Origin of the sequence: Streptomyces polygonati (assembly GCF_042650325.1) — a bacterium.
In the GTDB taxonomy this organism is placed as follows: Bacteria; Actinomycetota; Actinomycetes; order Streptomycetales; family Streptomycetaceae; genus Actinacidiphila; species Actinacidiphila polygonati.
This window is the reverse complement of record NZ_JBHSBB010000050.1, coordinates 57,672-257,712: the sequence shown is the minus strand read 5'-3', so window position 1 is coordinate 257,712 and position 200,041 is coordinate 57,672. Positions and strand designations below refer to the sequence as shown.

Here is a 200,041-nt window from a genome sequence, read left to right as displayed (position 1 = left end):
CCCTCAGCGCCCTCCGCGATGCCCCGGCAGGGGCCCGGTCGGCGACCATAGCCCCCCGCCTCAAAAGCCGTACCCAGCCGTCCGCAATGCCGCGCCTGGCCCATCTGCCGCGCCCCGCCACCTTGGGAGCCTCCCTGGCCCGGTGCGGTCCGCAGTCGGAGGCGGGGGTGCGGCGCCCCCCGCCTGAAACGCCGTCTGGAGTTCAGCGAGACGCGCAGTAGGGGGCCGCCGGCCGGTTCCGTCCCGACGGGGAAGGCGACGGACCCGCGCAGACGGCGTTTCAGGCGGGGGCCTGGCCCCGCCTTCGCTTCTGTCCGAGGTCCAGATTTCTGCGTCACAGCGTCATCTGCGTCATGCGTGCGTCTGACCTGCGGCTTTGCATGACGCAGCGCAGAGAGGCTGCGTCATCCCTGCGTCACGGCTTCGTCATGGGGTGACGTAGGGATGACGCAGATGACGCAGGATGACGCAGAGCTTTCCGTCTGCGTCATGGTCCTTTCCGCAGCTCAGGGGACGTTTTGTGACGCAGATGACGCAGATGACGCAGGATTTCCTACTTAGGAAAAGAGGAGGGGGAGATCTGTTGTAGTGCGCGCTCATGCCGAACAGCAAGAAGAGCACCCGGGGGCGGCGTGCTCTTCTTGCTTGTACCCCGGGTGCGCAGGTGCGGGGCATGGCGTCCTGGGTGACTGCCCAGGCTGCTTTTGAGGCGGGGGGCTATGGTCGCCGACCGGGCCCCTGCCGGGGCATCGCGGAGGGCGCTGAGGGTCGTCGCCCGAAGGGCGTCCTTCCTGCCCTTGATCGCTGGCCCGCGCCCGGTAGCGGCACATCCGCTACCCGCTACCTCATCCGCTACCTCGATCATGCCCCTGACCTGCACGGTAGCGAAGGTAGCGGAAGTAGCGGACCTGGCCGGATGGGCAGGGGGACGGGCCGTGTAGCGGACCTACCCGCTACACCCGAGCAAAACGCTACACGATCACGCCCTCTGACCTGCGGTGTTACCGGTGTAGCGGATGTAGCGGACTTCCAGGGGGAGGGGGGCAGGGGGCAGACATCCCGGAGCTCCCAGACGGCGGGGCGGACCTGGCAGCTCCCCTGAGAGGAGAGCGCACACACGTTGGGACCGTCTACTCCAGATCGTAGTCAGCGCTCAACTCGCGGCCCGCCCCCAGAAAGTCGACCGCGTACTCAGTCACTTCCCCGTTCTGGTCCCAGTAGTGGTTGGTCATCACGAGCGTCAACGTCCCTGCGACGGTTTCCAGCAACGCCGCAGCGTCGTCCGGAACCGGCTGGATGGTCACCGTATCCCGGCGACGTACAGCGCGTCGGCCGGTCCGTTCCTCAATGAGGCCGAACGTCATCTTCGGAAGCGGTTCGGCAACGATCAGTTCCGGCGCCGCTGCCACCAGTCCGCCGGCAAGCCACGAAGTGGAGAGGGTGACAACTCCCTTGTCATCGAGGTACCTCCTCTGGCGTTGGACCACGGAGGCACCCTCTTCCAGCCCAAGGGCATCGGCCACATGCTCGGGTGCAGGTGCAAGTTCCGCCCTCAAGATCTCCGCACGCTCACCCTGCCGAAAGCCCGTACCGCCCGCGCGCAGCATCTGGAGACGATCGGACCCTGCGGTGAGCTTGCGAGGCACAGTGACGATGGTGCCGATGCCCGGCACCGACTGCGCGTAGCCCTCAGCGCGCAGCACCGCCGCTACGCGAGTAGCCGTTGCGGTCGAGACACCCTCAACCCGGATGATCTCCCGCACCGAAGGGATGTGATCCCCGGGTTGAAGTTCCCCCCGCTCGATCCGGTCCCTGATTTTGGCGGCAATGCGCTGGTAGGGCGGCATCGCCTGCGGATTGGTGGTCACCGTCAGGTCTCCTGTTCTAGAACACTCTGAAACACCCCTTGACTTTCCGGGTGCTCTAGAACATCTTAGAGCCGTGCCCCGCCGAACCAAAAGGTGAGGCGCAGACAGACATGGCAGGGAGCGGCGTCCAACCGCCAAGCAAGCCGCCGCTCCCGTGACCCTCGAAGGGGTGTCTTCATCATGCCCGGAATCTCTTCTTTATTGTCCCGTCCGGCAGTGTCCGGGTCTGCGGACGTCTCGCCGGAAGTCCCGTGGGTTCCGCCGGTTGTGGAGCACGGGCCGGTGCTGTGGTCGTCGGGTGCGGTGACGTCTACCGGTCCGGTGTCCGGTTCGGCGGCGTGCGACCAGGTGTGGGGGGTCGAGTCGTGACCACCCTGATTGTCGAGACTGCTGCGCTGGTCGCGGCCGGTGCTGGTGTGGACATTTGCGACCTGACGTACGCGGAGCGGACGGTTGCGCTGTACGCCTCGGACATGCCCACGACGCCCCGCGAGTGGCGCCAGGTTCACGTGTGGATCGTGCAGGGCGCCGAAAGGTTGGGCACCGACGAACTGCGGCGGCGTGGCGCCTTCCTGTGGGGCCACCGGCTGCTGGACAGGGCCCGTGTCCTTACGCCGCAGGTCCAGGCGCGGCACGAGCAGCGTTTCCCCCTGGCGCGCCGTCTGCGGAACGCCGAGAAGGCGGCATCAGGCAGTATCTCGCGGCTCGGGATGAGCGACGCCGCGGTGCGCCGCAACGGGGCGGGGCAGGTCGACGGCGACTGCCCCTGCCGGGAGACGGGCACGATCGAGTGCCCCGACACGGACCCCGACCTGTCGTACGACCTGGTCTGCCCGGTCCACCGGCCGCGCCGTACCGGCCCGTTCGGCGGTGCCGCGTGAACACTGCCGTCAAGGCGCGTGCGCTGCTGTCCGCCGTGCCCGGCGACCCCGCCCCGGGGTCGCTGGTCCGGCGGGCCGCAGGCCACTGCCTGCCCCCGCTGGCGGTCGACGGCCTGTGGCTGTCGCGGGAGGAAACCGCCGCCGCACTGTTCGAGTCGTTCACCGACGAATACGCCGTGCCCGGCATGACCACCGACGCCCTGTGGGCAGCGCTGCGGGCCAGCGTGCGCACCCTGGGACGCGACGGGGTGAGCGAGGTTGCCGAGACGTTCGCCGAACTGGAGTCGGCGGAGTTCTTCGAGGTGGCGTACTGCCGCTGGTACGCCTACCGGCTGCACCTGTCGTTCTGGTACTTCGACGCGCGGGCCCGCCCGGCAACGGTCGGCGAGAGCGCGGCGGGCCTGTACCTGTCGGACTGGCAGCAGACGGCCGGCGGCCCGCGCACCGACCCCCGGGCGCTGGCCCGCTGGATCCGCCAGGGCGCCGCCCGCGTCCCGACCACCTCCCTGATGAACCTGGGCACCGCCCTGAGCGCCGAACTGGCCCACGCCGGTCCCCAGGCGCGGGGATGGCTGGGTGAGCGGCTGCTGCCGGACTACCGGCGCCGCCGCGCCTGCTTCGACCTCATCCGCGCCCAGGGCCGTATCCCCACCCCCGTCATCGTCCGCCCCGACTCCGGCGGGTACGCGCTCGGCGCCACCCCGCCCCCCGGTCCCGGCAACCACTGGGCGCGCCCGATCCGGGCGGCGTGGTGAGCGCGATGACCACACACGCAATCGTGGAAGCGGACAGTCACGCACGTCACCCCCACTCCGCACCCGGCACCGAGCACGTGCGCGACGCCGACCGTGACGCCGTCGCAGAGTGCGTCACGGGTGCCGACGAACACCCCCGCGCCCGTGTTCACACCCCGACTCAACCGGCGTTCACGCACTGCGGACGGCTGCTGCTGGCCCGACTGGCTACCGCGTACGAGTCGACCCGCACCCTGACCGAACCAGCCGACCGCGCACCCGACTGCGCACGCGAGCAGTCGAGGGCTGACCAGCCCCAACACCGACTCGTACGCGCCGACTCCGCCGCGCCGACCGGCGCCGTCAACACCCGTGAGCGCGACGCCGCCGACATGTTCACCCACCCCAACCGCAGTACGCCGACCGCGTTCACGAACGCAGTCGACCGCACTGCGCACACGCACCCGACCGCACGCACCGACGTCACGGGAGAAGCGGCATGAACACCACCCAGCCCCCGAACGCCCCGCCCGCCGACCAGGCGCAGCCGACTCCGAGCGACCGTGCCGGACTTCCCGACCGCTACCTCACCCCCGAAGACATCGCCGAGATGTTCGGCGTGCCGAAGGAAACCGTCTACGGCTGGCGCAAGAAGCACACCGGCCCGCCCGGATTCCGCGTCGGCCGGCACATCCGCTACGACCCCACCGCCGTCCACGCCTGGGCAGCACAACGCATGGCCACCGACGCCGCCGCGTAACACCCCGTGTTGGGGAGGCGGCTGGGGAGGCGGGGAGTTCTCCCCAACTGCCTCCCCAGCTAGCCTCCCCCAGGCCCACCAGCAGCAACACCCCGCCGGGGAGGCGGGGGAGGCACCGGCAGGGCCCTGCCGGACACCCCCGTACAGCCCTCCCGCCTCCCCGACACCCCTCCCCCTCCCCAAGCCGACCGTCACACAGAGTCAGGGAGCAGCCCAGGGAGGCAGGGAGAACTCCCTAACAGCCTCCCTGACTCCGCCTCCCCGACCTGACCTGTGGTTACCACCCGCCGGGGAGGCAGGGAGGCACCCTCCCGCCACCTGCGGAAACCCCCGAAAACACGGTCCCCGGAACGCCCCGCGCCTCCCTCCCTGAACGCACCGTAACGGCCGGTAGAGGGGGCCCCTCTACGCCGCGCGCCGCCGCACACCCGCCCGGCGGGGGTCTACCCGGCCCCCGCCGGTAGCGGGGGGCCACTACCCCGGTAGCGCCCCCGGTAGAGGGCCCCCGACCAGGCAGGTAGCGCCCGGTAGACGGGCCGCCACCCACGCCGCTCTCACCCCTGAAAACCACCCCAGCAACCCACAGGAGACACCGCCGTGGCAGGCCACATCCAAGACCGCTGGTACAAAACCGAACCGGGCCCGGACGGCAAGCCCGTCAAGGTCAAGACCGACCGCTACGGCACCGGACTGCGCTACCGCGCCCGGTACATCGGACCGGACGGAAGGGAGAAGTCGAAGGCGTTCCCCGACCGGCAGAAGCGGGCCGCCGAAACGTGGCTGACCAACCTCGAAGCCGACATGAGCCGTGGCCAGTACATCGACCCCAAGGCCGCCCGCACGACCTTCCGGGAGTACGCCGAACGGTGGCTCGCCGCGCTCACGACCGACCCCACGAGCCGGGCCGCCGTCGAGGGACGCCTACGGCTGCACGCTCTGCCGTATCTCGGCTCTCGCCCGATCGGGTCGTTCCAGGCAGAGCACGTACGCGAGTGGCTTCGTGAGCTTGAGGACGTGGTGACTGCAACGTCGTACCGGCGTCTGATCTTCGACGCGGTGTCATCGGTGCTCAACGCTGCGGTTGACGATCGACTGTTGGCGTCGAACCCCTGCCGGGCCCGCTCGGTGAAGGCGCCCCGCCCGGCACCGACGCGGGTGCACCCGTGGTCTGCCGAGCAGGTCTTCGCGGTCCGCAAGGGACTTCCCGATCGCTACCAGGCCATGGCCGATGTCGGCGGGGGGTGCGGTCTGCGGCAAGGTGAGATCTTCGGTCTCGCGGTCGACAACATCGGGGATCTCGGCTGGCTGTACGTGCGTCAGCAGGTGAAGAAGCTACGGGGTGGCCTGGTCTTCGCTCCGCCGAAGCGGGGGAAGGTCCGTGACGTTCCCCTCGATCCCGAGGTGTCGGCAGCGCTGGCCGAGCACATCAAGCGCTTCCCGCCCGTTGAGGTGACTCTGCCCTGGTTGACGCCGGTTGGACCCAAGGTCACCCACCGGCTCGTCTTCACCAGCGGTGCCAGTACGGCGTTGTGGAGCAACGCGTTCAACGATCAGGCTTGGAAGCCTGCGCTGGCGTCCGCCGGCGTCATCCCGCCCCGGGACAAGGGCAAGCGTTACACGGCTGTACGGGAACACGGCATGCACGCCCTGCGGCACTTCTACGCGTCGGTACTTCTGGACGCAGGGGAGAACATCAAGGCGCTGAGTCTCTACCTCGGCCACAGCGATCCAGGGTTCACGCTCCGGGTGTACACGCACCTGATGCCGAGCAGCGAGGCTCGGACACGGACAGCTATCAGCGCCATCTATCGTGCCGCCTACGGTTCATGCCCCACGCCATCGTCCAACCCCAACGCTAGCTCCACTGCGTGACCAACCGGAAGCACCCCGGACTTCGCCCAGACTCCGGACGCATCCCAACCCAGGACTCCTGTTGCTGGGAACCTCCCCTCGGGCAGAACAGCGCTAGCCCGAGGGGGTTCTATGGCAAACAATGATCACGGCCTCAGCCATAGCCCTTATGAGCTCAACCTCCCGCTGCTTGCGAAAATACTCGGGAGTGATACCGAAGCGAGCCGCTGCCCGTCGACGGCGTTCGCTTGCAGGGTGGTCAGCGACGCCCGACCCTCTCAGGCCAAAGAGATCCGTCGCCGCCCCTCCAAGAGCGGGACTTAGTTGCTCAACAGCCCGCTGGAGGAGGTGTTCCAAGGCGAATCTATCCGGAAGAGCAGCAACAGCCTCATCGTTCAAGAGAGTATGCCCGGCCTGTTTCAGGACGGGGAGATCCTTCTGGGAGCCCGCCAGGAGTCCTGCCAACCGCAGTGCTCGCAGCTCTTTGATCAGTAAGTCCTGATCCAACCCCAGCATGAGCACAGGTTCCGTGATGGGTGCTTGAGGTACCGACTCCTGAGGCGACCGGCTGGAGCCCACCGGCTGAGGCCGACGTGCGGCCGCCTGCCAAAGGGCTCGGAACTCCTGATACTCCCCGCCTAAGTAGCTGACGACCCAGGCAACACGCTGCCAAGACGAGAGACGAGGGCCGTTGATGATGTTTTGCACGGTCCCCTGACTGATGTGCCGATTCGTCCTACGAAGCCCTGCCGCGATCTGCCGTCCCGGTGGCGCTCCACGACTCCACCAAAGATCATTAAGACGCTCAAAGAACGTTCGGACTGGGCCCGGCGGCAGCTTCGCCCATGCATCGCGCGGCACAGAGACCTCCTGTTCAACCCCGTCTAAGGTTGTTCAAACAGTGAAGGATCAAACGGCACACGTAAACTCGGCTGACCTGCGGAAACTCCAGGTGAATCGGCCTACGGCGTGTTCAAAGTCGTTCAACGGGCCCAGCCTGGCTGGTCATTTATAGGCTGCCTACAGGACACTCAATCCTGAGACACGGCGTCCATCTCGCCCTCTTTTCCCAAGTAGCCGAGTGGACGCCGCTCGCCCCGAGTCCAGAGGCACGCAGGCCTGACACGTCCGGCCCGATACCAGAGGGGGACATCACTAGTATGCCAAGAAATTCGAACTCGGAGGGGCTCGATCTTCGGACCGCCGTGATCCTACTTGCTTCACTGTTCGTCGGCGTGGCAGCAGGACTGCTGACCTACGCGGCCGAGGGCCAGTGGGCCCTGGGTGTCCTAGCCGGCGGAGGCAGCGTCGCTGGGGCAGCCTTGTTCTTCGACTGGCTCATCAAGCATCACTGAGGCTCGAAGGCCCGTCAGACCACTGCCCCAGGGCCCACAGACGGCCCAGGGAACGCAAAGTGGCTCCTCACCTGACGTTGCCCCAGGTGAGGAGCCACTTTGCGCTCGGCTGGACTAGATACACCCCATCTTGCCGTACGTCCACCCTTGGGGGCGAACGGGTACGTCGCCCGCTCTCCCGTCCGGCCGCCCGCCCGCGTCCCACTGGGCCGGCCCGCCGGACCCGACCCGCGCCGGACGGGCCGGTGGCCTGCGCCGTGGCCCGGGCGCCCCGGCCGGTGCGCCCGGGCGGGCGCGATGTCTCCGGGCTGCTCCCACCCGGTGCGGAGTCCTCCGCTCCTCAGGGCACCGGCGCTGTCAGGGACGGTTCGGGAGCCGCCGGCTCACCCTGACGCCCCCGGTCTCCCCGGGGGACCACCGACGGCGCCGTCCCCCGGGTGAACCGGGCGACGCCGCGCGTCAGATCGTGGCCCACCGCCACCGCTTCGATCTCCGCCGACAGAAAGCGGCGTCCTTCCTTCTCCTCGTCCCGGATCCTCAGCCGGCCCTGGACGACGAGAGGTTCGCCGAGTCCGATCGACTCCTTGACGTTCCCCGCGAGGCCGCGCCACGCGCGCACCGTGAAGAAGCTCGTCGACCCGTCGGTCCACCCGCCGCGTTCGGCGTCCCAGCGGCGTGCGGTGGTGGCCAGCCGGAAGCGGGTCATGGGCACACCGGTGGCGGTGACATGGGTTTCCGGCGCGGTGGCGACATTTCCTACCACGGTGACCAGCGTCTCGTTCATGGGATGTCCTCCTGTGTGGAAACACGCTCCCGTGCGGAACGCGTTAAGGACATCGTGCGGGAATTCCGGTGTCCGTGGCGGAATCCGGCGCAATCTGTTGACAACTATCCGATTGTGGATAACTCCATCACCCTCGGGAGTGAGGCGTGAGGAGTGAGGGGAGAGCGAAGGGGGCGCATCGTCACTCGGCGGCGCGGCGATCGAACGGCCGGGGCACCGTACCGGCCACGACCGCGAACTGCTCGCGTACTTCGGCGTATCTCGCCAGCTCGGCGCCGACCGGCCCCAGCACCCGCTCCCGTCCGCACTCCGCCGCTGACTCCCGCAGGCCGTCCTCCGCCGCCTGTCCGTAATCCCGGGCCGGGCCCCGAGCGGCGAGACGGCAGATCCAACTGACCAAGGGTCCGCCGAGACCGCCCAGAACGGCCGTCACCAGCCCCGGCCACCAGGGCAGTTCGAGGGAGTGGGTCAGGGCGCCCACCAGGCCCACCGCGCCCGCCACCGCCAGCGCCATCAGCAGCGACTGCGCGGCCCGGACCACCGACCACCAGCCCGGCCGCACCGGCGGCCCCGGCCGGGACCGCTCAACCGCCGCGTCCAGCGCCGCCGGCAGCCCTTCGCCGCCGCGGCGGGCGGCGTCCCGCACCGCCTCGGCCCACGGCGTGGGCAGCCCGCCGACCGCGTCGGCGGCCAGGCCGCGCACCGCTTCGTCGATCATCGGCCGGGAGGCCGACGGAGTCGCGGCCGCGTTCCGTCGCCGGGCCCCTCGAAAGGGTGAATCCGGCGATGTCGGTCCGAATCGGGAATGGCTCCGCAGACCGATCCGTTGACCGATCAGTCGACTCCACGGGGTGCGGCACGCGTCCCATGCGGCACTCCACCATTCCCTTTCCGCCAGCTGACCGGCGGCGGTCGCGCCCACGGCGTCCGCCAACCGGTCGACGAACTCCTCGCGCGCCGGACCGGTGAGCCCGGCGCCGCCCTCGCCGACGTAGAGCGGGTGGAGCGCGCTCGCCGTACGGTCCATGTCGGCCGCCAGCCGCCGCCGCGCCGCGGCACGCTCGGCGACGATCTGGGCCAGTGCGGCACGCAGATCCCCCACGCCCTGCCCGGTGAGCGCGGAGGTGGCGAGCACGACGGCTCCGGCCTCACCGTGCTCCCCCACCGCGAGCCCGTCCTCGTCGAGCAGCCGCCGCAGGTCGTCGAGGACGAGGTCGGCCGTGTCCTCGGGCAGCCGGTCGACCTGGTTGAGGACGAGCATGGTGACATCGGCGTGCCCCGCCAGGGGCCGCAGATATCTCTCGTGCAGGGCGGCGTCGGCGTACTTCTCCGGGTCCACCACCCAGACGACGACGTCCACCAGCCGCAGCAGCCGGTCCACCTGCTCACGGTGGCCGGGGGCGGCGGAATCGTGGTCGGGGAGATCGACCAGGACCAGCCCGTCGAGGCTCTGTTCCTCGGCGCCCCTGGGGCTCTCACCGGCTCCGGCGGCGTCACCAACTGAAGAGCGTGCGAGGCCGGTCCCCCCGGCGCCCGCCGACCAGTCCAGGTATCCCCGCCCGGCGTAGCGGTCCTGGGGCGCGATGCCCAGCCGGTCGAGCAGCCCGACCGCGTACGCGGGCTGCCAGGTGCAGGCGACCGGGCGGGAGGTGGTGGGGCGCCGCACACCGGTCGTGGACAGGTCCCGCCCGGCCAGTGTGTTGAACAGCGAGGACTTGCCGCTGCCCGAGGCCCCGGCCAGCGCGACGACGGTGTGGTCGGCCGACAGGCGCCGCCGCTCACGGATGCGTGCCAGCAGTTCGCCTGGCTCGGCCAGGGCGTCCGGGCTGATCCTGGTCCTGGACAGCCCGAGCAGTTCGCCGAGCGCGTCGGCCCGTACGGTCAGCGGATCGGGCCCGGCGGCGGTCCGGCGGGACGCGACGGGTACGTGCGGTACGCCCGGGGGCGAGTGGGTGGCGGCCACCTCGGTCACCTCTCCTTCTGCAGTACGGACAGGGCGGCGATCAGGGCGGACTGCTGCCCGGCGGTGACGTCGTAGCCCTCGACCGGCGTGACCCTGCGGTCGCGCTCGACGCGCAGCAGGTCGGCGATGACCTCGCCCAGGACTTCGGCCGCCACATCACGCAGCCGCAGTGCGGCCTTGGCCCCGACGGTCTCGGCGAGCCGCTCGCCCGCCGCCCATCCACCGGGGCTCCCGCCGAGCAGGGCGGTGGCCAGCAGAGCGGCCACGTCCTGCGGGTCTGCCGAGGGCCGGTCGGAGGCCCGGGCCGGCCGGGCCTGCACATCGGCGAGTTCGGTGAGCCGGCGGTGCCAGTGGCGTACGCCCTTGTCGATCCGGGCCGCCACGGCCACCCGGTCGCGGTCGGGGCGGGTGGCCGGTTCGTCGAGGAGGGCGGCGCCCGCCCGGTCGCGCTGCCAGGCCGCGCGGATCCGTTCGTCGGCGGCGTCGGTCTCGGTCCGCAGCAGCGCCGCCAACTCCTCGGTCAGGGCGCGCTGCAGAGCGGCGGGCCCGCAGGCCGGGTAGCCCTGCCAGTGGGTGTGCGCCTCTCCGGCCAGTGGGGCCCCGGCGGCGATGGCCGCGTCGATCCGGGCGGCGGCCTGCCGGTAGGACTTCTCGGCGGCACGGGCCAGTCGCAGGGCCGCGGCGTGCTGGGCGGCGGAGGCGGAGGCGAGCGCGGGCAATCGTGCCCGCAGCGAGTCGAGGGTGCCGGTCAAGGTGCGGCGGGCGGCGTGCCGCCGGGCGGCCGGATCCTCGGCGCAGTTCTCCAGCCAGGCCCGCAGCGAGGCGACGGTGGTCTGCGGCAGCAGTCCGCCGCCGCCTGCGGACTCGGGCAGTTCGGGGACGGTGAAGCGCGGCACGTCGCCGAGACCTGCCTTGGCCAGCAGGGCCGCGTAGTGCCGGCTCACGTCTCCCGCGATCTGGTGCGGCACCCGGTCCAGGACAGTGGCGAGGGTGACCTCGTACTCCTTGGCGGTGCGCAGCAGATGCCAGGGCACCGCGTCGGCGTAGCGGGAGGCAGTGGTGACCAGGATCCAGATGTCCGCGGCGCAGATGAGCTCGGCGGCCAGCTCGCGGTTGCGGGTGACCAGGGAGTCGATGTCGGGGGCGTCCAGCAGCGCGAGGCCGCGGGGCAGGCGGTCGTCGGTCTCCAGGCGGAGTTCCGCCTCGTCGGCTTCGGACCGGTCCAGGCCGTCCTCGTCCGCCCGGGAGCGCTGCCGTACGGACCAGGAGCGGGTGAGCCGGGGCAGGACCCGGGAGTCGGCGAACCAGGCGCGGTCCCCCGGATGGCAGACCAGGACCGGCGTACGGGTGGTCGGCCGCAGCACACCGGAGGCGCTGACCCGGCGGCCCACGAGAGAGTTGACGAGGGTGGATTTCCCGGCGCCGGTCGAGCCGCCGACCACGGCGAGCAACGGTGCTTCCGGTGCCTTGACACGGGGTACGAGATAGTCGTCGAGCTGGCGGAGCAGCTCCTCCCGGGTGCGGCGGGCCCGGGCGGCTCCGGGCAGCGGGAACGGGAAGCGTGCGGTGTCGACACGCTCGCGCAGCACGGACAGCGCGTCAAGCAGCTCAGGCCGTACGTCCAAGATCACCACAATGGCAGAATGCCCCATATTGGGGCACTTTTGAAGCGCATTCGGGATAGTTTGCCCTATTCGGCCCGCGCGTGGTCCCAGTGGGGCGTACGGGGGTCAGGGGACAGAATGAGCCACCGGCATAACGACTGCACAACAGCAGGATTTCGACGCGTCAAAAGCGGTGCACCTTCTGCACATGCCTGCGATTATCGGACCGCTTCACCGAACCTCCACAACGTGTCACGCGGGTGAAGCGCCCGGCAGCAGGCGTGTGGCGCCCTATCCTTGACCTCGGAACAAGGTCACGGAACAACCCAGGGGCGGAGCAGCCGCGGCCACTGTCCGGCCCCCGTAGCTCAGTGGATAGAGCAGGCGCCTTCTAAGCGCTTGGCCGCAGGTTCGAGTCCTGCCGGGGGCACTGTCCATCTCAGCGCCGCTTTCCCGACCACTGGAACATCCGCCCAGGTCAGAGATCTGTCACGGTCGGCCCGGCCATCGGGCCGGCGCCAGCAGGCCGCTACTGGAAACGCCGCGCCGCTCGATTGCCCCTGGCTGGAACGGACAGCCCCGTTCCGTCCCGGGAATGGCGCTGCGGTCCAGCGCCAGCAATCGTGTCCGTTCCGCCCGCCCAATCACCGAAGGCAGAACCGTGCTTCACGCCGACGACATCCGCCGTATCGCCCTGTCCCTGCCGAACACCGTGGAGAAGGAACTCTGGGGCCATCCCACCTTCCACGTCGCCGGCCGGATGTTCGTTACCGTCCCCGGCGACGGCACCTCCTTCGCGGTGCGCTACCCCAAGCACGAACGGCACGAGCTGATCGCCTCCGACCCGGACAGGTTCTGGGTGCCCCCGCACGAGGCCAACTCCTCCTGGGTACGGGCCCGGCTGGCGGCGCTGGACGGCCTCGACGAGCTGTACGACATCCTTCTCGACTCCTGGCAGCAGGCGGCCCCCGCCCAGATCGCCGAGGCATACGTCCCGACCGGACCGGGGCCCCAGCAGCCACCGGCCGAGCACCCCCGGCGCTCGTAGCGAGGCCCCCGGCCAACCGGACCGGCCAAGCACCCGTGTCGGGGGATGTCCCGCGGCCCGGCCCCCCGACGGCTGTTCGCCTCATCCGGGGGGGTTCGTACCAGGTCGGCGGCTCAGTCCCCCAGGACCAGCCTCTCCAGGGCCGCCCGGGCGCGGGCGTCGGACCGCGCTCGCAGCGCGATCGCCGTCGCCAGTTCCTTCGCCCACTCGTCCAGGGCCACCGGCTTGCGCGACAGCACCACACCGCGCACCACGGTGGCCACCTCGCCCTGGGGGCGTCCGTGCGCCAGGGTAAGGATCAGCCGCCGGTCGTCCAGGAAGACCTCGAGCTTTTCCACCTTGCCCTTGCGCCCGGCGAGCCGGTCGCTCATGGTGCGCTTGCGTTCGAACGTCACCGATCCCGGCGGCAGGGCGTCCGCCAGCGATTCCGTCAGCACTTCGGTGTAGATCTCCAGATCCGCCGAATCCCGGCGCAGCGCCGCGGCCAGCAGGTCGATCGAGGCGGCCGGAGCCGCTTCCCCGCCGCTGGGCACGACCTCCCCGGCACCGCTGTTCTCCTCCGGTCGCCCCGGCAACGGATCATGCTCGCTCATCGTCTTTCCCCGCACTTCGAGAACCCGACCTGACTCCACCGAACGCAGAGCTTGTCACCCGTCGAGGCTCAGCACCATGGTGGGCCGCTCGATCTCGTGGTCGGCCCGCAGCGGCCGCACTGCCGTCCCGATCGAGAAGAACTCGGTGGTGTGGCCGCCCCAGCGGTGGTTGTGCGCGTTGAGCTGCACCCCGACCACGCCTTCCGCGTGCAGTTCCTCCGCCTCCGACTGCATCCGTGCCATGGCCAGCTCGCGGGCGTCGTACAGCGCCTGGGTGAACTGCTCGATCTCGACGTTCCGGCCCATGTTCGAGAAGACGGTGCCCATCTTCTGGTGCGCGATGTGATAGACGCAGGTGCCCATCACCATGCCGAGCGGTGCGTAGCCGGCCCGGATCAGCGTCCAGAAGTCCTGCCCCGACAGGTCCGAGGTGAAGGGCTGCTGCTTGTTGTTGCGCCAGCTGCCGCCACCGGGAGGCGGGCTGTCGGCCTTGACCGCGGTGCCGATCGCGATGAACTCCGCGATGTCGTTGCCGAACTCCCGCGCCTCCACCGTCAGCCGGACGCCGACGATGCCGTCCGCGCCGAGGGCCGCCGCCTCCGCCTCCATTCGGGTCATCGCCAGCTCACGGGCGTGGTACATCGCCTGACTGAGCGTCTCCAGCTCCTGGTTCTTGCCCCAGCGGCCGATCTGGATGCCGACGTGGTAGATCGAGCTGCCCAGCACCAGGCCGATCGGCTTGAAGCCGGCCTCGCGTACCAGGAGGAATTCGTTCACCGACAGGTCACTGGTGAAGATCGACCCGGGCTGGCCGGGCGAGAGTTCCGACAGCCTCCGCATCGCGTCCGCGGGAACGCCTTCGGCACTCGGCTGTTCCTTCGTCATATCAGTACCCCTCATCACACCGTGCGGTTCGAACAGCCATAGGACAGTCATATGCGGTCGGCCGGGCCTTGCCCGGCCTAGTCATTCAACTCGCTGATCTGCTGCACCAGCCGCCCGTACTCCGCGCGATCGCCGTAGGGACTGGACGCCACTGCCGCCAGCCGTTTGCGCAGCTTGTCGCCCCGGTCGCCCAGCGGCATCACGGTCAGCGTCCGCGGCGGCTGCTGCCGGGCCCGGAAGCGCGCGACGGTGGTGCCGACCATGGTCGACTCCGCCACATGGTCCTCCTGCTCGGAGTTGCTGCGGTTGCGGGCGCGCAGACAGCCCTCGGCCCACACCCGCAGCTGGCTGTCGGCCATGATGACCCCGTCGCCGCCCTTGCCGGCGCCCTGCAGCTGCAACTGGCGCCGCGCGTCGGAGCGGACCGCGTTGACCAGCTCGCTCCAGCCGCCCACCTCGACATTGCTCCAGGAGTACGACTGGGACCGGGTGCGGTAGTCGTCGTGCCGGACCCCGATCGACATGCCCACCAGCAGCTCGACCGGCACCCACCCGGCGCCGAGCAGTTTGGCGAAGCCCTGCCCGTCCAGATGCAAGGTGAACGGCCGGTCGGAATGGTATGAGCCCTCCGCCCGTACCGCCGTGCCGATGACCTTGAATTCGTAGCAGTTGGGCTGTCCGATGAACGGGGCCATGGTCAGCTCGGCCGCCACCACGCCGTCGCCGCCGAGCGTCCGGCACTCGGCCGACATCCGCCCGAGCGCGGTTCGCCGGGCCTGGTCGAAGACGCCGACCAGGGCTCGGGAGGGGGCGCCGGAGCCCGAGACGGCCACCGGGGCGTCGCCGGTGTTGACGTAGCTGAAGCCATAGCCGGCCCCGGGGAACAGGCAGTCGTGGTAGCCCCAGTACCTGCCGCTGCGCCCGATGTGAAAGACCGCGGAGCCCATCACCTGGCCCACCGGCTCGAAACCGACCGAGCGGATCGCGGCGAACTCCCCGGTGGACAGCGCGGACGTCCAGGTCCCGCTCCCCTTGACGGCGGCGACCCGCTCCGCCGCGGCCGGCGGCAGTCCTTCGCCGCTCCATGGCACCGACATGTGTCCCTTGTCTCCCGTCCGGTGAATCCGCGCAGATCCGCCCACCGCACCATAGAACTGAAAGCGGCGTCTTGGTGGTATCTACGGGCCGGGCGTGACCGGGTGAACATCATGACCGCCGGGAACCCGGTGCACCGCCGGCCCGGAAGCAGTGGCGCGCAGGCGCGCTCCGGCGTCATCGTCCGGGGAGGCAGGGGTCGCTTACGCGATGGGTCAGCGGGACCCGTCGCCTCGCGCCAGGTTCTTCTCCTTGATGCGGGCGGTCTCCTTGCGCACCTCGGCCTGAGTGGCGCGCTCCCGCTGGAGCCACTCGGGGCGGTCCTTCATCAGCGCGTCGATCTGCTCGGTGGTGAGGGCCTCGGTGACGCCGCCACGGGCGAGACCCGCGATGGAGACGCCCAGTTTCGCCGCGACCACCGGCCGGGGGTGCGGTCCGTCACGCCGCAGTTCGAGCAGCCACTGGGGCGGATCGGCCTGCAGGGCGCTCAATTCGGTGCGCGAGACGACACCCTCCTGGAAGTCGGCGGGGGTGGCCTGAAGGTACACACCCAGCTTCTTGGCCGCGGTGGCGGGCTTCATCGTCTGGGTGGTCGGGGACGACGTCATGCCAGCAAGACTATCGAGCGCGGACGACACCTCCGACCACGGCTCCGGCCACGACTCCCGCCACGACCGGTAACCTGCCATGGTGACAGGCTCGGAAGTACCCCCTTCGTTCCGCCTCGCGTACGTGCCCGGCGTGACGCCGACCAAGTGGGTGCGGATCTGGAACGAGCGGCTGCCCTCGATCCCGCTGACGCTCCTCCCGGTGCCCGCCGCCGAGGCATCCGATGTCCTGCGGAGCGGCGGCGCCGACGCCGGTCTGCTGCGGCTGCCGGTCGACCGGACGGAACTCAGCGCGATCCCGCTCTACGCCGAGACGACCGTGGTCGTGGTCCCCAAGGACCACCTCGTGTCGGCGGCCGACGAGGTGACCGCGGAGGATCTCGCCGACGACATCGTGCTGCATCCCCTCGACGACCTCCTCGACTGGGAGTCCCGGCCGGGGCTGCCCGCCAAGGAGCGCCCCGCCACGACGGCGGACGCCTTCGAGCTGGTGGCGGCCGGAGTGGGGCTGCTGCTCGTCCCGCAGTCGCTCGCCCGCCTGCACCACCGCAGGGATCTCACCTACCGGCCGGTCGTGAACTCCCCGGAGTCCCGGGTCGCCCTGTCCTGGCCGCTGGACGAGACCACCGACCTGGTGGAACAGTTCATCGGGATCGTCCGCGGCCGGACCGTCAACAGCTCACGCGGTCGCCCGGCCCCCGTACCGCCCAAGGAGACGCGCCCCGCTGCGGGCGACGCGCGGCGCAAGCCCCCACCGGCGAAGTCGAACGGCAAGAACCCGCGGGGCGGCTCCGGCGCCCCCAAGGCCGGTAAACGCGGCAAGCCCCGCCGCCGGTCCTGACCCGCGACACCGCGCGTCCCCAGCTGTCCGCGGCCGACCGGATCACACGGCACGTCCAAGGGCACGGGCGAGGGCGGTGAGGTGTCCGGCGACGGGGCCGAGGGTGAGCAGGCCGCTGCCCGCTCCGGCCAGTTCCGCGGCGGCGGGCATGAGTTCGCTCCGTGCGCGTCCCATCACCTTCCGGTCACCGACGGCGATCGCCGCTCGCGCGGTGAGACACCACATCGCCTCGAACAGCAGGTCGTGAGGCGGGTCGGGGACCGTGCGCAGGGCCGCCGCCGCCTCGGCGCGGCGGCGTCGCGCCAGCAGCACCAGCGGGCGGGCCCACGGCTCGTACGGTCCCCAGTCGAGGCGGGTGTTCGTCTGAGCGGGCAGTTCACGCTGTACGCGCAGGCTCAGCAGCGCGAGTGGCAGCAGGCCGCGTTCCAGACCGGGCATGCCGGCGCCGTCGAGGAGGGCGGCGGCGTCCCGGTACGCCCGCTCCGCTTCGGCCACCGGCGTCCGGCCGGTCGCGGCGAGCCGCAGCGCGGCGTACCACCGGGTGAATACGTGGACGAGCGGCAGTTCGTGACGTTCCGCCAGTCGGTCGGCGGCCGTCGCGTGCCGGTCGGCTCCGGGGAAGTCCGCGAGCGCGGCGCACGCCTGGAGCCGGATGAGATGCCCCAGAACCTCGAAGGTGGCCAGGCTGTGCCGGGCGGACACAGCGATCAGTTCGGCGCCGAGCCGGTCCCTGGCCGGCGCCAGGCCGGCGCGCTCGAAGGTCTGCATGAACACGGCGTTGAGAGCGAACGCCAGCAGCACGGGATCATCCAGGCCGCGGGCGATCCGCTCCGCCTGCCGGGCGGCCTGAGGTCCACGCGCGGAGCGGGTGCCGCGTGATTCCAGCGCGACGGTGGCCAGCAGCCGGGCCCGCACGGCCGGGTGCGCGTCCGGCCGGAGATCGGCCAGGGTTCGCTCGGCCACCGTTACGACACGCTCGGCCTGCCGCGGATCGTCGACCCGGGTCCACAGGGCCGGTACGTCGTAGGCGCCGATCACCCGGGCGGTCAGCTCGGCGTCCCCCATCTCCTGCGCGGCCGTGATCGCCGCCACCCGGTGCTCGCGGGCCGCCTGGAGCCCGCCGCCTCCGGTGACGGCCAGGTTACGGAGCAGGCCCATCGTCGCCTCCAGCCGGGCGCGTGATCCCGAGGCCACGCTGCGGTCGTAGGCAGCCGCCGCCTGCGCCCACACACGTCCGGCCGGACCGCCGGAGTCGGGCCCGGGGGCCGGCCCCGATCCAGGATCGAGGTGGTCCGCCTGGCCGAGGATGTCCGCCTCCAGCCGGCGCAGGCCCGGTCCGGGGTCCAGCCCCAGTTCCTCGACCAGCAGGACACGGGCCCGGCGCAGCACCGCCAGCGCGTCGCCCTGACGGCCCGCGCGATAGAGCGCGAGGGCGAGCAAACGCCACGCGTCCTCGCGCCAGGGGTGCTCGGCCACATGCGCGTCCAGATCGGGCACCGCCCGCGCGGCGAAGCCCAGCGCCAGCCTGGCCTCGGCCTTCCGCTCGACGGCGTAGAGCCGCAGCTCCGCGAGGCGGGACCGCTCCCCCCGGGCCCATGCCGCGTCGTCGAACTCGGCGTAGGCGGGACCGCGCCACCATGCCAGCGCCTCGTCCAGCCGCACGATGACGTCCCCCGGAGCCGCGGTCGCCGCCGCGGCCACCGCCCGCTCGAAGCGCCAGGCGTCCACCGCTTCCGGTTCGGCGCGCAGCGCGTACCCGGGCCCCTCGGTGACCAGTGAACGGGCCGGAGCCCGGGGCGGACGCTGCGGCTCCAGCGCACGTCGCAGCGCGGCCACGAAGGTGCGGACCGCCCCGACCGCGCCCGGGGGCGGATCGACCCACAGATCCTCGACCAGTCGGCTGACCGGTACGACGCGACCGCGGGCCACGATCAGCCGGGCCAGCACGGCACGGTGCCGCGGACCCTTCAAGGCGATCGCGTCACCGGCGTCGTCCCAGGCCGTCACCGGCCCGAGCACCCCGAACACGACCCGCACCCGCGACCACCCTGCCTCTGCGCCTGTTTCTCCGGGCCGGTTTCGGACCTGCTCCCCGATATCCCGAGGTCCCCCCGCAGGTCCCGGCCTCCCACGGTATAGCGCGCTGATCCGATGCTCATCCGCGTACCGCAGGCTCGAAGCACCTGGTCATCCACGGAAAGAGGCGGAATCATGGCGCCAGCCACCACCGGCCCGGCCACCACCGGCCCGGCCACCAGCGGCCCGGCCATCAGCGGCTTCGACTACCGGCGTGTCCCGGTCGCCGACGGTGTGTCGCTCAACGCGGCCGTCGCGGGTACGGGCAGTCCGATCGTCCTGCTGCACGGCTTCCCCCAGACCCATCTGATGTGGCGGCACGTCGCCGCCGGCCTCGCCGCCGACCACACGGTGATCTGTCCCGACCTGCGCGGCTACGGAGCCAGCGACAAGCCCGCCGAGAGCGACAGCACCACCTACTCCAAACGCACCATGGCGGCCGACATCGTCGCCCTGGCCCGCGCCCTGGGGCATGAGCGTTTCGCCCTGGCCGGGCACGACCGCGGCGCCCTCGTCGCCTTCCGCGCCGCACTCGACCACCCGGAGGTCATCAGCCGGCTGGCGTGCCTCGACGTGCTGCCGACCCTCGACATGTGGGAGGTGATGCACGGCGCCGACGCGGCCATCGGCTTCCACCTCTACCTGATGGCTCAGCCCCCGGGCCTGCCCGAGCGGATGATCGCTGTCAGCTCGGACGACTTCTTCGGCCACTTCCTCGACCTGTGGACCAACGACCCGGGGGCCGTCCCCGCCGACATCCGGGCCGCCTACCTGGACGCCGGTCGTGCGGCGGTGCCCTCGATCGTGGCCGACTACCGCGCCTCCGCCGGTATCGACGCCGACCACGACCGCGCCGACCGCGCGGCCGGCAACCGGCTGCGGATGCCGGTCACCGTGCTCCAGCAGGACTGGGGCGCCGCCCTGGGGTACGAGGCCGAGACGCTGTGGAGCCGTTGGGCACCGGACCTGCGGCACCTCACCACGACCTCCGGCCACTTCATGGCCGAGGAAGCGCCGGCCGAGGTCACCAAGGCCCTCCGCGACCTGCTCGCCCGCTGAGCAGGCGGCTGAGGCGAGCCGACGCCCTCACAGCCGCCGCGTGAACACGCCGTACGAGAAGCCCTCGGCGGTCATCACATCGCCGTCCACCGCGATGCCCCGCACCTCCAGCGGGTGCAGCTCGGCGGCGCTCGGGAAGGTGAACCGGGCCGGTTCACGGCGGGGGTTGATGATGATCAGATGATCGTCGCCGCGGCGATAGACCAGCGGGTACGTCTCGTGCAGTACGTCGACGGCAGCGGTGGAACCGAGCGCCGGGTGCGCCCTGCGCAGGGCTATCAAGCGCTGTACCTGGTTGAGCAGCGAGCCGGGATCGGCCAGCGAGTCCGCGACGTTGGGGCGGTCCGGTTCCGGGTCGAGCGGGAGATAGAAGCGGGCCGGGTCCGCGGTGGAGAAGCCGGCGCCCTCGGTGCCGTCCCACTGCATGGGTGTGCGCGAACCCTGGCGGCGCTGCCCGTCATCGAGATCGGCGCCTTCCACATCCGGCGCGTCGGGGACGTACCGCATGCCGATCTCGTCGCCGAAGTAGATGGTCGGCAGGGTGGGCCAGGTCAGCAGGAACGCGAAGACGGGCGCGATCATCTCCCGCGTCCGGGTGCCGACCGCCAGCCGTGAGAAGTCATGGTTGGCGGTCGGCAGCGCGACATGGCCGACACCGCCGATCGCGGTGGTGGCCCGCCGCCAGGCGTCGAGGAAGGGGCGCATGGAGCCTTCGCCCTCGGGGGCGAAGAAGCAGGGTTCGGTGCCCCAGCGGAAGCTGTGGCTGCCCTGGCTGTTGTCCCACAAGGAGCGCAGCGCGTCACCGACGAAATGCAGGAAGAAGTCGGCGTGGAAGCCGGCCGGCACCGAAACGCCCGGGTCCCCCCATTCGGCGATCAGCGCCCGGTCCGGGTAGGCGCGGTCGATCCACTGACGTATCCCGGTCCACAGCCGCCCGGTCTCGACCATGCCCGGGTCGTCCTTGACCAGCGAGAACGCCATGTCCACCCGGAAGCCGGCCACCCCCTGATCGAACCAGTAGGCCATGATCTCGCGCAGCGCGGCCCGGTTCGCCCGCGGCCCCGGCGCGTCCACCGGTTGCCGCCAGGGCTCGGCCGGGTCCATCCGCGCGTAGCCGAAGTTCAGGGCGGGCTGCACCGGATAGAAGTTGGCGAGGTAGTAGCCGTCCCGGGTCCCGGGCGCCGGGATCCAGCGGCTGACCGGGCTGCCGACACGGTCGGACCAGATGTAGCGGTGGTCCTCCGGATCCGCCGCCGACGCCCGGAACCACTCGTGCCGGTGCGAGGTGTGACCGGGCACCAGATCGAGCATGACGCGGATGCCCCGCTCGCGCGCGGCATCGACGACCCGCCGCAGGTCCTCGTTGGTGCCGTAGCGCGGGGCGATGGTGAAGTAGTCGGCCACGTCGTAACCGGCATCGGCGAACGGCGACGCGAAGCAGGGGCTGAACCAGACCACATCGACCCCGAGCCAGGCCAGGTAGTCCAGGTGTCGCAGCACGCCGGGGAAGTCCCCGATGCCGTCGCCGTCGGAATCGGCGAAGGACTGCGGATAGATCTGGTAAAGCACCGCCCCGGACAGCCAGTCCGGAGTCGACTCGGGAGCGGAGGGAGCAGTCAACGACATCTCTTTTCTCGGATCGCGGGGTGAACGCCCCTGTGCGGGTCGGCTCTCTCCTACCCCTTCAGGGCGTGCCCGCTCAGCCCTCGCAAGCGGTTCGTGTCCCGGCTCGCATGCCGGGCCGGACCGCTGGAAACCGCCGAAAGGATGGGCGGCCCATCGGGGAGCGCGAGTTGACCGAAAGATTGCCGCTGTTCCGGGGCGCTGACGGCCCCCGATCCCGGTCCGGCTTCCCGGCCGCCGGACCGCACGGGACCGGGCCGCTTCCCCGGGCGCGGGCGGTGGCAGGCGGTGGGCGGCGGAGCGGCCTTGGCGGGCAGCATGGGGCGCGTACTTCGGAGTATTCGAGGTGGGAGCGCCTCGGCAACGGGATCCGAAAGGGACGGCGGCACCTTGCCGGGAAGACCGGAGACCGCGGGACGGCGGGACGGCAATTCTGGCGGGCGGCGGATTACCGGCCCCGCAGCGCTTTTCCAGCGGCCTTGATGAAATCCTCTCCGATCGCCCGGCGTCGCCATACCGCCGAATGGGTGGCGGTTCTCCCGATCAGGCGGCTCCGGCCCTTCGCGGCTTTCGCACCAGCGGCAGCCGGGACTTCCCGGCGAGTGGCAAACTTGACGCTCCATCGGCCCGCCCGGCGGCCGGCCCGCCGCGCTCCGCACCGGGAATGCCCCCAAGACCCTCGCGGTCGGGGACCCGGCGTTCCCGCCTCCGCGGCACTCGCTCCCGGGGTCGGTCACGGCTGCTCCTTGCCCACGTCCGGTCACCGCCGGTACCCGGCGGGGTCAGCGGCGACGGCCTGCTCGCCGGGCGGGCGAAGCGCGCGGGGAGACCTCTCGACTCCCATAGCACTCCTGCTTCCACAGCATTCACACAGCGCGGCCTCGCCCGGCCTCTCCGCCGGCCGGACGGAGCCTCAACGTTTCCCAGAAGTCTTCGAGTTGAAAGGAGTGCTGTGAGAAGGTGTGCGCTTGAGCCACCCTCCGGATGGCTGGTTATTCGGATCAACCGGCCGCCGGTATCGTGACCGCTGCCAAGGGCCGTGCGGCGTTCATGTGGCCAATCTAGGCGAGCGAGCGACACGAGGATCGTCACCTATGGATTCCACACTCCCCGGGGCCGCGCAGGCATCGAAATCGGCGGCATCGTCGGCACCCGCGGCCTCGACCGCGCGGCGCCGCAGACGGCTGACCGCCCGAATAAAGGACGGCCTGCGCGATCTCAGCATCCAACTCTCCCTGCTGACCCACCAAGTAGGCGCTCATCTCGACCTCCGGGACGCCGATCTGGAGTGCCTGGACCTGATCAGCCGGTACGGCCCGATCGGACCGACCGCGCTGGCCAAACGCGCGGGACTGCATCCGGCCACCCTCACCGGCGTACTCGACCGCCTCGAACGCGGCGGCTGGGTCATCCGCACCCCCAACCCGAGTGACCGGCGGGCCATATTGGTCCGGGTGGTCAAGGAGAAGGAAGCCGAGGTCGTCTTCCTCTTCTCCGGGCTCAATCGCGCCATGGACCAGGTGTGCTCCGACTACGGGGAGGCCGATCTGGTCATGATCGCCGACTTCCTGCTGCGGACCGCGAAGGCGGCCCGCGTGGCGACCGACGACCTCGCCGACGACTGACGGCGCTTCCCCGTCGGCGACTACGGCTCTCTGCGGGCCGCGGGTGCCTCGCACCCGCGGCCCGGAGAGAGCGAGGCGGCTGTACTTTTCTGCTCGTTCCGTGCTCGTTTCGAGCAGGATCGGTCATCTACACTGACGCGAGCAGCAGCGCGGCGCCAGCGTGCCGCGTCATCGCCGGCCCTTCGTGAGGAGCACCGATGTCCGCGTCGTCCCTGACCGCCACCGAGATCGCCACCCAGCCCGAGTGCTGGCAGCGGGCGGCCGAACTCGTCGGCGGCGAGGGCGAGAAGCTGCCGCGAGCCGGCGAGCGCGTCGCGGTGATCGGCTGCGGCACCTCCTGGTTCATGGCCCAGTCCTACGCGTCGCTGCGCGAACGGAGCGGCCAGGGGGAGACGGACGCCTTCGCCGCCTCGGAGTTCCCCTTCGACCGCGGCTACGACCGCGTCGTGGCCATCACCCGATCGGGTACGACCACCGAGGTGTTGCTCGCCTGTGAACGGCTGCGTGGAGCGATCCCCGTCACCGCCCTCACCGCCGACCCGAACACCCCGGTGATGGGCGCGGCGGACGAGGTCGTCGTCCTTGACTTCGCCGACGAGCAGTCCGTCGTCCAGACCCGCTTCGCCACCACCGTGCTGGCCCTGCTGCGCACCCACCTGGGAGAGGACCTCTCCGCCGCGGTCGCCGACGCCCGCAGGGCGGTCAAGGAGGAGTTGCCCGCCGGGCTGACGAAGGCCGAGCAGTTCACCTTCCTCGGTACCGGCTGGACCTACGGTCTCGCCCAGGAGGCCGCCCTCAAGATGCGGGAGGCGGCAGGCGCCTGGACCGAGGCCTACCCGGCGATGGAGTATCGGCACGGCCCGATCAGCATCACCGGCCCGGGTCGCGTCGTCTGGTCCTTCGGCGCGCTCCCCGACGGCCTGGCCGACAGCGTGGCCGCCGTCGGCGGCCGTCTTGTGGCCCACCCTGTCGGCGATCCGCTCGCCGACCTCATCCGGGCCCAGCGCCTCGCGGTGTCCATCGCCCAGGCCAAGGGCTTCGACCCGGACCAGCCGCGCAATCTGACCCGCTCCGTCATCCTGCACTGACCCCTCCTCGTCCGCCCACAGCCCGTACCGAGGGGTCCGCCGCATGACCGCCGCCAGCACCGCCCAACTCGTCCTCGCCGCCCGCGCCTCGGGCCGCGGTACGGCCGCCTTCAACGTCATCACGCTGGAGCACGCGGAAGCGGTCACCACCGCCGCGGAGCAGAACGGTCTCCCGGTCATCCTGCAGATCAGCGAGAACGCGGTGAGGTTCCACGGCGGCCGTGCCGAACCGCTCATCGCGGCCGCCGCGGCGATCGCCCGCGCCGCGGCGGTCCCGGTCGCTCTCCACCTGGACCACGTCGAGGACGAGGACCTGCTGCGGGCGGGGATCAGGGCCGGTGTGACCTCGGTCATGTTCGACGCTTCCACCCTGCCCTACGAGGAGAACGTCCGTGCCACCGCGCGGCTGGCCGCCTGGGCCCATGACCACGGGGACAGGGTCTGGGTCGAGGCCGAACTCGGCGAGGTCGGCGGCAAGGACGGTGCCCACGCCCCCGGGGTGCGTACCGACCCGGACCAGGCCGCGGCCTTCACGGCGGCCACCGGCGTCGACGCCCTGGCCGTGGCGGTGGGCAGTTCCCACGCGATGACCGAGCGCACGGCCGGCCTCGACCACGAACTGATCGCCCGGCTACGCGCAGCCGTCGACGTCCCTCTGGTCCTGCACGGGTCGTCCGGGGTGCCCGACGGCGAACTCCGCCGGGCCATCGCCGCGGGCATGACGAAGATCAACATCGGGACCGCGCTCAACATCGCCTACACCAGCGCCGTCCGCGACCACCTCGGCGCCGACCCCGCGGTGGTCGACCCCCGCCGCTACCTCCGCCCGGCGCGCGACGCGATGACCGCCACGGCCTCGCAGCTGCTCCGGATCGTCGCGGGCTGAACACCGCTGGGACAGCCGTACGGTCATCCCCGGCCGCGTCCCCGGGCGAACCGCTCCTGCCCTTCGGCGAGCGACACCATCGGCTCCGGATAGTCGTACCCGGCCCGCTCCGGCCCGCTCAGCTTCCAGGGCTCATGGATCTGCCGCCTGGTCAGTCCGGTGAGTTCCGGCACCCAGCGCCTTACGTATTCGCCCTCCGGATCGAAACGGACGCCCTGCCGCACGGGGTTGAGCACCCGGTTGGGCCGGGTGTCCGTGCCGGTGCCCGCGACCCACTGCCAGTTCAGCTGATTGTTTACCAGATCCCCGTCCACCAGCAGGTCGAGGAAGTGCCGAGCTCCGATGCGCCAGTCGACGTACAGCGTCTTCGTCAGAAAACTCGCCACCAGCAGTCGCCCGCGGTTGTGCATCCATCCCTCGTGCAACAACTGCCGCATCGCGGCGTCCACCACCGGATAACCAGTACGTCCCTCCTTCCACGCGGCCACCTCCTCAGGGGCGGTGCGCCAGCGATCGTTCCTCTGCCGGTAGTCGGCCCATGCCGCGTCGGGGCGGGCGGCCAGAACCTGATAGTGGAAATCCCGCCAGGCCAGCTGCCGCACGAAGTCCTCGGCCCCGGATCCCTCCCCCGCACTCCCCCGGTCGCCGGACCCCCTCGCCCGGTGGACGAGTTCGGCCGGTGACAGACAGCCGAAGTGCAGGTACGGCGACAGGCGAGAGGTGGTGTCACCCGCCATGTCGTCATGCCGCTCTCCGTACTCGGCGATCCGATCGCGCCGCCAGCTGTTCGCCAGCCGGCGGCCCGCCGTCTCCCCGCCTCGCGGCAGCCCCGGGGACGGCGTGCCGCCCTGCCGGCCGGTCAGCTCGGAGGCTGTCGGCAGCGGGAGCGAGTCCACCGCCTCGGGCACGACGACCCGGCGCGGGGCCGCCTTCGGCGCTCGGAGGCGCTCCGCCTGCCAGCGCCGCCAGTAGGGGGTGAACACCGCGAAGTGGTCACGGTCCGTGGGGGTGATCGCGCCGGGGGGCACCGCCGTGATCACCGCTTCATGGGCCACCAGTTCGCAGCGGAGCCCGGCCAGCTCCTTACGGAGCCGCTCCTCACGTCCGCTCGCATACCGGCTCACCCCGCCGGCGATATGCACCATGTGCGCGCCCGTCTCGCGCACCACCGCGCAGACCTGCTCGACGGGATCGCCGCGCCGCAGGACAAGGCGGCCCCCTCGCGATCGCAGCCCCTCGTCCAGGTCGGCGAGGCACTCGGCGAGGAAGACGGCCCTGTTCGGTGCGACGAACCCGGCTCGGGCGATGCCCGGGTCCAAGACGAAGAGCGGTACCACCCGGTCGGCTTCCGCGGCTTCGGCCAGCACCGGATTGTCATGCAGCCGGAGGTCCGCCGTGAACAGGGCCACCGACACGGACTCACCCATGGACGGTGAGCAGCACGAGAGGTGTGGGGGGTGTCATGCGTTCGAAGTCTGCCGCAGAATCTTTCGGTCGGAACGGTAGAACACGGCAATTTCCCCGAAAGAGTGATCGAGCCACCTTTCTCGGTCAGAGTTACCCGCTCGCCTCTTTGTCACCGTTACGCGGGTTCCCTGTCACAGAAGATCGACAAGCCCATGCGGCGATCTTCACGCGTCGTTGACCGGACGAAGGAACCGATCGACATCCCCACCGCATGGAGGTGCATCATGACCGACCGGACTCTGTGGTCGTACGCGGACATCGCCGCACACATCCGCGTGCAGGTCGAAACCGTGCGCTCTTATCGAAAGCACGGGCACTTGCCCGAGCCGGATGTCGTGGAGGGCGGCAAACCGTTCTGGTACGCCGACACCATCCGGGCCTGGAGCGCCCGGCGGCCCTCCAACCGGGGCCGCCGGGACTCCGACTGACGTCGGGTCTCAGGGACTGCCGGCCGGCTCGGGGTCCCGCCGCTCTTCGGAGTGCGGGGCCCCGGCACGGTCCGGCGCGGTGACGGCGCCGCCCTCGGATATGCCGAACCGGTCGTGGAATCTGCGCAGCGCCGGGGGCGCCCACCAGGTGAACCGGCCGGTCAGCCGCATCACCGCGGGCACCAGCAGTGTCCGCACCACCATCGCGTCCATGAGCACCGCCAGCGCGATCCCCAGACCGAGCATCTTGGTGTTGGTCACCCGGGAGGTGCCGATCGCGACCATCACCACGGCGAGGATCACCGCGGCCGCCGTGATCAGTCCGCCGGTCCGGCTCAGCCCGAACACGATGGAGGCACGGTGATCACCGGTCCGGTCGTACTCCTCCTTGATGCGGGACAGCAGGAAGACTCCGTAGTCCATGGACAGCCCGAACGCCACGCAGAACATCAGCACCGGCAGGGTCGTCTCTATGCTGCCGGTCGAGGTGAAGCCGAGCAGCCCGGACAGGTGGCCGTCCTGGAAGACCCAGACCACCGCTCCGAACATCGCGGTCAGGCTCAAAGCGTTGAGCAGCACCGCCTGCAGCGGAATGATCACGCTCCCGGTGAGCAGGAAGACCAACAACAGCGTGACCAGGGCGATGATCCCGGCCGCCCACGGAAGTTTCAGGGCGATGGCGTGCTTGCTGTCGACCAGCACGGCCGCCTGGCCGGTGACCGAGGCGCGGAAGTCGGCGGGCTGGGCCCGTATCGTCCGCACCAGATCCTGGGTGCCGGTGTCGACCGCCTCGCCCTTCGGCAGCACCGTCAGATAGGCCGCGCCCGAGCCCGGGGCGCTGAAGGGTCCCTCGACCCGCACCACGCCCGGCAGCGCGGCGACCCGGCGGTCGTACTGCGCCAGTCGGCCCGGGTCGGCGCCCTCGGTGAGCACGGTGATCGCGCCGTCCGGGCTCCCGGGGAACTGCTGGCGGATGTGCTGCTGCACCACATGCGCCTGCGCGGAGGCGGGCAGCTGGCGGTCGTCGGCGGTGCCGAACTTGACCTGGAGGAACGGCAGGCCGAGCAGGAGCAGCCCCGCGACGGCGCCGATCGCGAACACCGGGGCCCGGCGCATCACCAGTCGTGCCAGCCGGGCATAGGCGGCGCCCGGTTCACCGGCGGACCTCAGCCGCAGCGCCTTGCGCAGGTCCAGTGCGTTGACCCGGTCACCGAGCAGCACCAGGGACGCGGGCAGCACGATCAGTGCGGCCGCTGCGGCCAGCAGCACGACGGCGATGCCCGCGTAGGCGAAGGAACGCAGGAAGTACTGCGGGAAGACCAGCATCGCGGAGAGCGAGGCGGCGACCGTCAACGCCGAGAACAACACGGTGCGGCCAGCGGTGCGCAGTGTTCGGCCCACGGCTGACCGCGGTGTGACCCCGGTGGCGAGCTCCTCGCGGAATCTGCGCACGATGAACAGCGCGTAGTCGATCGCCAGTCCCAGGCCCAGGGCGGTGGTGAGGTTCTGCGCGAAGACCGAGACATCGGTGAACCCGGTGATCCCGCGCAGGACCGCGTTGGTACCGAGGATCGCCACGACGCCGATACCAAGCGGAAGGAGTGCCGCGATCGCGCTGCCGAAGACCATGACGAGCAGCAGCAGAGTGATCGGCAGGGCGATCACCTCGGCGCGCACCAGGTCTTCCTGGACGGTGGTCTGCAACTCGTCGTGCACTGCCGCGGATCCACCGACCGTCACCGTCACCGCACCGTGCGGGCCGCGGTAGGCGGGAGCTATCCGCTTCACCTCGGCCGCCACCGCGTTGTCGTCGCCGCGCAGCCGGGCGGTGATCATCGCCGAGTGGCCGTCATCGGCACGCAGCGCGGGAGAGTGCGCGCCCCAGTAGGAGGTCACCCCGGTCACCGCCGGATCAGCGGCGAGCCGGCGGGCCAGTGCGCCGCCCTGGGCGACCACCGCCGGATCGTCCACACCCGCGCCCCGGGTGCTGACCAGCAGCACCAGATTGGGCTGGGACGCGGGGAAGCGCTCGGCCAGAGCGGCCGTGGCATACGAGGACTGGGAGGCGGGTGCCTCGAAGCCCCCACTGGCCAGGCGGTCGCCCACTCCATGTCCCGCGACCACCGCGAGGGCGGTGAAGAGCAGAGCCAGCAGCAGCGTCAGCCGTGGCCGGGCGGTGACGACACGCGTCCAGCCACGGATCGCTGTCTCACGGTTGACTTCCGGCATGACAGAGGTGTCCTCTCCCCGTAGAACGGCATGACGACATAGCCCGCATTCGCGGCATAGAATGAAAACGCGAACGATCGCTCGCGTTTCCTAGAATGCGAGCAACCTCTCGCGTTTGTCAATCCTCCCTGGGAGTCCATGTGTCCGAGCCGGACGAGCCGCCGCGCCGGCGCCAGGCCCGCGGCGAGCGGCGCGTCACACAACTGCTGCAGGCCGCGGCCAGCGTGTTCTGCGCGCTGGGGTACACCGCCTCCAGTACCAACGCCATCGCCCGCGAAGCCCGGGTGTCCCCGGGGACGCTCTACCAGTTCTTTCCGAACAAGGAGGCCATCGCCGTCGAGCTGAGCGGCCGGCTGATCAAGGAGATGGAGGCCACCCACGGCCGGGTCTTCACCCCGGAGATCGCGCGGCTGCCGCTGGATCGGCTGATCGACGAGGTGACCGACCCCTTCATCGAGTTCAACACCGCCAACCCGGCGTTCCTGGCGCTGATCAAGGGCCCCGACACGCCCGGCCGGGTCGCCGACGAGCACGACGTACTGCACAACTCACTGCTGGAGCGGGTCAGCGAAATGCTGGAGGTCCGCACACCGTCCCTCTCACGCGCGGAGCGCGCGCTGATCTCGGAGATGTGCCTGGCGATGTTCAAGGCGGGCCTCAACCTCGTCATGCAGCACGAGGGCGAGGACAAGGACGCCTATGTGCGGGAGCTCAAAGGCCTGCTCTACCGCTATCTGGCGCCGTATCTCGGCACCGGTGCCGCAGTCGGGACGCCGGCAATGAACCAGACATGACAATTTTCCCGCCCGGCCAGAACCCCGGAGGCCGGCGGTGCTACTTCCCTCGTCCCACCAGTCCGCAGCGGAAGGCACCGGTGGTCGCAGCGGGGTCGTCCTCATCGCGATCGGCCTCGTCCGGCGGCGCGGAGGGCGGCCCGATCTTCGGACCGCCCTCTGATACGCCCCGCAGCACGGGCGGGCCGGCCGTCGCGGCGCCCGCCGTACGCCGCAGCGGAGCCGCCACGGCGCTGTCCCTGGCCAAGGACGCCGACACGACGGCCGACGGCCAGGCGGTGAACTCCCCGGGTCCGCGCGGCAGTCGTCGTTCCCTGGCCCTGGAGATCCACTGGGCCAGCATGCCGATGCCCGCGACCAGCACCGATATGCCGACACCGAGGGTGAGCGCGTAGAAGCTGTTCGAGGCCGCGCGCCCGCTGAAGTAGCCGGCGCCGACCGAGTACGAGGCCCACAGCACCTCGGCCGTGCCCGCGCCCAACGCGTAACGCCGGGCCGGATACCGGACGATGCCAGCGGCGAGGCCGCCGATCACCCGGCCGCTGGGCAGGAATCGGACGCCGATGACGAAGGGCACTCCGTGGCGCTGGATGCGCAGAGCCGCCCAGTTCAGCAGGGCGGCCTGGCGGGGGCGCCGCTGGATACGGCGCAGGACTCTGCCGCTCACCGCGTGTCCGGCCCGGTGCAGCAGCAGATCGCCCAGGACGGCGCTACCGGCGACCACGAGCAGGACGAGTACGAGATTCAGCCGCCCTTCGGCCGCCATCACCCCGCCGGTGACGAGCAGCACGGCGTTGGGCACCAGCGGCGGGGCCGTCGTGGCGGCCAGCAGCAAGTACGCCCATACGACGTTTCCACCTCGTAGGTACTCGGCGAGCCCAGAGGTGAAGTCAATTGACGACACAGAGAGTGCAACGTGCATCCCGCCGCTCCTCTTCCCGTGCGCCGGGGCGATTCGGCTCCGGCGTCCCGACGCCGGCAGCGGGCATCAGCAGCCGAGGAGGCTCCGCTCAGCGGCCGAGCAGCTCTCCGCCGTTGCACTGCAGGATCTCGCCGGTGATGAAGCCCGCCTCGGGGGAGGCGAGAAAGAGCACGGCCGCGGCCACGTCGGCCGGTCGGCCGACCCGCCCGACCAGGGTGCGGCCGGCCCGGCGGGTCACTTCCGCCTCGTTCAGCCGGGAGCCGAAGAACTCGGTGCCGGCCACTGTGCCCGGCGCCACGATGTTGCAGGTCACGCCCTGCGGACCGAGCTGGGCGGCGAGGGAGTGGTTCCAGGCGTGCAGGGCGGCCTTGGAGGCGCCGTACGAGCCGCCGCCGCGCAGCGCCGCCACCGAGGTCACGGTGACCACCCGACCGCCGTCGGTGGTGAAGCGGTCTCGGAGCGACTCGGTCAGCAGGACGGCGGTCAGCACATTGCGTTCGAAGTCCCCGCGCCAGCGGGCCAGCACTCCGTGCGGACCGGCACCGACCGCCAGCTCTCGGCTGCCCGCGTTGTTCACCAGTACGTCCACCTGATCGGGCAGCTTCGGCAGCACGGCCTCGACGTCGTCGGGATCGGCGAGATCGCAGACGACCGGGGTGATGTCGAGACCGCGGGTGGTCCGCAGATCCTCGGCGGTGGCACGGAGCACCTCACGACGGCGGCCGACGATGGTGACGCGGTGCCCGTCCTCGGCGAACCGCGTGGAGATGGCCAGCCCGATGCCCGTGCCCCCACCGGTGACCACGACATTGCGGACCGGTGTCCCGTTCTCTGCCATGTGCTCCGCCCCTCGAGAAGAACAGCACGCTACGGGATCGCCCGCCGTCAGCCGCGAGCGGGGGGTAGCCTTTCAGAGGGCGTTTCAGCGAAGAGACGTAGATCACAGCGCTTGGAACGTAACCATTAGGGTGGTTGGTGGGTCTTATGTCTTGAGCACCGTGCTCCCGGCGGAGGCGGTGCGGGGGATGCGGTACGGACTGTCTTGGGGGACGGTCCGAGTTGCGTCGCCGGGGCGATGCCCGGGGAGCTTGAGCGGCCCTCCCGGGTCCTCCGTCCCGGCCGCGACTCTGCCGCCCATATACGCCCGGTACGGACCCGTGGGGGGATTCGCGCCGGGAGACGGGAGCGCCCCGTGCCGGACCCGTGGGGGGATCCGTCGCGGGGCGCTTCTTCAATTTCCGCCGAGCCGCCGAGGCCTCGGATCAGCGGGCCTCGACCGGTACGTAGTCGCGGTTCACGACGCCGGTGTAGATCTGCCGCGGGCGGCCGATCCGGGAACCGGGCTCCTTGATCATCTCGTGCCACTGGGCGATCCAGCCGGGCAGCCGGCCGATGGCGAAGAGCACGGTGAACATGCTGGTCGGGAAACCCATGGCCCGGTAGATCAGGCCGGTGTAGAAGTCCACGTTCGGGTAGAGCTTGCGCGACACGAAGTAGTCGTCGCTGAGGGCGTGCTCTTCGAGCTTGAGCGCGATGTCGAGCAGCTCGTCGGATTTGCCGAGCGCCGACAGGACGTCGTGCGCCGCCGCCTTGATGATCTTCGCCCGGGGGTCGAAGTTCTTGTAGACGCGGTGACCGAAGCCCATGAGCTTCACGCCGTCTTCCTTGTTCTTCACCTTGGCGATGAACGAGTCGACGTCACCGCCATCGGCCTGGATACGCTCCAGCATCTCCAGCACCGACTGGTTGGCACCGCCGTGCAGCGGGCCCCACAGCGCGCTGATGCCCGCGGAGATCGAGGCGAACTGGTTCGCCTGCGAGGAGCCGACCAGACGGACCGTCGAAGTCGAGCAGTTCTGCTCGTGATCGGCGTGCAGGATGAACAGCTTGTCCAGCGCGCTGACCACAACCGGGTCCAGCTGGTATTCCTCGGCCGGCACCGAGAAGGTCATCCGGAGGAAGTTCTCGACGTAGCCGAGGTCGTTGCGCGGGTAGACCACCGGCTGGCCGACGGACTTCTTGTACGCGTAGGCCGCGATCGTCGGCAGCTTGGCGAGCAGCCGGATCGTGGACAGGTGGCGCTGCTTGGGATCGAACGGGTTGTGGCTGTCCTGGTAGAACGTCGACAGAGCGCTGACCACCGACGAGAGCATCGCCATCGGATGGGCGTCGCGCGGGAAGCCGTCGTAGAACCGTTTGACATCCTCGTGCAGCAGGGTGTGCTGAGTGATCTCACCCTTGAACTCGGACAGCTGGTCGACGGTCGGGAGTTCGCCGTTGATCAGCAGGTAGGCGGTCTCCAGGAAGCTGCCGCGCTCGGCGACCTGCTCGATCGGGTATCCCCGATAGCGCAGGATGCCCTCCTCACCGTCCAGGAAGGTGATCGCGGACTTGTAGGCCGCGGTGTTGCCGTACCCGCTGTCCAGGGTGACCAGGCCCGTATCGGCACGCAGCTTGCCGATGTCGAAGCCCATGTCGCCGACGGTGCTGTCCACAACCGGGTAGCTGTGTTCGCTGTCCCCGTATCGCAGTACTACAGAGTTGTCGCTCACGTCATTCCCTCACCGACGGTGTTGCCTCTTCTTCGAGGTGCCCTGACTGTGTCCACTGTCCCCCATTTGACACTGAGGTGTGCACTCGGGGTCGGCCATCGGCACAAAAAGTGGCACGGAGTGCCTATTCTGCGCCCCGGGAGAGCCTGTGGTCGAGAGCCGTGAACCGTCTTCCGGCCGACACCGTGCGCACCGCCTGCCCGATCGCGCGCCGCGACCCGACCAGCACCACCAACTTCTTCGCCCTGGTCACCGCCGTGTAGAGCAGATTGCGCTGGAGCATCATCCAGGCGCCGGTGGTGACCGGGATCACCACGGCCGGATACTCACTGCCCTGCGAGCGGTGGATGGTCACGGCGTAGGCATGCGTCAGCTCGTCCAACTCGTCGAAGTCGTAATCGATCTCCTCGTCCTCGTCGGTGCGGACGGTCAGCTTCTGCTCGTCCGGGTCCAGGGCGATGACCACACCCACCATGCCGTTGAAGACGCCGTTGGCCCCCTTGTCGTAGTTGTTCCTGATCTGGGTCACCTTGTCCCCCACCCGGAAGGTCCGGCCGCCGAAGCGCCGCTCGGGCAGGTCCGGGCGGGCCGGAGTGACGGCCTGCTGGAGCAGACCGTTCAGCACACCGGCGCCGGCCGGCCCGCGGTGCATGGGGGCGAGCACCTGTACGTCCCGCCGCGGATCGAGACCGAACCTGGCGGGAATCCGCCGCGCCACCACATCCACGGTGAGCCGTCCGGCCTCCTCCGAATCCTCCTCGGGGAAGAGGAAGAAGTCGGGCAGCCCCTGGGTGATGGGCGGCTCGCCGGCGTTGATCCGGTGGGCGTTGGTCACCACGCCGGACTGCTGCGCCTGGCGGAACACCCGGGTGAGGCGAACCGAGGGCACCGGACTGCCGGGCGCCAGCAGATCCCGCAGCACCTCGCCGGCCCCGACACTGGGCAGTTGGTCCACATCGCCGACGAACAGCAGGTGAGCGCCCGGGGGTACCGCCTTCACCAGTTTGTTCGCCAGCAGCAGGTCCAGCATGGAGGCCTCGTCGACCACCACCAGATCGGCGTCCAGCGGCCGGTCCTTGTCGTACGCGGCGTCACCGCCCGGCTTGAGCTCCAGCAGCCGGTGCACGGTCGACGCCTCCGCGCCGGTCAGTTCCGCGAGCCGCTTGGCCGCCCGGCCGGTCGGGGCGGCGAGGAGCACCTTGGCCTTCTTCGCCAGGGCGAGCGCGACCACCGAGCGGACGGTGAAGGACTTGCCGCAGCCCGGTCCGCCGGTGAGCACCGCGACCTTCTGGGTCAGCGCCAACCGGACCGCCTGCTGCTGCTCGGGAGCGAGGTCGGTGCCGGTGGTGGCGGTGAGCCAGGACAGCGCCTTGTCCCAGTCCACGTCGCGGAAGGCGGTCAGCCGGTCCTCCGACCCGCGCAGCAGCCGCAGCAACTGGCCGGCCAGCGATATCTCGGCCCGGTGGAAGGGCACCAGATAGACGGCTTTCACCGGCTCCCGGTCCCCGTCGGCGGCCGGGACGTCCTCACGTACCACCCCCTCCTGGTCCGCGAGTTCACCGAGGCAGTCGATCACCAGGCCGATGTCCACCTGGAGCAGCTTCACCGACTCGGCGATCAGCCGCTCCTGCGGCAGGAAGCAGTTGCCCTGGTCGGTGGCCTGCGACAGGGCGTACTGGAGACCGGCCTTGACCCGCTCCGGGCTGTCGTGCGGTATCCCGACCGCCTGCGCCAACCGGTCGGCGGTGAGGAAGCCGATACCCCAGACCTCGGCGGCCAGCCGATACGGCTGGTTCTTCACCACCGAGATCGAGGCGTCCCCGTAGGTCTTGTAGATCCGTACGGCGATGGACGTAGAGACGCCCACGCCCTGCAGGAAGACCATCACCTCTTTGATGGCCTTCTGCTCCTCCCAGGCGGCGGCGATCAGCTTGGTCCGCTTGGGGCCGAGTCCGGGCACCTCGACGAGACGCTTGGGCTCGGACTCGATGACGTCCAGCGTGCCGGTGCCGAAGTGTTCGACGATGCGCTCGGCAATCCTCGGTCCGATGCCCTTGATCAGCCCCGACCCCAGATACCGGCGGATGCCCTGGATCGTGGCCGGCAGGATCGTCGTGTAGTTCTCCACGGTGAACTGCTTGCCGTACTGCGGATGCGATCCCCAACGGCCGTGCATCCGCAGCGACTCGCCGGGCTGCGCGCCGAGCAGGGCTCCGACGACCGTCAGCAGGTCGTCCGAGCCGCGGCCGGTGTCCACCCGGGCGACGGTGTATCCATTGTCCTCGTTGGCATAGGTGATGCGTTCCAGGACGCCTTCCAGTACGGAAAGGTGCGTCGCCGTCTCCGCCATGTCCGGCCTCCCTTCGGGCTGCGGTGGTGATCCGCTCAGAAGGTACCGCCCGGCGGGGACAGTCCGTCGGCCGATCGGCCCGGGCCTGTGGAAAACCCGGAGGCCGAACACGGGGCGACCCGGAGGCGCGACCCGGAGGCGGACATACGAAAGGGGTCCGGCACGAGGCCGGACCCCTTTCGTGTTCCCCCCACTTACCCCCGAAGCCCCCCTCGGGCGTTTTTACCGTCCTGGCTCCCTGAACCCCTCCTGAGAGCCGTGATGCCATGTATGACAGCCCACCCCCCGGAAGGGTTGTAGTACGAGCATGAGATTTCTCAAGATCTTTTCAGAGCACGTGCCGCTGGTACCGCTCGGCGACTTCCGCCAGCACCTCGGTGCCGCTCCGGGCCCACAGCGCCGGGCTGAAGATCTCCACCTCGACGGCGCCGCGATAGCCCGCCGCGTCGACCTGCTCGCGGAATCCCCGCAGGTCGACGCAGCCTTCGCCGAGTTGTCCGCGACCGAGCAGCACTCCCTCGGGCAGCGGGGTCACCCAGTCGGCGACCTGGAAGGCGGCGATCCGGCCGCCCGTCCCGGCCCGTACGATCTGCGCCGGCACCTGGTCGTCCCACCAGAGGTGGTAGGTGTCCACGACGACCCCGACCTGGTCCACCGGAAAGCGTTCGGCGATGTCGAGGGCCTGGCCGAGCGTGGAGATCACACAGCGGTCCGAGGCGTACATCGGATGCAGTGGTTCGACGGCGAGCCGTACCCCGCGCTCGGCCGCGTAGGGGGCCAGCACGGCGACGGCCTCGGCGACGCGCTCCCGGGCGGCGGCGATGTCGCGGTCACCCGGCGGCAGGCCGCCGGAGACCAGGACGAGGGTCCCGGTCTCCAGGGTCGCGGCCTCGTCGATCGCCCTCCGGTTGTCGTCCAGGGCCGCGGCTCGGCGCGCGGCGTCCGACTCGGTGAAGAATCCGCCCCGGCACAGCGAGGTGACGGTCAGCCCGCCGGCGCGCATCAGCCGTGCGGCGCGCTCGACTCCGTACTCCTGCACCGGCGCCCGCCACAGTCCGACCTGGGTGATGCCCGAAGCGGCGCAGCCCTCGGCCAGTTCGGGCAGCGACCACTGCTTGATCGTCTCCTGGTTGATGCTCAGCCGCGCCAGCGCGCCGGGCGCCTTCCGGGATGCCGCCTCTTCGCTCACGCGTCCACCCCGTGCAGGGCCAGCAGGGCGCGCATCCGGCTCTCGGCGAGGGCCGGATCGGGGAACAGGCCGATGCGGTCGGCGAGTTCGTACGCCCGCGCCAGGTGCGGCAGCGAACGAGCCGACTGCAGTCCGCCCAGCATGGTGAAGTGCGTCTGATGCCCCGCCAGCCAGGCGAGCAGTACGACGCCCGTCTTGTAGAAGCGGGTGGGGGCGCCGAACAGGTGCCGGGACAGCTCCACGGTGGGATCCAGGACGCGCCGGAAGCCGGCGGCGTCGCCGGTGTCGAGGACGCTGACTGCCGAAGCGGCCAGGGGCGCCAGCGGATCGAAGATGCCGAGCAGCGCGTGGCTGAAGCCCTGCTCGTCGCCCTCGATCAGCTCCGGGTAGTTGAAGTCGTCGCCGGTATAGCACCGCACGCCCTTCGGGAGGCGCCGGCGCAGCGCGATCTCACGGTCCGCGTCCAGCAGGGAGACCTTGACGCCGTCGACCTTGTCGGGATGGGTGGCGATGACGGCGAGGAAGGCTTCGGTCGCCGTGTCGAGGTCGTCCGAGCCCCAATACCCGGCCAGCGCGGGGTCGAACATCGGACCGAGCCAGTGCAGAATCACCCGATCGGATGACTGCCGCAGCAGTCGCTCGTAGACCTCCAGGTAGTCGTCCGGGCCTTTGGCCACGGCCGTCAACGCGCGGGACGCCATCAGGACGGCTTGCGCGCCGGCCTCCTCGACGACTGCCAGTTGCTCCTCGTAGGCGGCTACGACGTCCCCGAGGTCTGCGGGTCCGGTGAGCTGGTCCGTGCCCACACCGCAGGCGATCCGCCCGCCCACGGACCGCGCTTCGGCCGATGACCTGCGGATCAGCTCCGCGGCTCCGGCCCAGTCCAGGCCCATGCCGCGCTGCGCCGTGTCCATCGCCTCCGCCACACCGAGCCCGTGGGCCCACAGGTGGCGGCGGAAGGCGAGGGTCGCTTCCCAGTCGACGGCCGCGGGCGCGTCGGCCGCCGCGCGCAACGGGTCGGCCACGACATGCGCGGCGGAATACACCACCCGGCTGCGCAACGGAAGATTCGTGGCATAGGAGACGGCTTCCGAACGCGGCACATAAGGACGCGAGACTCCGGTCTCGGACGGCAGCAGGATGCTCACAGCGACAGCTCCGGAACCTCGATGCGGCGGCCCTGCTCGGAGGACCGGAGGCCGAGTTCGGCCAGTTGCATCCCGCGGGCCCCGGCCAGCAGATCCCAGCGCCACGGCTCGTCGAGCACGACATGCCGCAGGAACAGCTCCCACTGCGCCTTGAAGCCGTTGCCGAACTCGGCGTTGTCCGGAACCCGCTGCCACTGGTCGCGGAAGGACTCCGTGACCGGCAGATCCGGATTCCATACCGGCTTCGGGGTGGCAGAGCGGTGCTGTACCCGGCACTCCCGCAGTCCGGCGACCGCCGAGCCATGGGTGCCGTCGACCTGGAACTCGACCAGTTCGTCGCGGTTGACCCGCACCGCCCAGGAGGAGTTGATCTGCGCGACCGCCCCGCCCTCCAACTCGAAGATGCCGTAGGCGGCGTCGTCGGCGGTGGCGTCGTACGGCTTGTCCTGCTCGTCCCAGCGCTGCGGGATGTGCGTGGTGGCCAGCGCTTGGACGGTACGCACCCGGCCGAACAGCTCGTGCAGCACGTACTCCCAGTGCGGGAACATGTCGACCACGATGCCGCCGCCGTCCTGCGCGCGGTAGTTCCACGAGGGGCGCTGGGCGCTCTGCCAGTCGCCTTCGTGCACCCAGTAGCCGAACTCGCCGCGCACGGACAGGATCCGGCCGAAGAAGCCGCCTTCGATCAGCCGCCTGAGCTTCAGCAGGCCGGGGAGGAAGAGCTTGTCCTGCACCACTCCGTGCTTGATCCCGGCCGCTTCGGCGAGACGGGCGAGTTCCAGGGAACCCTCCAGCGTGGTCCCGGTCGGCTTCTCGCAGTAGATGTGCTTGCCGGCCGCGATGGCCTGCTTCACCGCCGCCTCGCGGGCGGCGGTGACCTGCGCGTCGAAATAGATCTCCACGGACGGATCGGCGAGTACCGAGTCGAGGTCGGTCGTCCAGTGCTCGATGCCGTGCTGTTCGGCCATCGTCTTGAGAACATGCGCGCGCCTGCCGACCAGCACGGGTTCCGGCACCAGGACGTCTCCGTCCCCCAGATCGAGCCCACCCTGGTCACGCAGGCTCAGGATGGAGCGGACCAGGTGCTGCCGGTAACCCATGCGTCCGGTGACGCCGTTCATGGCGATCCGCATCGTCCTGCGTGTCATGGCTGCTCTCCTCGGAGCCGGATGGTGATCCCCGGGAAGGGATCAATAGCAAGCGCTTTCTTACCGCTGCACGCTAGCCTGCTGGCGCGGAGGGAGCAAGGGGCACCCTTTGAGGTAGGGGTAAGCGCTTTCTATCGCTCTCGATCGGCCCGCCCCCCGCGTGGCCCGATGGTCGGCCGATCCGATCCGATCCAGGCCGCCGCTCCCGTCCGCGGCCGCGAAATGAGAGCATGAGCCGCGCCGCACGGCGGTCCTCGCACGGGGACCGCGGCCGGCGGACCAGTGCCCGCCCTTGAGGAGGACCGGACCGAGATGGCAGTGACTCTGGCCGATGTCGCGGCGCGTGCCGGAGTGTCGTCCGCGACCGTCTCCCGCGTCCTCAACGGCAACTATCCGGTGGCGGGCAGCACCAAGGACCGTGTGCAGCGGGCAGTCGAAGAGCTGGACTACGTCGTCAACGGCCAGGCCCGCGCGCTCGCCGCGGCCACCTCGGACCTGATCGGGGTCCTGGTCAACGATGTGGCCGACCCCTTCTTCGGCCTGATCGCCAGCGCGCTCCAGGGCGAGATCGGTGCGGGCGGCACCCAGCCCGGCGGCGGCAAACTCGCGGTGGTCTGCAACACCGGCGGGTCGCCCGAGGCCGAACTCACCTATCTCACCCTGCTCGAACGCCAGCGCGCCGCCGGGGTGGTGCTCACCGGCAGCACCGTGGAGAGCAAGGCGCACACGGCCGCGGTCACCGCACGGTTGACCCGGCTGGCCGCGTCCGGCACCCGGATAGTGCTGTGCGGCCGTCCCCCGCTGGAGCAGGCCGAGGACTCCCTCGGCCTGATCACGATCGCCTTCGACAACCGCGGCGGCGCCCGGCGGCTGACCGAACACCTGCTGTCGCTGGGGCACCGCCGGATCGGATACGTCGCCGGACCCGCCGAGCGCAGCACCACGCGGCATCGGCTGGAGGGCCACCGGGAAGCGCTGCTCGCCGCCGGGCTGGGACCGGACACCCGAGCGGGAGCGAACGCCCTGCGACTGACGGTGCACGGCGGCTACGACCGGGCCTCGGGTTATGACGCGACGCTGGAACTCCTGCGCAGGGACACCGGGGTCACGGCGATCGTCGCCGCCAACGACACGGTGGCCCTGGGTGTCTGCGCCGCGCTGCGGGACAGCGGCCTCAGGATTCCCGGTGATGTGTCGGTAGCCGGTTTCGACGACCTGCCGTTCAGCGTGGACGCCTCGCCGGCGCTCACCACGGTCCGCATTCCGCTGCAGGACGCGGGAGCGCGGGCCGGGCGGCTGGTGATGGGACGCCAGGCGCCGCCACCGGGCGGGGTCGCCACGGTCGCCACGGAGCTGATGGTCCGCGGGTCGACGGCGCCGCCCTCGCCCGGCCGTCGCTGAGGGTTGTCGGGGGCGCCGGCACCACGGCTCGGGGCGCGGCCTTCCCGGGCGCGACCTTCCCGGGCACCACCTGACGCTGTGGACGGCTCGCGGCTGATCGTTGTTGACCCGGCTCGGCCGGGTGCCTAGTGTCCGGCCAATGAGATTCGCCTTCTCCACCCTCGGGGTCCCCGCAATGCCCGTCGACCAAGTGGTCCTGCTCGCGTCGGAGCACGGCTACCACGGGGTCGAACTCCGCGCGAGCGACGAGGGGCCGGTCCACACCGGGCTGTCGGCCGGCGAGCGCGCCCGGGTCGCCGAGCAGTTCGCGAAGGCGGGGGTGGAGATCCTCACGGTGGCCGCCTACGCCAAGGTGGCCGCGCCCGGGGACGACGGCCCGGTGCTGGAGGAGATCGGCGCGGCGATGACGCTGGCCGCGGACTTGGGCGCCTCGTTCGTACGGGTCTTCCCCGGCGGCGGGGACCTGCCCGCGGCGGAGGCGGACGAACTGGCGGCGGGGAGGCTGGCGGCGGCGGCGCCGATCGCCGGCGACCTCGGGGTGCGGGTGCTGCTGGAGACCCATGACTCGCATCGCGGCGGCGCCGATGTGGCGCGGGTGCTCGGCCTGGTAGGGCACCACGCGGTCGGGGCGATCTGGGATGTGATGCACACCTGGCTGGCCGGGGAGCAGCCGTCGGCCACCTATCCCGTGCTGGCTCCCTACCTGGGTTATGTGCAGGTGAAGGACATCGCCTCGGCCACCGAGACGACGCCGCTGCCGCTCGGGGCGGGGACGCTGCCGCTGGCGGAGACGGTCGAGGTGCTGAGCCGGGCGGGCTGGGACGGCTGGCTGTGCTGGGAGTACGAGAAGCGGTGGTACGGCGGGGCGGCGGAGCTGGCCGGGCTGCTGGACGCGGGTCGGGAGCATCTGGTGCGGCTGCTGGTCGAATCGGCCTGAGCGGGGCCGAGCGGTGGGCCGGTGAGCACCGACCGGGACGGTCCGGCCACCGCCGGGTGGAACCGGTCCGGGGCCGGCGCCGTCTGATCGGCATGCTGATGGTTGACCCGCGCAGAGTGTTCACGGCCGTGGTGATGGCCGCATCGCTGGCCACCGCCGCCGCGGGATGTGGTGGGACGTCGCAGAGTGGTGGGGGTCCGCGCCGTGACCCGGTGCGGGCGACGCCGTCATGGACGCACGTCCGGCCGTCCCCGTCCGAGGGGAAAGGGGCGCGGAGCCGGGTGGTGTACTTCTCGTCGTCGGCGAGAACGGTCAGCGGAGTGCACGAGGTGGTGCGCGATCCGGCGGAACTCGCCGGATTCGTTCAGCGGGTGGCGGCGCGCGATGCCCGGGCGGCGGCGGGGATCACGGCCGGTGCGAAGGCGGCGGACTTCTCGCGGGATGTGCTGGTGGGCTGGACCGCGACGACCGGGTGCAGCGCGGCCGGCACCGCGACGCTCGATGTGTCGGGTGAGCGGCTGCTGCTGCGGGTCAGCCGGCCGGCCGCTCCGCCGGAGTGCTTGCGGCCCTTCTCGGTGACGGTGGTGTTCGCGGTGCCGAAGGAAGGCATGCCGGATCGGCCGGTGTTCGGCTGACGCGGGTCAGGCCGGGGGCCGTGCGCCCTTGGCGCCCCGTCAGGCGGCAGCGCGCAGCTCACCGGTGAAGGTGCGCCAGAGCTCCGCGTAACGGCCGCCACGGGCCAGCAGCGCCTCGTGCGTGCCGTCTTCGATCACCTGGCCGTGGTCGAGGAGCACCACCCGGTCGGCGCGGGCGGCGGTGCTGAGCCGGTGGGCCACGACCAGGGTCGTACGGCGAACGGCGAGCCGGTCCGAGGCCTGATTGACCAGCCCCTCGGACGCCAGGTCCAGGGCCGCGGTGGCCTCGTCGAGCAGAAGGACGACCGGATCGACGAGTTCGGCCCGGGCCAGCGCGATCAGCTGCCGCTGTCCGGCGGACAGGTTGCGGCCGCGCTCGGCGACCTCGTGCAGATAGCCGCCCTCCAGTGTCGCGATCATCGCGTCCGCGCCGACCGCGCGCGCCGCCGCTTCCACTTCCGCGTCGGTGGCGTCCATCCGCCCGTAGGCGATCGCGTCCCGCACGGTGCCGGCGAACAGATAGGGCTCCTGGGGGACGACGCCGAGCTGCCGGCGGTAGTCGGTGAGGTCGAGTTCGCGGATGTCCGCGCCGTCCACCAGGACCGCGCCGTCGGTCGGGTCGTAGAACCGGGCGACCATCTTGACCAGGGTGGACTTCCCCGCGCCCGTCTCCCCGACGAAGGCGACCGTCTGGCCCGCCGATATCCGCAGCGAGATGCCGGCGAGGGCCTCGGTGCCGTCGGCGGCGCCCGCGTAGCGGAAGTGCACGTCGCGGAAGGTGACCTCACCGCGCAGCCGTCCCACCGGCTGGGGCAGCACGGCGGCGGGGGTGGTGGTCGGCTCGCGCAGCAGCTCGCGGATCCGGCCGAGCGAGACGGTCGCCTGCTGGTAGCCGTCGAAGACCTGCGAGAGCTGCTGCACCGGGGAGAAGAAGAGATCGATGTAGAGCAGGTAGGCCACCAGGGCGCCTGTCGTGAGTGTCCCCGCGGTGACCCGGTCGGCTCCGATGGCCAGCACCAGGGCCGCCGCCACGCTCGAGAGCAGTTGCACGAAGGGGAAGTAGACGGAGATCAGGAACTGGCCGCGCACCCGGGCGACACGGTATTCGTCGCTGCGGCGCACGAAGCGTTCCGCGCCGAGCCGCTCGCCGCGGAACGCCTGGACGACCCGGAGTCCCGCGACGTGCTCCTGCAGGTCGGCGTTGACGACGGCGACGCGCTCGCGGGCGAGTTCGTAGGCCCGCTTGGACTTGCGGCGGAAGACCCAGGTGGCGACCACCAGGATCGGCAGGGTGGCGAAGACCACCAGCGCCAGCTCCACGTCGATGGCGAGCAGCGCGACGAGGATGCCGGCGAAGGTGAGCAGGCTGACCAGTGCGGTGACCAGGCCGGTCTGCAGGAATGTGGACAGCGCGTCCACATCGGTGGTCATCCGGGTCATGATGCGGCCGCTCAGCTCGCGCTCGTAGTAGTCGAGCCCGAGGCGGTGCAGGTGGGCGAAGATCTTCACGCGCAGCGTGTACAGGACGCGTTCACCGGTACGTCCGGTGAGCAGCGTCGAACCCCATTCCACCGCCCACTGGGTGATCACCAGGGCGAGACCGAGCAGCGAGGCCACCCACACGGCCCCGAGGGCCGCCTGGCGGACACCGGCGTCGATGCCGTGCCGGATCAGGATCGGCAGCAGCAGTCCGGCGACCGCGTCGACGGCGACCAGCAGCAGACTCAGCAGCAGCGGGGTGCGGAATCCGCGCAGCAGACTGCCCAGGCCGAAGGAGCTGTCGGCCGTCCTCGCCCGCTCCTCGTCCACGTCGGGCGTGTCGAGGGCGGGCGGCAGGGCGGCCACCTTGGCCAGCAGTTCGGGCGTGGCGGGCATGCCGGCCAGCGCGCCCGCCATGGCGCCCGACCCGCCGAGGACCGGTCGCGACGGCATCGCGGCTCCGGGTGCGTCGGATCGGCCGCCTGTCGGGGTGTCGGCATCCGCCGTAGGGCGGTCGGCCGGCCACAGCGCGGGGGTGATCCCGGCGGTGGCGCCCTCCCGCGCCTCCACGAGGGCCACCGAGCCCGCCGGGTCCAGCTCCACCACATCCGCGCCGAGCGCTTCCGGGTCGGTGAGCAGGGCGCGGTAGAGGGCGCTGCGCTCCTCCAGCTCCTCGTGGGTGCCCACGTCCGCCAGGCGCCCGGCGTCCAGGACGGCGATCCGGTCGGCGAGCGCGAGCGTGGAGCGGCGGTGGGCGATCAGCAGTGTCGTCCGGCCGCGCATGACCTCGCGCAGCGCTTCGAAGATCTCGGCCTCCACCCGGGCGTCGACCGCCGAGGTGGCGTCGTCGAGCAGCAGCAGCCTGGGGTCCATGAGGATGGCCCGGGCCAGTGCGACCCGCTGCCGCTGACCGCCGGACAGGGTCAGTCCCTGTTCGCCGACCACCGTGTCGTAGCCGTCGGGCAGGGCGGTGATGAATTCGTGTGCCTGGGCCGCCCGGGTGGCGGCGACGATCTCCTCGTCGGTGGCCTCGGGGTGGCCGTAGGCGATGTTGGCCCGCACGGTGTCGGAGAACAGGAAGCTGTCCTCGGGGACGAGGCCGATCACCGAACGGAGCGCGTCGAAGGTCAGCTCGCGCACGTCGGTGCCTCCGACGCGCACGGCCCCGCCGGTGACGTCGTAGAACCGGGGCAGCAGCAGCGAGACGGTGGACTTGCCGGACCCCGACGAGCCCACGACGGCGACCGTCTCGCCCGGCGCCACCCGCAGGTCGAAGCCGGCGAGGACGGGCCGCTCCCGCGTGTAGCCGAAGGACACCTGGTCGAACTCGACGGTGGCCGGCGCCTCGGCCGGCAGGGTGCCGGTGCCCTCTTCCATGGTCGGCTCGGTGTCGATGAGCTCGAAGACGCGCTCCACACCGGCCCTTGCCTGCTGGCCCACGGTGAGGATCACGGTGAGCATGCGCACCGGTCCGGTGAGCTGGGCCAGATAGGTGGAGAAGGCGACGAAGGTGCCCAGGGTGATCTGGCCACGGGTGGCCATCCAGCCGCCCAGCGCCAGCATGCCGATCTGGCCGAGCGACGGCACGGCCTGGAGGGCGGGGGTGTAGCGGGCGCTGAGCCGGACCGTACGCACCCGACCCGCGAACAGGCGGCGGCCGACCTGCTCCAGCTTGCCCATCTCCTGCTGCTCCTGGCCGAATCCCTTCACCACGCGGACGCCGGTGACCGATCCGTCCACGATGCCGGCGACGGCGGCGGCCTGCCCCTGGGCGTACCAGGTGGCGGGGAAGAGCCGCTTGCGGCTCAAGTCGGCGATGAACCACAGGGCGGGGGCGACCGCCAGGGCGACCAGTGTCAGCAGCGGGGAGAGCACGAGCATCACGACGAGCGAGAGGACGAAGAGCAGCAGATTGCCCACGACCATGGGCAGCATGAACATCAGGCCCTGGATCAGCTGGAGGTCGCTGGTGGCCCGGCCGACGACCTGGCCCGTGCTCAGCTCGTCCTGCCGGCGGCCGTCGAGACGGAGGATCGAGCGGAACATGTCGGCGCGCATGTCGTGTTGGACGTCGAGGGCGAGCCTGCCGCCGTAATAACGCCGGACGTATGCCAGTGCGTACACCACGACCGCGGCGGCCACCAGGGCGATCGCCCAGGGCAGGAGCGGCTTGTCGTGCTTGACGATGACGTCGTCGATGATCAGCTTCGGCACCAGCGGGACCAGGGCGGTGACCGCCATGCCGCCGAGCGAGGCGCCCAGTGCCAGCAGCACCTCGCGCTTGTACCGCCAGCTGTACGCGGCCAGCCGCCGGAGCCATCCCTGCTCCGGTTCGTCCTTCGCCCTCGTCACGCGCTTCCTCCCACTGGAACTCCGCCCGACCGCGGTCGGCCGTGTCTCACCCCGCCCGTCCGTTCTACCCGAGCCTGCAACGCCACGGGCTGCGGGTTTCATCCTCCCGCAACAAACCCAACGACCAAAGTCGCACATGAGTGCGACTTTGGTCGTCATCTCTTCGGGTGATTCAGCGGGCGTCCGCGATCTGCCGGGACATGATCGTCGTCAGCTCGTAGGCCGTGTGCGAGGCGGCGATCGACGTGATCTCGGCGTGGTCGTACGCCGGGGCGACCTCCACGACGTCCGCCGAGACCAGCCGGCAGCCGGACAGCCCGCGCAGGATCTCCAGCAGCTCGCGGGAAGTGAGGCCGCCGGCCTCGGGAGTCCCCGTGCCGGGCGCGTGCGCCGGGTCGAGTACGTCGATGTCGACGGAGATGTAGAGCGGCCGGTCGCCGATCCGCTCGCGGAGCTGCTGGGCGACCTCGTCCACACCGCGGCGCATCACATCCGCGGAGGTGACGATCCCGAAGCCCATCCGCTCGTCGTCGTCCAGATCCTTCTTGCCGTACAGGGGGCCGCGGATGCCGACATGGCTCAGCGCGGAGGTGTCGAGGATCCCCTCCTCGAAGGCACGGCGGAAGGGCGTGCCGTGCGTGTAGGCGGCACCGAAATAGGTGTCCCAGGTGTCCAGATGCGCGTCGAAGTGCAGCAGCGCGACCGGGCCGTGCCGGCGGGCGACCGCGCGCAGCAGCGGCAGCGCGATGGTGTGGTCGCCGCCGAGGGTCATCAGCCGGGCGCCGGTGCCGAGCAGGTCGTCGGCGGCGGCTTCGATGGTCTGCACGGCCTCATCGATGTCGAACGGGTTGGCGGCGATGTCCCCCGCGTCGGCCACCTGGGTGAGGGCGAAGGGTGAGGCGTCCTGGGCGGGGTTGTACGGGCGCAGCAGTCGGGACGCCTCGCGGACGGCGTTGCCGCCGAAGCGGGCGCCGGGGCGGTAGGAGACCCCCGCGTCGAAGGGCACGCCGACCACGGCGATGTCCGCCGATCCGACCTCGTCCAGGCGCGGCAAGCGGGCGAAGGTCGCGGGGCCCGCGTAACGGGGGACGCGGGAGGAGTCGACGGGGCCGCGCGGCTCTGCGCTGCTCATGGGCCTGCCTTCCTGGTGGGTGGGGTCCGCCGGCGACCTTATGCCGCCGCCAGCCGGTCCCGGACTGTACGTTTGCTCCAATTCGCAGCCGCGATTGCGCCTCGGCGTCGATCGGCGGGTCCGGTTGTCCACAGCCCGTCGCACGCCCGTACGCCGGTCGCGGGACAATGTCCCCATGCCCATGGATTCCGCGCCCGTCGCCCCCAGCCGTCAGGCCCTCGCCGACCACCTCGTCCGTACCCGGATAGCCGGGGATGTCGCGACCAGCCGTGAGAACAACCTGGATCACTACCGCGAGCTCGCCGAGGGCAACCGCTACTTCTGGTTGGGCCTGGATCTTGGCGACCGCTGGACCGATCCGGCCGACGTGCTGGAGCTGATGGTCGAGCGCTGCGGGGTCGTCGCCGATCCGGGACACCGGTACGGACAGGACACGATCGACGTGGAACTGACCATCGACGCATTGGACCGGATGGCCGAAGCCCTGCACAAGGCCGCGCGGAACAGCTCGCGGGTGCTGCTGGCCACCGGGCATCCGGCGGGGCTGTTCGCGGTGCATCACGCGCTGGCCACCGCGTTGCAGGAGGCGGGCTGCTCGGTGGTCGCACCGGCCGAGCACCTGTACGCGGACGGCGGCGAGATACGCCATATGGCGGGTGTCTTCATGCTGCACCGGGGTGGCGGACTGGTGCACACCCACTCCCCCGACCCGATGCGGGAGATCCTGAACGCTCTGGAGCGTAATGGGGAGCCGATGCCCGATCTGGTGATAGCCGACCACGGCTGGGCGGGGTGCGCGGGCGGGCGGGGCCTGGAGACGGTGGGCTTCGCGGACTGCAACGACCCGGCGCTGTTCGTGGGCGAGGCCGAGGACAGCATCCTGGTGAGCGTGCCGCTGGACGACAACGTGGCGCCGCACTTCTACGCGCCGATGACCGCCTATCTGCTGGCAGCCGCCGGTCTGGGCCCGGGGGCGTAAGCGCTCAGCGGCGCGGCACCCGGACCAGTCCCTCCTGGATCACCGACACCGCGAGCTGACCGTCGCGGGTGTAGATGCGCGCGGTGCCGAGGCCGCGCCCGCCCGAGGCGGACGGGCTCTGCTGGTCGTAGAGGAGCCACTCGTCGGCCCGGAAGGGCCGGTGGAACCACATGGCGTGGTCCAGGCTGGCGCCGACCACATCGCCGACGGCCCAGCCGCCGCGGCCGTGGGCGAGGAGGACGGAGTCGAGCAGGGTCATGTCGGAGACGTAGGTGGCCAGGCAGACGTGCAACAGCGGGTCCTCGGCCAGTTTGCCGCGGGTGCGGAACCACACCTGGGAACGCGGTTCGCGGGCGACCCCCGCGGTGAGGAACGGCGGGGACTCCACGTAGCGCAGGTCGACGGCCGCGCGGGCCTCCAGCAGGCGGTCCACGACGGTGGGGTCGGGGAATTTGTCCGCGTGCGCGGGCAGTAGTTCCTCGGCGGTCGGCAGCGTCTCGGGGTCGGGCGCGTACGGCATCGGCTCCTGGTGCTCCAGGCCGTCCTCGTGGATCTGGAAGGAGGCCGAGAGATGGAAGATCGGCTGGCCGTGCTGGACCGCCACCACCCGCCGGGTGGTGAAGGAGCGGCCGTCGCGGATGCGGTCCACCTGGTAGACGATCGGCGCGCCGGGGTCGCCGGGCCGCAGGAAGTAGGCATGCAGGGAGTGCGCCCCGCGCTCTTCGGGCACCGTGCGGCCCGCGGCGACCAGGGCCTGGGCCGCGACCTGGCCGCCGAAGACCCGGGGCACGACCGCCGACCGGCTGACACCGCGGAAGATGTCCTGCTCGATCCGCTCCAGATCGAGCAGATCGAGCAGGGATTCGAGCGGTGGCAGGCCGTCGTCGACCACCCGGTCGCAGTGGTTCACAGGCCCATCGACTTGGCGATGATCGACTTCATGACCTCGCTGGTCCCGCCGTAGATGCGGTTGACGCGGTTGTCGGCGTACAGGCGGGCGATGGGGTATTCGTTCATGTAGCCGTAGCCGCCGTGCAGCTGGAGACAGCGGTCGATGACGCGAGAGGCGACTTCGGTGCAGAAGAGTTTGGCGGAGGCGGCGTCGGCCGCGGACAGTTCGCGCCGGTCGTGGGCTTCCAGGGCGCGGTCCACCACGGCTTCGGCGGCGTCGACCTCGGCCTTGCAGGCGGCCAGTTCGAACTTGGTGTTCTGGAAGGAGGCGACGGTCTTGCCGAAGACGACACGGTCCTGGACGTACTGCTGGGCGAAGCGGATGGCCGCGGCGGCCTGGGCGTAGGCGCCGACCGCGATCCCCAGGCGTTCCTGCGGGAGGTTCTGGCCGAGGTAGGAGAAGCCCTTGCCCTCCTCACCCAGCAGGTCCTCGACCGGGACCTTCACATCGGAGAAGGAGAGCTCCGCGGTGTCGGAGACCTTCAGACCGAGCTTGTCCAGCTTGCGGCCCACCGCATAGCCCTCGGACTTGGTGTCGACGACGAACAGCGAGATCCCGGCCCGGCGGTCCTCCGCGCCGGGCGGGGCGGTGCGGGCGCAGACGATCACCCGGTCGGCGTGGACACCGCCGGTGATGAAGGTCTTGGCGCCGTTGAGCAGGTAGTGGGTGCCGTCGGCGGAGAGCTTGGCGGTGGTCTTCATACCGGCCAGGTCGGAGCCGGTGCCGGGCTCGGTCATGGCGATGGCGAACATGATCTCCCCGCTGGCGAAGCCGGGCAGCCAGCGCTTCTTCTGCTCCTCGGTGGCATACGCGACGACATACGGCAGGCACAGTCCGACATGGACACCGCTGCCCCCGAAGCTCACGCCGGCGCGGGCGCACTCCTCGCTGATGACGGACTGGAACTTGAAGCTGTGCTCGCCGGCGCCGCCGTACTCCTCGGGCACCTCGATGCCGAAGATGCCGAGTTCGCCGAGCTTGTAGTAGAAGTCGCGGGGCACCTGGCCCGCTGCCAGCCACTCGTCGTAGACGGGGACGACCTCGGCCTGGATGAAGGCCCGTATCGTCTCGCGGAACGCCTCGTGGTCCTCGTTGAACACCGTACGACGCACAGCGCCCCTCCCATCGGCCAGCGGTCCCGGCCGCTGCCCGCGGCGGCCGATCATCAAATGAGCAAATAAGCAAGCGCTCAGTAAGTTACCGGTCGGTCCTTGTCGCTGTCCAGAGTGGCCCGCGGCCCGGAAGCGGCGCCGCCGTCCAGCGCCTCCAGCGCGCCGAGCGCCAGCCGGTGCAGCAGGGCCGCCATGGCGGAACGATCCGGCAGCCCGGCCTGACCGCCCAGATGCGGGGTGGAGTTCAGCAGGCCGAAGACAGCGTGCACGGCGGCGCGCGCCTCCAGCTCGGTGGCGTCCGGAAAGACCCGGCGGACCACCGCGACCCACTCCTCGACGTACTGCCGCTGGAGCTGCCGGACGAGCTTGCGGTCGGAGTCGCGCAGCCGGTCGAGCTCCCGGTCGTGCAGTGTGATCAGCGGCCGGTCGTCGATCGCGAAGTCGATGTGGCCCCGGATCAGCGCGTCAAGGGCCTGCTCGGCGTCGTCGGTCTCGGCCACCCGCATCCGGCCGGCGGTGAGCAGCCGGTCGCTGATCCCGACCAGCAACTCGGCGAGCATCGCGTCCTTGCCCGCGAAATGCCGGTAGAGGCCCGGGCCGCTGATGCCGACCGCGGCACCTATCTCGTCCACGCCGACACCATGGAAACCGCGCTCGGCGAAGAGCCGCGCGGCCTCTCGGAGGATCTGCTCACGGCGGTTCTCTGCCGTCTTCGTCGGGTTCATGGAATTGAGTCTAGACAATCCTGTTAGCGAGCGTTAACGTGGAGTCATCACGTTAACGCTCGCTAACACCCGGGGGGCCGAACCATGGCAGCACCCGCCCTGTCCAGCGCCGCCGATCCGGCGTCGGAGGCGTACCGCGCCAATACAGAGGCACATGCCGCACTGCGCGCCACGCTGCGCGACAGACTCGCCGCCGCCCGCCTCGGCGGCGGCCAGAAGGCGCGGACCCGGCACACCGCCCGGGGCAAGCTGCTGCCCCGCGACCGTGTGGACGGGCTGCTCGACCCCGGCTCACCGTTCCTGGAACTGGCCCCGCTGGCCGCGGAGGGCATGTACGAAGGACAGGCGCCCGCCGCGGGCCTGATCACCGGCATCGGACGGGTCCGCGGGCGCGAGGTGGTCGTGGTCGCCAACGACGCGACGGTCAAGGGCGGCACCTACTACCCGATGACGGTGAAGAAGCACCTGCGCGCCCAAGAGGTGGCCCTCGACAACCGGCTGCCGTGCGTCTACCTGGTGGATTCGGGGGGCGCCTTCCTGCCCCGGCAGGACGAGGTCTTCCCCGACCGGGACCACTTCGGCCGGATCTTCTTCAACCAGGCCACCATGTCCGCCCGCGGCATCCCGCAGATCGCCGCGGTCATGGGCTCGTGCACGGCGGGCGGCGCCTATGTCCCGGCGATGAGCGACGAGGCGGTGATCGTGCGGAACCAGGGCACGATCTTCCTCGGCGGTCCGCCGCTGGTGAAGGCGGCCACCGGCGAAGTGGTCACCGCCGAGGAACTGGGCGGCGGGGAGGTGCACGCTCGCGTCTCGGGCGTCACCGATCATCTGGCCGAGGACGACACACACGCCCTGAGCATCGTCCGCGACATCGTGGCGACGCTGCCGGCCCGCGGGGCTCCGCCGTGGACGGTACGGCCCGCGGAGCCGCCGGCCGTGGACCCGATGGGGCTGTGCGGGGCGGTGCCGGTGGACTCCCGCACGCCCTACGACGTGCGCGAGGTGATCGCCCGGCTGGTGGACGGCAGCCGGTTCGCCGAGTTCAAGGCGGAGTACGGCACCACACTGGTCACCGGATTCGCCCACGTGCAGGGGCACCCCGTGGGGATCGTGGCCAACAACGGCATCCTGTTCGCCGAATCGGCCCTCAAGGGCGCCCACTTCATCGAGCTGTGCGACCAGCGCGGCATCCCGCTGCTCTTCCTGCAGAACATCTCCGGCTTCATGGTGGGCCGGCAGTACGAGGCGGGCGGCATCGCCAAGCACGGCGCGAAGATGGTCACCGCGGTCGCCTGCGCCCGGGTGCCGAAACTGACCGTGGTGATCGGCGGGTCCTACGGCGCCGGGAACTACTCGATGTGCGGCCGGGCCTACAGCCCCCGGTTCCTGTGGATGTGGCCCAACGCCAAGATCTCGGTGATGGGCGGGGAGCAGGCCGCCTCGGTGCTGGCCACCGTCAAGCGGGACCAGTTGGCGGCGGCCGGGGAGAAATGGAGCGAGCAGGCGGAGGAGGAGTTCAAGGCCCCGATCCGCGAGCAGTACGAGACCCAGGGCAACGCCTACTACGCCACCGCCCGGCTGTGGGACGACGGAGTCATCGACCCGCTGGAGACCCGCACCGTGCTCGGCCTGGCGCTGACCGCGTGCGCCAACGCCCCGCTGCCCACCGCCGATCCGACCGCGCCGGGCTACGGCGTCTTCCGGATGTGAGCGCCATGACCGAATCCGGAGCTCTCACCGTGAACACCCCACCGACGAAAGCCACCTCCGTGAACGCCAGGTCCGTGCCCACCGCGCCCGCGAACCCCATGTTCGACACCGTGCTGGTCGCCAACCGCGGTGAGATCGCGGTCCGGGTGATGCGTACCCTGCGCGCGTTGGGGGTGCGGTCGGCCGCCGTCTTCACCGACGCGGACGCCGACGCCCGCCATGTCCGGGAGGCCGACACGGCGGTGCGGGTGAGCAGTTACCTGTCGGCCGCCGAGCAGGTGCGGGCCGCCGCCGTCGCCGGGGCCGGGGCCGTCCACCCCGGCTACGGCTTCCTCGCCGAGAACGCGGGCTTCGCCGGGGCCTGCGCGGAAGCGGGACTGGTCTTCATCGGCCCGCCGGCCGAGGCGATCGAGCTGATGGGCGACAAGATCCGCGCCAAGGAGACGGTGGCGGCCGCCGGGGTGCCGGTGGTGCCGGGGAGCAGCGGCAGCGGACTGACCGACGCCGAACTGGCCGAGGCGGCGCGGCGGACCGGGCTGCCGGTGCTGCTCAAGCCGTCGGCCGGCGGGGGCGGCAAGGGCATGCGGCTGGTACGGGACGCCGAGCTGCTGCCCGAGGAGATCGCCGCGGCCAGGCGGGAGGCGCGCGGCTCGTTCGGCGACGACACCCTGCTGGTCGAGCGCTGGATCGACCGGCCCCGGCACATCGAGATCCAGATCCTCGCCGACGGCCACGGCGGGGTGGTGCACCTCGGAGAGCGCGAGTGCTCGCTGCAGAGGCGCCACCAGAAGGTCATCGAGGAGGCGCCCTCGGTCCTGCTGGACGCGGCGACCAGGGCCGCGATGGGTGAGGCGGCGGTGCAGGCCGCGCGGTCCTGCGGCTACACCGGGGCCGGCACCGTGGAGTTCATCGTCCCCGGTGACGATCCGGGCGCCTACTTCTTCATGGAGATGAACACCCGGCTCCAGGTGGAGCACCCGGTGACCGAGCTGGTCACCGGGCTGGATCTGGTGGCCTGGCAGTTGCGGGTGGCCTGCGGGGAGCGACTGGACTTCGACCAGCGGGATGTCACTCTGACCGGCCATGCCATCGAGGCTCGGATCTGCGCCGAGACGGCGCGGCCGGGCGAGGGGCGCATCGACTTCCTGCCCTCGGCCGGGAGGGTGCTGGGGCTGCGGGAGCCCGGCGGGCCCGGGGTGCGGGTGGATTCGGGACTGGCTCTCGGCACGGAGGTGGGTACCGCCTACGACCCGATGCTGGCCAAGGTGATCGCCTACGGACCGGACCGGGCCACGGCGCTGCGCCGGCTGCGGGCGGCGCTGGCGGACACCGTGGTGCTGGGTGTGGACACCAACACCGGTTTCCTGCGGCGGCTGCTGGGTCATCCGGCGGTGGTGGCGGGCGAGCTGGACACCGGGCTGATCGACCGGGACGCGGCGTCCTTGGTGCCGGAAGCGGTGCCGGACGAGGTCTACGAGGCGGCGGCGCTGCTGCGGCAGCGGGCGCTGGCACCGGTGCCCGGCGAGGGCGGCTGGACCGATCCCTTCTCGGTGCCGAGCGGTTGGCGGCTCGGCGGTGAGCCGGCCTGGACGGCGCACCATATGCGGGTCCCGGGCCATGAGCCGGTGACGGCAAGGGTCAGGGACGGGCTGGTGCGGCTCGGCGACGGCCCGGCGGTGGAGGCGCGGATCGCCGTGGACGGTGAGCGGGCGCTGCTGCACCGGGAGGGCACGGTGATCGCCTTCCACCACGTGGGCGAGTGGCTGGGCCGGGAGGGCGACGGCTGGCGGGTGCGGCCCTACGACCCGGTGGCGGCGGCGCTGCGCGGTGGCGCGATCGGCGTGGGAGGCGGCGCGCTGACCGCCCCGATGCCCGGCACGGTCACGGTGGTGAAGGTCGCCAAGGGCGACGAGGTGACGGCGGGGCAGAGCCTGCTGGTGGTGGAGGCCATGAAGATGGAACACGTGATCACCGCGCCGCACGACGGCACGGTGGCGGAGATCGATGTCACCGCCGGGGCGGCCGTGGCCATGGACCAGGTGCTCGCGGTGGTGACCCCGGCCGGGGACGCCGGGGACGCGGCCCCCGAGCGGGACGGGGCGGCGTCATGACGGGCATCCCCGCGACCGCCGGCGGCGCCGGGGCTGAAGCGGCCGGAGTCCCGGCCGCCGACGGGGACGCCCTGCCGGCCGGGCTGCCGATGGCCGTGCCGCTGGACGGACTGCCCGCCGAGGTCCGGATCCACGAGGTGGGTGCGCGGGACGGGCTGCAGAACGAGAAGGCGACGGTGCCGACCGGTGTGAAGGCCGAGTTCATCCACCGGCTGGCCGCGGCGGGGCTGAGCACGATCGAGGCGACCAGTTTCGTCCACCCCAGGTGGGTGCCCCAGCTGGCGGACGCCGGGGAGCTGATGCCGCTGCTGGCCGATCTGACCGACCGGGACCCCGCCCTGCGGCTGCCGGTGCTGGTGCCCAACGAGCGCGGTCTGGAGCGGGCGCTGGAGCTGGGGGTGCGCGAGATCGCCGTGTTCGGCAGCGCCACCGAGAGCTTCGCCCGCGCCAACCTCAACCGGACGGTCGACGAGTCGCTGCTGATGTTCGAGCCGGTGGTGGCCAGGGCCAGGGCGGCCGGGGCCCGGGTGCGCGGCTACTTGTCGATGTGCTTCGGCGATCCCTGGGAGGGCCCGGTGCCGGTCGCCCAGGTCGCCGGGGTGGCCCGGCGGCTGTACGAGATGGGCTGCACCGAGTTGAGCCTCGGCGACACCATCGGAGTGGCCACGCCCGGCCATGTCACCGCGCTGCTGGACGAACTGACCGGCGGCGGGACGGGCAGCGGACCGGACCCCGGCGGGACGGGCACCGCCACCGCCGCCACCACCGCCGTGACTGCCACCACGTCCCCACCCCCGAGCGGCGGCGTCCCCGTGGCGCGGCTCGCCGTGCACTTCCACGACACCTACGGCCAGGCGCTGTCCAACACGCTGGCCGCGCTCCGGCGCGGCGTCACCGTGGTGGACGCCTCGGCCGGCGGCCTCGGCGGCTGCCCGTACGCCAAGAGCGCCACCGGAAACCTCGCCACCGAAGACCTGGTCTGGATGCTGCACGGGCTCGGCATCCGCACCGGGGTCGATCTCGGCCGCCTCAGCGCCACAAGCGTCTGGATGGCGGAGCAGCTGGGACGCCCCAGCCCGTCCCGTACCGTCCGCGCCCTGACCCACCAGGAGCAGTAACCATGTCGATCGACCACCGGCTGTCCGAAGAGCACGAGCAACTGCGCGCCACGGTCGCGAAGTTCGCCCGGGATGTGATCGCCCCGAAGATCGGGGAGTTCTACGAGCAGGGGGAGTTCCCGTACGAGATCGTGCGGGAGATGGGGCGGATGGGCCTGTTCGGGCTGCCGTTCCCGGAGGAGTACGGCGGGATGGGCGGTGACTACTTCGCGCTGGGGCTGGCGCTGGAGGAGCTGGCCCGGGTGGACTCCTCGGTGGCGATCACCCTGGAGGCGGGGGTGTCGCTGGGCGCCATGCCGGTGTTCCGGTTCGGCACCGAGGAGCAGAAGCGGACCTGGCTGCCGAAGCTGTGCTCGGGCGAGATGCTCGGGGCGTTCGGGCTGACCGAGCCGGAGTGCGGTTCGGACGCGGGCGGCACCCGGACCACCGCGCGGCTGGACGAGGCGACCGACGAGTGGGTGATCAACGGCACCAAGTGCTTCATCACCAACTCCGGTACCGACATCACCGGACTGGTCACCGTGACGGCGGTGACCGGCCGCAAGGAGGACGGCAGGCCGAGGATCTCTTCCATCATCGTGCCGTCGGGGACGCCCGGGTTCACCGTGTCGAAGAAGTACAGCAAGGTCGGGTGGAACGCCTCCGACACCCGGGAGCTGTCCTTCGCCGACTGCCGGGTCCCGGCCGCGAATCTGCTGGGCGAGGAGGGCCGGGGGTACGCGCAGTTCCTGCGGATCCTTGACGAGGGCCGGATCGCCATCTCGGCGCTGGCGACCGGTCTCGCCCAGGGATGTGTGGACGAGTCGCTGACCTACGCGCGCAGCCGGGAGGCGTTCGGGCGGCCGATCGGGGCCAATCAGGCGATCCAGTTCAAGATCGCCGACATGGAGATGCGGGCCCACACCGCCCGGCTGTCCTGGCGGGACGCGGCCGCGCGGCTGGTGCACGGAGAGCCGTTCAAGAAGGAGGCGGCGCTGGCCAAGCTGTACTCGTCGGAGATCGCGGTGACCAATGCCCGGGAGGCCACCCAGATCCACGGCGGCTACGGGTTCATGAACGAGTATCCGGTGGCCCGGATGTGGCGGGACTCCAAGATCCTGGAGATCGGCGAGGGCACCAGCGAGGTCCAGCGGATGCTGATCGCGCGGGAGTTGGGGCTGATGGACTGACCCCGGTCACCCCGCCGGCCAGTCCACCTGCGGCGAGCGGTAGTAGCCGATCCCCAGCGCCGCCCAGCGCGGCGCCTGGGCGGCCAGCCGGACCCGGTAGGCGTCCCAGTCGTGGGTGTCCGCGGGGGACCAGCCGAGCTCGGCGATCCCCGGCAGCCGGGGGAAGGCCATGTAGTCCAGATCGGCGCTCGTCGACAGCGTCTCCGTCCACAGCGGCGCCTCGACCCCGTACACCGCCGCGGCCGGGACGCCGGAGACGAAGGTCGCCGGGTCCCAGTCGTAGGAGGGCTTCACCTCGACATAGCCGGCCCATGCCTTGCCCAGGGTGGTGGACGCGGTGTACTTCATGTCGAGGTAGGCCCGGTTGGCCGGGGACATGATCACTCGGGTGCCGTTCTGGGCCGCCGTCGCGACATCCTGCTCGTCGCCGGCGGTGCCCCAGTACTGGACGATCGTGCCCGGGGCGGGATGCGCGCCGACGATCTGGTGCCAGCCGATCACCGTCTTGCCGTGGGCGGCGACGATCTGCTGGGCCCGGTCCACATAGGAGACGTAGTCGGAGGCGCTGGTGGACTGCGCCTCGTCGCCGCCGATGTGCAGATACGGGCCGGGGCTCAGGGCGGCGACCTCGCGGATCACGTCGTCCAGGAAGCCATAGGTGCTCTGCCCGGCCACGCACAGCGAGCTGAAGCCGACGGCGGTACCGGTGTAGAGCGGCGGGGCGGCGCCGTCGCAGGTCAGTGCGGGGTAGGAGGCCAGCGCGGCGTTGGTGTGGCCGGGGCCGTCGATCTCCGGCACGACGTCGAGGAAGTGGGCGGCGGCGTAGCGGACGATCTCCCGGTAGTCGTCCTGGGTGTAGTAGCCGCCCGGGCCGCCGCCGACCTGGGTGCTGCCGCCGTAAGCGGCCAGCCGCGGCCAGGAGTCGACCGCGATCCGCCAGCCCTGGTCGTCGGTGAGATGCAGATGCAGCGTGTTGATCTTGTAGAGGGCCAGCTCGTCGATGAACCGCTCCACCTGCGCCACGGTGAAGAAGTGCCGGGCCACGTCCAGCATCGCGCCCCGGTAGGCGTAGCGGGGCACGTCCCGGATGGTGGTGCTGGGCACCGTCCAGGCGGTGCCGGCCACCGCCGACCGGCTCTCGACCTCGGCCGGCAGCAGCTGCCGCAGCGTCTGGACGCCGTGGAAGAGTCCGGCCGGCGTCCGGGCGCTGATCAGCACGGAGGTCGCGCTGGTCCGCAGTTGGTAGCCCTCGTCGCCGAGGCCGGCGTCCGGGTCCCCGAGGGCCAGCACGATGCCCGCCGGGGCGTCGGCCGCAGGTGCGAGGCGGTCGGTGCCGCCGCGCCCGGCCAGGCCCCGGGGCGCGGGCACGGTGACGACCGGCAGCACATATCCGGTCGCGGGCCGCAGCAGCCCGGCCGCGTAGTCCGCCACATCGCGGGCGCCGGCCGGGGAGTCGGCGTCCAGCTCGACGGCGGTACCGGATTCGATCCGGAAAGCGCCGTCACCGGGCCCCACCGAGGCCGGCACCGGCACCACCCGGGAGGTCACCGCCGCGACCGCCGGATCGGCCCCGTCCGCCGCCCGGTCCCTCGTGGACGCCGCACGCGCATCGGCCGCCGAGGCCCCCGCCGCCAGCATGACCGCACACAGCACACGCAGCAGCGCCCCGCGGCGCGGTGGCCGCCCATCGAGTCGGTTCACGCCTCGATGGGTACCCGTGAGCTTCCAACGGGTCAAGGCGGCTCCCCGCGTCTCACCCCCGGATCACCCGTTCTCAGCACCCCATCACCCGTTTGGCTGCGCTAAGGACGCATGGGTGCCCGATATCGGGCAGGATTCTTGCAAAGCCCAGATGATCACACCAGTATCAACGAGTGCTCGAACGCCGGACGTCCCACGAGGACCTGATCGACCACCTGGTGCGGACCACGCCGCTGCACCGCGGCGAAGCCGTCCGGGTGGTGCTGGACGTACTGGCGTACTTCGACGAGACGACCGAGGAGTTCGTCCGCCGCAGGCACCGCGAACTCCAGGCGAAGGGCCTGGTGAACGCGGAGATCTTCGAGCGGATCGGCGAGGAGCTGCCGCACCGGGCGGTGGCCCCGGTGGCGCTCTCCCAACGCCAGCTCCGCCGGATCGTCTACGGCTGACCCGGCGCGCGGACCGGACCGGGACCCACCGGCCGCACCGGCCGCACCGGCCGCACCGGCCGCACCGGCCGCACCGGCCCATGTGACCGGCCCGCCCGACCCGCCCATCCGACCCGCCCACCCGATCAGAAAGAGCAGACCGCAGGAACAGCACCCCGCCCTCCTCCAGGGGCACCCCTCCCGGGACCGCCACCCCGGGCCGCGGGGGACGACGTACGGCGAAGGACGACCGAGAGGGACGACACATGTGCGGAATCGTGGGCTACATCGGCAGGCGTGACGTGGCACCGCTGCTGCTGGAAGGCCTCCAGCGGCTGGAATACCGGGGCTACGACTCGGCCGGCGTCGTCATCACCGGCAAGTCCGGCGATCTGCGGACCGTGAAGGCCAAGGGCCGGGTCCGCGACCTGGAAGCCCGTATCCCCAAGCGGTTCGCCGGCACCACCGGGATCGCGCACACCCGCTGGGCCACCCACGGCGCCCCCAGCGACGAGAACGCCCACCCGCATCTGGACGGCGAGGAGAAGGTCGCCGTCGTCCACAACGGGATCATCGACAACGCGTCGGAGCTGCGCGCCCGGCTGACCCTCGAAGGCACCGTCTTCACCTCCGAGACCGACACCGAGGTGCTGGCCCACCTGATCGCCCGCTCCCCGGCCGAGACGCTGGAGCAGAAGGTCAGCGAGGCGTTGCACGCGATCGAGGGCACCTACGGCATCGCGGTGCTGCACAAGGACTTCCCGGACCGGATCGTGGTGGCCCGCAACGGCTCCCCGGTGGTGCTGGGCATCGGCGAGAAGGAGATGTTCGTCGCCTCGGACGTCGCCGCGCTGGTGACGCACACCCGGCAGGTGGTCACCCTCGGGGACGGCGAGATGGCCACCCTCAAGGCCGACGACTTCCGCACGTACACCACCGAGGGGTCCCGGACCACCGCCACGCCGACCACCGTGGAGTGGGAGGCCGAGTCGTACGACATGGGCGGCCACGACACGTACATGCACAAGGAGATCGCCGAGCAGGCCGAGGCGGTGGACCGGGTGCTGCGCGGCCGGATCGACGACCGGTTCGCCACCGTGCACCTGGGCGGGCTGAATCTGGAGCCCGGTGAGGCGCGGCGGGTGCGCCGGATCAAGATCCTCGGCTGTGGCACCAGTTACCACGCCGGTCAGATCGGCGCCCAGCTGATCGAGGAGCTGGCGCGTATCCCGGCCGACGCCGAGCCCGCGTCCGAGTTCCGCTACCGCAATCCGGTGGTGGACCCCGACACGCTGTATGTCGCGGTGTCGCAGTCCGGTGAGACCTACGACGTGCTGGCCGCCGTGCAGGAGCTCAAGCGCAAGGGCGCGCGGGTGCTGGGCGTCGTGAATGTGGTGGGGTCGGCGATCGCCCGCGAGGCGGACGGCGGTACGTATGTGCACGCCGGGCCCGAGGTGTGCGTGGTGTCCACCAAGTGCTTCACCAACACGGTGGTGGCCTTCGCGCTGCTGGCGCTGCACCTGGGCCGGATCAGGGACCTGTCGGTGGCCGACGGCAAGCGGATCATCGCCGGTCTGCGCCGGCTGCCGAGCCAGATCGACGAGATCCTGAAGACCGAGCCGGAGATCCAACTGCTGGCCCAGGAGTACGCCGACGCCAAGTCGATGCTCTTCATCGGGCGGGTGCGCGGCTACCCGGTGGCCCGGGAGGCGTCGCTCAAGCTCAAAGAGGTCAGTTACATCCACGCCGAGGCGTACCCGGCCTCGGAGTTGAAGCACGGCCCGCTGGCCCTGATCGACCCGGGCATGCCGACGGTGGCGATCGTGCCGGACGACGATCTGCTGGAGAAGAACCGGGCGGCGATGGAGGAGATCAAGGCCCGCAGCGGCCGGATCCTCGCGGTCGCCCACCAGAAGCAGGAGAAGGCCGATCACACGATCGTCGTACCGAAGAACGAGGACGAGCTGGACCCGATCCTGATGGGCATCCCGCTGCAGCTCTTCGCCTACCACACGGCGCTGGCCCTGGGCCGGGACATCGACAAGCCGCGCAACCTGGCGAAGTCCGTCACTGTGGAGTAGTCGCCAGGCATACAACCGTACGAGAGCCGGGCGTACCGGCAGTGGACAGGGCCCCGCCCATCAGGCGGGGCCCTTACGGAATCACCACCACCGGCCGCTGTGCCCGCCGGGCCAGCCGCCCGGCCACCGAGCCGAAGATCCGGCCGACCAGGCCCTGCGTACCGCCCACCACGATCGCGTCCGCCTCGTACTCCCGGCCGACTTCCTCCAGTTCGTGGCAGATGTCGCCGCCGCGCTCCACCAGCACCCAGGAGATCTCGGCGAGGTGGTCGGAGCAGGCCAGCTCCAGTCCGAGCAGTTCCGTACGGTGGTCGGGGACGTCCACGAAGACCGGTGGCTCGCAGCCCGCCCACACGGTGGCCGGCAACCGGTTGGCGACATGCACGATGATCAGCGCGGAACGGATCCTGCGGGCCATGCCGATCGCATAGGAAAGGGCACGCTCGCTGGACATGGAGCCGTCGAAGCCCACCACGACGCCGTGCCGGAACGCCGGATCGCAGGCGTGCCGTGCCGCCGGGACCGGTTCGGTCGGTGCCGTGGCATCGGCGAGCGGCCTGCTGTCGGCGGGTTCGGGAAACTCATGACCGGCCATGATGCGGATTCTCGTCGGCGAGGGCGGCGCTGACGCGCCGAGCAGCGGACAGGACGGTTCGAGCGGGGCGGGCCGCCGCAGCGGCCGGTTTAGGCCAGTTCGCCACTTCCCGTCCCACTCTCTCCAGCGTACGGCCGCGAAGTCCGCCTGCACAGACTTGGCGGTGTCCTCACAGGGTCACCCGTACCCGGAGTTTCCAGGAGGATGCCGGAGCCAGGCCGCGAGCGCAACGCCATCCCGCCAACGCGCAGCACGATTCGGCGCATGGGGCGCACCCCGGGGGCGCACCACATTTCACCCGTCCGGCCTAGGTCAGACCGTGGTTGGCCAGGTGGCCGGCCCGCCGCGCCGGGCATGGCAAGCAGGCCGGCCCGTTGAAGGACGATTTTCGGCCAACTTCGCTGACAGGCGCGGGCGTTGGACTTTCTTCCGGCTAACACCTCTGCCACCTGCGGTTCTACGATGCGCCATGGCTCGGAAGGTTACTTCCGGGGCCTGTGTGACGAGAGGCGTACTTCCCAGCGGGCGCTCGGAGTGAAACGCTTCGTGATCGAACGCTTTACGCCACGTTATCTTGTCGACTAAGCGTCAGATGGTGAACTTGTCACTAACGCCCCATCTGACACAGTAGATTTGATCTTGGGTGGCCTCGCGGGGGAGAACATGCAGGACCGAGGGGACGACGCGTCGATTCGAGGGGGGCTTGAGCTCCATGAGCCAGGAGTCCGGTTCCGGCACGGCGACGGACAGTCCGTCGCAAGCACCATCGGCATCGCCTCGCGCCATTCGCAAACTCTCCGCGCGACGCCGACCGGAAGTCGTCGCGGTGCTGCTCTTCAGCGGCGGGCCGATCTTCGAGAGCTCCATACCGCTCTCGGTGTTCGGCATCGACCGCCAGGACGCGGGCGTGCCGCGCTACCGGCTGCTGGTGTGTGCCGGCGAGGAAGGCCCGCTGCGCACCACCGGCGGCCTTGAACTGACCGCGCCCTACGGGCTGGAGGCGCTGTCCAGGGCCGGCACGGTGGTGGTGCCGACCTGGCGCTCGATATCCCAGGCGCCGCCTCCCGAGGCACTGGACGCGATCCGCCGCGCCCATGAGGAGGGCGCCCGGATCATCGGGCTGTGCACCGGCGCCTTCGTCCTGGCGGCGGCCGGCCTGCTGGACGGCCGGCCGGCCACCACGCACTGGATGTACGCGCCCACGCTCGCGAAGCGCTATCCGTCGGTGCATGTGGACCCGCGCGAACTGTTCGTGGACGACGGGGATGTGCTGACCTCGGCGGGTACGGCAGCCGGTATCGATCTGTGCCTGCACGTGGTCCGTACCGATCACGGCGCCGAGGCGGCGGCGGCGCTGGCCCGCCGGCTGGTCGTACCGCCCCGGCGGTCGGACTGGCAGACCGGGCAGCGGCACCTGGACCGGTCTTTACCCGAGGAGATCGGCGCCGACCCGCTGGCCGAGGTCGTCGCCTGGGCGCTGGAGCACCTGCACGAGCAGTTCGACGTGGAGGCGCTGGCCGCACGTGCCTATATGAGCCGGCGGACCTTCGACCGGCGGTTCAGGTCGCTGACCGGCAGCGCTCCGCTGCAGTGGCTGATCACCCAGCGGGTGCTCCAGGCGCAGCGGCTGCTGGAGACCTCCGACTACTCGGTGGACGAGGTGGCGGGCCGCTGCGGCTTCCGGTCGCCGGTGGCGCTGCGCGGCCACTTCCGGCGGCAGCTCGGCTCCTCCCCCGCTTCCTACCGGTCGGCCTACCGGGCCCGCCGGCCGCAGGACGAGCCGGACCGGCCGATCCAGCCCCAGGAGCTGCCGGCGCTGCGCCGGGGACCGGTCTCACAGATCCTGGCGGCGCCCGCCAAGGCCGACCCGGAAACGTATACCGCCCGCATCCCCGAGCAGCCGGGCCGGCCCGAGGTCGCGGACGGCCCGGGACGCAACCGGCTGCGCACCGGACGCGGGCTGGGAGCCGCACTGCCGGGACCGCGTGACCGCCCCGTAGGGTGAGGCGCATGAACGACCGGATGGTGTGGATCGACTGTGAGATGACCGGGCTGTCACTGGCGCATGACGCGCTGGTCGAGGTGGCGGCACTGGTCACCGACTCGGAGCTGAACGTGCTCGGCGAGGGGGTGGACATCGTGATCCGCCCTCCCGCCGAGTCGCTGGAGTCGATGCCCGACATCGTCCGCCAGATGCACACCTCCTCCGGACTGCTCGACGAGCTGGACGGCGGTGTGACGCTCGCCGAGGCGGAGAAGCTGGTCATGGCCTATGTGCGCAAGCATGTGAAGGAGCCGCGGAAGGCGCCGCTGTGCGGGAACTCGGTCTCCACCGACCGGGGTTTCCTGGCGCGTGACATGCCCACGTTGGAGCAGCACCTCCACTACCGGATCGTGGACGTCTCCTCGATCAAGGAGCTGTCCCGCCGCTGGTATCCCCGGGCCTACTTCAACAGCCCGGAGAAGAACGGCAACCACCGGGCGCTGGCGGACATCCGCGAGTCCATCGCGGAGCTGCGCTATTACCGCGAGGCGGTCTTCGTCCCGGCCCCCGGACCGGACACGGACACGGCGCGGGCGATCGCGGCGAAGTACGTACTGCCGGCGGAGAAGCACGACGGCAAGCAGGCCGGCAAGCACGACGAGAAGGCGGCGAGCAGCTCGGCGGGCAAGGCGGCGGGCAAGCCCGCCCACTGACCCTCCGGGTTCCGGCCGCCGGGGTCCCCCGGGGGCCACTCGGGCCCCGGGCCCGGCTCCGGGCGACCCCCCGCATCCGGTCCCGGCCCGGTCCGGGCGCGTCCTGCCTGGGAGTTCGCCGGCCCTGTCCGGTGCCGCGGGAGCCCGTCCGGCCGCCGCCCGAAAAGCCTGGCGCGATCACCCCTCCCGAGCCTGTACACTTTTTCACGCGGCGCCGCCCCAGTAGGAAAAGCGCCGCTCATGGTGGGTGTAGCTCAGCTGGTAGAGCACCTGGTTGTGGTCCAGGATGCCGCGGGTTCGAGTCCCGTCACTCACCCTCGTAAGAAGAGGCCGCCTGACCTGCGAAAGCGGGTCGGCGGCCTCTCGCGTGTCCGGAAGCGGCCGGTCCGCCCGCGATGGCGGCTCGCGGGGAGGGGCTTCGGCGGGACTCGGGAGGATGCCCGCTGAGCGGGACCGGCCCGCGCGGACCCGGTGCGGCCGGCGGCCGGTGGGCGCCACCACAAACCATCGCATCCACCATGAAAACGGCCGAAGCGGCCAGGGCTCACCTGTAATTGCATTCGGCACTGGTGGTGACATCGCCGAGGGGGGTGATTGTCTTGTTCCGGTCGGGCGATTTGACAGCGAACCTCTTGCGCGACGGCGACCGATCACTGTGCCGATTCCTCCGACGACGTCACGCCGACCTCGGGGGCACGAGGCGGCCCCCGGACCCCGGGCGGTCGTGCCGGAGGCCCTGCCGACCGCTCGGGACGCGGCACGAATCCGGCCACCTTCACGCCGAGGGGCACCACCCGGGCCCGACTCGGCGGAAAACCGTCGCGACCCCGCCCGGCAGGGATCGGGCGGCGCCGAGCCCGCACCGCCGCGAGGCCGATCCCCGTGCTTCAAGGTCCTGTTGCGGCGACCACCAGCTCCAGTTCCGGCCGAACCACCGCCGGCCTCCGCGGAGATGACCCCGGGACGACCCCGGACGACCGATGACCCCGGACGTCCCCTGGACGACCGATGACCCCGGACGACCCCCCGGACATCCCCCGGACGACCGATGACCCCGGACGACCACCGGCGCGACCCCGGCGCCGGTCCGGCGCGAACCCGCGCCCCGCCCGGCACCCCTCGCCGCACCTCGCGGACGCCCGGCTCCCCGTCCGCCTGTCCCCCGGCCGCCGCGGCGCCACCGCACCGCGCGCTCGCACCGGCTTTTTCCGGCCCCGAATCGGGCAACCGGCGCTGAACAGGCACTTGTCCGTTCGAGACTCGAAATCGGCGGGGTGCCAACGCACCAGTATTGAACAACTTATTGACGGGGGTGTACGCGCCTTGTAAACATCACCTCGCTAGAGAGCGCTCTCAGTGGCGTTCCGGCCTCCATCACGGACCCCCACCCGGTTGAGGAGAACACATGTCAGGCAGCACAGCCACATTGGTGCGCCGGCGGCCAGGGCGGCACGACAGATCCCGGCCGTATCTGGTCCTTGCCCTGCTGATCGCCCTCGTGGCCGGTGTCGCGCTCGTCGTCACCGCGCAGTCCCCGGCCCGTGCGGCCGGCGCACTGCTGTCCCAGGGCAAGCCGGCCACCGCGTCCTCCACCGAGAACGCGGGCACGCCCGCGTCGGCGGCCGTGGACGGCAACACCGGCACCCGCTGGTCCAGCGCGGCGGCCGATCCCCAGTGGCTCCAGGTCGACCTCGGCTCGTCCCAGACGATCTCGCAGGTGACCCTGAACTGGGAGACGGCGTACGCCACCGCCTTCAAGATCCAGACCTCCGCCAACGGCACCACCTGGACGGACGTCTACTCCACCACGACCGGCACCGGCGGCGTGCAGAACCTGGCCGTAAACGGTTCCGGCCGCTACGTCCGGGTCTACGGCACGACCCGCGCCACGCAGTACGGCTACTCCCTGTGGGAGTTCCAGGTGTACGGCCCCGGCGGCGGGACCACCTCGCCGGCCGCGTGCAGCACCGACAACGCGGCGATCGGCCGCACCGCCACCGCCTCCTCCGCCGAGAACGCCGCCACGGCCGCGTCCGCCGCGGTGGACGGCAACACGGGCACCCGCTGGTCCAGCGCGTTCAGCGACCCGCAGTGGCTCCAGGTCGACTTCGGCGCGACGCAGCAGTTCTGCGGCGTCGGTCTGAACTGGGAGGCGGCGTACGCCTCCGCCTTCAAGATCCAGACCTCCACGGACGGCACCAACTGGACCGATGTCTACTCCACCACGACCGGCACCGGCGGCGTGCAGAACCTGGCGGTGACGGGCACCGGCCGTTACATCCGGGTCTACGGCACGACGCGCGCGACGGCGTACGGCTACTCGCTGTGGGAGTTCCAGGTCCACCTGCTGAGCGGCACCGGCACCCCGCCGCCCACCACCCCGACCAGCCCGCCGAGCGATGACTTCTGGGGCACCACCAGTGACATCCCGGCCGCGCACAACGTGATGGAACTGAAGATCCTCAACCGGACCAACGGCCAGTACCCGGACAGCCAGGTGTACTGGAGCTTCAACGGTCAGGTGCACTCGATCGCCGACCAGCCGTACTTCGACATGCCGGCGAACTCCTCGGGCCGGATGTACTTCTACCTCGGGTCGCCGAACAGCCAGTACTACGACTTCATCGAGTTCACCATCGGTGCCACCGTCTTCAACGGCAACACCACCCGGGTGGACGCCTGGGGTCTGCCGCTGGCGATGCGCCTGCACTCGCACGACGGTTCGGAAATCCAGCTCGGTGACAGCCAGGACCTGTTCAACCAGAGCCGGGACGCCACCTTCGCGCAGTTCCAGGCCGCCGTGCCGCAGCAGTTCAAGGTGCTCGCGCAGACCCAGGCCCCGTACCGGATCATCGCGCCGGGCAGCGACCCGAGCTTCCGGACCGGCGGCGTCAACGCCAACTACTTCACGGCGTACGCCAACTCGGTCGGGGTCAACGAGCCCACCTCGAACATCTTCGGCTGCGCCGGCTCGCTGGCGGGCAACCCCTCGATGTGCGCGGCGCTGAACCGCCACACCGCCACCCTCCCGGCGGCCCAGCAGCAGGTGCCGGCCAACTTCTACACGGCCGACCCGGCGAACTGGTACGCCAAGTTCTGGCACGACCACGCGATCAACCACCTGGCCTACGGCTTCCCGTACGACGATGTGGCCGGCCAGGCCGCGTACGCCTCGCAGCAGAACCCGCAGTGGATGGAGATCGCCGTCGGCTGGTGACGCCGGTCCCGCTTCGACGGGATCGTCCCGCCCGGGATGATCCCGTCACCCTCTGAACCATCCTTCCGATCCCCCCACAAGAAACCGCCGGGGGCGGGACGCGGACACACACCATGTGTCGGTGTCCCGCCCCCGGCGGCGTGCTGTGTCCCCGACGGCCTGCCGTGGCACGTGCCCCGTACGGCGGAGGGTGCCGGCGGGTGCCGCTACGCGGTGAGCAGCAGGCAGCTGCTGGTGGCGGTGGCCAGCAGGCGGCCGTCGGCGGATTCGATCCGCGCTTCGGCCAGGGCGGTGCGGCGGCCGAGGTGGACGACACGGCCGGTGCAGCGCAGGGTGCCGGAGCCCACCCGGATCGCGCCGAGGAACTTCACGCCGAGGTCGAGGCTGGTGTAGCCGGTGCCGGCCGGCAGCCGGGTCTGGACGGCGCAGCCCGCCGCGGAGTCCAGCAGGGTGGCGTAGACGCCGCCGTGCACCGAACCGATCGGGTTGTAGTGGAACTCGGCGGGCTCCAGGCTGAAGACGGCCTCGCCCTCGGCGACCGATTCGAGCCGCATGCCGAGGGTGTGCAGGATCGGGGGCGGGGGTATCTCACCGCCGGCCATCGCCCGCATGAACTCCAGCCCGCTGCGTCCCGCCGCGCCGGCCGCGGTGACCATGGGGTCCTCCCACTCCACCACCCGCCGCCGCTGGGTCTCCTCGTCCGCCACGCCGCCCGCCTTTCCGTAGGTGCGCCCCGCTGCTCTCGGGCTGAGCCTTTCATAGGGCGGGCCGGGCGCCGGCGGTGTGCCGGTGCCGCCGTCGATCGCCCGGCGGGTGGTGGTGAGCGGTCGGCCAGGGGTGTCGCGGCGGGATCGGCGGCCTTCGCGGGCCGGGGCCCGCACGCTGCCCCTCGGCGTGATCGGCCGGCCGGCCCGGGGCTACGGGAGCAGCGGGACCAGGGCCGCGTGCATGCCCGGGGCGGCGGCCAGGAAGGACGGGGAGGCGACGGTCCAGGGCGCGCCGGAGGTGTCCGTCACGACCGCGCCCGCCTCACGGGCGATCAGGGCGCCGGGCAGCAGATTGGTGGCGTCGCGGCCGTACTGCCAGAAGGCGTCGAGGCGGCCGGCGGCGACGTCGGCGATCTGCCAGGAGGTGGGGCCGAGGTTGCGGATCGCGCCGGCCCGGGTGAGCAGCGCGGTCTGGGAGCGGCCGGTGAGGTCGGCGGCGGCGGGCTGTGCCGCGATGTCCGGCGGGGCGCTGTTGGCCAGCAGGGCGATACGGAGGTCGGCTTTGGCGGCGGGGGTCACCGGGGCGCCGTCCAGGGTGGCGCCGGCTCCGGCGGCGGCGCGGTAGGTCTCGCCGCGCAGCGGTGCGTGCAGGACGGCGGCGACGGGCTCGCCGTCCCGGATCAGGGCGAGGCTGACGCAGAAGTACGGCAGGTCCTGGAGGAACTGGACGGCGCCGTCGATCGGGTCCACCACCCACGCCTCGCCCCGCGCGGCCGGCCCGCTGCCGATTTCCTCGGTCCAGGCGACGCCGGGGCGCAAGGCGTCCAGGTGCTCGCGGAGTACGGCGGCCACGGGTGCCTCCACTTCGCGGTAGGCCGCGGCGAACTCCGGGAAGGTCAGGAAAGGGGCCGGGCGGGGCGCCAGGAGCAGCGCCCGGCCCGCTTCCTCGGCGGCGGCGGCCATCGCGGGCAGCAGGGCTTCGTCGGGGGTGCGCGGACGCGTGGGAGCGGTCATGGTTTCGGCCTCCGGGTTCGTCGGGAAAGGCGGCTCCTCCATCCTCGGCGGGGTCCGGCGACCACAGCCGGTTTCGACGGTCGGCATGGGTGAAATCGCCGATCGGTAGCTGTGCAGCTGCTGGTTCCACCGATTCGACACCGTCGGATGAGCGAAAGCGCCCCCTGCCCTCGTGCGCCAGAATGACTCCCATGCCCTCGCGCGACGCCACGGACCCCGTCCTCACCCCGGAGGACCAGCGGCTGGTGGCCGCGCTGCAATACGACGGCCGGCTCACCGCCGAGGCGGCCGGCGAGGCGCTGGGCATCAGCCCGCGCAGGGTGCTGCGGCGGTGGAAGGCGCTGCTGGGCGACGGCACCGTGCGGGTCGTGCTGCCCGTCGCCCCTGATCCCTCGGCCGCGCCCGCCCTCGGGGCGCAGTTCCTCCGCATCCGGGTCCTGCGCGGCAAACTCGACACGATCACCGCCGCGCTCGCCGCGCGCGACGACATCCCGTTCATCGACGTGACGACCTCGGGGGACGAGATCCTGGCGGTGGCGTGGACGCGGCCCGGGGCGCCGGACCCGCTGGTCTTCCGGCAGTTGCCGTCGACCCAGGCGGTGACCTCGGTGGACGCGGCGACCGTGCTGCATGTGTTCCGGCTGGCCTCGCAGTGGCGGCACGATGTGCTGACGGTGGCCGAACGCGGCGCCGTCACCCCACCGTCGAGTCCGGCGCGAGGCGAACTCGACGCCACGGACCGGGCGATCCTGGCCGCGCTGGCGGACGACGCGCGTCTGCCGGCCGCCGCCGTGTCGAGCCGGACCGGCTGTCCGCAGTCCACCGTCCGGCGCCGCCTGGCCTCGCTCACCGCCGAGGGCCGGCTGGCCACGCAGGTCGTCGTCGATCCGCGGCGGCTCGGGCTGACCGTCGACGCCAATGTGCTGCTGCGCGTGCCGCCCGACTTCCTCACCGCGGCCGGCCGGGCCCTGGCCGAACATTCCGCCGTGCACGGCGCGTTCGCCACCTCGGGGCCGTCGAATCTGCACGCCGCCGTCTGGCTGCGCGACCTCGCCGCGCTCTATGCCTTCCTCGCCGAGGATCTGACCGGCCTCGGCGTCACCCATGTGGAGACGGCCATCGTCAGCCGCGCGGTCAAACGCCCGGGCGGCCGGTCCGGCTCGGGCGGCGCCCCGCTGAGGTAGCGGGCGGGACACGGCGCGGGCGTCCGGGGATTCCCCCGGCGCCCTCAACGAAAGGGCCTAGACCGAGTCCCGCTGCACCAGTTCCGTCGCCAGCACGACATGCCTGCGTGCCGAGGACCGTTCGCCGATCTCCTCCAGCAGGACCCGGGCCATCGTGCGGCCCATCTCCTCGGTGGGCTGCCGCACCGAGGTCAGCGCGGGGTCCATGTGGCGGGCGATGGCGGAGTCCTCGAAGCCGACCAGGGCCACGTCGTCCGGGACGCGCCGGCCCATCTCCCGCAGGACCGCCCGCGCGCCGGCCGCCATCACGTCGGAGGCGGCGAACACGCCGTCGATGTCCGGGCGCCTCGACAGCAGCTCCCGCATGGCCCGCCGGCCGCCCTCCTCGGTGAAGTCGCCGCCCGCGACGAGGGATTCGGAGGGCGCCGCGCCCGCCCGCTCCACCGCCTGGTGGTAGCCGTCGAGCCGGCAGCGGGCGACGTACATGTCCAGCGGGCCGGTGATGGTGGCGACATGGCGGCGGCCCCGGCCGATCAGGTGGGCGACGGCGGCCCGGGCGCCGCCGACGTTGTCGGCGTCGACGTAGGAGACCGATTCGAGGTCGCTGCGGCGGCCGTTGAGCACGGCGGGCATCTCCAGCTGCTCCAGCAGGTCCGGCAGCGGATCGTCCTCGTGCACGGAGACCAGCAGCACGCCGTCCACCCGGTGGGCGGCGAGATACTGGCCGAAGCGGGAGCGCTCCTTGGGTGTACGGATCAAGGTGAGCAGCAACTGCATGTCGGTGTCGGCCAGTTCGGCCCCGATGCCGCGGATGATGTCGGAGAAGTACGGCTCGGCGAACAGCCGGGTCTCCGGCTCCGGGATGACCAGGGCGATCGCGTCGGTGCGGTTGCCGGCCAGCGCGCGGGCCGCCCGGTTCGGTACGTAGCCCAGCTCCGCGATGGCGGCCTCGACGGCGGCCTTGGCGCGGTCGCTGACGCGCGGTGAGCCGTTGATCACGCGCGAGACCGTGCCGCGTCCCACCCCGGCGCGCACGGCCACCTCTTCCAGGGTGGGCCGTCCGCTGTGCCGCCCGTTCATGGCCACTTCCGCCTCCTGCTGGCTTTCCGTCGCGCCACCTTAGCGCCCGCCGTACTCGCCTCCGTGGGCGGTTGAGAGCGCTCCCACGATACAAGACCGCCCTGGTCCCCACGCCGTTCCGCGGCCGGACGGCCGGACCGGGGCCCGGCGGGCCACTCGTACGGGGCGGATGGGGACTTGAGTTCAAGAAGTGATCTCACGTCAGTCCCGGACACGTTCCGGCAACGAAAACGTCTTCACGTCTTGACACTGGACCCCCCGAGGCGTGACTGTTCCGGGAAGCCTAGTGGGAGCGCTCCCATATAGCGGTCACAGCAGTACCCGCACGCCGACCCACCCTGACAAGGAGAGTGGAATGCGCACTTCCGGCAGAACCCGCAGGGCCGCCGTCATAGCGGTCGCGGGTCTCGCAGCCTGCGCGACCCTGATCACCGGCTGCAGCAGCAACAGCAAGGATTCCGGCAGCGGGGGCGGCGGCAAGTCCTCCGCGAACGAGAAGATCACCCTGCGCATCGGCGACTTCGGCTCGTTCGGCTACGACGACAAGACCGGCGCCCAGCTCTTCGCCGCGTACCACGCGCTGCACCCGAACATCACCGTGGTCGAGGACAACGTCGCCGACAGCGGGGCGTACTGGAACTCCCTCAAGCTGCACCTGACCCAGAACAGCGGGCTGGACGACATCCAGGCCATCGAGATCGGTTTCGTCGCCAACGCCACCCAGCCGCAGTACGCGTCGAAGTTCGTGGACTTCAACACCGTCAAGGGCTTCAACGCCGGAGACTGGCTGGACTACAAGGAGAAGGAAGCCACCACCACCGACGGCAAGATCATCGGTGTCGGCACCGATGTCGGCCCGACCGCGATCTGCTACCGCAAGGACCTGTTCCAGCAGGCCGGGCTGCCGACCGACCGGGACGCCGTCGCGGCCCTGTGGGCGGGCGACTGGAGCAAGTTCGTCGCCGTCGGCAAGCAGTTCAAGGCGAAGGCACCGGCCGGCGCGGCGTTCACCGACTCCGCCAGCGGCCTGTTCAACGCCGTGCTGTCCAGCCAGACCACGCAGTACACCGACCCGAGCGGCAAGCTCGTCTACGACAGCAGTCCCGGTGTGCAGACGGCCTGGAACCTGGCGGCGCAGGCCGTGCAGGACGGCCTGACCGCGAAGCTGCAGCAGTTCGACGCGAACAACACGTGGAGCGCGGCCTTCAAGACCAACAAGTTCGCCACCGTCGCCTGCCCGAGCTGGATGGTCGGTCTGGTCGCCACCAACTCCGGTCCGGCGAACCAGGGCAAGTGGGACATCGCCCAGCCGCCGCAGGCCGGCAACTGGGGCGGCTCCTTCCTGGGCGTGCCGAAGACCGGCAAGCACGTGGCGGAGGCCACCGCGCTGGCGCAGTGGCTGACCGCCCCGGCGCAGGAGATCAAGGTCTTCCAGAAGTTCGGCAACATCCCCTCGGTGAAGTCCGCGCTGTCCGACCCGGCGGTGCTGAACACCACCAACCCGTACTTCCCCGGCACTCCGATCGGCAAGATCTTCACGGCCACCGCCAACAACATCAAGCCGGCCCCGATCGGCCCGAACGACGGCGTGGTCAAGGACACCATCACCCAGAACGGGCTGCTCGACATGGAGCAGCGCGGCACCTCGAAGGACAAGGCCTGGGCCAACGTCCAGGCCCAGGTGAAGGACAAGGTCGGCAGCTGAGACCGCGGTCACGGGCCGCCCGGCAGTCCTCCTCCGCCTGCCGGGCGGCCCACCGGCTGTCCTCCCGCTGCCTCTCCCCCCTCCTCCTGTCCCGCGTCCCCTGTCCCTTCCCCTCCCCGGCCGACCAGGGACCCGCCCCGGTCCTCCCCTCGCCCGCACCACCCACCCTCGCCCGCTCCCCTACCGGAAGGACGCCCTCGTGGCCACCTCCGTCAGGGCGGAGTCCGACGGCAGCCAAGCCGGCTGGCGCAGCAAGCTGTACCGGCTGGACACCAAGGCGTCGCCGTACGCGTACATCGCCCCCTTCTTCCTCTGCTTCGCGGCCTTCGGGCTGTTCCCGCTGATCTACACCGGCTGGCTGTCCCTCAACGAGGTGCAGCTCGGCACCGGCGCCACCTGGGCCGGCTTCCGGAACTACACCGAGCTGTGGCACAACGAGTTCTTCTGGAACGCGCTGCGCAACACCTTCACCCTCGGTCTGATCTCCACCGTCCCGCAGCTGATGATGGCGCTGGGGCTGGCGCACCTGCTCAACTACAAGCTGCGGGCCCGCGGTTTCTTCCGGGTCGCGGTGCTGGCGCCCTACGCCACCTCGATCGCGGCCGCCTCGCTGGTGTTCGTGCAGCTGTTCAACCCCGACTACGGGATGATCAACCAGCTCCTCGGGCACCTCGGCATCGACCCGGTGCAGTGGTCGTCGTCCAAGTGGCCGTCCCAGATCGCGATCTCCTCCATCGTGACCTGGCGCTGGACCGGCTACAACGCGCTGATCTACCTGGCCGCCATGCAGGCGGTGCCGGGTGATCTCTACGAGGCGGCGGCGCTGGACGGGGCCTCGCGCTGGCGGCAGTTCATCAGCGTGACGATCCCCTCGATCCGGCCCACCATCTTCTTCACCATCATCGTGTCGACCATCGGCGCCACCCAGCTGTTCGGTGAGCCGCTGATCTACGGCGGCAACAGCGCCTCGGGCGGGTCCGCGCACCAGTACCAGACACTGAGCCTGTACATGTACGACAAGGGCTGGCAGATCGGCGAGCTCGGCCAGGCGTCCGCGGTGGCCTGGGTGATGCTGCTGATCCTGCTGCTCATCGGGACCGTCCAACTGTTCGTGCTGCGGAAGAACCGCCAGAAGCAGGGAGGCTGACCGATGGCACAGCTCACCCGGCCGGTCACGCCCTCCGGGCCCCGGCAGCCCGCCGCCACCGCCGAACGGCCCCGACGGGCACGCCTGTTGCGGCTGCCGCACGCGGGCGGCGCGGGCAAGCAGCACAACGGCGGCCCGGTCGCCTATGTCTTCCTGATCGTGGCCACGCTCGTCTCGCTCTTCCCGCTGTACTGGACGGTGGTCGCGGCCTCGCACACCGACACCGACATCGTCACCCCGCCCACACCGCTGCTGCCGGGCAGCCACCTGATCGAGAACCTGAAGATCGTGTGGGACCAGGTCGACATGACCACGGCACTGATCAACTCCACGATCGTGGCCGGGTGTGTGGCCTTCAGCACCGTGCTGTTCGCGACGCTGGCCGGATTCGCCTTCGCCAAGCTGGACTTCCGCGGCCGCAACGCGCTGCTGACCGTCGTGGTGGCGACCATGACGATCCCGCCGCAGCTCACGGTGATCCCGCTCTACCAGATCATCACCAACGTGGGCTGGGTCGGGCACATCCAGTCGGTGATCCTGCCGTCGCTGGTCGCCGCCTTCGGGGTGTTCTTCATGCGGCAGTTCCTCGCCGAGGCGCTGCCGGTGGAGCTCGTCGAGGCGGCCCGGATGGACGGGGCGAACTCGATGCGGATCATCTGGCACGTGGTCTTCCCGATCGCGCGGCCGGCCATGGCGGTGCTCGGCATGCTCGTCTTCGTGCAGTCCTGGAACGACTTCTTCTGGCCGTTCATCGCGCTGAACCAGCAGAATCCGACGGTCCAGGTCGCGCTCGCGGGTCTGGGGTCCGGTGACCACACCATCGACCACGCGGTGGTCGTCACGGGTGCGCTGGTGGCCACCCTGCCGCTGCTGCTGGTCTTCGCCGTGCTCGGCCGGCAGATAGTCGGCGGCATCACGGCCGGCGCCGTCAAGAGCTGAGCCGCTGCCCTGAGATCCCGCGCGTCCCTGCCACGAGCCCGCCTGCCCGCCGCGTCCCCCGACGACCCCCTGATTCCCCTTGGAGTCCCCCGCCATGACAGTTGTCCGTTCCAAGAGCGCCCAGAGCGCCCCGAGTTCAGGGAGCGGCGCCACCCACGCCGCGAGTACCGAAAGCTCCGAGGCCCCGGCTCCGCTCCGATTTCCCCCCGGCTTCGTCTGGGGGGCGGCCACCGCCGCCTACCAGATCGAGGGGGCCGCGGCCGAGGACGGCCGTACCCCGTCGATCTGGGACACCTTCAGCCACACTCCCGGCCGGGTGCTCAACGGCGACACCGGTGACATCGCGGCCGACCACTACCACCGGTTCCGCGACGACGTGGGCCTGATGTCCGACCTGAATCTGGGCGCGTACCGCTTCTCGGTGTCCTGGTCGCGGGTGCAGCCGACCGGGCGCGGTCCGGCCGTGCAGCGCGGGCTGGACTTCTACCGGCAGCTGGTGGACGAGCTGCTGGCCCGCGGGATCACCCCGGTGGCCACCCTCTACCACTGGGACCTGCCGCAGGAGCTGGAGAACGTCGGCGGGTGGACGGTCCGGGACACCGCCGAGCGGTTCGCGGAGTACGCGGGCATCGTGGGCGGCGCCCTCGGCGACCGGGTGCCCTACTTCACCACCCTCAACGAGCCCTGGTGCTCCGCCTATCTGGGCTACGGCTCCGGGGTGCACGCGCCCGGCCGCACCGACCCGCAGGCGTCGCTGAAGGCCGTGCACCACCTCAACCTGGCGCACGGCAAGGCGATCGGGGTGCTGCGGTCCGTACTCCCGGACACCGCGCAGACCTCCATCACCCTCAATCTGCACCAGATCAGACCGCTTTCGGAGTCGGCCGCCGACCTGGACGCGGCCCGCCGGATCGACGCGGTGGGCAACCGGGTCTTCCTCGGCCCGATCCTGGACGGCGCCTACCCGGCGGACCTGCTCACCGACACCGCGCACCTGGTGGACTGGGACGAGCTGGTGCACGACGGCGACCTCGCCGAGATCTCCCGGCCGATCGACCTGCTGGGCATCAACTACTACACGCCGACGCTGGTTTCGGACGGCCGGGCGACGGGCGGCGCCGATCTGGCGCGCAACGACGGCCACGGCGCCAGCGACTACTCCCCCTGGCCGGGCTCGGAGCATGTCGCCTTCCACCTGTCCCCCGGCGAGACCACCGCGATGCGCTGGTCGGTGGACGCCAGCGGCCTGTACGACCTGCTGATGCGGATCACCCGCGAGCACCCCGAACTGCCGATGATGGTCACCGAGAACGGCGCCGCCTACGACGACTACGTCTCCCCCGAGGGCGCGGTCAACGACCCGCAGCGGATCGAGTACGTGCACGGCCACCTGGCGGCGGTGCACCGCGCGCTGGCCGACGGCGCCGATGTGCGCGGCTACTTCCTGTGGTCGCTGATGGACAACTTCGAGTGGGGCTACGGCTACAGCAAGCGCTTCGGCGCGGTGTACGTGGACTTCCCGACGCAGCGGCGGATCCCCAAGCGGAGCGCGCACTGGTACGCGGCGGTGGCGCGCGACAACGTCCTTCCGGGTCTCCCGGAGGAGGCCGGGAGGTCCTGAAGGGACGGGTGCGGTGGGGCGGTTCGAGGGTGCTGTCCCGCCGCACCGCGGCAATGGGCCGGCCGCTCCTCTCCCGTGGGGGTAAGAGAGGAACGGCCGGTGGTCTGTCGCGGCGGACCGGTCAGCCCGTATAGGCGGCGAACGCCTTGGAGAAGGCGCCCGCGCTCTGGGTGATCGAGCTGCACGAGGCGTCGGCCCAGCTCTGGGCGCCGCCCGCGCACTGCTTGTCGCGGGTCGCTGACCACATCGACAGCCAGGCCAGGTGCTTGGTCCGGGCGAAGTCCACCAGCCGCGTGGCGTCGGCGACCGTGAACGTCTCGGTGTTCACGTCGTTCAGCCCGATCATCGGGGTGACCGCGATCTTGCTCCAGGCCGCCGCGTCGGACAGCCCCAGCACACTCTTGACCTGGGCCTGGGTGGCGGTGGCGCCGTCGATCGCGTACTGGCCCATGTCGCCGGTGAAGGACGAGCCGTAGTCCATCGCCATGATGTTCACCGCGTGCACGTCGACGCCGTTGCTCTTGGCGTTCGCCAGCAGATCAATGCCGTCCTGGGTGAGGCCGGTGGGCATCGCGGGCAGCGTGTAGGAGACCTGGAGGCCGCTGTGGCCGCGCTGGAGCTGGGCGACGGCCTGGGCGCGGCGGGTGTTGGCGGCGGTGTCGGGCAGCGCGCCGCCCTCCACGTCGAAGTCCACCTTCGTCAGCTTGTACTGGTCGATGACCTTGCCGTACGCGGTCGCCAGGTCGGTGGCCGAGGAGCAGGCGGCGGCCAGTTCGCTGCCGTTGGCACCGCCGAAGGAGACCCGGACATCGCCGCCGGCCGCCCGTACCGCGCCGATCTGCGCGGCCACCGCGTCACTGCCGAGGTCGGTGACCCCGCCCCACTTGGGGGTGCAGCCGCCGCCGGAGACGACGAAGGCGAGATTGAACTGCTTGACTCCGTTCGCGGTCATGGCGCCGGTGAGGTCGTAGGCCGGGTAGAGCGAGGTGTCCACGTAGGGAGCGAAGCCGCCGGAGGCCGTCGAGCCGCTGCCCGCGGTGGGGGTGGGCGTGGGGGTGGGCTTCGCGGTCGGGGTCTGCGTCGGCTGCTGGGTGGGGGTCTGCGTCGGCTTTTGTGTCGGCGCCGCCGTGGGGGTCGCGGTCGGGGCCGCCGTCGCTGTCGGGTGGCCGGTCGGGGTGGGCGTGGGCTGGTCCGACACCGAGCACTTGACGTTGTTGATGAGGCAGTTGACGGGGGCGGCGGCCCGTACGGCGGACTGGGTGACGAAGCCGACCTCCGCCGAACCGCCCGGCGGGATGGTGCTGTTCCAGCTCGCCGGAGTGACGGTCACGGTCCGGCCCGAGACGGTGAAGTCGCCGTTCCACAGCGAGCTGACACCGGTGCCGGCCGGCAGATCGAACTTCAGCGTCCAGCCCTTCAGGGGGGCGCTGTCGGAGTTGGTGATCACGTACTGGCCGGTGTAACCGGTCGTCCAGTCACTGGTCCGGGAGTATGCGGCACCGACCGTCGCGGCGCTGGCGGGCCCGGCGAGGGCGAAGGCGCCGGCGGCTACGGCCGCGGCCACGGTGACCGCGCCGATGAGTTGAGCCCGGCGGCCGGGACGGCGGCGGTGGGTGGTTGCCATGGGGGGTGCCTGCCTCGTACTCGGGAGTAGGGGACGCGGCATGCACGCTAGCCGCCGGGCAACGGACAAAAGCCCAGTTGGCGGCGGTGGGGCGGCTTCTTATGGCGGGCTTAAGGAAGCGAAAGGAGGGGCTTAATGGAGCCGCCGCTTCCTGCGGGTTTGATCCGGCCCCGCACGCGCGGCGGCTCCGGGTCTCCTGGCGGGCCGCGAACCCGAGGCGGCTCCGCGCCGGGCGGTCAGTTCTCCCGGCTGGGGTCCAGGTGGGCGAAGACGACCACATTGTCCTGGTAGTCCTGCTTCTTGTGGTCGAAGGTGCCGCCGCAGGTGATGATCCGCAGTTCGGCGTCCTGCGTCTCGCCGTAGACCCGCTGGTCCGGGAAGTCGTCCTTGGCGAAGGTCTCCACCGAGTCGACGGTGAAGCGGGCGACCGTGTTGTCCGCGCGGGTGATCGCGACCCCCTCTCCCTGCTTGACCAGCGACAGCAGGGCGAACACCGCGGGCCCGGTCCTGGTGTCGACGTGTCCGGCCACGATGGCGTTGCCCCGCTCCCCCGGCGTCGGCCCGTCGCCGTACCAGCCGGCCAGATTGGCGTTGTCCTCGGGCGGCGGCTGGAGCCGGCCGTCGGAGCCCAGCGAGAGTTCGGTGAAGGGCGCGTTCACCCCGATGTCGGGGATGGACAGCAGGGTCGGCTCCGACCGGCCCATCCCGGGCCCGCCGTCCGGTACTTGGACGCTCGGCTGGCTGACCGCGGGCACGGGCTGCGACGGGATCACCGCGCCGCTCACCGGCGCCTGGCCCTGGGCGTGGGTCAGCGAGTTGTACATCATGAGCGCGCCCAGCAGGGCCGCGGCGGCGGCCCAGCGCATCATCCGCGGCCGGCCGTCGGAAACCGGAGGGGTGTCGCGCTGCGGGGACTGCACGGCCATCGGGCATTGCCTTTCGAGGGCCCCGGCGAGCGGTCCGGGGTGCGGGCGGTACGGGGTCGGCGTGGCCACCGCCGGGGGGGGGAGAGCGGTGGCCACGCCGTGCGGCGCGCGGTGACGGATCACGCGCCGGTGGGGCGCTCCCGGTGGGTCAGGTCACCGTGAGGCCCACGAAGGGGCGGTCCCGTCCGCGTCAGACCGCGGCGCTCGCGCCGTTGCCCGCGCCGCGACGACGCAGTGCCCACGCGCCCGCGCCGAGGCCGCCGAGCAGCAGGAAGGAGCCGGCGGCGAGGCTGCCGCCGCCGGACAGCGCGAGGCCGCCACCGCCGGTGTGCATGCCACCGTGCGGCTGGTGCCGGGAGCCCTCTTCGCCACCCTGACGGCCCTCGTCGCCGCCCTGACGGCCCTCGCCGCCCTGACGACCCTCGTCGCCGCCCTGACGGCCCTGGTCGCTCTGGCGGCCCTCGTCGCCGGAGCCCTTCTGCCAGTCGCCACCGTCGTGGCCGCCGGGGGCGGAAGCGGAGGGCGCGCTCGGGTCGTAGGCGTTGACGGCGCCCGTGGCGTGGGCGGCCGGGGCGGCGATGGCGAGGCAGGCGGTGAGGGCGGCACCGGCCAGAAGCGAGCGGGCAGTACGCATGGGGACTTTCCTTCCGTCGCGACGTACGCCGGTCGGCTTCGTACCGGACCGGGAAAGCGTAGTGGCGACATGCTCACCGTCCGTGACGTGCGACCGGCCTGCCACTCGGGAGGGCCGCCGGGGGTACGGAATAGGCCCTCCGGGTGACGCCAGGCCCCCCGAGCGGGCCAACTCGGGCCTCCCACCGGGCGCACGACGCCTGCGGGGCGGGGGCCGCGGTCACTCTTGACCCAGTCGTCCGTCAACCGCCACCCGTCCATCACCCCTCAGCGCCCCTGCTCCACCCGTGCACCACCCGGCACCACCCGGCACCACCCGTCGACTGCGCCACCCGTCACCCGCTCGGCCCGGACCGACGGGCCGCCCGCGGGGGGCCGCCCACCGTGGTGACCACGCGTAGCGCGGCACCCATCTCCGAGAGGACGCCATGGTTTTGCCCCTGGTACGGATCACCCCTTCCGGCAGCGGTCGCCGGACCCTGCTGCGCGCGCTGACCGGCGGCGGCGCCCTGGCGGCGCTGACCCTGCCCGGCGCGCCCCAGGCCGCGGCGAGCGGTCGCGGCGGCGCGCTCGACCCGTTCGCCGCCGACAGCTTCCGGTCCAGCGGAAAGACCCGCGAATACTGGGTCCAGGCCGACTCGTTCGCGCACAACGCGGCGCCCAGCGGCTCGGACGGCATGACCGGCATGCGGTTCACCGACGCCCAGACCACCTTCCAGGCGGTCGGTTTCCGCGCGTACACCCGGGACTGGGGCCGCCCGCTGGACGCCGACGCCGGGCCGGGGGGCATCGGCCCCAACAGCGGCATCCCCGGCCCGGTCATCCGCGGCGAGGTCGGCGACGTCATCAAGGTGCACTTCAAGAACAACGACACGTTCTACAAGTGGCCGCACAGTATGCACCCGCACGGGGTCCGCTACGACCCGGACAACGACGGGGGTTGGATGGCCGACGACCCCAAGAGGCCTGGTACGGCGGTGCCGTTCGGCGCGACGTACACCTATGTCTGGCGCTGCACCAGCGGCTCGGTGGGGAGTTGGCCCTACCACGACCACGCGGCACCGCAGAGTGTCGCCCACACCACCGCGACGGACACCGGTACGGGAACGGGCAGCGGCTCGGCCACCGGCTCCGGCACCGAGAGCGGCACCGGCATGCGGATGGAAGCCGCCGGGCACGGCGGCGGGGGCGCGGGACCGGTGATGGAGATCGGCGCCGAACTCGGCCTGTTCGGCATGATCGCCGTCACGGACGAGCGAACCCCGAAGGTGGACCGGGAGTTCGTGCTGTTCTTCCACGATGTGTCGGCCGCCGACGCGCCCTCCCTCGCCCAGGACATGTCGCTGTGCAACGGCGGCGCCTTCGTGGACAACGCGCCGACCTTCACCGCGCGGGCCGGCGAGCGGGTGCGCTGGCGGGTGAGCACGCTGGGCAACTCCTTCCACACCTTCCACATCCACGGGCACCGCTGGCGCACCGCCGACGGCTGGGTGGACACGCAGCTGGTCGGGCCGGCCACCACGCTGACCGTGGAGTACCGGGAGGACAACCCGGGCGACTGGATCTACCACTGCCATCTGCCCGGCCACATGATGCGGGGCATGGCCGGGCGCTACCGCGTCACCCGCTGAGCCGAGCCGCACCCGCCGGGGCCGGCACGAGGAGAGCCCCGGCACGCGGGTCCCCCGCGCAGGCGTCCCGGCACGCCGACGGGCCCGGCCGATAAGGCCGGGCCCGTCGACCGGGACCCGCGGGTCGTACACGGGGCGCGGACGACCCGGTGGCCCGGCGGCCCGGCGAGCCGCCGGGGTGGCTACGAGCGCCGCAGCACCCGCTCCAGGACTCCGCTCAGCGTCGCCTCCGGGTCGGCGTCCGGCCCCGGTGACCGCCAGGCGATGAATCCGTCCGGGCGGACGAGCACCGCGCCGCCGTCGCCGACCGCGTGCAGCCGCGCCCACGCCGCGTCGTCCTCCGGGCGCAGGTCGGACCCGATGCCGTAGCAGTCCAGCGGGATGCCGGTGTGGTCGGCGACCCGCCGCCCCGCCGCCCGCCAGGCGTCGCCCGCCGGGCCGCTGAGCAGCACCGGGTTGCGCTCGTAGAGGTCCAGTGTGGACAGCCGTTCGGCGCCGCGGCGCACCCACAGGTGCGGGGCGCGGCCACCGGGCGGGGCCACCGGGCTGAATTCGTCGGGGATGGATTTGGTGTCGGCGGGCACCCCTTCGACGGCGCCGGCCAGATAGCGGTAGGCGAGCACCACCGCGAGCATCCCGGCCTGCCGGCCGCCGGCCGGGGCCACGTCGTAGCCGGGGTGGCTGTGCTCGGCGGAGCGGGCCGAGGCGCGGGCCGCGGTGGCCAGCGCGACCGGGCGGCGCTCGGCGTCGTAGGTCTCCATGAGTTCGGGGCCGGCCCAGCCGCGCAGCACCGCGGCCAGTTTCCAGGCCAGGTTGTGGGCGTCCTGGATGCCGGTATTGGAGCCGAAGGCGCCGGTGGGCGACATCTCGTGCGCCGAGTCGCCGGCCAGCAGGATCCGTCCTTCGGAGTAACGCTCGGCCACGCGTTCGGCGGCGTGCCAGGGCGCCTTCCCGGTGACCTCCACCTCCAGGTCGGGGACGCCGGTGGCGGTACGGATCAGCTGGGCGCACCGCTCGTCGGTGAAGTCCTCCAGCGTCTCGCCGTCGTCCGGCCGCCAGGGCGCGTGGAACACCCAGTCCTTCTCGTTGTCGACCGGCAGCAGGGCGCCCGGGCTCTCCGGGTTGGTCAGGTAGCAGACGATGAAGCGGCGGTCGCCCACCGCGTCGGCCAGCCGCTTGGCCCGGAAGGTGATGCTCACGTTGTGGAAGAGGTCGCCGGGGCCGGTCATGCCGATGCCGAGCCGTTCGCGGACCGGGCTGCGCGGTCCGTCGGCGGCGATCAGATAGTCGGCCCGTACGGTGCGGTCCTCGCCGGTCTCACGGGTGCGGATCACCGCTGTCACTCCACCGGCGTCCTGCTCGCAGGAGATCAGTTCGGTGCCGAAGCGGATGTCGCCGCTGAGCGAACGGGCGTTGCGCAGCAGTACGGGTTCCAGGTCGTTCTGGCTGCACAGGCACCAGCCGGAAGGGCTGAGCCGGTCCAGCGTGCCGCCCGGGTCGATCTGCTTGAACAGCCATTCCTGCTCGGCGCCGGTGAGGGTGTCGGCCTGCAGGATGCCGTGGTTGTCGGCCAGCACGGAGGCGGCGCCGCGGATCTGCGGCTCCACTCCGGCGGCCCGGAAGAGTTCCATCGTGCGGACGTTGTTGCCGCGGCCGCGGGGGTGGTGGGAGGTGCGCGCGTGCCGCTCCACGAGCAGGTGCTCGACGCCGAGGCGCCCGAGGAACAGCGACGCGGACAGCCCCACCAGGGAGCCGCCGGTGATGAGGACGGGCACACGCTCGTCGGGTGTGAGGGTCATGGATGCTCCCTTCCCTATGCGGCGGTCCTCGGGAGCCCGGCGGCGGGGTTTCACTCGCCCGCATCACTTGCGGTGCGGGATGAGTCCCCTTACGTGAGCATTGCGGTAGTCGAGCAGGCCCACCGCATATGCATGAGGCATGCGCCGGGAGCAGGGCTGCCCGCGTATCCGAGAGGAACCCATCCCGTGACGACTCTGGACGACCGGCACACCACGCCGGCCCCCTCAGCTCCGACCATCACCCGACTGCGTGTCGTACTGCTGCTGGACGTCCTCGACGGCAAGCAGCAGGCCTTCCTCGACGCGTACGAGCAGATCCGCCACCAGGTCGCGGCGGTACCCGGTCATATCAGCGACCAGCTGTGCCAGTCGCTCGGCAACTCCTCGCAGTGGCTGATCACCAGCGAGTGGGAGGACAGCGAGTCCTTCCTGGAGTGGGTGGAGAGCGCCGCCCACCGCAAGATGGTGGAGCCGCTGCACAACACCGTGCGGGACACCACCTCGCTGCGGTTCATGGTCGCGGCCGAGACGCCCGAGGGCGGTGCCCGCCGGGCGCGTACCTCGGCGGTGTCCCGGTCGGCCGGGCTCGACCCGCTGCCGGCGCCGCCGCTGTGCACCAACGGGGTGGTCCGGCACGCGATCACCTTCACCGTGGAGCCCGGCAAGGAGCCCGAGGTCGCGCGGATCCTGGCCGGTTACCAGTCGCCGAAGGCCCAGGTGGACGACTCGACCCGGCTGCTGCGCACCTCGCTGTTCATGCACGGCAACCGGGTGGTGCGGGCCGTCGAGGTGTCCGGTGACCTGGGCAACGCGCTGCGGCACGTGGCCGCCCAGCCCGAGGTCAGGGCCGTGGAGGAGGCGATCAATCCGTATCTGCAGGAGGCGCGGGACCTGACCGACGGCGCCTCGGCGCGGGCCTTCTTCGCCAAGGCGGCGCTGCCGGCCATCGAGCATGTCGCGGCCGCCGACCTGCCCTCCGACGTGGCCCGGCACGCCTTCGTCCACCCGGTGAAGGCCGAGCAGGGCCCGGCCGAGGCGCGCCGGCTGGCCGCTCTGGACGCCGAGGACGCCGCCGACGCCGGGCAGCCGCTGCTGGCGAGCACCGTCTTCCAGCGCGGTGACGTGCTGGTCCGGGTCGTGGACGTAGGGGCCGGCGCGGACACCTCGGCGGTGGCCCGGGGCGGACGGGCGATGGAGCCGGTCACCGACCGCAGAGCGGACGACGCCCAGGGCCGTACCGCGGTGCGTACCTCGCCGAAGGTCTGACGCCCGCCGTACACCGCCGTACGGGTATCCGCCCCGACTCCCCGCGCGCACCGGCCCCCAGGCCGACCGCCGCTACGCCGGTCCGCACGTCCAGCGCATCACGCCCGGCGCCCCAGCGCCCCCGCACTCCCAGGAGCAGCAGTCATGACCGAACGGCAACCGCGAATCGTCCACCTCGACGACACCAGCCCCAACCGCCGCCGCGGCGGCGACCTGCGCGCCATGCTCACCCCGGCGACGGTCGGATCGACCAGCGGGTTCATGGGACTGGCGCTGATCCAGCCCGGGGAGCGGATCGGCGAGCACTACCACCCGTACTCCGAGGAGTTCGTGTTCGTCGTCAGCGGGAAGCTGGAGGTGGACCTGGACGGGGTGAGCCACCCGCTGCGGCCCGATCAGGGTCTGCTGATCCCGGTGGACGTACGGCACCGGTTCCGCAATGTCGGCGACACCGAGGCCCGGATGGTCTTCCACCTGGGACCGCTGGCGCCCCGTCCGGAACTCGGGCACGTGGACACCGAGGACACCTCGGGCAGCCAGGACGCCCGGACCACCGCGGTCGTCGAGGCGGGCGCGAGCGCTCCCCCCGACCCGGCCGGGGCCCGCGCGTGAACCGGCGGGTGGCGGTCACCGGTCTGGGCGTGGTCGCCCCCGGCGGCACCGGCGTGGCCGCCTTCTGGGACCTGCTCACCGCGGGCCGGACCGCGACCCGGGGCATCACCCTTTTCGACCCGGCGGGCTTCCGGTCCCGGATCGCCGCCGAGTGCGACTTCGACGCCCGGGGCGCGGGCCTGGGCCCCGAACGGGCCGAACTCGCCGACCGCTACATCCAGTTCGCGCTGGCGGCGGCCCGGGAGGCGGTCGCCGACAGCGGCATGGACCTGGCGTCGGTCGATCCCTGGCGGGTCGGCATCTCGCTCGGCTCGGCGGTCGGCGGCACCACCCGGCTGGAGCGCGACTACGTGGCGGTCAGCGAGGGCGGCAAGCGCTGGGACGTGGACCCGGAGCAGGCCGGGGCGCATCTGCACCGGGCCTTCCAGCCCAGCGCGCTCGGCTCCGAAGTGGCCGAGGACCTGGGCGCGCTGGGACCGGTGCAGACCGTCTCCACCGGGTGCACCTCGGGGCTGGACGCGGTCGGCCACGCCTTCCACCTGGTCCAGGAGGGCAAGGCCGACATCATCGTGGCCGGCGCCGCCGAGTCGCCGATCTCCCCGATCACGGTGGCCTGCTTCGACGCGATCAAGGCCACCTCGACGCGCAACGACGACCCGGCGCACGCCTCCCGCCCCTTCGACGCCGCGCGTGACGGCTTCGTGCTGGGCGAGGGCGGCGCCGTGCTGCTGCTGGAGGAGTGGGAGCACGCCCGCCGCCGGGGCGCCCGGATCCACTGCGAGCTGCGCGGCTTCGCCACCTTCGGCAACGCCTACCACATGACCGGACTGACCAGTGAGGGCCTGGAGATGTCCCGGGCCATCGACAACGCGCTGGCCGACGCGCGGATCGACCCCACCGGCATCGACTACGTCAACGCGCACGGCTCGGGCACCAAGCAGAACGACCGGCACGAGACCGCCGCGGTCAAGCGGTCGCTGGGCGCGCACGCCTACGAGGTGCCGATGAGTTCGATCAAGTCGATGGTCGGGCACTCGCTCGGCGCCATCGGGGCGATCGAACTCGCCGCCTGCGCCCTGGCGATCGGCAACGACGTGATTCCCCCCACCGCGAACTACGAGACACCGGACCCGGAGTGCGACCTGGACTATGTGCCGCGCGTCGCGCGGCAGGCCCGGCTGCGGTCGGTGCTGTCGGTCGGCAGCGGTTTCGGCGGCTTCCAGTCCGCGGTGGTGCTGGCGCACCCCGAGAGGAGCACGGCATGAACGGACCCGGCCGACAGGGGAGTTCCCGCCGGGGGGTGGTGACGGGACTGGGGGTGATCGCACCCAACGGCATCGGTACGGACGCCTTCTGGAAGGCGGTCCAGCAGGGCACTTCGGTGCTCGGGCGCGTCACCCGGGAGGGCTGCGCGGAGCTGCCGCTGCGGGTCGCCGGCGAGGTCAGCGGCTTCGACGCGTCCGCCATGGTCGAGGAGCGCTTCCTCGTCCAGACCGACCGCTTCACCCACTTCGGCATGGCCGCCGCCGAACTGGCCCTCGAAGACGCCCACTTGGCGGCCGATCCGGCCAATCCGTACGGGGTCGGCGTGGTGACGGCGGCCGGTTCGGGCGGCGGCGCCTTCGGGCAGAGCGAGTTGCAGCAGCTGTGGGGCAAGGGGCCCTCGCATGTCGGGCCGTACCAGTCCATCGCCTGGTTCTACGCGGCGAGCACCGGCCAGATCTCCATCCGGGGCGGCTTCCGCGGCCCCTGCGGAGTGCTGACCGACGACGAGCCCGGCGGCCTGGACGCCTTCGCGCACGCCTGCCGGAGCATCCGGCGCGGCACCGACGCGATGGTGCTGGGCGCCACCGAGGCGCCGCTGGCGCCGTACTCGGTGGTGTGCCAGCTCGGCTATCCCGAGCTGAGCCTGTCCGCCGAACCCCGGCGTGCCTACCTGCCGTTCACCGGCGACGCGTGCGGCTTCTCCCCCGCCGAGGGCGGCGCGATGTTCGTGGTGGAGGACGAGGAGGCGGCCAGGCGGCGCGGGGCGCGGCCCCGGGCGGTGGTCGCCGGGCACGCGTCGACCTTCACCGGCACCGCCGGCTGGGACCGCTCCCGGGAGGGCCTGGCGCGGGCCATCGAGGGCGCGCTGGCGGAGGCGGACTGCCCGCCCGAGGAGGTGGACGTGGTCTTCGCCGACGCGATGGCGGTGCCGGCCGCCGACCGGGCGGAGGCGCTGGCCATCGCCGACGCGCTCGGCCCGCGGGCGGCGACCGTCCCGGTGACGGCGCCCAAGTCCGGTTTCGGCCGCGCCTATTGCGCCGCCGGGGCGCTCGACGCCGCGGCCGCCGTGCTCGCCCTCGAACACGGGGTGGTGCCGCCGACGCCCAATGTCGTCTCCGAGGTGCGGCACGACCTCGACATCGTCACCGGCGAGGCCCGTATCACCCGGCTCCGCACCGCGCTCGTCCTCAGCCGCGGGCTGATGGGCGGCAATTCGGCGCTGCTCCTGCGGCGCGCCCACGGCGACGAGCGCTGAGCCGCGCCGTGGACCACCCCCTGAACCCCGGCGCCCGCCCCGTCCCCGGCGGGCGCCGGTCCCTCCGAAGCCTTCCTGCCGGTGGCCCAGGGCCCAGGGACCCCTGAGCCGCCCCGCCCGAAGCTCCCTGATGAAGAAGAGAGGCAGCATCCGATGAACGCACCCGTCACGTACGAGGAACTCGCCGCGCTGATGAAGGGCCGCGCCGGAGTCTCGGTGGACCCGAAGGAGATGGCGACCCGCCCCGAGGCGACCTTCGAGGAGTTCGAACTGGACTCCCTCGGCCTGCTCGGCATCGTCGCCGAGCTGGAGAAGCGCTACGAGCGCCCCATCGGCGAGGAGGCGGAGACCTGCAAGACGCCGCGCGCCTTCCTGGAAAACGTCAACGCCCAGCTCACGGCAGGAGTCTGAACCATGACCGGTCGCACCGACAACCGCATCGTGATCGCCGCCCCCCGGGAGCTGACCTGGGAGCTCACCAACGACCTGGAGAGCTGGCCGCAGCTGTTCAGCGAGTACGCCGCCGTGGAGATCCTCGAACGCCACGGCGACACGGTGACCTTCCGGCTCACCATGCACCCCGACGAGAACGGCACCGTCTGGAGCTGGGTCTCCGAGCGCGAGATGGACCGCGACTCGTGGACCGTGGAGGCCCGCCGGGTCGAGACCGGCCCGTTCGCGCACATGAACATCCGCTGGGAGTACGAGGAGGTGCCCGAGGGGACGTCGATGCGCTGGCTCCAGGACTTCGCCATGAAGCCCACCGCCCCGGTGGACGACGCGGGCATGACCGCGCACATCAACCGCAACTCCGTCATCCAGATGGAGCGCATCCGCGAGCAGGTGGAACGCCACGCGGCGACCGTGGCAGCGGGCGGGGTGTGATCCCATGCACCGCACCCTCATCGTCGCCCGTATGAAGCCGGGCTCCGCGCAGGACATCGCCGACACCTTCGCCGCCTCCGACAAGGGCGAACTGCCGGGCCTGATCGGGGTGACCGGCCGCAGCCTGTTCCAGTACGGCGACCTCTACCTGCACCTGGTCGAGGCCGAGCGGGAGCCGGGTCCCGAGGTGGCCAAGATGAAGGACCACCCGGAGTTCCGCACCATCAGCGACACGCTCACGGCGTACATCGAGGCGTACGACCCGAAGACGTGGCGCGAGCCGAAGGACGCGATGGCCCGCGAGTTCTACCGCTGGCAGCGGACGCCGGTCCGATAGCCGCTCACCGGCGCCGCGCACACAGCGATCCGCCCGTACCCCTTGACCCGGGGTACGGGCGGATCGCTGTGTGCGCCGCGGCGGTCCCTACCCGGGGACGACCGCCTGGAAGGCGTGCAGATAGCTGTTCACCGGGCGGATGTCGTCGATCGTCAGCCCGGCTTCCGTCATCAGCGCGCTCATGCTCTGCTTGGAGTGCTTGGCGCCACCGACGTTGAGCAGCAGCAGCAGGTCCATGGCGGTGGTGAAGCGCATCGACGGGCTGTCGTCCACCAGGTTCTCGATGACCAGCACCCGGGCGCCCGGCGCGGCGGCGGCCATCACATTGCGCAGGGTGGCGCGGGTGCTGGCGTCGTCCCACTCCAGGATGTTCTTGATGATGTAGAGGTCGGCCTCGACCGGGATCGCCTCCCGGCAGTCGCCCGGGATCAGCCGGACCCGGTCGGCCAGTGAACCGCCCTTGCGCAGACGGGAGTCGGCGTTGGCCACCACCGCCGGCAGGTCGAGCAGCGTGCCGTGCAGCGCCGGGTCGCGCTCCAGCAGGCCGGCCAGCACCATGCCCTGGCCGCCGCCGATGTCCACCACGCTGCGCACGCCGGTGAGGTCGACGAACTCGGCCAGGTCCTTGGCCGCTTGGCGGCTGGAGGAGGTCATCGCCCGGTCGAACACCCGGGCGGACTCGCCGCCTTCGCTGTGCAGATACTCGAAGAAGTTCTTGCCGAACACCTCGGGGAAGACCCCGGACCCGGTCCTGACCGCCTCGGCCAGCCGCGGCCAGACCTGCCAGGTCCACGGTTCGGTGCACCACAAGGTGATGTGGTGGAGGCTGCCGGGCGCGTCCTGGCGCAGCAACCGCGACATCTCGGTGTGCTCGAAGCGGCCGTCGTCGGTCTCGGCGAACACTCCGTGGCTGGCCAGCGTCCGCAGCAGCCGTCGCAGCGGCTTGGGCTCGATGTCGAGCCGGCGGGCCAGGTCCTCGGCCTGCGCGGGGTCGTCGTCCAGCGCGTCGGCGACGCCGAGGGTGGCGGCGGCGCGGACGGCGGCCGCCGGGGCGGCGCCGAAGACGATCTCCCGCAGCCGCATGGCGGCCTGCACGGAGGGCGGGGCGCCCTCCGCCGGGGTGGAGGGTGTGGTCGCGGTGTCGTTCCTGGGCTTGGCGGGAGGCGCGGTCGTCATCGGGCCGCCTTTCTCCTGGGGTGCGGACAGGGGGCAGGGATGGCAGGGGGGGTGGTCAGCAGCGGCCGGTCGGCTCGGACACCTGGCAGGTGTTGCCCGTGACGCTGTTGCCGGTGCCGGCGTCCCAACCGGTGAGGTCGGCGGGGCCGTTGTCCAGCAGGACGTTGTCCTGCACGGTGTTGTCGGTGTTGGGCACGTTCACGAAGCTGTGGAAGAACACCACACCACCGGACATCGGCGACGTGCCGGTGTTGCCGGTGACGGTGTTCCGCTCGACGACCGTGCTCTCCACACCGGTCAGCACGATGCCGGCGCCCTGCACGAACGGCAGGCGCGCGTTGGCCGCGCAGTAGCGGGTGTTGGCGGTCACCGCGTTGCCGCGCACGGTCAAGTGGCCGGCCCGCGGGACCCCTTCGTCACCCACGACGAAGATCCCGGCGCAGTTGTCGGTCACCGTGTTGCCGTTGACGGCGATGTCGCGGATCCGGCGCAGGACGAGCCCGGTCTTGTTGCCGGACAGGACGTTCCCGGCGACGACCGCGCCCTGGAGGTCGAGGGCGCCGCCCTCCTCGTCGACGGTGTTGGCCAGGAAGACACCGGCCTCGCTGTTGTCGCGGGCGACATTGCCGATGATCCGGGCGCGCACCGACTTCTGCTGCTGGATGCCGTACTGGCCGTCGCCGTCGGCGCGGACGCCCGCCACGGTCAGGCCGTCGGTCTCGCTGGCCGCGATGCCGTTCCTGGCGAAGCCGGTGACGGTGAGGGAGGCGATCCGGACATCGGTGAGGCGGTGGCCCTCGGTCCCGGTCACGCAGATGCCGGTGTCGGCGCAGCCGGGGGTGGCGGCGGTCTTGACGGCCGGCGGGCTCAGGATCACCTTGTCGGCGGACTCGCCGCGCAGGGTGAGACCGGGGACGGTGATCGTGATGTTCTCGCGGTAGGTGCCGGCCTGGACGAGGATGGTGTCACCCGGGTGGGCGGTGTCGACGGCCTGCTGAATGCTTTGGCCTGCGGCGACGACGCGGGGTTGTTGGTCCTGCGGTGCGGACGCCGGCGCCGACGCGGGAGCCGACGCCGGAGCTGGCGCGGGAACCTGCGCGGAGTACGCGGGTTGGGCGGCCAGCAGGCCCAGGCCGGCGGTTGCTGCTACCGCCAGCCAACGTCTTACGGTCATGGAGTTCAACCCGCTTTCCCGGTGGTGAGGTGCGTGGGGCGGGGCGCGAGGGGGGTGGCCCGCCAAGCCGAAGCTATGAGCCTGCGGCGCCCCCCGCCACTCCTGTTCCCCCGCCCGGGTCCGCCCCCTCCCCCCGCCGCCACGGGGGCCGCGGGCCCACCCCGGCCGAACCAGCCGCGCTTCCATCTCCGCCGACCGCGAGGTGCGGGCCCACCCCAACCGCTGACCGCAAACCGGACCTGCGGGCCCACCCCCGCCCAACGAACCCCGCTTCCTCCCCCGCCGACCGCAAGCTGCGGGCCGGTTGTGCCCACCCTCCCCCAGGGCTTCGCCTGGGGGGACCCCCATTCGCTTCGCTCGCCATGCGGAACGTCTGCCCACAACGTTTGTCCCACCAGCCATCACCGGCCGCCCGGCGGGGCGGGCGGCCGGTGACCCGTACATCCAGGTTTGTGGGCGGCTGCGCCAAAGGGGCAGAAAGGTTGTGGGCAATCGTCCCGCTGGGCGAGCGGAGCGAATGGGGGCACCCCCAGGCGAAGCCCTGGGGGAGGGTGGGCACAACCGGCCCGCACCCGGCGATGGCGGGACACTCCCGCGGCGAGAGCCGCACACGGTAGGCGGTCGGCCCGGCGCACCCGGGAGGAGGCAGCACGCCCCAAACACGGCGCCGCCCCGGCGCACCCGGGCAAGGGAAAGGTGCCCCCACGCCGGACGTCACCCCGACGCACCCGGGAGGGGGCAGCCAACCCCAGACACGGCGGCACCCCGGCGCACCCGGGAGGGGGACCTGCCCCCCCGGAAGGGTCAGCCCCGCTTCAGGGGGCCCCGGCGGTGGCCCGGGGCGGGTGGGGGCCAGGGGCGCGCCGACCGTGCCAGCCAGACGCGGATTTCGGCGCCGCCCAGCACACTGCGGCCGATGGCCACATCACCCCCGGTGGATTCGGCGACCCGCCGAACGATGTCGAGGCCGAGCCCCGTGGACCCCTGCCCCCCGTCCCCGTGGCCGCGCCGCACCGCCGCGACGGGGTCGGCCACCCCCGGCCCCGCGTCGGAGACCAGCACGATCACCGCCTCGTCCGTACTGTGCACGTCCACCGCGAAAGCCGTCCCCTCCGGCGTGTGCCGGAACACATTGCCCAGCATCGCGTCCAGCGCCGCCGTGAGCTCCGCGCGAGCGACCGGCACCCGTACCGGCCGGTCCGCGCCGGCCGTTCGCACCTCGCGGGCCTCGTCCTCCGCGAGCGCCGACCAGAACGCCATCCGTTCCCGGATGACCTCGGCCGCGTCGCAGCCCACCGGCACCGACGCGGGGGTGCGGTGCTCGCGGGCCGCGCGGATGATCCGGTCGACCTCGCCCTCCAGTTGGGCGACGGCCGCCCGGGTCTGGTCGGCGGCCGGCCCGTCGCCGAGGGACGCGGTGTTCAGCCGCAGCACGGTGAGCGGGGTACGCAGCCGGTGGCTCAAGTCCGCCGCCAACTCCCGCTCGGATTCGAGGAGTCGTACGACCTGGTCGGCCATCGCGTTGAACGCGGCGGCGGCCGCCCGCAGTTCGACCGGCCCCGCCTCCGGCACCCGTACCCCGAGGTCGCCCTCGCCCAGTTGGTGGGCGGCGCCCGCCAGCCGTACCGCGGGCCGGATCATCCAGCTGCCGAGGCGGTCCGCGATGGCCACCGACGTGATGATCAGGCCGAGCCCCACTCCGGCCAGCACCAGCCACGCCGTGGTCACCCCCCGGGTGAGATCGCCGTCCGGCACGAAGACCTCGACCACGGCGATGGTGCCCGAACTGACCGCGTTGGGGCGCAGCAGGGCCAGCCCGCCCGCGACCCGGACGGTCGCCGCCTCGCCGTTCGCGGACGCCCCGCGCAGGGCGTCCGCGGAGACCCGGTGCGTGCCGAGGTCCACCGCCGGCGAGGAATCGGTGGCCGGTATCCACAGCGCGATCCGCGCCTGTGTGGCGGCCAGCGCGCGGACCAGCTGCGCCCGGTCGGTGGTGATCGCCAGCGCCGGCGCCACCGCCGCGGCCTGCCGTTCCGCGTTGGTCAGCGCCCGGTCGCGGGCCAGTTCCTTGACCACCAGGCCCAGCGGGACCGCGAAGGCGATCACCACCATCGTGGTGACCGCGAGGCAGACCCGGATCAGCGCCCATCTCATGCCGGCGGCTCCAGCTTCACGCCCACTCCGCGCAAGGTGTGCAGATAGCGGGGCCTGGCCGCCGTCTCCCCCAGCTTCCGCCGCAGCCAGGACAGATGGACGTCGATGGTCTGGTCGTCGCCGTAGGACTGCTGCCACACCTCGGCGAGCAGTTCGCGCCGCGCCACCACCTCGCCGGGCCGCGCGGCCAGGAACGTCAGCAGGTCGAACTCCCGCCGTGTCAGGTCGAGTCCGACCCCGTCGAGCGCCGCCAGCCGCCGCCGTACGTCGATCTCCAGACCGCCGACCCGGATCAGCGCCTCCGCGCCGGCGGCCCCGCCCCGCCCGTGCGCCCGCCGCAGCACCGCCGCCAGCCGGGCCGACAGGTGCTCCACCGAGAACGGCTTCACCAGGTAGTCGTCCGCGCCCGCGTTCAGCAGCCGGACGACCTCGGTCTCGTCGTCCCGCGCGGTCGCCACGATCACCGGTACGTCGCTCAGCCCGCGCAGCATCTTCAGCGCCTCCGAGCCGTCCAGGTCGGGCAGCCCGAGGTCCAGGATCACCACGTCGAAGCCCACCTGGGCGACTTCCCGCAGCGCCTCCAGCGCGGTCCCCACACTCCGCACGGTGTGCGACGCCTCCGTCAGATGCCGGATGAGCGCCGACCGTACGAACTGGTCGTCCTCCACGACGAGCACACTTGCCATGGGCCGCAACCTAGCGCGTCCCCCGGACGGCGCCCCCGGCGGTGGGGGGCGGCGGAGCGGGAGCCGGGACTATGCTCGGTATGGGCGGAGATGTCTCCGGACTCCTTTCGACCGCGGCGGCGCCGGCCCCGGCGAGCGGGCGGTCCCCGACCGGAGGGCGGACAGAGGGCATGACCGAGCAGCGGAGCGAGCCGGTACGCGCGGACGCGCGGCAGAACCGCGCCCGTATCATCGAGGTCGCCCGGGACGCCTTCTCGGTCTCCGGCGACGCCTCGCTGAACTCCATCGCCAAGAAGGCGGGGGTGGGCCCCGGGACGCTCTACCGGCACTTTCCCACCCGCGAGACGCTGATCCTCGCCGTCTACCGCCACGAGGTGGACGAGTTGGCGGCTCACGCCCCCGAACTGCTGGCCGGGCACCCCCCGCTGGAGGCGCTGCGGCTGTGGTTCGACCGGCTGGCGTACTACGGGCAGATCAAGCACGGCCTGTCCGACGTCCTGCACGCGCTGACCGACGAGGGCCTGGCGAGCGAGATCTACGGCTCGGTCATCGGGGCGATCACCGCGCTGCTGCGCGCCTGCGAGGCGGACGGCAGCATCGCCCCGGGCGCCGATCCGGACGACGTCCTGCTGATGCTGGGCTTCCTGTGGCGCGTCGGCCCCGGCCCGGAGGGCGAGGCCCGCGCCGGGCGCCTGCTCGACCTGGTCGTCGACGGCCTGCGCCCGTACGCCCCGGCCGGCTGAGGACGCCGCCGGCGGTGGCAGGATGACCCGGGTGTACAGAGGGCTCCTCCACGCCGGCGCTTGGACGCTGACGACCGCGGCGGCGGTCGCCTTGTCCTGGTTCGGGGTGCACTCGGTCCTCCGGAGCACCGCTTACGACCTGCCGCGCGCGCTGCCGATCAGCACACCGTCCGGGATCCTGGTGCCGGCGACCTCGCGGCCTCCGATGCCCTCACCCACCCCTCGCCCGCACCGGACCGCTCCCGCGCCCAGGCCCCCGACGACCACCGGCGCCGCGGCCCTGCCCCCGAAGACGCCGCCGGGCACCCCGCACCCGGTGCCTTCCCCCACGGCCGCCACGACCGCCACCGGCTCCACCGGGACTTCCACGAGCACTTCCACCGGAACTCCCCCCGGCGCTTCCAGCGGGGACATCCGCGGCTACACGGTCCGGGGCGGCCGGGTGGTGCTCGACCTCACCAGCACCGATGCCTCGCTCGTCACGGCCACCCCCGCCGCCGGCTGGAAGATGCAGGTCTGGACCCAGCCGGGCTGGCTCCGCGTCACCTTCACCTCGGCCGACAGCGCCGCCTCCTCATCCCTGTTCTGCACCTGGAACGGCCACCCGCCCTCGGTCGAGTCCTACGACAACTAGCGGCCGGAAGACAGGGCGCTAGTCGAAGGCGTGGTCCGGCGGCTCCGGCGACGCGGTGGCGGTCGCGTCGGTCACCGCGGGGGCGCCGGCCGTGAAGGCGGCCAGGTCCGGGCCGTGGGTGATGCGGGACTGGTGGGGGTCGGTGGCCAGCAGGCGGCCGAAGGCGGCGAGCGGCAGCGGCTGGGCGGCGGCCCACAGCATCAGGTTGCCGAAGCGCTTGCCGCGCAGGACGGCGGGCTCGGCGGCGAGCACCGCCTCGGGGAAGGCCGCGCGGACGGTGGCGCTCTGGCCGCGGGCGAAGGTGAGCGGGCCGCCGTCGGTGAGGTTGACGGCGTAGTGGCCGTCCGGCCGCAACACGCGGCGGACCTCGTGGAGGAATTCCAGCGTGGCGAGATGGGCCGGGGTGCGGGCGCCCGCGAAGGCGTCGGCTATCACCAGATCCGCCGAGGCGTCGGGCAGCTTCGCCAGGCCGTCCCGCGCGTCGCCGCCGCGGACCTTGATCCGCCAGCCGCGGTCCCAGGGGAGTTCGCGCCGGACGAGTTCGGTCAGGGCGGTGTCCAGCTCGATCACGGTCTGGGTGGAGCGCGGCCGGGTGTGGGCGGTGTAGCGGGCCAGGGTCAGCGCGCCGCCACCCAGGTGGACGACCTGGAGGGGCCGTCCGGCCGGCGCGACGAGATCCACCACGTGTCCCAGCCTGCGCTGGTACGAGAAACCGAGATACGCCGGATCGGCCAGGTCCACATGCGACTGCGGCGCGCTGTCCACCAGCAGGGTCCACGCCCGCTCGCGGTCCGGGTCGGCCCGCAGTTCGGCCAGACCGCCGTCCACGGGGGCGGTACGGGTTTCGGGAGCGCGACGCGTTCGGGCCATCCTCCGATTATCGGTCCACCGGACCCGCGCCGGCGCCCGCGCCGTCCGTACCGCCCTCGCTGGCACCGCCAGCCGTGACAGCCGGGTCAGCCGGGTCAGCGGTGGCGCCGTCCGCCCCCGACCGCTGACAGCTGTCGACCAGCCGCAGCATCCGGGCCGCCTCGCCGAGCGCCGCCTCCAGCACCGCCGGATCGGTCACCTCGGTGTCGGTGTGCGGCGGTACGAGCCAGCCGGCGCCCGGCGCCTCGCCCTCCTCCGTACGGCACACGCAGGAGCTGCCCGGGACGTCCCAGGCGTCGGCGGTGCCGGACGGTACGAGAAAGGCGAGGCTGTCGCCCGTACGGTCGTGCAGGACCGGGCCCACGCCGCCCGGGCTGAAGCGGAGCAGGTCCACCGCCTCCAGCCCCTGCCGGGCCGGCACCGTCACCAGATCGCAGTGCGGGGAGACCCCGGTATCCGGTTCCTGGCTGTGCGGGACTTTCTGCGTGTCCACCACGGCGAACCCCTCCTCACCTACGGCGCCCCTCCTGTTACCGGGCGCCCCCACTCCATACAACGGCCCCGGAGCGTCAACGGCTACGCCTCTTTCACGCCTCAAGGGGTGGCGTTTGCTGGCGAATTGCCCTGGCGAATGGCGAACGGCCCCCGGAGTCGCCGTGGACGGGCCCGTGAACCCCCGGCCACCCGGCGGAGTCAGCCGCTCACCCCAGGTGCCCGGTGTCGTTCCACCGCTCCAGGGCCGGCTCGCCGTAGGCCCAGCCCAGGATCGACAGCGAGGCCGGGTCCAGCCGCAGCGAGGCGGCGAAGGCGGGGTCGAGGCCGAGCCAGCGGGCGCCCAGCACGCGCAGGAAATGGCCGTGGGCGAAGACCAGCACGTCCTCGCTGCCGTCGCGGGCCCAGGAGACCACCTCGTCGGCGCGGGCGGCGACCGAGGCGAGCGGCTCGCCGCCGGCCGCGCCGTCCCGCCAGATGTTGAAGCCGGGCCGCAGTTCCTGGAGTTGGGCCGGGGTCAGGCCCTCGTAGTCGCCGTAGTCCCACTCCAGCAGCGCGTCCCATTCCTTGACGCGGGATTCGAAGCCGGCCAGGTCGGCGGTCTCGGCGGCGCGCAGCAGCGGGCTGGTGCGGACCTCGACGCCGGGCAGACCGTTCCAGGGGGCGGACGCGAAGCGCCGGCGCAGGACCAGCGCGGTGCGGCGCCCCTCCTCGGTCAGCGGGATGTCGGTACGGCCGGTGTGCCGTCCGGACAGCGACCACTCCGTCTGCCCGTGGCGGACCAGGAGGATGCGCGGAGCCATGCAGAAGGCCCTTCGTACGTCAGGGGGGGCGGACAAGCAGCGGACAACGAGCGGACAGCGGTGGAGCGGTGGAGCGGTGCGGGAAAGAATCGGTGCGGGACAGGAGCGTGCGGGACGGGATCGGTGCGGGAAAGGATCCATCATGACCCACGCCCCACCCGCCGCGTCTACCGCACCGGCAGCAGCCCCCGCAGCATCGCGTCCAGCCCCGCCTCGTACAGCGCCGTCCCCTCGCCCTGCGCGCACATCAGCTCGGGCGCCAGCGCGGCCAGCGCCGGATAGCGCCCGGCGGGCAGCGCGTCCAGCTTGGCGCGCAGCCGCTCCCGCGCGCCCTCCTCGCACAGCGCCCGCTCGCGCCGGATGCGCCACAGCGCGGAGCCGACGGTGTACTGCATCAGCACGATGTGCGCCCGGGCCGCCTCGTCCGGGGCCAGTCCGGTCCGGCGCAGCAGCCCCAGCATCCGGTCGATGACGATGATCGCGTCGTCGCCGCGTACCGCGCGCAGTGTCAGCAGCTGAAGCGCGGAAGGGTGCTCGGTGAACAGTCGGTAGACCCCGCGGCACACTTCGCGCAGTTCGCTGCCGGGATCGGCCGAACCGCCGGGCGGTAGTTCTATCGTGTCGAGGAGACGCTGCGCCACGGCGTCGTTGATCTCGTCCTTCCCCTTGAAATAGGAGTAGACGGCCATGGTGCCGACACCGAGCTGCTCGGCGAGCGCGCGCATGGTGAACGCCTCGGGGCCGTCCCGGTCGAGCAGGAGGACGGCGGCGTCGAGGATACGATCGGGATTGAGCGAGTTACGCGGTGCGCGCCGCCGCGGCGGACGGACCGGCTGACTGACGGACATCGGATTCTCTTGTTTTCTCGTCCTGCGAATGATCCATCGGAACTCACGAAGTGGAACCAGTGGAACTCATGGGAGTCCCCGACCTCATGGCAGGCAACCCGGCTCGGCGGCGCGGGCGTCCTTGTGCCTGCATACCCTGCCACGGAAGGTTGAACACCGTACAAATCCCGGCCGGGTCCGGAAAATCCGGGCCGGTGGCGGTACGGTCAAACGTACGTCGTACGGTAGAGGGTACGCCACACGCCCACGACCGCCGCCTGCGGCCTTCGTTCGGAGAACCTGGAGAGACGTCCGCATGACGATGACCGCCACTGCGCCGCGGGCCGCCGCGTACCGGGGCAAGCTGCGCTGGTGGACCGAGCTGCCGCTGGTCGCCGTGATATACGTCCTCTACTCCGCGGCGCGGCTGATGGTGCGCGGCGATGTCGACGACGCGCTCCAGCACGGCGCGGACATCCTGCACTTCGAGCGGCTGACGCACCTCGACCCCGAGCGGTTCTTCAACCGGCTGTTCACCGAGCACGCCTTCCTCGGGGTGCCGGCCGACTTCGCGTACGCCTCGCTGCATTACGTGATCACGCCGTCGATACTGGTCTGGCTGTGGCTGCGCCGGCCCACCCACTACCGGGTCGCCCGCACCTGGCTGCTGATGTCCACGCTGATCGGCCTGGTGGGCTTCGCCACCGTACCCACCGCGCCGCCCCGGCTGCTGCCCGGCGCGCACTTCATCGACTCGATGTCGCAGTACGGCTCCTGGGGCTGGTGGGGCACCGACGCCAGCGCGCCGCGCGGGCTGGGCCACCTCACCAACCAGTACGCGGCGATGCCGAGCCTGCATGTCGGCTGGTCGCTGTGGTGCGGGATCCTGCTGTGGCGGCACGCCCGCCACCGCGTGGTGCGCGTGCTCGGGCTGTGCTATCCGCTGGTCACGGCACTGGTCGTGATGGGCACCGGCAACCACTACCTGATGGACGCGCTGGCCGGCGTGGCCACCATGACGCTCGGCTTCCTGCTCTCCCGGCCGGCGCTGCGGCTGACCGACCTGGTGATCGACCGGGTGCGGCTGTCCGTCGGGCTGCCGCCGCGCTCGCAGACGGGGAGCCGGACGGTCGTGGCCTCCTCGGACGCGGCCGCCCCGGTGGAGGTCGCTCCGGGCGAGGTCGTCCCCGTCGAGGCCGCCCCGACCGAAGGGGAGGGCGGACCGGCGGCCACCGAGGTGGCGCCGGCGGCTGACACCGGCTCAGCGGGCGGCGGGGTGCCGCGGCAGGTCTCCTTCCCCGCCGGGCGGGATCTCTCCGGCGTCCCGGACGTGTCCGGGGTGTCCGGGGTGTCCGGGGTGTCCGGCGCGTCCGAGATCTCCGACCTCTCCGATCTCTCCGGCCCCTCCGACCTGTCCCGGGCGGACGACCGGAGCGAGCCGACCCGGTTCACCGGCGGGGAACACGCGGGCCGCAGCCGAATGTCGTAGGCGGGTGCGACACTTTCGCGGGTGAGCACTACGCACCACCACTCCCTGCGCGAGCGGCTGGCCGCGCTGCGCGGTCCCGGCACCGCGCCCCGCCCGCTCGACGCGCGGGCGCTCGCCGCGCTCGCCGCCAATCCCGGCTGCCGCCGCCGCGCCCTGCTGGACGCCGCCGGGGTCGACAAGGGCGCCGTCGCCGAGACACTGGGCGCCCCGGCCCGGTTCGGCCAGTCGCGCTTCGCCTTCTCCCGCGGCCATGCCTTCGAGGCCCGGGTCAAGCGGGACGGCTGCGTCGAGCTGCTGCGGCTGCTCGGCGTGGACGGCGACACCGCCGAAGGCGTCACGGCCGAGGTGCCCGACCTCGGCGCGCCCGGCCCCGAAGGGCGGGTCGCCCGCACCCGGCAGGCGCTGGCCGAGGCGGCGCCCGGCGTCTGGACGCTGCTCGACCATCCGCTGCTCACCCTGGATGTGGCGGGCTCCACCGCCTATCTGGAGCCGGACGCGGTGGCGATAGCGCCCGACGGCCGCTGGACCGTGGTCGAGATCAAGTCCTTCCCGATCCTGGACGGCGGCGCCGACGCCATGAAAGTGGGCGCCGCGGCGCGGCAGTCGGCGGTCTATGTGCTGGCGCTCGACGCCGTGGCGGCGGGCCGTGCCCGCTCCGACGTCCTGCTGGTGTGCCCCAAGGACTTCTCCAACCTGCCCACCGCCGAGTGGGTCGATGTCCGTAAGCAACTGGCGGTCACCCGGCGGCAGTTGACCCGGCTCACCCGGATCGAGGAGATCGCCGCCGCGCTCCCGGAGGGCACCACCTTCGACCTGGCCTACACCCCCGACGGCCGCTCGGTGACCCGCCCGGCCGCCGAGCTCTTCGCGGCGGTGGAGTCGGTGCCGGCCGCGTACGCCCCTGAATGCCTGTCCACCTGCGAGCTGGCCTTCCACTGCCGGGACCGCTCCCGCGCCGAGGGCTGTGTGGACGCTCTGGGGCGCGGACTGCGCGCCGAGCTGGGCGAGTTGACGACGGTCGAGTCCGTACTGGCCGCGGCGGGCGGCCTGGCCGGGGACCCGGACGACCCGGCGGTCTCCGCGCTGCGGCGGGCGGCGGCGCTGCGCGAGGAGGCGCTGGCCGAGGCGGCCAAGCAGGGGGCGGGCGCGTGAGGCGGCAGGGCGTTACGGACGCGGGGTCGCCCGGCGGGGCCCGGGGAGGTGCCGGATGTCGGTGATGGGGACACTGGCCCGGGCCGAGGCCGTCGCGGGCGGCCGGGCGGTGGCCGCCGCGACCGTACGGCACCGGTATCTGGCCGACCGGCCGGTGGTGTTCGTACCGCTGACCACCGCCGGTGAGTCGGGGGCACCGCTGGGCGCGCTGATCGGCACGGAGCGGGAGGCGCCGACCCTGCTGGTCGTACCGCAGCCGCTGGACCGGGAGTTGCGGTTCGGCTTCTTCGCCGGGCTGGCCGGAGTGCTGCTGCCGCTGCTGGACGCGTACGGCGACGCGGTGGAGGTCGAGCCCGCCACCCGCAACCGCGAGGAGACCGAGGTGTGCGCGGACGCGCTCCAGCTCGTCGTGCCCAACAGCGCCGCGCTGGAGTTCGTCCGGCTGGTGGGCCGCTCCACCCGCTTCCTGCGGACTGTGGAGGACCCGGAGGCGCCGCACCCGGTGCCGGTGCCGGTCCCGCTGCTGGGCCGCTGGCTCACCCACTACGCGGAGCGCGCCCGGACCCCGGGCAGCGCGCTGCTGGTCGCGATGACGGACCTGCTCACCCGGCACTGGGCGACCGGGCAGAGCGCGATGGAGGACCAGCACCTGGGCGCGCTGCTGGGCTGGATCGACCCGGCGCCGGGTCTGGACGGCGGGTCGGCGGCGGCGCGGGCGCAGACCGGGCGCGGCCCGGACGGACTGCTGCTGAGCCCGCCGGCCGGCCCGGCGACGGACCCGGTGTTCGACAACCGGGTGCTGGCGCCGGCCATGGCGCGCTACGACGAGGCCCGCGCGGAAGGCGGCGGCGCGGTGGCGAAGGCGGAAGCGGAGGTGCGCCGGCTGGTCGGCTCCCAGCTGCGGCCCACCTGGGACGACGTCTGGCGCGGTCTCGACCTGCTGCGGGAGCTGCCCGAGGCGGCGCATGTGGCGGAGCGCTGGAAGCGGGACCGCTGGTCCTTCACCGGCCACCGGGACCGGATCCGCGCCGGGGAGCCGCCGCAGCCCAAGCGGGACGACGCGATCACCGCCGCGCAGAAGCTCGCCGGGCGGGAGACCGCGCAGGCCAGGCTGTCCGCCCAGGAGGCGCTGGACGATCCGCTGGCGATGGCGGCGCGGCGGCTGGCCGGCGAGGCGTTCGCCGGGGAGGTCGTCGCGGTCGAGATGGCGTACTCGGAGGGGCGGCGCCCGATGCCGAGGCCGCTGGTGACGGTCGCCACCGGCGATGTGCCGCAGGCCGAGCCGGGCGCGAAGGCCTACCGGGCGGTGCCGGAGGCGAAGTCGGCGCAGGGCTCGGAGCTGGTCGCCGTGGAGGGCGTCGAGGGCGGTCCCTTTCCCGAATGGCTGGTCACCGTGCGCCTCACCGGCGGGATGGGCAGCGGCCGTACGCCGAAGGAGGGCTCGGTGCCGGAGCCGGGCGACCGGGTCTGCTTCACGTTCTTCGAGCACGACGCCCGGAGCGGCCCGGCCCTGCCGGACCCGGAGGCGACGCCCTGGACCCACGGGGGTCCGCCGGGGGCGGCCAGGGCGCCGGGCGACCTCACGGCGCCTCCCCAGCAGGGCGCGCCCGGCGGCCCGGCCGATTCCGGTGGCCCCGGCGCTCCGAGCACACCCGCGCCCGCCTCCGCCCCGGCCGTCCCCCGCCCCGCCGACGCCCCCGACCCCGTCACCGCCGAGGACTATCTGTGAGCCCCGTAACGGACGGCCCGGCCCCCGCCGCCGCCCCGAGGTCAGCCGGCGCTTCCCCGAGCGCCGGGCCCCGCCCCTTCGATCCCGCCGCCGAAGCCGCCGCGGCGACCGCCTCGATCCTGGACAGCACCCTGCACGGCAGCGCGCGCGGCGTGGTCGTCGACTCACCGCCCGGCGCCGGCAAATCCACCCTGGTGGTGCGCGCCGCCCGCGAACTCGCGGCCGCCGGCGAGTCGTTGATGATCGTCGCGCAGACCAACGCCCAGGTGGACGACCTCGCCGACCGCCTCGCCACCGCCGACCCCGAGCTGCCGATCGGCCGGCTGCACGGCGCCGACTCGCCGCCCGACCCGGCGCTGGACCGGCATCCGGCCTTCGCCAAGTCCGCCTCGGTGGCGGATCTGCGGGCCTGCGCGGTGGTGATCGCGACCGCCGCCAAGTGGGCGTACGTCAAGGACACCGAGCCGTGGCGGTACGCCATCGTGGACGAGGCATATCAGATGCGGTCCGACGCGCTGCTCCAGGTGGCCGGGCTGTTCGACCGGGCCCTCTTCGTCGGCGACCCGGGCCAGCTGGACCCTTTCAGCGTGGTGGCCGCCGACCAGTGGGCCGGGCTGAGCTACGACCCGTCGGCCAGCGCCGTCGTCACGCTGCTCGCCCACAATCCGGGCCTGCCGCAGCACCGCCTCCCCGTCTCCTGGCGGCTGCCGGCCACCGCCGCGCCGCTGGTGTCGCGGGCGTTCTACCCGTACACCCCCTTCCGCAGCGGCACCGGCCCCGGCGAGCGCCGGCTGGCCTTCGGCGTCAAGGGCGACGGCGGCGGCCCCGACCGGGTGCTGGACGAGGCGGCGGCCTCCGGCTGGGGCCTGCTGGAGCTCCCGGCCCGCCACACCCCCCGCACCGACCCGGAGGCGGTCCGCGCGGTCGCCGCGGTCGTCCGCCGGCTGCTGGACCGCGGCGGCCTCACCTACAGCGCCCCCGACCCCGACCCCGCGCCGCTGACCCCCGACCGGATCGCGGTCGGCACCGCCCACCGGGACCAGGCCGCCGCCGTCCGGGGTGCGTTGGCCGCGCTGGGCGTGGCCGGCGTCACCGTGGACACCGCGAACCGCCTCCAGGGCCGTGAGTTCGACGTGACCGTGATCCTCCACCCGCTGTCCGGACGCCCGGACGCGACCGCCTTCCACTTGGAGACCGGCCGTCTCTGCGTCCTCACCTCCCGGCACCGCCACGCCTGCATCGTGGTGTGCCGCGCGGGAGTCGCCGACCTCCTCGACGAACACCCGTCCTCGGAGCCCGTCCAGCTCGGCGTCACCGTCAAGTTCCCCGACGGCTGGGAGGCGAATCACGCGGTCCTGGCCCACCTGGCAGAACACCGGACACCCTGGCGCCCGTAGCCGCCCCGTCGGCCCCCCCGCCGCCCGGGCCCGCAGCCGCGCCCACCCCCGCCGGCACCAGGATGCGCCGGGAGAGGAGATAGGTGAAGGGGATGGCGACCACCGCCGCCGCCAGCGGGGCGGTCTCCTCGCTCAGGCGGAGCCAGTGGACCAGGGCGAACAAGCCGGCGCTCTGGACGGCGTAGTTGGTGATGTTGGTCAGCGGGAAGAGGGCGAACTTCCGCCAGGTCGGGCGGGTGCGGTAGGTGAAGTAAGTGTTCATGAAGAACGAGCCGACCATGCTCAGCAGGAAGGCCAGGGTGTAGGCGGCGAAGTAGGGCATCCAGGGGAGCAGCAGCCGGTAGATGCCGTAGAAGGTGAGGGTGTTGACGCCGCCGACGAGGCCGAACCGGAGGATCTGGGCGAGGAGTTCGCGCTTGCGGCGATCCGGCATCAGACCACCTTACCCTCGCGGAGGGTGGGCTCCCGGGGGTCTTCCGGGGGGCCGGGGAGGCCGCATCTCTCCTTGACCAGGAAGTGCGGGCGGCGTTTGGTCTCGTAGTAGATACGGCCGATGTACTCGCCGATCAGACCGAGCATCACCATCTGCACACCGCCGAGTCCGACGACGATGGCGACCAGGGTGACGTAGCCGGGCAGGGTGACGCCGTTGGACATGGCGTCCACCGTGATCCACACCGCGTAGAGGGCGGCGAGCGCGGCCAGGGTGATGCCGAGCCAGATCGCGATGCGCAGCGGGCGGCTGTTGAAGGAGACCAGGCCGTCCATGCCGTAGTTCAGCAGCGAGCCGAAGCGCCACTTGGTCTCGCCGGCTTCGCGGGCGGCGTTGCGGTAGTCGAAGGTGACGGTGTCGAAGCCGATCCAGGAGAACAGACCCTTGGAGAAGCGGTTGTACTCGGGCAGCGACAGCAGGGCGTCCACCACGGGCCGGGACAGCAGCCTGAAGTCGCCCACGCCGTCGGCGAGTTCGACATCCACCCAGCGGTTGACGGCGCCGTAGTAGGCGCGGCTCAGCGCGGTGCGCAGCGGCCGGTCGCCCTCGCGGCCGCGCCGGGCGATGACCTGGTCGTGGCCGAGTTCGTAGAGTTCGAGCATCCGCGCGATGAGTTCCGGCGGGTGCTGGAGGTCGGCGTCCATGATGATGACCGCTTCGCCGGTGGCTTCGCGCAGCCCGGCGAGCATGCCGGCCTCCTTGCCGAAGTTGCGGCTGAAGGAGACATAGCGGGTGGCGCCGGGGTGCTGTTCGGCGAGCAGCCGGAGCCGGGCCAGGGTGCCGTCGGTGCTGCCGTCGTCCACGTAGCAGATCTCGTACTCGATCGGCAGATCGCCGAGCACGCCGCGCGTGGTGGTGTCGAACCGGTCGATGACCGCTTCCTCGTTGTAGCAGGGGACGACGACCGAGAGTTTCGTCATCGGAGGTCCCGGGTGGCGGCGCGGGTCTGGCGGGCGCGGACGAGGCCGCCGACGGCGACAGCCAGCAGGACGGCCAGGGCCGCGCCGCCGGCCAGCAGCCCGGCCCGGAGTCCCGGCGTGCGGAAGGAGCAGGCGACGCGCGACCCGCCGTCACCGAGGCCCACGGCCATCAGGCCGCCCAGCGTGCCGGGGGCCTCGGCGGCCCGGCCGTCCACCGAGCACCTCCAGCCGTTGACGGCGGGCACCGCGAGTACGGCGGTGCCGGTGGTGACCCGGCGGAAGGTCGCGCCGATCGTGTGCCCGCCGGCTGTCACCTTGTCCGGAGCGGTCGCCTTCAGCCCGGCGACGGCCCGGCTGAGCGCGGCCTTGCTGAGGCAGCCGACCGGGAAGCGCGGGATGTCCTGGGTCCTGGGGCCGGACAGCGCCAGGGTGATCGCGCCGCCGGCCGGTACGCGTCCGACCGGCAGGATGCCGTTGTCGGTTTTTCGGAACACGCCGCCGCGCTGGTAGGTGGCGCCGTTCGCGGAGATGGCGCCGGCGAACCACGGTGTGTAGAGGTAGCCGAGATCGCCCGGCGGGCAGGAGGCGGTGAAGGTGGTGGGCGCGGCGCCCGGAGCGGTGCCCGGCACCCGCCAGCCGCCGTCCGGGGCGTGGGTGGGCGCGGGGCCCGCGGCGTGGACGACGGCGGGCACGGTGTAGACCTCGGCGCCGAGCACCCGTTCCTGCCGGGCGAAGACCGAGCTGTCGCGGGCGGGGCCGTCGAAGGCCGCGCCGCGCCGGAGGGTGACCACCGGCGGCGCGGCCGAACGGTGCTCGACGAATCCGGCCGGGTCCCGGATCGACGGGCCGATGTAGCTGCTCACACCCATGATCGCGCGGCCCACCGGATCGTCGAAGCTGAGTGTGTGACGGCCCTGCATGTACCAGCCGGCGCCGAGGCCTTGCAGCGCCCGAGCGGTCTTCGCGGGCACATAGCTGCTGTAGTACGAGCCGCCCTGGCCGCCCAGCAGCAGCGGGTCGTTGTCGGCGAAGCCGTGCGGACCGGGGTCGGTACGGGTGGCGGGCCAGTCGTCCCGCCGGCGCACGGCGGTGTGCGCGGCCAGCGACTGGGCGTCGATGGTCCGTTTCGGCTGCCACCAGGCGGTGTTGTCGCGCGTCGCGGTGACGGCGAAGACGTTGTAGGCGGTGGCGAGGAAGACCGAGCCGGCCAGCGCGCCGTAGACGGCGGCCCGCGTCCGCCGGTCGTCCCGGCGCCGGTAGAGCAGCAGCAGCCCGAGCACCAGCGCGCTGTCCGCCAGGATCAGCGTCCGGTCGCCGGCCGAGAGATACGCGCTGCCGATGACCAGGAGCAGCAGCGCCGCCAGCAGACCGCCGCCGGCCAGCAGTTCGCGCGGGTTCGGCCGGTGGGCCAGCGCCAGCCAGGCCACCGACACCAGCAGCGCGGTCATCGCGATCGCGGCGCGGTAGGGGCTGCCGTTCGGGATCGTCAGACCGTGCCACAGCAGGATGGTCGGCTTCCAGACGTACGACACCGCGACGACCAGCAGCAGCGACAGCCACAGGGCCCGCTCCTTGACCGGCACCCGCCGCATGAAGGGGAAGGTGAGCACGAGCAGCAGCGGCAGCAGGCCGACCGAGATCCTCGGCGCCCCGGCGATGGGGCCGCCGGGCAGCAGATGGACCAGGTAGTCCCGGACGGGCGGGCGGCCGTGATAGGTGATGGGGGGCGCGGGCTGCGACGCCTTGCTCGCCCTGTACGTCACGGCCAGCACCGGCGCGGCCAGCGTGACGCCGGTCGCGGTCATCAGCGCGGCCCGCAGCAGGACGCGCCCCCGCTCGCGCGGCGGGCGCTCGTCCAGCGCCAGCCGTACCAGCAGGACCAGGCCCATCGCGATGGTGGCCATCGCGGCGGTGTAGAAGTTGCCCGCCCAGCACACGGTGACCAGGAGCGTGCCGGCCACCCAGTGGCGCCGGCCCAGACACCAGTCGAAGACGATGCCGAGCACCGGCAGCGAGACCAGGCCCCACATCCACATGGGGTCGGAGAACCCGTCGGACACCGTCCAGGCGCTGACGCCGTAGCCGACCGCCAGCAGCGCGCGCAGCCAGGGCGAGCCGGGGTGCAGCCGGCCGAGGAAGACGGTCATCAGGGCGGTGGCCAGGCCGATGCTCAGCAGGGTCACCAGGAAGACCGGCACCTGGACGGCGGCCCTCGGGAAGAGCCCGACCAGCCAGGAGAAGGGGTTCATCAGATAGGTGAAGAAGTCGGCGAGGAAGGGGACGCCGTAGCCGCTGCTCCAGTTGAAGAACAGATCGCCGGTGGCCTGGCCGTGCATCAGGTCCCACAGGTGCTCGTGCAGCGGCACGAACTGGTTGCCGAGGTCGTTGACGGCCCGCGACCGCGGTCCGAAGGGGTACGTCCCCCGGGCCGCCGTCGCCAGGCAGTAGGCACCCATGGCGACCAGGGCCGAGAACACCGCCGCCGTGCCTTGCGCCTCGGGGCGCAGCCCGTAGACGCGGACCGGGACCTCTTCAGCAGATGTGGCGGTTCCGCCGGAGGTCAGCACCGGGTTCCCTCGCTCCCTCGTAGTGACGACGGCGGAGACGAGCCCGATGACCCCGCGGCGCCGGTCCCACGGCGGCCTGGAGGACGAGATACGGGCCGTAGCGGCCGCCGGCGATCAGCCGATGACTCCAGCACAGGTCCGCGAGGCACTCGGCGGCAAGCGGGCTTACCCCACCGTGCTGACCGTGCTCACCCGGTTGTACGAAGGGGGTGCGGCGCCGCCGCCGCGCGGCGTCGTCCGCCGGCTCCCGCCGGACGCGCCGTCCGACGGCCGCCGGGCCGCGGCGCGGGCGCCTGCTCCGATCGGGCCGGGCGGGGGCTAACCGGTCGAGAGGAGTTTGGCGATGCCCTCCGCGAGGAGTCCCGCCGCGCCCGTGCCGAGGAGGCCGAGGCCCGCCCAGGGCGTTTCCGGGTACGGGTAGGGGTCCTGCTGGTGGCGGTAGAGGACGACGGCGCCGCCCGCGGTGAGGGCGGCGCCCAGCAGGGCCCAGGTGATCCAGTAGTGGCCGAGGGCCGCCGCGAAGAGCAAGGGGGCCAGGGCGGCGGCCAGTTCGGTGCCGGCCGCGAGCAGGCCGAGGGAGAAGAACAGGCGGGGGTTCCAGTCGATGTCGGGGCGTTCGAGGGTCTCGGCGAGGAGGCCGGCGAGCAGGCCGGCCAGCAGGAGGGCGGCCGCGACAGCCGCCCAGACCGTCCACATGTTGGTGGTCGCCAACACGTAGGCCAGCACGAGCAGCCGGGCGGCGATCTCCGCCGCGAGGGCGAGGCCGGCGGCGGTCGCGACGGGACCGGGGAGGTCGGAGCCGGCGTTCGCCGCGAGGGCCAGGGAGACCACGCCGGTCACGGCCAGTGCGGCGGCCACGGTGAGCCAGGGGTGGGCGCCGAGGGCGCGCAGCGTCGCGCCGATGAAGCCTGCGTCGATGACCCGGTACACACCGAAGGCGACCAGCCCCGGCACCGCGCAGGCCGCGCCCACTCCCGCCGCGCGGGCCCGTGCGCCGGCCGGCAGCCGGAGGAGGCCGGTGATCAGGAGCGCCGCCGCCAGGACCAGCGCGGTCAGCGCGTACGCACGGACGGGCAGCAGTTCGGGGACGGAGGGGACGGAGGGGCCCGACGCCCCGGTGGCCCAGCGGACCAGTGCCGCCAGGGCGACCGCCGTCACCGCCAGTATCGGCAGGGCCACCGCCAGCAGACCCGCCGAGAAGGCGTCCGGGTCGTCGTCGCGGACGCCCCGGACCATCAGCGAGGCCCCCACCGTCATCAGGCAGGCCAGCACCGCGACGAGCAGCCGCACCGTGGTCCGCGTCCCGGGCGACACCGGCCCGTCCAGGGCGATCGACAGCAGCCGGTACAGCGCGAGGACGACGACAGTCTGGCAGGCGACCTGGAGCCGGGAGCCGGTCAGGATGTTGGCCAGATCCTTGGCCACGCCCTTGCTGATGTCACTGGCGTCGGGGGCGACCGCGCGGGCGGCCCGGGCCGCCGGGCCCTTTCCGCGGGCCGGCCGCCGCTGCCACGCCTCCACCGCCAGCCACAGCGAGGCGTAGCAGAGCAGCGCCAGCAGGACGAAGACCTTGTAGCCCCGTGGCCGGCCGGAGGCGTCGGCCGCCTGCTCCGCCGCCCAGGCGCAGACCACCAGCGTCAAGGTCAGCAGCAGATGCTGGATCTGCTGACGGACGAGCGTCCTCGCGACATCGGCGACGACACGTACGACGATCACCACGGCCCCCCAGCCCGCCGGGGCCCCGCTGCCGCCCCTCCGGCGTACCCGCGGTCCCCACCGCGACGCGCGCCCTGCCCCGGACGCCTTCATGGTGACAACTCCGGGGCGGCGCCGGGGCGAAATCCCCAAGAATCCCCCGGGGCCCGCGAGAGCAGAGCCCTGTCCAGGCGCCCTTCGAGGATCAGCCCGCGGCGCGCGGTGCTCCCTTCCCCTCAGTCACCGCTGGGGGTGCCCCGGGCCTGGGTCCGGGGGGTGCCCACTCGTCGCGGGCCCCGGAGGACCGCCCGGACCGGGCCTATGTGGTGCCGAAGGTGATCCGGTAGTAGCACTGGCCCTTGCACGTCATGGTCGCCGCGTCGTCGAAGGCGTAGGAGTACGCGTACGGCTCGGCCTTCTTGAAGACCTGCGTGTAGTCGACCGGCCATTTGGCGGGGACGCAGTTGGCGCGGCCCGCCCAGGCGCCGCGGCAGCAGTAGGTGTCGCCGCCGAAGGCCGCGCAGGGGGGCTTGCAGCCGATCACGTGGGAGCCGTTCTTGGCCTGCATGGCGGTGGGGCAGTCGACCGGGCTGGTGCAGGTGCCCTTGTAGCAGCCGGAGGAGCTGATCGGGTCGTCGGTGACGCTGTGGGAGATGTTGATGTACATCGGGAGGTTGGAGCCGTCGACCATGCTGACGTCGTAGAAGTCCAGGTCGTCGAAGGCGTCGAAGGTGAATTCGCCGAGCGTGGTCGGGGTGGTGGGGCCGCCGCAGTGGGTGGTGCAGTCGCCGGTCAGGCAGCTGCCGCTGGCGTCGGTGTCACAGCCGGTGCGGCCCCAGATCCGGCCGCCCCAGGTGTTGCCGACGGTCAGCGAGGTGCTCTGTCCGGGCTGGAGCTTTCGGCCGCCGGGGTAGGCGGGCGAGTTGGTGACGACGGCCCAGATGACCTGCTGGCTGGTGTTGACCAGGGTGATCGAGCGGTCCGAGCCGGTCGGCGCGGGGGCGGCCGGGCCGCCGGATCCGCCGCCCGCCTTGGTCGCGGGCGTCGTGGACGCCGCCCCGGCCCTGGGCTTCCCCGGAGCCGACGCCGAAGCCGGGGCCGACGCCTTCGGCTTGCTGATCCCGGCCCCCGTCTTGCCCGCCGCGGCGAGCGGTGAGCCCTTGGCGGAGGGGGTCGGCCGGGCGGAAGTCGGCCTCGTGGTCGGCGTCGGGCCGGAGCTGGAGGGCGCCGCCGTCGCGGTGGCCGGCCGGTCGCTCGCCCCGGTGAGCGTCGAGCCGGACGGAGCGGCCAGCCAGTAGATGATCAGGGCCGTCATCGCGGCCGCCCCGACAACCGCCAGCCATCCTCGGGTCGACCTCGCCCGGTGCCGCCTGCGTGCCATCACGTGCCTTCCCGATCCTGTGTACGTACCGACCGCACGTATCGACGTGCGTCCACCCCGCACACAGGAGACGGTGGCCCCGACCTGCCGATAACACAAATTACGGGGCCGCACACCGGTTATGCCAGCACCGGCCCCCGGCCCGAGTCGGCGGCGCGCACCTCGATCAGGCCCTCGCGGACCCGCGTCTCGTAGGCGGGCTCCGGAGCGGTGGCCGGTCCCCGGACGACCTGGCCGTCGGTGAGGTCGAAGGTGCTGCCGTGCCAGGGGCACGTCACGCAGCCGTCCTTCACATGGCCCTCCTCCAGCGGACCGCCCATGTGCGTACAGGTGGCGGAGACCGCGTACACCTGCCCGGCGCGCCGGTGCAGCAGCACCGCCGTCTCACCGGCCGCCGCCTTGCGGGACGCGCCCTCGGCCAGTTCGGCGTCGGCCAGCACCGGGGTCCAGCCCAGCGGGCGGTCCTCGAAGGCGGTCTGATTGACGTTCACCGCGTTGGCGAAGGCGAGGTGCCCGCCGAGGTAGGCGCCGGCCATCAGCGCGCCGAACCCGGCGTAGCCGAGCATCCGGCCCTTGTACGGCTTGCCCTTGCAGCGGGCGACGAGCGAGCAGGTGTAGAGCGCGAGCGCGGTGCTGTTGGCCGCCGCGTGCACGACGCCGATACGTCGCGGGGCGGGCTCGCCGCCGGTGTCCGACCAGTCGTTGAGCCCGGTCAGGGCGGTGGGGACGGCCGTCAGCACCCCCAGCGCGACGAACAGGTCGGCGTACGGCGCGGCGCGGCGCCCGCCCACGGTGTCGAGGACGGCCGCCGCGCTCCAGGTGCCGATCGGGAGGTGGGTGAGCGCGGGGTGGGCGGGGTGGCCCAGCGCGGTGCCACTGAGCAGATTGCGGACGCGGCGCGCGCCGACCACCTTGTGCACCAGGGCGGCCAGCGGTACGGCCACCGAGTCGAGGAGCCGTTCGTGCTCGATGCGTTGCGTCAGCGTGTGCGCAAAGGTCATGACTCGCTCATTTCTCCGGGCCGTGGGCCGTAGGGCCGTACCGCGCGTCGCGGACAGCAGCCCAGTGATCCGTACCTCCGCGCGCCCGGGGCTGACAGACCCAATCGGGTGCTTGGGGATCGGCGAGCCCTCGCGACAGCGGTCGCGGCCGAAGGGGGCTCCTAGGCTCGGCCGTATGACGGACTTCCCCGGGCGAGCCGATGTCGTCTTCGTGGGGGCGGGCCACAACGCCCTGGTCGCCGCCGCCTATCTGCTGGAGGCCGGGCGCAGTGTGTGCCTGCTCGACCGGATGGACCAGCCCGGCGGCTGGGTCCGGACGGCCGAGCTGGGCGCGCCCGGATTCCTGCACGACCCCTGGTCGGCCCTGCATCCGCTGTTCGTGGGCGGTCCGGTCTGGTCCGAGCTGGGGCCGCAGCTGAGCCGGCACGGTCTGGAGTACGTCATCGCGCCGGTGGCCACCGGGTCCTCGCTTCCGGACGGCCGCACCGCCGTGGCGGCGGTGGACCCCCAGACCTTCGCCGGGGAACTCGCCCGGCTGGGTGAATCGGCCGGCTGGAACGACCTGTTCGCCGCGGTCGCCCCCTATCTGGAGCCCGTCTTCGGTCTGCTGGGCGCCGGTCTGGACACCGCCGGGGCGCAGGCGAAGCTCGCCTCCCTGATCCGCGACAGCCGCGGCAGCGCCCTGCCATTCGGCCGACTGCTCAGCGGCAGCGCCCGGGACCTGGTGACCGGCTGCTTCCGGACGGAGGAGCTGCGGTGCCTGGCCGCCCCCTGGCCGCTGCATCTCGGCGCCGGGCCGGAAGACCCGGCGGGCGCCTTGTGGACCGTGCTGGTGCTGGCCACACTCGCGGCGGGCAATCCGGCTCCGGTCGGCGGAAGCGGCCGGCTCGCCGACGCGCTGGTCGCCCTGGTGGCCGAACGCGGCGGCGCGGTCTTCTGCGGCGCCGACGTCGAGGAGATCGTCGTACGGGACGGGCGCGCGGCGGGTGTCCGTACGGCCGACGGCCGCACGGTCACGGCCGATGAGGCCGTCGTCGTGTCGGCCGGACCGGATCAGCTCTACGGCCGGCTGCTGCGCGACGCCCCCGGCGTCCCCGCCGCCGTACGCACCCAGGCCCGCGGCTTCCGCTACCGGCGCGGCTGCTTCCAGCTCAATCTCGCGCCGTCCGCCCGCCCGCGCTTCCGCGACAGCCGCCTCGACGCGGGCGGCGGCATCAACCTCGGGCGGGGTCTCACCGCGCTGGTGACCTCCGTGCGGCAGGCCGAAGCCGGGCTGCTGCCCCAGTACCCGTCCATCGCCTGGCACGAGCCGACCGCGGTCGACCCCAGCCGCGCTCCGGAGGGCCGGGCGGTCGTCCGTCTCCAGGTCCTCGATGTGCCGCTGCGCCCGACCGGTGACGCCGCCGGGACGCGCTACGGCGCAGGGGGATGGGACGCCGCCACCGGCGAGGCGTTCGCCGACCGGGTGCTGTCCGAGGCCGAACCGCACGCCCCCGGCCTCACCGGTCTGGTGCTGGAACGCCACATCACCACCCCCGCCGACCTCGCCCGCCTCAGCCCCAACGCGGGCCCGGGCGACCACGCCTCCGGCGAGAACTCCCTCACCCAGGCCTTCCTCCAGCGCCCCATCCCGGCCCACGCGGGCGGCTACCGCGCCGCCGTCCCCGGCGTCTGGCTGATCGGCGCGTCGACCTGGCCGGGGGCAGGCGTCAACGGCGTGTCCGGCCGCGCGGTGGCGAGGTCCCTGATCGGCTGAGCGCCGCTTCCGAAGGACGGCACGGCGGCACGGCGGCGTGCCGGCATGCGGCGCGAACGGCTGATCCCGCCGGCGCCCAAACGCTCCCGAAACGGACCCGAATGCCACCCCGTAACGGCCCCGGTCACGCCCCGATCACGCCCCTGCAACGTTGCGCCGATCTTGTTGACTTGTGCAGATCAGCACCCCTAATGTCTGGTCGCCCGGCCGGTGTTCGGCGCGGGCGGATCACGTGATCGAGAATTCGGTCCTTGGGGGGACACACAGTGCAGTGGTACATCGACGTGCTCAAGAAGTACGCCGTTTTCAGCGGGCGTGCCCGCCGCCAGGAGTACTGGATGTACTTCCTGTTCAACTGCATCGCCATTGCCGTGCTGTTCGTGATCGGCCTGGTGATCCACACGCAGATCCCGTACCTCATCTACGCGCTCGGCGTCATCCTGCCGAGCCTGGGTGTGAGCGTGCGGCGCCTGCACGACACGGGCAAGTCCGGATGGTTCATCCTGCTGGGCATCATCCCGCTGGTCGGCGGCATCATCCTGCTGGTCTTCACCTGCCTCGAAGGTGACGCCGGCGACAACGCGTACGGGCCGAACCCGAAGCAGGGACCGAACGGCGCCCAGTACGGCGCGCCGCCGCAGCCCAGCTACTGAGCCTCGCGCGCACGCCTTACGCAGCGGCACCACACAACCGCGGCCCGTACCGGAACGAACTCCGTTACGGGCCGCGGCCGTTGGCGGTTCTACCGGCGGTGACCCGCCACCGGCCTCACTTCACCGCGAGCAGTGCCGTGTTGACGTGCTGGGCCAGCGACGTGGTGACCGCGTCGATCCACAGCGGCGGCGCGGCCAGGACGGCCGCCACCTCGGCGCGCCAGTTGTTCCGGCGGGTCTTGTCGGCGTACTCGTCGGCGAGCTTCTCCGCGTACAGGTGCATGGTGGCGTAGTTCAGCCCGTCGAGCAGCGCGACCTGGAGCGAGGCGTTGTCGGTGGCGGCGCCGACCGCCAGGTGGTTGGCCTTGCTGCCGGGGGTGAAGTAGCGCAGCCCCGCCAGGCCGTCCGGCTCCACCAGCACGGTCAGCGGGTTGGCGAACGCCTTGCCGTGGATGTGCGGGGGCGTCCACTGCTCGTGCCAGGTCTCGCCGGCGGCGGCGCCGTACATCTGGAAGTAGAAGAGACCGCCGCCGTTGCCCCCGGCGTTCTCGGCGTTGCGGGCGTAGTTCTCCAGGGTCAGGTAGTCCGTGCCGTCCATCGCGATGATGCCGCCCCAGTGGAAGCCCCAGAGCACCTGGTTGATGTTGACCGGATGGGTGACCGGCACGTTGTTGCGGTAGTCGTGGACCTGCACGCCGGCCGGAAGGAGCGGGTGGACGGTACCGAGTGAGCCGCTGTACAGCCCCTGCCCGACCTTGCTGGGCCGGGCGAACTCGTTGACGCGCACCGTCTGCATGTCGGCCGCGATGGTCGGGGTGTGGGGCGGCGGCAGGGCGAGCGCCACGGCCCGGGTGTCCTCACCGAAGCGCTGCGCGATCACATCCTGCGCGGCGGTCAGCGCGGCGGGGGCGGCCGGCAGGTCGCCCAAGGGCAGACCGTGCACCAGGTGGTTCGCGATGTGGTAGTCGAAGAAGAGCTGCTGGATCGTGGTGCTGCCGATGAACACCTTGCTGCCGAGTTTCGGCTTGGGCGACAGCACCGACCCGATGACCTCGCCGACGGTCTGGTCGCAGTTCTCGGTGGTCGTCATGTCGTTGCCGGCCGCGCGAACCGTGGTCCGCAGGTTCGCCGCCCTGACCCGGGTCAGCGTGGTCGCGGCCGGCGCGCCCGGCAGCGTGAAGGTCACCGTCCCGGGCGGATCGAGGAAGAACTGGAAGGCCGACCCCTGCCGGGCCAGGATCTTGTTCCACTTGGCGAGTTCCACCGGGTCGGCGAAGAAGTGCTTCGGCTGCCGCCGGGTGAGGTCCGCGTCCTCCACGGCGAACAGCCCGTTGGCCGACACCCGCAGCCCCGGGTTCGCCAGCGTGACGATGTTCGGCGCCCCACCGGCCAGGAAGGTGTAGCCCACCCCCGCCCCCGCGTCGGCCAGCCACTCGTTCGCCTCGAACTGCTGGTTCGTGGTGTACGTCGGCGCCGGCGCGCCGCCCCCCGCAAGGTTGTACAACAGCATGTACGGCCCCCCAAATGCGTCCGCCCCCACCGCGCGACCTGCGCGAGCGCGTCGCAGCCTCCCCAAGACTCCAGCACCCCGCCCAGGGCGCCGCTCTCGGACGCGTCCGCTCTTTGATAGCAGTCCGGGTCGTCCGCCTTGCGGTATTCACGGGAATTGCCGGGAGCCGTAGGGAGGCTTGCCCGTAAGGCGTTGCCCGCCCGGGCCCGAAAACGGGTGGAACGCCGCCACCGTGCGCCATTACCGTGCTGCCGAACCTCGTCGTCTGGGCAAGGACGCGCCGTTGTACACCCTGTGAGACCCACCGAGCGCTGAATCGTCGCGCGTCGCGCATGTGCGCCGCGCTCCTTTTCGCTGCCGACTTCTCACTGGAACCGGTGTACCTCTGTGCTCAAAAGCTGGGTGGTCATGCCCACCTGCCTGCCGCTCGTTCTCCGCCGCTGCCATACCTGCGCGTCCGAGCGCTTCCGGACCAGCGGCAAATTCCGCGTCAACGCCCACCACAAGCTCATCGACGCCTGGCTCCTCGCGCTCTGCACCGCCTGCGGGGAGACCGCGAAGCTCACCGTCCTGGAACGGACGCGTGTGCGCTCCCTACCAGCCGAGCTGCTGGACCGCCTGCACGACAACGACCCCGGTCTGGCAGCCGAGTTGCTCCAGGACCTGGTCGTACGGCGCCGCAATCGCATCGCCCTCGACTGGGACGGCGCCTGGCGTCTCGACACCGGCGGACCGGATCACCTGGACCAGGAGGTGATCGACATCTCGGTCAGCTTCGCGGCCCGGATCCCCGTCCGGCCGGTGCGGCTCATCGCCGAAGGCTTCGCCCTCTCGCGCGCCGAGGTGGAAAGACTGATCAGGGAGGGGAATCTCGTCTCCGCGGTCCGGCTGAGCGGCAAGCTCTCCGGCGACTTCACCTTCACGCTCAAACGCTGAGCGCTCCCCGGGACCGGGGCCTGTCCGGCGGATTCCGCCGGACAGGCCCTGTAGGTCGCCCGGGAAGAGCCACGGCCAGCTGCCCGCGCGCGCTGACCGGCCGGACCCGCTTCGGGCAGGGTCGCGACCGTGGAGCTGCCGGCCGGTTCAGGGAACGAGGTGGCCCGCGGCGCGGAAGAGTTCGTACCACTCGGCCCGGGTGAGGGGGAGTTCGGAGCCCTGGGCGGCGCCCGTGACGCGCTCCGGGCTGGTGGTGCCGAGCACGACCTGCATCTGGGCGGGGTGGCGGGTGATCCAGGCGGTCGCGATCGCGATGGCGGGGACGTCGTACTGGGCGGCGAGCCGGTCGATAACGGCGTTGAGCTCGGGGTACTCCGGCGAGCCGAGGAAGACACCCGTGAAGAAACCGGCCTGGAAGGGAGACCACGCCTGGATGGTGATGTCGTTCAGCCGGCAGTAGTCGACGATCCCCCCGCCGTCGAGGGTGACCGCCTGCTGCTCGGCGAGCATGTTGGTGGAGACCCCCTGAGCGATGATCGGCTCGTGCGTGATCGACAGCTGAAGCTGGTTGGCCACGATGGGCTGACGCACGTACTTGCGCAGCAGGTCGATCTGGCGCGGGGTCTGGTTCGAGACACCGAAGGCGCGCACCTTGCCCGAGGATTCGAGCTCGTCGAAGGCGCGGGCCACCTCTTCGGGCTCGACGAGCGCGTCGGGACGGTGCAGCAGCAGGATGTCGATGCGGTCGGTCCGCAGGGCCGCGAGTGAGCCCTCGACCGACGAGACGATGTGCTCGTAGGAGAAGTCGTAGTACGGCCCGTCCGTCACGATGCCCGCTTTGGTCTGGATCGTGATCTCGTCGCGCTGCGACGGGGTCAGCGCCAGCGCGTCGGCGAAGCGGCGTTCACATTCGTGCAGCTTGCCGCCGTAGACGTCGGCGTGGTCGACGAAGTCGATGCCCGCGTCGCGCCCGGTGCGGACGAGTTCGCGGATCTCCTCGTCGGTCTTGTCGGCGATACGCATCAGGCCGAGCACGACGTTCGGGGCGACGATGTCGGTGCCGGGCAGGGTGAAGGTCTTCACGACGGTTTTCCTTTCAGATGTTCAGGTCTGCACAGTACAAGCGGGGTCGCTCCGCCCTTGAGGAGGCGCCGGGTCCAGCGCGGCGGGACTCGTACCAAGCACCGGCGCCCTGTCCGCGTGCTCTCGCGGACAGGGCGCCGGTGGGGTGAGGGCGGTGGGCCTCCCGGTCCGGCCGCGATCAGACGGCCGGGTCGGGCATGATCTCCCGGACCTCCTGGGCGCAGCGGCACGAGGCCGCGAACTTGGCGGCCCACTCCAGCGCGTCCTCCCGGGTGGGTACGTCGATGATCGAGAACCCGCCGAGGACCGCCTTGGTCTCCGGGTACGGGCCGTCGGTGACGGTCCCGTCGACGGCCACGACGCTCGCCCGCTGCTGTTCCAGCCCACCGCCGAAGACCCACACGCCGGCGTCCTGCGCCTCCCGCACCACTCGGTGCGCGGCCTCGGCCACCTCGGGCAAGTCCTCCGCGGGGATGATCATCGTGCCGTCATCGAATGAGATCAGGTATCGCGTCATCCATGGCTCCCTTGGGCGCCGGCGTCCTCCGGACCGGGCGGTCAGAGGTGGGCCGCGTACGCGGTGAAGGCGGCCCACTCCTGCGGGGTGAAGGCGAGGTGCGGGCCTTCCTTGTCCTTGGAGTCGCGGACGTGGATGACTTCGGGGCAGGCGGCGACCTCGACGCAGTCGTCGCCGGACCCGCCGCTGTAGCTGGACTTGTGCCAGGTGACGGCGACTTCCACGCAGTCGCCGGAACCGCCGCTGCTGTGGCTGCTCTTGAACCAGACCAGGTCGGACATGCTCATAGGGCTCCTCGCATCCGCTGCAACAGGCTCAGGGAGTCATCGAGTGAGAGAGCCTGTGAACGCATCCTGGCATACCGCATCTGAAGCATGCTGACCACTTTGCGCTCGGTGATGAACAGTCCGCTCTCCTGGCCTTCGCAGTAGGCGTACCAGCGGGCCTCGGATGTCTCCAGCAGCCGCATAGGCCCGTCGAGGCCCGCATGTGTGAGCCGTACCTGGGGCATGACCTGGATCTCGATGTTCCGCTGCTCGGCGACGTGCAGCACGTGGTCGATCAGCCCCCGCGTGACGTCCACTCCACCCGAGCGCCGGAGGAACAACTGCTCCTCCAGGATGAAGCTGTACGCGGTGTTCGGCCGTTCCCACAGCAGGCGCTGGCGTTCGGCACGGGCCGTCCACTGGGCTTCGATCTGGTTGTCGTCCAGCGGCGGCAGTTGGTCCTGGAACAGCCGCCGCGCGTAGGCCTCCGTCTGCAACAGCCCCGGAATCAGGCGGCATTCGTACGTGTACAGCGATACGGCCAATGCCTCCTCCCGGGCCCACTGGCGGAACCACGCCGCCAGGCCCGGCTGCCGCGAAAGATGCTTGTACGCCCTGCGCAGCGCGCCCGTGTTGCCGAGGACGGGCTCCGCGCGCTCGACGAAGTACGGGTCCGGCATGCGGCGGCCGACCTCGACGGAGGCGACCGTGTGCTTCGAGAAGCGGACCGCCTCGGCGAACTCCTCCCGGCTGAGGCCGGCGTGCTCCCGCAGGGCCTGGACGACCGCGCCGAACGTGCGCAGACTGTCCGACACCTCCGGTTCGCCGCCGCCACCCGTGCCCCCGCCCGCCGAACCCGCAACGCCCGGACCGAACGTACCCTCGGTCATTTCCCGGCCACCTCTCGCGTACCGTACCGCTCGCCCTGTGCTCACATTCGAGTCACCCATGCTCACAGGTTGTTACGCGTACCGTCTACCCCACGTGCTCGTACGATACCGCTACGTACTCGGTACGCTGCTGGTAAGAGGCCATATCGCCCGGGCACATTGGGCTCATGACAGCACCTTCCCTCCCCCAAACCCCGCTCACCGTACGTACGTTCGTCCAGTGTTTCCGAGCCACGAGGCTCGGCGCGCGGCTCGCCCGCCAAGTGGCCGTGACCGAACTCGACGGCTGGGGTGTCACACGCGACTCGGACCTCTCGGACACCGCGGCCGTGATCGTCGCCGAGCTGGCGTCCAACGCGGCGACCCACGGCCGCGTCCCCGGCCGGGACTTCGAGCTCCGCCTCACCCTCGACGCTGGCGTCCTCGCCATCGAGATCTCCGACCCGCGCGGCGAACGCCGCCCGCCGGTCCCGGGAGCGGTGGAGCCGCCCGCCTCCCTGGACCAGTCCGGCCGGGGCCTCATGCTGGTCGAAGCGCTCGCCGACCGCTGGGCCGTCCTGGACCGCGATTTCGTCGGGAAGACCGTCCGCGCGGAACTCGATCTCCCCGTTTCCGCAGGTCGGTAACCGGCACGCACCCGACCGGGCCCCGGTGGGTCCGCACCCCCAGCGCTGCGCCGTGGCCACCGGGCTCGCCGACCAGCCCACCGCCGGACTCACGGATACGCTGGCCTGATCCGCTCCACCCCACCCGGCTCACTGGAGATCGCATGCTGACGCGGCTGGAAGTCGACGGGTTCAAGAACCTGCTCGGCCTGTCGGTGAACCTGGGAGCGTTCACCTGCATCGCGGGCGCGAACGGCACCGGGAAGTCGAACGTCTTCGACGCCATCCAGTTCCTCAGCCTGCTCGCCGACCAGTCGATGACGGACGCCGCCCAGCAGGTCCGGGGTGTGCACGGGGAGCGGCTCGGCGACCCGCGGGACCTCTTCTGGAACGGTTACGCGTCCGGCTCGCACACCATGCGGTTCGCCGCCGAGATGATCGTCCCGGCCCAGGTGGAGGACGACTTCGGGCGGCCGGCCGAGCCGACGACCACCTTCCTCCGCTACGAGCTGGAGCTGGGTTTCGAGCCCCCGCGCGGCCCCGAACGCATCGGACGGCTCGCGCTGCGTCATGAGAGCCTGCGGCACATCAAGCAGGGCGACGCCCATGAGCATCTGCGCTTCCCGCACAGCGTGAAGGACTTCCGCGGCCGGGTGGTGCGGGGCAGGCGGTCCGGACAGGCGTTCATCTCCACCGCCGAGAGCCCGAGCGGCGAGGCGGTCATCAGCATCCACCAGGACGGAGGCGGTCGCGGCCAGTCCAAGCCGGCCGCCGCCTCGCGGGCTCCCGCGACCGTCGTGTCCACGGTCACCAGTAGCGACGACCCGACCATCCTCGCGGCCCGCCGCGAGATGCAGACCTGGCGGCGACTGGCCCTGGAGCCCTCCGCGCTGCGCGCACCGGACTCGTACAACGCCCCCGGCGAGCTGCGGCCCGACGGCCTGCACCTGCCCGCGACGCTCTTCCGCGTCGCCAACGAGACATTCGACACCGACATCGCGGACCAGGTCTACGCCCGGGTGGCCGGCCGCCTGGACGACCTGAGCGGTGTCAGTGTGCGCAGCGTCGGCGTGCTGCAGGACGACGTACGGCAGCTCTTCACCGTCCGGCTCCAGGAAGCCGACGGCATGACCCTGTCGGCCCGGAGCCTGTCCGGGGGGACGCTGCGTTTTCTGGCCCTCTGCGTGCTGTTGGAGGACCACCGGGTCGGAGGGCTGCTGTGCATGGAGGAGCCGGAGAACGGCATCCACCCGGCGAATCTGAGTGCGATGGTCGAGCTGCTCCGCGACCTCTCGGTCGACCCGGGCGCCGAGCCGGGCCGGGACAATCCCTTCCGCCAAGTGCTCGTCAACACCCACTCCCCGGGTGTCGTCCAGCTCGTCCCGGAGGACGACCTGCTCTTCGCGGACTCCGCACTCATCCGCACCTCCGACGGAGCCGTGGCCCGCAGCCTTCGCCTGCGCCCGCTCGCCGGCACCTGGCGCACCGACTCCGCCAGCACCGACTACGTCACCGTCGCCGACATCCTGCCGTACCTCACCGCCCCGGCGGGCGCGCACCTCACGCTCCCGGGGGAAGTCGCGTGACGCTCCGCGTGCTGTTCGTCAGCGAGGGCAGCAGCGACCAGGGCCTGCGTCCGCACATCGAACGGGTCGCCGCGGAGGAGGGCCGCGAGATGCTGCTCACCGCCCCGGATTTCGCGCTGCTCGCCGGCCGCGTGGGCCACGCCGTCATTGACAAACTGCGCGCCGCACGGCAATTGGGCGGCAGCTACGACGTGATCATCGTGCAACGCGATGCGGACGCGATGGGCGCTCCGACCCGGCGCGAGGAGATCGCCGCAGCGGTGAACGAAGTGTGGGACGGCCTCCGCCATGTCCCGGTGATCCCGGTACGGATGCTGGAGGCGTGGCTCCTCGTCGATGAGCCGGTCATCCGCCAGGTCGCGGGAAACCCACGCGGCAAGAATCCGCTCGACCTGCCGAAGGGCACGGCCGTCGAGCGCGTCCCCGACCCCAAGCAGACGCTGAAGGACACGCTGGCGGCGGCGAGCCAGCTCAAAGGCCGCAGACTGGAGATCCTCCAGAAGCGCTTCCCGCAGAACCGTCACCGCCTCCTGGAGCTGATCGACCCTTCCGGACCCGTCCGCGAGGTCCCCTCCTGGCGGACCTTCGTCGGCGACCTGCGCGAGGCGTTCCGGAGCACGGGCACGGCTTGACGAGCGCGCCACGGGGCTGCCGGATGCGGTGATCCGGCCTTCCTCCTCGCTGGGGCGAAGCGCTGGACCGCCGGCCAAGTCCGTTCGCCGGACTGCGGCCTGACGTCGCGTCAGTGACGCCGCTCACGGCCGGGACGCAAGATCCACCGCCGTCCCAGCCCGTATTCTCGGCAGGTACTTTTCCGTCGGCACACCCATGTCTGGAGAACCTGTGTCCGTCCACATCCTCGCCCTCGTCGGCAGCCTGCGCTCCGGCTCGCACAACCGCCAGCTCGCCGAGGCCGCCGTCAAACACGCTCCCGAGGGCGTCGAGGTCACCCTCTACGAGGGCCTGGCCGACGTGCCCTTCTACAACGAGGACATCGACACCGAAGAGGAGCGTCCCGCCGCCGCCACCCGCCTGCGGGAGGCCGCCGCGCAGGCGAACGCGTTCCTGCTCGTCACTCCCGAGTACAACGGCACCATCCCCGCCGTGCTGAAGAACGCGATCGACTGGCTGTCCCGCCCCTTCGGCGCCAGCGCGCTGGCGGGTTCGCCGACCGCCGTGATCGGCACCGCCTACGGTCAGTTCGGCGGTCTGTGGGCCCAGGACGAGGCCCGCAAGTCCGCGCGTATCGCGGGTGCCACGATCGTGGAGGACGCCAAACTCTCGATACCCGGCTCGGTCACCCGCTTCGCCGAGACCCACCCGGCCGACGACGCCGAAGCCGTCGCCCAGCTCACGGTGGTGCTCACCGCCCTCGCCGCCGCCGTCGAGGCTCCCGCGTCCTGAGCCCGGTATCCCCGGTGTGATCCCCCATCGGGCCGCCGCCCGCCCGGCGGCGGCCCCACCCCGTCAGGCCTCGGCCCTCATGCCGTAGAGCATGGCCGCGTCGACCAGTCGCACATCGGGGGATGCCTCCGCGACGGCGCGCGCCTTGGTGTTGAAGCCCGCGCCGCTGAAGCAGAGCAGCTGGGTGCGGGAGGTGTCGTAGCGGCCGGCGTCGGTGATGAGCGTGCGGAGGTCGCGGAGGCGGTCGATGTGGGCGGCGCCCATGGAGTCGTTCCACTTGGCCTCGCCGATGGCGAGGAGGGGGGGTTTGCCGCTGCCGTCCGCGACGCCGATGACGGCGACGTCGATCTCGTGGCCGGTGCGGGCCTTGGGGTCGTGGACGACGCCGTGACCGACGCGGGCCGGGAGGCCGCCGAGCAGGTCGGGGTCGGCGTGGTGAAGGGCCCAGTCGCGACAGACCTGTTCGAAGTGCGGCCCGAGGACGTTGCTGACGAAGCGGCGGCGGCTGGCCTGCCAGACGCGGGCGGCACTGCCGGGCCGCTCCAACTGGTCCCAGACCGGGCGCATGATGGCGTGGTAGAAGCCGATCAGTGGCTCGGCGATGCGATAGGTGGGCCGGTTCTCCCGGAAGACGTCCGCGTCGCGGTACAACAGGCCAGCGTCTTCGAGGACGTTGATGGGATGGGCGATGTCCGCGGCCCTGCGTTCCAGGTAACTCGCCATGCCGCCGCGGGTGGCGTTGCCGTCGGCCACGGCCCCCAGGACGGAGAGGTAGAGAGCGGTGTCGCGCAGCTCGGGTTCCTCGGCGAGCAGGTAGCGGGCCTCGCGGAACAGCGGGGTCTCGGGGTTGAGGACCGTCCGTACGACCCAGTCGTCGAAGTCGTCCGGGCCGGAGGGGGAGTCGCCGCGGGCGAATTCGCGCCGGTAGGCCGGGGTGCCGCCGACGATCGCATGGACCATGAGGGCCAGCCGGGGGTCGGTGATGTCCCAGAACTCGGCGGCGAGACGGTGGTCGAGGGGGCGTACGAGCAACTCCAGGCCGGCCCGGCCGCGCAAGGGGGCGTTACCGGACAGCAGCTTGCCCATGAAGGACAGGGCCGAGCCGCACAGCAGCAGCCGGGTCCGGGAGGAGGTGCGCTGCTCGCGCAGCGGGCGCATCGCCTCCTGGATGATCGACGGCAGTTCCGGGTTGGCCTTGGCCAGGTACGGAAACTCGTCGATCACCACGGGGAGGGGCCGTTCCGCGCCCAGCGCCAGGAGGGCGTCCACGGCCTCCGACCAGTCGGCGAAGTGGTACGGGCTCGCCGGGCGGCTGTGTGCGGTGAGCGCGGTGCTGATCCGGCGGAGCGACTCGGGATCGGTGGCCTCCGTCGCTCCGAAGTAGAAGCCTCCCGCCGCTCGGCAGGCCGCGTCCAGCAGGAAGGTCTTGCCCTGCCTGCGCCGGCCGGAGACCACGCCGAGCGTCGCGCCGGGTTGATCATCGGTGATGAAGCGTGTCAGCGCCGACCACTCGTACGAGCGGTCGAACATCTCGGCGGGCTTGTCCACGCGGGCTCCGGTGGTTCACGGATATGGGGGCGCAGTTCTACTAACTGTATCCCCCTATCTATGACAGGCGTCGGCGGCACCCGGAAGCGGGACCGGCGGGGTCCGCTCGGCCGGGGCGGGTCGCCGGGCGCGCCGGGCGCACCCCCGGGCGTGCGGGTGGGTTGCGCGGGGCGGGACAATGGGGGGTCGAACGAAACCGGGAGGTACCCGTATGTCCGAGCCGCAGCCGGCCGAGCGCCCTGGCGGACCGCGCGAGTCCCGCGGGGACGGCGAGGCGCGCGAAGGCCGCGAGGGGCAGCCGAAACGGCCGAAGCGGCCCGCCTCGCTGCTCTTCGAGCCGGGGGCGCCCGTCGACGAAGGCGGGGACCGGTTCTTCGACCTGGAGTCGATGGAGGACCCCCAGCAGTTGCTGGCGCGGGCCACCGAACTGGCGGTGGCCTTCCGGGCGGCGGCCGAGCGGGCCACCGACTTCCAGGCGATCGCCGCCGCGCAGCTCACCGATCCGCGCCGCTTCGACCGGCTGACCTACGCCGTGCTGGCCGAGCAGGCCGGGTGGACCGAGGACTACGCCAAACGGATGGTCGAGTACGGGGAAGGGCTGCTCAAGGGCGCCGGGCCGGTATAAGGGACCGGTACTCCGGTATGAGGGAAGGGCCCCCGGCCCGCAACCCGCGTCCGGGACGCCGGCCACCCGGCCCGTACGCCACCGCCCCCCGGAGGGGGCCCTCCGCCGGCTCCCGCACCACCCCGCACACGCGCCCCGGCGCCACCCCGCGCAATCGCTCAGCGTGATGATGATGTGACTGCGCGCGGCACGATACTCCTCCCCCGCCCTCCCCGTCCCGAATTTGGTCGATTCGTGGAGGGGCAACATAGCCAGCCGGTACGAATGGACGCCATGGACGAATGGCAGGCACGAGACATCGTCACCGAAAGCCGGCAACGGCAGACCACCACCTGCGTCACCCCCGACGGCGCCGCCTGGCTCGCCTCCGCCAGCGCCTTCCCGCGCGGCGTACAGGCCCTGTGGGCGGACCGGCCCACGGCACCCAGCGTGCTGCCCTGCGGGACCCTCTTCGACGTGGTGAACCTGCCCGCGCTGTTCGGGCGGCGGGTGCTGGAGGAGTTATGGGCCACCGGGCCCGGGAGCGGACCGGTGGCCGTACACCGCTGCCGGGTGCTGCTGCTGGTCGCGCCCGGGACCGCCCAGCGGCTGCCCGCGTTGCTGGACTGGGAGGAGTGGGGCGCCTCGGTGCCGCCGATGCTGTGCCACGGCACCGGCGACGCGGTGACCGTACCGCCGCTGTGCCCGCCCGAGCCGGACCTCGCCGGGGAGGGCTGTACGGAGGGCGCCGCGTCCCGCTGGGTGGTGGCCCCCGACTCACGCAAGCCCTGGCTGCCCGGCGCGGACCACCTGCTGTGGGCCTGCCTGCGGGCCGCCCGCGCCGAAGGCCGCGCGGCGGCCTGCCCGGCAGCGCGAAAGCCGGTTTCCCCGCTGGTCAGCGCCCCGAAGGGGGTCTGACCGCTATCGATTTTCCTCCGCCAGGACCGGGTGCTAAGGTCTACGCATCAGCAGGCGCCGCTAGCTCAGTTGGTTAGAGCAGCTGACTCTTAATCAGCGGGTCCGGGGTTCGAGTCCCTGGCGGCGCACCTGAAAACGAAGGGCCCTCCGCCTGCTGGCGGAGGGCCCTTCGTCGTGCCCGGCGCCGCTGCGCGGCCCACAGGGGGCTAACAGACCGCCCCGGGGCGGGGCAGCTCGCCCTCCAGCAGATACGCGTCCACCGTCGTCCGCACGCACCCGCTGTGGGCGAAGTAGGCGCCGTGCCCCTCGCCGCGGTAGGTGAGGACCCGGCTGCCGTTGGCCAGCGACCTGGCCATGCCGCGGGCGCCCGCGTAGGGGGTCGCGGGGTCGCCGGTGGTGCCGACCATCAGCATCTGGGGGGCGTCGCGGGCGGTCACGTGCCGGCTGCTGTCGTCGCCGCGGGGCCAGCCGGCGCAGGCCAGCAGGGTGGCCTGGATGTCGCGGCCGAAGAGCGGGGAGGCCGCAGCGAAGCGGGCGTCGTAGGCGCGGATCTGGCGCGCGGTGCGGCGCTCGGAGGTGTCGCGGCAGTCGATGGCGATCTTGGCGGTCTGCGCGTTGGCCGCCGGCGCGCCGGCCGGGTCGGTGACGGCCCTGCGGACCGCCTGCGACCCGAACTCCTCGGGATAGGCCAGCTGCATCATCAGGTTGCCGTCGCCCCGCCTGAGGCCGCCCAGGGCCTGCCGGAGGTACGGCCAGGTGTCCTTGGAGTAGAGGGCGTTCTGCAGGCCCTGGAGATAGCCGGAGCGGTCCAGGGAGCCGGCTTCGGTGGTGAGCGGGCCGGTGGTCAGCTTGCGGGCGTCGGCGGTGATGCCCGCCATCACCTCTGCGGCGGTGCGGCCGGGCAGCGGGCACTGGTGGGCGGCGCAGTCCGCGGCGAAGTCGTTGAGCGCCTTCTGGAAGGCCCGGGCCTGGCCGAGCGCGGTGCCGACCGCGTCCAGCCGGGGGTCGGGCACTCCGTCCAGCACGATCCGTCCGACCCGGTCGGGGAACTCGTGCGCGTACACCGCGCCGAGCCGGGCGCCGTAGGAGAAGCCGAGGTAGGCCAGGCGGTCGTCGCCGACGGCCTGGCGGACGACGTCGAGGTCGCGGGCGGCGTTGGGGGTGCCGACCCAGGGCAGCAGCCAGCCGGACGTGTGCTCGCAGGCCTTGGCCAGCTGTTCGGGGTCGGTGACTTCGCTGAGGTCGCCGCAGTTCACCGGGGCGGAGCGGGCCACCCCGCGCGGGTCGAAGCCGATCAGGTCGTAGCGCCGGTTCAGCTCCGCCAGTTCCTTGGACCGGGCGTCCAGCTCGGTGATCCCGGATACGCCGGGCCCGCCGAAGTTCACCGCCAGCGAGCCGAGCCGCAGGCCGGGTCCGGTGGCGGGCAGCCGGCTCACCGCGATGTCGATCGTGGTGTCGCCGGGGTGCTTGTAGTCGAGCGGGACGCTCACCGTGCCGCAGCGCGCCTTCGCCGGTGCCTGGTCGTCCTGGCAGGTGCTCCAGTTCACGCGCTGCCGGTAGAACCCGGTCAGATCGGCGCCGTGGTCGTCCGCCACCGCCCCGGTCACCGGGGCGGTGGCGAGCAGAAGTCCCAGGGTCACGGCCGCAAGCCGCCGTAGCCCATGCGATACGGCCATATGCCCAACGTAGAGGCGCCGACCGCGACCCGCACCTCGCGGCCACCCGGGGGACACCCGCTGTATACCCCCTGTGTATAGTTCCTCGCGGTCCGCCCGCGGTGGGCCCTGGACCGAACAGAACCGGACCGGACAGACCTGGACCGCGCCCGGCCCGGACCGCGCCGGACCCGGATCACGACGAGGGGGATCTCCCGCATGCGGAGCACGACCACGGCCCGCCGAATACACGCGCTGGCCGCGCTGCTGACCACGGCGGCGACCGCGATCGGCCTGGCCGGCTGCGCGGGCTACGACCCGACCGCTCCGGCCGACGCGCGCAAGCAGGCGCCGGCGGCGGCCGCGGGCACCGGCTTCGCGACCGGCCCGGCCGGCCCGGTCGACTGCCGCCGGGTGAAATGCGTGGCGCTCACCTTCGACGCCGGGCCGAGCGTGCGCACCCCGCAGATCCTGGACATCCTGGACAAGTACCGGGTGCACGCCACGTTCTTCACGCTGGGCAAGAACCATGTGATGGTGCACCCGGAGATGGTCCGGGACATGGTGGCGCGGGGGCACGAGGTGGAGACCCTGACCTGGTCGCACCAGATCCTCACCAAGATCAGCAAGGCCGAGGTCCGCAAGGAGATCACCGAGGGCCGGGACGCGGTGGAGAAGGTCACCGGCGTGCGTCCGACGCTGCTGCGCCCGCCGCAGGGCCGCACCAGCCCGGCGGTGACCGCGATCGCCCGCGATCTGGGCATGGCCGAGGTCGAATGGAGCGCGAACGGCGCCGACTACAAGACCACCGACTCGGCGCTGATCACCCGGCGCATCCTCCAGCAGACCAAGCGTGACGGCATCATCCTGCTGCACGACCTGGTGGACCCCACCGGCCGCGGCTACAACGGCACGGTCGCCGCGGTGCCCGGCATCATCTCCGCCCTCCAGGCGCGCGGCTACACGTTTGTGACGGTGTCTCAGCTGCTGGCCCCCGGCACGCCCCAGCCGGGGAAGGTCTACAAGTAGGCAGGAGCCCCCACGCGGCAGCGCCCCGTCCCGCCGCGGCGGCCCCCGGCGGGGTAGCGTTCAGGCGCAGGCCCGGTACGTACCTATTGGAGGCTTCATCATGGCAACCACCCGCACCGCGACGACTCAGTGGAAGGGCGCGCTGATCGGCGGCGCCGGTACCGTCTCGCTGGACACCTCCGGTGTCGGCTCGTACGAGGTCACCTGGGCCTCGCGCGCCGAGGAGGCCAACGGGAAGACCAGCCCGGAGGAGCTGATCGCCGCCGCTCACTCGTCCTGCTTCTCGATGGCGCTCTCGCACGGCCTGGCCGGGGCCGACACCCCGCCGGAGAGCCTGCAGACGGTGGCGAACGTGACCTTCCAGCCCGGCGAGGGCATCACCGGCATCACGCTGTCGGTGAAGGGCCGCGTCCCCGGCATCACCGCCGAGGCGTTCGAGGCCGCGGCGCAGGACGCCAAGGCCAACTGCCCGGTCAGCAAGGCGCTCGCGGGGGTCAACATCACCCTTGAGGCCGAACTGCTCGCCTGAGCGGGCTGACCGACCGGCAAAGTCGACCGGCAGGATCGACACGTTCGGCTGATACGTACGGCTGAACACTCAGCGGCGGGTGACGTGGATGTCCCACGCGCCCGCCGCGCTGTGCGACAGCACCGTGAAGGACAGGCCCGCCGCGCGGTCGGACCAGCTCTCCCCCACCCCGAAGGGCGCGTCGTTCAGCGAGTTGAAGGCGCCGCTGCTGAAGTCGCAGGCGGAGGTGAGCGGATGGGCGTCGGTCACCGTCACCGGCCCCGACCCGGAGTCCACATCGGTGCGCACCCGGTAGGCGAGCACGCCCTGGCGGCAGGCGTCCGCGTCGTTGCCGGCCGGCTCCCGCACCTCCAGCACATAGGCCCGGCTGATCCCGTCGGGGATGATCACCGCCTTGCGGCCGCCCGGCACCTCGATCGGGGTCAGCCGGTAGGTGGCCTGCCGCCGGTCGGCGACACAGGCTATCTGACGGTCGGTCAGCCAGCCGAGGCGCCACTTGTGCCAGGCGAGCATGTCGCCCTGGAGGCCCCAGTCGAGCGACATGGTGTCCCACTGGCCGGCCAGCAGGTCGGTGCGCGCGAAGTCGTCGGCGGCGTAGAGGTCCGGCAGCCCGAAGTCGTGCCCGTTCTCGTGGCTGAGCACGCGTGAACCCGACTGGTCGTGGCCGTAGATGAGGGACACCTTGTCCAAGTGGGCGCCGTCGTCGGTGGTGGCGGCCGAGGCGCCGGTCCAGGTGACGGAGAGCACCGCCTCGTCCGACGGCGGTCCTGCGTTCGGGGTGACGAGCACGTTGACGAGGTCGTAGCCGCTGAAGTCGATGTCCTGGTCGGCGACTTTCAGCAGGTCGCGCATCATCGAGGTGTGCGCGTCCCAGCCGTAGCCGCGGTCGATCCCGTAGGAGGAGAACGGCCGCGGCATGCGTATCCAGCGCAGTACCGGGGTGGAGCGGTAGTCGAGCTTTCCGTACGAGGCGCGGGCGTACCACTGCCGGACCGCAGGGAAGAACTCGCCGTAGCGCTCGGCGGCGCTGTACGGGGCCTCGGCGTCGGGAAAGTCGATCAGCAGGGTCAGCGCGCGCACCCGGCCGGTGGACGGCGCGAACTCGCCGTCGGGGCCGTGCTGCGACTGGTCGGGGAAGCCCTCGGACATGGCGACGCCGGGCTTGGCGCGCAGCGCGCACGGTCGGCCGGCGGGCGGTGGGGAGGCGTCCAGCACCGGGCCCCGGGCGCCCACCGAGACGGCCGAGCCGGCCAGCAGCAGCCCGAGCGCCCCGGCGGCCAGGGCCCGCACCGCGATACGGGCCGGCGACATCATGGCGCTATGCCTCGCGGCCTTGGCCGGCCCGGCTGCCCGGGGCGCTCACCGTGACCCGCACCGCCCAACTGCCGTCGGACGTGCGGCCGGTGACGGTGACCTGGAGGGAGCCGTCCGGCACGGTGTAGGACTCCCCCACGCCGAGCGGCGCGTCGGCCAGCGGCGCGTAGACCGAGGTGGCCGCGCAGGCCGAGGTGCCGGGGTGGCCGTCGATCACGTCGATGGGGCCGTCGCCCGACTCCCGGTCGGAGCGCACCCGGTAGAGCAGGACGCCCTGCCGGCAGGTGGTCCGGTCGTTGCCGGTCGCGCCGCGGGCCTCGACGGCCAGGGCGGAGTCCACCCCGGTCCGTACGACGAGCAGTTTGGCGCCGCCGGGGGTCTCGTCGGGAGTGAGGTCGTGGTAGGTGATGCCGGTCCGCGCGACGCAGCCGACCTGGGCGGCGTCCAGCCAGCCGAGTTTCCACTTGTGCCAGGCGAACGGGTCCGGGGCGAGGCCGAACTGGCTGCCCATCAGGTCCCAGTCGCCGACATGCGTGTCCCAGTCGGCGTTGCTCCCGGCCGGCGGCCGGTAGTACAGGTCGGGCAGGTCGAAGACATGGCCGGTCTCGTGGGCCAGCACATTGTGGTCCGGCGGGTGGTGCTCGAAGACGGTGACCAGGCGGTGCAGCGGGTTGCCGTCCACGGTCACCGCCGAGGCGAGGTTGACGACCTTGGTGGCGTCGGAGTCCACGCCGGGGGCGTCGGGGTCGGCGACCAGGTAGACCACGTCGTAGCCGTGGAAGTCCACCACCGGGTCGGCGGTCCGCAGCGCGTCGCGCAGGTAGTCGGTGCGTTCCCTGGCGTCCCAGTCCCGGCTGATCAGATAGTCGGTGGACGGGTGCGGCATCCGCAGCCAGCGGGTCTCCGGGTGCACATGGAGCCGGAACTTCCCGTACGAGGCCTGCCGGAAGAAGTCGCCGGTGGCCGGGAAGTGGTCGGCCGCCACTTCCGCCGGGGTCAGTCGGGGCTCGGAGTCCGGAAAGCTCAGGAAGATCATCAGCGCCTTGACGTCCCCGACCGGATGCGCGTAGTCGCCCTCCCAGCTGTCCACCCCTTCCGAGTGGTGCACCCCGGTCCTCGGCAGCAGGCAGGCGCTGTCCTCGGCGCTCGCCGCCGGGCCGGTCATCAGCGTCCAGGCGACCAGCGCGGCGAACCCGGCGACCGCCCCGGCGACCGCCCGCCCCACCCGCCGCGTCCCGGCGCCGCGGGCCGGGCCGGGCCCGGACCGCCGGGCAGGCCCTGAACGGTCCTCGGGCGGGGCACCGCCCGCCTCGCCGGGGGGCCCGCCGGGGAACCCGCCGGGCGTGCTGCCTGAACGCCGCACTTCGACCTCCGGAGGATGACTGCGTCCTGGGGGGACACCTCCCTCACATTGCTATGAATTGCGGAGGTTTGCGGCATTCCGATGGTCCATGTGGGTGGGGGCGGCGGCCCTCCGGGCGGCGGCCACACACGCACCCGATTCAACTACCCTCCGTCATCATGTGCGGAGGGCGATCAGGTGATCGAGCCAAACCCGCGGAATCGGTCACTCCATCCGCACCCGTGCCAAGAATCACTGCGGCGACGCTGGAACACCAACTCCGCCAGCCCATATGATCGCGTGCGAGACGAGCGCGAACAGGGAGCAGGCCATGGGCGGACCCTCGGGCGGCCCCGGCGTCGAACCCGAAAGCCCCGAAAGCACAGCACACGTCATCACGCAGAGTAATGCTTCGCCCTCGCTTCCCCGGGGGGACGAACCGCGTGACGGCGGGGCCGCGGACCCGGGGCCGGGCGACGCCGAGCGGCGTGACGCCGGGCTTCTCGACGCGGACGCGCGGCCCCGGGAGGCCGCGGCGGCGGCCCCAGCGGGCCCAGCGAGCCCGGCGGGGCCGCGGGAGAGCGAACTGCGCGACTACCGCGCCGCCTTCGCCATCGCCCGGTCCGCGATGGCCCTGGTCGACCCGGACGGCACCGTGCTCGCCGCCAACACCGCGCTCGGCGCCCTGCTCGGCACTTCACCCGAACGTATGAGGTCGGAAGACGCCGACACGCTGCTCGGGCTGTCCGGCGACCGGCATGCCGACGCCGCCTTCCACGACGTGCTGGACGGCCGCCGCGACAAGCTGAGCTGCACCCGCCGGATCGGCCGCCCGGACGGCAGCGTCCTGCGCGCCGAGATCACCCTGGCCCGGGGGGACGCCCGGCCGCTGCTGCTCACCGTCGAGGACGTCGGTGAACGCGACGCGCTGCGCGAGCAGTTGCGGCACCTGCGGATGCACGACCCGGTGACCCTGCTGCCCAACAGGGCGCTGTTCTTCGAGCGGTTGGCCGAGGCCTGCGAGACCGCCCCGGGCGGTCGGCACCAGCACTCCGCCCGGGCCACCGGCCGGATCGGCCTGTGCTATCTGGACCTGGACGGCTTCAAGGCGGTCAACGACACCCTCGGCCACCGGGTCGGCGACGAACTGCTGGCGGCGGTGGCCGGCCGGCTGCTGGTCTGCGCCGAGCCAGGTGGCCATCTGGTGGCGCGGCTCGGCGGCGACGAATTCGCCCTGCTGCTGCGGGACTCCACCGGCACCGGGCAGGCCACCGCGCTCGCCGAGGCCGTACAGGCCGCGCTCCAGCAGCCGTTCGACATCGCCGGGCACCGGCTGGCGGTCTCGGCCAGCATCGGGGTGGTGGAGCGGGAGGCGGCCGGCACCTCGGCGACCGGGCTGATGCAGGCCGCCGACACCACGCTGTACTGGGCCAAGGCCGACGGCAAGGCCCGCTGGACACTCTTCGACCCGGAGCGCAACGAGCACCGGATGACCCGCCAAGCGCTGTCCCGTACGCTCCGGCAGGCGATCGAGCGCGGCGAGTTCGTGCTGGACTACCAGCCGCTGGTGGCGCTGGACACCGGTGAACTGCGCGGCGTGGAGGCCCTGGTGCGGTGGGAGCACCCGCACTTCGGGCGGCTGGCGCCCAACCGTTTCATCGGGCTGGCCGAAGAGGACGGCTCCATCGTCCAGTTGGGCCGCTGGGTGCTCGGCGAGTCCTGCCGGCAGGCCCGGGTGTGGCAGCAGGCGTACCCCAGGACGCCGCTGGTGGTCAGCGTCAATGTGGCCGTACGGCAGATGTGGGACTCCGACCTGGTGGCCGATGTGGCCGCGATCCTGCGGGAGACCGGGCTGCCGGCCCGGCTGCTGCAACTGGAGCTGACCGAGTCGGCGGTGATGGGCTCGGCCGGCCGGCCGCTGCAGGCGCTCCAGGCGCTGCACGAGATGGGCGTACGGATCGCCATCGACGACTTCGGCACCGGCTACTCCAACCTCGCCTATATGAGCCGCCTGCCGGTCTCCGCGCTCAAGCTGGACGGCTCCTTCGTGCAGGGCTTCCGGTCCGACGAGCACCCCAATCCCGCCGACGAGACCATCGTCGAGGCGCTGGTGGACCTCGCGCACCGGCTGGGGCTGACCGTCACCGCCGAATGCGTCGAGAACGCGCAGCAGGCGGAGCGGCTGCGGCGGATCGGCTGCGACACCGGCCAGGGCTGGCACTACTCGCGCCCGGTCGAGCCGGAGGCGATCTCCCGGCTGCTCGCCTGAGGGCCGCGCCGACAGCGGCGCGACGAACGGGCCCGCGTCCTCGGGGGGAGTGAGGACGCGGGCCCTGGTCAGGCGCGGAGCGCCTGGGTCATACGGTCGTTGCGGTCATACGGCCATACGGCCATACGGCCATACGGGACCAGTGCCTCAGCAGGCGCCGAGGTCCTGCCAGACTCCCCACTCACCGGTCGTACCGGGCACTTCGTTGGTGGTCCACCACTTGGCGTTCCACTTGTGGCCGCCGTAGGAGACCTGGTTGCCGGCCACGTAGACCGCGCTGGCGGACCAGGCGGGCAGGCTGCCGCACGAGGCCGGGGGCGTCGTGGGAGGCGTGGTCGGAGGAGTGGTGGGCGGCGTCGTCGGCGGGGTGGTCGGCGGCGTCGTGGGGGGCGTGGTGGGCGGGGTGGTCGGCGGGGCGGTGCAGCCGGGCGCCGAGCCGTTGGTGGCGGTGACGATCTTGTTGAAGAGCGTCGCCGACGGGTCCGAGTCGAGCAGCGAGTACATCATCGAGCCGCCCAGACCGTGGCAGTGCGCGTAGTCCGCCTTGGCCTGGATGGACTGGGCGCCGAGCCCGGTCCAGAACTCGCTGCCGTTGTAGAAGTAGTTGGTCTGGCTGGCCGTGTCGTAGAAGGTGTCGGCCGGGTTGTCGACGATCCCGCCGAGCTCCTTGTAGTACGCGGTGCCCGCGGTAGCGCTGAGGCTGCGGGCCGCGGCCGGGCCGGTGGCCTTGGAGTACAGGCCGTGGTTGCTGCCGGCCGCAACGCCGCTCCAGCCGCGGTAGTACAGCGGATAGCCCATGGTGATCTTGTTGGCCGGGAAGCCGCCCGGGATGCCGTAGGCGGCGTCACCGGTGGTCCAGGCCTTGATCGCCGCGTCGGTGCTGTATTTCTCGGTCCCCGGCGAGACCGGGTTCGAGGGGTCGTTCGGCGACTGGTAGAGCGGGTCCTGGAAGTTGGTGGGCCCGGTGGTCTCGAAGGCGCCGTGCATGTCGTAGGTCATGATGTTCGCGTAGTCGAGGGACGCGGCGATCTTGTTGGTCTCGACGTTCGCGATCTTGTCCTGGCCGGCCGGCAGGGCCGCGGTGAGCAGCATGTGCTTGCCGCCGTTGGCCGCGCCGTAGGCGTCCAGCTCGGTGCGGAACTCGGCCAGCAGCGCGGTGAAGTTCGCCTTGTCCGCGGTGCTGTAGTGGTTGCCGGTGTGGCCGTTCGGCGAACCGGGGTACTCCCAGTCGATGTCGAAGCCGTCGAAGATGCCGGCCGCGCTGCCGGTGCCGCCGTAGCCGCCCTGGACCGGCAGATTGCCCTTGATGAACATGTCGATGCAGGAGCTGACCAGCTTCTTGCGGCTGGCGTCGGTCTTGGCGGCGTCGGAGAAGTACTTGGAGTAGGTCCAGCCGCCGATCGAGGCGATGATCTTCAGCTGCGGGTGCTTCGCCTTCAGCTTCTTCAGCTGGTTGAAGTTGCCGACGATCGGCTGGTTCCAGACGTCGCCCACACCGTCCACGCTGTCGGCCGCGCCGAAGGACTTCTGGTAGTCGGCGAAGGCGTCGCCCGCGCCGTCACCGGCGTTGGGGTCGCTCTCGTTGGTGGCGTCGGACGCCTTGGTGGCCTCGAAACAGGTCAGGTTGGTCGGATCGATGTTCTCGAACGAGTAGTTGAGGATGTCCAGCTTGCTCGCGACGCCCGAGGTGTCGAGTGCCTTCGGGTAGTACGCGTTGCCGTACACGCTCCACTGGTCGTAGTACGCGATCTTGACGCCACCGCTGCTGGCGGCGGCGGCCGCGGCGGGCTTGGCCGCGGCCGGCGCGTTGGCCGCCTGAGCGGTGCCGACGCCCGAGACGAGCGCGGTGAGCGCGCCGACGGCGAGGGCGGCGCTGGTGGCGGCGGCCACGAGCGCTCTCTTCCTGGACTGCACAAGTACCTCCGGGGGGAGAGGGAGGAACAACTAGGGGGCTGTTGCATTGATAGGCCCTCGTCAAGTGCACGTCAATGGTCTGAACCAGGCTTGGACTAGACCAATTTGAAACCCGCTGGACCGGCCGTGGATCGTTCACGACATGAGCGAAGCCGCTCGTCAACCTGTGACGAGCGGCTTTAACGCTGGGTTAAGGCACCGGCGGGCCGCCGGTCCGGCATTGGACCACCGGACCCCGGAAATCGGTCGTTAACCTGCGGCGGTCTCCTCGGTGATGTCCTTCGGGAAGCCGTACGCGTCCGCGATGAGTCCGTACGAACGCAGCCGGACCTCCGGCGTGTGCGCGTTGGCGGTGATCACCAGCTCGTCGGCGCCGGTACGGGCCACCAGCTCGTCCAGTCCGGTGCGGACCGTCTCGGGGTCGCCGTGGACGATGTTGACCAGCCACGAGTCCACGAAGTCCCGCTCGGCGGGGCTGTACGCGTAGGCCTCCGCCTCCTCCGGCGTCGGTACCAGGCCGGGGCGGCCGGTGCGCAGCCGCAGCATGCTGAGGGCGCCGGCCAGCACCTGGCGGCGGGCCTGCTCCGGGTCCTCGGCGGCCAGCGCGGCCACTCCGATCGAGGCGTAGGGGCGGTCCAGTACGGCCGAGGGGCGGAACGACTCGCGGTAGAGGGCGAGGGCCGGCACGGTGTTGGCGGCCGAGAAGTGGTGCGCGAAGGAGAAAGGCAGGCCGAGCATTCCGGCCAGCTGGGCGCTGAAGCCGGACGAGCCGAGCAGCCAGACGCTGGGCCGGGCCGCCGACTGCACGCCGCCCTCGGCGCTGCCCTGGACCGGGCCGGGAATGGCGTGGATCCGGCCGTAGGCGTGCCCGTCGGGGAAGCCGTCGTCCAGGAACCGGGTCAACTCCGCGAGCTGCTGCGGGAATTCGTCGGCGCCCTCGTGCAGTGTCGCGGTGCGGCGCAGCGCCGCGGCGGTGGCTCCGTCGGTGCCGGGCGCCCGGCCCAGGCCCAGGTCGATCCGGCCGGGGGCCAGCGCCTCCAGGGTGCCGAACTGCTCGGCGATCACCAGCGGCGCGTGGTTGGGCAGCATCACGCCGCCCGAGCCGAGCCGGAGCGTCCGGGTGAAGGCGGCGAGGTGGGCCAGGATCACCGCGGGTGACGAGCTGGCGACCCCGGGCATCGAGTGGTGTTCGGCCACCCACATCCGGTGGTAGCCCCGGGTCTCGGCCGTCTTGGCGATCTCGACGCTCGTCCGCAGCGCGTCGGCCGCGGTGAGGCCCTTGCCGACGGTGGCCAGGTCGAGTACGGACAGGGGTACGGGCGCGGAGCCGCGGATCGTCCCCCGGATGCCGTAACCGTCGCTGCCCTGCTGTTGCTCACCCACGGCGGGCGCCTCCTTGATCGTCTCGCTGACCCGTCCCGCGGGCCTGGGCCCGCTCCCCAGGACAACCGGAGCCGTCGTCCGGTTGTTCCCGGCCGCAATTGCGGCCGGGCCGGAGGACGGGGAATGACCAGGGCATATGCCAGAGTGGCGCGATCCTGCGTATACGTCCGCGGCGGCCCGGATCGCGTGCCAACGGTCCGTACGGGAAGGGCCATTGGGGCTATCGTGGTGAAACCCAAGCGGCACACCTTCAGGGGGGCCACCGTGGCGACAGATCACCGCCAGTCGGGACCGGTCTACGCGGTCCAGTACGCGCTGCGGGTGCTGGAGACCGTCGACACCCACCGGCACGGGGTGACCGCGGAGCAGCTCTCCCGGGAGATCGGGGTGCCGCTGAGTTATCTCGCGCAACTGCTGACGATGCTGCGGCGGGAGCGTTATCTGGATTCGCTGCCGGACGGCGGCTATGTCATCGGTGAGCCGACGGTGCTGCTCGGTTCACCCGATCGGGAAGCCGCGGTGGCCGAGAAGCTGAGGGCGATTCTGGCGGAGCTGCGGGAGGAAGTGGGGGCGGCGGTCTATTACGCCCGCTACGAGGAGGGCGAGGTCCGCCTGGTCGACTTCGCGGACAGCCCGGAGACACCGCGGGTCAACGAATGGGTCGACTTCCGCTCGGCGGCGCACGCCACGGCGATCGGCAAGTGCCTGCTGGCCCAGCTGGACCACGCGGGGCGGGTGGACCACTTCGCCCGGCACCGGCCGGCCCGGCTCACCTCCCGGACCGAGGTCGATGTCGACGTCCTGCTCGCCAAACTCGACCGCCAGCCGCCCTCGGCGCCCACGCTGGACCTCCAGGAGTACGCGGTCGGTACGGTCTGCGCGGCTGTCCCGGTCACCATCGGCAAGTCGGTGGCCTGCCTGGCCCTCTCCATGCCCTCCACCTCCGCGCACCGGCTGCGCCCCGCCGCCGACACCCTCCACGACCGGGCGGCCCCGCTGCTGCTCTCCATGACGCTCTGAGCTTTTCCCCCGCCGAACGCACCGAAGGCCCCCCGCGCGGGCGGGGGGCCTTCGGCCGGTAACGGATCACCTGCGGTGCGCCGCCAGGGACTCGAACCCCGGACCCGCTGATTAAGAGTCAGCTGCTCTAACCAACTGAGCTAGCGGCGCGTGCGGGATTAATTCTACCGGGTCAGAAGGGGTGCTCGGGCCCACCCCGTCGCCGCGCCCGGGGGGCCGTGAGTGTCCGGGTGGGTTCGGCCGGCTCCGGTCTGCGGGTGCGTCGTGGCTGGCCGCGCAGTTCCCCGCGCCCCTGTCGGGGCGTTCCCCTTCCCGGGAAGGCACGGGTGCCCCTGGCGGTGGGCGGCGCCCTACAGGGGCGCGGGGAACTGCGCGCTCAGCCCGGGGCGGGCTGTGGTCCGGGAACGACCGCAGGTGTTCCGGCGGGTCCGGTCAGCGCCCGGGCTGCGGCCCGCGCCGCCGGGAGGCGGGATCGGGTGGGCCCGAGCACACCTTCTGACCCGGTAGAATTAATCCCGCACGCGCCGCTAGCTCAGTTGGTTAGAGCAGCTGACTCTTAATCAGCGGGTCCGGGGTTCGAGTCCCTGGCGGCGCACTGGTAGTGACGAAGGCCCCCCGCTCGTGTGGGGGGCCTTCGTCGTGGAAGGGCTAGGCGGGCCAGTGGGGCGGGCGGGTGAGGGCGGCCGGGAGGGTGGTTGAGCGGTCGCCGCGGGACGCGTTCAGCTGGGGGTGGGTCAAGAAGAGCGCCCCGGAGAGGTCCGCGCCGCGCAGGTCCGTGTCGCGGAGGTCCGCACCGAGGAAATCGGCCACGCGGAGGTCCGCGTCGCGCAGGTCCGCGCCGATGAGGAGGGCGCCGCGCAGGCTCGCGCCGTGCAAGGCCGCCCCGCGCAGGCGGGCTCCGACGAGGTCGGCGCCGCGACGGTCCCTGCGGCGCCCCGGCACCCGGGCCCGTACCGCCTCGCTGATCCGGAGCAGCAGCTCACCGACCGCCGCCCGCTCGGCAGCGGGGTCCAGCCCGGGCAGGGCCTCCGCGCCGAGCCGGGTGAGCGCGTCGACCCGGCCGAAGGCGCGCTCCACCTCGGCCGCCGCCACCGCGTACCCACGGGCCTCGTCCAGGTACCACAGGAGCTCGTGCAGCTGCCGCATCACCGGCAGCGCCGCGAACATCGCCCGCCCCCCGTCGTCGGCCCCGCGCCAGTCGCGGCCGGCGAAGGTGACCTGGGAGAGCTGCTGCCCCGCGCCGAAGCAGTCGTAGACCGTGCAGCCCGCGTAACCGCTGCCGCGCAGGTCCGCGTGGATGCCGCAGCGGTGGCCCCCGTCGAGATGCCCGCAGGGCTCCCCCGCCTTCTTGTCGGCGGCGAAGTCGGCCGACCGGGTGAAGGTCAGCGCGACACAGCACAGCCCGAAGCAGTTGCCGCAGTCGGCCCGCAGCCGTCCCGCCTCGTCCACGCGCTCGTACTCCCCAGGGGTGCCGCGGGCGGCGTCGTCCGTAGCGCCGCCCGCGGTCCATGGTGCCCTATGCCCCGGAGGTCACGAACCGGCCGGGAAGGTGGCCGGCTTGGCGGCGGTGTAGAGCCAGGTGGTGAAGAAGCCGCCCAGATCCTTGCCGGACAGCTGCTCCGCGAGCCGCCGGAACTCGGCGACGGTGCCGTTGCCGTGGCGGTGCGCGGCCGGCCAGGCCTTGAGCAGCTTGAGGAAGGCCCGGTCACCGATGGTGTCGCGCAGCGCCTGGATGGCGACCGCGCCCCGGTCGTACACCGCGTCGTCGAACTGGTTCTGCGGCCCCGGGTCGCCCGGCTCGACCGTCCAGAACGGGTCGTCGGCCGGGTGCGCGTCGTAGACCTGCTGGGCGAGCTGCTGCGGGGTGCCCTGGTCCTCGTGCTCGGACCACAGCCACTGGGCGTAGCTGGCGAAGCCCTCGTTCAGCCAGATGTCCGACCAGCGTTCCAGCGAGACGCTGTCGCCCCACCACTGGTGGGCCAGTTCGTGCGCGACGACCGAGGTGTTGACGTTGGCGAAGGTGGCCGGGCTGTAGAAGACCCGGGTCTGGGCTTCGAGCGAGAAGTGGGTGGGGACGTTCGGTACGTAGCCGCCGGCCGCGTCGAAGGGGTAGGGGCCGAAGTAGCCGCTGAGGAAGTCGATGATCTCGCCGGTGCGCTCCACGCTGGCGCGGGCGTTGGCGGCGATGGGGTCCTTCAGGTCGGTGCTGTACGCGTTGATCACCGGCACGCCGGTCCGGGTCCGGCCGCGGGTGATGTCGAAGTGGCCGACCGCGAGGGTGGCGAGATACGTGGCCTGCGGTGCGTCCTGCCGCCAGTGGTAGCTGGTCCAGCCGCCCTTCGTCCGCCGGGACAGGAGCAGGCCGTTGCTGATCGCCTGCTCGCCGCTGGGGACGCGGACGTTCACGTCGTAGGTCGCCTTGTCCAGCGGGTGGTCGTTGCTGGGGAACCACCACCAGGCCGACTCGGGCTCGTTGGCGGCGACTCCGCCGTCCGGGGTGCGCTGCCAGGAGGTGAAGCCGTAGCGCTGGACGGTGGACGGCACCCCGGAGTAGGTGACCGCGACGGTGTAGTGCCGGCCGCTCGGGATCGGGCGGGCCGGGGTGACGACGAGTTCCTGCTCCCCGCTGCTGGCGAATCCCGCCGGGCGGCCGTCGACGGTGACCTTGCTGACGGTCAGCGCGAAGTCGAGGTCGAAGCTGGTCAGACCCTGGGTGGCGGTGGCGCTGATGGTGGCGGTGCCGGTCAGGGTGTCGGTCGCGGGCTGGTAGCCGAGGTCGAGGTCGTAGTGGGTGACGTCATAGCCGCCGTTGCCGTAGGTGGGGTAGTACGGGTCGCCGATGCCCGGCGCGCCGGGCCCGGCGTCGGCCGCGGCTGCCGGGACCACCAGCAGCAGGCCGAGGGTGGCGGCGGCGGATGCGATCACGCGCTTGCGCACAGGAAGTCCTCCAGAAAGCGGACGAGTGGCAGGTACACGGCGACCCTAGGAAGCCCCGGCCGCCTCAGCCACCCCGATCACCCCAGCTGTCGCAGAACCTTCACCCGGCGCAACACAGCTGTCCGGAAAGCGCCGGACGGCGCCGGACCGCGGCGCGACGGCACCGGACGGCGCCGGACCGCGGCGCGACGGCACCGGACGGCGCCGACCCGCACCGGGCGCACCCGCCGGCGCCGGCGCGCACCCCGGCGCCGTCGCTGGGGTTGCGGGCGGGGGTGAAGATCGGAACGCTGGTGCTGACGCCGTCCGACCGTCAGATTGGTTCCCCGTGTGAAGAGCGTCTGGTCGAGGGCCCTCAGCGGCTTGCAGCGGGCGGAGGGCGACTACCTGTCCCGGCTCGGCCTCTCGCTGCCGCTGTTCGCCCTGGCCGTCGTCGTCGGCGCCGACCTGCTGGCCGGACGGGACCACTATCTGACGCCCGGCATCGTGGTGGCCCCCGCGCTCGCCTCGATCACCGTCCGCTGGCGCGCGACCCTCTTCATCTGCCTGCTCGGCGCCGCCATCCAGGGCGGGCTGTCCTCGTACGACGGTGTCGCCGACCTCACCAACCACGATGTGCTCTACGGCCAGCTCATCGCCTACGCCATCGTCTCGGTGTTCAGCGTGTACATCTCCTGGCGCCGCGAGACCGGCGCCCGGGCCTTCAGCGCGATCACCTCGGTCGCCGAGGCGGCCCAGCAGGCGCTGATGCGGCCGCCCGCGCCGCAGGTGGGCCGGGTGCGGCTGGCGGTCCGCTATGTCTCGGCCGCCGACGCCGCCCAGATCGGCGGCGATCTGTACGCCGCGCTGGAGACCCCGCACGGCGTACGGGTGCTGATCGGCGACGTACGCGGCAAGGGGCTGGGCGCGGTGCAGACCTCGGCGGTGGTGCTGGGCGCCTTCCGCGAGGCCGCCTTCGACGAGGGGGGTCTCGACCGGGTGGCCGAGCGGGTCGAGACCAGCGTGCGGCGCGATGTGAGCGACGGCGACTTCATCACCGCGCTGTTCGCGCAGTTCGACCGGCCCGGCAGTGTGGAGCTGCTGCACTACGGCCATGTGGCCCCGCTGCTGGTGTCCACGACGGGCCGGGTCCGGACGCTGGACCCGGTCGATCCATGGGTGCCGCTGGGCCTGGCCGACATGGTGGCGGGCGGGCCGGTGCCCTGGCAGGCGCCCATGGACCCCGGTGATGTGCTGGTGCTGTGCACGGACGGGGTGATCGAGGCGCGCAGCCCGGTGGACCACACCTTCTACCCGCTGACCGAGCGGGTAGGCCCGCTGGTGGCCGGCTCGGCGAACGACCTGGGGGCGGCGGTGGAGCGGGTCTACGCGGATCTGCTGCGGCACTCGGGCGGTTCGCTGTCCGACGACGTGGTCCTGCTGCTGCTCGCACCGGTCCAGGACCCGCTGCCGGCCAGGCCCGCGGGAGGGCCCCTGCTGGGGACCTGACGGCCGCCGGCGGATCCTTCGGCCGCCCTCAGCGGGTCGCCCGCTCCAGCGCCACCAGCACGGACTCGTACGGCTCCCCCGTCGCGTGCTCCATGCCCAGCTCGCACATCCGGTTCGCCGACAGATAGACGTCGTAGCCCCGGGCGGCGACCTCCTCCGCCTCGCGGCGGGTGGCGGCGGCCGTCAACTCCTCGTGCAGGATGCCGCGGTCGCCGGCGAAGGCGCAGCAGCCCGCGTCGTCCGGCACCGTGACCTCCAGCGCGCAGGCCCGCGCCACCTCCGCCAGCGCCTCGGCGACGTCGGTGCCGGTGCCGGTGGAGCCGCCGTGCCGCATCGAGCAGGTCGGATGCAGTACGGCCGAGGCGGCCGGCGTGCTGACGGTGAGTCCGGGCAGCAGCTGCCGGGCCGCCCACTCCACCGAGTCGACGATGCTCAGGTCGCTGTGCAACTCCCGGTTGGACGCGCTCAGATACGGCGTCACATCGCGGCTCAGCCCCAGCGCGCAGGACCCGGCGTCCACGATCAGCGGCAGCTCGCCGCCGCCGGTCCAGCCCCAGGCGCGCTCCACGATCCGGTTGGCCATCACCGCGTTCCCCGCGTCGTAGCCCTTGGAGTGCCAGATGGTGGCGCAGCACGTACCGGGTACGTCCGGCGGGATCCACACCGGCAGGCCGGCCCGGGCGGAGACGGTGACCAGGGCTTGCGGCAGCCAGTCGGCCCGGCGCCGGCCGCGCGGCGGGCCGAAGATCCGGTTGACGCACGCCGGGTAGTAGACGGCGGCCGCCCCCTGCCGCTGGGTACGCGGCAGCCGGGGGGCCGCGGCGGGGATCTCCGGCAGCCAGTCCGGTACGCGCTCGGACCGCGACGTCCTGCGGGCCACCCCGGTGGCCAGCGCCAGCGGGCGCTCGCCGAGCCGGTCGCGTACGGCCGCGGCGGTGGCCACCGCGGCGCGGGCGGCGCGCTCGGCCAGGCGGCCGTGGGTGGCGAGCGAGGCGGCGAGGCGTTCGGCGCCGCCGGAATGCCCGGCCCGGCGCAGCTCCTTCATCAGGGCGCCGGTGTCGATGCCCACCGGGCAGGCCGGCTCGCACAGCGAGTCGCCGGCGCAGGTGTCCACCGCGTCGTAGCCGTAGGCGTCCAGCAGTTCGCGCAGCACCGGCGAGCCGGGCGGCTGGCGCAGCATCTCGCGGCGCAGCACGATCCGCTGCCGGGGCGTGGTCGTCAGGTCGCGGCTGGGGCAGACCGGCTCGCAGAAGCCGCACTCGACGCAGGCGTCGGCGGCGGTGCCCAGCACCGGGATGGTCTTCAGGCCGCGCAGATGCCCGCGCGGGTCCTGGTCGAGGACCACCCGGGGGGCGAGGATGCCGTCCGGGTCGAGCAGGCTCTTGACCCGCCACATCAGGGCGACCGCCTTGCTGCCCCACTCCAGCTCCAGGAAGGGCGCGAGGTTGCGCCCGGTGCCGTGCTCGGCCTTCAGGGAGGCGGCGAAGCGCTCGGTCATGGTGCGGCAGAAGTCGTCCATGAAGGAGGCGTAGCGCGCGACGTCGGCGGGGTCGCCCGCGTCGAAGGCCAGCAGGAAGTGCAGATTGCCGTGCGCGGCGTGCCCGGCGACGGCGGCGTCGAAGCCGTGCCGGCGCTGGAGGGCGAGCAGTTCGGCGCAGGCCTCGGCCAGCCGGTCCGGCGGCACCGCGAAGTCCTCGGTGATCAGGGTGGTGCCGGGCGGGCGGCCCGCCCCGACCGCGGCGACGAACGCCTTGCGGGCCTTCCACAGCGCGGCGATCCGGGCCGGGTCGCGGGTGAAGTCGTTGCCGGCCGCCGGCACCGGCTTGACCAGCCCGAGGTCGTCGCAGATCCGGCGGGCGGCCCTTTCGTACGCGGCCAGTTCGGTGTCGTCGGCGGCCCGGAACTCCACCAGCAGCGCGGCGCATTCCGCGGGCAGGTCGGGCGCCCCGGTGGCCCGCAGCACCTGCCCGTCCATCAGCTCGACGGCTTCGGCGCCGGCCTGGCCGAACAGCGGCACGGCGGCCGCGGCGGCGTTCAGCGAGGGGAAGAACAGCAGCCCGGTGCTGATGGCCCGGCGCAGCGGCAGGGTCGCGTAGACCGCCTCGCTGACGAAGCCGAGCGTGCCCTGCGAGCCGATCATCAGACCGCGCAGGATCTGGGCCGGGGTCTCGCCGTCGAGGAAGGCGTCCAGCCGGTAGCCGCTGGTGTTCTTGATCGCGTACTTGGCCCGGATGCGGACGATGAGCTCCGGGTCGGCCTCGATCTCGTCCCGCAGGTCCAGCAGCCCCTGGCACAGCTCCGGTTCGGCCGCGGCGAGCACGGTGTCCGCCTCCGGGTCGCCGGTGTCCACGACGGTGCCCGAGGGCAGCACGACGGTGAGCGAGGCGACCGTGCGGTAGGAGTCGCGGGTCGTGCCGGCCGCCATCCCGGAGGCGTTGCCGGCCAGCACTCCGCCGACGGTGGCCGCCGAGGCGCTGGCCGGGTCGGGGCCCAGCACCCGGCCGTGGCGGGCCAGCGCGGTGTTCGCCCGGGCCAGTACGGTCCCGGGCAGGATCCTCGCCCGCGCCCCCTCGGCCTCCACCTCGATACCGCTGAAGTGGCGCCGCACGTCCACCAGGATGTCCTCGCCCTGCGCCTGCCCGTTCAGGCTCGTCCCGGCCGCCCGGAACACCAGATGCCGCCGCTGCCCCCGCGCGTACCCCATCAGCTTGACGATGTCCCGCACACTCTCGGCCACCACCACGGCCTGCGGCACGAAGCGGTACGGGCTCGCGTCCGACGCGTACTTCACCAGGTCCGACACCCGCCCGAGCACCTTCCCGGGCCCCAGCAGCTCCTCCAGCTCCCGCTTCAGCCCGGCCGGCGTCCCACCCGCCCGCGTCTCCTCCACCCGGTCCCCGGACCCCGACGCGGACGACACGGACGGCACGGACCGCAGCGCCTCCCCCTCGTTCTCCTGTACGGGCATCCGGACCTCCGGGACGGGGATCTCACACCGGTGCCCAACATAAGCGGGGCGGCCGCGCGGCGCGCGCCGACGGGGAGGGGGCCGGGGCGGGGCTCAGCGCGTCCAATCCTTGAGCGGCTCGGTGTCCAGCGTCATCCCGACCGGCGGCGGCAGCTCGATCTGCTTGCCGAAGTAGTGCCGCTCGATGCGGCTGTACGCGCCCTCTTCCGGGCTGCCGTAGACGACGACCTCGCCGAGGGTCCGGTCGATCAGCAGATACACCGGAATACCGGTTTCGGCATAGGCGCGCGGCTTGTCCTGCCGGTCCCGCTTGTCGGTCCCGCTGTCGTACGAGGTGACCTCGACCGTCATCAGGACCTGCCCGGCGTCGGCCCACTCGCCGTGACCCGCGAAGCTCCCCTGGGGAGCGAGAGCGCCGTCCGGTTTGGCCCGCCCCTGGCGGTAGGTCTCGACCTTCAGACCGCGCTCCGGGTAGAGCCACAGATCCGGGCGCTGCCGCATGCACTGCTGCATGACCCAGCGGATGATCTCGTCGTGGTCCCCGTCCGGCACCGCTTTGGTCCCCAACTCTCCGTGAACGAACTCCAGCCGGACGTCTTCGCGTTCGGCGGCGGCCGCGATGCGCTCGAATGCCTCGGTCAGCATCTGCGGCCGGTCCTCGATGGCGGTCACAGAACTCCTCCGTCCTCCGGGTGGGCGCACAGGAAACCGACGCCTCACAGGCTACTACGCACAGCGACTACGCCCGGTGGGAGCCGGTCAGGGCGGCGAAGACGACGAGGTTGGCGGAGTAGGTGCGTGCCGCGCGGTCGAAGGTGCCGCCGCAGGTGATCAGGCGGAGTTCGGGGCGGGCGGTGGAGCCGTAGACGCGGGCGGGGTCGAAGTGGGCCTTCGGGACGGTCTCGACGGCTTCGACGGAGAACTCCGCGACGGTGCCGTCGGCGCGGGTGATGTCGACGCGGGCGCCGGGGCGGACGGTGCGCAGGGCGTAGAAGACGGCGGCGCCGGTCTCGGTGTCGACATGGCCGACGATCAGGGCGGCGCCGGGGGCACCGGGGGTGGGGCCGCCGCGGTACCAGCCGGCCACGTCGGGGGTGGCGTACGGCGGCGGGTCGACGGTGCCGTCGCTCAGGCCGCGCGGTACGAGGCCGGCGTGCAGCCCGATGGAGCCGATGTCGATGCGTTCGGGGGTCGCGGCTCGCAGCGGGGCGTGCGGCGGGAGCAGCCGCTCGGGGTGGTCGCCGGCCGCTTCCGACTCCGTACGGCCGCCGGTGCCGGGAACGCCGCCGTGGTGGCCGACCAGCCAGACCGCCAGCAGGAGCAGCCCCGCCGCCGGAGCGGTCCACTTCCGGCGCCCGGGACGTTTCCAGATCGCCCCGTTCGCCCCGTCGGTCACGCCGGTCAGCCGCGGGCGGCGGTACGGCGCCGGTGGACGACCAGGCCGGCCAGACCTGCCGCGGCGAAGCCGCCGGTGGCGAGCAGCGGGCCGACGCTGGTGCCGGAGGCGGCCGGGCCGGCCGCGAGCTGGGCGGTACCGCCACCGCCGGCGGGCACGGGACGGACGGGGGTCTGGAGGTGGTCCTGGGGTTGGGCGCGGGCGGAGGCCGGCGCGGGGTCCTGGAGCTCGGGCTGGTCCGGGACCCGGGCCTGATCGGCGAACTCGGACTCGTCCTGGGCCTGCGGCTGGTCGGGGATCCGCGGCTGGTCCAGCGGCTGGTCCGAGGCCGGCTCCGAAGCCTGGTCCAGCGCCTGATCCGGGGTCGGATCCAACGTCTGATCCGGGGTCAGCGACTGGTCCGGCGGCGTAGCCGGGCCGTCCGCGCCGGCCGGGCTGCCCGCGGTGACGGTGACGGACGCCTCGGCCGGGTCGGTCACCCCGTCGCAGTCCACCGCGATCGGGTACGAGCCGTCGGTCGCGTCGGACTTGATGAACGCGCTGCCCGCCAGCCCGCGGCCGTCGGCGGCCGGGGCGAGGGTCACCGCGTTCACGAAGGCCTCGGCTCCGGCCCTGACCTGCTGCCCGACCTGGCAGGAGGTCGCCAGCCGCAGGCCGACCACGCCACCCGGCGCCACCGTCCGGGGGGTCACTCGCAGCGCGCCGGGGGCGGCGGACGTACCGGGGGTGCCGGGGACGCCGCCCTCGTCCGCCACGGCCGGCCCGCCGGCCGCCACGGCCGACATCCCGGCGACAGCGAGGAGGGCCGCGACGCCGGCGGCGGCGAGGGCGGGAGCACGCAGACCAAACATGGGGGACCTCCGCTCGGCCGGGGGCGGGGACTCGCGCCCGGTGCTTACGAAGATTCCGGCGGGGACCGCCGCCCGCACGCCGGGCGGCGGATCGCTGGCCCATGGGGGTGACGAGAGGTCTACGCAGCGTGAGACCGGGGGTCAGATCTCCGTGACGAGGTCCGCGATCGAGGCGACGACGTGCGAGGGGCGGAACGGATAGCGGTCGATGTCCGGCACCTTGGTCAGCCCGGTGAGCACCAGATACGTCACCATGCCGGACTCCAGCCCGGCCAGTACGTCGGTGTCCATCCGGTCGCCGATCATCGCGCTGGTCTCGGAGTGGGCCCCGATCGCGTTCAGCCCGGCCCGCATCATCAGCGGATTCGGCTTGCCGATGAAGTACGGCTCCTTGCCGGTCGCCTTGGTGATGAGCGCGGCGACCGACCCGGCGGCGGGCAGCACGCCCTGCGGCGACGGCCCGGTCTCGTCCGGGTTGGTGCACAGGAAGCGGGCGCCGTCGTTGATCAGCCGGATCGCCTTGGTGAGCGCTTCGAAGCTGTACGTACGGGTCTCGCCCAGGACCACGTAGTCCGGCTCGGAGTCGGTCAGCACATAGCCGACGTCGTGCAGCGCGGTGGTCAGTCCCGCCTCGCCGATGACATAGGCGGTGCCGCCGGGCCGCTGGTCGTCCAGGAATTTGGCGGTGGCCAGCGCGGAGGTCCAGATATTGGCGACCGGTACGTCCAGGCCCACCCGGGTCAGCCGGGCGTGCAGGTCACGCGGGGTGTAGATGGAGTTGTTGGTGAGCACCAGGAACGGTTTGCCCGAGTCCTTGAGCCCTTTGAGGAAGGCGTCTGCGCCGGGAACGGGCGTGCCTTCGTGGATCAGCACCCCGTCCATGTCGGTGAGCCACGACTCGATGGGCTTGCGTGTCGACACGGATCCGCTCTCCTGTTCCCGGGGGCCGACCCCTCGGGCGGAGGGGCCGGCCTGATCGCCGCGTTCGATTCCCCAGCGTAGCCGGGGCGGCAGACCCCCGCCCCGGCCGTCCGTCCGCTGGTCGCGGCGTCGCACCCGGCTGCGCGCGGCGGACTTCCGGGGGTGCGGGGGCAACCCCGTCCCGGGACGCCCCGGGCCGGATCGGCACGGTAGCGTGGCAGAAGTGATGATCCCGAAGGTGGCCCCATGAGCACTCCCGGCAGCGCCGCCCCGCAGCCCGACCCGGACACCGGCGCCGCTACGGCGCACGACCCGGCGCCGCTGCGCGTCGGCCTGGTCGGCTACGGCCCGGCCGGTGCCTTCTTCCACGCCCCGCTGATCGCCGCCGCCCCCGGCCTGGTGCTGGACACGATCGTCACCGGCGACCAGCAGCGGCGTCAGCAGGCCCGCGCCGAGCACCCGGAGGTGCGCTTCGCAGCCGGCGCCGAGGAACTGTGGGCCCGGGCCGGGGAGCTGGACCTGATCGTGCTGGCCTCCCCCAACCGCACCCATGTCCCGCTGGCCACCGCCGCGCTGGAGGCCGGGCTGCCGGTGGTCGTGGACAAGCCGCTGGCCGGCACCGCCGCCGAGGCCCGCGAGCTGGCCCGGCTCGCCGCGGCGCGCGGCCTGCTGCTCACCGTCTTCCAGAACCGCCGCTGGGACGCCGACTTCCTGACCCTCCGGTCGCTGATCCAGCGGGGCGAACTGGGCGAGGTCCAGCGCTTCGAGTCGCGCTTCGAGCGCTGGCGGCCGCAGCCCAAGGGCGGCTGGCGCGAGTCCGGCGACCCGGCCGAGATCGGCGGGCTGCTGTACGACCTGGGCAGCCACCTGGTGGACCAGGCGCTCACCCTCTTCGGCCCGGCCCGGCTGGTCTACGCCGAGTCCGACGTACGCCGCCCCGGCGCCGCCGCCGACGACGACAGCTTCATCGCGCTCACCCACAGCGGCGGCGTCCGCTCCCACCTGTGGATGAGCGCCACCACCGCCCGGCTCGGCCCGCGCTTCCGGGTGCTGGGCAGCGCCGCCGGCTACGTCAGCTACGGCCTCGACCCGCAGGAGCCCGCGCTGCGCGAAGGGCTGCGGCCCGGCGGTGACGCCGTCTGGGGCGCCGAACCCGAGTCGGCGTGGGGCACCCTCGGCACCGGGGACGACGTACGGCCCGTACCGTCGCTGCCCGGCGACTACCCCGCCTTCTACGCGGCCGTCGAGACCGCGCTGCGCGACGGCACCGAACCGCCGGTGACCCCGCTGGAGTGCGCCGCCGCCCTGGACGTCATCGAGGCGGCCCACCGGTCGGCCCGTACCGGAAAGGCGGTGGCGCTGTGAGCGACCCCCAGCAGGACCCCCAGCAGGACCGCGGGCAGGACGCCGGGCCGGACCTGAAGCAGGATCTCGGGCTGGCCGAACTCGCCGAGCAGGAGCGGACGCTGGTCCTGCCCCGCTTCACCCACGACGACGCCTGGCGGCTCGGCTGCCTGCTGGTGGAGCTGGCCAGGGAACGGGAGGCGGCGGTCACCGTCTCCATCCGCCGCGGCGGCCAGCGGCTCTTCCACTGCGCCCTGGACGGCACCACGCCGGACAACGACGCCTGGCTGGAGCGCAAGGCGCGGGTCGTGGAGCGCTACGCGGCCAGTTCGCTGCTGGTCGGCGAGCGCTTCCGGGCGAAGGGCACCACCTTCGAGGAGTCCTCCCGGCTGGACCCGGACCGCTTCGCCGCGCACGGCGGCGCCTTCCCGCTGCGGGTCACCGGCGTCGGCGTGGTGGGCGTGGTCGGTGTCTCCGGCCTGCCCCAAGTCGAGGACCACGCCCTGGTGGTGACCGGACTCACCCGCTTCCTGGAAGATCTCAGGGCGTCCTGGACCACCTGAGCGCGAGGCCGTCGGCGCCCCCATGAACGCCGACGGCCCGCACGTGAGAGGTGCTCTCAGGCCGACTTGAGCTCCTGGCGCTGCCGCCCGAGCCCCTCGATCGTCAGCTCCACCACATCCCCGGCCCGCAGATACGGCTTCGGCTCCGGCTGGCCCATCGCGACCCCGGCCGGCGTACCGGTGTTGATCACGTCCCCGGGGTAGAGGGTCATGAACTGGCTGAGATAGCGCACCACTTCGGCGACCGGGAAGATCTGGTCGGCGGTGCTGCCGTCCTGCTTCAGCTCACCGTTGACCCACAGCTTCAGCGACAGCGCCTGCGGGTCGGCGACCTCGTCCGCGGTGACGAGCCAGGGGCCCAGCGGGTTGAACGTCTCGCAGTTCTTGCCCTTGTCCCACTGCCCGCCGCGCTCGATCTGGAACGCCCGCTCGGACACGTCGTGCGCGACCGCGTATCCGGCGACCGCCGCCAGCGCCTCCTGGTGGTCGGCCGCGTAGCGCAGCTCCCGGCCGATGACGACGGCGAGTTCGACCTCCCAGTCGGTCTTGACGCTGCCGCGCGGCACCAGCACGGTGTCCTGCGGGCCGACCACGGTGTCCGGCGCCTTCATGAAGACCACCGGCTCGGCCGGCGGCTCGGCGCCGGTCTCGATGGCGTGGGCGTGGTAGTTGAGCCCGATGCAGACGATCTTGCCGATCCGGGCCAGCGGCGGGCCGACCCGCAGCGTCGCGTCCAGGGCGGGCAGCGAACCGTCCGCGCCGGCCGCCGCGATCCGCTCCAGGGCGGCCCCGTCGGCGAGCAGCGAACCGTCGATGTCGGGCACGAGACCGCTCAGGTCCCGCAGCACGCCCTCGGCGTCGAGCAGGGCGGGGCGCTCCGCTCCGGCGGGTCCGACACGCAGCAGCTTCACAGTGGCACTCCGTTTGTTCGATGTTCGTTGTGTCCGGCGGTGGTTGGGTCCGACGGGCGTTTTCTCGGTCGAGTCGGGTCAAGGAGTCGGCCTGGTCATCGGATGTCTCGTCCGATCCTCCAATCCCACCCCCGGACGGCGCAAGCCCCGCCCACTCTGCGAACGAAGACACCCGCTCAGAGATCGGACCAGCGCGGTCGGACCAACGCGTCGGACCAGCGCGGTCGGATCAGCCGCCGGCCGCCCGGGAGATCACATAGATCAGCAGCCCGGCCAGCGCCCCCACCACCGTGCCGTTGATCCGGATGAACTGGAGGTCGCGCCCGACATGCGCCTCGATCTTCTTCGAGGTCTGGTCCGCGTCCCAGCCCGCCACCGTCTCGCTGATCAGCGAGGTGATCTCGTCCCGGTAGGTCGTCACCACATACGTGGCCGCGTCCTCCAGCCAGCTGTCCACCTTCGCCTGGAGCCGTACGTCGGTGCCCAGCCGGGTGCCCAGCGACAGCAGCGAGGCCCGGGCGCGCGACCGCAGTTCGCTCTGCTCGTCCTCGGCGGCCGCCATGATCATCCCGCGCACCGCGCCCCACACCGAGGCGATCAGATCCTGCACCTCGGCCCGGGCCAGCAGGTCCTTCTTCAGCCGCTCCACCCGCTCCCGGGTGTCCGGGTCGGTCTGCAGCTCCCGCGCGAAGTCGCCCAGGAAGCGGTCCACCGCCCCCCGCGCCGGGTGCTCGGGGGAATCACGCATCTCGGTGACGAACCGCAGCAGCTCCTTGTAGACCCGCTCGCCGATCCTGCGGTCCACGAACCTGGGGGTCCAGCCCGGCGCCCCGCCCTCCACCGCGCCCATCACCGAGTCGCCGTGCTCCACCAGCCAGTCGTGGGCCCGTACGCACACCAGGTCCACCATCCGCCGGTGCCCGCCGTCCTCGACGACCCGCTCCAGCATCTTGCCCAGGCCCGGCCCCACCTCCTGCGCCTCGGCCCGCCGGGTGATCGCCTCGCTGACGACGGCCTGCACATCGGAGTCCCGCAGCACGGTGAGCACGCCGCGCAGCGCGGCCGCCGCCTGCTCGGTGACCTTGTCCGCGTTGGCGGGCTCGGCCAGCCAGCCGCCGAGCCGCGAGCCGATGCCCACCGCCCGCAGCCGGGTGCGGACGACCGCCGCGGACAGGAAGTTCTCGCCGACGAAGTCGCCCAAGCTCTCGCCCAGCGCGTCCTTCTTGGTCGGGATGATCGCGGTGTGCGGGATCGGCAGTCCCAGCGGATGCCGGAACAGCGCGGTCACCGCGAACCAGTCCGCCAGCGCGCCGACCATCCCGGCCTCGGCGGCGGCGGCCACATACCCGGTCCAGCCGCCCGCCCCCTGGCCGCCGGCCACCCGCGCCCCGACGTACACCAGCGTCGCGACCAGCAGAAAGCCGGTCGCGATCAGCTTCATCCGCCGTACGCCCCGCCATCGCACGGCGTCCGCGTCCGCGGCTTCCCCCGGCCGCTCCGCCGGACCCATCGCCTGCCCCACGCCCATTCGCTCCACCCGCGTATTCTCACCGCCCCGACGGCGTTGGAACGTACGAAGGGGCCCCGACGCCTCCCGCCCCCGGCCGGCCCGGCGCGCCGGGGCGCCGATCGGGGCCGGCCCTCACCCCGCCGGGACCCCCGCGGGCCCGCGTGGACTCACTCGCCCTGGAAGTTCACGCGCATGGTGTACTCGCGGACGTCGGGGGCGACGACCTCGCGCAGCGCGCTCGGCTCGTCGGCGTACTTCTCCTTGTACGCGTCGTCGGCCCGGCGGATCGTCGCCTCGTCGTCCACGTTCTCGACGGTGGCGGGATAGCGCTGCCGGCCGTCGACGAAGGCGGCGTGGCCGGTGCGCTGGACGCGCCGGTACCACTTCGAGTCCGGTCCGTAGGCGCTGCGGATGTAGGGCACACCCTCGACCACGACTCCCCAGATGGGGGTCCGGACCTCGCCGCCGTCGCGCAGCTCGGTGGCGATGCTGATGGTGTTGGTACGGGCCACGTATTCGATGGCGCTCATGGACGGTCTCCGTTCTCCTCGACGGAAGTCCCCCAGCTCACGGTACGGGCTGACGCCGGTCCCGGCATCGCGACCCGTGTCCGGTCAAGGGCCCCCGGCACGGCCGGCCGGGACGGGGGTTCGGAATACTGACGCGGTCACCACCCGAGGAGCGAGCCGAGATGACCCACGCCCAGCGCCCCGCCGGCGCCCTGCCCGGTTACGCCGAGCACTTCGACGAGCCCGAGGGCTATCTGGACTTCGCCCGCTACGGCCCGCCCTCCCGCGCTGTGCTGTCCGCGACCGCCGACGCGCTGGCCCGCTCCGCCCGGGCCGACCACGACACCGTGAACGACCTGATGCGGGCCGAGCCGGCCGCCCGGGACAGCGCGGCCCGGCTGGCGGGCAGCGACCTGGCGCACACCGTGCTGCTCCCCAACGCCTCCACCGGCCTGTTCCACGCCGCCTTCGGCATCCCCACCGGCGTCGTCCTCGTCCCCGGCACCGACTTCCCGGCGAACCATTACCCCTGGCGGCGGACCGAGGCCCTCGGCCGGGCCGTGCCGCGCTGGCTGGAGCCGGACGAGCGGGGCCGGATCACCGCCGACCTGGTCCGCGGCGCGCTCACCGACGACGTGGTGGCGCTCGCGGTGAGCGCGGTGGACTTCCGCACCGGCTTCCGGCTGGACCTCGCCGCGCTGCGGGAGGTGATCGGCCCGGACCGGCTGCTGATCGTGGACGCCATCCAGGGCTTCGGGATCGCCGATCTGCCCTGGCAGGCGGCCGACGTGGTGGTCGCGGGCGGCCAGAAGTGGCTGCGGGCGAGCTGGTCGACCGGTTTCGCCACCCTGTCCGACCGGGCCCTGGAGCGTTTGGAGCCCACCCTCACCGGCTGGACCGGTGTCGAGGACGTGGCCGTCTTCGACGACGCCGAGCACCCGCCCTCGGCCGGCGCCCAGCGCTGGAGCATCACCAATCTCAGCCCGGTCACCGCCGCGGCCTTCGCCGCCGCGCTCGCCATCGTGGAACGCGCCACCGTCCCCGCGATCGAGGCCGCTGTCGCCGCCCGCCTCGACGAACTGACCGACGCGGTCCGCTCCCACGGCGCCGAGATCCTCTCCCCCACCACCCCCGCCGACCGGGGCGGCATCCTGTCCTTCCGGCTGCCGACCGCCGCCCCCGCCACCGTCGCTAAGGCCCTGCACGCCCATGGGGTCACCCCCACCGTCCGGGCCACGTCGCTGCGCCTGTCCCCGCACGCCTCCACCCGCCCGGCCGCCGCCGCCCGCGTCCGCGCGGCCCTGGCGTCGCTGCGGTGAGGCGGCGCCGCCGCCCCGAGAAAACCGCCGTTCATCGGGTGGTGTGTTAAACAGGGAGTAACCAAAGGGGTACCTTGCAGCATCTCAAGCTCGGAATCATGTCGCAGACCCGCAAAGAGAACGAGCACCGTCTGCCGATCCACCCAGCACATTTCGAGCGCGTCGACGCCGATCTCCTGCGCAGCATTTATCTGGAGACCGGGTACGGCGAACACTTCGGTGTCCGGGACGATCAGCTCGCGCCGCTGGTCGCCGGCCTCCGGCCGCGGCAGGAGCTGATCACGGAGTGTGATGTGATCCTGCTGGCCAAACCGATGCACGAGGACCTCGCGGAACTCCGCGAGGGACAGGTGCTGTGGGGGTGGCCGCACTGCGTGCAGGACGAGAAGGTCACGCAGACCGCGATCGACCGGCGGCTGACGCTGATCGCCTTCGAGGCGATGAACCACTGGACCCGGCAGGGCGCCTTCAATCTGCATGTCTTCCACAAGAACAACGAACTGGCCGGCTACTCGTCGGTGCTGCACGCCATGCAGCTCACCGGGGTGACCGGTGACTACGGGCGGCGGCAGCGCGCGGTGGTGATCGGCTTCGGGGCGACCGCGCGGGGCGCGGTGACCGCGCTCAGCGCGCTGGGCGTGCACGACGTGGACGTGCTCACCGCGCGGGGCGTGACGGCGGTCGGTTCGCCGATCCACTCCGCCCGGATCGTGCACTTCGACCACGACGAGGCCGACGACACGCTCGACCCGCGCCGCAGCGTCGCCCTGACCGAGGACGGTCCGCAGCCGCTGGCGGAATTCCTCGCCGGACACGACATCATCGTCAACTGCGTGCTCCAGGACACCGACGCGCCGCTGATGTTCCTGATAGACGACGACCTGCCGGCACTGGCGCCGGGCACCCTGATCATCGACGTGTCCTGCGACGAGGGCATGGGATTCGCCTGGGCCCGTCCCACCACCTTCACCGACCCGATGTTCACCGTCGGCGACCATGTCGAGTACTACGGGGTGGACCACAGCCCGTCCTATCTGTGGAACTCCGCCACCTGGGAGAACAGCGAGGCCCTCATCCCGTATCTGCGGCCGGTCCTCGAAGGCGACACCGGCTGGGACGGCGACGACACCGTCCGGCGGGCGATCGAGATCCGCGCCGGGGTGATCCAGAACCCCAAGATCCTCGCCTTCCAGCAACGCGCCGAGCCGTACCCGCACCCGCACCTCTGACGCCCGGCGCGTCAGGTCCCGGTCGAGGACCCCGCTCCGTACATCCGGGCGATCACGTCCTCGATCGCGGGCTCGCGCACCGACAGGTCCACCAGCGGATACGCGGCGGCGACGGCGGCCACCAGCGGGGCGGCGCTGGCCGCGGCCGGGAAGGCGAGCCACTGGCGGGGGCCCTCGACCTTGACGCAGCGGGCGCCGTCGACCTGGACCGGGGGCAGTTCCCGCGCGAAGTCCACCACCAGGGTGCGCTCGCTGTCGCCGACCGCGTGCAGGCCGCGCAACTCGCCGTCGTACATCACCCGGCCGTGGTCGATGACCATCACCCGCCGGCAGAGGGTCTCGATGTCGGTCAGGTCGTGGGTGGTCAGCAGGATCGTGGTGCCGCGCTCGGCGTTGAAGTCCCGCAGGAATTCCCGGACCCGGGCCTTGCTGACCACGTCCAGGCCGATGGTCGGCTCGTCCAGGTAGAGCACCTCGGGGTCGTGCAGCAGGGCCGCCGCGATGTCGCCGCGCATCCGCTGCCCCAGCGAGAGCTGCCGGACGGGCACGTCCAACAGCGGCCCGAGTTCGAGGAGTTCGACGCAGGCCCGCAGATTCCGGGCGTAGCGCGCGTCCTCGATCCGGTACATCCGGCGCACCAGTTCGTACGAGTCGCGCAGCGGCAGGTCCCACCACAGAGTCGTCCGCTGGCCGAAGACCACGCCGATCCGGCGGGCCAGCCGGGTCCGTTCGCGGGTGGGGTCGATGCCGCAGACCCGGATCCGGCCGCCGCTGGGACTGAGGATGCCGGTCAGCATCTTGATGGTGGTGGACTTGCCGGCGCCGTTGGGCCCGATGTAGCCGACGATCTCGCCGCGCGGCACGCTGAAGGAGATGCCGTCCACCGCCCGCACCTGGTGGCGTTCGCGGCGCAGCGGGCCGGCTTTGCGGCGCACGTCGAACACCTTGCGCACGTCGTCGAGTTCGATCACCGGCTCGGTGGCCGGCTCCGGCGCGGGCCGGGGCCGGGGAACCCCGGTCCCGGGGGATTCGGCGGACGGTACGGGCTCGGCGGTCATCGCTGCCTCAACTCCCTGTGCTGCGGTACGAACGAAGGCCCGCGCGCCAGGCCAGGCCGGCCAGCGCGCAGCACAGCAGTGCCACCGCCGGCGAGGCGAAGTCCACCCAGCCGGGCAGGCCGAGCGGATCGGGCTCGCCCAGCACATACAGGGCGGGCAGCCAGTTGACGAAGGCGAGCGGCACCACGAAGGTGACCCCGCGCACGATGTCCCGGGCGAAGATGCCCGGCGGGTACTGGAGCATGGTGTTGCCGCCGTAGGTCACCGAGCTCTGCACCTCGGCCGCGTCGGTCGCCCAGAACTGGAAGGCGGCGCCGCCCACGAAGACCGCGCCGAACAGCGCCGCCCCGGACAGCGTCATCACCGGCAGCATCAGCGCCTTGACCGGGGTCCAGTCCACGTCCAGCCGGGCCAGCGACCAGGCCAGCACCAGCAGCCCCTGGGTGATCCGGCCCAGCCGCCGCAGCGCGAAGCGGTCGGCGGCGACCTGGGCCAGCACCGGCACCGGACGCAGCAGCAGCGCGTCCATGGTGCCGTCCCTGACCCGGCGCCCGAGCCGGTCCATCGAGCCCATCACCAGGTCGGCGAGACCGAAGGAGGTGCTGGAGGTGCCGTAGAGGAAGGCGATCTCGGGCAGGGTGAAGCCGCCGAGTGCGGTGACGTGCGAGAACATCAGCACGATGGTGACGAAGTCCAGCGCGGTGGCGCCGAAGTTGCCGAGCGCGGTGAGCAGGAAGGACAGCCGGTAGGCCATGGTGGAGCGCACCCACATGCCGACGATCAGCCGGTAGGCGCGCACCGACTCGGTGGTGCGCCGCCCGGGGCCGTCCGGTCCGGCGTCGGCGTGGCGCCCGGCGTATCCGGCCGGATCCAGGCGGCCGGCGGCGTCAGCCACCCTGCACCACCACCCGGCGGGTCGCGACCGTCTGGAGGACCCGGCCGGCGGCCAGCAGCGCCACCGCCCAGCCCGCCTGGAAGGCCAGTGCCGCGATCGCCCCGCTCCCCCGGTGCCGGCCGAGCAGCACATCGGCGGGCACCTGGAGCATCGCCGCCCACGGCAGCGCCCGCGCCACCTCGCCGAGCGCGCCGGGGAAGACCGTCAGCGGCAGCAGCATCCCGGAGAAGAACAGCCCGGCCAGCCAGGTCATCTGGCTGACCCCGGCCCCGTCCAGCAGCCAGAACGCGCTGAGCGCCACCAGGAAGCGCACCGCGAAGCTCACCACCGCGCCCAGCAGCACCGACACCAGGAACACCAGCCAGGTCAGCGCGTCGCCGGGCAGCGCCAGCGGGAAGACCAGCGCGCCGACCGCCATGGGGACCACCCCGCGCCCGAGCAGGTGGAAGGCGGACCGGCCGAGGTCCGCCGACAGCCACCAGCCCTGGAGGTCGGCCGGGCGGTAGAGGTCCACCGCGATGTCGCCCGAACTGATCCGCTCGATCAGCTCGTCCTCGAAGCCGCCGCCCATCAGCGACATCGTCATCAGCAGCGCCTGGCCGACCCAGACATAGGTCAGCGCCTGCGACTCGCTGTAGCCGCCGAGGTGCGGGCGCTGGTCCCACAGCGCGATGTAGCTGTAGGAGATGATCAGCCCGAAGACCGTGTTGGTGAAGACGCCGGCGGCGGTCGCGACGCGGTAGGTCGCGTACCGCCGGAAGCCGCGGACGACCACGGCCGCGTAGAAACCGCCCACCCGCCGCCCGCACCCCCTCCGTCTGGACACAAGCCGCCGATCGTAGTGGGGTCCAGGTCCGGCCCACCAACGGTTTTCGCCCGGCCGCCGCACACCCCCACCGATCCGCACGCGCCCCCGTCGTCCCGCGTCCCGGCGCCGGCCACCCCTGTCACATCACTGTCACGGATGTGTTGCGGCGGTCCGCGGCGGGACGGATGGTGCGACAGTGTTGAGTGGATGCATTTCGGGTGTACGGGAGCGTACGTAACGATTGGTCCACCATGTTCCGTCGCAGACCAACCTCGGCGGCGACGGAGGAGTCCCACTAGACATGAGTGATGTGCCGAGCATGGGTACGCAGACCGGCTGGGCCCCCGCCCCGGCCGCGGCCGGGCGCGGCGGCCGTCCCCGGCGGACCGGGCTGCTCCGGGTGCTGCCGTCCTTCAGGACGACGGTGACCATCGTGCTGTCCGGGGCGGCGCTGCTGATCGGCGCCTTCTTCGCCGGCTACGCCCTGGTGTCGATCCCGGACGCGAACGCGGCGGCGGTGGCGCAGAACAACGTCTACCTCTACGCCGACGGCAAGACCGAGCTGTCCCGCGACGGCGCGGTCAACCGGCAGAACGTGCCGCTCAGCGCGGTCGCCAAGACCGCCCAGTACGCGGTGCTGTCCGCCGAGGACCGGAATTTCTACCACGAGTCCGCGGTCAGCCCGAAGTCGATGCTGCGCGCCGCCTGGAACACCGCGACCGGCAAGGGCACCCAGTCCGGCTCGACCATCACCCAGCAGTATGTGAAGAACTACTACCTGAACCAGAACCAGACGGCCTCCCGCAAGGTCAAAGAGTTCTTCATCGCGATCAAGCTGGACCGCAACGAGACCAAGAGCCAGATCCTCGAGGGCTATCTCAACACCAGCTACTACGGTCGCAACGCGTACGGCATCCAGGCCGCCTCGCAGGCGTACTTCAACAAGGACGCGGCCGATCTGACCACCGGCGAGGGCGCGTATCTGGCCGCGCTGCTCAACGCGCCCAGTGAGTACGACCTGGCCGCCCACCCGGAGAACGCGCCGGCCGCCAAGGGCCGCTGGAACTACGTGCTCAACGGCATGGTCAAGGAGCACTGGCTCACCCCCGCGCAGCGGGCCGCCACCACCTTCCCGGCGATCGGCAAGCCCAAGCCGATCGCCAGCAAGGCCGGCCAGCGCGGGTACATCATCGAAGCCGTCAACAGCTATCTCATCGACCACCACATCGTCGACGCCGACGAGCTGGCCGCCGGGGGCTACCGGATCGTCACCACCATCGAGAAGCCGCAGGAGGACGCCTTCGTCCAGGCCGCGCAGGACAATGTGTACGACAAGCGCGGCAAGACCAAGGCCGACAGCTATGTGCGGGCCGGCGGGGCCTCCATCGATCCGGCGACCGGCGATGTCGTCGCGCTCTACGGCGGCATCGACTACACCAAGCAGTACGTCAGCAGCGCCACCAATTCCACCTACCAGCCGGGGTCGACGTTCAAGCCGGTGATCCTCACCTCGGCCGTGCAGCACGACGCGCGGACCCAGGACGGCCGGACGATCACGCCCGACACCGTCTACGACGGCACCAACAAACGCCAGGTGCGGGGTCCGGACGGCCCGGTCGGCTACGCGCCGGAGAACGAGGACGAGGACTCCTATCCGGACATCACCGTCACCCGCGCCATGGACAAGTCGGTGAACGCGGTCTTCGCGCAGATGGCGCAGGACGTCGGTACGTCCAAGGTGATCGACACCGCGCACGACCTGGGGATGCCGGACTCGGTGGACATCCCGAAGACGCCCGCGATGGCGCTCGGCGCGTTCGGCACGCCCAGCGCCAGCCCGCTGGACATGGCGCAGATGTACGCCACGCTGGCGAACCACGGCAAGGAGATCCCGTACTCGCTGGTGGTCAAGGTCAGCAAGGACGGCAGCGACCTCTCACTGCCGGCCCGGCAGCCGGTGCAGTCGGTGCCGCGCACGGCCGCCGACACCACCACCTCGGTGCTGCGCAGCGTGGTGGAGAGCTCCTCCGGTACGGCCGTGGCCGCCCGGGGCTCGGGCTGGCCGTCGGCCGCCAAGACCGGTACCGCGGAGAACGACAAGGCGGCCTGGTTCGCGGGCTACACCCCGAAGCTGGCCACGGTCGTCGCGGTGCTCGGCATGAATCCGGACACCGGCGCCCAGGAGCCGCTGACCGGCGCGCTGGGCGGCGGCCGGATGAACGGCGGCGGCCCGCCCGGCGAGGTGTGGGCGCAGTACACCGCGGACGCGCTGCGCGGAGTGCCGCAGCAGAACTTCGACCTCCAGCTGGCGAGCGGGGCGCAGCAGCCGCCGGCCACCACCCAGCCGCCCACCACCGCGACGACCGAGCCGCCGCAGACCACCACCACCCAGGCCCCGCCGCCGCCCCCGCAGCCGCCGCGGACCACCGAGCCGCCGAGCACCCCGCCGGCGGATCCGACCACCGAGCCGACCCCGACCGACACCGGGACGACCGAGCCGACGCCGACGGACCCCCAGACGCTCAATCCGGTCGGCGGGCTGACCGGCGGCACGGGCGGGCCGGTGTCCGGCACCGGACCGCCCACGGGCGGCGGGCACGGGGGCGCCGGCAGCGCGGGTGGGACCGGCAACGGGCCGGGCGGCTGAGCCCGGCCCGTTGCCGCCGGCCACAGATACCGGCTACAGATACAGGCCGGTCGAGTCGTCGCTGCCCTCAAGACGCTCGGCGGCGACCGCGTGCAGATCGCGTTCCCGCATCAGGACGTAGGCGATCCCCCGCACCTCCACCTCGGCCCGGTCCTCCGGGTCGTAGAGCACCCGGTCGCCCACCTCGACCGTCCGGACGTTCTGGCCGACCGCGACGACATCGGCCCAGGCCAGCCTTCTGCCCACGGCGGCCGTCGCCGGGATCAGGATGCCGCCGCCGCTGCGGCGTTCGCCCTCGGCGCCGTCCTGCCGCACCAGGACCCGGTCGTGCAGCATGCGGATGGGCAGCTTGTCGTGCTCACTTTTGGAACTCACGACGATGACGTTACCGGCGGCGCCGGCGTGCCGAGAGACCGGCCACCACGCCGATCAGCACCACCGCGGCCACCGCGGCCGGCACGATCCGCTCGGGGCGGGGGCTGCCGTCCTCGGTGACGAACTCGGCCCTGGCCCGGGTGAGCGCCCGGTGCGCCGCGACATAGGCCTGGCCGACCGTACTGTCCAGCGCGGAGACCGCCTTGGCCTTGGTGTCACGGGCGATCGTCACGGGGTGGACCCGTATCGCCAGCTCGTCGAGCGTCGCCGCGAGATCCTGGCGGCGGCGGGTGATCTCCGCCTCGATCTGAGCGGGCGTCCTGGCAACCTCCGACACGCACTGCCTCCCTCACCGAATTAGGTAGCGTTCGGACAGTCTGTCAGTACGACGCGGCACGCGCCTCGTCGGCACCCCGTACGTCAGAGGAGCCAACCCATGTCCGATCGCCTCTCCCCCGGTGACCTCGCCCCGCCCTTCACCCTTCCCGACGCCGACGGCGAGCCCCACTCGCTCGCCGACCACCGGGGACGCAAGGTCATCGTCTACTTCTACCCAGCGGCGATGACCCCCGGCTGCACCACGCAGGCCTGCGACTTCACCGACAACCTCGAGGTGCTGACCGAGGCGGGCTACGACGTGCTCGGCGTCTCGCCCGACAAGCCGGAGAAGCTGGCCAAGTTCCGTGAGAAGGAGTCGCTGAAGGTCACGCTGCTCGCCGACCCGGACAAGTACGTGCTGACCTGCTACGGAGCCTTCGGCGAGAAGATGATGTACGGCAAGTCGGTGATGGGCGTGATCCGTTCCACCGTGATCGTCGACGAGACCGGGCATGTCGACCAGGCCTTCTACAACGTCAAGGCGACCGGCCATGTGGCCAAGCTCATCCGCGACATGGGCATCTGACGGCCCGGCGCCTTTCCGCTGCCCCGCCCCGGGGCGACCGGCCGGGCAACCCGGCTGACCGCGGGGGGCGGGGTCGCTAGCATGGGAACCACTGCGCGGCCGTGTCGTAATTGGCAGCCGAGCTGGGTTTAGGTCCCAGTGGGGGAAACCCCGTGTGGGTTCGAGTCCCACCGGCCGCACGGGTTCGAGGCCCGCTCTCCCTGGTGGAGAGCGGGCCTCGGCGCTGTACGGGGGGTGCGCGGTCCCGGCGGCCGTCAGCCGCCGAGCAGACCGGGGATCTCGGCGGCCAGCGCGCGGAAGGCCTTGCCGCGGTGGCTGATGGCGTTCTTCTCGTCCGGGGTGAGCTCGGCGCAGGTCCGGGTGTCGCCGTCGGGCTGGAGGATCGGGTCGTAGCCGAAGCCGCCGGTCCCGGTGGGCGCGTGCCGCAGCGTACCGCGCAGCCGGCCCTCGGCGACCCGCTCGGGGCCGCCGGGCAGCGCGAAGGCGGCGGCGCAGGCGAAGTGGGCGGCGCGGTGCGGGTCCTCGATGTCGCCGAGCTGGGCCAGCAGCAGCGCGAGGTTGGCGGCGTCGTCGCCGTGCCGGCCGGCCCAGCGGGCGGAGAAGATGCCGGGGGCGCCCCCGAGCACGTCCACGCACAGCCCCGAGTCGTCGGCGACGGCCGGCAGCCCAGTGGCGTCGGCCAGCGCCCGCGCCTTCAGCAGCGCGTTCTCGGCGAAGGTGACGCCGGTCTCCTTCACATCGGGGATCTCGGGGTACGCGTCGGCCCCCACGAGCTCCACGTCGAGTCCGGTCTCGGCGAGGATCGCCCGGAGTTCGGTGACCTTGTGGGTATTGCGGGTGGCCAGTACGAGGCGGTGGGTCATGGCTGGATCGTCCCTCGCTGCTAGTCGGCCAGGGCCAGTTGCTGGGCGAGCGCGAGGTCCACGCAGCCCGCCGAGGCGAGTTCCAGCAGCGCGTCGAGTTCGGCGCGGTCGAAGGGGGCGCCCTCGGCGGTGCCCTGGACCTCGACGAAGCGGCCGTCGCCGGTGCAGACCACGTTCATGTCGGTCCCGGCCTTCACGTCCTCCTCGTAGGCGAGGTCCAGCAGCGGGACACCGCCCACGATGCCGACGCTGACCGCGGCGACGCTGCCGGTGACCGGCTGGGCCTTCGCCTTGAAGAAGTGGTTGGCCTGCATGTACGCCACGGCGTCGACCAGCGCGACATACGCGCCGGTGATCGCGGCGGTACGGGTGCCGCCGTCGGCCTGCAGGACGTCGCAGTCCAGGACGACGGTGTTCTCGCCGAGCGCCTTGAAGTCGATGACGGCCCGCAGCGAGCGGCCGATCAGCCGGGAGATCTCATGGGTCCGGCCACCGATCTTGCCCCGCACGGACTCGCGGTCGCCGCGGGTGTTGGTGGCCCGCGGCAGCATCGAGTACTCGGCGGTCACCCACCCTTCCCCACTGCCCTTGCGCCAGCGCGGTACGCCCTGCGTGGCGCTGGCGGTGCACAGCACCCGGGTGTCCCCGAACGAGACCAGGACGGAGCCTTCGGCGTGCTTGCTCCAGCCCCGCTCGATGGTGATGGGACGAAGTTGGTCGGGGGTGCGGCCGTCGAATCGAGACATGGGCTGAGCCTATCCGGGCCGGGGTGCCCCGGAGGCTGCCTCCCCCTCTCCGGGGCCGGACCCCGGCCCCTTGTTAGAACATGCTTTCGATGTCTGCCGCGATCGGGTCGGCGTCCGTGCCGATGACCACCTGGATCGCCGCGCCGATCTTGACCACGCCGTGGGCGCCCGCCGCCTTGAGGGCGGCCTCGTCGACCAGGCCCGGGTCCCTGACCTCGGTGCGGAGGCGGGTGATGCAGCCCTCGACCTGTTCGATGTTGTCGAGTCCGCCGAGCCCGGCGACGATCTTCTCAGCCTTGCTGGCCATCCGTGTCTCCTGAGTCGCTGACCCACCTCAGGGTCCGTAATGTCACGGTAACGCACAGTTGCCGCCACCGCCCGGCGGCGCCGTAACGTACGAAAGCCCGGAACCACCCCTGTGGTCCCGGGCCCTGACACGCCGCCAGCTAGACCTCGTAGACCGCGCCCGCCTTCGCCAGCTCGACCGGTCCCTCGAACGTCGCCTGCGCGTCACGGAGGTTGACCGCCGGATTGGTCCACGGCGGGATGTGGGTGAGCACCAGCCGCTCGGCGCCGGCCCGGGTCGCGGCCTGGCCCGCCTCGCGCCCGTTGAGGTGCAGATCGGGGATGTCCTCCTTGCCGTAGGTGAAGGAGGCCTCGCACAGGAAGAGGTCGGCGCCCTCGGCGAGCCCGTGCAGGGCCTCGGAGGGGCCGGTGTCCCCGGAGTACGCCAGGGTGCTGCCGTCGTGCTCGATCCGGAAGCCGTACGCCTCGACCGGGTGGCTGACCAGATCCGCGGTGACGGTGAAGGGGCCGAGCCGGAAGGAGCCGGGCTCCAGGGTGCGGAAGTCGAAGACCTCGCTCATGCACTTCTCGTCCGGCACGTCGCCGTAGGCGATGTTCAGCCGCCGCTCGGTGCCGGCCGGACCGTAGACCGGGACCGCCGAGGCGGGACCGCCGTCGTGGCGGTAGTAGCGGGCCACGAAATACCCGCACATGTCGATGCAGTGATCGGCGTGCAGATGGCTGAGCAGGACCGCGTCCAGGTCGTAGAGCCCGCAGTGGCGCTGCAGTTCGCCCAGGGCGCCGTTGCCCATGTCGATCAGCAGCCGGAAGCCGTCGGCTTCGACGAGGTAGCTCGAACAGGCCGAGTCCGCGGACGGGAACGAGCCCGAGCAGCCGACGACGGTGAGCAACATCTCGGGAAACACCTCCGTGGGCGCGCCGCATCGCCCCAAGCCGGCTGGGGTGGGGGGTGGCGGGAAGGACCGCCTGTCTTCGAAGGGTAAGCGCGGGGTGCTGCCCATGCTCCGTTACGGCGCCCCGTTGTGGGCGGAATCACCAGTCCGGGCGTCCCCGGGGGGCCACCGGGCTCAGTCCCCCGCCCCGCGGCGCCCCCGGCGCGCTCAAACCCCGATCGGGCCCGATTGAGCGGGCTCGAACACTCCTACGCCCAGAGCTGGCCGTGGAGTTGCTCCACCGCGGCCTCGGTGGTCTCGGCGGTGTATATGCCGGTGGACAGATACTTCCAGCCGCCGTCGGCGACGACGAAGACCACATCGGCGCGCTCGCCGGCCCGCAGCGCCTTGTTCGCCACGCCGAGGGCGGCGTGCAGCGCGGCGCCGGTGGAGACACCGGCGAAGATGCCTTCCTGCCGCAGGAGTTCGCGGGTACGGCGGACCGCGTCGGCGGAGCCGACCGAGAAGCGGGTGGTGAGCACAGCCGCGTCGTAGAGCTCGGGGACGAAGCCCTCGTCCAGGTTGCGCAGTCCGTACACGAGGTCGTCGTAGCGGGGTTCGGCGGCGACGATGGTGACGCCGGGCACCTTCTCGCGCAGATAGCGGCCGACGCCCATCAGGGTGCCGGTGGTGCCGAGGCCGGCCACGAAGTGGGTGATGGTGGGCAGGTCGGCCAGGATCTCCGGGCCGGTGCCGGCGTAGTGGGCTCCGGTGTTGGCCGGGTTGCCGTACTGGTAGAGCATCACCCACTCGGGGTGCTCGGCGGCCAGTTCCTTGGCGACCCGGACCGCGGTGTTGGAGCCGCCGGCCGCGGGCGAGGCGATGATCTCGGCGCCCCACATGGCCAGCAGCTGGCGGCGCTCCTCGGAGGTGTTCTCCGGCATCACGCAGACGATGCGGTAGCCCTTGAGCCGGGCGGCCATCGCCAGCGAGATGCCGGTGTTGCCGGAGGTCGGCTCCAGGATGGTGCAGCCGGGGGTGAGCACTCCCTCGGCCTCGGCCCGCTCGATCATGTGCAGGGCCGGGCGGTCCTTGATGGAGCCGGTGGGATTGCGGTCCTCCAGCTTCGCCCACAGGCTCACCTCGTCCGAGGGCGACAGGCGCGGCAGCCGGACCAGCGGGGTGTTGCCGACGGCGGCCAGCGGATGGTCGTACCGCATCAGGACATGCCCCCGGCGACGGCCGGCAGGATCGTCACGCTGTCGCCGTCGGTCAGCTTGGTGGCGATGCCGTCGAGGAAGCGGACGTCCTCGTCGTTGAGGTAGACGTTCACGAAGCGGCGCAGCTCGCCGTTGTCCACCACGCGGTCGCGCAGGCCGGCGTGCCGGGCGTCCAGGTCGGTGAACAGCTCGTCGAGCGTGCTCCCGGCGCCCTCCACGGCCTTCTCGCCGTCGGTGTAGGTGCGGAGAATGGTCGGGATGCGGACCTCGATGGCCATGACTGCGCTCCTGTGAGTGCGTACGAAATCGGTGGCGGGTGCGGTGCGGCGGTACCGGGAGGGTCAGGCGCGCGTACGCGCCGCCGCGGTGCGGCGGCACAGGTCGACGTGCGGCCGCGCCACGAGCGGACGGCCCGGCGCGTTGTCGCTCACGTGCAAGGGAACCATGCTGTCATCGTATCGATTCCCCCTGGCGAAGCGGCATGGCCGTCCCACCGACCGGGACGGGAACCGGCCTCGGACCACCCCGGGACCCGCCCCGGACCGCTCCCGGGCCGCGCGCTCAGCGGTACGCGGCCACCACGTCCACCGGTTCCTCGGTGACCGCGCCGTCCACGATGCGGAACGAGCGGAACTGGAACTCCTCCGCCGTGGAGACCAGCACATAGTGCGCGCCCGGCTCGTTCGCGTAGGAGATGTCCGTACGCGAGGGGTAGGCCTCGGTCGCGGTGTGCGAGTGGTAGACGATCACCGGCTCCTCGTCCCGGTCGTCGAGGTCCCGGTAGAGCTTGAGCAGGTCGGTGGAGTCGAACTCGTAGAAGGTCGGCGAGCGCGCCGCGTTCAGCATCGGGACGAACCGCTCGGGCCGGCCGGTGCCCTCCGGGCCCGCCACGATCCCGCAGGCCTCGTCGGGGTGGTCGGCGCGGGCGTGGGCGACGATCGCGTCGTACAGGTCCTGGGTGATGGTGAGCATGCGGGCAAAGTAACAGGGACTCCCGCCTCACCGGGAGGCAGCGTCGGGCGCGGTGCCGGGCGGCTCGGCGGGCGCCTCCGGGGCCGGTGGCGGGAGGTGCGGGCGGCGGCTGAAGGCGGCCGGATTGCGCCGTTTCATCACCGGGTAGCCGGCCGTCAGCACCGCGAACCAGACCGGCGCCCCGTACAGCGAGACGCGGGCCGCCGAGTCGGCGCCGATCAGCACCACGACCAGGCCGAGGAAGGCCAGCGCGCACCAGCTGGCGGCCGCGCCGCCGGGCGCGGTGAACCAGGCGGCCGCGGCCCGCCCGGCGCGGACCGCGGCCCGGTAGCGGATGTGCGCGGCCAGGATGACGCCCCACGTCCACACCCCCGCCACCGTGGCGAAGGCGGTGATGTAGGTGAACGCGCCCGCCGGGTCCGCGTAGTTCAGCCACACTCCGACGCCCATCACGCACACCGACACCAGGGTGCCCAGCGCCGGGGTGCGGCGGGCGGTGAGCCGCTTGAACATCCGCGGGCCCTGGCCGTTGGCGGCCAGGTCGCGCAGCATCCGGCCGGTGGAGTACATGCCGGAGTTGCAGGAGGACAGGGCCGCCGACAGCACCACGAAATTGACGATGCCGGCGCCGAAGGGGATGCCGATCCGGGCGAAGGCGGCCACGAACGGGCTGACCCCCGGCTGGAATTCGGTCCACGAGACCACACAGAGGATGACCGCGAGCGCGCCCACGTAGAACAGCACGATCCGCCACGGCAGGGTGTTGATGGCCTTGGGCAGCGTCTCCCGCGGGTTCTGCGCCTCGCCGGCCGTGACACCGACGAGTTCCACCGCGACATAGGCGAACATCACGATCTGCAGGGTCATCAGCGAGTTGCCGATCCCGTGGGGGAAGACTCCGCCGTCGCGCCACAGGTGGGTGACGGAGGCGGTGTGGCCGGCCGCGGACACCCCGAGGGTGAGGACGCCCACCCCGATCAGGATCATGCCGAGGATCGCGGTCACCTTGATCATCGACAGCCAGAACTCGACCTCGCCGAAGAGCTTCACCGAGGCCAGATTGGCGACCAGCAGCGCGGCCAGGAAGGCGAGCGCGGCCAGCCACTGCGGGACCGAGGGCCACCAGTAGGCGAGGTAGGTGGAGGCCGCGGTCACCTCGGCCATGCCGGTGACCACCCACATCAGCCAGTAGGTCCAGCCGGTCGCGTAGCCGGTGAAGGGGCCGAGGAACTCGCGGGCGTAGTCGGCGAAGGAGCCGGGCGACGGACGGTAGGTGAGGAGTTCGCCCAGCGCCCGCATGATGACGAAGATGACGGCTCCGGCGACCGCGTACATCAGGATCAGGCTGGGCCCGGCCTGGTGGATGGCGCGGCCGGCGCCCAGGAAGAGACCGGTGCCGATGGCGCCGCCGATCGCGATCATCTGGATCTGCCGGCTGCTCAGGCCCCGGGTGTAGCCCTCCTCGGCGCCGGACCCGGGGGCCGGGCCGGGCCCGTGACCGGTGTCAGGACCGGTTTCAGGGCTGGCTTCGGGGCCGGGTCCGGTGTCGGCGCCCTCGGATTCGCCGGTGGTGTCCGTCATGTCCGCCATGGGCGGATACGTACCACGGTCACCGGTTTCCGACGCACCAGCGGGCGTCTCCGGTCAGACAATCATCCCGGAGCTACTTCATCAGGGTCTCGACCAGCGACTCCTGGAGGCCGCCGAGCCACAGGTACGCCATCACCAGCGGCTTGCGCTCGTCGTCGTCCGGCAGCGCGTACAGACTGCTGATCCCGTCGCCGTTGCCGCCCCCTTCGCCGTCCTCGCCGTCCTCGTCGTCGCCGACCTCCAGCCGGGCGCCGAGGGTCAGCCGCAGGTCGTTGAGGGCCCCGAGCCACTGCCGGGACTGGTCGGCGGTCAGCTGGAGCACCGGGCCGCCGAGGTCCAAGCCGTGGATCATGGCGAGCGCGTCGTCCCGCTTGCGGGTCCGCAGGTCCTTCTCGGTGAAGCGGCGGAACTCCGAGGCGTCCTCGGTCTCCTCGTACGCGTCCGGGAAGAGCCGGGCCAGCGCCGGGTCGTCCGGCGGCTTGGTGGGCCCCTCGGCGAAGAGCGCGGCCAGCGGGTCGTCGTCCTCACCGGGCGGCGGGTCGCCCGGGCCGATCAGCTCCAGCATCGAGACCAGCAGGCTGCGCAGGATGGAGATCTCCACCTCGTCCAGCGCGATCGCGGCCCCGCCGCCGCGTACCGGTTCGAAGACGCCCAGGCGCCCCCGGCGGCGGGCCATCAGCGGTCCTGCGAGAGGGTCGCCCACAGGCCGTACCCGTGCATGGCCTGCACGTCGCGTTCCATTTCCTCGCGGGTGCCGCTGGAGACGACCGCGCGTCCTTTGTGGTGGACGTCCTTCATCAGTTTGGTGGCCTTGCCCTTGGAGTAGCCGAAGTAGGTCTGGAAGACGTACGTCACATAGCTCATCAGGTTCACCGGGTCGTTGTGCACGAGGGTCACCCATGGAACGTCCGGCTCGGGAACCTTGAAGGGCGCTTCGCTCGACTCGGGTCGTTCGATCTCGACAGGTGCGACACTCACGATCCCATGCTGCCGCTCGCGGGGTCCGTCGCACAAATGGGCGGGCTCGAAGCGGCGTGGAAGGTGTCAGGGGTGCCCCGGGTGGCGGACATCCGGCGGAGATGTGAGGGCGCCCACAGGCCCGACATCTCGTCACTCTGACGAGATGCGGGGTAGCATCCTCGCCATGAGCACAGCAGACCTGGGACTGCCGGTGGACGTGCCGTCCACCGCCCTGTTCACCGACCGCTACGAGCTGACGATGCTCCAGGCGGCCCTGCGCAGCGGCGCCGCGCACCGCCACTCGGTCTTCGAGACCTTCACCCGCCGGCTGCCCGCGGGCCGCCGCTACGGCGTGGTGGCCGGCACCGGACGGGTGCTGGACGCGGTGGAGAACTTCCGCTTCGACGGGCCGGTGCTGGACTTCCTGTCCAACGAGTCGGTGGTGGACGACACCACGCTGCGCTGGCTGGCCGACTACCGCTTCACCGGCGACATCTGGGGCTACCCGGAGGGCGAGGTGTACTTCCCCGGCTCGCCGATCCTGCGGGTCGAGGGCAGCTTCGCCGAGGCGGTGATGCTGGAGACGGTGGTGCTGTCGATCCTCAACCACGACTCGGCGATCGCCGCGGCGGCCTCCCGGATGGCGGTGGCGGCCGGCGACCGTCCGCTGATGGAGATGGGCGCCCGCCGCACCCACGAGCTGGCCGCGGTGGCCGCCTCCCGCGCCGCCTACGTCGGCGGCTTCCGCTCCTCCTCCAACCTGGCGGCCGGCTTCCGCTACGGGCTGCCCACCATCGGCACCTCCGCGCACGCCTTCACCCTGGTGCACGACTCCGAGCGGGACGCCTTCACCGCGCAGGTGGAGTCGCTCGGCAGCGGCACCACCTTGCTGGTGGACACCTACGACGTGGCCACGGCGGTCCGCACCGCCGTGGAGGTGGCCGGGCCCGAGCTGGGCTCGGTCCGGATCGACTCCGGCGACCTGCTGCTCCTCGCCCACCGGGTACGCCAGCAGCTGGACGACCTGGGCGCGACCAGGACCCGGATCGTGGTCACCTCCGACCTCGACGAGTACGCCATCGCCTCGCTGGCGGCGGCTCCGGTGGACGCCTACGGGGTCGGTACGTCCCTGGTCGTCGGCAGCGGCCATCCGACCTGCTCGATGGTCTACAAACTCGTCGCCAGGGGCGCCTCCGACGCGCCCGACGCACCGCTCGTCCCGGTGGCCAAGAAGGCGCTGGGCGGCAAGACGAGTGTCGGCGGCCGCAAGTGGGCGGCCCGCCGCCTCGACCGGGAGGGCGTCGCCGAGGCCGAGGTCATCGGCAGCGGTCCCGTCCCCCCGGACCTCGTCGACCGCCAGCTCCTCGTCCCCCTCATCCGGGCCGGCGAGGTCCTGGCCCGCGAGCCCCTCGACACGGCCCGCACCCGCCACATCACGGCTCGCGCCGCGCTCCCCCTCTCCGCCACCCAGCTCTCCCAGGGCGAACCGGTGCTCCCGGTGGAAATGCTGTGACCCTTCCAGGGGGGCGCGCGGTCCTTCGGGGCACGAACTGCCCCCCGGCGCCGTCGCCCGTCCACCCCACCGTCGTGGTCCCCGCGCAGTTCCCCGCGCCCCTCCGGGGCACGACCTCGCCGCCCCCCAGCCAACGGCGCCCGACAGGGGCGCGGGGAACCGCGCGACCAGCCACCACGGCGCAGCACCCGACCCCGAACCAGTCGTGCCCCACAGGGGCGCGGGGAGCTGCGTGAACAACCACGACGCATCCGCACCCGACCCCGAACCGAACCCACCCCGAAGGGGCCGCGGGGAACCGCGCGGGACCCCCTACCCTCGGGGTACCCCCCATCCCATCCGCCGGAAGGGCACCATGCATCGCGCACTGATCGTCGTCGACGTCCAGAACGACTTCTGCGAGGGCGGCACCCTCCCGGTGACCGGCGGAGCCGACGTCGCCGCCGCGATCACCGATCTGATCGGCGACTCGGCCGGCGCGTACCGCCATGTCGTGGCCACCCGCGACCACCACATCAACCCCGGCCCGCACTTCTCGCCCACCCCGGACTACCGGACCTCCTGGCCGGTGCACTGCCTGGCCGGCACCGAGGGCGGCAGCTTCCACCCGAACTTCGCCCCCGCGGTCGCCTCCGGCGCGGTGGACGCGGTCTTCGACAAGGGGGAGTACCACGGGGTGTACAGCGGCTTCGAGGGCCACGACGAGAACGGCGAGCGGCTCGCCGCCTGGCTGCGTGACCGGCAGGTCACCGAAGTGGACGTGGTGGGCCTCGCCACCGACCACTGCGTGCGCGCCACCGCCCTGGACGCGGCCCGCGAGGGCTTCGCCACCCGGGTGCTGCTCGCCCTGACCGCGGGCGTCTCCGCCGAGACGACCGAGCGCGCGCTGACCGAGCTGCGCGACGCGGGCGTGACGCTGACCGGACAACCGCTGGCCGTCGGCTGACGTACCGGCCGGCTCAGCCCGCCGCGGCCACCCGGCTCAAGGACGAGATCGGGTTCCACGGCTCGGCCGTCCGCGCCTCGTACTCGCGCCAGATCAGGCCGTCCGGATGGTGCAGCACCGCGTTGATCTCGTCCGGGGTGGGGGGCTCCGCGTTGCCGCTCAGCCGGGCACCGCGAAAGCCGAGGTTGCTGAGCCGGGTGAGGGCCCGCTGCCGGTTCAGGGCGTGCACCACCACCCGCACGGCGTAGTCCGAGCAGGTGGGGTGGGGCAGGCGAAGTGCGACGACGACCTTGCCACCCGGGAGTCTGATGAATCCGCCAGCGGCCATGCCCACATCATCAGCGGTCCGGCCGCCGCCCACCAGAGGGCGACGGCCGGACACAGCGTCATCGCAGGTCAGACCCTATGTGCTGATAATCACCGGTGGGCCGGACCGACCTGTACGGTCAGCGAGCTGCCGTCCAGCGGCTCGCTCACGATGCTGATCCGGGTGTTGGTGTCCGGCACCTTGACGCCGCCGGTCGGGTTGGCGCTGTTCCAGTACACGCCGTAGTGGTCGTCGAAGACCGGGGTGCCGGGCTTCGCGCCGATCCGGGCCGGAACTCCGTCGTCGTGCAGCGTGAAGCCCTCGGTCGGGTACCAGCTGAACGTAGAGTCGTAGGACTGGAGCCGGTTGCGGATGACCTTGCCGCTGGACCACTTCTCGGGCTTGGCGTGCGCGTCGACCGGCAGGATCTCACCGGCGCCGGGGTGGATGCCGACGTTGTTGTCCGCCTGTGAGGTGTCCCACAGCCAGATCAGCAGACCGTTCTGGTACGGGTAGTGCTCGACCTGGTCCGGCTTGGTGCTGGGCCAGCCGAAGTTGTACGGGCCGGTGCGCAGCGTGCTGTCGTAGCTCACGTACTGCCGGTTCTCGGCGATGTAGTACTCGGGGTAGTCGTCGGTGAAGGACGCGCCGATCCGGGAGAAGCCACTCGCGGTCCAGCCGTTGTCGTCGCCCTCGGCGCCGTCGCTGAGCACGGTCCGCCCGTCCGCGGTGATGGAGATCGCGTCGGCCGCGAAGCCCTTCTGGGCCACCCCGCCGTCGGTGAGGTAGCGGAAGCGCAGCAGGATCTGCTTGCCCGCGTAGGCGTCCAGCGGGAAGGCCAGGTCCTGGTAGGCGGCGGTGGTGCCGGTCAGGGCGGGGGTGTCGCCGCCGTCACGCGGGATGGCCTTGCCGCCGGCCGTGCCGTCCAGCGCGGTCCAGCTCGCGCCGCCGTCGGCGGAGGCCTCGGTGTAGAGGTAGTCGTAGTTCTCCTCGATGTCCCACCAGCCCTTGAGGTTCAGGGAGGCGGTGGAGGCACCGGTGAGATCCACCGAGCGGGTCAGGGTGTTGGACAGGTTGTCGCCGCTGCCGCTCCACCACTGCTTGGTGCCCTCGGCGGGCGTGACGACCGTGGTGGTCAGCGTCTTGTCGGGCAGCTGGACGATCAGCGCCTGCTTGTCGGCGGTGTTGTACGCGGCGACGCCCAGCTTGGTGGTGGACTTCTTCGCCGCATTGGCGGTGCCGTAGTTCAGCCAGCCGAGCTGGAGCTTGTCCCAGGCGCTCATGTCGCCGGGCAGGTCGCCGATCACGTTCTTGCCGGTGCCGAGCCAGGAGCCGTCGGACATCAGCGACCAGTAGGCCACGCTGGACTCGCCGGCGCCCGTGGTGTCGTACTCGTCCGGCAGGCCCAGGTCGTGCCCGTACTCGTGGGCGAAGACGCCGAGGCCGCCGTTCTCCGGCTGGAGGGTGTAGTCGCCGATCCAGATGCCGGTGTCGCCGATCTGGGTGCCGCCCGCCTTGTCGCCCGCCGGGCCGGTCCGGCCGGCGTCGTTGCCGAAGGCGTACCAGCGGTGCGCCCACAGCGCGTCCTCGCCCTGGACGCCGCCGCCGGCCGACTCGTCCTCGCCGGCGTGCACGATCTGGAAGTGGTCGATGTAGCCGTCGGGCTCGTCGAAGACGCCGTCGCCGTCGTAGTCGTAGCGGTCCCACTGGTCGTACGCCGACAGGTCCGCCTTGATCTGCGCGTCGGTACGGCCCTGGGCCTTCTGGTCGGCGACATACGCGGTGGTGGCGTCGCGGATCAGGTCCCAGGCGCTGGAGCAGACGTTGGAGCCGCAGTAGTTCGAGCCGTAACGGGCCTCGTTGTAGGGGACCTTGACCCAGGCGGAGACCTCGCCGTCGACCGAGTAGCGGCCCGAGGACTGCTTCTCGTAGTACTTCGCCAGCGACTCCTTGCCGCTCGCGTGCGAGAAGTACAGGTCCTGGAAGTGCTGCTGGTTGTAATCGGCCTGCCAGGCCGTGCTGTTGTTGGTCTTCGGGTCCGGCTTGGCGATGGTGTTGTGCGCCGGGCCGGGGTCGCCGCCGTACTTGGGCGCGGGGGGCTCGGGACCGTCGGGGCCGTCCGGGTCGTACTGCGTGGTGCTGTCCACCGTGTCGCCGAACTCGGCCAGGATGGTGAAGATCTTGTCCGTCTTCTCCCGGCTCAGCTCGACGTACTTGCCCTTCTTGCCCTTCTTGCCGCCGAGTTGGACGACCCGGGAGCCGCCGTGCTGCTGGACGGTCGCGTCACCGGAGACCACCTGCTGAAGGGCCGCGGACCGCTCCGCCGACTGCTGCTCGCTGAACGGGCCCGGCAGGTCGTGCGCCTGGCTGGTGGCCGGGTCGTGCCCCGCGGCCGGCGCGGGCTGGACGCGGTCCGCCGCCGGAGCCGCCGCGTACGCCCCCGCGGTGGTGACCGCCGGCAGGCCCAGCACGGCTGTCGCGAGGGCGAGAGCGGCGGTTCTGGGTATCCTCCGCTGATTTTTCAAGATCTTTACCTCCCCTAGGGAAAGGCCATTGCACCGGAGTGGTGGGAGAAAAACCAGATCTTGACTTGCCCATGGCACACCAGTACGTTTGCCGGTTTCGCCGTGGACCCACTGGCGCTCAGCGGACACACCGTCAACTTCTGTCCGGCAGTGGTGCGTTGGCGGCCGGGTGTGCGACCCCCGTGCGCCCCCGTGTGCACCGCGCCGGAAGTCGGGTGCCGCTTACCGGACACCGGGGAAGGGCATGCCGAACCGTAGAGCCACCCGTCAGCGTGCCCCCGCTTCGACGTACCGAGGACGGATTCCCCCGATGCCACGTCCTACGAACGCGCAAGTCGCCTACGGATTGTCGACCGTCGTCCTGTTCACCTTCGTGACGCTGCTGCTGACCCAGGCCCGCTCGGGCGCCGCGGTGGTGGCCGTCGCCGCGGGCGGGCTGCTGCTCGGTCTGCTCGTCGCGGCGGGTGCCGCGACCGGGAGCCGCAAGGCCGCCGGCCGGGCCGCGACGGCTCGGTCCACCGCCGACCGCGCGTCGGCCGCGTCCCTCGACTCCATGAGTTCACTGGCCTCGGCGCGACGGGCGAGGCTGCGGGGCGGCGCCGCCGAGCGGCGGGGAGCCGAGGAGCGGGGAGCCGAGGAGCGGGTGGGCGGGCACTCGCCGCGGGGCTGAGGCGGGCGTCAGCGGGCGGTCACGACCACGGTCTTGGCCGCCTTGTCGTGCAGGCACTGCCGGTAGGGCCGGTCCCAGGTGCACCAGAGCGCGTTCACGATCCAGTACAGCGGGCCGATGCCGATCGAGAACAGCGCCCCGGGCAGCGCGTAGACCGCCGCCCGCGTCCAGCCGGCCCGGTCGGGGACCGCGCCGTCCGCCAGCCGGACCACCCGGATCTTCCGCGCCATCATGCCCAGCGTCTGGCCGCGGGCGGAGATCATCGCGCCCTCGTAGGCGAAGTACAGCACGAACACCAGCGCGCTCAGCAGCACGTCCTGGTTGTACGAGAAGTCCCCGGGGTTGGACACGCCGGCGACGGCGGTGCTCAGCAGCAGATCGATCGCCAGCAGCACGACCGTGTCGATGACGCGGGCCAGAAAGCGGCTGGTCAGACTCGCCAGTGGGGGTATGCCGGGCGGTTGGTCAGCGGTCATGACCGGTCAGTAAACCAGCCGTCCGGGTGAACGTACACAGGGGGGTGGCCGGGAGGGCGGCTGTCCCGCCGCCCGGTGCCGCACCGGCCGCGGTCAGGCGATCTCCACCACCACGGTCTTGGCCAGCCGGTCCTGGAGGCCCTGCTTGTAGGGCTTGTCGAAGAACACCGTGATGCCGATGATCAGGAACCAGACGCAGTAGCAGAGCAGCACCGGCACCCACAGCACCCCCGCGCGCACCGCGGCCGCCGCCGGTGTGGGCACGCTGCCGTCGGACAGCATCGCGGTCCTGATCCCCATCATCTTCTTGCCGAGGGTCTGGCCGGTGGACCTGGTGGTGTACCACTCGTAGAGATAGCCGAGCCCGGCCGCGAACAGCCCGCTGACCGCCGAGCGGCCGGCGCCCCCGTTGCTGTCCTCCAGGCCGGCCGTCCCCCACTCCAGGAGGAAGGCCGGGATCAGCACGATGATGATGTCGATGAGCCGGGCCAGCACGCGCTTGCCGGCGGCGGCCAGCGGGGGCATGCCGGCCATCGGGTCGCCGGGATTCCGCCCGCCGCCGTACGGGTCCTGGTCGTAGGGATTCCGGTCGTACGGGTTCTGGTCGTAGGGGCTCTGATCGTTCGGATTCCGGTCGTACGGGCCGCCGCCCTCGTCGCCGGGTCCGCGCCGGCCGGGGGGCGGGGCGCCGTACGGGCCGTCGCCGTAGGCGCCGCCGTCATCGGGCCGCCGACTGCCGCCCTCCCCCGGCCGGTTGACGAACGGATCGTCGGGGCCGGGGCCCGGCTGGTCGCTGCTCATGCCCCGAGTCAACCCCGGGGGTGCGGTGGCCGCCCGCCACGAGACCCGTTCGGGCTACCGCGACCGCGTCGCCCCGATTCAGCCGCTCGCCACGAACGTACGGCCCGCCTTGTCGTGCCAGCACTGCCGCCACGGCCGGTCGACCAGGCACCAGGCCAGACCGACGATCCCGATCACCAGGAGGTCCAGCACGGCGCGGGTCAGCCAGCGGCGCAGACTCGCCCCGAAGCCGGGCGGCAGTTGCGCCTCCAGGTCCAGCACCCGCAGCCCGACCAGCTTCTTGCCGAGCGTGCGTCCCCACTTGACGGTGGGCAGCACTTCCAGCAGCAGCCCGGCGGCGACCGCCACCACCAGCACCGCGCCGAGCTGCACTCCGGTGGTGCCGTCAATCAGCCACACCTTGACGGTCTCGCCGGTCAGCCTCGCCGCGTCCACCTTGTCCTTGGCGTGGTGATAGGCCGCCGATCCCAGCGGTACGGCGGCGGCGCCCACCACCGCGCCCCCCACGAGCGTGTCGATCACCCGGGCCGCGAAACGCCGCACCAGCCCGCCGGGCCGCTCCTGGTTCAGCGCGCTCCCGAAGGGGTCCGACGCGGGGGGCCGCCAGGGCGCCACGGCCTCGGCGCCGCCCTGGCCCGCCGGCGGTCGCCCCTGCCGGGCCAGGTCGTGCACCTGGGCGGCCCAGGGCGCGGAGGACTGGGGCAGGGGCTGCGGGGCGGGCTGCGACGAGGGTGCGGGCGCGGGCTGCGGCCGGGCCGCGGCGGCCTGCGGGGGGACGCGCCGCGGGGCCGGGGCGGGCGGGGCCGGCGACGGCGGGGCCGCGGCGGGTGGAGCCTGCCCGAGCGGGTCCTGCGAGCCCCAGGAGATCCTCGGCAGTTCCTCCTGCGGCACCGCCGGCCAGGCAGGCCCGGGGACCTCGGCGATCGGCGCCCCCGGATCCTCGTCCAGGAACATCGGGCCCGACTCGTCGACCGCCGGAGCGGACCGGGGCGCCGGGAGGGACGCCGAGGGAGGCGGCGGGAGGGCCGGCGCGCCGCCCCCGGCGGTGGACCCGGTGGACCCGCCGGCACCCTCCGGCGCGGGGGCCGGGCGGCTCGTGCCCGGGACCCAGGCGGAGCCGTTCCAGTAGCGGATGTAGTCGGGGATCGACGGGTCGGGGTAGTAGCCCGGGGCCGGCGAGGCGGACGGCGAGGAACCGGCGGAGCCAGAAGTGGGTGCGCTCATGGTTCACGGATTCCGTATCTGCTCGGCCGGGTTGTGCGTCCACATGTACCAGACCGGCGGACCCCGGCGGGCCCACTCGCACCCGGCCTTACCCCTACGAGCGGCCGCCCGCCCGCGCTTCGGTAAATCTGAACCAAATCTCGGGAACCCGCGTAATGGTTGGGGAGGCAGCCGCTCTTTCCAGGTGCGGGCCCCGAAGCGCAACCTCCCGGCAGGGGCCACCGCGCCGAGGAAAGGACGTCGAGACATGCAGACCGTGGTGGAACGCGAACTCGAGATGCAGCTGATCCTGTCACCGGAACGCAGTATCCCGGTGCCGGTGAGACTGGCCTACCGCACGTCGGACCCGTACGCCGTCCATGTGGTCTTCCACGTGGGGTCGGACACTCCCGTGAACTGGACCTTCGCCCGCGAGCTGATCGTGGAAGGGGTGTTCCGGCCGTGCGGCAACGGCGATGTGCGGATCTGGCCGACGAAGGTGGGCGGCCGCAGCGTGATCTGCATCGCGCTCAGCTCCCCCGACGGCGACGCGCTGCTGGAGGCCCCCTCCTCGCCGGTGGCCGCCTGGCTGGAACGCACCTTGCGGGTGGTCGCCCCCGGCACCGAGCACGAGCAGCTCAGCATGGACGACCAGCTGAGCCGGCTGCTCGCGCCGGCGGCCGGCGACGAGGCGTGGCTGCGGGACCCGTGCGCCGGCAAGGACGACACCCCGGACGCGAGCGCCTGAACCATCCACCGCCGCGGCTCAGAAGAGCTTGCCCGGATTCAGCAGCCCCAGCGGGTCGAAGACCGCCTTCACCTGCCGCTGCAGCTCGATCCCGGTCGGCCCCAACTCCCTTGCCAGCCACTCCTTCTTCAGCAGTCCCACCCCGTGCTCACCGGTGATGGTGCCGCCCAGCGCCAGGCCGAGCGCCATGATCTCGTCGAAGGACTCCCGGGCCCGCCGGGACTCGTCGGGATCATGGGCGTCGAAGCAGACCACGGGGTGGGTGTTGCCGTCCCCGGCGTGCGCGCACACCCCGATCGTCAGGTCGTACTTCGCCGCGACCGCCGCCACCCCTTCGAGCATGTCGCCGAGCCGCGAGCGCGGCACGCACACATCGTCGATCATGGTGGCGGTGGAGACCTTCTCCAGCGCGGTCAGCGCCAACCGCCGCGCCTGAAGCAGCAGTTCGGACTCGGCCGCGTCCTGGGCCGGTACGACCTCGGTGGCACCCGCCGCCAGGCACAGCTCACCGAGCGCGGTCAGCTCGGCGGTCGGGTCCGGGCTGTCGAAGGCTGCCAGCAGCAGCGCCTCGGTGGTCTCCGGCAGGCCCATCCTGGCCATCGCGTTGACCGCGCGGACCGTGGTGCCGTCCATCAGCTCCAGCAGCGACGGTACGTGGCCGCTGGCCATGATCGAGCAGACCGCGGCGCCGGCCGCGGCGGCCGAGGGGAACTCCGCCACCAGCGCGAGCTGCTGGGGCGGCGCCGGCCGCAGCGCCAGCACCGCCTTCACCACCACCCCGAGGGTGCCCTCGGAGCCGACGAACAGCCGGGTGAGGTCGTAGCCCGCCACGCCCTTGGCGGTGCGCCGCCCGGTGGTGAGCAACCGCCCGTCGGCGAGCACCACTTCGAGGCCGAGCACGTACTCCGCGGTGACCCCGTACTTCACGCAGCACAGTCCGCCGGCGCCGGTGCCGATGTTGCCGCCGATGGTGCACATCTCCCAACTGGACGGATCCGGCGGGTAATACAGACCCTGTTCGGCGACGGCCCGCGACAGCACCGCGTTGACGACCCCCGGTTCCACCACCGCGATCCGGTCCACCGGGTCGATCTCCAGGATCCGGTCCATCTTCGTCAGCGACAGCACGACGCAGCCCTCACTGGCGTTGGCCGCGCCGGACAGCCCGGTGCGCGCTCCCTGCGGCACCACCGGGACTCGTAGCTCGGTCGCGGTCCGCAGCACGTGCTGGACCTGCTCGGTGGTCCGCGGCAGCACGACGACCGCTGGCGTCCCGGCGTCCGAGAAGCTCGCCATGTCGTGCGCGTAGGAGGTGGTGATGTCCGGGTCGGTGATGACGGCCGCCGCCGGGAGGCCGGAGCGGAGCCGCGCGATCAGGTCAGCCATCCGCCCAGCCTCCCACCCGGGCCCGCCCGCCCTCAATCGCCCGGCGGGCGCCAATCTCCTGGGCGGTCACCCCGTCGGCGCGTCCCCGGCCGCCTGCGCCACCAGCGGGATGATCCGCAGCGGCACCGGATTCTCCATCACGATCGCGGTGGCCGCCCGGACGATGCCGTCGAAACCGACCACGAGGTCGATCACCCGCTGGAGGTCGGCGTTGGAGCGGGCCACCAGCCGGCACAGCATGTCGCCATCGCCGGTGGTGGTGTGCAGCTCCAGCACCTCGGGGACGCCGGTCAGATGGGCCCGTACGTCGGCGCCCTGGCCCTGCTTGATCTCCAGGGTGGCGAAGGCGGTGACCGGGTAGCCGAGCGCCGCCGGGTCCACCTGTGGACCGAAGCCGCGGATCACCCCGCCGGACAGCAGCCGGTCGAGCCGCGCCTGTACGGTGCCGCGGGCCACGCCGAGCCTGCGGGAGGCCTCCAGCACCCCGATCCGCGGCTCCTGGTCCAGCAGGGTGATCAGCCGCCCGTCCAGCGCGTCGATGCCCATCCGCGCCGCCTCCCTCGTCATCATGGTCATCCTGTACGGATTGACATACCGATCCTGGTCGGTGCTGTACAGAGTGTCCAGTGAAATCCGGAACTGTTGCGCACCTTGAGAGGCGGCGGGACGCTTCTGCCATGACTGAGACCCGGGATGCCTTCCCCGTGCAGGGCATGGACGCCGTCGTCTTCGCCGTGGGCAACGCGAAGCAGGCCGCGCACTACTACTCGACCGCGTTCGGCATGCGCCGCGTCGCCTACCGCGGCCCGGAGAACGGCAGCCGCGAGACCGCCTCCTACGTACTGGAGTCGGGCGGCGCCCGCTTCGTGTTCACCTCCGTCATCAAGGCCGACACCCCGTACGGCCGCTTCCTCGACGCGCATGTGGCCGCGCACGGCGATGGCGTGGTCGACCTCGCCATCGAGGTCCCCGACGCCCACGCCGCCTACGCCTACGCGATCGGGCACGGCGCCACCGGCGTGGAGGAGCCGTACGAACTCAAGGACGAGCACGGCACGGTGGTGCTGGCCGCCATCGCCACCTACGGCCAGACCCGCCACACCCTGGTCGACCGCACCGGTTACGACGGCCCCTACCTGCCCGGCTACGACGCCGCGGCGCCGGTCGTCGAGCCGCCCGCCGGACGCTGGTTCCAGGCCGTCGACCACTGCGTCGGCAATGTCGAGCTCGGCCGGATGAACGAGTGGGTGGCCTTCTACAACCAGGTCATGGGCTTCACCAACATGAAGGAGTTCGTCGGCGACGACATCGCCACCGAGTACTCCGCGCTGATGTCCAAGGTCGTCGCCGACGGCTCGCGCAAGGTGAAGTTCCCGCTCAACGAACCGGCCGCCGGCAAGAAGAAGTCCCAGATCGACGAGTACCTGGAGTTCTACGGCGGCCCCGGCGTCCAGCACATCGCGCTGGCCACCAACGACATCGTCTCCACGGTCAAGGCCATGCGCGCGGCCGGCGTCGAGTTCCTGGACACCCCCGACTCCTACTACGACACCCTGGGCGAGTGGGTCGGCGACACCAGGGTCCCCATCGACACCCTGCGCGACCTGAAGATCCTCGCCGACCGCGACGAGGACGGCTATCTGCTGCAGATCTTCACCAAGCCGGTCCAGGACCGCCCGACCGTCTTCTTCGAGATGATCGAGCGCCACGGCTCGATGGGCTTCGGCAAGGGCAACTTCAAGGCGCTGTTCGAGGCGATCGAGCGCGAGCAGGAACGCCGCGGCAACCTCTAGCCGGGGGGCCGGGGAAGGTCAGCAGGTCAGCAGGACGGCGTCGGCCGGCCCGCGCGCAGCGACGAGAGCGCCGACAGGGCGCCCTTCAGGTCGGTCACCGCGATCAGCTTGAGGCCGTGCGGGAGCTGGGCCTTGGCGTCGCCGCACTCGTCGCGCGGGACGAGGAAGACGGTGGCGCCGTCGCGGCGGGCGGCCTGCTCCTTGAGCGGGACACCGCCGACCGCGCCCACGGTGCCGGAGGCGTCGATCGTGCCGGTGCCGGCGATGGTGCGGCCGCCGGTGAGATCGCCGCCGTGGCCGTCGCCGGCCACCTTGTCGATGATGCCGAGGGTGAAGAGCAGCCCGGCGCTGGGACCGCCCACGTCCGCCAGCCGGAGCTTCACCGTGACCTTGGACGGGGACAGGTGCAGCTGGTTGAGGGCCGCCGAGGTGGCGGCGTTCTGCGAGTCGGTCATCTGCTTCTGATTGACCTGGGTGATCTCCTTGACCGAGCCGCCGCTGGGGTACACCGCGTCCCGGGGCATCGCGGCCTGGTCGGTGGCGAACCACGCCTTGGCCACGTCGGTGAAGTGCACCGCCGCGTTCGGCTCGGTGGCCGAGATGGTCACCAGCCGCAGCTGCCCGCTGGTCGTCCGGACCGGGGCGCCTGTGACGCTGATCACGGGGGCGCCCTGGTCGGTGCCGAGGACGTCCGTGGTGGGGCCGGGCACGACGATCGACACCGGCAGCGGTGCGAAGGCGGCCACCGCCAGCAGGACGGCCACGACCGCCGCGCACGCGGCGAGGATCAGGGGCCGGCGGGAAAGCGTAGGCATGCGCCCGACCCTAATTCACCGCGCGACCGGGCTCGCCCCCGCCCACGTCACGGTCCGCTCACGGTCCGGGGGGCGCGGCGGCACCCGTATCCGGCCGGCCGCCGGGGCCCGTGAACCGGCGGGGCCCCGCGCCCGCGCCGGGCCCGTCCCGATCCGGCCCGGCGCTTCACCGCAGCGCGTCCGCGACCTCCGTGGCCGCCTCCACCACCCGTACGCCCACCCGCTCCGGTACGGCGTCGGCGAGCATGACCACGCCGACACTGCCCTCTATCCCCGGTACGCCCAGCAGCGGAGCCGCGGCGCCGCTCGCGCCCGCCTCCAGCTCGCCGTGCGTCAGGACGTAGCGGACCTGGCCGGCGGGTCCGGCGGCGCTCGTACGGTCGGCCCGATCGACGCGGTCCACCCGGTCGCCCCGGTCGCCCCGGTCGCCCCGGTCATCGCCGTCGCCGCCCTCCGGCTGGCCCACCGCCCGCCGGTAACCGGAGGCCGCCGCGTACACACCGGCCGTATCGCCCCCGTCGTCGGCGCACAGCTCCCAGCTGCTGCCGTCGGCGGTCGGCTGCATCCCCCGGCCGGCCAGGATCGCCCGGCCGGCGGCCCCGCGGTCCAGCGGGTGCCGGAAACCGGTGCGGTAGGCGACGTGGTAATCGGTCCAGGTCGGTTCGACGACGGCGACGGCGAGCGCCTCCGTGCCGTCGACCAGGGTGAGATGGGCGGTGGCCCCGATGTCCTCCGCCAGCGAGCGCAGCGCGGGCAGTGCCGCCTCGCGCAGCAGCGGATGCACCTGGTGGGCCAGACCCAGCACGCCGAGACCGACGCGGGCCCGCCCGCCAAGGTCGCGGCGGACCAGTGAATGCTGCTCCAGGGTGGCCAGCAGCCGGTACACCACGGTGCGGTTCACCCCGAGCTTCGCCGCCAGCTCGGTCACGGTCAGGCCGTGGTCGGTGTCGGCGAGCAACTTAAGGACCCTCAGGCCCCGGTCGAGCGTTTGAGACGTCTCCGCGGTCACGACGCCCCCTCCTCGTGAAATCGGCGGCATCTCACAGAAGAACGCACTGCCGGTCCCGCGGCAGTGCGCGGAGAGGCCGCCGGACTGGTCGGCATACCCGGCTGCGCTCCGCGGCTGCTCTGCCACGGCGCGTGCGTGACCGGCACCGTAGCGAGCGGGTACCGCTCAGCGGAAGGGGTCGTCCACAATCCGGGCGCCGCCTTGACCCGCCCTTGGGTTTCGGCAGGGGGTCGTTCCCCTACAATCCGGCGGACATCACCGCATTCGGGTAGCCCACTCCTGAACCTTCTTGATGCGCTCGGTGAGTTGTCCCGCGGTGGCCTCGGCGCTGGGCGGACCGCCGCAGAGCCGGCGCAGTTCGGTGTGGATCACGCCGTGCGGCTTGCCGCTCTGGTGGTTGTAGGCGGCCACGAGAGTGTTCAACTGCTTGCGCAGTTCGAGGAGTTGGCGGTGGCTGACGACGGGCCGCCGGTCGGCGGGCAGTTCGAGCAGATCGGCCTCTTCGTCCGGCTTCTTCCGGCTGTGGGCGATCTGCCGGGCCTGCCGGCGCTGGAGCAGTATCTGGACCTGGTCCGGCTCCAGCAGGCCGGGGATACCGAGGTAGTCCTGCTCCTCCTCGCTGCCCGGATGGGCCTGCATGCCGAACTCGGCGCCGTCGTAGAGCACCCGGTCGAAGACGGCGTCGGACTCCAGCGCCTCGAAGGGCAGCGCGTCCTCCTCGGTGACCTCGTCCTCGGCCTTCTCGGCCTCCGCGAGGAGCTTGTCCTCCTCGGCGAAGGGGTCCTCCTCGCTCTGCTTCTTCGGCTTGTCGAGGACGTGGTCGCGCTCGACCTCCATCTCGCCGGCGAACTCCAGCAGCATCGGGATGGTCGGCACGAACACCGAGGCGGTCTCGCCGCGCCGCCGGGACCGGACGAAACGGCCCACCGCCTGCGCGAAGAACAGCGGCGTGGAGATGGTGGTGGCGTACACCCCGACCGCCAGCCGCGGCACGTCCACGCCCTCCGACACCATCCGGACCGCGACCATCCAGCGGTCCTCGCTCGCGCTGAACTCCTCGATCCGCTTGGAGGAGCCGGTGTCGTCGGAGAGCACCACGGTGGCCTTGTTGCCGGTCAGTTCCTTGAGCAGCTTGGCGTAGGCGCGGGCGGAGTCCTGGTCGGCGGCGATGACCAGGCCCCCGGCGTCCGGGATGCCCTTGCGCACCTCGGTCAGCCGCTGGTCGGCGGCGCGCAGCACGTTGGGGATCCAGTCGCCGGTCGGCGAGAGCGCGGTCCGCCAGGCCTGGCCGATGGCGTCCCGGGTCATCGGCTCGCCGAGCCGGGCGGACAGCTCGTCACCGGCCTTGGTGCGCCAGCGCATGTTGCCGCTGTAGCTGAGGAAGATCACCGGCCGCACCACGCCGTCCGCCAGCGCGCTGCCGTATCCGTACGTGTAGTCGGCGGAGCTGCGGCGAATGCCGTCGTTGCCCTCCTCGTACGTGACGAAGGGGATCGGGTTGGTGTCCGACCGGAAGGGCGTCCCGGTCAGCGCCAGCCGCCGGGTCGCGGGCTCGAAGGCCTCCAGGCACGCCTCGCCCCAGGACTTGCTGTCCCCCGCGTGGTGGATCTCGTCCAGGATCACCAGTGTCTTGCGCTGCTCGCACCGGTTGCGGTGCAGCATCGGCCGCACGCCCACGCCCGCGTAGGTCACCGCGACCCCGTGGTACTCCCGGCCCACCGGCCCGGCGCTGTAGTCCGGATCGAGCCTGATCCCCACCCGCGCGGCCGCGTCCGACCACTGCGTCTTCAGATGCTCGGTGGGCGCCACCACGGTGATCTGCTGCACCAGATGGTTGTGCAGCAGATACGACGCCAGCGACAGCGCGAAGGTCGTCTTCCCGGCCCCGGGCGTGGCCACCGCCAGGAAGTCCCGCGGCTGCGCGGCCACATACGCGTCGATCGCCCCCTGCTGCCAGGCCCGCAGCTTGCCGGCCGTCCCCCAGGGAGCGCGCCCGGGGAAGGCGGGGGACAGATGGTGATGCGTGTTCGAAGCGGTGGTAGTCACGTTCTCCGTCGTGGGTCGGCGATCCGGGCCGCGGCTCACCCCGCGGCTCCTCCGAAAACCGCCTCAGCCTACCGGCCGCCCTCCGCCCACCACCGCCCCGACCTGCCCGCCGCCCAGCGGTGCGACCCACCTCACAGGGCGCGGGCGGGATCAAGTCCGGGCCAGCCGGGCCCACACCACCTTGCCACCCGGCACCGCACGCCAACCCCACCCGGCCGCCAGCACCTCGACCATCAGCAGCCCTCGCCCACCTTCGGCGTCCGGATCCTCGGCATCCGACAGCGCGGGCAGGCCCGGCGCCGTGTCGCTCACCTCCACGAGGACGCAGTCATCAAGGCGGACCAGTTCTACGGCGACCAGGGCGCCGATGCCGCCGGCATCATGGGACACCGCGTCCAGTGCTTTGACAGCATTCGTCACCAACTCGGAGACGACGACGAGAAGATCCTCCACCAGCTTCGGGTCCTCCCATTTCGCGCCCGCAAGGTCGGCGAACGCCCTGGCCCGGCCGACGGCGGACGTGGTCGCCGCCAACGCCAACCGGTCGTGGCCGCCGAGCTCTCTCACAGCTCCTCCAGAACGTGTACTTCGGCCCCGGCCACCTGCTCCAGGTGCAGGACCATCACGTCCTGAAGGGGTCCGGTCAGAGCGAGATCCCCTCGGCCTCGGCGTACGCCGCCATCTCGACGTGCCCGCGCTCCACGTCCTCGTCCGCCACCTGGTGCGTCACCCGCATGTAGCCGAAAACCAGCGGCCCCATGCCAACCCTCCTTGCTCGACGCGGCGTTCGCCGCGGGACAGGCAGTCCGACCGCCCAGACCATACTGCTATTCGCGAATAGCAGCGAGGATTAGTATGTTCGAGAGGACGCTTATAACGCCCACGCCAGGCAACGAGCGACGCCACTTCCACGCTTGATCGCGCCGAGCGCGTGATTCCCCAACAGACAGGAGGCCCCGGTGACCAGCGACTGGGTCAGTACGTCAGCTCCCTACGTGTCGCCCCGCCGGCAAGGGCAGGGCGACGCCTGGAGCGAGGAGGCCGCCGCTCAGGGGCGCAAGGGGACCCAGCGGATCATCCGGGCCGGGGAGATCGCGCCGCCCGAGGAGGTGGCGGCGCTGCTGGGGCTCGACGACGACGAGACCTCGGTCGTACGGCGGCGGATCATGTACCTGGACGGGGAGCCCACCGAACTGGCCGACAGCTACTACCCGTTGAGCCTCGCCGGCGGTACCCCGCTGGCGGATCCGGCCAAGATCCGAGGTGGCGCCGTCACACTGCTGGCTTCGCTGGGGCACAGCCCCCACCGGGTGCGCGAAGATGTGCGCGCCCGTATGCCGTACCCGGCGGAGAAGGCGGAGCTGGCACTCGGTGACGGAGAGCCGGTGCTGTGTCTGACCCGTCTCGTCCTGGATGCCGCCGCTGTGCCTTTCCAGGTCGACGTATCGGTGTTCCCCGCGGCGAGACAGCGCCTCCGCTACGAGATGAAGGTGGGGTGACCGTGCCGAAAGCCGAGGCCGAGGCGTACGACCGGCGCTCGCTGCACGAGCGCATCGCCGCGGACCTGCGCGACGAGATCATGTCCGGCGATCTGAGCCCCGGCGCCAGCCTCCCGTCCACACAGCGCCTCAAGGACCGATTCGCCGCCTCCGGCGCGACCGTCCAAAAGGCGTTGCAGGTCCTCAAGGACGAGCACCTCGTCGTCGGCCGGCCGGGCGCGGCCGTCACGGTACGCGAGCACCCCCAGGAGACAGTACGACCGGCCGGCACGGCCCAGCCGACGACTCCCGGTGAACGGTATCCATGGCTCACCGAGGCGGACGAGCGCGGAAAGCGGGGCGGCATCCGGCTGCTGCGCGTGGCTGAAGTGCGGCCCCCGGCGGACGTGGCCCATGCCCTCGGCCTGGGAGACGGCGGTACGGCGGTGCTGCGCCAGCAACTTCTGCTGCACGACGACACCCCGGTCGAATTGGTCAGGTCGTACTACCCGCTCTCCCTCGCACGGGGCACGGCCTTGGCCGAGCCCCGGAAGATCCGCGGCGGCACACCCGCCCTGCTCGCCGGGATGGGCTTCCTTCCCCGCCGGACCGTCGACCGGGTGTCCGCCAGAGTCCCGACGCAGGAGGAGTACGAGGCACTGCGCCTGCCCAGCGACCTACCGGTCCTGCGTACGTTCCGGGTGGTCCACAGCGACGGCGAGCTGCCGATCGAGGTGACGGTGATGGCCAAGGCAGGCCATCTGTTCGAGCTGCGTTACGAGTTCTGAGGTCAGTGTTTCGGGCGCAGCCGGGTGGCCACCAGGGCGCCCAGGAGGGCGATCGCGGCGGCCGGGAGGAAGACCGCGGTGAAGGCGGCGGGGTGGGCGAGGGCGGAAGTGGTGGCCCGGGTGGCGGAGGGGGCGATGGAGCCGCCGCCGAGGGCGGTGAAGACGGTGCCGGCGGCGGCGACCAGCAGGACGTTGGACAGGGCGTCGGAGACCTGGAGGGCGGCGGAGTTGGTGCCGGCGTCGGCGGGCGGGGAGAGCTGGAGCAGCAGGACGCCGAGGGTGGAGATGGACAGGCCCATGCCGAGGCCGCCGAGGCACCAGGCGACGGCGACGATCCAGGCGGGGATGCCGTGGTCGAGGGCCAGCGGGACCGCCGCGATGGCGGCGCCGGAGCAGAGCAGGCCGGCCCGGACCAGGCCCGTGCGGTCCCCTTCGAAGCGCGGGCGGGCCTGGATGTAGGAGCCGAGCGCCCAGGTCAGGCCGCCGCCGGCCAGGGACAGGCCGGCCAGCGTCGGGGACAGGCCCCGCTGGGTCACCAGCATCAGCGGGATGAAGCTCTCCGCCGCCAGGAAGGACCCCGCGGCTATCCCGCGCATCAGCACCACCGTGGGCATCCCGCGGGCCGCTCGGAAGGTGCCGCGCGGCAGCAGCCGCAGCGCCGCCGGTACGAGCAGGGCCGCGCCGAGCACGGCGGGCACCGCGGACAGCGGGCGCAGGTCCTGCCCGGCGTACTGGAGGAGCGCGGAGCCGGTGGCCAGCGCGACCGCGAGCCAGATCCGTGAGCCGTCCATGGGCGGGCGGGCCGCCTTCACGGCCGCCTGCTGCGCGGCCCCTTCGGGGCCGTCCGGCACGGGCTCCCGAGCGGCCCGCCGCAGCGCGGGCAGCATCACCGCCAGCGGCAGCACCACCAGCACCGGGATCGCCAGGAACACCCAGCGCCACCCGAGCTGTTCGGTGACCGTGCCGGAGACCAGCGGGCCGACGATGGACGGTACGACCCAGCACGCCGAGATCGCCGCCATCACGGCCGGCCGCAGCCGCTCCGGGTACGCGCGGCCGACGACGACGTAGAGCGCGACGATCACCAGCCCGCCGCCGAGCCCCTGGATCGCGCGGCCCAGCACGAACAGCCCCATCGACTGGGCGGTTCCGCTGATCACCAGGCCGGCGGCGAAACAGCCGATGCCCGCCGCGATGGGCGGCAGCGGTCCGTTGCGGTCGCTCCACTGCCCGCTGACGACCATGGCGAGCAGCGAGGTGGTGAAGTAGCCGGAGAAGGCGAACGCGTACAGTCCCAGACCGTCCAGCTCCCGCGCCGCGACCGGCATCGCCGTCGCCACCGCGGTCGCCTCGAAGGCGATCATCAGCACCACGGACACGATCCCGAACGTCAGCGCCCGGTGCCCCCGCCCCAGCAGCCCGCCCCCGGGCTCCCCCTCGGCCCCGGATATCCGCTGGTCATCCCGCTCGCCATGCCGAGCCCGCGCAACAGTCACCCGCTCAGCGTAAGGGGCAAAAACCCGCTACGCCCCTGCCGTGCGACCGGTGCACCCTCGGCCTTTGGTCCTGGTCCCCGCCCCGCGGCGGCCCCGCGCGTTTGTGAACACGGCATGGCAGTCCCATGGCACCCGGGCCCGCTCCATTGACCACCGCACCGCCGACCCGGCATGGTCGTAGGCGTAGCGAGGGACACGGCCGTGTGCCCGAGTGGTTGAGGGACTCGCCTGCAAAGCGAGTTACGCCGGTTCGATTCCGGTCACGGCCTCCGCGGCGCCACACGCGTCACCGTCAGCATCACCATGAACGGAACCATCAGCCGTACCACTGTCGAGCGAATCAGCGTCACCTCCCGGCCGGGCGTCCTCAGACGTCCGGCCGTTGGCGTTCCGGGGCGGCGGCGGAATCAGAGATGACTCGGACATATGCCAACTAGGCGCAGGTGGTTGAGGCTGTGGCCACAGCCTGCGATGCTCTGTCTTCGGTCGGGTCTGTTCATTTCGGACTGGTCGAGCCCACACCGGAGGAGGGCGCAGGCATGGGCGATGTCTCGCTCGACGGCGGCGTGCTGGTGATCACGGGGGTGATGGCCTCGGGCAAGTCCACGGTGGCGCAGCTCCTCGCGGAGCACCTGCCGCGCGCCGTCCACGTACGCGGCGACGTATTCCGCCGGATGCTGGTGTCCGGGCGGCGCGAACTCGTACCGCGCGGCGACGAGGAGGCCGTCGAGCAACTGCGGCTGCGCTACCGGGTCTCGGCGTCCACCGCCGATCTGTACGCGGCGGCCGGCTGGACCGCGATCGTCCAGGACGTCGTCCTCGGCGAGCATCTGCGGCCCTACCTCGACGCGATCCGCGCCCGCCCGCTCCACCTGGTCGTGCTGGCCCCCTCCCAGGAGGCGGTGGCCGCCCGCGAGGCGGCCCGGGCCAAGACCGGCTACGGCTCCTGGACCGTCGACGGCCTCGACCATGTGCTGCGCGACCGGACCCCGCGCCTGGGGCTGTGGATCGACACCTCCGACCAGACCCCGGAGCAGACGGTCCGGGCGATCCTGGACGACCTGAAGAACGCGCTGATCGAGGACTAGTCCGACGCCTTCGCGGGCGGCGCCCATTCGTCGTGGAGCAGGCCGAAGACCACCTCGTCCAGCTCCTGCCCGTACACCCACGACGAGCGCCGCAGCGTGCCCTCGTGGCGGAAGCCGACCGCCTCCGCCGAGGCGATCATCGCCGCGTTGTCGGCCAGCGTCTCCAACTGGAGCCGCCGCAGGCCGCGGATGGCGAACCCGTACACGCACATGGTCCGCACCACGTCGGTGCCCAGCCCGCGTCCCCGGAAGGCGGGGCGGAGCGCGAGCCCGACGTGCGCGGTCCGGTTGTGCACGTCGATGCCCCACAGGACCGACTCCCCGGCGAGCTCCCCCGAGGCCAGCTCCACCACGGAGAAGGGCGCCGCCTGCTCGGTTGGCTCCTTCAGCGCGAAGGGCGAGTACGGCGTGCCCGCCGGGATGGGCCGCCAGGCCCGCGTGTCGGAGCGGCAGTACGTCGCCACGTCCTCGTACAACTCCGTGTGCAGCACGGTCAGATCGCTCTCCTGCCGGGCGCGCAGCCCGACCTTCTCTCCACGTATCACCCTCCAGTCCTACCGGCCCGGTCCCGGCCGCTCAACCGGATTGATCCGCCGGGACCAGGACCGGGAGCGGGGCCGGCGCCGGGACTTCGGACCCGGGCCGAAGACCGCACGATCCGTCATGGCGTGGGGCCTTGGTGCTATGTAGCGTCAGGGCTATGACGGATGACGTGAGCAAGCGACTGAACTACGGACGGCAGACCCCGGATGTGTTCCGGGCGATGATGGCCTTCAGCCAGGCCTCGGCCAAAGGGCTCGATCCGGTGCTCGTCGAGCTGGTGAAGATCCGGGCGTCGCAGATCAACCGGTGCGCGTACTGCCTGGACCTGCACCTCGCGATGGCCCGCAAGGCCGGCGAGAGCGAGCAGCGGATCGATCTGCTGACCGCGTGGGAGGAAGTGCCCGGCGTCTACACGGAAAAGGAGCGGGCGGCTCTCGCGCTGACCGAGTCGGTGACGCTGCTCACCGACGGCTTCGTGCCGGACGCGGTGTACGAGCGGGCGGCCCAGCACTTCGACGACGACGAGTTGGCGGCGCTGGTGAGCGTCATCGTGGCGATCAACGCGTGGAACCGGCTCAACGTGGCCTTCCGGACGCCGCCCGGCGGGGAGAAGTGAGCGGCAAGGCATCGGTGCTGCGGGCACTGCACCAGGGGCGCGCGGCCGACGATCCGCTGGTACTGCCGGGGCCGTGGGACGCGGCGAGCGCGGCGGTGTTCGCGGACGCCGGGTTCCCCGCGCTGGCCACGCCGAGCGCGGGCATCTCGGCGTCGCTGGGTTACCCGGACGGGCAGGGGACGCCCGCGGCCGAGATGTTCGCCGCGATCGCGCGGATCGTACGGGCGGTGGACGTGCCGGTCAGCGCGGACGTGGAGGCCGGATACGGGCTGCCCGCCGAGGAGTTGGTGGAGCGGCTGCTGGACACCGGCGCGGTCGGGTGCAATCTGGAGGACTCCGACCCGGTCGGCAGACGGCTGGTCGACCCCCGCGAGCAGGCGGACCGTCTGGCCGAGGTCCGCGCGGTGGCCGGCCCCGAGCTGGTGATCAACGCGCGGGTGGACACGTATCTGCGCGGCGACCGGACGACCGCCGCGGCCGTCGAACGCGGTCGGCTGTACGCGGCGGCGGGCGCGGACTGCGTCTACCCGATCCTCGCCCCGCCGACTCAGCTCGCCGAACTCGCCGAACGCATCGCCCTCCCGCTCAACGCCTACTGCAAACCCGGCGGCCCTTCCCCCCGCGAACTGGGCGTCATGGGCGCGACCCGCGTCACCTTCGGCGGCGGCATGCAGCAGCAGGCCCTCGAAGCGGTGAAGGACCTGGCGGCGGGCTTGCTGCGCTGAGGCCCCCGCCGGGGGCCGTGACCGGGGACGGACGGGCCCCGGGGGCCGCGGCCCCGCGTGCCGCGCAGGGGTGCCGGGGGGCACCTGGCACCCCCCACACGCCGCGACGGCGGCAAGCGGGCCGACGCAGGCCGGCGCAGCCGAGCCGGTGCACGCTGCGCCGGGGCCAGGGGTGCACACCCGCGCACCCCCTTACCCGCCGCGACGGCGGGAAGCGAAACGGCGCAGAACGGCAGAGCCCAGCGCGCATCTACCGGTGCGTGCTGCGCCGGGGCCGGGGGTGCCCGCCCCCGCACCCCCTACCCCGCCGCGACGGCGGGAAGCGGCGTAGGGCAGACCGGCGGTGCCCGGCCCCCGCAACCAACGACCGCGGCCGCGCAGGCCGCACCCGGCCGGGGTGCGGGACCGCACCGGCGGCGGGACGCCACCCGCAGGCGCGCCCGGGAAGGGGCCCGCGCCCCCGGGCAACCGGTGCTCGCCCGAAGGGTTATGCCGGTTTGACGATGGCCGCCTGGGGGCGGATCGGGAGGCGGCTGACTGGGCGGCCGGTGGCCGCGCGGACGGCGGCGGCGACCGCGGCCGGGGCGGTAACGACGGGCACCGCGCTGACCGCCTTGGCGCCGAAGGGGGCCACCACGTCGCGCTCCTCGACCAGCTTCACGATGCGGACCTCGGGGGCGTCGAGGGCGGTCGGGAGCGGATAGCCGGTGAGGTTGGGGCGCTTGATAACGCCGCGCGGGGCGCGCAAGTCCTCCATGAGGGCCAGGCCGACGCCCTGGGTGAGGCCCGCCTCGATCCGGGCGACCAGCTGGCGCGGGTTGAGGACGCGGCCCACGTCCTGGGCGACCGCGAGCTCCACCACCCGCACCGCGCCGAGTTCGATGTCGACGTCCACCACCGCGCGCACCGCGCAGAAGGTGAGGCCCACGAAGGCGTCGCCCTGGCCGCCCTCGTCGAGCCGGTCGGTGGGGTGCGGGCGGCACTGCGCTGTCGCCCACAACTCCTTGCCGTCCAGCGTCTCGGCGACCGTGGTGGACAGGACGCCGTCGTAGGAGGTGATCTTGCCGTCGGCGATGGAGAGCAGCTCCACCGACATGCCGAACTTCGCGGCCAGCGGCTGGAGCAGCTGGGTCCGGACCATCTTCGCGGCCCGCTCCACCGCCCCGCCGGAGACCCAGGTGTGCCGGCCGCGGGCCGACGGTCCGGCGGGCGGCTGGTCGGTGTCGGAGGGCAGCACACGGACGTCCTCCACGCCCAGCACCTCCTGCACGATCTGCCGGGCCAGGGTGGTGAAGCCCTGGCCGGCCTCGACCGCCGCGCAGATCACGCTGGCCCGGCCGTCGTGGACGCGCACCGTCGCGGTGGAGACCTCGTCGGTGCCCTCGGCGCCCAGCACATGGACCATGCCCAGCGCGTAGCCCACGCCGCGGCGGACCGCGCCCGGCTCGCCCGCGCCGGCCGTGCCACCGGGCAGCAGCCACTGGGACTCGTCGTCGCCGTCGGGCAGCGGCGGCAGCTCCGCGTCGCGGACGGCCTTGAGCAGCTCGCCGACGGGGGCCGGGCAGGTGACCGTCTGGCCGGTGGGCAGCAGGTCCCCGGTGCCCAGCACATTGCGCATCCGCACCTCGGCGGGCTCCAGCCCGAGCTTGGCGGCGAGCTTGTCCATCTGGCCCTCGTAGGCCGCGCAGACCTGGAGGGCGCCCTCACCGCGCACATGCCCGGAGGGCGGGTTGTTGGTGCGGACCGCCCAGCCCTCGACGAAGACGTGCGGGACGACGTAGGGACCCGCGGCGAAGGCCACCGCGGCGGCCAGCGCGTCCGAGGAGGCGTCGGCGTACGCGCCCGCGTCCAGGAGGATCTGCGCCTCGACCTTGACCAGGCGGCCCTCGGCGTCGGCGTGGTGGCGGTAGCGCAGCAGCGTCGGGTGGCGGTGGGCGTGGCCGAGGAAGGACTCCTCCCGGGTGGCCACGAACTTCACCGGGCAGCCGGTCTTCAGCGCCAGCAGCCCGAGCGGCAGCTGGATACCGGAGTCCTCGCGGTCGCCCATCGCGCCCGGCACCCCGGTGACGACGACCTTGACCCGGTCGGTCTCCAGGCCGAAGCAGGCGGCGGCCAGATCGCGGTCGGCGTGCGGATCGGTGGACGCGACATACAGCTCCACGCCGCCGTCCGGGCGGGGGACGGCCAGGCCGGCCTCGGCGCCGATCGGGGCCGGGTCCTGGCGGCCGACCCGGTACAGCCCCTCCACCACGACCTCGCCGACCGTCTCCGGGTTGCCGAAGCGCAGCGGGATGTGCCGGATCAGATTGCCGTCGGGATGCAGCGGCTCGGCGGCGAAGGCCTTCTCCGGGTCGGTGACCGGTTCCAGCACCTCGTACTCGACCAGGATCGCGGCGGCGGCGAGCCGGGCGGTGTCCGGGTGGTCGGCGGCGACCGCGGCGATCGGCTCGCCGTGGTGCCGGACCAGCTCGTGGGCGAAGACCGGGCGGTCGGCGACCTTGCGGCCGTGCATGGCGTCCCCGGGGACGTCCTCGTGGGTGATGACGGCCCGCACGCCGGGCATCGCGACGGCGTCCGCGGTGTCGATCCGGGTGATCCGGGCGTGCGGGTAGGGCGAGCGCAGCACGGCCGCCCACAGCAGGCCCTCGGCCCACAGGTCGGCGGCGTACGGATACGTGCCCTGGGTCTTGGCCAGCGCGTCCAGGGAGGGCAGGGAGACGCCGATGCCGTGCAGCGGCCCCTCGGCCAGCGCGGGCGGCGCCGCGGTGCCGGTGGCGGCCGTGGCGCCGGCCGCGCCGGGGGTACCGGTCGTGCCCGTGGCACCGCTCGTGCCGGCCGTACCGTCGGTGATGCTCATACGGCTCCTCCCTGCGCGCCGGAGCCGCCCTGGTGAGGCGCGCCCTGGTGGGGTACGCGGGCCTCGTCGGAGAAGGCGGGGTCGTCGTCGGTGTCGCGGGCGGCGACGACCTCGCGGACCGCCTCGATCACGCCGCGGTAGCCCGAGCAGCGGCACAGATTGCCGCTGAGCGCCTGGCGGATGTCGAGGTCGGTGGGCTTGTGGTTGCCCTCCAGGAGGTCGTGGACGGTCATCGCCATGCCGGGGATGCAGAAGCCGCACTGGACGGCTCCGGACTCGGCGAGCGCGCACTGCACGTCGGAGGGACGGCCGTCGACCGTCAGCCCTTCGACGGTGCGTACTTCGCTGCCCGCCGCGGTGGCCGCGGGCACCAGGCAGGAGGCGACCAGCCGGCCGTCGACCTGCACCGAGCAGGCCCCGCACTCGCCCTGCTCGCAGCCGTCCTTGGCGCCCGCCAGGCCGAGGCGCTCGCGCAGTACGTAGAGCAGCGACTCGCCGAGCCAGGCGTCGGTGACGGGGCGGTCGGTGCCGTTGACCCGCAGCATGTACGAGGCGAGCGGGTGCTCACTGCGGGTCTCGGGCAGCGGCTCGGGCTCGACCACCGGGTCGGCCTCGGCCGCGTCCCGCGCCCCGAGGTCGGAAGCCGCGCCGAGGTCGGAGGCGGCACCGAGGCCGGAGACGGCATCGGGATCCCGATCGGGGCCGGGCTCGGAACCGCGCTCCGCGTCGCCGCGGGTGTCGGGGTCCGCGTCGAGCCGGTCGAGGGCGTCGGGGCCGCCGAGGCCCTCCAGGCCGGGCAGCGCGTCGAGGCCGTCCAGGACGCCCAACCGGTCGAGGGTGTCCCGGCCGTCCAGCTCGTGAGGGGCCCCCGGGGCGGCCTGCGGGCTCTCTCCGGGGGCGGATTCGGCGTGCGGGGCGCTGGAGTGCGCGACGCGGTCGGCGGGGTGGGCGCCCTGCCCGGCGCCCGGGTCCGTCCCCGGAGCGCGTGGCGGGAGCCCGAACAGTCCGGTGCTCGCGGACCCGTCCAGAGGCCTGTCGGCAGGCCGGGCGACGGGCCGCTCCGGGTCGTCCACAGCGGCGGACCAGGCGGCGTCGGCGGCCGGCGGACGCGCGGGCAGCCACGGCACCGCGTCGCCGCCCGCCGGGCCGGCGAAGGGCGCCCCCCACTGGCCGCTGAGGTGCTCGCCGGCGAACGGCTCACCGGAAGGCGCCGCGGCGCGGACGTGCCCGCCGCGCGCCTCTCCGGCGGCCCTGGCCTGCGCCGCCGCTTCGGCCTGCGCCGCCTGCGCGGCGGCGGCGCCCTGCCCGAACATCCCGGCCGGGAAGGACCCGGTGGACGTGGGCGGGGCCGGCGGCTCCCAGGACGGGGTGAAGGAGCCGACGGGGAACTCCGCCGAGTCGGCCTCCGCCTCCTCCCTGATCACGGGGATCGACCACTGGGTGACGGGGTCCGCCGGGCCGGCGGAGTCCGCGCCGCCGGCGCCCGCCGGGCCGTGCGCGCTCAGCGGGTCCTCCCCCGGCAGTGGCTCGGGCGGGAGCTGGGCGGCGAAGGAGACGTGCATGGTCTGGTCGGGGTCGTAGTCCCCGCCTCCCGGCACGGGCTGCCACGACCCGGAGTTGCCGGGCGCGCCCGGCCCGTGCGGCTGGTCGGTCATGCCAGGGCCCTCCCGAGCGCTCGGCGGGACAGTGCGGCCACCGTACGCCGCAGCTGGACTGCGGCGGGCGGCAGTTCGACCCCCGGCTGGTCGGGAATGCAGGCCGCGGCCACATACTCCCCGAAGGCGGTGCACGCCTCGGGTGCCAGGCTGCGCTCCCCGTCCCAGTCGATCAGGCCGGCCACCCAGTGCTCGGCCTCCAGCGGGCGCAGCGGCACCGGGGCGACCGCGCCGACCGCGCAGCGCACTTGGCGCCGGGCCGGGTCCACCACGAGCGCCACCGAGGCGACCGCCCGGCCGGGACCGGTGCGGCCGGTGGCCTTGAGGAAGGTCTGCGGGGCGTGCAGCAGCGGGATGCGGACGAAGGCCAGCAGCTCGCCGGGGCGCAGCGGGTCCATGCCGGTGAGCAGGTGGCTGACCGGCAGTTCGCGGTCGCCGTCCGGCCCGGCCAGGATCACCCCGGCCTCCAGGGCGGCCAGCACCGGCAGCGCGTCACCGGTGGGCGCCGCCGAGACGATGTTGCCGCCGAGGGTGCCCGCGTTGCGGATCTGCGGGGGTCCGGCCGAGCGGGCGGCGGCGGCCAGCGCGGGGATCAGCGCGGCGAAGTCGGGGCGGCCCATGCGGGCGTGGGTGAGTCCCGCGCCGAGCAGCGCGGCCCCGTC

173 protein-coding genes, 7 tRNA genes and 3 pseudogenes (1 of these 183 running past the window's edge) are annotated in these 200,041 nt (G+C 72.2%); 82 read left to right on the top strand and 101 right to left on the bottom strand.

Going from position 1 to position 200,041, the window contains the following annotated elements:
• Positions 1-1,130: 1,130 nt before the first annotated feature.
• Positions 1,131-1,868: a GntR family transcriptional regulator gene (locus ACFO3J_RS34640; RefSeq protein WP_386438385.1), complete on the bottom strand. Its 738-nt coding sequence runs from the start codon at positions 1,866-1,868 to the stop codon at positions 1,131-1,133.
• A gap of 365 nt (positions 1,869-2,233) precedes the next feature.
• Between ACFO3J_RS34640 and ACFO3J_RS34635 the strand changes: the two genes are divergently transcribed.
• The 5 genes from ACFO3J_RS34635 to ACFO3J_RS34615 all read left to right on the top strand — a co-directional run bounded on the left by ACFO3J_RS34635 (position 2,234) and on the right by ACFO3J_RS34615 (position 6,115).
• A complete protein-coding gene (locus tag ACFO3J_RS34635) occupies positions 2,234-2,749 on the top strand; it encodes a hypothetical protein (protein WP_386438383.1) in 516 nt (171 codons plus the stop codon).
• Positions 2,746-3,504 (top strand): hypothetical protein, encoded by a 759-nt coding sequence (locus ACFO3J_RS34630; RefSeq protein WP_386438380.1) that lies wholly within the window; start codon positions 2,746-2,748, stop codon positions 3,502-3,504. Before ACFO3J_RS34635 ends, ACFO3J_RS34630 begins: the two co-directional genes overlap by 4 nt.
• Before the next feature lie 5 nt (positions 3,505-3,509).
• Positions 3,510-3,986, top strand: coding sequence for a hypothetical protein (locus ACFO3J_RS34625; protein WP_386438377.1), 477 nt, complete (start codon positions 3,510-3,512; stop codon positions 3,984-3,986).
• A complete protein-coding gene (locus ACFO3J_RS34620) occupies positions 3,983-4,243 on the top strand; it encodes a helix-turn-helix domain-containing protein (protein ID WP_386438375.1) in 261 nt (86 codons plus the stop codon). The genes ACFO3J_RS34625 and ACFO3J_RS34620 overlap by 4 nt, the downstream gene beginning before the upstream one ends.
• Positions 4,244-4,840: 597 nt before the next feature.
• Positions 4,841-6,115: a tyrosine-type recombinase/integrase gene (locus ACFO3J_RS34615; protein WP_386438372.1), complete on the top strand. Its 1,275-nt coding sequence runs from the start codon at positions 4,841-4,843 to the stop codon at positions 6,113-6,115.
• A gap of 1,674 nt (positions 6,116-7,789) precedes the next feature.
• Here the strand turns inward: ACFO3J_RS34615 and ACFO3J_RS34610 are convergent.
• The 3 genes from ACFO3J_RS34610 to ACFO3J_RS34600 form a co-directional block, all read right to left on the bottom strand.
• Positions 7,790-8,233, bottom strand: coding sequence for a single-stranded DNA-binding protein (locus tag ACFO3J_RS34610; RefSeq protein WP_386438370.1), 444 nt, complete (start codon positions 8,231-8,233; stop codon positions 7,790-7,792).
• Positions 8,234-8,414: 181 nt separating this feature from the next.
• The gene (locus ACFO3J_RS34605; RefSeq protein ID WP_386438367.1) at positions 8,415-10,205 is read right to left on the bottom strand and encodes a GTPase; all 1,791 of its coding nucleotides are present in this window, start codon (positions 10,203-10,205) and stop codon (positions 8,415-8,417) included.
• Positions 10,202-11,821 (bottom strand): dynamin family protein, encoded by a 1,620-nt coding sequence (locus tag ACFO3J_RS34600; protein ID WP_386438364.1) that lies wholly within the window; start codon positions 11,819-11,821, stop codon positions 10,202-10,204. The genes ACFO3J_RS34605 and ACFO3J_RS34600 overlap by 4 nt, the downstream gene beginning before the upstream one ends.
• Before the next feature lie 336 nt (positions 11,822-12,157).
• Here ACFO3J_RS34600 and ACFO3J_RS34595 point away from each other — a divergent pair.
• Positions 12,158-12,230: transfer RNA gene (locus ACFO3J_RS34595), tRNA-Arg, on the top strand.
• 231 nt (positions 12,231-12,461) lie between these two features.
• Positions 12,462-12,848: an MmcQ/YjbR family DNA-binding protein gene (locus ACFO3J_RS34590; protein ID WP_386438361.1), complete on the top strand. Its 387-nt coding sequence runs from the start codon at positions 12,462-12,464 to the stop codon at positions 12,846-12,848.
• 113 nt (positions 12,849-12,961) lie between these two features.
• Here ACFO3J_RS34590 and ACFO3J_RS34585 read toward each other — a convergent pair whose 3' ends face one another.
• The 4 genes from ACFO3J_RS34585 to ACFO3J_RS34570 all read right to left on the bottom strand — a co-directional run bounded on the left by ACFO3J_RS34585 (position 12,962) and on the right by ACFO3J_RS34570 (position 16,029).
• A complete protein-coding gene (locus ACFO3J_RS34585) occupies positions 12,962-13,441 on the bottom strand; it encodes a hypothetical protein (RefSeq protein ID WP_386438359.1) in 480 nt (159 codons plus the stop codon).
• A gap of 54 nt (positions 13,442-13,495) precedes the next feature.
• Positions 13,496-14,326, bottom strand: coding sequence for a heavy metal-binding domain-containing protein (locus ACFO3J_RS34580; protein WP_386438358.1), 831 nt, complete (start codon positions 14,324-14,326; stop codon positions 13,496-13,498).
• Positions 14,327-14,403: 77 nt separating this feature from the next.
• Entirely contained in the window at positions 14,404-15,423 is a 1,020-nt protein-coding gene (locus tag ACFO3J_RS34575) for a heavy metal-binding domain-containing protein (RefSeq protein ID WP_386438356.1), read from the bottom strand.
• Positions 15,424-15,636: 213 nt separating this feature from the next.
• Positions 15,637-16,029 (bottom strand): DUF5997 family protein, encoded by a 393-nt coding sequence (locus tag ACFO3J_RS34570; protein WP_386438353.1) that lies wholly within the window; start codon positions 16,027-16,029, stop codon positions 15,637-15,639.
• A gap of 82 nt (positions 16,030-16,111) precedes the next feature.
• Between ACFO3J_RS34570 and ACFO3J_RS34565 the strand changes: the two genes are divergently transcribed.
• Positions 16,112-16,870, top strand: coding sequence for a LysR substrate-binding domain-containing protein (locus tag ACFO3J_RS34565; RefSeq protein WP_386438350.1), 759 nt, complete (start codon positions 16,112-16,114; stop codon positions 16,868-16,870).
• Positions 16,871-16,912: 42 nt separating this feature from the next.
• Here ACFO3J_RS34565 and ACFO3J_RS34560 read toward each other — a convergent pair whose 3' ends face one another.
• A complete protein-coding gene (locus tag ACFO3J_RS34560) occupies positions 16,913-18,907 on the bottom strand; it encodes a BTAD domain-containing putative transcriptional regulator (protein WP_386438348.1) in 1,995 nt (664 codons plus the stop codon).
• Between the two features lie 174 nt (positions 18,908-19,081).
• Between ACFO3J_RS34560 and ACFO3J_RS34555 the strand changes: the two genes are divergently transcribed.
• A complete protein-coding gene (locus ACFO3J_RS34555) occupies positions 19,082-20,005 on the top strand; it encodes an alpha/beta fold hydrolase (protein WP_386438345.1) in 924 nt (307 codons plus the stop codon).
• Between the two features lie 27 nt (positions 20,006-20,032).
• Here the strand turns inward: ACFO3J_RS34555 and ACFO3J_RS34550 are convergent, their stop codons facing one another.
• Positions 20,033-21,625 (bottom strand): alpha-amylase family glycosyl hydrolase, encoded by a 1,593-nt coding sequence (locus ACFO3J_RS34550; protein ID WP_386438342.1) that lies wholly within the window; start codon positions 21,623-21,625, stop codon positions 20,033-20,035.
• Positions 21,626-22,722: 1,097 nt separating this feature from the next.
• On the opposite strand from ACFO3J_RS34550, the gene ACFO3J_RS34545 reads away from it, so the two are divergent.
• The 3 genes from ACFO3J_RS34545 to ACFO3J_RS34535 all read left to right on the top strand — a co-directional run bounded on the left by ACFO3J_RS34545 (position 22,723) and on the right by ACFO3J_RS34535 (position 25,227).
• A complete protein-coding gene (locus ACFO3J_RS34545) occupies positions 22,723-23,253 on the top strand; it encodes a MarR family transcriptional regulator (RefSeq protein ID WP_386438339.1) in 531 nt (176 codons plus the stop codon).
• Positions 23,254-23,450: 197 nt separating this feature from the next.
• The gene (locus ACFO3J_RS34540) at positions 23,451-24,341 is read left to right on the top strand and encodes an SIS domain-containing protein (protein WP_386438337.1); all 891 of its coding nucleotides are present in this window, start codon (positions 23,451-23,453) and stop codon (positions 24,339-24,341) included.
• A gap of 43 nt (positions 24,342-24,384) precedes the next feature.
• Entirely contained in the window at positions 24,385-25,227 is an 843-nt protein-coding gene (locus tag ACFO3J_RS34535) for a class II fructose-bisphosphate aldolase (protein WP_386438334.1), read from the top strand.
• A gap of 23 nt (positions 25,228-25,250) precedes the next feature.
• Here ACFO3J_RS34535 and ACFO3J_RS34530 read toward each other — a convergent pair whose 3' ends face one another.
• Positions 25,251-26,654 (bottom strand): cryptochrome/photolyase family protein, encoded by a 1,404-nt coding sequence (locus ACFO3J_RS34530; RefSeq protein WP_386438331.1) that lies wholly within the window; start codon positions 26,652-26,654, stop codon positions 25,251-25,253.
• 264 nt (positions 26,655-26,918) lie between these two features.
• Between ACFO3J_RS34530 and ACFO3J_RS34525 the strand changes: the two genes are divergently transcribed.
• Positions 26,919-27,122, top strand: coding sequence for a MarR family transcriptional regulator (locus ACFO3J_RS34525; RefSeq protein ID WP_386438328.1), 204 nt, complete (start codon positions 26,919-26,921; stop codon positions 27,120-27,122).
• 9 nt (positions 27,123-27,131) lie between these two features.
• Here ACFO3J_RS34525 and ACFO3J_RS34520 read toward each other — a convergent pair whose 3' ends face one another.
• Positions 27,132-29,351 (bottom strand): MMPL family transporter, encoded by a 2,220-nt coding sequence (locus tag ACFO3J_RS34520; RefSeq protein WP_386438325.1) that lies wholly within the window; start codon positions 29,349-29,351, stop codon positions 27,132-27,134.
• Between the two features lie 140 nt (positions 29,352-29,491).
• Between ACFO3J_RS34520 and ACFO3J_RS34515 the strand changes: the two genes are divergently transcribed.
• On the top strand, positions 29,492-30,145 hold the full coding sequence (locus tag ACFO3J_RS34515) for a TetR/AcrR family transcriptional regulator (RefSeq protein WP_386438322.1): 654 nt from the start codon (positions 29,492-29,494) through the stop codon (positions 30,143-30,145).
• A 40-nt stretch (positions 30,146-30,185) separates the two neighbouring features.
• Here the strand turns inward: ACFO3J_RS34515 and ACFO3J_RS34510 are convergent, their stop codons facing one another.
• The 7 genes from ACFO3J_RS34510 to ACFO3J_RS34480 form a co-directional block, all read right to left on the bottom strand.
• Positions 30,186-31,067 (bottom strand): DedA family protein, encoded by an 882-nt coding sequence (locus ACFO3J_RS34510; protein ID WP_386438319.1) that lies wholly within the window; start codon positions 31,065-31,067, stop codon positions 30,186-30,188.
• Positions 31,068-31,155: 88 nt separating this feature from the next.
• On the bottom strand, positions 31,156-31,905 hold the full coding sequence (locus ACFO3J_RS34505) for an SDR family NAD(P)-dependent oxidoreductase (RefSeq protein WP_386438316.1): 750 nt from the start codon (positions 31,903-31,905) through the stop codon (positions 31,156-31,158).
• A 424-nt stretch (positions 31,906-32,329) separates the two neighbouring features.
• Positions 32,330-33,619 (bottom strand): citrate synthase, encoded by a 1,290-nt coding sequence (locus ACFO3J_RS34500; RefSeq protein ID WP_386438313.1) that lies wholly within the window; start codon positions 33,617-33,619, stop codon positions 32,330-32,332.
• 124 nt (positions 33,620-33,743) lie between these two features.
• Positions 33,744-35,969, bottom strand: coding sequence for an SF1B family DNA helicase RecD2 (recD2, locus tag ACFO3J_RS34495; RefSeq protein ID WP_386438311.1), 2,226 nt, complete (start codon positions 35,967-35,969; stop codon positions 33,744-33,746).
• A 328-nt stretch (positions 35,970-36,297) separates the two neighbouring features.
• On the bottom strand, positions 36,298-37,158 hold the full coding sequence (locus ACFO3J_RS34490; RefSeq protein WP_386438308.1) for a sugar phosphate isomerase/epimerase family protein: 861 nt from the start codon (positions 37,156-37,158) through the stop codon (positions 36,298-36,300).
• Positions 37,155-38,306 carry a dihydrodipicolinate synthase family protein gene (locus ACFO3J_RS34485; protein ID WP_386438306.1) on the bottom strand — a complete coding sequence of 384 codons (1,152 nt, stop codon included), beginning with the start codon at positions 38,304-38,306 and terminating at the stop codon, positions 37,155-37,157. The genes ACFO3J_RS34490 and ACFO3J_RS34485 overlap by 4 nt, the downstream gene beginning before the upstream one ends.
• Complete coding sequence (locus ACFO3J_RS34480; protein ID WP_386438303.1) at positions 38,303-39,454, bottom strand: Gfo/Idh/MocA family protein; 1,152 nt, start codon at positions 39,452-39,454, stop codon at positions 38,303-38,305. Before ACFO3J_RS34480 ends, ACFO3J_RS34485 begins: the two co-directional genes overlap by 4 nt.
• Positions 39,455-39,766: 312 nt before the next feature.
• On the opposite strand from ACFO3J_RS34480, the gene ACFO3J_RS34475 reads away from it, so the two are divergent.
• The 3 genes from ACFO3J_RS34475 (at position 39,767) to ACFO3J_RS34465 (ending at position 42,427) form a co-directional block, all read left to right on the top strand.
• Positions 39,767-40,855: a LacI family DNA-binding transcriptional regulator gene (locus ACFO3J_RS34475; RefSeq protein ID WP_386438300.1), complete on the top strand. Its 1,089-nt coding sequence runs from the start codon at positions 39,767-39,769 to the stop codon at positions 40,853-40,855.
• 139 nt (positions 40,856-40,994) lie between these two features.
• Positions 40,995-41,792, top strand: a complete 798-nt coding sequence (locus ACFO3J_RS34470) for a sugar phosphate isomerase/epimerase family protein (RefSeq protein WP_386438297.1) — start codon at positions 40,995-40,997, stop codon at positions 41,790-41,792.
• 281 nt (positions 41,793-42,073) lie between these two features.
• On the top strand, positions 42,074-42,427 hold the full coding sequence (locus tag ACFO3J_RS34465; RefSeq protein WP_386438294.1) for a hypothetical protein: 354 nt from the start codon (positions 42,074-42,076) through the stop codon (positions 42,425-42,427).
• Positions 42,428-42,466: 39 nt separating this feature from the next.
• Here the strand turns inward: ACFO3J_RS34465 and ACFO3J_RS34460 are convergent, their stop codons facing one another.
• Together ACFO3J_RS34460 and speB are read right to left on the bottom strand one after the other, a co-directional pair.
• Positions 42,467-46,360, bottom strand: coding sequence for an ABC transporter ATP-binding protein (locus tag ACFO3J_RS34460; RefSeq protein WP_386438291.1), 3,894 nt, complete (start codon positions 46,358-46,360; stop codon positions 42,467-42,469).
• 70 nt (positions 46,361-46,430) lie between these two features.
• Positions 46,431-47,390, bottom strand: coding sequence for an agmatinase (gene speB, locus ACFO3J_RS34455; RefSeq protein WP_386438288.1), 960 nt, complete (start codon positions 47,388-47,390; stop codon positions 46,431-46,433).
• A gap of 175 nt (positions 47,391-47,565) precedes the next feature.
• Between speB and ACFO3J_RS34450 the strand changes: the two genes are divergently transcribed.
• Entirely contained in the window at positions 47,566-48,369 is an 804-nt protein-coding gene (locus ACFO3J_RS34450) for a phosphatase (protein ID WP_386438287.1), read from the top strand.
• Positions 48,370-48,373: 4 nt separating this feature from the next.
• Here ACFO3J_RS34450 and tesB read toward each other — a convergent pair whose 3' ends face one another.
• From tesB to ACFO3J_RS34435, 3 genes are all read right to left on the bottom strand, one after another.
• A complete protein-coding gene (tesB, locus tag ACFO3J_RS34445; protein WP_386438285.1) occupies positions 48,374-49,279 on the bottom strand; it encodes an acyl-CoA thioesterase II in 906 nt (301 codons plus the stop codon).
• A complete protein-coding gene (locus tag ACFO3J_RS34440; protein WP_386438282.1) occupies positions 49,276-50,433 on the bottom strand; it encodes an acyl-CoA dehydrogenase family protein in 1,158 nt (385 codons plus the stop codon). The genes tesB and ACFO3J_RS34440 overlap by 4 nt, the downstream gene beginning before the upstream one ends.
• Positions 50,434-50,510: 77 nt before the next feature.
• Positions 50,511-51,158, bottom strand: a complete 648-nt coding sequence (locus ACFO3J_RS34435) for an SACE_7040 family transcriptional regulator (protein ID WP_386438280.1) — start codon at positions 51,156-51,158, stop codon at positions 50,511-50,513.
• Between the two features lie 84 nt (positions 51,159-51,242).
• On the opposite strand from ACFO3J_RS34435, the gene ACFO3J_RS34430 reads away from it, so the two are divergent.
• From ACFO3J_RS34430 to ACFO3J_RS34415, 4 genes are all read left to right on the top strand, one after another.
• Positions 51,243-52,871 (top strand): carboxyl transferase domain-containing protein, encoded by a 1,629-nt coding sequence (locus ACFO3J_RS34430; RefSeq protein WP_386438278.1) that lies wholly within the window; start codon positions 51,243-51,245, stop codon positions 52,869-52,871.
• Positions 52,872-52,969: 98 nt separating this feature from the next.
• Positions 52,970-54,982 (top strand): acetyl/propionyl/methylcrotonyl-CoA carboxylase subunit alpha, encoded by a 2,013-nt coding sequence (locus ACFO3J_RS34425; protein WP_386438426.1) that lies wholly within the window; start codon positions 52,970-52,972, stop codon positions 54,980-54,982.
• An 89-nt stretch (positions 54,983-55,071) separates the two neighbouring features.
• On the top strand, positions 55,072-56,100 hold the full coding sequence (locus tag ACFO3J_RS34420; RefSeq protein WP_386438423.1) for a hydroxymethylglutaryl-CoA lyase: 1,029 nt from the start codon (positions 55,072-55,074) through the stop codon (positions 56,098-56,100).
• Positions 56,101-56,102: 2 nt separating this feature from the next.
• Positions 56,103-57,269: an acyl-CoA dehydrogenase family protein gene (locus ACFO3J_RS34415; RefSeq protein ID WP_386438276.1), complete on the top strand. Its 1,167-nt coding sequence runs from the start codon at positions 56,103-56,105 to the stop codon at positions 57,267-57,269.
• 6 nt (positions 57,270-57,275) lie between these two features.
• Here ACFO3J_RS34415 and ACFO3J_RS34410 read toward each other — a convergent pair whose 3' ends face one another.
• Positions 57,276-58,907: a beta-N-acetylhexosaminidase gene (locus tag ACFO3J_RS34410; protein WP_386438420.1), complete on the bottom strand. Its 1,632-nt coding sequence runs from the start codon at positions 58,905-58,907 to the stop codon at positions 57,276-57,278.
• Between the two features lie 236 nt (positions 58,908-59,143).
• On the opposite strand from ACFO3J_RS34410, the gene ACFO3J_RS34405 reads away from it, so the two are divergent.
• Positions 59,144-59,419 (top strand): hypothetical protein, encoded by a 276-nt coding sequence (locus tag ACFO3J_RS34405; RefSeq protein WP_386438273.1) that lies wholly within the window; start codon positions 59,144-59,146, stop codon positions 59,417-59,419.
• Positions 59,420-59,664: 245 nt separating this feature from the next.
• Positions 59,665-61,479, top strand: coding sequence for a glutamine--fructose-6-phosphate transaminase (isomerizing) (glmS, locus tag ACFO3J_RS34400; protein WP_386438271.1), 1,815 nt, complete (start codon positions 59,665-59,667; stop codon positions 61,477-61,479).
• Positions 61,480-61,552: 73 nt separating this feature from the next.
• Here glmS and ACFO3J_RS34395 read toward each other — a convergent pair whose 3' ends face one another.
• On the bottom strand, positions 61,553-62,074 hold the full coding sequence (locus ACFO3J_RS34395) for a universal stress protein (RefSeq protein WP_386438268.1): 522 nt from the start codon (positions 62,072-62,074) through the stop codon (positions 61,553-61,555).
• A gap of 712 nt (positions 62,075-62,786) precedes the next feature.
• On the opposite strand from ACFO3J_RS34395, the gene ACFO3J_RS34390 reads away from it, so the two are divergent.
• From ACFO3J_RS34390 to ACFO3J_RS34375, 4 genes are all read left to right on the top strand, one after another.
• Positions 62,787-64,079, top strand: coding sequence for a GlxA family transcriptional regulator (locus ACFO3J_RS34390; RefSeq protein WP_386438265.1), 1,293 nt, complete (start codon positions 62,787-62,789; stop codon positions 64,077-64,079).
• A gap of 5 nt (positions 64,080-64,084) precedes the next feature.
• A complete protein-coding gene (orn, locus tag ACFO3J_RS34385) occupies positions 64,085-64,771 on the top strand; it encodes an oligoribonuclease (protein ID WP_386438262.1) in 687 nt (228 codons plus the stop codon).
• A 243-nt stretch (positions 64,772-65,014) separates the two neighbouring features.
• A tRNA-His gene (locus ACFO3J_RS34380) sits at positions 65,015-65,087 on the top strand.
• A gap of 1,089 nt (positions 65,088-66,176) precedes the next feature.
• A complete protein-coding gene (locus ACFO3J_RS34375; RefSeq protein ID WP_386438260.1) occupies positions 66,177-67,988 on the top strand; it encodes a discoidin domain-containing protein in 1,812 nt (603 codons plus the stop codon).
• Positions 67,989-68,194: 206 nt separating this feature from the next.
• Here ACFO3J_RS34375 and ACFO3J_RS34370 read toward each other — a convergent pair whose 3' ends face one another.
• On the bottom strand, positions 68,195-68,644 hold the full coding sequence (locus ACFO3J_RS34370) for a PaaI family thioesterase (RefSeq protein ID WP_386438417.1): 450 nt from the start codon (positions 68,642-68,644) through the stop codon (positions 68,195-68,197).
• 261 nt (positions 68,645-68,905) lie between these two features.
• On the bottom strand, positions 68,906-69,709 hold the full coding sequence (locus tag ACFO3J_RS34365; protein ID WP_386438257.1) for an inositol monophosphatase family protein: 804 nt from the start codon (positions 69,707-69,709) through the stop codon (positions 68,906-68,908).
• Positions 69,710-69,900: 191 nt separating this feature from the next.
• Between ACFO3J_RS34365 and ACFO3J_RS34360 the strand changes: the two genes are divergently transcribed.
• Positions 69,901-70,893 (top strand): Lrp/AsnC family transcriptional regulator, encoded by a 993-nt coding sequence (locus tag ACFO3J_RS34360; protein WP_386438254.1) that lies wholly within the window; start codon positions 69,901-69,903, stop codon positions 70,891-70,893.
• Between the two features lie 57 nt (positions 70,894-70,950).
• Here ACFO3J_RS34360 and ACFO3J_RS34355 read toward each other — a convergent pair whose 3' ends face one another.
• Complete coding sequence (locus ACFO3J_RS34355; RefSeq protein WP_386438414.1) at positions 70,951-71,973, bottom strand: LacI family DNA-binding transcriptional regulator; 1,023 nt, start codon at positions 71,971-71,973, stop codon at positions 70,951-70,953.
• 355 nt (positions 71,974-72,328) lie between these two features.
• On the opposite strand from ACFO3J_RS34355, the gene ACFO3J_RS34350 reads away from it, so the two are divergent.
• From ACFO3J_RS34350 to ACFO3J_RS34335, 4 genes are all read left to right on the top strand, one after another.
• Positions 72,329-73,678, top strand: coding sequence for an ABC transporter substrate-binding protein (locus ACFO3J_RS34350; RefSeq protein WP_386438251.1), 1,350 nt, complete (start codon positions 72,329-72,331; stop codon positions 73,676-73,678).
• A 199-nt stretch (positions 73,679-73,877) separates the two neighbouring features.
• Complete coding sequence (locus ACFO3J_RS34345; protein ID WP_386438248.1) at positions 73,878-74,825, top strand: carbohydrate ABC transporter permease; 948 nt, start codon at positions 73,878-73,880, stop codon at positions 74,823-74,825.
• Positions 74,826-74,828: 3 nt separating this feature from the next.
• Positions 74,829-75,764, top strand: coding sequence for a carbohydrate ABC transporter permease (locus ACFO3J_RS34340; protein WP_386438246.1), 936 nt, complete (start codon positions 74,829-74,831; stop codon positions 75,762-75,764).
• Positions 75,765-75,858: 94 nt separating this feature from the next.
• On the top strand, positions 75,859-77,385 hold the full coding sequence (locus ACFO3J_RS34335) for a GH1 family beta-glucosidase (protein ID WP_386438243.1): 1,527 nt from the start codon (positions 75,859-75,861) through the stop codon (positions 77,383-77,385).
• A gap of 121 nt (positions 77,386-77,506) precedes the next feature.
• Here ACFO3J_RS34335 and ACFO3J_RS34330 read toward each other — a convergent pair whose 3' ends face one another.
• From ACFO3J_RS34330 to ACFO3J_RS34320, 3 genes are all read right to left on the bottom strand, one after another.
• Entirely contained in the window at positions 77,507-79,009 is a 1,503-nt protein-coding gene (locus ACFO3J_RS34330) for a cellulose binding domain-containing protein (protein WP_386438240.1), read from the bottom strand.
• A 236-nt stretch (positions 79,010-79,245) separates the two neighbouring features.
• Entirely contained in the window at positions 79,246-79,935 is a 690-nt protein-coding gene (locus ACFO3J_RS34325) for a class F sortase (protein ID WP_386438237.1), read from the bottom strand.
• 190 nt (positions 79,936-80,125) lie between these two features.
• Positions 80,126-80,569 (bottom strand): hypothetical protein, encoded by a 444-nt coding sequence (locus ACFO3J_RS34320; RefSeq protein WP_386438234.1) that lies wholly within the window; start codon positions 80,567-80,569, stop codon positions 80,126-80,128.
• Between the two features lie 427 nt (positions 80,570-80,996).
• On the opposite strand from ACFO3J_RS34320, the gene ACFO3J_RS34315 reads away from it, so the two are divergent.
• Entirely contained in the window at positions 80,997-82,199 is a 1,203-nt protein-coding gene (locus tag ACFO3J_RS34315) for a multicopper oxidase domain-containing protein (protein WP_386438231.1), read from the top strand.
• Between the two features lie 182 nt (positions 82,200-82,381).
• Here ACFO3J_RS34315 and ACFO3J_RS34310 read toward each other — a convergent pair whose 3' ends face one another.
• Positions 82,382-83,998, bottom strand: coding sequence for an FAD-dependent oxidoreductase (locus ACFO3J_RS34310; RefSeq protein WP_386438229.1), 1,617 nt, complete (start codon positions 83,996-83,998; stop codon positions 82,382-82,384).
• 186 nt (positions 83,999-84,184) lie between these two features.
• On the opposite strand from ACFO3J_RS34310, the gene ACFO3J_RS34305 reads away from it, so the two are divergent.
• The 7 genes from ACFO3J_RS34305 (at position 84,185) to ACFO3J_RS34275 (ending at position 89,619) form a co-directional block, all read left to right on the top strand.
• The gene (locus ACFO3J_RS34305) at positions 84,185-85,264 is read left to right on the top strand and encodes a SchA/CurD-like domain-containing protein (protein ID WP_386438226.1); all 1,080 of its coding nucleotides are present in this window, start codon (positions 84,185-84,187) and stop codon (positions 85,262-85,264) included.
• A gap of 144 nt (positions 85,265-85,408) precedes the next feature.
• The gene (locus ACFO3J_RS34300) at positions 85,409-85,876 is read left to right on the top strand and encodes a cupin domain-containing protein (RefSeq protein ID WP_386438223.1); all 468 of its coding nucleotides are present in this window, start codon (positions 85,409-85,411) and stop codon (positions 85,874-85,876) included.
• Positions 85,873-87,141 carry a beta-ketoacyl-[acyl-carrier-protein] synthase family protein gene (locus ACFO3J_RS34295; protein ID WP_386438220.1) on the top strand — a complete coding sequence of 423 codons (1,269 nt, stop codon included), beginning with the start codon at positions 85,873-85,875 and terminating at the stop codon, positions 87,139-87,141. Before ACFO3J_RS34300 ends, ACFO3J_RS34295 begins: the two co-directional genes overlap by 4 nt.
• Positions 87,138-88,397 carry a beta-ketoacyl synthase N-terminal-like domain-containing protein gene (locus ACFO3J_RS34290; protein ID WP_386438218.1) on the top strand — a complete coding sequence of 420 codons (1,260 nt, stop codon included), beginning with the start codon at positions 87,138-87,140 and terminating at the stop codon, positions 88,395-88,397. Before ACFO3J_RS34295 ends, ACFO3J_RS34290 begins: the two co-directional genes overlap by 4 nt.
• Before the next feature lie 153 nt (positions 88,398-88,550).
• Positions 88,551-88,808, top strand: coding sequence for an acyl carrier protein (locus ACFO3J_RS34285; RefSeq protein ID WP_386438216.1), 258 nt, complete (start codon positions 88,551-88,553; stop codon positions 88,806-88,808).
• A 3-nt stretch (positions 88,809-88,811) separates the two neighbouring features.
• Positions 88,812-89,282 (top strand): SRPBCC family protein, encoded by a 471-nt coding sequence (locus ACFO3J_RS34280; RefSeq protein WP_386438213.1) that lies wholly within the window; start codon positions 88,812-88,814, stop codon positions 89,280-89,282.
• Positions 89,283-89,286: 4 nt separating this feature from the next.
• On the top strand, positions 89,287-89,619 hold the full coding sequence (locus tag ACFO3J_RS34275) for a TcmI family type II polyketide cyclase (RefSeq protein ID WP_386438210.1): 333 nt from the start codon (positions 89,287-89,289) through the stop codon (positions 89,617-89,619).
• Between the two features lie 87 nt (positions 89,620-89,706).
• Here ACFO3J_RS34275 and ACFO3J_RS34270 read toward each other — a convergent pair whose 3' ends face one another.
• The 4 genes from ACFO3J_RS34270 to ACFO3J_RS34255 all read right to left on the bottom strand — a co-directional run bounded on the left by ACFO3J_RS34270 (position 89,707) and on the right by ACFO3J_RS34255 (position 94,809).
• Positions 89,707-90,795 (bottom strand): methyltransferase, encoded by a 1,089-nt coding sequence (locus ACFO3J_RS34270; RefSeq protein WP_386438207.1) that lies wholly within the window; start codon positions 90,793-90,795, stop codon positions 89,707-89,709.
• Positions 90,796-90,850: 55 nt separating this feature from the next.
• Complete coding sequence (locus ACFO3J_RS34265; RefSeq protein WP_386438204.1) at positions 90,851-91,969, bottom strand: right-handed parallel beta-helix repeat-containing protein; 1,119 nt, start codon at positions 91,967-91,969, stop codon at positions 90,851-90,853.
• 804 nt (positions 91,970-92,773) lie between these two features.
• The gene (locus ACFO3J_RS34260) at positions 92,774-94,123 is read right to left on the bottom strand and encodes a sensor histidine kinase (RefSeq protein ID WP_386438201.1); all 1,350 of its coding nucleotides are present in this window, start codon (positions 94,121-94,123) and stop codon (positions 92,774-92,776) included.
• Complete coding sequence (locus ACFO3J_RS34255) at positions 94,120-94,809, bottom strand: response regulator transcription factor (protein WP_386438198.1); 690 nt, start codon at positions 94,807-94,809, stop codon at positions 94,120-94,122. Before ACFO3J_RS34255 ends, ACFO3J_RS34260 begins: the two co-directional genes overlap by 4 nt.
• Before the next feature lie 170 nt (positions 94,810-94,979).
• Here ACFO3J_RS34255 and ACFO3J_RS34250 point away from each other — a divergent pair, with 170 nt between their 5' ends.
• Complete coding sequence (locus ACFO3J_RS34250; RefSeq protein WP_386438195.1) at positions 94,980-95,552, top strand: TetR/AcrR family transcriptional regulator; 573 nt, start codon at positions 94,980-94,982, stop codon at positions 95,550-95,552.
• A gap of 22 nt (positions 95,553-95,574) precedes the next feature.
• Positions 95,575-96,186 carry a hypothetical protein gene (locus ACFO3J_RS34245; protein ID WP_386438192.1) on the top strand — a complete coding sequence of 204 codons (612 nt, stop codon included), beginning with the start codon at positions 95,575-95,577 and terminating at the stop codon, positions 96,184-96,186.
• Positions 96,187-96,204: 18 nt separating this feature from the next.
• Here the strand turns inward: ACFO3J_RS34245 and ACFO3J_RS34240 are convergent, their stop codons facing one another.
• The 4 genes from ACFO3J_RS34240 to ACFO3J_RS34225 form a co-directional block, all read right to left on the bottom strand.
• Positions 96,205-97,056, bottom strand: coding sequence for a spermidine synthase (locus ACFO3J_RS34240; protein WP_386438189.1), 852 nt, complete (start codon positions 97,054-97,056; stop codon positions 96,205-96,207).
• Positions 97,057-97,063: 7 nt separating this feature from the next.
• On the bottom strand, positions 97,064-97,552 hold the full coding sequence (locus ACFO3J_RS34235; RefSeq protein WP_386438186.1) for a hypothetical protein: 489 nt from the start codon (positions 97,550-97,552) through the stop codon (positions 97,064-97,066).
• Positions 97,553-97,757: 205 nt separating this feature from the next.
• Positions 97,758-98,351 (bottom strand): histidine phosphatase family protein, encoded by a 594-nt coding sequence (locus tag ACFO3J_RS34230; RefSeq protein WP_386438183.1) that lies wholly within the window; start codon positions 98,349-98,351, stop codon positions 97,758-97,760.
• 167 nt (positions 98,352-98,518) lie between these two features.
• Positions 98,519-99,199, bottom strand: coding sequence for a TetR/AcrR family transcriptional regulator (locus tag ACFO3J_RS34225; protein WP_386438181.1), 681 nt, complete (start codon positions 99,197-99,199; stop codon positions 98,519-98,521).
• Positions 99,200-99,494: 295 nt separating this feature from the next.
• Between ACFO3J_RS34225 and ACFO3J_RS34220 the strand changes: the two genes are divergently transcribed.
• The 4 genes from ACFO3J_RS34220 (at position 99,495) to ACFO3J_RS34205 (ending at position 104,945) form a co-directional block, all read left to right on the top strand.
• Positions 99,495-100,667, top strand: a complete 1,173-nt coding sequence (locus ACFO3J_RS34220; RefSeq protein ID WP_386438178.1) for a phosphatase PAP2 family protein — start codon at positions 99,495-99,497, stop codon at positions 100,665-100,667.
• Between the two features lie 21 nt (positions 100,668-100,688).
• Positions 100,689-101,819, top strand: a complete 1,131-nt coding sequence (locus tag ACFO3J_RS34215; protein WP_386438176.1) for a hypothetical protein — start codon at positions 100,689-100,691, stop codon at positions 101,817-101,819.
• A 55-nt stretch (positions 101,820-101,874) separates the two neighbouring features.
• Positions 101,875-103,548 carry a hypothetical protein gene (locus ACFO3J_RS34210; RefSeq protein ID WP_386438173.1) on the top strand — a complete coding sequence of 558 codons (1,674 nt, stop codon included), beginning with the start codon at positions 101,875-101,877 and terminating at the stop codon, positions 103,546-103,548.
• Positions 103,549-103,664: 116 nt separating this feature from the next.
• Entirely contained in the window at positions 103,665-104,945 is a 1,281-nt protein-coding gene (locus tag ACFO3J_RS34205; RefSeq protein ID WP_386438411.1) for an AAA family ATPase, read from the top strand.
• On the opposite strand, the gene ACFO3J_RS34200 is transcribed toward ACFO3J_RS34205, so the two are convergent.
• The 3 genes from ACFO3J_RS34200 to ACFO3J_RS34190 are packed head-to-tail and all read right to left on the bottom strand — an operon-like array spanning position 104,866 to position 108,925.
• Complete coding sequence (locus tag ACFO3J_RS34200) at positions 104,866-105,378, bottom strand: GtrA family protein (RefSeq protein WP_386438170.1); 513 nt, start codon at positions 105,376-105,378, stop codon at positions 104,866-104,868. The two genes, ACFO3J_RS34205 and ACFO3J_RS34200, sit on opposite strands and share 80 nt — an antisense overlap.
• The gene (locus ACFO3J_RS34195) at positions 105,378-106,358 is read right to left on the bottom strand and encodes a glycosyltransferase family 2 protein (protein WP_386438168.1); all 981 of its coding nucleotides are present in this window, start codon (positions 106,356-106,358) and stop codon (positions 105,378-105,380) included. Before ACFO3J_RS34195 ends, ACFO3J_RS34200 begins: the two co-directional genes overlap by 1 nt.
• Positions 106,355-108,925, bottom strand: a complete 2,571-nt coding sequence (locus ACFO3J_RS34190) for a YfhO family protein (RefSeq protein ID WP_386438165.1) — start codon at positions 108,923-108,925, stop codon at positions 106,355-106,357. Before ACFO3J_RS34190 ends, ACFO3J_RS34195 begins: the two co-directional genes overlap by 4 nt.
• A gap of 46 nt (positions 108,926-108,971) precedes the next feature.
• On the opposite strand from ACFO3J_RS34190, the gene ACFO3J_RS34185 reads away from it, so the two are divergent.
• Positions 108,972-109,247, top strand: a complete 276-nt coding sequence (locus ACFO3J_RS34185) for a hypothetical protein (protein ID WP_386438162.1) — start codon at positions 108,972-108,974, stop codon at positions 109,245-109,247.
• Here ACFO3J_RS34185 and ACFO3J_RS34180 read toward each other — a convergent pair.
• The 3 genes from ACFO3J_RS34180 to ACFO3J_RS34170 all read right to left on the bottom strand — a co-directional run bounded on the left by ACFO3J_RS34180 (position 109,244) and on the right by ACFO3J_RS34170 (position 113,002).
• Entirely contained in the window at positions 109,244-110,641 is a 1,398-nt protein-coding gene (locus tag ACFO3J_RS34180) for a hypothetical protein (protein WP_386438159.1), read from the bottom strand. The genes ACFO3J_RS34185 and ACFO3J_RS34180 overlap by 4 nt on opposite strands.
• Before the next feature lie 298 nt (positions 110,642-110,939).
• Positions 110,940-111,935 (bottom strand): thaumatin family protein, encoded by a 996-nt coding sequence (locus ACFO3J_RS34175; protein ID WP_386438157.1) that lies wholly within the window; start codon positions 111,933-111,935, stop codon positions 110,940-110,942.
• Positions 111,936-112,120: 185 nt separating this feature from the next.
• Positions 112,121-113,002 (bottom strand): Rieske 2Fe-2S domain-containing protein, encoded by an 882-nt coding sequence (locus tag ACFO3J_RS34170; protein ID WP_386438154.1) that lies wholly within the window; start codon positions 113,000-113,002, stop codon positions 112,121-112,123.
• 175 nt (positions 113,003-113,177) lie between these two features.
• Here ACFO3J_RS34170 and ACFO3J_RS34165 point away from each other — a divergent pair, with 175 nt between their 5' ends.
• Positions 113,178-114,758: a phytoene desaturase family protein gene (locus ACFO3J_RS34165; RefSeq protein WP_386438152.1), complete on the top strand. Its 1,581-nt coding sequence runs from the start codon at positions 113,178-113,180 to the stop codon at positions 114,756-114,758.
• A gap of 266 nt (positions 114,759-115,024) precedes the next feature.
• Positions 115,025-115,411 (top strand): DUF805 domain-containing protein, encoded by a 387-nt coding sequence (locus ACFO3J_RS34160; protein ID WP_386438408.1) that lies wholly within the window; start codon positions 115,025-115,027, stop codon positions 115,409-115,411.
• 115 nt (positions 115,412-115,526) lie between these two features.
• On the opposite strand, the gene ACFO3J_RS34155 is transcribed toward ACFO3J_RS34160, so the two are convergent.
• Positions 115,527-116,921, bottom strand: coding sequence for a hypothetical protein (locus ACFO3J_RS34155; RefSeq protein ID WP_386438149.1), 1,395 nt, complete (start codon positions 116,919-116,921; stop codon positions 115,527-115,529).
• Positions 116,922-117,308: 387 nt separating this feature from the next.
• On the opposite strand from ACFO3J_RS34155, the gene ACFO3J_RS34150 reads away from it, so the two are divergent.
• Positions 117,309-117,857: a DUF1062 domain-containing protein gene (locus ACFO3J_RS34150; protein ID WP_386438146.1), complete on the top strand. Its 549-nt coding sequence runs from the start codon at positions 117,309-117,311 to the stop codon at positions 117,855-117,857.
• A gap of 147 nt (positions 117,858-118,004) precedes the next feature.
• On the opposite strand, the gene ACFO3J_RS34145 is transcribed toward ACFO3J_RS34150, so the two are convergent.
• From ACFO3J_RS34145 to ACFO3J_RS34130, 4 genes are all read right to left on the bottom strand, one after another.
• Complete coding sequence (locus ACFO3J_RS34145; protein WP_386438143.1) at positions 118,005-118,940, bottom strand: aldo/keto reductase; 936 nt, start codon at positions 118,938-118,940, stop codon at positions 118,005-118,007.
• Between the two features lie 178 nt (positions 118,941-119,118).
• Positions 119,119-119,457 carry a YciI family protein gene (locus ACFO3J_RS34140; protein ID WP_386438141.1) on the bottom strand — a complete coding sequence of 113 codons (339 nt, stop codon included), beginning with the start codon at positions 119,455-119,457 and terminating at the stop codon, positions 119,119-119,121.
• A 41-nt stretch (positions 119,458-119,498) separates the two neighbouring features.
• Positions 119,499-119,744, bottom strand: a complete 246-nt coding sequence (locus ACFO3J_RS34135) for a DUF397 domain-containing protein (protein ID WP_386438138.1) — start codon at positions 119,742-119,744, stop codon at positions 119,499-119,501.
• On the bottom strand, positions 119,741-120,613 hold the full coding sequence (locus ACFO3J_RS34130; protein ID WP_386438135.1) for a helix-turn-helix domain-containing protein: 873 nt from the start codon (positions 120,611-120,613) through the stop codon (positions 119,741-119,743). Before ACFO3J_RS34130 ends, ACFO3J_RS34135 begins: the two co-directional genes overlap by 4 nt.
• 167 nt (positions 120,614-120,780) lie before the next feature.
• Between ACFO3J_RS34130 and ACFO3J_RS34125 the strand changes: the two genes are divergently transcribed.
• From ACFO3J_RS34125 to ACFO3J_RS34110, 4 genes are all read left to right on the top strand, one after another.
• Positions 120,781-121,239: an ATP-binding protein gene (locus ACFO3J_RS34125; RefSeq protein WP_386438132.1), complete on the top strand. Its 459-nt coding sequence runs from the start codon at positions 120,781-120,783 to the stop codon at positions 121,237-121,239.
• A gap of 143 nt (positions 121,240-121,382) precedes the next feature.
• Positions 121,383-122,804: an AAA family ATPase gene (locus tag ACFO3J_RS34120; protein ID WP_386438130.1), complete on the top strand. Its 1,422-nt coding sequence runs from the start codon at positions 121,383-121,385 to the stop codon at positions 122,802-122,804.
• Positions 122,801-123,436, top strand: a complete 636-nt coding sequence (locus ACFO3J_RS34115; protein WP_386438127.1) for a hypothetical protein — start codon at positions 122,801-122,803, stop codon at positions 123,434-123,436. The genes ACFO3J_RS34120 and ACFO3J_RS34115 overlap by 4 nt, the downstream gene beginning before the upstream one ends.
• A 211-nt stretch (positions 123,437-123,647) precedes the next feature.
• Positions 123,648-124,208: an NADPH-dependent FMN reductase gene (locus tag ACFO3J_RS34110; protein ID WP_386438124.1), complete on the top strand. Its 561-nt coding sequence runs from the start codon at positions 123,648-123,650 to the stop codon at positions 124,206-124,208.
• Between the two features lie 63 nt (positions 124,209-124,271).
• Here the strand turns inward: ACFO3J_RS34110 and ACFO3J_RS34105 are convergent, their stop codons facing one another.
• A complete protein-coding gene (locus tag ACFO3J_RS34105; protein WP_386438121.1) occupies positions 124,272-125,756 on the bottom strand; it encodes an AAA family ATPase in 1,485 nt (494 codons plus the stop codon).
• A 211-nt stretch (positions 125,757-125,967) separates the two neighbouring features.
• Between ACFO3J_RS34105 and ACFO3J_RS34100 the strand changes: the two genes are divergently transcribed.
• From ACFO3J_RS34100 to ACFO3J_RS34090, 3 genes are all read left to right on the top strand, one after another.
• Positions 125,968-126,381, top strand: a complete 414-nt coding sequence (locus ACFO3J_RS34100; protein WP_386438118.1) for a hypothetical protein — start codon at positions 125,968-125,970, stop codon at positions 126,379-126,381.
• Between the two features lie 273 nt (positions 126,382-126,654).
• Entirely contained in the window at positions 126,655-127,278 is a 624-nt protein-coding gene (locus ACFO3J_RS34095; RefSeq protein WP_386438115.1) for a bifunctional DNA primase/polymerase, read from the top strand.
• A 54-nt stretch (positions 127,279-127,332) separates the two neighbouring features.
• A tRNA-Lys gene (locus ACFO3J_RS34090) sits at positions 127,333-127,406 on the top strand.
• A 78-nt stretch (positions 127,407-127,484) separates the two neighbouring features.
• Here the strand turns inward: ACFO3J_RS34090 and ACFO3J_RS34085 are convergent.
• Entirely contained in the window at positions 127,485-128,918 is a 1,434-nt protein-coding gene (locus tag ACFO3J_RS34085; RefSeq protein ID WP_386438112.1) for an alpha/beta hydrolase, read from the bottom strand.
• 234 nt (positions 128,919-129,152) lie between these two features.
• On the opposite strand from ACFO3J_RS34085, the gene ACFO3J_RS34080 reads away from it, so the two are divergent.
• Both ACFO3J_RS34080 and ACFO3J_RS34075 read left to right on the top strand, forming a co-directional pair.
• Positions 129,153-129,962: a polysaccharide deacetylase family protein gene (locus tag ACFO3J_RS34080; RefSeq protein WP_386438110.1), complete on the top strand. Its 810-nt coding sequence runs from the start codon at positions 129,153-129,155 to the stop codon at positions 129,960-129,962.
• A 100-nt stretch (positions 129,963-130,062) separates the two neighbouring features.
• The gene (locus tag ACFO3J_RS34075) at positions 130,063-130,491 is read left to right on the top strand and encodes an OsmC family peroxiredoxin (RefSeq protein WP_386438108.1); all 429 of its coding nucleotides are present in this window, start codon (positions 130,063-130,065) and stop codon (positions 130,489-130,491) included.
• Positions 130,492-130,560: 69 nt separating this feature from the next.
• Here the strand turns inward: ACFO3J_RS34075 and ACFO3J_RS34070 are convergent, their stop codons facing one another.
• Together ACFO3J_RS34070 and ACFO3J_RS34065 are read right to left on the bottom strand one after the other, a co-directional pair.
• A complete protein-coding gene (locus ACFO3J_RS34070; RefSeq protein WP_386438105.1) occupies positions 130,561-131,805 on the bottom strand; it encodes a M6 family metalloprotease domain-containing protein in 1,245 nt (414 codons plus the stop codon).
• Positions 131,806-131,809: 4 nt separating this feature from the next.
• On the bottom strand, positions 131,810-133,030 hold the full coding sequence (locus tag ACFO3J_RS34065; RefSeq protein ID WP_386438102.1) for a M6 family metalloprotease domain-containing protein: 1,221 nt from the start codon (positions 133,028-133,030) through the stop codon (positions 131,810-131,812).
• A gap of 448 nt (positions 133,031-133,478) precedes the next feature.
• On the opposite strand from ACFO3J_RS34065, the gene ACFO3J_RS34060 reads away from it, so the two are divergent.
• Positions 133,479-135,416, top strand: coding sequence for a putative bifunctional diguanylate cyclase/phosphodiesterase (locus ACFO3J_RS34060; RefSeq protein ID WP_386438099.1), 1,938 nt, complete (start codon positions 133,479-133,481; stop codon positions 135,414-135,416).
• Positions 135,417-135,563: 147 nt separating this feature from the next.
• On the opposite strand, the gene ACFO3J_RS34055 is transcribed toward ACFO3J_RS34060, so the two are convergent.
• Positions 135,564-137,306, bottom strand: a complete 1,743-nt coding sequence (locus ACFO3J_RS34055) for a glycosyl hydrolase family 18 protein (RefSeq protein WP_386438096.1) — start codon at positions 137,304-137,306, stop codon at positions 135,564-135,566.
• Between the two features lie 273 nt (positions 137,307-137,579).
• Entirely contained in the window at positions 137,580-138,713 is a 1,134-nt protein-coding gene (locus ACFO3J_RS34050) for an LLM class flavin-dependent oxidoreductase (protein ID WP_386438094.1), read from the bottom strand.
• Positions 138,714-138,977: 264 nt separating this feature from the next.
• On the opposite strand from ACFO3J_RS34050, the gene ACFO3J_RS34045 reads away from it, so the two are divergent.
• The gene (locus tag ACFO3J_RS34045; protein WP_386438093.1) at positions 138,978-139,733 is read left to right on the top strand and encodes an IclR family transcriptional regulator; all 756 of its coding nucleotides are present in this window, start codon (positions 138,978-138,980) and stop codon (positions 139,731-139,733) included.
• A 76-nt stretch (positions 139,734-139,809) separates the two neighbouring features.
• Here ACFO3J_RS34045 and ACFO3J_RS34040 read toward each other — a convergent pair.
• A tRNA-Lys gene (locus tag ACFO3J_RS34040) sits at positions 139,810-139,883 on the bottom strand.
• Positions 139,884-140,254: 371 nt separating this feature from the next.
• Between ACFO3J_RS34040 and ACFO3J_RS34035 the strand changes: the two genes are divergently transcribed.
• A tRNA-Lys gene (locus ACFO3J_RS34035) sits at positions 140,255-140,328 on the top strand.
• 53 nt (positions 140,329-140,381) lie between these two features.
• Here the strand turns inward: ACFO3J_RS34035 and ACFO3J_RS34030 are convergent.
• Both ACFO3J_RS34030 and ACFO3J_RS34025 read right to left on the bottom strand, forming a co-directional pair.
• Positions 140,382-141,182, bottom strand: coding sequence for a pentapeptide repeat-containing protein (locus ACFO3J_RS34030; protein ID WP_386438090.1), 801 nt, complete (start codon positions 141,180-141,182; stop codon positions 140,382-140,384).
• Between the two features lie 81 nt (positions 141,183-141,263).
• On the bottom strand, positions 141,264-142,670 hold the full coding sequence (locus ACFO3J_RS34025) for a M1 family metallopeptidase (RefSeq protein ID WP_386438087.1): 1,407 nt from the start codon (positions 142,668-142,670) through the stop codon (positions 141,264-141,266).
• Positions 142,671-143,000: 330 nt separating this feature from the next.
• On the opposite strand from ACFO3J_RS34025, the gene ACFO3J_RS34020 reads away from it, so the two are divergent.
• Entirely contained in the window at positions 143,001-144,158 is a 1,158-nt protein-coding gene (locus tag ACFO3J_RS34020; protein ID WP_386438084.1) for a PP2C family protein-serine/threonine phosphatase, read from the top strand.
• A 28-nt stretch (positions 144,159-144,186) separates the two neighbouring features.
• Here ACFO3J_RS34020 and ACFO3J_RS34015 read toward each other — a convergent pair whose 3' ends face one another.
• The 5 genes from ACFO3J_RS34015 to ACFO3J_RS33995 all read right to left on the bottom strand — a co-directional run bounded on the left by ACFO3J_RS34015 (position 144,187) and on the right by ACFO3J_RS33995 (position 150,294).
• Positions 144,187-147,126 (bottom strand): FAD-binding and (Fe-S)-binding domain-containing protein, encoded by a 2,940-nt coding sequence (locus ACFO3J_RS34015; RefSeq protein WP_386438081.1) that lies wholly within the window; start codon positions 147,124-147,126, stop codon positions 144,187-144,189.
• Positions 147,127-147,219: 93 nt separating this feature from the next.
• Complete coding sequence (locus ACFO3J_RS34010) at positions 147,220-147,798, bottom strand: Uma2 family endonuclease (RefSeq protein WP_386438078.1); 579 nt, start codon at positions 147,796-147,798, stop codon at positions 147,220-147,222.
• A 67-nt stretch (positions 147,799-147,865) separates the two neighbouring features.
• Entirely contained in the window at positions 147,866-148,522 is a 657-nt protein-coding gene (locus tag ACFO3J_RS34005; RefSeq protein ID WP_386438075.1) for a class F sortase, read from the bottom strand.
• A gap of 5 nt (positions 148,523-148,527) precedes the next feature.
• Positions 148,528-149,373, bottom strand: a complete 846-nt coding sequence (locus ACFO3J_RS34000; RefSeq protein WP_386438072.1) for a hypothetical protein — start codon at positions 149,371-149,373, stop codon at positions 148,528-148,530.
• 141 nt (positions 149,374-149,514) lie between these two features.
• Positions 149,515-150,294 carry an HAD-IIA family hydrolase gene (locus tag ACFO3J_RS33995; protein WP_386438069.1) on the bottom strand — a complete coding sequence of 260 codons (780 nt, stop codon included), beginning with the start codon at positions 150,292-150,294 and terminating at the stop codon, positions 149,515-149,517.
• Positions 150,295-150,540: 246 nt separating this feature from the next.
• Between ACFO3J_RS33995 and ACFO3J_RS33990 the strand changes: the two genes are divergently transcribed.
• Positions 150,541-151,659 (top strand): Gfo/Idh/MocA family protein, encoded by a 1,119-nt coding sequence (locus ACFO3J_RS33990; RefSeq protein ID WP_386438066.1) that lies wholly within the window; start codon positions 150,541-150,543, stop codon positions 151,657-151,659.
• 53 nt (positions 151,660-151,712) lie between these two features.
• Entirely contained in the window at positions 151,713-152,201 is a 489-nt protein-coding gene (locus tag ACFO3J_RS33985; protein WP_386438405.1) for a heme-degrading domain-containing protein, read from the top strand.
• A 56-nt stretch (positions 152,202-152,257) separates the two neighbouring features.
• Here the strand turns inward: ACFO3J_RS33985 and ACFO3J_RS33980 are convergent, their stop codons facing one another.
• From ACFO3J_RS33980 to ACFO3J_RS33970, 3 genes are all read right to left on the bottom strand, one after another.
• Positions 152,258-153,112: a fumarylacetoacetate hydrolase family protein gene (locus ACFO3J_RS33980; protein ID WP_386438063.1), complete on the bottom strand. Its 855-nt coding sequence runs from the start codon at positions 153,110-153,112 to the stop codon at positions 152,258-152,260.
• Between the two features lie 229 nt (positions 153,113-153,341).
• Positions 153,342-154,622: a DUF445 domain-containing protein gene (locus ACFO3J_RS33975; protein ID WP_386438402.1), complete on the bottom strand. Its 1,281-nt coding sequence runs from the start codon at positions 154,620-154,622 to the stop codon at positions 153,342-153,344.
• Between the two features lie 167 nt (positions 154,623-154,789).
• A complete protein-coding gene (locus tag ACFO3J_RS33970) occupies positions 154,790-155,152 on the bottom strand; it encodes a DUF2255 family protein (protein WP_386438060.1) in 363 nt (120 codons plus the stop codon).
• Between the two features lie 161 nt (positions 155,153-155,313).
• On the opposite strand from ACFO3J_RS33970, the gene ACFO3J_RS33965 reads away from it, so the two are divergent.
• Positions 155,314-156,450 carry an aminotransferase class V-fold PLP-dependent enzyme gene (locus ACFO3J_RS33965; RefSeq protein ID WP_386438057.1) on the top strand — a complete coding sequence of 379 codons (1,137 nt, stop codon included), beginning with the start codon at positions 155,314-155,316 and terminating at the stop codon, positions 156,448-156,450.
• 74 nt (positions 156,451-156,524) lie between these two features.
• Complete coding sequence (locus tag ACFO3J_RS33960) at positions 156,525-157,679, top strand: N(5)-(carboxyethyl)ornithine synthase (RefSeq protein WP_386438054.1); 1,155 nt, start codon at positions 156,525-156,527, stop codon at positions 157,677-157,679.
• A gap of 11 nt (positions 157,680-157,690) precedes the next feature.
• Here ACFO3J_RS33960 and ACFO3J_RS33955 read toward each other — a convergent pair whose 3' ends face one another.
• From ACFO3J_RS33955 to ACFO3J_RS33945, 3 genes are read right to left on the bottom strand one after another with little or no spacing between them, the layout of a single operon-like run.
• Positions 157,691-158,737 (bottom strand): ABC transporter ATP-binding protein, encoded by a 1,047-nt coding sequence (locus tag ACFO3J_RS33955; RefSeq protein ID WP_386438051.1) that lies wholly within the window; start codon positions 158,735-158,737, stop codon positions 157,691-157,693.
• Between the two features lie 7 nt (positions 158,738-158,744).
• The gene (locus tag ACFO3J_RS33950) at positions 158,745-159,632 is read right to left on the bottom strand and encodes an ABC transporter permease (RefSeq protein ID WP_386438048.1); all 888 of its coding nucleotides are present in this window, start codon (positions 159,630-159,632) and stop codon (positions 158,745-158,747) included.
• Entirely contained in the window at positions 159,625-160,428 is an 804-nt protein-coding gene (locus ACFO3J_RS33945) for an ABC transporter permease (RefSeq protein ID WP_386438045.1), read from the bottom strand. Before ACFO3J_RS33945 ends, ACFO3J_RS33950 begins: the two co-directional genes overlap by 8 nt.
• A 313-nt stretch (positions 160,429-160,741) precedes the next feature.
• Between ACFO3J_RS33945 and ACFO3J_RS33940 the strand changes: the two genes are divergently transcribed.
• Positions 160,742-163,087 carry a transglycosylase domain-containing protein gene (locus ACFO3J_RS33940; protein WP_386438042.1) on the top strand — a complete coding sequence of 782 codons (2,346 nt, stop codon included), beginning with the start codon at positions 160,742-160,744 and terminating at the stop codon, positions 163,085-163,087.
• 33 nt (positions 163,088-163,120) lie between these two features.
• On the opposite strand, the gene ACFO3J_RS33935 is transcribed toward ACFO3J_RS33940, so the two are convergent.
• Both ACFO3J_RS33935 and ACFO3J_RS33930 read right to left on the bottom strand, forming a co-directional pair.
• Positions 163,121-163,423 (bottom strand): GroES family chaperonin, encoded by a 303-nt coding sequence (locus ACFO3J_RS33935; protein WP_386438399.1) that lies wholly within the window; start codon positions 163,421-163,423, stop codon positions 163,121-163,123.
• A gap of 49 nt (positions 163,424-163,472) precedes the next feature.
• On the bottom strand, positions 163,473-163,799 hold the full coding sequence (locus ACFO3J_RS33930) for a DUF3618 domain-containing protein (protein WP_386438039.1): 327 nt from the start codon (positions 163,797-163,799) through the stop codon (positions 163,473-163,475).
• 99 nt (positions 163,800-163,898) lie between these two features.
• Between ACFO3J_RS33930 and bcp the strand changes: the two genes are divergently transcribed.
• Positions 163,899-164,366: a thioredoxin-dependent thiol peroxidase gene (bcp, locus tag ACFO3J_RS33925; protein WP_386438036.1), complete on the top strand. Its 468-nt coding sequence runs from the start codon at positions 163,899-163,901 to the stop codon at positions 164,364-164,366.
• A 95-nt stretch (positions 164,367-164,461) separates the two neighbouring features.
• Positions 164,462-164,545 (top strand) — tRNA-Leu (locus ACFO3J_RS33920).
• Between the two features lie 75 nt (positions 164,546-164,620).
• Here the strand turns inward: ACFO3J_RS33920 and rdgB are convergent.
• The 10 genes and pseudogenes from rdgB to clpS all read right to left on the bottom strand — a co-directional run bounded on the left by rdgB (position 164,621) and on the right by clpS (position 171,913).
• Entirely contained in the window at positions 164,621-165,229 is a 609-nt protein-coding gene (gene rdgB, locus ACFO3J_RS33915; protein ID WP_386438033.1) for an RdgB/HAM1 family non-canonical purine NTP pyrophosphatase, read from the bottom strand.
• 20 nt (positions 165,230-165,249) lie between these two features.
• Entirely contained in the window at positions 165,250-165,975 is a 726-nt protein-coding gene (gene rph, locus ACFO3J_RS33910; RefSeq protein ID WP_386438030.1) for a ribonuclease PH, read from the bottom strand.
• 73 nt (positions 165,976-166,048) lie between these two features.
• Positions 166,049-166,288, bottom strand: a pseudogene (locus ACFO3J_RS33905) (glucose PTS transporter subunit EIIB); the annotation flags it as partial.
• A 133-nt stretch (positions 166,289-166,421) separates the two neighbouring features.
• Positions 166,422-167,174, bottom strand: a complete 753-nt coding sequence (locus tag ACFO3J_RS33900; protein WP_386438027.1) for an MBL fold metallo-hydrolase — start codon at positions 167,172-167,174, stop codon at positions 166,422-166,424.
• A gap of 248 nt (positions 167,175-167,422) precedes the next feature.
• A complete protein-coding gene (locus ACFO3J_RS33895) occupies positions 167,423-168,373 on the bottom strand; it encodes a PLP-dependent cysteine synthase family protein (RefSeq protein WP_386438024.1) in 951 nt (316 codons plus the stop codon).
• Positions 168,373-168,651 carry a MoaD/ThiS family protein gene (locus tag ACFO3J_RS33890; protein WP_386438021.1) on the bottom strand — a complete coding sequence of 93 codons (279 nt, stop codon included), beginning with the start codon at positions 168,649-168,651 and terminating at the stop codon, positions 168,373-168,375. Before ACFO3J_RS33890 ends, ACFO3J_RS33895 begins: the two co-directional genes overlap by 1 nt.
• 283 nt (positions 168,652-168,934) lie before the next feature.
• Entirely contained in the window at positions 168,935-169,345 is a 411-nt protein-coding gene (locus ACFO3J_RS33885; RefSeq protein WP_386438019.1) for a Mov34/MPN/PAD-1 family protein, read from the bottom strand.
• Positions 169,346-169,372: 27 nt separating this feature from the next.
• Entirely contained in the window at positions 169,373-170,926 is a 1,554-nt protein-coding gene (locus ACFO3J_RS33880) for an amino acid permease (protein WP_386438396.1), read from the bottom strand.
• Between the two features lie 82 nt (positions 170,927-171,008).
• Positions 171,009-171,611 (bottom strand): DUF2017 domain-containing protein, encoded by a 603-nt coding sequence (locus tag ACFO3J_RS33875; RefSeq protein ID WP_386438016.1) that lies wholly within the window; start codon positions 171,609-171,611, stop codon positions 171,009-171,011.
• Positions 171,611-171,913 (bottom strand): ATP-dependent Clp protease adapter ClpS, encoded by a 303-nt coding sequence (gene clpS, locus ACFO3J_RS33870; RefSeq protein WP_386438013.1) that lies wholly within the window; start codon positions 171,911-171,913, stop codon positions 171,611-171,613. The genes ACFO3J_RS33875 and clpS overlap by 1 nt, the downstream gene beginning before the upstream one ends.
• Before the next feature lie 166 nt (positions 171,914-172,079).
• Here clpS and ACFO3J_RS33865 point away from each other — a divergent pair, with 166 nt between their 5' ends.
• Both ACFO3J_RS33865 and ACFO3J_RS33860 read left to right on the top strand, forming a co-directional pair.
• Positions 172,080-173,408, top strand: coding sequence for a nicotinate phosphoribosyltransferase (locus ACFO3J_RS33865; protein WP_386438010.1), 1,329 nt, complete (start codon positions 172,080-172,082; stop codon positions 173,406-173,408).
• A 355-nt stretch (positions 173,409-173,763) separates the two neighbouring features.
• A complete protein-coding gene (locus tag ACFO3J_RS33860; protein WP_386438008.1) occupies positions 173,764-174,354 on the top strand; it encodes an isochorismatase family protein in 591 nt (196 codons plus the stop codon).
• A 13-nt stretch (positions 174,355-174,367) separates the two neighbouring features.
• Here the strand turns inward: ACFO3J_RS33860 and ACFO3J_RS33855 are convergent, their stop codons facing one another.
• Together ACFO3J_RS33855 and ACFO3J_RS33850 are read right to left on the bottom strand one after the other, a co-directional pair.
• Entirely contained in the window at positions 174,368-174,682 is a 315-nt protein-coding gene (locus ACFO3J_RS33855; RefSeq protein ID WP_386438006.1) for a hypothetical protein, read from the bottom strand.
• 89 nt (positions 174,683-174,771) lie between these two features.
• Positions 174,772-177,186 carry an immune inhibitor A domain-containing protein gene (locus ACFO3J_RS33850; RefSeq protein ID WP_386438003.1) on the bottom strand — a complete coding sequence of 805 codons (2,415 nt, stop codon included), beginning with the start codon at positions 177,184-177,186 and terminating at the stop codon, positions 174,772-174,774.
• 310 nt (positions 177,187-177,496) lie between these two features.
• Between ACFO3J_RS33850 and ACFO3J_RS33845 the strand changes: the two genes are divergently transcribed.
• Positions 177,497-177,856 carry a hypothetical protein gene (locus ACFO3J_RS33845; protein WP_386438002.1) on the top strand — a complete coding sequence of 120 codons (360 nt, stop codon included), beginning with the start codon at positions 177,497-177,499 and terminating at the stop codon, positions 177,854-177,856.
• Between the two features lie 8 nt (positions 177,857-177,864).
• Here the strand turns inward: ACFO3J_RS33845 and ACFO3J_RS33840 are convergent, their stop codons facing one another.
• From ACFO3J_RS33840 to ACFO3J_RS33830, 3 genes are all read right to left on the bottom strand, one after another.
• Positions 177,865-178,332 (bottom strand): RDD family protein, encoded by a 468-nt coding sequence (locus tag ACFO3J_RS33840; RefSeq protein WP_386437999.1) that lies wholly within the window; start codon positions 178,330-178,332, stop codon positions 177,865-177,867.
• A 93-nt stretch (positions 178,333-178,425) separates the two neighbouring features.
• Positions 178,426-179,133 (bottom strand): RDD family protein, encoded by a 708-nt coding sequence (locus ACFO3J_RS33835; protein ID WP_386437997.1) that lies wholly within the window; start codon positions 179,131-179,133, stop codon positions 178,426-178,428.
• Between the two features lie 78 nt (positions 179,134-179,211).
• A complete protein-coding gene (locus ACFO3J_RS33830) occupies positions 179,212-180,357 on the bottom strand; it encodes an RDD family protein (protein WP_386437995.1) in 1,146 nt (381 codons plus the stop codon).
• A 247-nt stretch (positions 180,358-180,604) separates the two neighbouring features.
• Here ACFO3J_RS33830 and ACFO3J_RS33825 point away from each other — a divergent pair, with 247 nt between their 5' ends.
• Positions 180,605-181,084 carry an SsgA family sporulation/cell division regulator gene (locus ACFO3J_RS33825; protein WP_386437992.1) on the top strand — a complete coding sequence of 160 codons (480 nt, stop codon included), beginning with the start codon at positions 180,605-180,607 and terminating at the stop codon, positions 181,082-181,084.
• A gap of 18 nt (positions 181,085-181,102) precedes the next feature.
• Here the strand turns inward: ACFO3J_RS33825 and ACFO3J_RS33820 are convergent, their stop codons facing one another.
• Positions 181,103-182,470: an FAD-binding oxidoreductase gene (locus tag ACFO3J_RS33820; protein ID WP_386437989.1), complete on the bottom strand. Its 1,368-nt coding sequence runs from the start codon at positions 182,468-182,470 to the stop codon at positions 181,103-181,105.
• Between the two features lie 66 nt (positions 182,471-182,536).
• Entirely contained in the window at positions 182,537-183,016 is a 480-nt protein-coding gene (locus ACFO3J_RS33815) for an Lrp/AsnC family transcriptional regulator (protein ID WP_386438393.1), read from the bottom strand.
• A 131-nt stretch (positions 183,017-183,147) separates the two neighbouring features.
• On the opposite strand from ACFO3J_RS33815, the gene hppD reads away from it, so the two are divergent.
• The gene (gene hppD, locus ACFO3J_RS33810) at positions 183,148-184,263 is read left to right on the top strand and encodes a 4-hydroxyphenylpyruvate dioxygenase (protein ID WP_386437986.1); all 1,116 of its coding nucleotides are present in this window, start codon (positions 183,148-183,150) and stop codon (positions 184,261-184,263) included.
• 26 nt (positions 184,264-184,289) lie between these two features.
• Here hppD and ACFO3J_RS33805 read toward each other — a convergent pair whose 3' ends face one another.
• The 5 genes and pseudogenes from ACFO3J_RS33805 to ACFO3J_RS33785 all read right to left on the bottom strand — a co-directional run bounded on the left by ACFO3J_RS33805 (position 184,290) and on the right by ACFO3J_RS33785 (position 188,700).
• Positions 184,290-185,078, bottom strand: coding sequence for a S16 family serine protease (locus tag ACFO3J_RS33805; protein ID WP_386437983.1), 789 nt, complete (start codon positions 185,076-185,078; stop codon positions 184,290-184,292).
• Between the two features lie 166 nt (positions 185,079-185,244).
• Positions 185,245-185,421, bottom strand: a pseudogene (locus ACFO3J_RS33800) (IclR family transcriptional regulator); the annotation flags it as partial.
• Positions 185,422-185,625: 204 nt separating this feature from the next.
• Positions 185,626-186,087 (bottom strand): annotated as a pseudogene (locus ACFO3J_RS33795) (IclR family transcriptional regulator); the annotation flags it as partial.
• 255 nt (positions 186,088-186,342) lie between these two features.
• Complete coding sequence (locus tag ACFO3J_RS33790) at positions 186,343-188,133, bottom strand: DEAD/DEAH box helicase (RefSeq protein ID WP_386437980.1); 1,791 nt, start codon at positions 188,131-188,133, stop codon at positions 186,343-186,345.
• Between the two features lie 150 nt (positions 188,134-188,283).
• A complete protein-coding gene (locus ACFO3J_RS33785) occupies positions 188,284-188,700 on the bottom strand; it encodes an ATP-binding protein (protein WP_386437977.1) in 417 nt (138 codons plus the stop codon).
• Between the two features lie 392 nt (positions 188,701-189,092).
• Between ACFO3J_RS33785 and ACFO3J_RS33780 the strand changes: the two genes are divergently transcribed.
• Both ACFO3J_RS33780 and ACFO3J_RS33775 read left to right on the top strand, forming a co-directional pair.
• Positions 189,093-189,632, top strand: a complete 540-nt coding sequence (locus tag ACFO3J_RS33780; protein ID WP_386437974.1) for a GntR family transcriptional regulator — start codon at positions 189,093-189,095, stop codon at positions 189,630-189,632.
• Entirely contained in the window at positions 189,629-190,399 is a 771-nt protein-coding gene (locus tag ACFO3J_RS33775) for a GntR family transcriptional regulator (RefSeq protein WP_386437971.1), read from the top strand. The genes ACFO3J_RS33780 and ACFO3J_RS33775 overlap by 4 nt, the downstream gene beginning before the upstream one ends.
• Before the next feature lie 2 nt (positions 190,400-190,401).
• Here the strand turns inward: ACFO3J_RS33775 and ACFO3J_RS33770 are convergent, their stop codons facing one another.
• Positions 190,402-191,850: an MFS transporter gene (locus tag ACFO3J_RS33770; protein WP_386438390.1), complete on the bottom strand. Its 1,449-nt coding sequence runs from the start codon at positions 191,848-191,850 to the stop codon at positions 190,402-190,404.
• A 242-nt stretch (positions 191,851-192,092) separates the two neighbouring features.
• On the opposite strand from ACFO3J_RS33770, the gene ACFO3J_RS33765 reads away from it, so the two are divergent.
• Positions 192,093-192,164, top strand: a tRNA-Cys gene (locus tag ACFO3J_RS33765).
• Between the two features lie 270 nt (positions 192,165-192,434).
• Positions 192,435-192,983: an AAA family ATPase gene (locus ACFO3J_RS33760; RefSeq protein WP_386437969.1), complete on the top strand. Its 549-nt coding sequence runs from the start codon at positions 192,435-192,437 to the stop codon at positions 192,981-192,983.
• Here ACFO3J_RS33760 and ACFO3J_RS33755 read toward each other — a convergent pair.
• On the bottom strand, positions 192,980-193,528 hold the full coding sequence (locus ACFO3J_RS33755; RefSeq protein ID WP_386437967.1) for a GNAT family N-acetyltransferase: 549 nt from the start codon (positions 193,526-193,528) through the stop codon (positions 192,980-192,982). The genes ACFO3J_RS33760 and ACFO3J_RS33755 overlap by 4 nt on opposite strands.
• Before the next feature lie 155 nt (positions 193,529-193,683).
• Here ACFO3J_RS33755 and ACFO3J_RS33750 point away from each other — a divergent pair, with 155 nt between their 5' ends.
• On the top strand, positions 193,684-194,142 hold the full coding sequence (locus ACFO3J_RS33750; protein ID WP_386437964.1) for a carboxymuconolactone decarboxylase family protein: 459 nt from the start codon (positions 193,684-193,686) through the stop codon (positions 194,140-194,142).
• Positions 194,139-194,867, top strand: a complete 729-nt coding sequence (locus tag ACFO3J_RS33745) for an isocitrate lyase/PEP mutase family protein (RefSeq protein WP_386437961.1) — start codon at positions 194,139-194,141, stop codon at positions 194,865-194,867. Before ACFO3J_RS33750 ends, ACFO3J_RS33745 begins: the two co-directional genes overlap by 4 nt.
• A 487-nt stretch (positions 194,868-195,354) precedes the next feature.
• On the opposite strand, the gene ACFO3J_RS33740 is transcribed toward ACFO3J_RS33745, so the two are convergent.
• The 3 genes in view from ACFO3J_RS33740 to ACFO3J_RS33730 are tightly spaced (each overlapping or abutting the next) and all read right to left on the bottom strand, a layout consistent with a single transcriptional unit that may run on beyond the window.
• Positions 195,355-197,724, bottom strand: coding sequence for a xanthine dehydrogenase family protein molybdopterin-binding subunit (locus ACFO3J_RS33740; protein ID WP_386437958.1), 2,370 nt, complete (start codon positions 197,722-197,724; stop codon positions 195,355-195,357).
• Positions 197,721-199,379: a 2Fe-2S iron-sulfur cluster-binding protein gene (locus ACFO3J_RS33735; RefSeq protein ID WP_386437955.1), complete on the bottom strand. Its 1,659-nt coding sequence runs from the start codon at positions 199,377-199,379 to the stop codon at positions 197,721-197,723. Before ACFO3J_RS33735 ends, ACFO3J_RS33740 begins: the two co-directional genes overlap by 4 nt.
• Positions 199,376-200,041: the 3' portion of an FAD binding domain-containing protein gene (locus tag ACFO3J_RS33730; protein ID WP_386437952.1), read on the bottom strand. The gene runs 207 nt beyond the window's last position; 666 of the gene's 873 nt are visible here — the last part of the coding sequence; its start codon lies off the right edge, out of view; its stop codon occupies positions 199,376-199,378. Before ACFO3J_RS33730 ends, ACFO3J_RS33735 begins: the two co-directional genes overlap by 4 nt.

Coding starts and splice junctions, on each gene's coding strand:
- ACFO3J_RS34625 (WP_386438377.1), top strand. CDS start 3,510: ATGACCACACACGCAATCGTGGAAGCGGACAGTCACGCACGTCACCCC.
- ACFO3J_RS34620 (WP_386438375.1), top strand. CDS start 3,983: ATGAACACCACCCAGCCCCCGAACGCCCCGCCCGCCGACCAGGCGCAG.
- ACFO3J_RS34610 (WP_386438370.1), bottom strand. CDS start 8,233: ATGAACGAGACGCTGGTCACCGTGGTAGGAAATGTCGCCACCGCGCCG.
- ACFO3J_RS34585 (WP_386438359.1), bottom strand. CDS start 13,441: ATGAGCGAGCATGATCCGTTGCCGGGGCGACCGGAGGAGAACAGCGGT.
- ACFO3J_RS34580 (WP_386438358.1), bottom strand. CDS start 14,326: ATGACGAAGGAACAGCCGAGTGCCGAAGGCGTTCCCGCGGACGCGATG.
- ACFO3J_RS34575 (WP_386438356.1), bottom strand. CDS start 15,423: ATGTCGGTGCCATGGAGCGGCGAAGGACTGCCGCCGGCCGCGGCGGAG.
- ACFO3J_RS34570 (WP_386438353.1), bottom strand. CDS start 16,029: ATGACGTCGTCCCCGACCACCCAGACGATGAAGCCCGCCACCGCGGCC.
- ACFO3J_RS34555 (WP_386438345.1), top strand. CDS start 19,082: ATGGCGCCAGCCACCACCGGCCCGGCCACCACCGGCCCGGCCACCAGC.
- ACFO3J_RS34545 (WP_386438339.1), top strand. CDS start 22,723: ATGGATTCCACACTCCCCGGGGCCGCGCAGGCATCGAAATCGGCGGCA.
- ACFO3J_RS34540 (WP_386438337.1), top strand. CDS start 23,451: ATGTCCGCGTCGTCCCTGACCGCCACCGAGATCGCCACCCAGCCCGAG.
- ACFO3J_RS34535 (WP_386438334.1), top strand. CDS start 24,385: ATGACCGCCGCCAGCACCGCCCAACTCGTCCTCGCCGCCCGCGCCTCG.
- ACFO3J_RS34530 (WP_386438331.1), bottom strand. CDS start 26,654: ATGGGTGAGTCCGTGTCGGTGGCCCTGTTCACGGCGGACCTCCGGCTG.
- ACFO3J_RS34525 (WP_386438328.1), top strand. CDS start 26,919: ATGACCGACCGGACTCTGTGGTCGTACGCGGACATCGCCGCACACATC.
- ACFO3J_RS34520 (WP_386438325.1), bottom strand. CDS start 29,351: ATGCCGGAAGTCAACCGTGAGACAGCGATCCGTGGCTGGACGCGTGTC.
- ACFO3J_RS34510 (WP_386438319.1), bottom strand. CDS start 31,067: ATGCACGTTGCACTCTCTGTGTCGTCAATTGACTTCACCTCTGGGCTC.
- ACFO3J_RS34505 (WP_386438316.1), bottom strand. CDS start 31,905: ATGGCAGAGAACGGGACACCGGTCCGCAATGTCGTGGTCACCGGTGGG.
- recD2 (WP_386438311.1), bottom strand. CDS start 35,969: ATGGCGGAGACGGCGACGCACCTTTCCGTACTGGAAGGCGTCCTGGAA.
- ACFO3J_RS34480 (WP_386438303.1), bottom strand. CDS start 39,454: ATGACACGCAGGACGATGCGGATCGCCATGAACGGCGTCACCGGACGC.
- ACFO3J_RS34475 (WP_386438300.1), top strand. CDS start 39,767: ATGGCAGTGACTCTGGCCGATGTCGCGGCGCGTGCCGGAGTGTCGTCC.
- ACFO3J_RS34470 (WP_386438297.1), top strand. CDS start 40,995: ATGAGATTCGCCTTCTCCACCCTCGGGGTCCCCGCAATGCCCGTCGAC.
- ACFO3J_RS34460 (WP_386438291.1), bottom strand. CDS start 46,360: ATGAAACCCGCAGCCCGTGGCGTTGCAGGCTCGGGTAGAACGGACGGG.
- speB (WP_386438288.1), bottom strand. CDS start 47,390: ATGAGCAGCGCAGAGCCGCGCGGCCCCGTCGACTCCTCCCGCGTCCCC.
- ACFO3J_RS34450 (WP_386438287.1), top strand. CDS start 47,566: ATGCCCATGGATTCCGCGCCCGTCGCCCCCAGCCGTCAGGCCCTCGCC.
- ACFO3J_RS34435 (WP_386438280.1), bottom strand. CDS start 51,158: ATGAACCCGACGAAGACGGCAGAGAACCGCCGTGAGCAGATCCTCCGA.
- ACFO3J_RS34430 (WP_386438278.1), top strand. CDS start 51,243: ATGGCAGCACCCGCCCTGTCCAGCGCCGCCGATCCGGCGTCGGAGGCG.
- ACFO3J_RS34425 (WP_386438426.1), top strand. CDS start 52,970: ATGTTCGACACCGTGCTGGTCGCCAACCGCGGTGAGATCGCGGTCCGG.
- ACFO3J_RS34420 (WP_386438423.1), top strand. CDS start 55,072: ATGGCCGTGCCGCTGGACGGACTGCCCGCCGAGGTCCGGATCCACGAG.
- ACFO3J_RS34415 (WP_386438276.1), top strand. CDS start 56,103: ATGTCGATCGACCACCGGCTGTCCGAAGAGCACGAGCAACTGCGCGCC.
- ACFO3J_RS34410 (WP_386438420.1), bottom strand. CDS start 58,907: ATGCTGGCGGCGGGGGCCTCGGCGGCCGATGCGCGTGCGGCGTCCACG.
- glmS (WP_386438271.1), top strand. CDS start 59,665: ATGTGCGGAATCGTGGGCTACATCGGCAGGCGTGACGTGGCACCGCTG.
- ACFO3J_RS34395 (WP_386438268.1), bottom strand. CDS start 62,074: ATGGCCGGTCATGAGTTTCCCGAACCCGCCGACAGCAGGCCGCTCGCC.
- ACFO3J_RS34390 (WP_386438265.1), top strand. CDS start 62,787: ATGAGCCAGGAGTCCGGTTCCGGCACGGCGACGGACAGTCCGTCGCAA.
- orn (WP_386438262.1), top strand. CDS start 64,085: ATGAACGACCGGATGGTGTGGATCGACTGTGAGATGACCGGGCTGTCA.
- ACFO3J_RS34375 (WP_386438260.1), top strand. CDS start 66,177: ATGTCAGGCAGCACAGCCACATTGGTGCGCCGGCGGCCAGGGCGGCAC.
- ACFO3J_RS34370 (WP_386438417.1), bottom strand. CDS start 68,644: ATGGTCACCGCGGCCGGCGCGGCGGGACGCAGCGGGCTGGAGTTCATG.
- ACFO3J_RS34365 (WP_386438257.1), bottom strand. CDS start 69,709: ATGACCGCTCCCACGCGTCCGCGCACCCCCGACGAAGCCCTGCTGCCC.
- ACFO3J_RS34360 (WP_386438254.1), top strand. CDS start 69,901: ATGCCCTCGCGCGACGCCACGGACCCCGTCCTCACCCCGGAGGACCAG.
- ACFO3J_RS34355 (WP_386438414.1), bottom strand. CDS start 71,973: ATGAACGGGCGGCACAGCGGACGGCCCACCCTGGAAGAGGTGGCCGTG.
- ACFO3J_RS34350 (WP_386438251.1), top strand. CDS start 72,329: ATGCGCACTTCCGGCAGAACCCGCAGGGCCGCCGTCATAGCGGTCGCG.
- ACFO3J_RS34340 (WP_386438246.1), top strand. CDS start 74,829: ATGGCACAGCTCACCCGGCCGGTCACGCCCTCCGGGCCCCGGCAGCCC.
- ACFO3J_RS34335 (WP_386438243.1), top strand. CDS start 75,859: ATGACAGTTGTCCGTTCCAAGAGCGCCCAGAGCGCCCCGAGTTCAGGG.
- ACFO3J_RS34330 (WP_386438240.1), bottom strand. CDS start 79,009: ATGGCAACCACCCACCGCCGCCGTCCCGGCCGCCGGGCTCAACTCATC.
- ACFO3J_RS34325 (WP_386438237.1), bottom strand. CDS start 79,935: ATGGCCGTGCAGTCCCCGCAGCGCGACACCCCTCCGGTTTCCGACGGC.
- ACFO3J_RS34320 (WP_386438234.1), bottom strand. CDS start 80,569: ATGCGTACTGCCCGCTCGCTTCTGGCCGGTGCCGCCCTCACCGCCTGC.
- ACFO3J_RS34315 (WP_386438231.1), top strand. CDS start 80,997: ATGGTTTTGCCCCTGGTACGGATCACCCCTTCCGGCAGCGGTCGCCGG.
- ACFO3J_RS34310 (WP_386438229.1), bottom strand. CDS start 83,998: ATGACCCTCACACCCGACGAGCGTGTGCCCGTCCTCATCACCGGCGGC.
- ACFO3J_RS34300 (WP_386438223.1), top strand. CDS start 85,409: ATGACCGAACGGCAACCGCGAATCGTCCACCTCGACGACACCAGCCCC.
- ACFO3J_RS34290 (WP_386438218.1), top strand. CDS start 87,138: ATGAACGGACCCGGCCGACAGGGGAGTTCCCGCCGGGGGGTGGTGACG.
- ACFO3J_RS34285 (WP_386438216.1), top strand. CDS start 88,551: ATGAACGCACCCGTCACGTACGAGGAACTCGCCGCGCTGATGAAGGGC.
- ACFO3J_RS34280 (WP_386438213.1), top strand. CDS start 88,812: ATGACCGGTCGCACCGACAACCGCATCGTGATCGCCGCCCCCCGGGAG.
- ACFO3J_RS34275 (WP_386438210.1), top strand. CDS start 89,287: ATGCACCGCACCCTCATCGTCGCCCGTATGAAGCCGGGCTCCGCGCAG.
- ACFO3J_RS34270 (WP_386438207.1), bottom strand. CDS start 90,795: ATGACGACCGCGCCTCCCGCCAAGCCCAGGAACGACACCGCGACCACA.
- ACFO3J_RS34265 (WP_386438204.1), bottom strand. CDS start 91,969: ATGACCGTAAGACGTTGGCTGGCGGTAGCAGCAACCGCCGGCCTGGGC.
- ACFO3J_RS34260 (WP_386438201.1), bottom strand. CDS start 94,123: ATGAGATGGGCGCTGATCCGGGTCTGCCTCGCGGTCACCACGATGGTG.
- ACFO3J_RS34255 (WP_386438198.1), bottom strand. CDS start 94,809: ATGGCAAGTGTGCTCGTCGTGGAGGACGACCAGTTCGTACGGTCGGCG.
- ACFO3J_RS34250 (WP_386438195.1), top strand. CDS start 94,980: ATGACCGAGCAGCGGAGCGAGCCGGTACGCGCGGACGCGCGGCAGAAC.
- ACFO3J_RS34245 (WP_386438192.1), top strand. CDS start 95,575: ATGACCCGGGTGTACAGAGGGCTCCTCCACGCCGGCGCTTGGACGCTG.
- ACFO3J_RS34240 (WP_386438189.1), bottom strand. CDS start 97,056: ATGGCCCGAACGCGTCGCGCTCCCGAAACCCGTACCGCCCCCGTGGAC.
- ACFO3J_RS34230 (WP_386438183.1), bottom strand. CDS start 98,351: ATGGCTCCGCGCATCCTCCTGGTCCGCCACGGGCAGACGGAGTGGTCG.
- ACFO3J_RS34225 (WP_386438181.1), bottom strand. CDS start 99,199: ATGTCCGTCAGTCAGCCGGTCCGTCCGCCGCGGCGGCGCGCACCGCGT.
- ACFO3J_RS34220 (WP_386438178.1), top strand. CDS start 99,495: ATGACGATGACCGCCACTGCGCCGCGGGCCGCCGCGTACCGGGGCAAG.
- ACFO3J_RS34210 (WP_386438173.1), top strand. CDS start 101,875: ATGTCGGTGATGGGGACACTGGCCCGGGCCGAGGCCGTCGCGGGCGGC.
- ACFO3J_RS34200 (WP_386438170.1), bottom strand. CDS start 105,378: ATGCCGGATCGCCGCAAGCGCGAACTCCTCGCCCAGATCCTCCGGTTC.
- ACFO3J_RS34195 (WP_386438168.1), bottom strand. CDS start 106,358: ATGACGAAACTCTCGGTCGTCGTCCCCTGCTACAACGAGGAAGCGGTC.
- ACFO3J_RS34185 (WP_386438162.1), top strand. CDS start 108,972: ATGACCCCGCGGCGCCGGTCCCACGGCGGCCTGGAGGACGAGATACGG.
- ACFO3J_RS34175 (WP_386438157.1), bottom strand. CDS start 111,935: ATGACGGCCCTGATCATCTACTGGCTGGCCGCTCCGTCCGGCTCGACG.
- ACFO3J_RS34170 (WP_386438154.1), bottom strand. CDS start 113,002: ATGACCTTTGCGCACACGCTGACGCAACGCATCGAGCACGAACGGCTC.
- ACFO3J_RS34165 (WP_386438152.1), top strand. CDS start 113,178: ATGACGGACTTCCCCGGGCGAGCCGATGTCGTCTTCGTGGGGGCGGGC.
- ACFO3J_RS34155 (WP_386438149.1), bottom strand. CDS start 116,921: ATGCTGTTGTACAACCTTGCGGGGGGCGGCGCGCCGGCGCCGACGTAC.
- ACFO3J_RS34140 (WP_386438141.1), bottom strand. CDS start 119,457: ATGACGCGATACCTGATCTCATTCGATGACGGCACGATGATCATCCCC.
- ACFO3J_RS34135 (WP_386438138.1), bottom strand. CDS start 119,744: ATGAGCATGTCCGACCTGGTCTGGTTCAAGAGCAGCCACAGCAGCGGC.
- ACFO3J_RS34130 (WP_386438135.1), bottom strand. CDS start 120,613: ATGACCGAGGGTACGTTCGGTCCGGGCGTTGCGGGTTCGGCGGGCGGG.
- ACFO3J_RS34125 (WP_386438132.1), top strand. CDS start 120,781: ATGACAGCACCTTCCCTCCCCCAAACCCCGCTCACCGTACGTACGTTC.
- ACFO3J_RS34120 (WP_386438130.1), top strand. CDS start 121,383: ATGCTGACGCGGCTGGAAGTCGACGGGTTCAAGAACCTGCTCGGCCTG.
- ACFO3J_RS34100 (WP_386438118.1), top strand. CDS start 125,968: ATGTCCGAGCCGCAGCCGGCCGAGCGCCCTGGCGGACCGCGCGAGTCC.
- ACFO3J_RS34095 (WP_386438115.1), top strand. CDS start 126,655: ATGGACGAATGGCAGGCACGAGACATCGTCACCGAAAGCCGGCAACGG.
- ACFO3J_RS34080 (WP_386438110.1), top strand. CDS start 129,153: ATGCGGAGCACGACCACGGCCCGCCGAATACACGCGCTGGCCGCGCTG.
- ACFO3J_RS34075 (WP_386438108.1), top strand. CDS start 130,063: ATGGCAACCACCCGCACCGCGACGACTCAGTGGAAGGGCGCGCTGATC.
- ACFO3J_RS34070 (WP_386438105.1), bottom strand. CDS start 131,805: ATGATGTCGCCGGCCCGTATCGCGGTGCGGGCCCTGGCCGCCGGGGCG.
- ACFO3J_RS34060 (WP_386438099.1), top strand. CDS start 133,479: ATGGGCGGACCCTCGGGCGGCCCCGGCGTCGAACCCGAAAGCCCCGAA.
- ACFO3J_RS34015 (WP_386438081.1), bottom strand. CDS start 147,126: ATGCCCGTACAGGAGAACGAGGGGGAGGCGCTGCGGTCCGTGCCGTCC.
- ACFO3J_RS34000 (WP_386438072.1), bottom strand. CDS start 149,373: ATGTTTGGTCTGCGTGCTCCCGCCCTCGCCGCCGCCGGCGTCGCGGCC.
- ACFO3J_RS33990 (WP_386438066.1), top strand. CDS start 150,541: ATGAGCACTCCCGGCAGCGCCGCCCCGCAGCCCGACCCGGACACCGGC.
- ACFO3J_RS33975 (WP_386438402.1), bottom strand. CDS start 154,622: ATGGGTCCGGCGGAGCGGCCGGGGGAAGCCGCGGACGCGGACGCCGTG.
- ACFO3J_RS33970 (WP_386438060.1), bottom strand. CDS start 155,152: ATGAGCGCCATCGAATACGTGGCCCGTACCAACACCATCAGCATCGCC.
- ACFO3J_RS33965 (WP_386438057.1), top strand. CDS start 155,314: ATGACCCACGCCCAGCGCCCCGCCGGCGCCCTGCCCGGTTACGCCGAG.
- ACFO3J_RS33955 (WP_386438051.1), bottom strand. CDS start 158,737: ATGACCGCCGAGCCCGTACCGTCCGCCGAATCCCCCGGGACCGGGGTT.
- ACFO3J_RS33940 (WP_386438042.1), top strand. CDS start 160,742: ATGAGTGATGTGCCGAGCATGGGTACGCAGACCGGCTGGGCCCCCGCC.
- ACFO3J_RS33935 (WP_386438399.1), bottom strand. CDS start 163,423: ATGCTGCACGACCGGGTCCTGGTGCGGCAGGACGGCGCCGAGGGCGAA.
- bcp (WP_386438036.1), top strand. CDS start 163,899: ATGTCCGATCGCCTCTCCCCCGGTGACCTCGCCCCGCCCTTCACCCTT.
- rdgB (WP_386438033.1), bottom strand. CDS start 165,229: ATGACCCACCGCCTCGTACTGGCCACCCGCAATACCCACAAGGTCACC.
- rph (WP_386438030.1), bottom strand. CDS start 165,975: ATGTCTCGATTCGACGGCCGCACCCCCGACCAACTTCGTCCCATCACC.
- ACFO3J_RS33900 (WP_386438027.1), bottom strand. CDS start 167,174: ATGTTGCTCACCGTCGTCGGCTGCTCGGGCTCGTTCCCGTCCGCGGAC.
- ACFO3J_RS33895 (WP_386438024.1), bottom strand. CDS start 168,373: ATGCGGTACGACCATCCGCTGGCCGCCGTCGGCAACACCCCGCTGGTC.
- ACFO3J_RS33890 (WP_386438021.1), bottom strand. CDS start 168,651: ATGGCCATCGAGGTCCGCATCCCGACCATTCTCCGCACCTACACCGAC.
- ACFO3J_RS33885 (WP_386438019.1), bottom strand. CDS start 169,345: ATGCTCACCATCACCCAGGACCTGTACGACGCGATCGTCGCCCACGCC.
- ACFO3J_RS33880 (WP_386438396.1), bottom strand. CDS start 170,926: ATGACGGACACCACCGGCGAATCCGAGGGCGCCGACACCGGACCCGGC.
- ACFO3J_RS33875 (WP_386438016.1), bottom strand. CDS start 171,611: ATGGCCCGCCGCCGGGGGCGCCTGGGCGTCTTCGAACCGGTACGCGGC.
- ACFO3J_RS33865 (WP_386438010.1), top strand. CDS start 172,080: ATGAGCACAGCAGACCTGGGACTGCCGGTGGACGTGCCGTCCACCGCC.
- ACFO3J_RS33860 (WP_386438008.1), top strand. CDS start 173,764: ATGCATCGCGCACTGATCGTCGTCGACGTCCAGAACGACTTCTGCGAG.
- ACFO3J_RS33855 (WP_386438006.1), bottom strand. CDS start 174,682: ATGGCCGCTGGCGGATTCATCAGACTCCCGGGTGGCAAGGTCGTCGTC.
- ACFO3J_RS33845 (WP_386438002.1), top strand. CDS start 177,497: ATGCCACGTCCTACGAACGCGCAAGTCGCCTACGGATTGTCGACCGTC.
- ACFO3J_RS33840 (WP_386437999.1), bottom strand. CDS start 178,332: ATGACCGCTGACCAACCGCCCGGCATACCCCCACTGGCGAGTCTGACC.
- ACFO3J_RS33835 (WP_386437997.1), bottom strand. CDS start 179,133: ATGAGCAGCGACCAGCCGGGCCCCGGCCCCGACGATCCGTTCGTCAAC.
- ACFO3J_RS33830 (WP_386437995.1), bottom strand. CDS start 180,357: ATGAGCGCACCCACTTCTGGCTCCGCCGGTTCCTCGCCGTCCGCCTCG.
- ACFO3J_RS33825 (WP_386437992.1), top strand. CDS start 180,605: ATGCAGACCGTGGTGGAACGCGAACTCGAGATGCAGCTGATCCTGTCA.
- ACFO3J_RS33820 (WP_386437989.1), bottom strand. CDS start 182,470: ATGGCTGACCTGATCGCGCGGCTCCGCTCCGGCCTCCCGGCGGCGGCC.
- ACFO3J_RS33815 (WP_386438393.1), bottom strand. CDS start 183,016: ATGGGCATCGACGCGCTGGACGGGCGGCTGATCACCCTGCTGGACCAG.
- hppD (WP_386437986.1), top strand. CDS start 183,148: ATGACTGAGACCCGGGATGCCTTCCCCGTGCAGGGCATGGACGCCGTC.
- ACFO3J_RS33805 (WP_386437983.1), bottom strand. CDS start 185,078: ATGCCTACGCTTTCCCGCCGGCCCCTGATCCTCGCCGCGTGCGCGGCG.
- ACFO3J_RS33760 (WP_386437969.1), top strand. CDS start 192,435: ATGGGCGATGTCTCGCTCGACGGCGGCGTGCTGGTGATCACGGGGGTG.
- ACFO3J_RS33750 (WP_386437964.1), top strand. CDS start 193,684: ATGACGGATGACGTGAGCAAGCGACTGAACTACGGACGGCAGACCCCG.
- ACFO3J_RS33740 (WP_386437958.1), bottom strand. CDS start 197,724: ATGAGCATCACCGACGGTACGGCCGGCACGAGCGGTGCCACGGGCACG.
- ACFO3J_RS33735 (WP_386437955.1), bottom strand. CDS start 199,379: ATGACCGACCAGCCGCACGGGCCGGGCGCGCCCGGCAACTCCGGGTCG.